The organism is Streptomyces sp. V4I23 (genome assembly GCF_030817975.1).
Classification (GTDB): domain Bacteria; phylum Actinomycetota; class Actinomycetes; order Streptomycetales; family Streptomycetaceae; genus Streptomyces.
The window spans coordinates 1,080,924-1,307,197 of sequence record NZ_JAUSZW010000004.1; the positions used below are offsets into that span (position 1 = coordinate 1,080,924).

Annotated in this window: 202 protein-coding genes, 1 tRNA gene, 7 pseudogenes and 1 riboswitch (2 of these 211 cut by a window edge); of the genes and pseudogenes, 101 read left to right on the plus strand and 109 right to left on the minus strand. The window is 71.4% G+C overall.

What is annotated here, in order from left to right:
• Positions 1-2,722, minus strand: the 5' portion of a protein-coding gene (locus QFZ82_RS07040) for a ThuA domain-containing protein (RefSeq protein ID WP_307712305.1). Its footprint begins 734 nt before the window's first position; 2,722 of the gene's 3,456 nt are visible here — the first part of the coding sequence; the start codon lies at positions 2,720-2,722; its stop codon lies off the left edge, out of view.
• Positions 2,723-2,945: 223 nt separating this feature from the next.
• On the opposite strand from QFZ82_RS07040, the gene QFZ82_RS07045 reads away from it, so the two are divergent.
• Positions 2,946-3,299 carry an MmcQ/YjbR family DNA-binding protein gene (locus QFZ82_RS07045; protein ID WP_307712306.1) on the plus strand — a complete coding sequence of 118 codons (354 nt, stop codon included), beginning with the start codon at positions 2,946-2,948 and terminating at the stop codon, positions 3,297-3,299.
• A 310-nt stretch (positions 3,300-3,609) separates the two neighbouring features.
• Here QFZ82_RS07045 and QFZ82_RS07050 read toward each other — a convergent pair whose 3' ends face one another.
• Positions 3,610-4,401, minus strand: coding sequence for an MBL fold metallo-hydrolase (locus QFZ82_RS07050; RefSeq protein ID WP_307712307.1), 792 nt, complete (start codon positions 4,399-4,401; stop codon positions 3,610-3,612).
• A 105-nt stretch (positions 4,402-4,506) separates the two neighbouring features.
• Between QFZ82_RS07050 and QFZ82_RS07055 the strand changes: the two genes are divergently transcribed.
• On the plus strand, positions 4,507-5,091 hold the full coding sequence (locus QFZ82_RS07055) for an ABATE domain-containing protein (RefSeq protein WP_307712308.1): 585 nt from the start codon (positions 4,507-4,509) through the stop codon (positions 5,089-5,091).
• Positions 5,092-5,123: 32 nt separating this feature from the next.
• Here QFZ82_RS07055 and QFZ82_RS07060 read toward each other — a convergent pair whose 3' ends face one another.
• On the minus strand, positions 5,124-6,023 hold the full coding sequence (locus QFZ82_RS07060) for a transketolase family protein (RefSeq protein ID WP_307712309.1): 900 nt from the start codon (positions 6,021-6,023) through the stop codon (positions 5,124-5,126).
• 64 nt (positions 6,024-6,087) lie between these two features.
• The gene (locus QFZ82_RS07065) at positions 6,088-6,792 is read right to left on the minus strand and encodes a transketolase (RefSeq protein ID WP_307712310.1); all 705 of its coding nucleotides are present in this window, start codon (positions 6,790-6,792) and stop codon (positions 6,088-6,090) included.
• 147 nt (positions 6,793-6,939) lie between these two features.
• Here QFZ82_RS07065 and QFZ82_RS07070 point away from each other — a divergent pair.
• The 3 genes from QFZ82_RS07070 to QFZ82_RS07080 all read left to right on the plus strand — a co-directional run bounded on the left by QFZ82_RS07070 (position 6,940) and on the right by QFZ82_RS07080 (position 9,130).
• Positions 6,940-7,013 (plus strand) — tRNA-Pro (locus tag QFZ82_RS07070).
• A gap of 348 nt (positions 7,014-7,361) precedes the next feature.
• Positions 7,362-7,916 carry a DM13 domain-containing protein gene (locus tag QFZ82_RS07075; protein WP_307712311.1) on the plus strand — a complete coding sequence of 185 codons (555 nt, stop codon included), beginning with the start codon at positions 7,362-7,364 and terminating at the stop codon, positions 7,914-7,916.
• Positions 7,917-8,068: 152 nt separating this feature from the next.
• On the plus strand, positions 8,069-9,130 hold the full coding sequence (locus tag QFZ82_RS07080) for an NAD(P)-dependent oxidoreductase (protein ID WP_307712312.1): 1,062 nt from the start codon (positions 8,069-8,071) through the stop codon (positions 9,128-9,130).
• Positions 9,131-9,159: 29 nt separating this feature from the next.
• On the opposite strand, the gene QFZ82_RS07085 is transcribed toward QFZ82_RS07080, so the two are convergent.
• Together QFZ82_RS07085 and QFZ82_RS07090 are read right to left on the minus strand one after the other, a co-directional pair.
• Entirely contained in the window at positions 9,160-10,278 is a 1,119-nt protein-coding gene (locus tag QFZ82_RS07085) for a sensor histidine kinase KdpD (RefSeq protein ID WP_307712313.1), read from the minus strand.
• Positions 10,275-10,997, minus strand: coding sequence for a response regulator transcription factor (locus QFZ82_RS07090; RefSeq protein WP_307712314.1), 723 nt, complete (start codon positions 10,995-10,997; stop codon positions 10,275-10,277). The genes QFZ82_RS07085 and QFZ82_RS07090 overlap by 4 nt, the downstream gene beginning before the upstream one ends.
• A gap of 116 nt (positions 10,998-11,113) precedes the next feature.
• Between QFZ82_RS07090 and QFZ82_RS07095 the strand changes: the two genes are divergently transcribed.
• From QFZ82_RS07095 to QFZ82_RS07105, 3 genes and pseudogenes are all read left to right on the plus strand, one after another.
• Entirely contained in the window at positions 11,114-11,815 is a 702-nt protein-coding gene (locus QFZ82_RS07095; protein ID WP_307712315.1) for a glycosyltransferase family 2 protein, read from the plus strand.
• Complete coding sequence (locus tag QFZ82_RS07100) at positions 11,812-12,441, plus strand: DUF2064 domain-containing protein (protein WP_307712316.1); 630 nt, start codon at positions 11,812-11,814, stop codon at positions 12,439-12,441. Before QFZ82_RS07095 ends, QFZ82_RS07100 begins: the two co-directional genes overlap by 4 nt.
• Positions 12,438-13,161 (plus strand): annotated as a pseudogene (locus tag QFZ82_RS07105) (class I SAM-dependent methyltransferase). Before QFZ82_RS07100 ends, QFZ82_RS07105 begins: the two are co-directional and overlap by 4 nt.
• Here QFZ82_RS07105 and QFZ82_RS07110 read toward each other — a convergent pair.
• Both QFZ82_RS07110 and QFZ82_RS07115 read right to left on the minus strand, forming a co-directional pair.
• The gene (locus tag QFZ82_RS07110; protein ID WP_307712317.1) at positions 13,118-13,546 is read right to left on the minus strand and encodes a hypothetical protein; all 429 of its coding nucleotides are present in this window, start codon (positions 13,544-13,546) and stop codon (positions 13,118-13,120) included. The pseudogene QFZ82_RS07105 and the gene QFZ82_RS07110 overlap by 44 nt on opposite strands.
• A 5-nt stretch (positions 13,547-13,551) precedes the next feature.
• Positions 13,552-14,763 (minus strand): molybdopterin-dependent oxidoreductase, encoded by a 1,212-nt coding sequence (locus tag QFZ82_RS07115; protein ID WP_373429250.1) that lies wholly within the window; start codon positions 14,761-14,763, stop codon positions 13,552-13,554.
• Between the two features lie 158 nt (positions 14,764-14,921).
• On the opposite strand from QFZ82_RS07115, the gene QFZ82_RS07120 reads away from it, so the two are divergent.
• Positions 14,922-16,259: a glycosyltransferase 87 family protein gene (locus tag QFZ82_RS07120; protein WP_373429405.1), complete on the plus strand. Its 1,338-nt coding sequence runs from the start codon at positions 14,922-14,924 to the stop codon at positions 16,257-16,259.
• A gap of 30 nt (positions 16,260-16,289) precedes the next feature.
• The gene (locus QFZ82_RS07125; RefSeq protein WP_373429251.1) at positions 16,290-16,484 is read left to right on the plus strand and encodes a hypothetical protein; all 195 of its coding nucleotides are present in this window, start codon (positions 16,290-16,292) and stop codon (positions 16,482-16,484) included.
• A gap of 205 nt (positions 16,485-16,689) precedes the next feature.
• Here QFZ82_RS07125 and QFZ82_RS07135 read toward each other — a convergent pair whose 3' ends face one another.
• Together QFZ82_RS07135 and QFZ82_RS07140 are read right to left on the minus strand one after the other, a co-directional pair.
• Positions 16,690-19,113 (minus strand): SpoIIE family protein phosphatase, encoded by a 2,424-nt coding sequence (locus tag QFZ82_RS07135; RefSeq protein ID WP_307712319.1) that lies wholly within the window; start codon positions 19,111-19,113, stop codon positions 16,690-16,692.
• A gap of 197 nt (positions 19,114-19,310) precedes the next feature.
• Positions 19,311-19,754, minus strand: a complete 444-nt coding sequence (locus QFZ82_RS07140; RefSeq protein WP_307712320.1) for an SsgA family sporulation/cell division regulator — start codon at positions 19,752-19,754, stop codon at positions 19,311-19,313.
• Between the two features lie 135 nt (positions 19,755-19,889).
• Here QFZ82_RS07140 and QFZ82_RS07145 point away from each other — a divergent pair, with 135 nt between their 5' ends.
• The 4 genes from QFZ82_RS07145 (at position 19,890) to QFZ82_RS07160 (ending at position 23,060) form a co-directional block, all read left to right on the plus strand.
• Positions 19,890-21,266, plus strand: coding sequence for a hypothetical protein (locus QFZ82_RS07145; protein WP_307712321.1), 1,377 nt, complete (start codon positions 19,890-19,892; stop codon positions 21,264-21,266).
• A complete protein-coding gene (locus tag QFZ82_RS07150; protein ID WP_307712322.1) occupies positions 21,263-21,637 on the plus strand; it encodes a hypothetical protein in 375 nt (124 codons plus the stop codon). The genes QFZ82_RS07145 and QFZ82_RS07150 overlap by 4 nt, the downstream gene beginning before the upstream one ends.
• Positions 21,638-21,681: 44 nt before the next feature.
• Positions 21,682-22,467, plus strand: coding sequence for an MFS transporter (locus QFZ82_RS07155; protein ID WP_307717650.1), 786 nt, complete (start codon positions 21,682-21,684; stop codon positions 22,465-22,467).
• Positions 22,468-22,688: 221 nt separating this feature from the next.
• Positions 22,689-23,060, plus strand: coding sequence for a DUF488 domain-containing protein (locus QFZ82_RS07160; protein WP_307712323.1), 372 nt, complete (start codon positions 22,689-22,691; stop codon positions 23,058-23,060).
• A gap of 94 nt (positions 23,061-23,154) precedes the next feature.
• On the opposite strand, the gene QFZ82_RS07165 is transcribed toward QFZ82_RS07160, so the two are convergent.
• Positions 23,155-23,670 (minus strand): DUF309 domain-containing protein, encoded by a 516-nt coding sequence (locus tag QFZ82_RS07165; RefSeq protein WP_307712324.1) that lies wholly within the window; start codon positions 23,668-23,670, stop codon positions 23,155-23,157.
• Positions 23,671-23,824: 154 nt separating this feature from the next.
• On the opposite strand from QFZ82_RS07165, the gene QFZ82_RS07170 reads away from it, so the two are divergent.
• Positions 23,825-24,352 (plus strand): helix-turn-helix domain-containing protein, encoded by a 528-nt coding sequence (locus QFZ82_RS07170; protein ID WP_307712325.1) that lies wholly within the window; start codon positions 23,825-23,827, stop codon positions 24,350-24,352.
• 472 nt (positions 24,353-24,824) lie between these two features.
• Positions 24,825-26,021 (plus strand): acyl-CoA dehydrogenase family protein, encoded by a 1,197-nt coding sequence (locus QFZ82_RS07175; protein WP_307712326.1) that lies wholly within the window; start codon positions 24,825-24,827, stop codon positions 26,019-26,021.
• A 79-nt stretch (positions 26,022-26,100) separates the two neighbouring features.
• On the opposite strand, the gene QFZ82_RS07180 is transcribed toward QFZ82_RS07175, so the two are convergent.
• The 6 genes from QFZ82_RS07180 to QFZ82_RS07205 form a co-directional block, all read right to left on the minus strand.
• Positions 26,101-26,670 (minus strand): GAF domain-containing protein, encoded by a 570-nt coding sequence (locus tag QFZ82_RS07180; RefSeq protein WP_307712327.1) that lies wholly within the window; start codon positions 26,668-26,670, stop codon positions 26,101-26,103.
• Complete coding sequence (locus QFZ82_RS07185; RefSeq protein WP_307712328.1) at positions 26,667-27,281, minus strand: ATP/GTP-binding protein; 615 nt, start codon at positions 27,279-27,281, stop codon at positions 26,667-26,669. The genes QFZ82_RS07180 and QFZ82_RS07185 overlap by 4 nt, the downstream gene beginning before the upstream one ends.
• Positions 27,259-27,630: a DUF742 domain-containing protein gene (locus QFZ82_RS07190; RefSeq protein ID WP_307712329.1), complete on the minus strand. Its 372-nt coding sequence runs from the start codon at positions 27,628-27,630 to the stop codon at positions 27,259-27,261. Before QFZ82_RS07190 ends, QFZ82_RS07185 begins: the two co-directional genes overlap by 23 nt.
• A 1-nt stretch (position 27,631) precedes the next feature.
• Positions 27,632-28,066, minus strand: a complete 435-nt coding sequence (locus QFZ82_RS07195; protein ID WP_307712330.1) for a roadblock/LC7 domain-containing protein — start codon at positions 28,064-28,066, stop codon at positions 27,632-27,634.
• Between the two features lie 7 nt (positions 28,067-28,073).
• Positions 28,074-29,918, minus strand: a complete 1,845-nt coding sequence (locus tag QFZ82_RS07200; protein WP_307712331.1) for a sensor histidine kinase KdpD — start codon at positions 29,916-29,918, stop codon at positions 28,074-28,076.
• A 375-nt stretch (positions 29,919-30,293) separates the two neighbouring features.
• Positions 30,294-31,541 (minus strand): MBL fold metallo-hydrolase, encoded by a 1,248-nt coding sequence (locus QFZ82_RS07205; RefSeq protein ID WP_307712332.1) that lies wholly within the window; start codon positions 31,539-31,541, stop codon positions 30,294-30,296.
• A 251-nt stretch (positions 31,542-31,792) separates the two neighbouring features.
• On the opposite strand from QFZ82_RS07205, the gene QFZ82_RS07210 reads away from it, so the two are divergent.
• Both QFZ82_RS07210 and QFZ82_RS07215 read left to right on the plus strand, forming a co-directional pair.
• On the plus strand, positions 31,793-32,023 hold the full coding sequence (locus QFZ82_RS07210) for a hypothetical protein (protein ID WP_307712333.1): 231 nt from the start codon (positions 31,793-31,795) through the stop codon (positions 32,021-32,023).
• 75 nt (positions 32,024-32,098) lie between these two features.
• Positions 32,099-32,716, plus strand: a complete 618-nt coding sequence (locus tag QFZ82_RS07215) for a TetR/AcrR family transcriptional regulator (RefSeq protein ID WP_307712334.1) — start codon at positions 32,099-32,101, stop codon at positions 32,714-32,716.
• 51 nt (positions 32,717-32,767) lie between these two features.
• Here the strand turns inward: QFZ82_RS07215 and QFZ82_RS07220 are convergent, their stop codons facing one another.
• Positions 32,768-33,559, minus strand: coding sequence for an SGNH/GDSL hydrolase family protein (locus tag QFZ82_RS07220; protein WP_307712335.1), 792 nt, complete (start codon positions 33,557-33,559; stop codon positions 32,768-32,770).
• A gap of 177 nt (positions 33,560-33,736) precedes the next feature.
• On the minus strand, positions 33,737-34,636 hold the full coding sequence (locus QFZ82_RS07225) for a M23 family metallopeptidase (protein ID WP_307712336.1): 900 nt from the start codon (positions 34,634-34,636) through the stop codon (positions 33,737-33,739).
• Positions 34,637-34,640: 4 nt separating this feature from the next.
• Positions 34,641-34,797: riboswitch (cyclic di-AMP (ydaO/yuaA leader) on the minus strand.
• A gap of 760 nt (positions 34,798-35,557) precedes the next feature.
• Between QFZ82_RS07225 and QFZ82_RS07230 the strand changes: the two genes are divergently transcribed.
• A complete protein-coding gene (locus tag QFZ82_RS07230; RefSeq protein ID WP_307712337.1) occupies positions 35,558-36,370 on the plus strand; it encodes a tyrosine-protein phosphatase in 813 nt (270 codons plus the stop codon).
• Positions 36,371-36,388: 18 nt separating this feature from the next.
• Here QFZ82_RS07230 and QFZ82_RS07235 read toward each other — a convergent pair whose 3' ends face one another.
• The 18 genes from QFZ82_RS07235 to QFZ82_RS07320 all read right to left on the minus strand — a co-directional run bounded on the left by QFZ82_RS07235 (position 36,389) and on the right by QFZ82_RS07320 (position 54,775).
• Positions 36,389-36,562, minus strand: coding sequence for a DUF6126 family protein (locus QFZ82_RS07235; RefSeq protein WP_177147433.1), 174 nt, complete (start codon positions 36,560-36,562; stop codon positions 36,389-36,391).
• 14 nt (positions 36,563-36,576) lie between these two features.
• Positions 36,577-37,164 carry a helix-turn-helix domain-containing protein gene (locus QFZ82_RS07240; RefSeq protein WP_307712338.1) on the minus strand — a complete coding sequence of 196 codons (588 nt, stop codon included), beginning with the start codon at positions 37,162-37,164 and terminating at the stop codon, positions 36,577-36,579.
• Positions 37,165-37,238: 74 nt separating this feature from the next.
• Positions 37,239-38,633: an aspartate aminotransferase family protein gene (locus QFZ82_RS07245; RefSeq protein WP_307712339.1), complete on the minus strand. Its 1,395-nt coding sequence runs from the start codon at positions 38,631-38,633 to the stop codon at positions 37,239-37,241.
• Positions 38,634-38,636: 3 nt separating this feature from the next.
• The gene (locus tag QFZ82_RS07250; protein ID WP_307712340.1) at positions 38,637-38,762 is read right to left on the minus strand and encodes a hypothetical protein; all 126 of its coding nucleotides are present in this window, start codon (positions 38,760-38,762) and stop codon (positions 38,637-38,639) included.
• A gap of 80 nt (positions 38,763-38,842) precedes the next feature.
• Positions 38,843-39,862 (minus strand): adenosyl-hopene transferase HpnH, encoded by a 1,020-nt coding sequence (gene hpnH, locus QFZ82_RS07255; RefSeq protein ID WP_307712341.1) that lies wholly within the window; start codon positions 39,860-39,862, stop codon positions 38,843-38,845.
• Between the two features lie 5 nt (positions 39,863-39,867).
• Positions 39,868-40,533 carry a 1-hydroxy-2-methyl-2-butenyl 4-diphosphate reductase gene (locus tag QFZ82_RS07260; protein WP_307712342.1) on the minus strand — a complete coding sequence of 222 codons (666 nt, stop codon included), beginning with the start codon at positions 40,531-40,533 and terminating at the stop codon, positions 39,868-39,870.
• Positions 40,533-42,572, minus strand: coding sequence for a squalene--hopene cyclase (gene shc, locus QFZ82_RS07265; protein WP_307712343.1), 2,040 nt, complete (start codon positions 42,570-42,572; stop codon positions 40,533-40,535). Before shc ends, QFZ82_RS07260 begins: the two co-directional genes overlap by 1 nt.
• 133 nt (positions 42,573-42,705) lie before the next feature.
• Positions 42,706-43,791: a polyprenyl synthetase family protein gene (locus tag QFZ82_RS07270; RefSeq protein WP_307717651.1), complete on the minus strand. Its 1,086-nt coding sequence runs from the start codon at positions 43,789-43,791 to the stop codon at positions 42,706-42,708.
• Positions 43,792-43,829: 38 nt separating this feature from the next.
• On the minus strand, positions 43,830-45,215 hold the full coding sequence (hpnE, locus tag QFZ82_RS07275; RefSeq protein WP_307712344.1) for a hydroxysqualene dehydroxylase HpnE: 1,386 nt from the start codon (positions 45,213-45,215) through the stop codon (positions 43,830-43,832).
• A gap of 226 nt (positions 45,216-45,441) precedes the next feature.
• Positions 45,442-46,392, minus strand: coding sequence for a presqualene diphosphate synthase HpnD (gene hpnD / locus QFZ82_RS07280; RefSeq protein ID WP_307712345.1), 951 nt, complete (start codon positions 46,390-46,392; stop codon positions 45,442-45,444).
• Positions 46,389-47,306, minus strand: a complete 918-nt coding sequence (hpnC, locus tag QFZ82_RS07285; RefSeq protein ID WP_307712346.1) for a squalene synthase HpnC — start codon at positions 47,304-47,306, stop codon at positions 46,389-46,391. The genes hpnD and hpnC overlap by 4 nt, the downstream gene beginning before the upstream one ends.
• Positions 47,307-47,723: 417 nt before the next feature.
• Positions 47,724-48,521: an ABC transporter ATP-binding protein gene (locus QFZ82_RS07290; protein ID WP_307712347.1), complete on the minus strand. Its 798-nt coding sequence runs from the start codon at positions 48,519-48,521 to the stop codon at positions 47,724-47,726.
• A complete protein-coding gene (locus tag QFZ82_RS07295; RefSeq protein WP_307712348.1) occupies positions 48,514-49,443 on the minus strand; it encodes an ABC transporter permease in 930 nt (309 codons plus the stop codon). Before QFZ82_RS07295 ends, QFZ82_RS07290 begins: the two co-directional genes overlap by 8 nt.
• Before the next feature lie 84 nt (positions 49,444-49,527).
• A complete protein-coding gene (locus QFZ82_RS07300; protein WP_307712349.1) occupies positions 49,528-50,412 on the minus strand; it encodes a glycosyltransferase family 2 protein in 885 nt (294 codons plus the stop codon).
• Positions 50,409-51,188, minus strand: a complete 780-nt coding sequence (locus QFZ82_RS07305; RefSeq protein ID WP_307712350.1) for a CDP-alcohol phosphatidyltransferase family protein — start codon at positions 51,186-51,188, stop codon at positions 50,409-50,411. Before QFZ82_RS07305 ends, QFZ82_RS07300 begins: the two co-directional genes overlap by 4 nt.
• A complete protein-coding gene (locus tag QFZ82_RS07310; protein WP_307712351.1) occupies positions 51,166-52,227 on the minus strand; it encodes an iron-containing alcohol dehydrogenase family protein in 1,062 nt (353 codons plus the stop codon). Before QFZ82_RS07310 ends, QFZ82_RS07305 begins: the two co-directional genes overlap by 23 nt.
• Positions 52,215-52,952 carry a sugar phosphate nucleotidyltransferase gene (locus QFZ82_RS07315; RefSeq protein ID WP_177147445.1) on the minus strand — a complete coding sequence of 246 codons (738 nt, stop codon included), beginning with the start codon at positions 52,950-52,952 and terminating at the stop codon, positions 52,215-52,217. Before QFZ82_RS07315 ends, QFZ82_RS07310 begins: the two co-directional genes overlap by 13 nt.
• The gene (locus QFZ82_RS07320; RefSeq protein ID WP_307717652.1) at positions 52,949-54,775 is read right to left on the minus strand and encodes a DUF5941 domain-containing protein; all 1,827 of its coding nucleotides are present in this window, start codon (positions 54,773-54,775) and stop codon (positions 52,949-52,951) included. The genes QFZ82_RS07315 and QFZ82_RS07320 overlap by 4 nt, the downstream gene beginning before the upstream one ends.
• A gap of 282 nt (positions 54,776-55,057) precedes the next feature.
• Between QFZ82_RS07320 and galE the strand changes: the two genes are divergently transcribed.
• The 4 genes from galE to idi all read left to right on the plus strand — a co-directional run bounded on the left by galE (position 55,058) and on the right by idi (position 59,373).
• Complete coding sequence (galE, locus tag QFZ82_RS07325; RefSeq protein WP_307712352.1) at positions 55,058-56,041, plus strand: UDP-glucose 4-epimerase GalE; 984 nt, start codon at positions 55,058-55,060, stop codon at positions 56,039-56,041.
• A gap of 141 nt (positions 56,042-56,182) precedes the next feature.
• Entirely contained in the window at positions 56,183-57,124 is a 942-nt protein-coding gene (locus tag QFZ82_RS07330; protein ID WP_307712353.1) for a cation diffusion facilitator family transporter, read from the plus strand.
• Between the two features lie 250 nt (positions 57,125-57,374).
• A complete protein-coding gene (locus QFZ82_RS07335) occupies positions 57,375-58,649 on the plus strand; it encodes a bifunctional class I SAM-dependent methyltransferase/N-acetyltransferase (protein WP_307712354.1) in 1,275 nt (424 codons plus the stop codon).
• A 130-nt stretch (positions 58,650-58,779) separates the two neighbouring features.
• Positions 58,780-59,373 carry an isopentenyl-diphosphate Delta-isomerase gene (idi, locus tag QFZ82_RS07340; protein WP_307712355.1) on the plus strand — a complete coding sequence of 198 codons (594 nt, stop codon included), beginning with the start codon at positions 58,780-58,782 and terminating at the stop codon, positions 59,371-59,373.
• A 51-nt stretch (positions 59,374-59,424) separates the two neighbouring features.
• On the opposite strand, the gene QFZ82_RS07345 is transcribed toward idi, so the two are convergent.
• Positions 59,425-59,901 (minus strand): ATP-binding protein, encoded by a 477-nt coding sequence (locus QFZ82_RS07345; RefSeq protein ID WP_307712356.1) that lies wholly within the window; start codon positions 59,899-59,901, stop codon positions 59,425-59,427.
• Positions 59,902-60,143: 242 nt separating this feature from the next.
• Between QFZ82_RS07345 and QFZ82_RS07350 the strand changes: the two genes are divergently transcribed.
• Positions 60,144-60,920, plus strand: a complete 777-nt coding sequence (locus QFZ82_RS07350) for an enoyl-CoA hydratase/isomerase family protein (protein ID WP_307712357.1) — start codon at positions 60,144-60,146, stop codon at positions 60,918-60,920.
• Here QFZ82_RS07350 and QFZ82_RS07355 read toward each other — a convergent pair.
• Positions 60,907-61,542 carry a DJ-1/PfpI family protein gene (locus QFZ82_RS07355; RefSeq protein WP_307712358.1) on the minus strand — a complete coding sequence of 212 codons (636 nt, stop codon included), beginning with the start codon at positions 61,540-61,542 and terminating at the stop codon, positions 60,907-60,909. The two genes, QFZ82_RS07350 and QFZ82_RS07355, sit on opposite strands and share 14 nt — an antisense overlap.
• Before the next feature lie 101 nt (positions 61,543-61,643).
• On the minus strand, positions 61,644-62,615 hold the full coding sequence (locus QFZ82_RS07360) for a GlxA family transcriptional regulator (RefSeq protein WP_307712359.1): 972 nt from the start codon (positions 62,613-62,615) through the stop codon (positions 61,644-61,646).
• A 125-nt stretch (positions 62,616-62,740) separates the two neighbouring features.
• Here QFZ82_RS07360 and QFZ82_RS07365 point away from each other — a divergent pair, with 125 nt between their 5' ends.
• Positions 62,741-63,607: a hypothetical protein gene (locus QFZ82_RS07365; RefSeq protein WP_307712360.1), complete on the plus strand. Its 867-nt coding sequence runs from the start codon at positions 62,741-62,743 to the stop codon at positions 63,605-63,607.
• 188 nt (positions 63,608-63,795) lie between these two features.
• Here QFZ82_RS07365 and QFZ82_RS07370 read toward each other — a convergent pair whose 3' ends face one another.
• The gene (locus tag QFZ82_RS07370; RefSeq protein ID WP_307712361.1) at positions 63,796-64,284 is read right to left on the minus strand and encodes a hypothetical protein; all 489 of its coding nucleotides are present in this window, start codon (positions 64,282-64,284) and stop codon (positions 63,796-63,798) included.
• 225 nt (positions 64,285-64,509) lie between these two features.
• On the opposite strand from QFZ82_RS07370, the gene QFZ82_RS07375 reads away from it, so the two are divergent.
• Positions 64,510-66,897: a Tex family protein gene (locus QFZ82_RS07375; RefSeq protein ID WP_307712362.1), complete on the plus strand. Its 2,388-nt coding sequence runs from the start codon at positions 64,510-64,512 to the stop codon at positions 66,895-66,897.
• 383 nt (positions 66,898-67,280) lie between these two features.
• Here QFZ82_RS07375 and QFZ82_RS07380 read toward each other — a convergent pair whose 3' ends face one another.
• Positions 67,281-68,918: an ABC-F family ATP-binding cassette domain-containing protein gene (locus QFZ82_RS07380; RefSeq protein ID WP_307712363.1), complete on the minus strand. Its 1,638-nt coding sequence runs from the start codon at positions 68,916-68,918 to the stop codon at positions 67,281-67,283.
• Positions 68,919-69,014: 96 nt separating this feature from the next.
• Between QFZ82_RS07380 and QFZ82_RS07385 the strand changes: the two genes are divergently transcribed.
• Positions 69,015-69,974 carry an FAD-dependent oxidoreductase gene (locus QFZ82_RS07385; RefSeq protein ID WP_307712364.1) on the plus strand — a complete coding sequence of 320 codons (960 nt, stop codon included), beginning with the start codon at positions 69,015-69,017 and terminating at the stop codon, positions 69,972-69,974.
• A 157-nt stretch (positions 69,975-70,131) separates the two neighbouring features.
• Here QFZ82_RS07385 and QFZ82_RS07390 read toward each other — a convergent pair whose 3' ends face one another.
• The 4 genes from QFZ82_RS07390 to QFZ82_RS07405 all read right to left on the minus strand — a co-directional run bounded on the left by QFZ82_RS07390 (position 70,132) and on the right by QFZ82_RS07405 (position 76,688).
• Positions 70,132-71,931: a BCCT family transporter gene (locus QFZ82_RS07390; RefSeq protein WP_373429252.1), complete on the minus strand. Its 1,800-nt coding sequence runs from the start codon at positions 71,929-71,931 to the stop codon at positions 70,132-70,134.
• Positions 71,932-72,011: 80 nt separating this feature from the next.
• Positions 72,012-73,289, minus strand: coding sequence for a M14 family metallocarboxypeptidase (locus tag QFZ82_RS07395; RefSeq protein ID WP_307712365.1), 1,278 nt, complete (start codon positions 73,287-73,289; stop codon positions 72,012-72,014).
• A gap of 26 nt (positions 73,290-73,315) precedes the next feature.
• On the minus strand, positions 73,316-75,292 hold the full coding sequence (locus QFZ82_RS07400) for a Xaa-Pro dipeptidyl-peptidase (RefSeq protein ID WP_307712366.1): 1,977 nt from the start codon (positions 75,290-75,292) through the stop codon (positions 73,316-73,318).
• 922 nt (positions 75,293-76,214) lie between these two features.
• On the minus strand, positions 76,215-76,688 hold the full coding sequence (locus QFZ82_RS07405) for a helix-turn-helix domain-containing protein (RefSeq protein ID WP_307712367.1): 474 nt from the start codon (positions 76,686-76,688) through the stop codon (positions 76,215-76,217).
• A gap of 101 nt (positions 76,689-76,789) precedes the next feature.
• On the opposite strand from QFZ82_RS07405, the gene QFZ82_RS07410 reads away from it, so the two are divergent.
• Entirely contained in the window at positions 76,790-77,281 is a 492-nt protein-coding gene (locus QFZ82_RS07410; protein ID WP_307712368.1) for a PaaI family thioesterase, read from the plus strand.
• 249 nt (positions 77,282-77,530) lie between these two features.
• Here QFZ82_RS07410 and QFZ82_RS07415 read toward each other — a convergent pair.
• The 3 genes and pseudogenes from QFZ82_RS07415 to QFZ82_RS07425 all read right to left on the minus strand — a co-directional run.
• Positions 77,531-77,836: pseudogene (locus tag QFZ82_RS07415) on the minus strand (alpha/beta hydrolase fold domain-containing protein); the annotation flags it as partial.
• 71 nt (positions 77,837-77,907) lie between these two features.
• On the minus strand, positions 77,908-78,300 hold the full coding sequence (locus QFZ82_RS07420; protein ID WP_307712369.1) for an alpha/beta hydrolase fold domain-containing protein: 393 nt from the start codon (positions 78,298-78,300) through the stop codon (positions 77,908-77,910).
• 500 nt (positions 78,301-78,800) lie between these two features.
• Positions 78,801-79,361 (minus strand): TetR/AcrR family transcriptional regulator, encoded by a 561-nt coding sequence (locus QFZ82_RS07425; RefSeq protein WP_307712370.1) that lies wholly within the window; start codon positions 79,359-79,361, stop codon positions 78,801-78,803.
• 114 nt (positions 79,362-79,475) lie between these two features.
• Between QFZ82_RS07425 and QFZ82_RS07430 the strand changes: the two genes are divergently transcribed.
• The 4 genes from QFZ82_RS07430 to QFZ82_RS07445 all read left to right on the plus strand — a co-directional run bounded on the left by QFZ82_RS07430 (position 79,476) and on the right by QFZ82_RS07445 (position 82,696).
• Positions 79,476-80,168: an SDR family oxidoreductase gene (locus tag QFZ82_RS07430; RefSeq protein WP_307712371.1), complete on the plus strand. Its 693-nt coding sequence runs from the start codon at positions 79,476-79,478 to the stop codon at positions 80,166-80,168.
• Between the two features lie 58 nt (positions 80,169-80,226).
• Positions 80,227-81,282: an aldo/keto reductase gene (locus QFZ82_RS07435; RefSeq protein WP_307712372.1), complete on the plus strand. Its 1,056-nt coding sequence runs from the start codon at positions 80,227-80,229 to the stop codon at positions 81,280-81,282.
• A 129-nt stretch (positions 81,283-81,411) separates the two neighbouring features.
• The gene (locus tag QFZ82_RS07440; RefSeq protein WP_307712373.1) at positions 81,412-82,416 is read left to right on the plus strand and encodes an NADP-dependent oxidoreductase; all 1,005 of its coding nucleotides are present in this window, start codon (positions 81,412-81,414) and stop codon (positions 82,414-82,416) included.
• An 85-nt stretch (positions 82,417-82,501) separates the two neighbouring features.
• Complete coding sequence (locus QFZ82_RS07445; RefSeq protein WP_307712374.1) at positions 82,502-82,696, plus strand: alpha/beta fold hydrolase; 195 nt, start codon at positions 82,502-82,504, stop codon at positions 82,694-82,696.
• 472 nt (positions 82,697-83,168) lie between these two features.
• Here the strand turns inward: QFZ82_RS07445 and QFZ82_RS07450 are convergent, their stop codons facing one another.
• From QFZ82_RS07450 to QFZ82_RS07460, 3 genes are all read right to left on the minus strand, one after another.
• A complete protein-coding gene (locus tag QFZ82_RS07450) occupies positions 83,169-84,758 on the minus strand; it encodes an ABC transporter substrate-binding protein (RefSeq protein WP_307712375.1) in 1,590 nt (529 codons plus the stop codon).
• A gap of 318 nt (positions 84,759-85,076) precedes the next feature.
• Positions 85,077-85,913, minus strand: coding sequence for a sugar phosphate isomerase/epimerase (locus QFZ82_RS07455; protein WP_307712376.1), 837 nt, complete (start codon positions 85,911-85,913; stop codon positions 85,077-85,079).
• A 27-nt stretch (positions 85,914-85,940) separates the two neighbouring features.
• Complete coding sequence (locus QFZ82_RS07460) at positions 85,941-86,072, minus strand: hypothetical protein (protein WP_307712377.1); 132 nt, start codon at positions 86,070-86,072, stop codon at positions 85,941-85,943.
• Between QFZ82_RS07460 and QFZ82_RS07465 the strand changes: the two genes are divergently transcribed.
• Together QFZ82_RS07465 and QFZ82_RS07470 are read left to right on the plus strand one after the other, a co-directional pair.
• Entirely contained in the window at positions 86,065-86,538 is a 474-nt protein-coding gene (locus tag QFZ82_RS07465; RefSeq protein ID WP_307712378.1) for a LacI family DNA-binding transcriptional regulator, read from the plus strand. The two genes, QFZ82_RS07460 and QFZ82_RS07465, sit on opposite strands and share 8 nt — an antisense overlap.
• A 20-nt stretch (positions 86,539-86,558) precedes the next feature.
• Positions 86,559-86,790: pseudogene (locus tag QFZ82_RS07470) on the plus strand (SDR family oxidoreductase); the annotation flags it as partial.
• A 103-nt stretch (positions 86,791-86,893) separates the two neighbouring features.
• On the opposite strand, the pseudogene QFZ82_RS07475 reads toward QFZ82_RS07470, so the two are convergent.
• The 4 genes and pseudogenes from QFZ82_RS07475 to QFZ82_RS07490 all read right to left on the minus strand — a co-directional run bounded on the left by QFZ82_RS07475 (position 86,894) and on the right by QFZ82_RS07490 (position 90,569).
• Positions 86,894-87,356: pseudogene (locus QFZ82_RS07475) on the minus strand (carboxymuconolactone decarboxylase family protein).
• Between the two features lie 155 nt (positions 87,357-87,511).
• Positions 87,512-88,684 carry an N-acetylglucosamine-6-phosphate deacetylase gene (locus QFZ82_RS07480; RefSeq protein ID WP_307712379.1) on the minus strand — a complete coding sequence of 391 codons (1,173 nt, stop codon included), beginning with the start codon at positions 88,682-88,684 and terminating at the stop codon, positions 87,512-87,514.
• The gene (locus QFZ82_RS07485; RefSeq protein WP_307712380.1) at positions 88,681-89,490 is read right to left on the minus strand and encodes a 6-phosphogluconolactonase; all 810 of its coding nucleotides are present in this window, start codon (positions 89,488-89,490) and stop codon (positions 88,681-88,683) included. Before QFZ82_RS07485 ends, QFZ82_RS07480 begins: the two co-directional genes overlap by 4 nt.
• 104 nt (positions 89,491-89,594) lie before the next feature.
• Complete coding sequence (locus QFZ82_RS07490) at positions 89,595-90,569, minus strand: LacI family DNA-binding transcriptional regulator (RefSeq protein WP_307712381.1); 975 nt, start codon at positions 90,567-90,569, stop codon at positions 89,595-89,597.
• 103 nt (positions 90,570-90,672) lie between these two features.
• Here QFZ82_RS07490 and QFZ82_RS07495 point away from each other — a divergent pair, with 103 nt between their 5' ends.
• Positions 90,673-91,908 carry an AGE family epimerase/isomerase gene (locus tag QFZ82_RS07495; protein WP_307712382.1) on the plus strand — a complete coding sequence of 412 codons (1,236 nt, stop codon included), beginning with the start codon at positions 90,673-90,675 and terminating at the stop codon, positions 91,906-91,908.
• 160 nt (positions 91,909-92,068) lie between these two features.
• Here QFZ82_RS07495 and QFZ82_RS07500 read toward each other — a convergent pair whose 3' ends face one another.
• The 5 genes from QFZ82_RS07500 to QFZ82_RS07520 all read right to left on the minus strand — a co-directional run bounded on the left by QFZ82_RS07500 (position 92,069) and on the right by QFZ82_RS07520 (position 96,858).
• The gene (locus tag QFZ82_RS07500) at positions 92,069-92,428 is read right to left on the minus strand and encodes a hypothetical protein (RefSeq protein ID WP_307712383.1); all 360 of its coding nucleotides are present in this window, start codon (positions 92,426-92,428) and stop codon (positions 92,069-92,071) included.
• A 159-nt stretch (positions 92,429-92,587) separates the two neighbouring features.
• Entirely contained in the window at positions 92,588-93,466 is an 879-nt protein-coding gene (locus tag QFZ82_RS07505; protein WP_307712384.1) for a carbohydrate ABC transporter permease, read from the minus strand.
• On the minus strand, positions 93,463-94,386 hold the full coding sequence (locus QFZ82_RS07510) for a carbohydrate ABC transporter permease (RefSeq protein WP_307712385.1): 924 nt from the start codon (positions 94,384-94,386) through the stop codon (positions 93,463-93,465). Before QFZ82_RS07510 ends, QFZ82_RS07505 begins: the two co-directional genes overlap by 4 nt.
• Positions 94,387-94,461: 75 nt before the next feature.
• Positions 94,462-95,733, minus strand: a complete 1,272-nt coding sequence (locus QFZ82_RS07515; RefSeq protein ID WP_307712386.1) for an ABC transporter substrate-binding protein — start codon at positions 95,731-95,733, stop codon at positions 94,462-94,464.
• 120 nt (positions 95,734-95,853) lie between these two features.
• Complete coding sequence (locus QFZ82_RS07520; RefSeq protein WP_307712387.1) at positions 95,854-96,858, minus strand: hydroxyacid dehydrogenase; 1,005 nt, start codon at positions 96,856-96,858, stop codon at positions 95,854-95,856.
• A 176-nt stretch (positions 96,859-97,034) separates the two neighbouring features.
• Here QFZ82_RS07520 and QFZ82_RS07525 point away from each other — a divergent pair, with 176 nt between their 5' ends.
• From QFZ82_RS07525 to QFZ82_RS07555, 7 genes are all read left to right on the plus strand, one after another.
• Positions 97,035-97,691 (plus strand): SGNH/GDSL hydrolase family protein, encoded by a 657-nt coding sequence (locus tag QFZ82_RS07525; RefSeq protein WP_307712388.1) that lies wholly within the window; start codon positions 97,035-97,037, stop codon positions 97,689-97,691.
• A 31-nt stretch (positions 97,692-97,722) separates the two neighbouring features.
• Entirely contained in the window at positions 97,723-98,739 is a 1,017-nt protein-coding gene (locus QFZ82_RS07530; protein ID WP_307712389.1) for an NAD(P)-dependent oxidoreductase, read from the plus strand.
• On the plus strand, positions 98,739-99,794 hold the full coding sequence (locus QFZ82_RS07535) for a dihydrodipicolinate synthase family protein (protein ID WP_307712390.1): 1,056 nt from the start codon (positions 98,739-98,741) through the stop codon (positions 99,792-99,794). Before QFZ82_RS07530 ends, QFZ82_RS07535 begins: the two co-directional genes overlap by 1 nt.
• Before the next feature lie 71 nt (positions 99,795-99,865).
• Positions 99,866-100,750 (plus strand): Gfo/Idh/MocA family protein, encoded by an 885-nt coding sequence (locus QFZ82_RS07540; protein WP_307712391.1) that lies wholly within the window; start codon positions 99,866-99,868, stop codon positions 100,748-100,750.
• 2 nt (positions 100,751-100,752) lie between these two features.
• Positions 100,753-101,754, plus strand: a complete 1,002-nt coding sequence (locus QFZ82_RS07545; protein WP_307712392.1) for a Gfo/Idh/MocA family protein — start codon at positions 100,753-100,755, stop codon at positions 101,752-101,754.
• A 110-nt stretch (positions 101,755-101,864) separates the two neighbouring features.
• Complete coding sequence (locus QFZ82_RS07550) at positions 101,865-103,928, plus strand: hypothetical protein (protein ID WP_307712393.1); 2,064 nt, start codon at positions 101,865-101,867, stop codon at positions 103,926-103,928.
• Between the two features lie 108 nt (positions 103,929-104,036).
• Complete coding sequence (locus QFZ82_RS07555) at positions 104,037-105,995, plus strand: hypothetical protein (protein WP_307712394.1); 1,959 nt, start codon at positions 104,037-104,039, stop codon at positions 105,993-105,995.
• Positions 105,996-106,177: 182 nt separating this feature from the next.
• On the opposite strand, the gene QFZ82_RS07560 is transcribed toward QFZ82_RS07555, so the two are convergent.
• Together QFZ82_RS07560 and QFZ82_RS07565 are read right to left on the minus strand one after the other, a co-directional pair.
• Positions 106,178-108,184: a spermidine synthase gene (locus tag QFZ82_RS07560; protein ID WP_307712395.1), complete on the minus strand. Its 2,007-nt coding sequence runs from the start codon at positions 108,182-108,184 to the stop codon at positions 106,178-106,180.
• Between the two features lie 296 nt (positions 108,185-108,480).
• Entirely contained in the window at positions 108,481-109,803 is a 1,323-nt protein-coding gene (locus QFZ82_RS07565) for a mannitol dehydrogenase family protein (RefSeq protein WP_307717654.1), read from the minus strand.
• A gap of 189 nt (positions 109,804-109,992) precedes the next feature.
• Here QFZ82_RS07565 and QFZ82_RS07570 point away from each other — a divergent pair, with 189 nt between their 5' ends.
• The 3 genes from QFZ82_RS07570 to larB all read left to right on the plus strand — a co-directional run bounded on the left by QFZ82_RS07570 (position 109,993) and on the right by larB (position 112,943).
• Positions 109,993-111,297 (plus strand): lactate racemase domain-containing protein, encoded by a 1,305-nt coding sequence (locus QFZ82_RS07570; RefSeq protein WP_307712396.1) that lies wholly within the window; start codon positions 109,993-109,995, stop codon positions 111,295-111,297.
• A gap of 79 nt (positions 111,298-111,376) precedes the next feature.
• Positions 111,377-112,246: an ATP-dependent sacrificial sulfur transferase LarE gene (gene larE, locus QFZ82_RS07575; RefSeq protein WP_307712397.1), complete on the plus strand. Its 870-nt coding sequence runs from the start codon at positions 111,377-111,379 to the stop codon at positions 112,244-112,246.
• The gene (gene larB / locus QFZ82_RS07580; RefSeq protein ID WP_307712398.1) at positions 112,239-112,943 is read left to right on the plus strand and encodes a nickel pincer cofactor biosynthesis protein LarB; all 705 of its coding nucleotides are present in this window, start codon (positions 112,239-112,241) and stop codon (positions 112,941-112,943) included. Before larE ends, larB begins: the two co-directional genes overlap by 8 nt.
• Positions 112,944-112,971: 28 nt before the next feature.
• Here larB and larC read toward each other — a convergent pair whose 3' ends face one another.
• On the minus strand, positions 112,972-114,210 hold the full coding sequence (gene larC / locus QFZ82_RS07585; RefSeq protein ID WP_307712399.1) for a nickel pincer cofactor biosynthesis protein LarC: 1,239 nt from the start codon (positions 114,208-114,210) through the stop codon (positions 112,972-112,974).
• A gap of 159 nt (positions 114,211-114,369) precedes the next feature.
• Here larC and QFZ82_RS07590 point away from each other — a divergent pair, with 159 nt between their 5' ends.
• From QFZ82_RS07590 to QFZ82_RS07600, 3 genes are all read left to right on the plus strand, one after another.
• Positions 114,370-114,810, plus strand: a complete 441-nt coding sequence (locus QFZ82_RS07590; RefSeq protein WP_307712400.1) for a hypothetical protein — start codon at positions 114,370-114,372, stop codon at positions 114,808-114,810.
• 113 nt (positions 114,811-114,923) lie between these two features.
• The gene (locus tag QFZ82_RS07595; protein ID WP_307712401.1) at positions 114,924-116,450 is read left to right on the plus strand and encodes a M1 family metallopeptidase; all 1,527 of its coding nucleotides are present in this window, start codon (positions 114,924-114,926) and stop codon (positions 116,448-116,450) included.
• 253 nt (positions 116,451-116,703) lie between these two features.
• Entirely contained in the window at positions 116,704-119,763 is a 3,060-nt protein-coding gene (locus tag QFZ82_RS07600; protein WP_307712402.1) for a Tn3 family transposase, read from the plus strand.
• Between the two features lie 219 nt (positions 119,764-119,982).
• Here the strand turns inward: QFZ82_RS07600 and QFZ82_RS07605 are convergent, their stop codons facing one another.
• Complete coding sequence (locus QFZ82_RS07605) at positions 119,983-120,582, minus strand: cysteine hydrolase family protein (protein ID WP_307712403.1); 600 nt, start codon at positions 120,580-120,582, stop codon at positions 119,983-119,985.
• 98 nt (positions 120,583-120,680) lie between these two features.
• Complete coding sequence (locus QFZ82_RS07610) at positions 120,681-121,925, minus strand: MFS transporter (RefSeq protein WP_307712404.1); 1,245 nt, start codon at positions 121,923-121,925, stop codon at positions 120,681-120,683.
• Between the two features lie 139 nt (positions 121,926-122,064).
• On the opposite strand from QFZ82_RS07610, the gene QFZ82_RS07615 reads away from it, so the two are divergent.
• Positions 122,065-123,000, plus strand: a complete 936-nt coding sequence (locus QFZ82_RS07615) for a LysR family transcriptional regulator (protein WP_307712405.1) — start codon at positions 122,065-122,067, stop codon at positions 122,998-123,000.
• A 42-nt stretch (positions 123,001-123,042) separates the two neighbouring features.
• On the opposite strand, the gene QFZ82_RS07620 is transcribed toward QFZ82_RS07615, so the two are convergent.
• Entirely contained in the window at positions 123,043-124,017 is a 975-nt protein-coding gene (locus QFZ82_RS07620; RefSeq protein WP_307712406.1) for a site-specific integrase, read from the minus strand.
• 430 nt (positions 124,018-124,447) lie between these two features.
• Between QFZ82_RS07620 and QFZ82_RS07625 the strand changes: the two genes are divergently transcribed.
• The 6 genes from QFZ82_RS07625 to QFZ82_RS07650 all read left to right on the plus strand — a co-directional run bounded on the left by QFZ82_RS07625 (position 124,448) and on the right by QFZ82_RS07650 (position 129,710).
• Positions 124,448-125,566, plus strand: coding sequence for a site-specific integrase (locus QFZ82_RS07625; protein ID WP_307712407.1), 1,119 nt, complete (start codon positions 124,448-124,450; stop codon positions 125,564-125,566).
• A complete protein-coding gene (locus tag QFZ82_RS07630; RefSeq protein WP_307712408.1) occupies positions 125,566-125,892 on the plus strand; it encodes a helix-turn-helix transcriptional regulator in 327 nt (108 codons plus the stop codon). Before QFZ82_RS07625 ends, QFZ82_RS07630 begins: the two co-directional genes overlap by 1 nt.
• Positions 125,893-125,895: 3 nt before the next feature.
• The gene (locus tag QFZ82_RS07635; RefSeq protein WP_307712409.1) at positions 125,896-127,155 is read left to right on the plus strand and encodes a hypothetical protein; all 1,260 of its coding nucleotides are present in this window, start codon (positions 125,896-125,898) and stop codon (positions 127,153-127,155) included.
• The gene (locus QFZ82_RS07640) at positions 127,152-127,361 is read left to right on the plus strand and encodes a hypothetical protein (protein ID WP_307712410.1); all 210 of its coding nucleotides are present in this window, start codon (positions 127,152-127,154) and stop codon (positions 127,359-127,361) included. The genes QFZ82_RS07635 and QFZ82_RS07640 overlap by 4 nt, the downstream gene beginning before the upstream one ends.
• A gap of 48 nt (positions 127,362-127,409) precedes the next feature.
• Entirely contained in the window at positions 127,410-128,270 is an 861-nt protein-coding gene (locus QFZ82_RS07645; RefSeq protein WP_307712411.1) for a hypothetical protein, read from the plus strand.
• 414 nt (positions 128,271-128,684) lie between these two features.
• A complete protein-coding gene (locus tag QFZ82_RS07650) occupies positions 128,685-129,710 on the plus strand; it encodes a LacI family DNA-binding transcriptional regulator (protein WP_307712412.1) in 1,026 nt (341 codons plus the stop codon).
• 32 nt (positions 129,711-129,742) lie between these two features.
• On the opposite strand, the gene QFZ82_RS07655 is transcribed toward QFZ82_RS07650, so the two are convergent.
• Positions 129,743-132,511 carry a glycosyl hydrolase gene (locus QFZ82_RS07655; protein ID WP_307712413.1) on the minus strand — a complete coding sequence of 923 codons (2,769 nt, stop codon included), beginning with the start codon at positions 132,509-132,511 and terminating at the stop codon, positions 129,743-129,745.
• Between the two features lie 255 nt (positions 132,512-132,766).
• On the opposite strand from QFZ82_RS07655, the gene QFZ82_RS07660 reads away from it, so the two are divergent.
• The 4 genes from QFZ82_RS07660 to QFZ82_RS07675 all read left to right on the plus strand — a co-directional run bounded on the left by QFZ82_RS07660 (position 132,767) and on the right by QFZ82_RS07675 (position 137,477).
• Positions 132,767-134,068, plus strand: coding sequence for an extracellular solute-binding protein (locus QFZ82_RS07660; protein ID WP_307712414.1), 1,302 nt, complete (start codon positions 132,767-132,769; stop codon positions 134,066-134,068).
• A 104-nt stretch (positions 134,069-134,172) separates the two neighbouring features.
• The gene (locus QFZ82_RS07665; protein ID WP_307712415.1) at positions 134,173-135,120 is read left to right on the plus strand and encodes a carbohydrate ABC transporter permease; all 948 of its coding nucleotides are present in this window, start codon (positions 134,173-134,175) and stop codon (positions 135,118-135,120) included.
• Positions 135,117-136,025, plus strand: coding sequence for a carbohydrate ABC transporter permease (locus QFZ82_RS07670; RefSeq protein ID WP_307712416.1), 909 nt, complete (start codon positions 135,117-135,119; stop codon positions 136,023-136,025). Before QFZ82_RS07665 ends, QFZ82_RS07670 begins: the two co-directional genes overlap by 4 nt.
• A 51-nt stretch (positions 136,026-136,076) precedes the next feature.
• Positions 136,077-137,477, plus strand: a complete 1,401-nt coding sequence (locus tag QFZ82_RS07675; protein ID WP_307712417.1) for a GH1 family beta-glucosidase — start codon at positions 136,077-136,079, stop codon at positions 137,475-137,477.
• On the opposite strand, the gene QFZ82_RS07680 is transcribed toward QFZ82_RS07675, so the two are convergent.
• The 3 genes from QFZ82_RS07680 to tnpA all read right to left on the minus strand — a co-directional run bounded on the left by QFZ82_RS07680 (position 137,449) and on the right by tnpA (position 140,179).
• Positions 137,449-138,336: an oxygenase MpaB family protein gene (locus QFZ82_RS07680; protein WP_307712418.1), complete on the minus strand. Its 888-nt coding sequence runs from the start codon at positions 138,334-138,336 to the stop codon at positions 137,449-137,451. The two genes, QFZ82_RS07675 and QFZ82_RS07680, sit on opposite strands and share 29 nt — an antisense overlap.
• 674 nt (positions 138,337-139,010) lie before the next feature.
• Complete coding sequence (locus QFZ82_RS07685; RefSeq protein WP_307712419.1) at positions 139,011-139,553, minus strand: hypothetical protein; 543 nt, start codon at positions 139,551-139,553, stop codon at positions 139,011-139,013.
• Between the two features lie 197 nt (positions 139,554-139,750).
• A complete protein-coding gene (gene tnpA / locus QFZ82_RS07690) occupies positions 139,751-140,179 on the minus strand; it encodes an IS200/IS605 family transposase (protein ID WP_307712420.1) in 429 nt (142 codons plus the stop codon).
• Between the two features lie 51 nt (positions 140,180-140,230).
• Here tnpA and QFZ82_RS07695 point away from each other — a divergent pair.
• A pseudogene (locus QFZ82_RS07695) lies at positions 140,231-141,429 on the plus strand (RNA-guided endonuclease InsQ/TnpB family protein).
• Positions 141,430-141,506: 77 nt separating this feature from the next.
• On the opposite strand, the pseudogene QFZ82_RS07700 reads toward QFZ82_RS07695, so the two are convergent.
• Positions 141,507-141,884: pseudogene (locus QFZ82_RS07700) on the minus strand (transposase); the annotation flags it as partial.
• An 81-nt stretch (positions 141,885-141,965) separates the two neighbouring features.
• Between QFZ82_RS07700 and QFZ82_RS07705 the strand changes: the two are divergent.
• Positions 141,966-142,211, plus strand: coding sequence for a hypothetical protein (locus QFZ82_RS07705; protein WP_307712421.1), 246 nt, complete (start codon positions 141,966-141,968; stop codon positions 142,209-142,211).
• A gap of 282 nt (positions 142,212-142,493) precedes the next feature.
• On the opposite strand, the gene QFZ82_RS07710 is transcribed toward QFZ82_RS07705, so the two are convergent.
• Entirely contained in the window at positions 142,494-143,201 is a 708-nt protein-coding gene (locus QFZ82_RS07710; RefSeq protein ID WP_307712422.1) for a DUF6461 domain-containing protein, read from the minus strand.
• A 260-nt stretch (positions 143,202-143,461) separates the two neighbouring features.
• On the opposite strand from QFZ82_RS07710, the gene sph reads away from it, so the two are divergent.
• Positions 143,462-144,451, plus strand: coding sequence for a sphingomyelin phosphodiesterase (gene sph, locus QFZ82_RS07715; protein WP_307712423.1), 990 nt, complete (start codon positions 143,462-143,464; stop codon positions 144,449-144,451).
• 133 nt (positions 144,452-144,584) lie between these two features.
• The gene (locus QFZ82_RS07720; RefSeq protein ID WP_307712424.1) at positions 144,585-145,664 is read left to right on the plus strand and encodes a S1 family peptidase; all 1,080 of its coding nucleotides are present in this window, start codon (positions 144,585-144,587) and stop codon (positions 145,662-145,664) included.
• Positions 145,665-145,744: 80 nt separating this feature from the next.
• Here the strand turns inward: QFZ82_RS07720 and QFZ82_RS07725 are convergent, their stop codons facing one another.
• Positions 145,745-146,443: a hypothetical protein gene (locus QFZ82_RS07725; protein WP_307712425.1), complete on the minus strand. Its 699-nt coding sequence runs from the start codon at positions 146,441-146,443 to the stop codon at positions 145,745-145,747.
• Positions 146,444-146,504: 61 nt separating this feature from the next.
• A complete protein-coding gene (locus QFZ82_RS07730) occupies positions 146,505-146,981 on the minus strand; it encodes a macro domain-containing protein (protein WP_307712426.1) in 477 nt (158 codons plus the stop codon).
• Positions 146,982-147,093: 112 nt separating this feature from the next.
• Here QFZ82_RS07730 and QFZ82_RS07735 point away from each other — a divergent pair, with 112 nt between their 5' ends.
• The 3 genes from QFZ82_RS07735 (at position 147,094) to QFZ82_RS07745 (ending at position 148,485) form a co-directional block, all read left to right on the plus strand.
• Positions 147,094-147,840, plus strand: a complete 747-nt coding sequence (locus tag QFZ82_RS07735) for a MerR family transcriptional regulator (RefSeq protein ID WP_177147474.1) — start codon at positions 147,094-147,096, stop codon at positions 147,838-147,840.
• A gap of 41 nt (positions 147,841-147,881) precedes the next feature.
• The gene (locus QFZ82_RS07740; protein ID WP_307712427.1) at positions 147,882-148,157 is read left to right on the plus strand and encodes a DUF2087 domain-containing protein; all 276 of its coding nucleotides are present in this window, start codon (positions 147,882-147,884) and stop codon (positions 148,155-148,157) included.
• Between the two features lie 121 nt (positions 148,158-148,278).
• A complete protein-coding gene (locus tag QFZ82_RS07745) occupies positions 148,279-148,485 on the plus strand; it encodes a hypothetical protein (RefSeq protein ID WP_307712428.1) in 207 nt (68 codons plus the stop codon).
• A 138-nt stretch (positions 148,486-148,623) separates the two neighbouring features.
• On the opposite strand, the gene QFZ82_RS07750 is transcribed toward QFZ82_RS07745, so the two are convergent.
• The 4 genes from QFZ82_RS07750 to QFZ82_RS07765 are packed head-to-tail and all read right to left on the minus strand — an operon-like array spanning position 148,624 to position 154,368.
• Positions 148,624-150,798, minus strand: coding sequence for a 3-hydroxyacyl-CoA dehydrogenase NAD-binding domain-containing protein (locus QFZ82_RS07750; RefSeq protein ID WP_307712429.1), 2,175 nt, complete (start codon positions 150,796-150,798; stop codon positions 148,624-148,626).
• Between the two features lie 37 nt (positions 150,799-150,835).
• Positions 150,836-152,050 carry an acetyl-CoA C-acetyltransferase gene (locus tag QFZ82_RS07755; protein ID WP_307712430.1) on the minus strand — a complete coding sequence of 405 codons (1,215 nt, stop codon included), beginning with the start codon at positions 152,048-152,050 and terminating at the stop codon, positions 150,836-150,838.
• A gap of 45 nt (positions 152,051-152,095) precedes the next feature.
• The gene (locus QFZ82_RS07760; RefSeq protein ID WP_307712431.1) at positions 152,096-153,238 is read right to left on the minus strand and encodes an acyl-CoA dehydrogenase family protein; all 1,143 of its coding nucleotides are present in this window, start codon (positions 153,236-153,238) and stop codon (positions 152,096-152,098) included.
• Positions 153,235-154,368, minus strand: coding sequence for a CaiB/BaiF CoA-transferase family protein (locus tag QFZ82_RS07765; protein WP_307712432.1), 1,134 nt, complete (start codon positions 154,366-154,368; stop codon positions 153,235-153,237). Before QFZ82_RS07765 ends, QFZ82_RS07760 begins: the two co-directional genes overlap by 4 nt.
• A 232-nt stretch (positions 154,369-154,600) precedes the next feature.
• On the opposite strand from QFZ82_RS07765, the gene QFZ82_RS07770 reads away from it, so the two are divergent.
• Entirely contained in the window at positions 154,601-155,800 is a 1,200-nt protein-coding gene (locus tag QFZ82_RS07770) for a trans-acting enoyl reductase family protein (RefSeq protein WP_307712433.1), read from the plus strand.
• Between the two features lie 375 nt (positions 155,801-156,175).
• On the opposite strand, the gene QFZ82_RS07775 is transcribed toward QFZ82_RS07770, so the two are convergent.
• A complete protein-coding gene (locus QFZ82_RS07775) occupies positions 156,176-156,868 on the minus strand; it encodes an endonuclease V (protein WP_307712434.1) in 693 nt (230 codons plus the stop codon).
• A gap of 41 nt (positions 156,869-156,909) precedes the next feature.
• Here QFZ82_RS07775 and QFZ82_RS07780 point away from each other — a divergent pair, with 41 nt between their 5' ends.
• Positions 156,910-157,209, plus strand: coding sequence for a YciI family protein (locus QFZ82_RS07780; protein ID WP_307712435.1), 300 nt, complete (start codon positions 156,910-156,912; stop codon positions 157,207-157,209).
• A 10-nt stretch (positions 157,210-157,219) separates the two neighbouring features.
• Here the strand turns inward: QFZ82_RS07780 and QFZ82_RS07785 are convergent, their stop codons facing one another.
• On the minus strand, positions 157,220-158,323 hold the full coding sequence (locus QFZ82_RS07785; protein WP_307712436.1) for an oxidoreductase: 1,104 nt from the start codon (positions 158,321-158,323) through the stop codon (positions 157,220-157,222).
• Positions 158,324-158,510: 187 nt separating this feature from the next.
• On the opposite strand from QFZ82_RS07785, the gene QFZ82_RS07790 reads away from it, so the two are divergent.
• Positions 158,511-158,927 carry an SsgA family sporulation/cell division regulator gene (locus QFZ82_RS07790; protein WP_307712437.1) on the plus strand — a complete coding sequence of 139 codons (417 nt, stop codon included), beginning with the start codon at positions 158,511-158,513 and terminating at the stop codon, positions 158,925-158,927.
• Positions 158,928-158,975: 48 nt separating this feature from the next.
• Here the strand turns inward: QFZ82_RS07790 and QFZ82_RS07795 are convergent, their stop codons facing one another.
• Positions 158,976-159,551, minus strand: coding sequence for a dihydrofolate reductase family protein (locus tag QFZ82_RS07795; protein ID WP_307712438.1), 576 nt, complete (start codon positions 159,549-159,551; stop codon positions 158,976-158,978).
• A gap of 138 nt (positions 159,552-159,689) precedes the next feature.
• A complete protein-coding gene (locus QFZ82_RS07800) occupies positions 159,690-160,514 on the minus strand; it encodes an isocitrate lyase/phosphoenolpyruvate mutase family protein (protein WP_307712439.1) in 825 nt (274 codons plus the stop codon).
• 339 nt (positions 160,515-160,853) lie between these two features.
• Between QFZ82_RS07800 and QFZ82_RS07805 the strand changes: the two genes are divergently transcribed.
• Positions 160,854-162,500, plus strand: coding sequence for an ABC-F family ATP-binding cassette domain-containing protein (locus QFZ82_RS07805; RefSeq protein WP_307712440.1), 1,647 nt, complete (start codon positions 160,854-160,856; stop codon positions 162,498-162,500).
• Positions 162,501-162,698: 198 nt separating this feature from the next.
• Positions 162,699-163,673 (plus strand): acyl-ACP desaturase, encoded by a 975-nt coding sequence (locus tag QFZ82_RS07810; protein WP_307712441.1) that lies wholly within the window; start codon positions 162,699-162,701, stop codon positions 163,671-163,673.
• 37 nt (positions 163,674-163,710) lie between these two features.
• Here the strand turns inward: QFZ82_RS07810 and QFZ82_RS07815 are convergent, their stop codons facing one another.
• A complete protein-coding gene (locus QFZ82_RS07815; RefSeq protein ID WP_307712442.1) occupies positions 163,711-165,063 on the minus strand; it encodes an SDR family NAD(P)-dependent oxidoreductase in 1,353 nt (450 codons plus the stop codon).
• A 134-nt stretch (positions 165,064-165,197) separates the two neighbouring features.
• Between QFZ82_RS07815 and QFZ82_RS07820 the strand changes: the two genes are divergently transcribed.
• The 4 genes from QFZ82_RS07820 to QFZ82_RS07835 are packed head-to-tail and all read left to right on the plus strand — an operon-like array spanning position 165,198 to position 168,036.
• Positions 165,198-165,503: a hypothetical protein gene (locus QFZ82_RS07820; RefSeq protein WP_307712443.1), complete on the plus strand. Its 306-nt coding sequence runs from the start codon at positions 165,198-165,200 to the stop codon at positions 165,501-165,503.
• Positions 165,496-166,734, plus strand: coding sequence for a hypothetical protein (locus QFZ82_RS07825; protein WP_307712444.1), 1,239 nt, complete (start codon positions 165,496-165,498; stop codon positions 166,732-166,734). Before QFZ82_RS07820 ends, QFZ82_RS07825 begins: the two co-directional genes overlap by 8 nt.
• Positions 166,735-166,759: 25 nt before the next feature.
• A complete protein-coding gene (locus QFZ82_RS07830) occupies positions 166,760-167,431 on the plus strand; it encodes a hypothetical protein (RefSeq protein WP_307712445.1) in 672 nt (223 codons plus the stop codon).
• On the plus strand, positions 167,431-168,036 hold the full coding sequence (locus QFZ82_RS07835; protein WP_307712446.1) for a hypothetical protein: 606 nt from the start codon (positions 167,431-167,433) through the stop codon (positions 168,034-168,036). The genes QFZ82_RS07830 and QFZ82_RS07835 overlap by 1 nt, the downstream gene beginning before the upstream one ends.
• Here QFZ82_RS07835 and QFZ82_RS07840 read toward each other — a convergent pair.
• Positions 168,033-168,293 (minus strand): WhiB family transcriptional regulator, encoded by a 261-nt coding sequence (locus QFZ82_RS07840; protein ID WP_307712447.1) that lies wholly within the window; start codon positions 168,291-168,293, stop codon positions 168,033-168,035. The two genes, QFZ82_RS07835 and QFZ82_RS07840, sit on opposite strands and share 4 nt — an antisense overlap.
• Positions 168,294-168,362: 69 nt before the next feature.
• Complete coding sequence (locus QFZ82_RS07845) at positions 168,363-169,160, minus strand: VOC family protein (RefSeq protein ID WP_307712448.1); 798 nt, start codon at positions 169,158-169,160, stop codon at positions 168,363-168,365.
• A gap of 240 nt (positions 169,161-169,400) precedes the next feature.
• On the opposite strand from QFZ82_RS07845, the gene QFZ82_RS07850 reads away from it, so the two are divergent.
• The 3 genes and pseudogenes from QFZ82_RS07850 to QFZ82_RS07860 all read left to right on the plus strand — a co-directional run.
• The gene (locus tag QFZ82_RS07850; RefSeq protein WP_307712449.1) at positions 169,401-169,625 is read left to right on the plus strand and encodes a hypothetical protein; all 225 of its coding nucleotides are present in this window, start codon (positions 169,401-169,403) and stop codon (positions 169,623-169,625) included.
• Positions 169,626-169,815: 190 nt separating this feature from the next.
• Positions 169,816-170,343: a DUF6584 family protein gene (locus QFZ82_RS07855; protein ID WP_307712450.1), complete on the plus strand. Its 528-nt coding sequence runs from the start codon at positions 169,816-169,818 to the stop codon at positions 170,341-170,343.
• Positions 170,344-170,627: 284 nt separating this feature from the next.
• Positions 170,628-170,913: pseudogene (locus tag QFZ82_RS07860) on the plus strand (transposase); the annotation flags it as partial.
• A 79-nt stretch (positions 170,914-170,992) separates the two neighbouring features.
• On the opposite strand, the gene QFZ82_RS07865 reads toward QFZ82_RS07860, so the two are convergent.
• The 3 genes from QFZ82_RS07865 to QFZ82_RS07875 form a co-directional block, all read right to left on the minus strand.
• Positions 170,993-171,427 (minus strand): VOC family protein, encoded by a 435-nt coding sequence (locus QFZ82_RS07865; protein WP_307712451.1) that lies wholly within the window; start codon positions 171,425-171,427, stop codon positions 170,993-170,995.
• A 271-nt stretch (positions 171,428-171,698) separates the two neighbouring features.
• A protein-coding gene (locus QFZ82_RS07870) for an IS5 family transposase (RefSeq protein ID WP_307717655.1) occupies positions 171,699-172,579 on the minus strand; the annotation gives its coding sequence in 2 pieces (ribosomal slippage) (positions 171,699-172,219 and positions 172,219-172,579; 882 coding nt in all).
• A 58-nt stretch (positions 172,580-172,637) separates the two neighbouring features.
• On the minus strand, positions 172,638-173,624 hold the full coding sequence (locus QFZ82_RS07875) for a multicopper oxidase domain-containing protein (protein WP_307712452.1): 987 nt from the start codon (positions 173,622-173,624) through the stop codon (positions 172,638-172,640).
• Between the two features lie 199 nt (positions 173,625-173,823).
• Here QFZ82_RS07875 and QFZ82_RS07880 point away from each other — a divergent pair, with 199 nt between their 5' ends.
• Both QFZ82_RS07880 and QFZ82_RS07885 read left to right on the plus strand, forming a co-directional pair.
• Positions 173,824-176,304 (plus strand): ThuA domain-containing protein, encoded by a 2,481-nt coding sequence (locus QFZ82_RS07880; RefSeq protein ID WP_307712453.1) that lies wholly within the window; start codon positions 173,824-173,826, stop codon positions 176,302-176,304.
• A gap of 53 nt (positions 176,305-176,357) precedes the next feature.
• Positions 176,358-178,511: an OmpL47-type beta-barrel domain-containing protein gene (locus QFZ82_RS07885; protein ID WP_307717656.1), complete on the plus strand. Its 2,154-nt coding sequence runs from the start codon at positions 176,358-176,360 to the stop codon at positions 178,509-178,511.
• 78 nt (positions 178,512-178,589) lie between these two features.
• Here QFZ82_RS07885 and ligD read toward each other — a convergent pair whose 3' ends face one another.
• On the minus strand, positions 178,590-179,603 hold the full coding sequence (gene ligD / locus QFZ82_RS07890; RefSeq protein ID WP_307712454.1) for a non-homologous end-joining DNA ligase: 1,014 nt from the start codon (positions 179,601-179,603) through the stop codon (positions 178,590-178,592).
• Positions 179,604-179,655: 52 nt separating this feature from the next.
• Here ligD and QFZ82_RS07895 point away from each other — a divergent pair, with 52 nt between their 5' ends.
• A complete protein-coding gene (locus QFZ82_RS07895) occupies positions 179,656-180,726 on the plus strand; it encodes an ATP-dependent DNA ligase (protein ID WP_307712455.1) in 1,071 nt (356 codons plus the stop codon).
• 21 nt (positions 180,727-180,747) lie between these two features.
• Here the strand turns inward: QFZ82_RS07895 and QFZ82_RS07900 are convergent, their stop codons facing one another.
• On the minus strand, positions 180,748-182,664 hold the full coding sequence (locus QFZ82_RS07900) for a long-chain fatty acid--CoA ligase (protein ID WP_307712456.1): 1,917 nt from the start codon (positions 182,662-182,664) through the stop codon (positions 180,748-180,750).
• Between the two features lie 235 nt (positions 182,665-182,899).
• Here QFZ82_RS07900 and QFZ82_RS07905 point away from each other — a divergent pair, with 235 nt between their 5' ends.
• Positions 182,900-183,157 (plus strand): hypothetical protein, encoded by a 258-nt coding sequence (locus QFZ82_RS07905; protein ID WP_307712457.1) that lies wholly within the window; start codon positions 182,900-182,902, stop codon positions 183,155-183,157.
• Positions 183,158-183,318: 161 nt separating this feature from the next.
• Here the strand turns inward: QFZ82_RS07905 and QFZ82_RS07910 are convergent, their stop codons facing one another.
• Complete coding sequence (locus QFZ82_RS07910) at positions 183,319-183,753, minus strand: YchJ family protein (RefSeq protein ID WP_307712458.1); 435 nt, start codon at positions 183,751-183,753, stop codon at positions 183,319-183,321.
• 115 nt (positions 183,754-183,868) lie between these two features.
• On the opposite strand from QFZ82_RS07910, the gene QFZ82_RS07915 reads away from it, so the two are divergent.
• Complete coding sequence (locus tag QFZ82_RS07915) at positions 183,869-185,650, plus strand: FAD-dependent oxidoreductase (protein ID WP_307712459.1); 1,782 nt, start codon at positions 183,869-183,871, stop codon at positions 185,648-185,650.
• Between the two features lie 3 nt (positions 185,651-185,653).
• Here the strand turns inward: QFZ82_RS07915 and QFZ82_RS07920 are convergent, their stop codons facing one another.
• Positions 185,654-186,913 (minus strand): ATP-grasp domain-containing protein, encoded by a 1,260-nt coding sequence (locus QFZ82_RS07920; protein ID WP_307717657.1) that lies wholly within the window; start codon positions 186,911-186,913, stop codon positions 185,654-185,656.
• Positions 186,816-188,180, minus strand: coding sequence for an MFS transporter (locus tag QFZ82_RS07925; protein ID WP_307712460.1), 1,365 nt, complete (start codon positions 188,178-188,180; stop codon positions 186,816-186,818). Before QFZ82_RS07925 ends, QFZ82_RS07920 begins: the two co-directional genes overlap by 98 nt.
• A 213-nt stretch (positions 188,181-188,393) precedes the next feature.
• On the opposite strand from QFZ82_RS07925, the gene QFZ82_RS07930 reads away from it, so the two are divergent.
• The gene (locus tag QFZ82_RS07930) at positions 188,394-189,749 is read left to right on the plus strand and encodes a 6-phospho-beta-glucosidase (RefSeq protein ID WP_307712461.1); all 1,356 of its coding nucleotides are present in this window, start codon (positions 188,394-188,396) and stop codon (positions 189,747-189,749) included.
• Positions 189,750-189,860: 111 nt separating this feature from the next.
• Here the strand turns inward: QFZ82_RS07930 and QFZ82_RS07935 are convergent, their stop codons facing one another.
• The gene (locus QFZ82_RS07935) at positions 189,861-190,721 is read right to left on the minus strand and encodes a helix-turn-helix domain-containing protein (RefSeq protein ID WP_307712462.1); all 861 of its coding nucleotides are present in this window, start codon (positions 190,719-190,721) and stop codon (positions 189,861-189,863) included.
• Between the two features lie 145 nt (positions 190,722-190,866).
• Here QFZ82_RS07935 and QFZ82_RS07940 point away from each other — a divergent pair, with 145 nt between their 5' ends.
• From QFZ82_RS07940 to QFZ82_RS07955, 4 genes are all read left to right on the plus strand, one after another.
• On the plus strand, positions 190,867-191,472 hold the full coding sequence (locus QFZ82_RS07940) for an NADPH-dependent FMN reductase (protein ID WP_307712463.1): 606 nt from the start codon (positions 190,867-190,869) through the stop codon (positions 191,470-191,472).
• Positions 191,473-191,638: 166 nt separating this feature from the next.
• Positions 191,639-192,931, plus strand: a complete 1,293-nt coding sequence (locus tag QFZ82_RS07945) for an MFS transporter (protein WP_307712464.1) — start codon at positions 191,639-191,641, stop codon at positions 192,929-192,931.
• Positions 192,928-194,100 (plus strand): anhydro-N-acetylmuramic acid kinase, encoded by a 1,173-nt coding sequence (locus tag QFZ82_RS07950; protein WP_307712465.1) that lies wholly within the window; start codon positions 192,928-192,930, stop codon positions 194,098-194,100. The genes QFZ82_RS07945 and QFZ82_RS07950 overlap by 4 nt, the downstream gene beginning before the upstream one ends.
• 23 nt (positions 194,101-194,123) lie before the next feature.
• Positions 194,124-196,043: a M64 family metallopeptidase gene (locus QFZ82_RS07955; RefSeq protein ID WP_307712466.1), complete on the plus strand. Its 1,920-nt coding sequence runs from the start codon at positions 194,124-194,126 to the stop codon at positions 196,041-196,043.
• Here QFZ82_RS07955 and QFZ82_RS07960 read toward each other — a convergent pair.
• Positions 196,036-196,272, minus strand: coding sequence for a DUF397 domain-containing protein (locus QFZ82_RS07960; RefSeq protein WP_307712467.1), 237 nt, complete (start codon positions 196,270-196,272; stop codon positions 196,036-196,038). The two genes, QFZ82_RS07955 and QFZ82_RS07960, sit on opposite strands and share 8 nt — an antisense overlap.
• Positions 196,273-197,133, minus strand: coding sequence for a helix-turn-helix transcriptional regulator (locus QFZ82_RS07965; protein ID WP_307712468.1), 861 nt, complete (start codon positions 197,131-197,133; stop codon positions 196,273-196,275).
• Between the two features lie 126 nt (positions 197,134-197,259).
• On the opposite strand from QFZ82_RS07965, the gene QFZ82_RS07970 reads away from it, so the two are divergent.
• Genes QFZ82_RS07970 through QFZ82_RS07980 form a run of 3 tightly spaced genes read left to right on the plus strand, consistent with a single transcriptional unit; the run spans position 197,260 to position 198,540 of the window.
• The gene (locus QFZ82_RS07970; protein WP_307712469.1) at positions 197,260-197,730 is read left to right on the plus strand and encodes an ATP-binding protein; all 471 of its coding nucleotides are present in this window, start codon (positions 197,260-197,262) and stop codon (positions 197,728-197,730) included.
• Positions 197,718-198,203: a hypothetical protein gene (locus tag QFZ82_RS07975; RefSeq protein WP_307717658.1), complete on the plus strand. Its 486-nt coding sequence runs from the start codon at positions 197,718-197,720 to the stop codon at positions 198,201-198,203. The genes QFZ82_RS07970 and QFZ82_RS07975 overlap by 13 nt, the downstream gene beginning before the upstream one ends.
• Before the next feature lie 43 nt (positions 198,204-198,246).
• Positions 198,247-198,540, plus strand: coding sequence for a hypothetical protein (locus QFZ82_RS07980; protein ID WP_256356307.1), 294 nt, complete (start codon positions 198,247-198,249; stop codon positions 198,538-198,540).
• A 53-nt stretch (positions 198,541-198,593) separates the two neighbouring features.
• Here QFZ82_RS07980 and QFZ82_RS07985 read toward each other — a convergent pair whose 3' ends face one another.
• Positions 198,594-199,511, minus strand: a complete 918-nt coding sequence (locus QFZ82_RS07985; protein WP_307712470.1) for a transcriptional regulator — start codon at positions 199,509-199,511, stop codon at positions 198,594-198,596.
• 255 nt (positions 199,512-199,766) lie between these two features.
• Here QFZ82_RS07985 and QFZ82_RS07990 point away from each other — a divergent pair, with 255 nt between their 5' ends.
• From QFZ82_RS07990 to QFZ82_RS08010, 5 genes are all read left to right on the plus strand, one after another.
• Positions 199,767-200,402, plus strand: coding sequence for a helix-turn-helix transcriptional regulator (locus tag QFZ82_RS07990; protein WP_177151860.1), 636 nt, complete (start codon positions 199,767-199,769; stop codon positions 200,400-200,402).
• A gap of 79 nt (positions 200,403-200,481) precedes the next feature.
• Positions 200,482-201,012 carry a toxin-antitoxin system, toxin component gene (locus QFZ82_RS07995; RefSeq protein WP_177151913.1) on the plus strand — a complete coding sequence of 177 codons (531 nt, stop codon included), beginning with the start codon at positions 200,482-200,484 and terminating at the stop codon, positions 201,010-201,012.
• Positions 201,013-201,015: 3 nt separating this feature from the next.
• On the plus strand, positions 201,016-202,203 hold the full coding sequence (locus tag QFZ82_RS08000) for an MAB_1171c family putative transporter (RefSeq protein ID WP_307712471.1): 1,188 nt from the start codon (positions 201,016-201,018) through the stop codon (positions 202,201-202,203).
• Positions 202,200-203,642: an FAD-dependent monooxygenase gene (locus QFZ82_RS08005; RefSeq protein WP_307712472.1), complete on the plus strand. Its 1,443-nt coding sequence runs from the start codon at positions 202,200-202,202 to the stop codon at positions 203,640-203,642. Before QFZ82_RS08000 ends, QFZ82_RS08005 begins: the two co-directional genes overlap by 4 nt.
• Positions 203,643-203,845: 203 nt before the next feature.
• Positions 203,846-205,141, plus strand: a complete 1,296-nt coding sequence (locus QFZ82_RS08010; RefSeq protein WP_307712473.1) for an ROK family protein — start codon at positions 203,846-203,848, stop codon at positions 205,139-205,141.
• 140 nt (positions 205,142-205,281) lie between these two features.
• Here QFZ82_RS08010 and QFZ82_RS08015 read toward each other — a convergent pair whose 3' ends face one another.
• The 5 genes from QFZ82_RS08015 to lysA all read right to left on the minus strand — a co-directional run bounded on the left by QFZ82_RS08015 (position 205,282) and on the right by lysA (position 210,288).
• Positions 205,282-206,523 carry a cytochrome P450 gene (locus QFZ82_RS08015; protein ID WP_307712474.1) on the minus strand — a complete coding sequence of 414 codons (1,242 nt, stop codon included), beginning with the start codon at positions 206,521-206,523 and terminating at the stop codon, positions 205,282-205,284.
• The gene (locus QFZ82_RS08020) at positions 206,520-207,509 is read right to left on the minus strand and encodes an amidohydrolase family protein (RefSeq protein ID WP_307712475.1); all 990 of its coding nucleotides are present in this window, start codon (positions 207,507-207,509) and stop codon (positions 206,520-206,522) included. The genes QFZ82_RS08015 and QFZ82_RS08020 overlap by 4 nt, the downstream gene beginning before the upstream one ends.
• On the minus strand, positions 207,506-208,411 hold the full coding sequence (locus QFZ82_RS08025; protein WP_307712476.1) for an NAD(P)-dependent oxidoreductase: 906 nt from the start codon (positions 208,409-208,411) through the stop codon (positions 207,506-207,508). The genes QFZ82_RS08020 and QFZ82_RS08025 overlap by 4 nt, the downstream gene beginning before the upstream one ends.
• A complete protein-coding gene (locus QFZ82_RS08030) occupies positions 208,408-208,746 on the minus strand; it encodes an antibiotic biosynthesis monooxygenase (RefSeq protein WP_307712477.1) in 339 nt (112 codons plus the stop codon). The genes QFZ82_RS08025 and QFZ82_RS08030 overlap by 4 nt, the downstream gene beginning before the upstream one ends.
• Before the next feature lie 234 nt (positions 208,747-208,980).
• Positions 208,981-210,288, minus strand: coding sequence for a diaminopimelate decarboxylase (gene lysA, locus QFZ82_RS08035; protein WP_307712478.1), 1,308 nt, complete (start codon positions 210,286-210,288; stop codon positions 208,981-208,983).
• Positions 210,289-210,380: 92 nt separating this feature from the next.
• Here lysA and QFZ82_RS08040 point away from each other — a divergent pair, with 92 nt between their 5' ends.
• Positions 210,381-212,051 carry a CdaR family transcriptional regulator gene (locus QFZ82_RS08040; RefSeq protein ID WP_307712479.1) on the plus strand — a complete coding sequence of 557 codons (1,671 nt, stop codon included), beginning with the start codon at positions 210,381-210,383 and terminating at the stop codon, positions 212,049-212,051.
• A gap of 34 nt (positions 212,052-212,085) precedes the next feature.
• Here QFZ82_RS08040 and QFZ82_RS08045 read toward each other — a convergent pair whose 3' ends face one another.
• Together QFZ82_RS08045 and xylA are read right to left on the minus strand one after the other, a co-directional pair.
• Positions 212,086-213,588, minus strand: coding sequence for an APC family permease (locus QFZ82_RS08045; RefSeq protein WP_307712480.1), 1,503 nt, complete (start codon positions 213,586-213,588; stop codon positions 212,086-212,088).
• A gap of 188 nt (positions 213,589-213,776) precedes the next feature.
• Entirely contained in the window at positions 213,777-214,946 is a 1,170-nt protein-coding gene (gene xylA / locus QFZ82_RS08050; RefSeq protein ID WP_307712481.1) for a xylose isomerase, read from the minus strand.
• Between the two features lie 167 nt (positions 214,947-215,113).
• Here xylA and xylB point away from each other — a divergent pair, with 167 nt between their 5' ends.
• Complete coding sequence (xylB, locus tag QFZ82_RS08055) at positions 215,114-216,595, plus strand: xylulokinase (RefSeq protein ID WP_307712482.1); 1,482 nt, start codon at positions 215,114-215,116, stop codon at positions 216,593-216,595.
• 30 nt (positions 216,596-216,625) lie between these two features.
• On the opposite strand, the gene QFZ82_RS08060 is transcribed toward xylB, so the two are convergent.
• Positions 216,626-217,261: an ATP-binding protein gene (locus QFZ82_RS08060; RefSeq protein WP_307712483.1), complete on the minus strand. Its 636-nt coding sequence runs from the start codon at positions 217,259-217,261 to the stop codon at positions 216,626-216,628.
• A 209-nt stretch (positions 217,262-217,470) separates the two neighbouring features.
• On the opposite strand from QFZ82_RS08060, the gene QFZ82_RS08065 reads away from it, so the two are divergent.
• Positions 217,471-220,338, plus strand: a complete 2,868-nt coding sequence (locus QFZ82_RS08065) for a LuxR C-terminal-related transcriptional regulator (protein ID WP_307712484.1) — start codon at positions 217,471-217,473, stop codon at positions 220,336-220,338.
• A gap of 470 nt (positions 220,339-220,808) precedes the next feature.
• On the opposite strand, the gene QFZ82_RS08070 is transcribed toward QFZ82_RS08065, so the two are convergent.
• The 3 genes from QFZ82_RS08070 to QFZ82_RS08080 form a co-directional block, all read right to left on the minus strand.
• Positions 220,809-221,381, minus strand: coding sequence for a cysteine dioxygenase family protein (locus tag QFZ82_RS08070; RefSeq protein WP_307712485.1), 573 nt, complete (start codon positions 221,379-221,381; stop codon positions 220,809-220,811).
• Between the two features lie 89 nt (positions 221,382-221,470).
• Positions 221,471-222,376: a LysR family transcriptional regulator gene (locus QFZ82_RS08075; RefSeq protein ID WP_307712486.1), complete on the minus strand. Its 906-nt coding sequence runs from the start codon at positions 222,374-222,376 to the stop codon at positions 221,471-221,473.
• A 93-nt stretch (positions 222,377-222,469) separates the two neighbouring features.
• A complete protein-coding gene (locus tag QFZ82_RS08080; RefSeq protein WP_307712487.1) occupies positions 222,470-223,291 on the minus strand; it encodes an SAM-dependent methyltransferase in 822 nt (273 codons plus the stop codon).
• A gap of 142 nt (positions 223,292-223,433) precedes the next feature.
• Here QFZ82_RS08080 and QFZ82_RS08085 point away from each other — a divergent pair, with 142 nt between their 5' ends.
• Entirely contained in the window at positions 223,434-223,988 is a 555-nt protein-coding gene (locus QFZ82_RS08085; RefSeq protein ID WP_307712488.1) for an SUKH-4 family immunity protein, read from the plus strand.
• A 1,023-nt stretch (positions 223,989-225,011) separates the two neighbouring features.
• Positions 225,012-226,274, plus strand: partial view of a sodium:solute symporter gene (locus tag QFZ82_RS08090; protein ID WP_307712489.1) — the 5' portion only. It continues 285 nt past the right edge of the window; the window shows 1,263 of its 1,548 coding nt (coding positions 1-1,263); it begins with the start codon at positions 225,012-225,014; its stop codon lies beyond the right edge, outside the window.

A 226,274-nucleotide genomic window follows, 5' to 3' on the forward strand; every position in this document is an offset into this window, starting at 1 on the left:
CCTTGTCCTCGTACTGCGCCGTGATGCCGTAGTAGAGGTTCTGCCCGGGGCCGTGGCTGTCCCCGGCGTCGGTCGCGATCTCGCCCGCGCAGCCGGTGTAGTTGTCCAGCGGGTGCAGGTGGGAGTCGTGCCCGAGCTGGGACTGGACGACGACGCGCGAGCAGTCGATCCTGCCGTCCTCCTTGTCCTTGACCCTCACGACGAAGGGGACGGTGTCGCCGAAGGCGAACATGCCACCGTTCGGCGGCTGTTGGATCGTCACCACCGGCCGGGTGTTGCCGACGGTGATGTCATGGACGGCGAGGCCGGTCAGACCGCCCGGTCCGGTGACCGTGAGCCGCGCGGTGAACCGCCCCTTCTCCCGGTAGACGTGCGTCGGGTTCGCCTCGGTCGAGTCCGTCGTCCCGTTCCCGTCGAAGTCCCAGGCGTACGTGACGGGTTTGCCGTCCGGCAGGCCCGAGCCCTCGCTGGAGAACGTGACCGTCAGCGGCGCGCTGCCGCTGTCGGGGGTTGCCGTGACCTTGGCGGCGGGCAGTCGCTCGTCACCGACGTAGTCGATGCGGTAGATCCCCGAGCCGTCGTTGCTGCCGCCCCGTCCGGTGCCGCTGCCGAGGCCGAAGTCGATCACGTACATCGCACCGTCCGGGCCGAAGTCCGCCTCGAACGGCTGGTTCCAGCTCATGTCCGCGAACACCGGGTTGATGGAGTGCAGATCACCGGCCCTGGCCGGCGCGAACCGCGGGTCGGTGAACGTCTGGTCGTACTGCTGGAACGAGAAGGACTTGAACCACCTGCGGGTGAGCTCGTAGGTGAACCACTTCCCCTCGAAGTACGCCGGGAACTTGCCCTGGTACGTGTTCGCCGGGTCGTAGTCGTAGACGGGCCCGCTCATCGGACCGCCACCACCGGTGCCGACCTCGGGGAACTCGGCCGATGCGGAGTACGCGTACCAGACCGTCGCGGGCTTGGCCGGAGGCAGCTCGGTCAGCCCCGTGTTGTTGGGCGAGTCGTTGACGAGCCGGGCGCAGTCGAACTTCGGGCCGGAGGTCCTGGTGGCGAAGTCGTAGTCGTTGAACGGGGTGTTGTTTCCGATGCAGTACGGCCAGCCGTAGTTGCCCGCCCGGGTGACGCGGGTGTACTCGACGGTGCCCTCGGGTCCCCGGTCGGCCCTGGCCGCCCGTGCGTCGGGACCGTAGTCGGCCACCATCAGCGCACCGCTGACGGGATCCGTGGTGATGCGGAACGGGTTGCGCATGCCCATCGCGTAGATCTCGGAGCGGGTCTTCGCGGTGCCGGGGGTGAAGAGGTTGCCTTCGGGCACGGCGTACGTGCCGTCGTCCTTCGGCGTGATCCGCAGGATCTTGCCGCGCAGGTCGTTGGTGTTGCCGGAGGTGCCCTGCGCGTCCCAGGCCCGGCGGCCCTCACGCTCATCGATGGGGGTGAAGCCGTCGGAGGCGAACGGGTCGGTGTTGTCGCCCGTCGCGACGTACAGGTCACCGTCCTTGTCGAACGCCAGGGAACCGGCCATGTGCGAGTTGGCCCGTCCCTCGCCGCGCAGGGTCGGGATCGTCAGCAGCCGCTTCTCGGACGCCGGGTCGATGGTGTTGCCGGTGACCGTGAAACGGGAGAGGTTGAGCTGCTTCTCCGTCCTGTCGGAGTTCAGCAGGTACAGCCAGTTGTTCCGGGCGAAGTCCGGGTCGAGCGCGAGGCCGAGCAGGCCGTCGGACTGGCTCGTCATCTCGGGTGTGTACGCGAAGTCCAGTGCGGTCGCGACCTTCAGCGTCTGCTGGTCGATCACCTTGACCTTGCCGGTCCGCTGGATGAAGAAGACGCGGCGGTCGGGCGCGACGGCCAGTTCGAACGGGTCCGCGAGGTCGCTCGTGACGAGCGGGGTGCGCTGGAACGAGCCCGTCTTCGTCGCCGTGCAGTCGCCGGGCCTGTTCCCCGCGGCCCACTGGATGCCGCCCAGCAGGTGCCCCAGGAAACCCTCCTCCTGGAAGGCCGACTTCGCGTGCCCGCCCGCGGTGAACCAGGAGCGTCCGCCGTCGTAGTTCTGGCACCAGGACCAGGGGTGGTCGACGCCCTCGTCGAGACCGGAGATGCCGTCGCGCACCTTGATCTGCGCGAGCGTGTGCACCTTGCCGGTCGGGTTGGTGCGCCAGTTGTACCACTCCTCGGTGCGCTCCCAGAGCTCGGGAAGGCCCTCGGTGGAGGGGTGCGTGCGGTCGAGCACCTTGACGCGGCCGGTCTGGACGGCCGGGTGCTTGTCGAAGATCGCGCCGACGAGACCCTCGTACCAGGCCCAGTCGCGTTCGCTGGCCGATGCGGCGTGCAGGCCCACCCAGCCGCCGCCGCCCCGGATGTACTTCTGCAGCGCCGCGCGCTGCGCCGCGTCGAGCAGATCGCCGCTCTGCGGGGTCGAGTTGGTGTTGTTGAAGACGATCGCCTGGAAGCGGGCGAGGTTGGTGTCGGTGAAGGCGGCGGCGTCGTCGGTGGCCTCGACCTCGAAGCCGTTCTCGCTGCCGAGCTTCTTGACGGCCTCGATGCCGGCGGGGATCGAGTCGTGGTGGAAATTCGTGACCTTGGAGAAGACCAGTACGCGATAGGGCGCCGCCTCGGCGGGAGGTGACAGGGTCACCCCGAGTCCGACGAGCAGCGCCAGCAGGGCCGTGATGAGGGAGAAGGGCGCTCTGCGGCGTACCCCTGGTCGATGACTACTCATGGCGCTCCCGGTGCAGGTGGAGTCCGGCGGGGATAGAAAGCGCTTTCTGGCATACGCGGCACAGCGTAGGTTCCGCCCTCACGGGGGTCAATGGGTCGGAAGCGCCCACTGTGCCGGGGCAGTTGGCGCTCAGGCGGAGCGGCCGGACCGCGGCAGGGGCGGGTGCGCGGTGCTCGCGTGGCGGTCCTGCGGGTGTGTCAGTGGTGCGTCGTACGGTCGCCGCATGGCCACTGCCGACGACGTACGCAGAATCGCACTGGCGCTGCCGGGCGCGATGGAGAAGCTGTCCTGGGGCATGCCCACCTTCCGGCTGGAGGCGGGCGGCCGGATCTTCGCCTCACTGGACGACGGCGACCGGGTGATGGGCGTCAAGTGTCCCAAGGAGGACCGTGAGGAGCTGATCGCGGCGGAGCCGCAGAAGTTCTTCCTGCGCGCGGGCCACGACGACAACTACGCGTGGCTGCGGGTGCGACTGGGAGCGCTGGAGGACGAGGAGGAGCTGCGGGCGATCCTCCTGGACTCCTGGCGTCAGGCCGCTCCTCGCAAACTCCTGGACGCGCACCCGGACTTGGCATGACCGCCCGCGGCATGACGGACGGGACCGCGGGGCGCTCGGGAGCGCAGGGCCGGGCCCCGCGGCGGGGGGTGCGGGGCCGGGGTGCGGGGCTGAGGTGCGGGCCGGGCATCGCACGCCCCGGCCCCGCCGCGCCGGGATCCTGGGTCATGCCGACCACGTCCCCTTCGGTGACGGCGGGGACGACTGTCGGCCGGGCTCCTCGTCCGTCGGGGCCGGGCTGCATGCCCGGCCCCGATCGGTGTGCCGCCGGCCAGAAGGTCTTGCCCCCGGAGGGCGAGCTGCCGTCGGGCCGGAGCCGTTCCTGCCCGGCTCAGCCCTGGTGACCCCAGTCCAGGCGGTCGGCCAGGCCGGCAGCGATGAAGGCGGCTGCCAGCTCCTCGCGGCCCTCGGTGAAGTGGGCCCAGCTGTCGTAGTGGACGGGAACGACCCGGCGGGCGCCGAGCATCCGGGCGGCCTCGGCGGCCTGGGCGCTGTCCAGGACGAGCAGCTCACCGTCGAAGACCACCGGGAAACGGGGGGCTCCGGCGAACAGGAGGGCGGTGTCCACCGGCCCGAAGCGTTCGGCGACCTCCTTGACCACGTCGAGGGAGGCGTTGTCGCCGCTGACGTAGACGGTGGGCAGGCCCTCTCCGGTGAGGACGAAGCCGACGACCTGGCCGGTGAAGGGCTCGACCGACTCGCGCGGGCCGGGCCCGTGGACGGCGGGGGCGCCGGTCACGGTGACCGTGCCGCCGCCGGGGCGCTCCAGCTCGATGGACTCCCAGTCGGCCAGTCCCTTGGCCTTCCCCCCGAGGCGCTGTCCGCCGCCGGGGGTGGTGAGGGTGAGAGGCACGTCGGCGAGCAGGGCTCGGCCGGTGCGGTCGAGGTTGTCGGCGTGCTCGTCGTGGGAGAGCAGGACCACGTCGACGGGGCCGAGGTCGGCGGGGGTGCCGAGGGAGGACGCGGTCTTGGTCAGGGTCGGACCGGCGGGCGCGGGGTATTCACCGGGGCCGTCGAAGGTCGGGTCGGTCAGGAAGCGCAGACCGCCGTACTCGAAGAGGGCGGTCGGGCCGCCGAAGACGCGGACCGGGAACTGCTCAGTCGTCGCGGGGAGAGAAGACACAGGGAAGCACCTCACGGATAGGATGCGAGTTGACCGTGAGATGACAGTACGCATCTCTCACGGATACAAGCAAGCTCTACCGTGAGAATCGTGAAGGAGGCCGCCATGACAGACTCCGCCCTGCCGCCTGCGCCCGGGGAAGAGCAGTACCTCTCCCTCGCCCTCGCCAACAGCGCTGTCGCGCTGCCCGGCGGGCACGTGGTGGACCTCCTCGGCGTGCCTGCGCAGGCGAACCAATGGCTGACGGAACGCGGGCTCGCCCCGGTCGACGTCGGCATGCGCGAGATGTGCGCCACGCAGCTGCGCGCACTGCGGGAACAGATCAGGGGGCTGTTCTCCTCCCGTACCGCGGGGCTCCCTGCACTCCCGGCCGCTGTCGCCGCCGTCAATGACGCGATGACCCGTGTCCCCACGGCTGCCCTGCTGCGGTGGGACGACAAGAACGGCCCCTACCGGGCGACCCCCCACCCCACCACAGAGATCGTCGACCACGCCTTGGCTACCCTCGCCGCCGACGCCGCCGACCTCCTCACCAGCCCCGACGCGGAGCGCCTCACCCCGTGCGGTTCGACCCCGTGCAACCGCTACCTGCTCCGCCACGGCCGCCGCCACTGGTGCTCGACCCGGTGCGGCGACCGCGCCCGCGCCGCCCGCGCCTACGCCCGCCGCACCCAGTCCGGGAGCGATTGACGAAGCTGCCCGTGGGCGACGGGCCGTGGGAGTCACCGCGCGAGGAAGGACGTGATCCGTTCCCGCAGCCCCGCCGCGTCCAGGCCGTGGGCCGTCAGGTGTTCGTCGATCGTGCCGTACCGGCGCAGCTCGCGCCGCGCGACGCCGAGGCCGAGCACGCGGTGGGGCACCTCCGACAGGGCCTCGGCGGCTGCGGTCGTGGACGTGCCCGCGAGATATGGCTCGACGATCACGACGTCGGCGGCCCGCCGGGCCCCGGCCGCCGCCCGGAGCGCCGCCGCGTCGAAGGGGCGCACGGTCGTGGCGTAGAGCACGGTCACGTCGAGGCCCTCCGTCGCCGCCAGGACGTTGTCGAGCATCGGGCCCACGGCGATCACGACACCGGCCCGGCCTTCACGCACGGTCAGGAAACCGGCCCCCGTCACCGGACGAGGCACCGCGTTGGACTGGTTCGACAGGCGGACGTACACCCGGTCGTCCCCCCGAACGGCCTCGCGCAGCAGCACCTCCGCCTCGTCGGGGTGACCGGGGACGTGCACCGTCCAGCCGTCGAGTGTGTCCAGGAGGGCGACATCACCCGGAGACATGTGCGTGAAGCCGCCCGCCGGCCAGTCGTACGAGGCGCCGGCGCTGACCAGCACACCGCCCGTCCCCTGGTGTCCGAGGTCCAGCTTCACCTGCTCGAAGGGCCGCTCGACCAGGAAACTCGCGAACGTGTGCATGATCGGCCGCATCCCCGTGAGCGCGATGCCGCCGCCTGCGCCGATGAGGAGCTGCTCGCGGATGCCGACGTTGATCACGCGGTCCGGGTGACGCCGCTGGGCGGCGTCGAAACCGTCCCGGCTGATCTCCGCGAGGACCAGTGCGAGCCGCGGGTCCTCGTCCAGCAGTCGCGTCGTGGTGGAGATGAAGCGGTCGCGCATGGTGTCCATCGTTCGTGGTTCCCCTCGTGGCAGTGGTGGAAGGACCGCGGGTCGCCGCGGGCGCGTCGCGGGGTCAGGCGCTCTTGGGCTCGACCCGGGCGACGACCGCTCTCGGACGTCCGGGGTGCGGCGCGGTGAACGCCGCGTACAGCGCCTCGTGGTCGCGGCCGTCGACCGTCTCGGCCGACCACCCGGCCGCCTCGAAGCGGGAGGCGATGCCGCCCGGCCAGCCGTACGTCGCGGAGGAGTTGTCGATCACCAGCGTGTGCAGCTGCTCCAGGCCGGCCGGTCCCGCGTAGGCGATGGCCTCGTGGTTGCTGCCCTCGTCGAGTTCGGCGTCGCCGATCAGCACCCACACCCGCGGGTCGGTCAGGCCCTGTGCCCGCAGGCCGAGCGCGGTCCCGACGGCGATCGGGAGCCCGTGTCCCAGCGAGCCGCTGCCGATCTCGGCGCCCGGAACGAGCATGCGGTCGGGGTGGTGCCCGAGCGGGGAGTCGTACGAGCCGAAGCCCGGCAGCCACTCCTCGGGGAAGAAGCCCCTGGCCGCGAGAACCGCGTAGTACGCCATGGGGCCGTGCCCCTTCGAGAGCAGGAAGCGGTCACGCCCGGGGGCGTCGGCGGTCTCGGGGGTCACCCGGAGTACACGGTCGTACAGGACCCACAGCGCGTCGAGGGTGGAGGTCGCGGCGGGACCGTGCTTCTCGTCGCCGGTCATCAGGGCCATGAGCCGGTTCAGATCGCCGAACCCGGCTGCCCGCGTGGTCTGCTTCGTCGTCATGCCCCCACCCTGCAACCTGAAGCTTGCTTGAGGTCAAGGGCGTCCTCCGACGTGGGGTGGCGCAATACCGGTTCGTGACCACCGGGTCGAGTGCGGTATTGTTCTCATGCGCGTCGGGCCGGGGGAAACCCCAGGTCACACGGGCACCGGGACGTGGCGCAGCTTGGTAGCGCACTTGACTGGGGGTCAAGGGGTCGCAGGTTCAAATCCTGTCGTCCCGACTGTGCGGAAACGCAGGTCGGAGGCCGTTCTCTCGTGATCGAGAGGCGGCCTTTCGTGCGTCCTGGGGTGTGGTGGCCGCAGTGCGGCCGCACGTGCGGGCCGGGGTCGGCGCCGTCGGCCCGCCCGCCGAGCCGGCGCTTTCGCCGCATGGCCTCCTCGGTCCGTGCCGAACCCCTTCCAGGTCCGACTTCCCTCGTCCGAAGGCCGATGGTCGTAGGTCCTCACCACCACGCCGCGGCGGCCGTGGCGCGGGCAACTGCCGTAATACTTCCGTCATGGGCGCCTCTCTGGGCCGCGTGCTCCCGATGACGTTGAATGCGTACTGAACGACGAGGGAGGAGCACGTGGTGGAACGTGAAGGCGGGCGGCGTCGGCCGCTGGCGATCGTGGCGGTGGCAGTGGCGGTTGTGGTGGCGGCCGCAGGGCTGTACTGGTTCCAGCCGTGGAAGCTGTGGCAGGACCAGACGGTCAGCGAAGCCCTGCCCACCACAGCGCCGAGCACGTCGGCCGCCGCCTCCGGGGCGCCGGCGCCCTCAAAGTCGCCCGTCCCTCGGACCCTTGCCCAGGGAGACCTGGTCAGCCACGAGCACACCACCACCGGCACCGCGAAGATCGTGCGGCTGCCGGACGGCTCGCACACCCTGCGGCTGGAGGGGCTGGACACCAGCAACGGGCCGGACCTGAAGGTATGGCTGACCGATGCCCCGGTGAAGGAGGGCAAGGCGGGCTGGCACGTCTTCGACGACGGCAAGTACGTCGGCCTGGGCAAGCTCAAGGGCAACAAGGGCGACCAGAACTACCCGATCCCGGCGGACCTGAAGCTGTCCGAGTACACCAGCGTCACCATCTGGTGCGACCGCTTCGACGTCTCCTTCGGCGCGGCCCGGCTGACGGCCGCCTGAACCGGCCCGGGGAAACGGCCGCCTGAACCGGCTCGGGGGACGTCCGCGGAGCAGGCACTCCGGTTCGCCCGTCGCGCCGGGTGGTGACGGAAGCCTTACGGCCCGGTGCGGGCTCGGCCGCGGCCGAGCCCGGTCGCCGTAGCGTGCGGGGCATGCGAGTACTTGTCACAGGAGGAGCCGGGTTCATCGGCTCGCACGTGGTGGCCGCGCTGGCAGCCGAGGGGCACGAGCCGGTGGTGCTGGACGCGCTGTTGCCCGCAGCGCATCCCACCGCTCCCGAGCTGCCGATCGCCGAGTTCGTCCGGGGTGACGTCCGTGCCCCGGAGGACGTGCGTTCCGCCCTGCGCGGGGTGCAGGCGGTGTGCCATCAGGCGGCGATGGTGGGCCTCGGGAAGGACTTCGCGGACGCCCCGGCCTATGTGGCCTGCAACGACCTGGGGACCGCGGTGCTGTTGGCGGGCATGGCCGAGGCCGGGGTGCGGCGCCTGGTGCAGGCGGGGTCGATGGTGGTCTACGGGGAGGGCCGGTACGAGTGTCGCGCCCACGGGGTGATCCGGCCGGGACCGCGCGCCGTGGCGGACCTGGAGGCGGGACGGTTCGAACCGTGCTGTCCACGCTGTGGTGAGGAGCTCGTGCCGGGCCTGGTGGCCGAGGACGCGCCCGTCGACCCGCGGAACGTGTACGCGACGACGAAACTGGCCCAGGAGCACCTGGCGGCCTCCTGGGCGCGTGCGACGGGCGGGCGGGCGATCTCGCTGCGCTACCACAACGTCTACGGGCCCGGGATGCCACGGGACACCCCGTACGCGGGCGTGGCGTCGTTCTTCAGGTCCGCCCTGGCCCTCGGCGAGGCTCCGCGAGTGTTCGAGGACGGTGGGCAGCGTCGGGACTTCGTCCACGTACGGGACGTGGCCCGGGCCAACGTGGCCGCACTGACCGGTCTCGAGGGAAGATCCGCGGACGGGCATGCCGCCTACAACGTGGGCAGCGGCGAACCGCGCACGGTCGGGGACATGGCGGCGGTGCTCGCAGCCGCACACGGCGGGCCGCAGCCGGTGGTGACCGGCGAGTTCCGGCTCGGCGACGTCAGGCACATCACCGCGGACTCGTCCCGGTCGCGCCGTGAACTGGGCTGGCGGCCGCAAGTGGGCTTCGCCGAGGGCATGTCCGAGTTCGCGCGGGCCGCCCAACGGGCCTCCGCCGGGCTCGGGTAGCCGGACCTGTTCCCGGGCGCGGGCGCTGGTCAGGCGCCGGCGCGGGCCAGCGGCAGGGTCACCTCGAAACGGCAGCCGCCGGGCACGTTGCGCACCTCGGCCTGTCCCTCGTGGGCCTCGACGATGCCACGTACGATCGCGAGCCCGAGTCCGGCGCCGGCCGGGGGCGTCCGCGCGGTGCTGCCGCGCCAGCCCGTGTCGAACACACGCGTCAGGTCCTCTTCGGCGATGCCGCCGCAGCCGTCGGTGACGGACAGCACGGCCGTGTCCTCGCGCCGGTCGACGGTCACGGCGACGGTGCCGTCGGCCGGCGTGTGGCGGATGGCGTTGACGAGGAGGTTCGCGAGGACCCGGGTCATCTCCTTGCCGTCCACGTCGACCGGCACGTGGGAGATGTCCTCGCCGAGCAGCCGTACGCCGCGTTCCCGGGCGAGCGGGTCGGCGCCGAGGAGGGCGTCGGCCGCCAGGTCCCGCAGGGAGACGCGGCTGGGGGTCAGCTCCAGTGCGCCGGCGTGGATGCGGGAGAGCTCGAAGAGGTCGCCGACCATGACGTCGAGGCGTTCGACCTCGGTGCGGATCTGCCGGTGGTAGCGGGCGGTGTCGGTCGCCACGCCGTCCTCCAGGGCCTCGGCCATGGCGCGCAGTCCGGCGAGCGGGGTGCGCAGGTCGTGGGAGATCCAGGCGACGAGCTCGCGGCGCGAGGAATCCAGTGCGCGTTCACGTTCGCGGGAGGCCGCGAGTTTGGCGCTCGTGGCGGCCAACTCGCGGGTGAGGTCGGCCAGTTCGGCGGTGGCGCGCGCCGGAGGGGCGGCGAAACTGCCACCGTCTCCGAAGTCCCGGGCAGCTCGCGCGAGGTCCCGGCTGCGGGCCACCACCCAGCGGCCCAGCAGCAGTGCGGTGGCCAGGGAGACGGCGGCGGCCATGGCGACGACGAGGGTGACGACGGTCAGGTCGTGCGGGGACAGGAACATCGCCCAGGCCACCGCGAGGGTGCCGGCGAGCATGGCGGTGACGGTGACCGCGGCGACCACGGCCAGGGACACGGTGACCGACTTGTACCGGAGCAGGCGCAGCGCCAGGGCGCCGAGCGCACCCGCGCAGGCCGCACCGCCGAAGGCGAAGAGGGCGATCAGCAGGATGTCGTTCACGGCTTCCTCTCCTCCGTCGGCTCGAAGCGGTAGCCGACGCCCCAGACGGTCTGGATCAGCCGGGGCGCTGCCGGGTCGTCCTCGATCTTGGCGCGCAGGCGGCGGACGTGCACCGTGACGGTGGACAGGTCACCGAAGTCCCAGCCCCACACCTCCCGCATCAGCTCCTCGCGGCTGTGCGCGCGCCCCGGGTGGGTGAGGAAGTGCGCGAGCAGATCGAACTCCCGCAGGGTGAGGGTGAGCGGCTGCCCGTCCTTGGTGGCGCGCCGGGTCTCCGGATCCAGCTGGATCCCGGCCCGGCGGGGCACCGGCTGCCCGCCGCCCCCTGCCGCGGTCGCGGTGCGGCTGCGGCGCAGCACGGACTCGACCCGCAGGACCAGTTCGCGCGGGCTGAACGGCTTGGTGACGTAGTCGTCCGCGCCCAGTTCCAGGCCCGCGATCCGGTCGTCCTCGTCTCCGCGGGCCGTCAGCATGATCACCGGAACGGGACGGTCGGCGCGCAGGCGGCGGCAGACCTCCAGTCCGTCGATGCCGGGCAGCATGAGGTCGAGGACGACCAGGTCGTGCGGGTGGCGGGCCGCCCGGTCGAGGGCGGTGGGGCCGTCGGCGGCGTGGTCGACGCTGTGGCCGGCCCGGTGCAGGTAGCCGGTGACGACCTCGGCGACGGTCGGATCGTCGTCGACGACGAGGATCCGGGCGGGCGGCGTTCGCGTACTCATGGCATCCAGCCTTGCACCGGCTGCCTCCCGGTGTCCTCTCCGGGATCGCGCCGTACGGACGGTGTCCGTTTTTCGTAAGGAGTCGATGTCCGCTATGTCTGCCGGGAGTTCCTACGGTGGCAGTCGTGACCGCTGACACCGTGGACGTCGTCCTTCCCTGTCTGAACGAGGCCGGGGCCCTGCCCTGGGTCCTCGCCCGCATCCCGGCCGGCTGGCGGGCCCTCGTGGTGGACAACGGGTCCACCGACGGATCGGCCGATATCGCCCGCTCCCTCGGAGCCATCGTCGTTCCGGAGCCCCGGCGCGGCTTCGGCGCGGCCTGCCATGCCGGACTGCTCGCCGCCGAGGCCGAGTTCGTCTGCTTCTGCGACTGCGACGCCTCCCTCGACCCCGGCTTGCTGCCCGGCTTCGTCCAGGCCGTCGCCGCGGGCGAGGCGGATCTCGTGCTCGGCCGCCGGCGGCCCCGGAGCAGGGGTGCCTGGCCGCTGCACGCCCGCGCCGGAAACCTCGCCCTGTCCCGGATGCTGCGCCGCCGCACCGCGCTGCGGTTGCACGACCTCGGCCCCATGCGAGCGGCGCGCCGCGAGGCCCTCCTCTGCCTGGACCTGACCGACCGGCGTTCCGGATATCCGCTCCAGATGGTCGTCCGGGCCGCTGACGCGGGCTGGCGGGTCCGGGAGCAGGACGTGCCCTACCTGCCCCGCACCGGGAAGTCCAAGGTGACCGGCACCTGGCGGGGCACGTGGCACGCGGTCCGCGACATGCGCGCGGTCCTCGCCGAGCCCCCGCACACCACCGCCCTCGGAGGCGTCCGGTGACCACCCTGCTCGTGATCGCCAAGCAACCCCTGCCCGGCCGGGTGAAGACCCGGCTCACCCCGCCGTTCACCGCCGAGGAGGCGGCGGCCCTGGCCGAAGCCGCCCTCACCGACACCCTTGCGGCAGTGGCCGTCACCCCCGCCGACCGGCACGTCCTGGTCCTGGACGGCTCCCCGGGCCCCTGGCTGCCGCCCGGCTTCGAGGTCCTGCCCCAGTGCGCCGGGGGTCTCGACGAGCGGCTCGCCGCCGCCTTCGCCGCCTGCACCGGCCCGGCGCTGCTGATCGGCATGGACACCCCGCAGGTCACACCTGGCCTCCTCAACCCGGCTCTGGACTTCGGCAGTCACGACGCCTGGTTCGGCCCGGCCGCCGACGGTGGGTTCTGGGCCCTGGGACTGGCCACGCCCGACCCCGCGCTGCTTCTCGGCGTACCGATGTCCGTACCGGAGACCGGCGCGGTGCAATACGAGCGCCTGCGTGCGGCCGGGCTGAGGACCGGGCTCCTGCCACGCCTGCGGGACGTGGACACCGCCGCCGACGCGGCCGCGGTGGCCGGTCAGGCCCCGTCCGGACGGTTCGCCGCCGTGCATCACCGGCTGACCGGAGCCCCGCGGACAGTGCGATGAGGGCCCCTGCCGCCGCGCGCGACAGGTCCGGCACAACACCCGCGCCTGCCTGGCGGGACGAGCCCTACGCCTGGGCGCTGCGCGCAGGGCACGGCCCGCTCTTCCTGCGCCGCGACGACGGCCGGCTGTTGCCTCTGGACGTCGAACGGTGGTGCGCCGACGCGGACGCCGCCGACGAGAGCGTCCTCGCCCGGTGCACCGGCGCGGTTCTGGACATCGGCTGCGGTCCGGGCCGGCTCGTGACCGCGCTGGCCGAGCGAGGCCACAGGGCGCTCGGCGTGGACGTGAGCCCCGCCGCGGTGACACGGAGCGTACGCCGCGGCGGCATGGCCCTGTGCCGGTCCGTCTTCGAGCCCCTGCCCGGCGAACGCCGCTGGACCACGGCCCCTGCTCGTCGACGGCAACATCGGCATCGGCGGAGACCCCGTGGCCCTGCTGCGGCGGACCGCCGGGATCCTCGCTCCCCATGGGCGGCTCATAGCCGAGGCCGCCGCCGTCGAGGTGGACGAGCGCTGCGAGGTGCGGCTGGACGACGGGCGCGGCGGCCCCGGCACACGTTTTCCCTGGGCCCGAGTCGGCCCCGAGGCCCTGCTCCGCCATGCCGGCAGGGCAGGGTGGGCAGCCGCCCACGTCTGGTCGGCGGCGGGGCGCCACTTCGCCGAACTCGTGCCCGCCCTCAGCCCTCCGTCGGGGTCTGAGGGCCGGCCCGGGACGCCCTGACCCGCCGCCGCAGGCGGGTCAGGCCCACCCAGGCCAGCGCGACGCCCGCGACCACCGCCAGGACGAGCAGCAGGTTGCGCACGTAGGGCAGGGGCAGGGCCGAGGGGTTGGGCGGTGCTTCCGGCCGCAGCAGCAGGGGCAGGGTGACCAGCACCAGCGCCCCGCCGGTCACGAGCGCGCCGCGCACGACGGGGCGCGCCGGTACCGCCGCGACCAGCAGCCCGACGGCGAGCACCACCGGCGCGAGCACGCCGTCGTGCAGCACCAGCGCGCCCGCCATCCACAGCAGGACGTCGTACGGGTCGGGCCGAGCCGCCAGGTGCCAGCCGCCGATCCCGATGAGCAGCAGGCCCAGCGCGCCCAGCGCGTAACGGACCACGGACACGGACCTCACAGCACCTCCAGCCGGGTGACCCACTTCGTCTGCAGCACACCGGGGCGGTTCGGCGCGATGATCCGCGCGGGAAAGCCGTGGTCGGCCGACAGCACTTCGCCGTTCAGCCGCAGCGCCAGCAGCGTCAGCGGGTCCTGCGCGTACTCCCGTCCCATCTCCATCACCCGGTACGCACCCCGTACTTCGAGGGACACCACCCGCACCCCGGCGTCCGGCAGGGCTCCCGCCCGTTCGATCAGGTCCCGGATCCGTACACCGCTCCACCAGGCGTCCACGCTCCAGCCCTCCACGCACGCGATCGGCAGCCGCGCCCGGGACGGGGGCAGTTGGCCCAGTTCGGCAAGGGTCAACCGGTACGGCCGGGGCCCCAGCACCTCCAGGGACCAGTCCCGGACCGCGGCGTCCGTCACCCCGGCGGCGGCCGCCGTCCGGTTGACCGGCAGGCCCTGCGGCCCGTAACCGGGATGACGGGGCGCCAGCAGATCGACGGAGGCCAGCGGAGTGAAGGACTGGCCGATCGTCGTGACGGTCACGGCGCCCACGGCCGCCCCGACGCCGAGCAGCAACGCCCTGCGGTCAGGGCCGTCCCGTTCCTCGTCCGGCAGCGCGAGCGTGCCCGCGGACCGCCTGCTCCAATGGGCCCTGATCTCAGGCGCCTTGACCGCGAGGTGCAGCAGCACGGACCCGGCCACGACCCAGGCAACGGCATAGTGGACCGGCACGAAGGAGAACGGCCACGGGTACCACTCGGCGATGTTCAACAGGCCGGTCAGCACCTGGAACACGCCCGAGGCCACCAGCACCGCCACCGACAGCCGCTCCAGAGCGTGCCGCACCGACCGGACCGGCGGCCACACGAACAGCCGGGGGTAGACCGCCCACAGTTTCGCCGGCAGCAGCACGATCGCCGCCAGCCCCACACCGACGTGCAGCCCCTGCGTCAGCCGGTACCCCCACACCGGCCGCGAGGGCAGGTGATCGGCCAGCCAGTCCGGTGGGCTCTGCAGGAAGTGACTGATCAGCCCGGTCAGGAAGCACACGGCGAGCGCCACGCCGAGCCACCGCCCGATCGCCGTGGCGGTGCGCGGATCATGCAGACGCCCCGAGAAGGCCGGTGGGCGGAAGGCGGGCAGGCGCACGTGAGGCAGCCGGAGTGCGGGCAGTCTGAAGGCCGGAAGGTTCCGGTACCGGGCGATTCGGGATCCCATGCACTCATGCAACCGCGCCCACCCGTCGCGCGGACGGGTCCGACACCTTACGAAACGCGGACGCCCTGCCGTGCCACCATCGGCGACGGCCCGCGCGCTGCCAGGGTGAACGCGTGACCCACCCGCCTGCCACCACCCTCCGGGCCACGGTGGCCACCATGGTGCTCCTGGCCATGCTCGCCGCCGTGCTCGTCCTCGCCGTCCGCGAGGGCGGCTACTTCGCCGGCCTGGCCGGCCTGTCCTCGTGGTACGCCGCCTCCTGGGCCCTGTTCGCGGCGGCCGCCTGGACCTTCCGCAGGGCGCCCGCCCGGCACACCGTCGCCCTCGTCGTCGCCGGTGGCATCGCGGTGGCCGCCACCGGACTCGTGGCCGCACCCCGGACGAGTACCGACTCGTTCCGCTATGCCTGGGACGGCCGGGTGCAGGCCGCGGGCATCTCCCCCTACGACCACGCCCCCGCCGATCCCGCGCTCGCGCCGCTCCGCGACACCTGGCTCTTCCCCACGGGGCCCGCCTGCGGAAAGCCGGACCTCGCCGCTGTCTCCGACGGCGTGTGCACCCGCATCAACCGCCCCCAGGTCCACACCGTCTATCCCCCGGCCGGCGAGCTCTACTTCCTCCTCGTACACGCCGTCTCCCCGGACGGCGTCCGCCACAAGGCATTCCAGACCGGCGGAGCGGTCCTGGCTCTCGCCACCACCCTGGTGCTGCTACGGATCCTGCGCCGCCGGGGGGACCCGCGCAACGCCGCTTACTGGGCCTGGTGCCCGGCTGTTCCCGTCGAAGCCGTCAACAACGCCCACGCCGACGTCCTCGCGGTCCTGCTCTCCGCCGCCGCACTCGGCCTGACAGTCCGCCACCGTGTCGCCGGGAGCGCCCTCCTGGGCCTGGCCACGGCCGCGAAACTCCTGCCGGCCGTCCTGATCCCCGGCGTCCTGTCCGGTGTACGCCGCGGGCGCGACGCCGCCGCGACCCTGCTCCCCGCCGCCGCCGTGCTCGCCGCGCTCTACCTCCCGTACATCCTCCTCTCCCACTCCTCCGTCCTCGGCTATCTCGGCGGCTACGCCGAGGAAGAGGGCTACCAGGATGCCTCCGCCGACAACCGCTACGCCCTCCTGCGCCTGGTCCTGCCCGACTCCTGGTCCGTGCCCGCAGTGATCACCGTGATGATCGCCGTGAGCCTGTACGCGATCCGCCGCGGCGACCCCGAGCGCCCCTGGAGCGGGGCCCTCCTGGTCACCGGAACCGCCTTCCTCCTGACAACCCCCGGCTACTCCTGGTACGCCCTGCTCCTGGTCGCCCTCGTCGCGCTCGACGGCCGGTGGGAGTGGCTGGGCATCGCCGTCGCCGGCGCCGCCGCCTACCTGACCGCCCAGGCAGTCCCCGACCCCGGCACGATCGCGTACGCGCTCGCCGCGTTGGCCGTCGCCTGCGGTGGGGCGGCCCGCCGGGGCTTCCCCATGCTGCGGGCGTTCGGCCAGGAGCCGGCCGAGTGAGGCGGAGAGGAGCAACTCACCGCCGGGTGGATGCGTTGCTCGACGGTCTGGCCGCCGCCGACGGCCAGAGGTTCCGGCTTCCGCCTGGCCGTCATCAGCGAGCCGCAGCCCGACCCTGCCGCCCGTGAGTTGTCCCCCGACGACTTCCATGCCCTTTCGACCAGAATCGGCTTCCTCTTCTTCGTCGTCGAGGCACCGCTGTCGGCTGCGGGCTCGGACGAGTAGTCAGTGGGCGGATCATGAGCGGAGCCGGAGTCGGATCGAGGCGACGGTGACGGTGACGGTGACGGTGGGATGGTGTGCTTGATCTGGCGTCGTCGCAGGTAGCGACGGTTGCGGCGGGACGAGTACGCCCGGTCGCCGCCGAGGTGGTCGGGCCGGGTGCGCGGGCGTCCGCCGCCCGGCCGGCCGACGCGGATGCGCGCCGCCCTCAGGCGTCCGCCGGCGTCACCGGGATCTCCGCCCAGACCTGCTTGCCGCCGCTGAGCGGTACGGAGCCCCAGGCCGCCGACGTCGCCTCGACGATGAGCAGGCCCCGGCCGCCGGTCGCCTCCCAGTCCACGTTGCCCGGCTTGACCGGACTGCGCGGCGACGCGTCGTTCACCGCGATACGGAGCCGGTCCGCCGACAGTGTCAGATTGAGCCGCACCTCGCCCCTGGTGTGCGCGATCGCGTTCGTGACCAGCTCGGACACCACCAGCAGGGCCACGTCCACCTCGTCCCGCACATCCCACGACCTCAGCGTCCGCGCCGTGAAGCGGCGCGCGTGCATCACCGCGTCCGGCAGCCGCCACACCGTCCAGTGGGTCCGCCGGGGCCGGGCGCGGGTGCCGTCGTAGCGCAGCAACAGCACGGCCACGTCGTCGTCGCGGCCGTCGGCGCTGCCGAGCAGCCGGTCCGCGACCCGCCCCGTGTCGGCGGGGTCGGCGTCCGCGAGGACCTCGCGCAACCGCAGCATGCCGTCCTCGAGCGCGAGATGCGCCGACTCGACGAGTCCGTCCGTCAGCATCGTCAGGAGCGTCCCCGGGGCCAACCCCGCCTCCGTCATGGGGAATTCGGAGTCCGCCAGCACCCCCAGCGGCGGTCCTCCCTCGACCGCGAGCTCCTGTGTCGTCCCGTCGGGGTGGCGCAGCACGGGCGGCAGGTGCCCCGCCCGTACGAACCGGGCGATGCCCTCCTCCATGTCCAGGTCCGCGTAGAGGCAGGTGGCGAACAGGTCCGTCTCCATGCCCACGAGCAGCCGGTTGGCACGGGCGACCACCACGTCGGGCGGATGCCCCTCCACCGCGTACGCGCGCACGGCCGTGCGCATCTGGCCCATGATCGTCGCGGCACCGGCGCTGTGGCCCTGGACGTCGCCGATGACCAGGGCCACGTGCTCGTCGCTCAGCGGGATCACGTCGTACCAGTCGCCGCCCACCTCGAGCCCGACCGTGGCGGGCAGGTAGCGGGCGACGGCGACCCCGCCGGCCAGGGCCGGAAGCTTCCGCGGCAGCAGACTGCGCTGCAGCATCGTCGCCAGCTCGTGGCCCGCGTCCAGCGCGTGCGCGCGGGTCAGGGCCTGGCCCACCAGGCCCGCGACGGCCGTCAGCAGCGACCGTTCCTCCGGGCCGAACTCGTGCGGCGCGCCCCACCCCACCAGGCACACCCCGACCATGCGCCCGTCCGCGGGAAGCGGCAGCACCGCCAGACCGCCCGGACCGATTCCGGCCAGACCCGGCTCCAGACCGGTGCCCGAGGTCCACAGGCTCACATGGCCGTCGCGCAGCGCGTTCTGCAGGGTGGGCAGGGCGTGGCACGACGCGTCCGGCCACTCGGAGCGCCATTCGGACTGCCACACCTGCGGCCAGGCATGGTGGTCCGGCGGATCGAGGACGGTGACGAAGAGCCGGTCGCCCTCCAGCTCGGCCACCGCGATCCGGTCCGCGCCCAGCGGGCCGCTCAGCGCCGAGACCACGAGCCGGCTGACCTCCCGTACGGTCGTGGCTCCCGCCAGCTTCGCCGACAGCTCCTGCACGACGGCCACCTCGTCGGCGGTGGGCCGCAGGTAGGCGGCGTCGGCCACCACGCCGAGTATGCGCTCGGGCGTTCCGTCGGGGCCGAACCGCAGCCGGCACCGCAGTCCCAGCCAGCGCAGCTCGCCACCCGGGCGCCGGACACGGAACGCCAATTGGCCCCCCGCCTCGGCCAGTCGGCCCGGCTCCACGATGTCCATCAGCGCCGGCACGTCGTCCGGCACCGCGCAGGCCAGCAACGTCTCCGCCCGGCCGTCGAACCGCTCGGGCGCCATACCGAGCAGCCTCAGCATCTGGGGATCCGCGTCCATCGCGCCCGTGCTCAGCGTCAGCGTGAACGCGCCGCCCTGCGGCGGTACCAGGGAGGGGCCGTGCGAGCGCGGGTGCGGGGCGCGGCCGGAGGAGCGGGCCGCGGCCGATTCGAGCCCGGCCGCGACCTGGTCGGCGTAGAGCTCCAGCAGTGTGCGGCTGTCGGCGTCGAAGCCGCCGCCGACGTCCCCGGCGACCACGAGGCACCCGAGCTCCGTGGCGCCGCGGCCCAGCGGCAGGGCCCCCAGCGACAGCGGGCGGGGAGAGGTGCCTGACGCGGGGTGGAGGATGGGCGCGTCCCCGCCCACCCCGTACGCGGCGACGTCCGAGGGCCCGAGCCACAGCGGCCGGCCCGCGCGGAAGGCGTCGGCCGCCGGGGAGCGGCCGGTCAGCGGGATGTGCGTCGGCAGCCCGTGCGTCCCACCGCGGTCCCCGGCGACCTCGGCCAGGCGCAGGCCGTCGCCCTCCTCGGCCAGCACGTAGACAGCTGCCAGCTCGGCCCCGCGGAACGCAAAGTCTTGCCTTGTCAAAGTTTGTACCGCCTCCGTACGCGGACAGGCGTCGCCCTCACTCCCATGCTGCCGTTCACCGGACGTTCGCAGCTAGTCAGGCGTCAGGACCAAGGAGCAGGGACTGAATGATGCCTGCGCGGACGGCCGACGGCAGCCGTCCTTGGACAAGTGAGCGAAAGATCCACCTGTGGTGGTAATGCCGCGATCTCGGTGGTTCAGGGGGTTGCCGGGACGACCAGCCGCTCGTCGCCGGGCGGCACCAGCCGCATCGTCCGCTCCAGCCAGGCCGTCAGCGCCATGGCTGGAGCCCGTAGCACGGTGTTCCCGTCCGGCGCCGACAACAAGAGGCAGATCGCGCTGCGCTCCTCGTGGACGGTGGCGGGCCAGATCCGCACGTCGCCCTCGCCGCTCGGCCGGTACACCCCGTCGATGAGCAGGTCCCGCCCGAACGTCCAGCTGACGGGGTCGGGCGTGTCGATGTGGAAGGCGATGTGCACGGCGTACGGATCACTGACGCGGTAGACCAGTCGGGTCGGTACGGTCACCGGCGTGCGCGCGGCCGACCGGGCGCCGAGCACGAGCTCGAACTCCAGCTCGCGCTCCACGACCGTGCGCGCATCCGGCGCATCCTCCCGGAAACCGTGCGTGCGTGCAGGCACTTGGCGAGCTCCTCACCCATGCGTGCGGTCTTCTGACGAGGAATCAACGGGACCGCACGCGGCCTGGATAGCGTCCGTCGGCGGCAGGGTCGCTTAGACCGCTTAAACCGGACCCGGAGCAGAACGGAGTGCTGTGTGCGCCCCAAGAACGAGCGGCTGGCACGCGCCGTGCGCGAGTCCGGCTACAGCTACGCCGAGCTCGCCCGCCAGATCCGCGTCCTCGCCGCCGAGAACGGCACCCCCGTACGCACGAACTCCTCCGCCGTCGCCCACTGGATCGCCGGCATCCGGCCGGGACGCGTCACCGCCCAGCTCATCGCCGAGGCCCTCTCGCGGCGGCTGCCGCTGCCGGTGTCACCGGTCCAGCTGGGCCTGCTGACCTCGCCCGACGCCGACGACGACCCCCTTCCGCGGCCCGGTGACGACCGCGACCCGCTGGAGGTCCTCGACGCCCTCACCGCGGCGGACATCGACCGCAGCCCCTGGTCCCGCACCGTCCCCTACAGCGTCGTCGCCGCCGCCCTTCCCCTGGCAGCGGGCGCACCCCCCACGGAGCCGGGAGGCGCGGGGCACGGCACCGGCACCGCCGGAGAGACGGAGGTGGCTGCCGTGCGCGAGATGACCCGGCTGTTCACCGCCGTCGACGAGCGCTTCGGCGGGCAGCACGGACGCGCGGCGCTGGTGCAGTACCTCAGAAGCGACGTCGCCGCGCTGTGCCGCGCCCGCTTCCGGACCGGGGAACTCAAGCGGCAGATGCTGTCGGCCGGGGCGTGCGCGGCCTACCTGGCCGGCTGGAAGGCGTACGACGCCGGTGAACAGGGACTCGCCCAGCGCTACTACCTCCAGGCGTACGCCCTCACCCGCGAGGCGGACGACGAACTGCACGGCGCTTTCGTCCTGCGCGTCCTCGCCCACCACGGCATGGAGGTGGGCCGCCCGGAGCACTCGCTCGACCTCCTCGACGAAGCGCTCCGGCGCGTGCGGGGCCGTACGGACCCGGCGACCGAGTCCCTGTACGTCGCCACCCGCGCCCGCGCGCTCGCCATGGCCGGCCGGGGCAAGGAGGCCGTCGCGGAGGCGGCGCGCGCGGCCCGGCTCGTGGACGGCGCGGACGAGCGGGAGATGCCGTTCTGGGCGGCGCTGTGGGGATCGGCGAGCGCCTGCGTGGGCAACCACACGGCCAAGGCAGCCGAGCACCTCGGCTCCTACGACGTCGCCGAACGCCACTTCAGCCAGTCCGTGTGGAGCCGCCCCGGCGGCGATCACCGGCGCATCATCGCGCTCAGCGTCGCGCACACCGGGAGGATGCAGTGCCGGCAGGGCCTGGTGGAGCAGGCGTGCGCCACCTGGGATCAGGCGCTGCAGCTGATGGACGGGGTGCGCTCCACCCGCATCACGCGCGCGGTCGCCGGAATGCGGCGCGAGCTGGCCCCGTACCGGCAGCGCAGGGTGCAGGCCGCCGTCGAGCTCGAGGAACGCGTGCGGCTGTGGACGGCCGAGGAGGACGTGTGAGCATCCGGCAGCCGACCGAGCGCCCGGTACGGACCCCGGCATCCGTCAACCGGGTCACGAGCGCGGCACTCGTCGGCACGGTCATCGAGTTCTACGACTTCGCGCTCTACGCCACCGCCGCCGCGATCGTGTTCGGCCCCGTCTTCTTCCCCGGCTTCGCCCCGGCGGCGGCGACGCCGGCCGCGTTCGGGACCTTCGCCACCGGCTTCGTGGCGCGCCCGCTCGGCTCGGTCCTCTTCGGCCACATCGGCGACCGACTGGGCCGGCGCGTCGTCCTGCAGTCCCCGGTCCATTCGCCTCCGATCCCCAGCCCCTGGACGAAGCGGAGGACGACGAGGCAGACGGGCGCGGCGACACCCAGCTCCCGGTAGCGGTCCTGCTCGCCGGCGAGCACGCGCCGGCCGGCCGCCGCGGACTGTGGGCCTCGTACCCCCAGACCGGCCCGGCGATCGGCTTCCTTCTCGCCAACGGCTGCGTTCTCGCGCTCTCGGCGGCTCTCACCGAGGATCAGTTACTGGCCTGGGGCTGGCGCGTGCCGTTCTGGTGCGCGGGGCTCCTCACCCTGATCGGCTTCCTCCTGCGGTCCAGGATCGCCGAGACGCCGGTCTTCCAGGGGCTCGCGCGCGACGACGCCCTCGCCCGCTCCCCCCTGCGGACCGTCCTGCGGCGGCACCCTAGTCGCGTCCTGCTCGTGGCGGGTGCGGTCACGTGCACGTACGCGGTGCACTACACGGCCACCGCCTGGGCGATGTCCCACCTCGCGGGCCGCCCGGGCTTCACCGCCACAGGGACGCTGCTGTGCCTGATGGCGGCGATGACCGTGATGGCCGCCGCGACTCCCGTCGCCGCCGCGCTCGGCGACCGCTACGGCAGGCGCACCCTGAGCATCGCGGGCTGCGTGGCCATGGGCGTCACCGCCGTGCCCTATCTGGCGCTGCTGGGAACCGGCGGCCTGGCGACCCTGTGGGCCTGCACGACCGTGACGCTCCTCGCCCTGATCACCATGCTCGGCGTGCAGGGCGCGTACATCCCGGAGCTTTTCGCACCAGGGCTGCGTACGTCGGGGACGGCGGTCTCGTACAACCTGGGGGCCGTGCTCGGCGGAGCGCTCACGCCCCTGATCAACAGCAGGCTGCGCAGCCGACGGGCGACGGCGTGCCCTGGGCGGTGGCGGCCTACCTCGTGGGGGTGTGCGTGGTGAGCCTGCTGTGCCTGCTGCGGCTGCCGGACACCCACGCCGAGGAGCCCGCCTGACGCACGGGGCGCCGGGCGGGTTCGACGGGCGGGGCCGGTGCGGCGGGGCGGAGTGCGGCGGTCGTCGGGCGGTGCTGTTTCCCGCGCTCGGGATTCGGCGCGGATCCGGCGTGGACCGTACGGCCACGTTCCGCTGCGTCCTGGCGGCCGAGCGGTGACCCTGGAGGAATGCAGCGACGTTCCGACAGGGTGAAGGTCCGCCGGGTCTACGAGACGCCCGACCCGGACGACGGCGTGCGCGTACTCGTCGACCGGCTCTGGCCACGCGGACTGGCCAAGACCGAGGCCCGCGTCGACGAATGGCCCAAGGCGCTCACACCGTCGACGGAACTGCGCCGCTGGTACCACGGCCCCGACGGGACGTACGAGGAGTTCTGCAGGCGCTACGAGGAGGAACTCGCCGAGCCCGAGGCGGCCGAGGCCCTGAAACGGCTCAGGGGCCTCGCGGCCGACGGACCGCTGACCCTGCTCACAGCGGCCAAGGACCCGGACGTCAGTCATGCGTCGGTGCTGCTGCGCCTGCTCCGCGGGCGCCGCTAGCCCGCATCCCCCACGCCGGCCCGGGACCGCACCCCTGCCCGTCCGGTTGACCGCACCGCGTCCGGCCGGACCGTCGCGTGCCGGGCCTCGTACGTCACGTGCCGGGGCGCGGCACCCGGTCCGCCGGACCACCTGTCAGTTTCGGGGCCTCGGCCACCGGGTCCACGGGGCCCGTAAGGGCGTCCGCCAGCTCCCGGGCCCACCGAGCCAGGCCCGGAGCGTCGATCCCGTACGGTCCCTGGTACGGCGTGATCCGCTCCGCTCCGCGCAGCAGCAGCCGCGCGCCGCCCGTGGTGTTGCCGCGGGCGGCGTGTGTGAGGCCGACCGCCAGTTGGGCGAGCCCCCGCCACAGCTCCCGTTCAGCGGCAGGGCCCGACTTCCAGGCGTCCTCGAAGACCTCGTGGGCGTGGAACGGCATACCCGCGTCCAGCAGCCGTTGCGCCTCGGCCACTGTCTCGGGGCCGGTGCGCCGCACGCCCTCGGGCTGTCGCTCCACCCCCGGGGCGCCGTACGGGAGGGGGCGCCCGAGGCCGTCGCGGGGCCGGGCACTGCGGGCGCGGCCCTCGGCGTCGCGGTCGCGGCGGGGCCCGGCACTGCGCTGCTCGTCCATACGGCGATTGTCCCTCGCCCGACCGACGCCCTCGGCCGCGGCACTCAGGCGCCGGAGCCCGCCGCCGGACGGGGGTGCCGCCGCAGGAGCCACGCCCGTCGCCGCCGGCGGGTGCGACGCCAGGGGGGTGAGTTGGATGTGGCAACCTAGGAGCATGAAGGCACCGACGCCCGGGGACGGACCGGCCGCCGCGCTCACCATGGACTCGCGCGGCAGGCCCTGCTCGATCGCCGTCTCGCTGCAGGCGGTCGGAGAGAAGTGGGCGCTGCTCGCGGTCCGGGAGATCAGCTTCGGCAACCACCGCTTCGGTGCGATCGCCCGCAACACCGGCGCCCCGCGCGATGTCCTGACCGCACGCCTGCGTCACCTGGAGGCGGTGGGCGTCCTCACCCGCCGCCGGTACAGCGAGCACCCGCCCCGGTTCGAGTACCACCTCACCGACGCGGGCCGCGACCTGCTGATCGTGCTGACGGCGCTGCGCGACTGGGGCGACCGCTGGCTCGTGGACGAGCCGCCCGCCGTCTTCACCCACTCCTGCGGCGAGGAACTGGACACGGTCCACAGCTGCCGCCACTGCGGTGCCGAGGTCTCCCCGGACGACCTGCGCCTGACGGTGCGCAGCCCGGGCTGGGACCGCGGCGGCCCGGTCGCGGCGGATCCGCCCGGCGGCCCCGCGGAGTGATGTATCGGCCGCGGGCAAGGCCGAGCACCACTGCTTGGTGATCGAAACTCACGGCACGACACTGTTGAATTTCCGGAGCCACGCAAAAGCCGTAACGGACAAGGTCGGATTTCGGTCCTGTTGGGCGCTGTATCGATCACGCAGGTGTTCCCCAATAGCACTCCTGTGCACATCCGAGGTATCCCCCGCGGCGATTTCAGCCCACGCCTCCGCGTCTTTGCCGCTGGCATGTGGCAGGAAAAGGTCCAGGGGGAATGGTCCCGAGCAGCGACGGAGAGGGGCTGTACCCACAGCTCATATCTCCAATCAAACGTCAACGCTCTGAATTTCCGCCAAACTTGGCATCGCCCTTGTTACGGTCGGGAAGGGTCAACAGGCTGAAGTGGTCGGCCTGTTCGGAACGGGGCCACTGCCGATGCACCACCTGCTCGCACAACCGCGCGAACAGGCGTTACGCGGAGGGGAGCTCGCGATGGACGGTTATTTCGCCAGTCGACTGCATCACCAGCTGCGCGCCCAGGTGAGGGATTTCGCCGAACGGGAGGTGCGCCCGCGTATTCCGGCCATGGAGGCGACCCGCGCGGTCGACAGGAACCTCTCCCTGCTGATCGCCCGGCAGGGCTGGCTCGGCGTCACGATCGGCGCCGACTACGGCGGCATGGCCCTCGGCCACCTCGCCAAGACCCTCATCATCGAGGAGCTGTCCCGGGTCAGCGGAGCGATGGGCGCCATGGTGCAGGCGTCGCAGCTCGGCGTCGCCAAGATTGTCCATTTCGGCGACACCGAGCAGAAGAAGACCTGGCTTCCCGCGATAGCCGCCGGCGAATGCCTGCCGACCATCGCCGTCACCGAGCCGGAGTCCGGCGGACACGTGCTCGGCATGAGCGCCACCGCCGTGCGCGACGGCGACGACTACGTCCTCAATGGCCGGAAAGTATATGTGGGCAACAGCCATGTCGGTGATCTGCACGGCGTCGTGGTCCGCACCGGTCCGGGCTCGCACGGGCTGACCGCCTTCCTCGTCGAGTCCGGCCGGCCGGGGTTCCGCATCGGCGAGCAGAAGCCGACGATGGGACTGCACGGCTTCAGCTTCGGCGAGCTGTTCTTCGACAACTGCCGCGTCCCCGCCGCGAACCGCCTCGGCGAGGAGGGCGACGGACTGTCCGTCGCGTACTCCTCCAGCGTGCTGTACGGGCGCGCCAACCTCACTGCCGTGTCCCTCGGCATCCACCAGGCGATCCTGGAGGAGACCACGCGCTTCTGCGAGCAGCGCCACCGTTACGGCAGGCCGCTGCACGAACTACCGTCCGTCAAGCTGAAGTTGGGCACGATGCAGTCGCGGCTGATGACCTCACGGCTCGCCGCGTACCACGCGGTCCACCTGCTCGACGCGGGCATGTCCTGCGACGCCGAGCTGATGAACGCCAAGCTGGTGAACGTGGAGTCGGCGATCGACTCCGCCCGCAACGCCATGGAGATCCACGCCGCCGCCGGGCTGTTCACGGACCGACCCATCGAGCGCTACATGCGGGACGCGCTGCACATGTTCGCGCCCGCGGGCACGTCCGACGTCCAGCTGCTCCGCCTGGCCGAGGTCGCGCTCGGCACGGCGAAGGGCCAGTGGTCACAACGGCTGTCGGACGCTGTACGGATGGCGCCCACCGGCTGAGGCGCGCGCGAGCGACAGCGCGGAGGGCGGTTCCTGGGGCGACACGCCCCGGGGCGCCCGCACACCCCGGGGGCCCGCCTCAGATGCTCCCGTCCTCCCGCCGGTGGATCTGCTCGATCAGCTCCGCCGCCAGGGACTTGATCGTCTCGAGCCCCGCCCTGCCCCACGGACGCGGTTCGGTGTCCACCACGCAGATCGTGCCCAGGGCGATCCCCGTGCGGTCGATCAGCGGCGCGCCCAGATAGGAGCGGATGCCGATCTCGTCGACGACTGGATTGCCCGCGAAACGCGGGTAGTCGCAGACGTCCTCCAGGACGAGCGCCTTGCGCCGTACGACCACATGCGGGCAGTAGCCGTGGTCCCGCGCCATGAACCGGCTGACCTCGCCGCCCGTCGCGGCTGCCCCCAGGTCGGTGCCGCTGTGGGTGCCGCCCGGTGTGTGCAGCCCGGCGAAGAATTGCCGTTTCTCGTCGATGAAGTTGACCATCGAGTACGGCGCGCGGGTCACCTCCGCGAGCTTGTGGGCGAAGTCGTCGAAGGCGGGGTCGGGCCGTTCACCGAACCCGAGCTGGCGCAGGCGCTGCACGCGGGCGGGTGCCTCGCGGTCGACCGGGGTCAGCAGCAGATGGCCGGTGGGGTCGTACGTCATGTCGGTGCTCCATAGCTCGGTGCCGGGGCGGGCTGGGCGGTGGTGGTGAGCAGATGCTGGACGAGGGTGACCAGGGTCGCGATCCCGGAGCCGGCGACCCGCGCGTCGCACAGCACGACCGGCACCTCCGGCTTGAGGTCGATCGCCGCCCGCACCTCGTCGGGCTCGTAGCGGTACGCACCGTCGAACTCGTTGACGGCGACGACGAACCCGATGCCGCGCCGCTCGAAGAAATCCACCGCGGAGAAGGACTCCTCCAGGCGGCGGGTGTCGGCGAGGACGACCGCTCCGAGCGCGCCCTCGGAGAGTTCGTCCCACATGAACCAGAAGCGCTCCTGGCCCGGTGTGCCGAAGAGGTAGAGCACGTGGCGGGCGTCCAGGGTGATCCGGCCGAAGTCCATGGCGACCGTGGTCGTCGTCTTGGCCTCGATGCCGTCCAGGTTGTCCGTCGCGGCGCTGACCTGGGTGAGCAGCTCCTCCGTGCTCAGCGGATCGATCTCGCTGACCGCTCCGACGAACGTCGTCTTGCCCACTCCGAAACCGCCCGCGACCAGGATCTTGAGCGCGGTCGGAAACAGGTCGGCGGCTTCAGAGCCGTCGTCGTAGGCCATCGAGCACCGCCTCCAGAAGTGATCGGTCCGTAGGTGTGTCACGGGTGCGCGGCGCCCGCGCGGTGACGGCGCCGCAGTCCACGAGGTCGGACAGGAGCACCTTGGTGACGACGGCCGGCAGTCTCAGGTGCGCGGAGATCTCGGCGACCGACGTCGGCCCGTGACACAGTCCGAGTGCCATGGTGTGTTCGGGGCCGAGGTGTCCCTGCGGCGCCGATCCGGTGGCCATCACCAGACTGAGCAGATCCAGCGCCGTCGTCGGCCGGGTGCGGCCGCCGCTGACCGTGTACGGACGGATCAGCCGACCGGCCGCGTCGTCCAGCAGCGGCCCCTCCTTGGGCGCGGGCATGTCACTGCCCCGCAGTGCTCGGCACCCCCGCGGCCGTTCTGGGCGGCGTGACCAGGTACGGCCGTACGCTCTTGACCAGCATCGCCATCTCGTACCCGAGCACGGCGGCGTCGGCCTCGCGTCCGGCGAGCACGGCCAGACAGGTGCCGGAGCCGGCCGTGGAGACGAACAGCAGGGTGGAGTCGAGTTCCACGACCACCTGGCGCACCTCACCGCCGTCGCCGAAGCGGGCGCCGGCGCTGCGGCCCAGCGAGTAGAGGCCGGAGGCGAGGGCGGCCATGTGGTCCGCGCTGTCGTTGTCCAGGCCGTGCACGGATTTGACCAGGCCGTCGGAGGAGAGCAGTACAGCGTTGCGGGTGTACGGCACTCGCTGTACGAGGCCGCTGAGCAGCCAGTCGAGGTCCGAGACGTGGCCGGACGGCACATCGCTCGCCATGGTGCATCTACTCCTTGGTGGTGGTGTCCTGGGGGTGCAGGTCGGAACGTGCCGGGGCGGTCGGCGGCTGCGAAGCGGCGAGGCCGATGCCGCGCTGGAAGGCGGCCATCAGCCCCGGGTCGTGGAGGGCCTGGTCGTCCTCCTTGCGCGGCGCGGGGGCGTCGCGCAGTTGCGGGACCAGGTGCTCCTGACTGCGGCGCTTGGGGAGTTGGGGGCGGCCCATGGTGTCGCGCACCGCGTGGGGGCGCAGCGGGTCGACGTCGGTCTGCCGGGGGTCCGCGACCGGTTCCTGGTGGGACGGGGTGTGGCCGTAACCGGGCTGGGCGGCGGCCGGGTGGGGTCGCTCGCCGTGCTCGCCGCGTACGGGGAGGGGTTCGAGCCGGTCCGAGACCCGGACCGGCTCGCGCTGGGCGGGCATCGGCTGCGGCTGTGTCCGGGGCTGCGGGTGCGGTTCGGACGGGAACCGTGTCAGCGGATGCGGATCGGCCGGCGGTTGGGCGTCGGTCCCGGCGGGCTGCGGCCGAGGGATCGCCGGGGACTGCGGGAGCTGGGGCGGTGAGGTGGCCGCGATGCGGGGCCCGGTGGAGGTCTGCTCCCCCTCGTTCTGCGCGAGTCCGCCCGGTTCGGCGCCGAGCAGGCCCTGCGGCAGGACGAGGACGGCCTGCACCCCGCCGTAGATGTTGGACTGCAGCCGTACGGCGATGCCGTGCCGGCGGGCCAGCGCGGAGACCACGAACAGGCCAATCCGCCCGTCCTGCAGCAGGTGCGCGACGTTGACCTGGTCGGGGTCGGTGAGCAGGGCGTTCATCTTGTCCTGTTCCCCGAGGGGCATGCCGAGGCCTCGGTCCTCCACCTCGACGGCGAGCCCGGCCGTGACGCGCTGGGCACGCAGCAGGACCTGGGTGTGCGGCGCGGAGAACAGGGTGGCGTTCTCGACGAGTTCGGCGAGGAGGTGGATCACGTCGGCGACCGCGTGCCCGCGCAGCGTGCCGTCGACCGGCGGTACCAGCTTGACCCGCGGGTACTGCTCGACCTCGGCGATCGCGGACCGGAGCACCTCGGTCATGGTGACCGGGTTCGACCACTGGCGGCGGGAGATGGCGCCGCCGAGGACGGCCAGGTTCTCGGCGTGCCGGCGGATGCGGGTCGCGAGGTGGTCGACGTGGAACAGGCCCTTGAGCAGCTCGGGGTCCTCGACCTCGTTCTCCAGCTCGTCGAGCAGCTGGATCTCGCGGTGGACGAGCGACTGGAGCCGCCGGGCGAGGTTGACGAAGACCTCGACCTTCTGCTCGTTGCCGACGCTGCTGGAGAGCCGGGACGCCTGGACGACCGCCGCGACGGCGGCGTCGTGCGAGCGGGCCAACTCGTGTGCCAGCAGGTCGAATTCGTCCGCCCCGGGCGCCGGGGGCGCGGGGTCGCGGCGGGGCGGGGGGCCTTCGCCACGGCGAAGTCCGTCGACGACGGTGCGCAGTTCGGCCTGTCCGCGCGCGGTGGTGCGGCGCAGTGTGGAGGCGCGGTCGAGCAGGGACTTGGCCGTGCGGTCGGCGCCCACGGCGGCCGCTGCCACGGCCGTCACGGCGAGTGCGGCCATGCCCAGGAGTACGGCCCACAGGGCGAGGGTCGGTTCGGGGGACGCGACACGCAGGGTGAACAGCACGGCTGCCGCGCCGCTGAGGGCGGCGGCTACCGTGGGCAGGACTGCGGAGCGCAGGAGTTGGGGTCTTATGCGGGTTTCCGGCGGCGTCGAGGTCCGCGACCGCCCCGGCGAGGACAGGGTGCGGGCGCCTGGCCGGCCGTGACGCCCGCCCTCTCGGCGGTCGGACCGCGCGGCGGGTGCGCGTAGTTGAGACATCAGCGTCCTTGGTACGTGGGGCCCCAGGAATCGGCGTACTGCGGTTGGGCGACGTCGGTGCGCGGCGGGCCGAGGGCACACGAAGGGGAGCCCACCGTGGGTCACCGGCCACACACGGTAGTCGCGGAGCAGTCGCGTACGGCGGGCAGTTGGGAAACTTCCCCGCCGTGCGTCCCGCTCTGGTATGAGGGCTCGTACGCCAGCCCGAAAACACGGGTCGACCCCGCTGCCGCGGGGCGGCAGCGGGGTCGACAGTGATGATCATGGCTGGATCCGGCCGTTCCGATCCGGCCGCCGCAGGGTGCGGCCGACGGATGCGGTGCTGCGCGGGCCCGCTCCGGCTCCGGCTCCCGCTCCGGCTCCATGCGATTCGCGTCAGCGGGAGGACGCGGCCTCCGGGGTGCCGCCCGGGTCCTTGCCGGCCGCGGGAGGCGCCTGCGGGGCCGTGACGGCCGATGCCGTGACCGCGGCGGCGTCCGTCGCCGCGGTCCAGCCTCCGGCCGGAGTGGCCGCCACCGTGCGCCACCACAGCGCGGACGGCACGTTCGCCGCGGTCGGCTCGAAGGGCTCACCCGGGCGGGGCAGCGCGACGGCGGCTCCGGCGCCGGCCGCGGCCGTGACGGTGCCCTCGGCGGGCTCGGCCCACGGGTGCGGCGCCAGGTTGAACGTGCCCCAGTGGATCGGCAGCATCACACCGGACGGCGTACCGCCCTGGAGGTCCAGGTGGGCCCGCATGCCCTCGGCCGGTGTCATGTGGATGTCGGGCCAGTACTCGGAGTAGGCACCGATCTGGATCATGGTCGCGTCGAACGGTCCGTGCTCCGCCCCGATGTCCGCGAAGCCGGGGAAGTATCCCGTGTCGCCGCTGTGGTAGATCCGGTGCTCGGGGCCCGCCACCACCCAGGAGGCCCAGAGGGTGTGCTGCTGGTTGCGCAGTCCGCGCCCGCAGAAGTGGCGAGCCGGTGTGGCGGTCAGCCGGATGCCGTGGACCTCGGCCGACTCGTTCCAGTCGAGCTCGCGCAGCCGGTCCGGGGACACGCCCCAGCGCTCCAGGTGGGCGCCCACGCCGAGCGGGACCGCGAACACGGTGTCCGTGCCGGCGAGTGCCCTGATGGTGGGCAGGTCGAGGTGGTCGTAGTGGTCGTGGGAGATCACCACGACGTCGAGGGTGCCGAGAGCGGCGAGCGGCGCGGGCACGGGATGCAGCCGCTTGGGCCCGGCGAAGGGGAAGGGGGAGCAGCGCTCGCCCCAGACGGGGTCGAAGAGGATCCGGCGGCCGTCTATCTCCGCCAGGACGCTGGAGTGGCCCATCCAGGTCAGCCGCAGCCCGGAGGGAGGCGGCTCGGCGAGATCGGCGACGGTGGCGGGGTGCACGGGCACATGACCGACCGGGGTCCGGCGGGCCCGCGCCTCCTTCTCGAAGTAGATCTTGGCGAATTCGACCATGGAACCGCCGGAGGGCCTGGTGCGCGCGCCCACCGGGTTGCGGAAGGAGCCGTCGGCGAAGTTCGGAGAGTGGCGGATTCTCGCCATCCGCTCCCCGGCCGGGTCGGCTCCGAAGGCGGCCGGCCTGAGTGAACGCAGCCGGGCTCTCAGCGAGTGGGGGGAACCAGCGCCGGTCACGACACCTCCTGATGATCGGGGGCTTCTTCATTATGTGCGGGCACGCACGTCACGCCGGGTGTCCTGCGCTGCGTCCGATCCGTCATGACGGGCAACGCGCACCCCGGCGCCGGTGTTCCTGGCCCCTCCCCAGCTGGTGCATGGACTTCGGCCACTGGGAGAACCGGACGCGCGGGATGGACGCGCGCAAGGTGCAGGACGTCCCCGTGTGGCGGGACAGCGACGTCTAATCCCCGCGGGAGCGGGATGTCATGGAGTACGCCGAGGCGATGACCGCGAATCCCCTGGAGGTGACCGACGAGCTGACCGGGCGCCTGCTCACGGCGCTGGGCGAGGAGGCGTTCGTGGAGCTGACGGCGATGGTGGCGGTGGAGAACCTGCGTTCGCGCATCAATGCGGCACTCGGCCTGACCAGCCAGGGTTTCAAGGACCACTGCGAGATCCCGGCCGCCGCACGGTCCGCCACCGGAACGGCGGCCTGAGCCCGGACCGCCGGATCCCCTTCCGCCTCGGCAGGAAGGGGATCCCGCCCAAGATCGGCTGTGTAGGGTGACGCCGTGGCCAGGATTCGGTTGAACGTGTCGGAGCGGCGTGAGGAACTGCTGAACGCGGCTGTCGAGCAGATCGAGCAGCGGGGCGTGGCGGCCGTGCGGATCGCCGATGTCGCCTCGTCCCTCGGCGTCTCCAGCGCCCTGGTGCTCTACCACTTCTCGTCCAAGGAACAGCTGGTCGCCGCGGCGTTCACGCATGCCGCCGACGCCGACCTGGCCCACCTGCGCAAAATCCTCGGGCGGCGCACCTCCGCGCTGCGCCGGCTGCGGACGGCCGTCCGCTGGTACGCCCCGACCGGCCAGGCCAAGGGCTGGCGGCTGTGGATCGACGCCTGGGCCGCCTCCCTGCGCGATCCGACCCTGCGCGAGGTCGCCCGCGCCCTCGACCAGCAGTGGAAGGCGGCGCTGGCCGAGGTGATCGCGGAGGGCGCGGAGGCCGGGGAGTTCCCGTGCGAGGACCCGGCGGCCGCGGCCTGGCGTCTGACGGCGTTCCTCGACGGGCTCGCCGTGCAGATGACGTCGTACGCGGGGTCGCTGACCCGTGCGGCGATGCTGCAGTGGACGGACGAGGCGCTGGCCCGCGAGCTGGGAGTGGACCGCGAGGCGCTCACGGCGTCCCGCTAGCCGGGGCGTCGGCGCCCGGGGCGCGTGCCCCGGGCACCGTGCCGCCTCGGCTCAGAGCGGCAGGAGGTCCGGGCGCTTGGCCGCCACATGGTCGCCGGAGCTCTCGCCCCGCAGTCGCCGGCCGATCCACGGCACCAGGTACTCGCGCGCCCACTGGATGTCGTCGCGCCGCACCTCGAAGGCACCGCGCGGCGGGAGCGGCGGCCAGGGCTGGTCCGGGTCGGCGGGCACGTCGAGACCGAGCACCTGGGCGGCGCGCAGGGCGACGCGGGTGTGGCCCTCGGGTGACAGGTGCAGCCGGTCCGCGTCCCACGCACGCCGGTCCTGAACGGACTTGAGCGACCACAGGTCGAGGACGGGGCAGTCGTGGCGGTCGGCGATGGCCCGCACGTGCGCGGTGTACGTGGCGATCTTTCCGCGCAGATGACGCAGGACCGGCACGTCCCGGGTGTCGAAGCCGGTGGTCACCATGACCGTGCCGACCGAGCTCTTGAGGTCGGCGACGGCCCGCTCGAGCCGCTCGGCCACGTCGTCCGGGTCGCTGCCCGGCCGGATGATGTCGTTGCCTCCCGCGCAGAACGTCACCAGGTCGGGGGCGAGTTCCTTGGCCCTCGGGACCTGCTCGTCGACGATCTGGTCGAGGAGGCGGCCGCGTACGGCGAGGTTGGCGTACCGGAAGGTGTGCTCCGGCGTCAGGTCGGCGAGCAGCACCGCGAACCGGTCCGCCCAGCCGACGTACGTCCCGTCGGGACCGGGGTCTCCCACGCCCTCGGTGAAGCTGTCACCGATCGCCGCGTACGACCCGAATGCACCCGTGTTCTCTGTTCTCGAATCGTCTGCCACGGGAGCACATCTTTCCTTTACGGATGTGACCTACGCGACCGTAAGGAGGGGTTGACGAGAGGTGATCTATGCCACCTGTCAAGTTTCCGTCAAGCCGGAATACGCGGAATCCCCCGCTCCGCCGCCGGACGGAACGAGGGATGCGCGGCCGGCGGCCCAACGGGCCGCCGGTGTACGTCAGATGGAGACGCCGTGCTGGCGCAGGTAGGCCAGCGGGTCGATGTCCGATCCGTACGACGGGCTGGTACGGATCTCGAAGTGCAGGTGCGGACCGGTGGAGTTGCCGGTGGAACCGGACAGACCGATCTGCTCGCCGCCCGCAACGCTCTGACCGCTGGAGACGGACAGGGACGAGAGGTGGGCGTACTGCGAGTACGTGCCGTCGCCGTGCTGGATGACGACCTCGTTGCCGTACGAGCCGCTCCAGCCGGCCGAGACGACGGTGCCCGGACCGACGGACTTCACGCTCGTGCCGCTGCCGGCGATGAAGTCGACGCCGGTGTGGTAGCCACTGGACCACATGGCACCGGACGCGCGGTACGGCGTGGAGACACCGCCGCCGACGGGGGCGGTCCAGCCGGAGGACGCCGGGGCGGCCTTCTCGGCGGGGGCCTTTGCGGCGGGAGCCGCGGCGGCGGGGGCCGCGGCCCGCGAGGCGTCGCGCGAGGACCGGGACGTGGACTCGGAGCGCGGCTCCGGGTCCTTCTTCGCCTTCGACTTCGCGTTGATGGTCAGTTCAAGACCCGGGTGGATCAGCGCCGGGTCCGCACCGATGGCACGGCGGTTGTCGTTGTAGAGCTTCTTCCAGCCGCCGCGGACGTTCTGCTCGTCGGCGATCTTGGCAAGGTAGTCGCCGGCGACGACGGTGTACGTCTTCGGGGCCTTCGCCGCGGCCGGAGCGGCCGCGGCGACCGAGGCCGGAGCGGCCTCCTGGGGAGCGGCGGCGGGGGTCGCGGCGTTGGCGCCGGTTGCGCCGAGCAGCGGCAGGGCTATGGCGGCGCTGCCCGTACCGGCGGCGACGAGGCCGCGAGTGAGGGGGTTGACCTTGGGACGGCGGTGCTTACCCTTTCCGGGCATGGCGCATTCCTCTCCGGCGCCTGCGAGGTGAGCTGTCGGGTTCGGGCTGGAGATGCCCGTTCGCGCTGGTTGCGCGAATTAACCCCGAGCCGTCCGAATTCTCCGGATACGGCGTACTACCTGGGTCCCCCGCTCCTGCCACGCGTGGGTGGGTTCGAAGTCCGGTCGGCGGCAGGATTAGGCGGTCCGTCCGGATTGAGCGTGACCGTAGGCGAGTCCACCGGGCGGAACAAGCCGCGAATTTCCCCCGGCTTTCCCGGTCGCGATTTCCGGGCCGCCCCACTCGTCACCCTCCGTGGACGAGTGACAGTCAATTCCCTTGCTGACCACGGAATTGAGTGGGGGAAAGCAGGCACGTTCCGTCACGAATATGATCCTGCTCACGAGCCGTGCCCCATCTACCCCACAGACGGGGCACGTTATCCGCAAAGGCTCAATTCGGACAGAAGACACAAATAATCGCCTAAGCGTGCACTTGCACACCAAGCGCCGTCCGCAACGCCCGACTTCGTCCCCTGTCGCCGCGCGGCCGGTGACGGAGCCCCTCACCGCCCGCTTCCGGTCACCCTGAATTCAGCCAAGCCGCATCCCGGAGAAACACCACGCGAATGACAGCAGGCCCCTTTCACGCAAAGGGAATCGGGCCGGGCCGCCACACTCACCGGTTTTCGATCACGGCGCCTGCCATTCACGCGGAGCCCGGGTGCGTCGTGCGCGGATGCGTCGTGCGCGGATGCGTCATGCGCGGGTGCGCCCGCGGGCCCCGGCCCTCATGACGGTGCCGGGGCGGCCGGTTCCGCCACGCCCGCGGACGCGGAACGCATCACGACCGACATGATTGCCCGATGAACCTGTGCCGTATCGTCGGATCCCGCCATCGTCGGCGACCGGCGCCGACGGCCGTCGCCTGAAGGAGTCCACGTGACGCAGCAGCTGCCGCAGGCCCCGTCGACCGAACCCCGGCTGGCCGGAGTGCGAAACTTCCGGGACGTGGGCGGACTGCCGACCGTGGACGGCGGGCGCGTGCGGCACGGCAGGCTCTACCGCAGCGGGCACCTCGCGCACGCCACCGAGGACGACGCCGCCTTCCTCGCGTCCCTCGGGCTGCACACGATCTTCGACTTCCGCAATGCGGCGGACCAGCGGCTGGAAGGCCCGGACGTCGAGCTCCCGGGCGTGCGGAACGTGAATCTCCCGCTGAGCGACCCGGCCGACGGCGCGGAGTTCTGGAAGATGGTCCGGGACGGCAACCTCGACCAGCTGAAGTCGATCCTGGACGACGGCAAGGGCGCCGCCCGGATGATCGCCTCCTACCGGATGATCGTCAAGGAGCGGACCGCCGAGCACAGCCGCGTCCTGCACGCACTGGCCGAGGACAGCGTCCCGGCGCTGATGCACTGCGCGGCCGGCAAGGACCGCGCCGGCCTGTCGATCGCGGTGACCCTGCTCGCCGTCGGCGTGGAGCGCGAGGCGATCGAGGCGGACTACCTGAAGTCGAACGACCCGCACCGCCGCTACAAGATCAAGCGCGGCGACGACTCCCCCGAGGCCATGTCGGCGCAGGTCATGGAGCTGCTGAGCCCGCTGTTCGACGCCCGCGCCACCTATCTGTCCGCCGCGTTCGAGACGATCGACGAGACGTGGGGCGGCACCGAGCAGTACCTCTCGAAGGGGCTCGGGCTCTCCGCGACGACCCGTGAGCGGCTGCGCGAACGGCTCGTCGAGGAGGGCTGAGCCCGGGGTCAGGGCCCCCTACTGGTTCTGACCGCCCACGAGGAACAGCAGGTAGAGGAACGCGGCGACGAGGTGCCCCGCCACGAGGTAGGCGAACAGCCGGATGACCAGGCCGCGCGGGAAGCGGTCCTCACGCCTGTTCTCGGGCGTGTCCGGCAGGGGCTTGTCCAGGGGGTCCCATGTGGGCGTCATCACAACCTCCGGGGTCAGACGTGCGGGTGCGGATCGGGACTCTGCAGCAGGGTGTGCATGAAGAGCAGCTCCGCGCCCTCGGGCGTGGCGGCCGCGATGCGGTGCGGCGTGAGCGAGTCGAAATGCGCGCTGTCCCCGGGCGCCAGCTCGTGGACGGCGTCCCCGAGGCCGAGACGGAGCCGTCCACCGAGGACGTACAGCCACTCCTCGCCGGGATGCACCCTGATCAGATCGCCCTGGGCTCCGTACGGGACGACCACCCGCAGGGCCTGCATGGCCCGGCCGGGAGCGCCGACCTGGTGGTACGTCCAGCCGTCGGCGGACGCCGGTTCCCGGCGGCCGGCCCGGATGACCGGCTCGCGCTCGGGCGGAAGCTCGCCGAGGACCTCGGCGACCGTCGTACCGTAGATCCTGGCAAGGGCGAGAAGCATCGGCAGCGAGGGCTGCCGGTTCCCGGTCTCGAGCCGGGACAGATGGGCCGGGGACAGCCCGGCGCGCTGGGCGGCGGCCTCGAGGGTCAGCCCGCGCCGACGGCGCAGCTCGCGCAGCCGCGGCGCGACGTGATGGATCCCCTCCCCCGTCGGTGCGGCGGAAGTGGTCATGCGACCATTGCGCCAGGCTCTTGCCCATGAGGCAAGTTTCTTGCCTCTCAGGCAAAGGGCCACCGGGGGTGCGCTCAGCGGTTGGCCACGGCCTGCTTGACCAGTGTCCTGCCGAAGTCCCACATCAGGGCGCCGCCGTTGTGGGCGTCGTCCATGACAGCCGTGAACGCCGCCACGAACCGGTCCACCTCGCGCGCGCCGATGATCAGCGGCGGGATCAGCTTGATCACTTCCATGTGGTCGCCGGAGACCTGAGTGAGGATCCGGTGCCGCTGCAGCAGCGGGACCACGACCATCTGCGCGAACAGTCCCTTCCGGGCCGCCTGCAGCATGGCCCACCGGCTGCGCAGCCGCATCGACTCCGGGCGCCCGAACTCGATCCCGATCATCAGGCCGCGGCCGCGGACCTCCCGCATCAGCTCGTAGCGGTCCACGAGCGCCGCCAGCCGCGCCCGCAGCAGCTCGCCCGTCACCCGGGCGTTCGCCACGACCTGCTCGTCCTCCAGCACCGACAGGACGGCGAGGCCCGCGGCCATCGCCTGGGCGTTGCATCCGAAGCTGGCGGAGTGCGCCAGCACTCGGTCCATGGACGAGTAGACCTTCTTGAAGATCCAGTCCTTGGCGAGCGTCGCCCCCACGGGGATGTAGCCGCCGGACAGGGCCTTGGCGAGGCAGATCATGTCGGGCTCGACGCCCGCCTCGTACTGGAAGGCGTAGAAGTCGCCGGTGCGCCCGATGCCCGTCTGCACCTCGTCGGCGATCAGCAGCGCCTTGTGCCGGTGCAGCAGCTCCTGTGCGGCCCGCAGGAATCCCGGCGGGCTCGGCAGCACCCCCTTGCCCTGGATGGGCTCGACGATCAGACCAGCGACGTCGCCGCTCCGCAACTCGCGCTCCAGGGCGTCCAGATCACCGAGCTCGATCGCCGAGTCGGGCAGCAGCGGCTCGAAGCCCTGCCGGAATCCGGGCTCGCCGTTGACCGAGAGGGCCCCCGTGGTCAGCCCGTGGAAGGCGTGCGTGCAGTAGAGCATCCGCGGCCGGCCGGTGGCGTACCGGGCGAACTTCAGCGCCGTCTCCACCGCCTCCGTTCCGCTGTTGCCGAAGAACACGCGGTCCAGGTGCGGGGTGTGGGCGAGCAGCTTCTCCGCCAGCAGGCCCGGCAGCGGAGCGCAGTCGAAGCGGGTGAGGTCCGGCAGTGAGGCGTCGAGCACATCGTGCAGGGCCTTGCGTACGACCGGATGGTGACGCCCGAGGCCCATGACGCCGAACCCGGCGAGCATGTCCAGGTACTCGTGTCCGTCGGCGTCCCAGAAATACGCGCCCTCGGCCCGCTCGTAGATCTTGTCGAAGCCGATGGTGTGCAGCATGCGCGGAAGCTGGTGGTTGAGGTGACGGGCGTGCAGCTCGTAGCGTTCGGCCCCGCGCCTGGCCAGCAGTGTCGCCAGGTCGAAGCCCTCGGACGCCTCGGTCATCACTCAGTTCTCCTTGCCTGGGCCCTCGGCAGGCCGGCCCTGGGCTGCCATGGCGGGCGCCGGACCGAGGTCGGGCCCGGTGAGCGCCGTGAGGTCCCGAGGCCCCCGGATGTGTTCGCGGATCGACATGTCTGCCCCCTTCACATGCTGGACGGCTCCGGGCCGCGGCGGGCCGGTCCGGCGGACCGCCGCTCGCCGCCGCCGTGGGATCACCGGCTGCCGCTGACCGTCTCGCGGGCGGCGCGCAGGGATTCCTTGAGCGAACCCATGGTGGCGAGCACGGCGGTCGGTTCGTAGCCGCAGTGCGCCATGCAGTTGGCGCAGCGCGGATCCTTGCCCCGTCCGTACTTGCTCCAGTCGGTGTCCTCGATGAGCTCGCGGTAGGTGGGGACGTAACCGTCGCTCATCAGGTAGCAGGGGCGCTGCCAGCCGAACAGCGAGTAGTTGGGGATGGCCCAGGCCGTGCAGGGGAAGTCGGCCTTGCCTTCGAGGAAGTCGAGGAAGAGCGGGGAGTGGTTGAGCCGCCAGCGCCGCCGGTTGCCGCCGGCGAACGCCTTCCTGAACAGCTCACGCGTCTGCTCGACACCGAGGAAGTGCTCCTGGTCGGGCGCCTTCTCGTAGGCGTACGCGGGCGAGATCATCATCTCGTCGACCTCGAGGTCGTCGTTGAGGTAGTTCAGGACCTCGATGACGGTCTGAGGGGTGTCGGTGTTGAAGAAGGTCGAGTTGGTGGTGACACGGAAGCCGCGGCGCTTGGCTTCCTTGATCGCCTCCACCGCCTCGTCGAACACCCCCTCCTTGGCGACCGACTCGTCGTGCCGCTCGCGCAGTCCGTCGATGTGCACGGCGAAGGCGAAGAAGGGTGACGGTTCGAAGTTCTCGATCTTCTTGCGCAGCAGCAGCGCGTTCGTGCAGAGAAAGACGTACTTCTTCCGGGACACCAACTGGCGGACGATCTCGCCGATCTGAGGATGCATCAGCGGTTCGCCGCCGGCGATGGAGACCATCGGGGCCCCGGACTCCAGCACCGCCCCGACCGCCTGCGCCACCGGCATCCGCTGCTTGAGCACGCCGGCGGGATGCTGGATCTTGCCGCACCCTTCGCACGCGAGATTGCAGGCGAACAGTGGTTCGAGTTCAACAATGAGGGGGAACTTCTCACGCCGGCGGAGCTTCTGTTCGAAGAGATACGTCCCGACCCTGATGGTCTGGCGGAGCGGCATGGCCATCTGGCTCACCTCCTGGGGAGCAGCAAAGAACGGTGCCATTCGTAGAAAGCAGGAAGGACGGCACGAAGAACGCGGAAAGCCGATATTCCACCGCGTACCGTGCCGATTCGGACCAGTTCGTGCTCCGGAGCATCCACGACCACCCGGACGGCCGCAACCGGGCGGGGGCCGGCGCGCAGCGCGCTGCTCAGCGTGGCCGCGGACTCCATGTCGACGGCGATCGCCCCGGTGGCCTCCAGCCGGGCGCGCTCGCTGCCCCGCACCACATGGTCGACGCCCGTCAGCAGGCCGCCGTGCACGGTGCGTCCCGGTACGGCCCTGGCCACCGCCTGGCGCAGCAGTCCGGCAGCCGTGCACGCGGTGGTGACCTCGTCGACGCGGGTCTCGTCCGCGACGACGAGGTCACCGGGGTGCATGCCCGGGGCCAGCCCCGCGCAGAAGCCGGAGGCGACGACGGCGGCCTCGCGCAGTGGGCTGCTCGCGCAGGCGGCGAGCACGGCCCGTTCGGCGTTGACCGGACCCATTCCGGTACGCAGCACCGTGACGTCCCCGGGCCCTCCGTCCGCGTCCAGGGCGCGGACGCCGCTGCGCAGGGCGGCCTTCTCGATACCGAGCGCGCAGGCGATCAGCAGCCGTGCGGCGGAGCCGGCCGGCTCCGGGGGACGGGCCATCATCCCCCCTTGCGGGTGTGCGCGCGGGCGGCGGGGGGTTCGCCGTGCACGAAGCGGCCCAGCGCGGTGAGCGGGAAGACCTGCCGGTACAGGTGGTAGTTGATGGAGAAGTCCCAGGGGAAGCCGGTCCCGGTGAACTGCGGCTCGTCCCAGGAGCCGTCCGCGCGCTGGGTGCGGGCGAGCCAGGCGACGCCCCGCCGGGCGGCCTTGCCGTCCTGCTCCCCCGCCGCGATCAGGGCCAGCAGCGCCCAGGCCGTCTGGGAGGCGGTGGAGGGCCCGTGCCCGATCCACTTCTCCTCGCGGTAGGAGCGCAGGTCCTCGCCCCAGCCGCCGTCGTCGTTCTGCACCGACTCCAGCCAGGCGACCGCCCGGCGCACGGCCGGGTGGGACCCGGGCAGTCCGGCCGCGGTGAGCGCGGGAACCACGGACCCCGTCCCGTAGAGGTAGTTGACGCCCCAGCGGCCGAACCAGGCGCCGTTCGGCTCCTGTTCGGCGAGCAGCCACTCGATCGCCCGGCGGGTCCGCGGGTGGCCCGCCTTGCCCTCGTACGCCAGCATCTCCACGACGTGCGCGGTGACGTCCGCCGACGGCGGGTCGACCACCTCGCCGAAGTCGCAGAACGGCAGCCGGTTGGGGAACGCGCTGGTGTTGTCCGCGTCGAACGCGCCCCAGGCGCCGTTCCCCGACTGCATGCCGAGGCTCCAGCGGACGCCGCGCTCGACGGCCGCGTCCAGACGCTCCGGGTCGGAGTGCCTGACCCTGCGCAGGGCCAGGATGACCTCGGCGGTGTCGTCGATGTCGGGGTAGTTGTCGTTGTGGAACTCGAACGCCCAGCCGCCCGGCGTCAGTCCGGGCCTGCGCACGGACCAGTCCCCGGGACGTACGACCTGCTCGCTGAGCATCCAGTCGGCGGCCCTGACCAGCGCCGGGTGGTCGGCGGGCAGGCCCGCGTCGGCCAGCGCGATGGTGGCGAGGCAGGTGTCCCAGACCGGCGACTGGCACGCCTCGATCATGCGGACGGGCAGTCCGTCCTGCTCGTACCAGACGGCGAACCGGTCCAGCGACTCCAGGCCGGCCCGCATCACGGGGTGTTCCAGGTCGTAGCCGAGCAGGTGCAGCGCGATCACGGAGTACACGGCGGGGGGCTGGATGCCGCCCCAGCAGCCGTCGTTCTCCTGGCGCTCGATGATCCAGCGGGCCGCGCTGTTCATGGCGGTACGGCGCAGACGGCGTGGGGCGACCTTGTGGTACAGGTGCAGGGCCTTGTCGGCGCGCTGGAAGAACCCGTCCCAACTCCTCGCGGGGGCAAGCGCTTGGGGCGGGCAGGGGTTGTCCGGATCGGTGTGCAGCTCCGCCAGCGGGAAAGGCGCCGGACGCACGGGCCGCTTGGCGGACACGACCGTGAGCGGGACGATCGTCTGCCGCGCCCACTGGCCGAAGTCGTAGATGTTCAGCGGGAACCATGGGGGCAGGAACATCAGTTCCGGCGGGAGCTCGGGCAGGTCCTCCCACTTCCACCAGCCGAACAGGGCGAGCCAGATCCGGGTGAAGACGCGGCTCGCGGCGATGCCGCCCCGCGAGCGGATCCACGCCGCCGCGCGCAGCATGTGCGGGTCGTCGGGCCGGTCCCCGGCGAGCCGCAGGGCGACGTACGCCTCGATGGTGGTGGACAGTTCACCGGGGCCGCCGTAGAACGTCGCCCAGGTGCCGTCCTCGCGCTGCTGCCCGCGCACGAATCGGGCGGAGGCCTCGGTGGTCCGCTCGTCCTGGATGCCGAGGAACTGCCGCAGCAGCAGATCCTCCGCGTCCATCGTCACATTGGTCTCGAGGTCGCCCTTCCACCAGCCCTGGGCGTCCTGGCGTCGGAGCAGATGGTCGACCGCCCGTTCCACCGCTTTCCCGGCGGCCTCGCGGACGTCCGCGGGGGCCTTCGGCCCCGTGGCCGTCGTGGCTGTGCCGGGTGCGGGGGCGGTCGTGTTGCCGGCAGCGGCACCCGAGGCCCGCAGGGGCCCGTTGCCTCCGTCGGTCGTCGCTGTCATGGCTTCCCCTTCGTTGCAGTGGTCCTCTGCTGTGCTGGGGTCTCCGTCGGCCGGTGACGCTCGGGGTCACCGGCCGGCGACGCGATTCATATGGCGCGGCTGACGCTCCGCCTCGTGCTGCGTGTGATGGTGATCATCTCTTCCGTACGACGACGAAGTCCGCGAGCGCCACGAGCTGCGCGCGGATCCGTTCCGGCATGTCGACGCCGTCGAGGGCCTCGATCGCGACGGCGTGCTGGCGGCGGGCCTCCTGGGAGGTCCACTCGCGGCCGCCCGCCTCCTCGATCAGGGCGGCCCTGGCGGCGAACTCCTCCTCGGAGAAGCTGTCGAAGTCGTTGCTCTTGGCGTCGGCCGCGAGCAGCGCGCCGAGGCGCTCGGAGGCCGGGCCGCCGGCGGCGAGCGCGGCGACGACCGGCAGGGACTTCTTGCGCTGGCGCAGGTCGCTCCACGTCTGCTTGCCGGTGGCGACGGGGTCGCCCCAGATGCCGAGCAGGTCGTCGACGGCCTGGAAGGCCAGCCCGAGGTGGTAGCCGTACGCCTCCAGGGTGTCGGCGGTACGGTCGTCGGCGCCGCCGAGGACCGCGCCGATGGAGACGGCGCAGGCCAGCAGCGCGCCGGTCTTGTTGCCCTCCATCTCCAGGCACTCCTCGACGGTGACCCGCTCCCGGTGCTCGTAGGAGATGTCCTGGGCCTGGCCGTCGATGAGCTTGCGCGTCGCGGTGGTCAGGCGGCGGGTGGCGCGGCCCGCCTCCACGGTGCCGATCTCCAGCAGGAGTTCGTTGGCGAGCGCGAAGAGGGCGTCGCCGACGAGGATGGCCTGCGCGGGGCCGTGCACCTTCCACACCGTGTCACGGTGCCTGCGCTGCTCGTCGCCGTCCATCAGGTCGTCGTGCAGGAGCGAGAAGTTGTGCACGAGCTCGACCGCGACCGCGCCGGGAATGCCGACCTCGGGCGCGGCCCCGGCCGCCTCGGCCGACAGCAGCGCGAGCGCGGGGCGCACCGCCTTGCCGCCGTCGCCGTCCGAGGGGCGGCCCTCGGCGTCGATCCAGCCGAAGTGGTAGGCGGCCACGGTGTCCATGGGCGGGGCGAGCCGGTTCACGGCGGCGCGCAGCACCGGCGTGGACAGGGTGCGGCCGCGCTCCAGCAGCGCGGCGATGTCCGTGGCTTCCACGGCCTGGGCGGTCTGTGCGGTGTCTTCAGCCGGGTTCGCCGAGGGCACTGTCGGCACGCTTACTCCTCTTGTTCCAGTACTGGTGCTCACGCCGCCTCCTTGAGCGGATGTTCATGGCGACGGCCGAGCGCGGAGAGCGCGGCACCGGCGGCACTGAACCCGCTGCGCACGGCGCCCTCCATGGTCGCGGGCCAGCCGGTGGCAGTCCACGCGCCAGCAAGGTACAGGCCGGGGGCGCGCGTGCGCGCCCCCGGCCGCAGACGGCCGACGCCGGGGGCGGGCGCGAACGTCGCCGTGCGCTCCCGGGTGACGAAGAAGTCGCGGACGCGTGCGCCGCGCGCAGCGGGCAACAGCCGTTCCAGTTCGGGCAGGTAGCGCTCGCGCAGCACGGCGACGGGATCGTCGATCTCGTCCTCCGCCGCCGACTGCGACAGCGCCAGGTACTGGCCCTCGGTGCACCCGGAGGCGTGGGTGCGGTCGAAGACCCACTGCACGGGGGTGCCGAGCGCGGCGAAGAACGGGCGGCGCAGCACCTTGCGGTCGTACACGACATGGACGTTGAGGATCGGGGCGGTGCCGATGTCCAGCAGTCGGCCGGGCTCGTGCACGGCCCCTTCCGGCAGCAGGGCGTGGGCCTCGCGCTGCGCCACGGCGAGGACGACGGCGTCGGCGTACAGCGTCTCGCCGCCGGCCGCCACCTGCCAACGGCCGCCTTCGGCACGGGTGATGCCCCGCACGCGGGTGGAGAGTCCGATGCGCACACCGGCCGCGTCGAGCGCCTTGCGGGCGAGGGTGTCGTGCAGCTCGCCGAGGGGTACGCGTGCCCAGCCGATGTCGGCGGCGCCGGGCTCGGAGAGCAGCCCGGTCTTGAAGACCATGGCGGCGAGGCCCATGGAGGCGTGCGGTGCACGGGCGTTGAGGGTCGCGACGCCGACGAGGTCCCACAGGGCGGCGACGGCGCGCGGCGACTGGCCGTGCCGGCCGAGCCAGGTGGCGAAGTCGATGCCGTCGAGCGCGGGGTCGGCGGGGTCGAGCCTGCCCAGCGCCATCGCGGCGCGTGCGACGCCGGCGCGCTCGGCGAGCGAGAGGTGCGGGTAGGCGGCGAGCCCGCCCGCGAGGTGCAGCGGTACGGGCAGGGCGGTACGCCGCAGCCGGCCGAGCCGCGGTCCGCCGGGAGCCGCCACGTCGAGTACGGGGACGTCCAGCCGGTCCTGCACGGGCGCCAGCCGTGCGGCGTCGATGCGGTCGAGGAACCAGCGGTAGGCGGTGCAGCAGCGCAGGTAGACGTGCTGGCCGTTGTCGACGGTGAGGTCGCCGCGGCGGAAGGAGAAGGCGAGTCCGCCGAGGCGCGGCCGTCCCTCGAGGAGCGTGACCTCGAGTCCGGCCTCGGCGAGTTGCAGCGCGGCGGTGGCTCCGGCGATACCGCCTCCGACGACCACGGCGTGCGGCCCCACGGTGTCGTCGCCCGTCATCGGGTCTCCCTCCTCCGAGGCGTCACGGACATGCTCCCCGCCGCGGGCGCCTCCGGGTGGGGATGCGGCGCATGCGGGCATGGCACGGCCCCGCGGGTGCGTACCGCCAGCAGCTGCGCGGCTCCCGGAAGGCCTGCCGGCCACCGCGCGGCGCGAGCGTGCGGCGGTGGGATGCGCCGGGCGGGAGGGGCGAGCGGCCCTCGCGGGGCCGCGACCGCGAGAGGCTTCACGCGCGGCCCCCCTGCGTGCGGCGGCCGATGTGGCGGGCGTCGAGACCCGAGAGGCCGCGGACCGCCACGTACGCCTTCTCGTGGGCGGGCAGGGATACCCGGCCGCGCAGCACCGCCTCGGGGTCGCGCTCGATGCGGTCGAGCAGGCGGCGGTAGATGCCCGCCATGGCGGCGACGCAGGCGCCGCTGCGGCGGTCGAGCATGGGCAGCAGCCGGTAGCCCTCGGCGAACAGCGCCCGGGCGCGGCGCGCTTGGAAGTGGACCAGGCCCACGAAGTCGGCCCCCGGCGGCGGGGTCGTGCTGTGGAAGCCCGCGGAGCAGCCGAACCTCGCGAGGTCGTCGGCGGGCAGGTAGCCGCGCCCGTTGGCGGCGTCCTCGCGAACGTCGCGGAGGATGTTGGTCAGTTGCAGGGCGAGGCCGAGCGTATCGGCGTACTCGGCGGCACGTTCGGCGCCGCGTGCGCCGGGCTGAGTGCCGAACACGCCGAGCGAGAGCCGGCCGATCGCGCCCGCGACACAGCGGCAGTAGACCTTGAGGTCGTCCCAGGTCTCGTACGTCTTGCCGCGCACGTCCATCAGGACGCCGTCGATGAGCTCGTCGAGCCCGTCCAGCGGCAGGGGGAAGCGCTGTGCCGCGTCGGCGAGCGCGACGGCGACGGGGTCGGTGTCGTCGTCGTCGACGGCGCCCTTGCGGACGCGGTCGAGCAGCTGCCGGGTGTCCTCCAGCCGGGCGTACTTGGACTCGGGGGTCAGCGCACCGTCACCGATGTCGTCGACCCGCCGGGAGAACGCGTACAGCGCCGACATGGCCTGGCGCTTGTCGGCCGGCAGCAGCCGGATTCCGTAGGCGAAGTTGCGGGCCTGCTGCCCGGTCACGGCCTCGCAGTAGCGGTACGCGGCCTGTACCGGCGCGGGCGTCTGGCGCGATCCCTCCATCGTCCGGCTCATCCCTTCCTGCGTGCTCTTCGCAAGACCGCTCCCGTTTCGCGCAGCACGTGGGCCTTCGCGGCTTTGGGCGGTCCGGGCAGCACATCATGTCCGGCCGTGGCGATCGCGGCGAGGGCGGCGCGCCCACCGCCGACGAATCCGGCGAGGAGCAGCCGCAGCCTGCCGTGCACGCTGCCCACGAGCGCCGTGCCCTCGTCGAGGAGGTCGCGGGCCCGCCGGGACTCGTAGGCGATCAGTGCCCGCACCGAGGCGTTCGCCGTGGGGGCGGCGAGGTCCTCCTCGGTGACGCGGAAGCGCTCGAGGTCCTCGGCGGGCAGGTAGACGCGGTCGCGGGCGAGGTCCTCGGCGACGTCCTGGAGGTGCTCGACGATCTGCAGCGCGGTGCACACGGCATCGGAACGGCGGATGCGCTCGGGGCTCGACGTGCCGGTGATCGCGAGGACCATCCGGCCGACGGTGGTGGCCGACAACTCGCAGTAGGCGCGCAGGTCGTCCCAGGTCTCGTAGCGGCGGACGAGCTGGTCCTGCCGGTTGGCGGCGATGAGGCCGAGGAAGGGCTCGGGGGTGAGCGAGCGGCGGCGGACGGTGGGCCGCAGGGCACGCAGCAGCGGATGACGCGGGGCGTCGCCGGCCGGGTCGAAGACGCGGCGCAGGTCGGCCTCGAAGGCATCCAGGAGGACGAGCGGATCGTCGGCCTCGGCGGGGCCGACACCGAGGCTGCGGGCGTCGGCGCCGCCGGGGGCGAGGTCGCCGTCACCGATGTCGTCGACGAGGCGGGCGAATCCGTAGACGGCCATGAGGTCGTCGCGCCAGTCACGCGGGAGGAAGAAGGGGGCGACGGGGAAGTTCTCGTGGGCGGCCTTGTCGAGGGTCGAGCGGGCGGAGACCTCGCGCGCCTCACGGGCGGCCGTCACCGCGCACTGCCCGGTACGACGGGGACGGCACAGGCGTGGCGGAGCTGGAGAGATTCCGTCATGGCCGTCACATCTCCCGTTCTACACTGCCGACCCAATACATCCTATTTCGGACACGCCGCCGCCCATCCTCGTCTCCGGTGACTGCCCGACCCTTGAGGCGGAAGGGATAAATCCCCCCACATGCCGCGATTCCGCACCGCTACAGCTTACGTTGTACAACGCACAACGCGGCTGTGGGGTGCCGCGCACCCGGGGGCCGGCAGCCCGATTCGCCCCAACCTTCCCCGGACGTATGGGGCTTGACCCTTGCCTGGTGGTCCGTGCGCATCCGGAGGGGCACGGCGAGAGGACGCGACCGGTGCACGGGGCCCCCGCCGCTCGGCCTGCGACAGGGGGCCCGGGACGTCGTGACGGCTACTTGCCGGTCTCCTTCTCGTACGCCTTGATGACCTCGTCGGTCGGGCCGTCCATCAGCAGCTCGCCCTTCTCCAGCCACAGGACCCGGTCGCAGGTGTCCCTGATCGACTTGTTGCTGTGGCTGACCAGGAAGACCGTGCCGGCCTCCTTGCGGAGCTCGCGGATGCGCTCCTCGGAGCGGATCTGGAAGCGGCGGTCGCCGGTGGCCAGTGCCTCGTCGATCATCAGGACGTCGTGGTCCTTGGCGGCGGCGATGGAGAAACGGAGCCTGGCCGCCATGCCGGAGGAGTACGTGCGCATGGGCAGGGTGATGAAGTCGCCCTTCTCGTTGATGCCGGAGAAGTCGACGATGTCCTGGTAGCGCTCGCGGATCTCCTCACGCGACATGCCCATGGCCAAGCCGCCGAGTATGACGTTCCGCTCACCTGTGAGGTCGTTCATCAGCGCGGCGTTGACGCCGAGCAGCGAGGGCTGTCCGTCGGTGTAGACCCTGCCGCTCTCGGCGGGCAGCAGGCCGGCGATCGCCCGCAGGAGGGTCGACTTGCCGGAGCCGTTGGTGCCGATGAGGCCGATGGCCTCGCCGCGGTAGGCGGTGAAGGACACACCGCGTACGGCGTGCACCTTGCGCACCCCGCGGGACTCGCCCTTGTCGCGGCGCAGGATCCGGCTCAGGGCCGCGGTGGCGCTCCCCCTGCCACCGCCGCCCGCGTTGACGCGGTAGACGATGTGGACGTCGTCCGCGATGACGGTCGGCACGCGTGCGGTGGACCTGTTGTCGTTCTTGTCGTCAGCCACGGCCGTACCGCTCCTCAGCCTTCCAGAAGTACACGAAGCCCGCGAAGCCGGTCACGACGGCCCAGCCGACGGCCGACGCCCACACGTGCGAGGGCAGGTTCTCGGAACCGTAGCCGTCGATCAGGGCGAAACGGACCAGGTCCATGTAGAGCGCCGCCGGGTTGTACATCAGGACGTCGGCGATCCAGGCCGGCCGGTCGGCGAGCATGATCGGGATGGAGAACATCACACCCGACGCGTACATCCAGGTCCGCATGACGAACGGCATGAGCTGGGCCAGGTCCGGGGTCTTCGAACCGAGCCGCGCCATGATCATGGCCAGGCCGGTGTTGAACAGGAACTGCAGGGCCAGCGCCGGGAGCACCAGGAACCACGACCAGGTCGGGTAGCTGCCGAACGCCACGACGATGGCGACCAGCACGATCATCGAGAACAGCAGCTGCTGGAGCTGCTGGAGCGCGAAGGAGATCGGCAGCGAGGCGCGCGGGAAGTGCAGGGCGCGGACCAGGCCCAGGTTGGACGAGATCGCGCGGACGCCGGCCATCACCGAGCTCTGCGTGAACGTGAACACGAACACACCGGTCACCAGGAACGGCACATAGACCTCGACCGGCATGCCCCGGCTGGCCTTCAGGATCAGACCGAAGATCAGGAAGTAGACCAGCGCGTTGAGCAGCGGGGTCGCCACCTGCCACAGCTGGCCGAGCTTCGCCTGGCTGTACTGGGCCGTGAGCTTGGCCTGCGAGAAGGCCAGGATGAAGTGGCGCCGCCCCCACAGCTGCCTGACGTACTCGGCCAGGCCGGGACGGGCGCCGGAGACCGACAGTCCGTACTTGGCGGCGAGCTGAGCCGGCGAGAGGCCGTCGTCGGGCGACGGCGTGGGGCTCATCGCGACGGCACCGTCATGGGTTGTGTCACTCACAAGTTGAAACTTCCGTGTTCACGATGCGGGGCTGATCGGGGCTCTGTGTGTCCTTCGGCCCAGATGCTCTCAGAACCGAGCTTGTCAGACGACAGGAGGTCGGCCCAGCTTGGTGAGCCGCCACACAGTACGCCACTTCATGGGACGGCGCGGTCCGCAGGGGGTCCGCCACCCCTCCGCGAAGCCCCTGAACCACGCCTTCAGCGCGGGCACCGTGGGCCGGCGCAGCAGCGTGAGCAGCACCCAGACGCCCAGGTAGACGGGGATGAGCGGCGCTGGCAGATTGCGGCGGGCCACCCACACGCGGTTGCGGGCCACCATGCGGTGGTAGACCGCGTGCCGCGAGGGCGGCATCGTGGGGTGGAGCAGGACGATGTCCGCGCGGTAGTCGATGGCCCAGCCCGCGTCGAGCGCGCGCCAGGCGAGGTCGGTCTCCTCGTGGGCGTAGAAGAACTCGTCGGGCAGCCCGCCGACCTCCTCGATGACCTCGGTCCGCACGGCGTTGGCGCCGCCGAGGAAGGTCGTCACGCGCGAGGAGCGCATCGGGTCGGAGGCGCGCAGCCGCGGGACGTGGCGGCGCTGGGTGAGCCCGGTCTCCGGGTCGGCGATGCGGAAGCTGATGATGCCGAGCCGCGGGTCGGCGTCGAAGGCCTGGCGCACCAGTTCGCCGGTGTCGGCGCCCGGCAGCAGGCCGTCGTCGTCGAGGAAGAGCAGGACGTCGACGTCCCTGCCGGACGGGCCGAACGCCTCGATGCCCACGTTGCGTCCGCCCGGGATGCCGAGGTTCTCGGGCAGGTCCACGGTCCGCACGCCTTCGGGGACGTCGAGCACGGGGGCGCCGTTGCCGACGACGACGACCTCGATCCGGTCGCCGTGCTGCCCCGCGACCGAGTCGAGGAGCGCGCGCAGTTCGTCGGGGCGGTTCCCCATGGTGATGACGACCGCGCCCAGCTTGAGCGGAGCCGTCATTTGAGCCTGCTCGACGCCAGGATCGAGACCAGATGCAGAACCGTCTGCAGCAGCGCGATGCCGGCCAGCAAGGCGACGCCGAGGCGCGAGAAGAACAGGTCTCCCCGCAGCTGGTCCAGGACGGCCAGCACCAGGATGAGCAGGGACGCCTCGATGCCGAGGACCAGCCGGTGGAACTTCAGCGCGGCGGCGGCCCGGCGGGCGAGCGCCATGCCGGAGGAGCGCGGCTCGGCCGCCGCCTCCTTGACCGGGGGCAGCCCGCCCTGGTGGCGGGCGACGCCGACCAGGTCGGTCTCCGCCTTGATCAGGATCGCGCCGAGCGCGGCGAGCGTGCCGAGGAAGGCCCACAGCCAGTCGATCCGCCCGCTGCCCCACAGGTCCGCGGCGCGCAGGCCGAAGCCCACCAGGACCGCCGCGTCGCACAGGTAGGCGCCGACCCGGTCCAGATACACGCCGGACAGCGAGAACTGCTTCTTCCAGCGGGCCACCTCACCGTCGACGCAGTCGAGCAGCAGGTACAGCTGGACCGCCACCACGCCGAGGACGGCACCCCAGATCCCCGGCACCAGCAGCGCCGGAGCGGCGAGGACGCCCGCGAGAGTCATCAGGTAGGTCAGCTGGTTCGGCGTGACCCGGGTGTTCACCAGGGAGCGGGTGACGCGCAGCGAGATCTCCCGCATGTACAGGCGCCCGCCCCAGTGCTCTCCGCTGCGCCGGTCCTTCACACCCGCCGGGTGAACGACCGGACGCAGTTCAGCTACGGATGGTCTTGGCATAGTCGGCGTACGCGTCCCTGATCTGGTCGGTGGTGAGGTCGAGGTGCTCGAGGACGGTGAACCGTCCCGGGCGGGTCTGCGGTGCGTACTCCACGGCGCGGACGAACTCCTCCGTGGAGAACCCGATCTCCTCCGGCAGCACCGGCAGCCCGTGCCGGCGCAGTGCCTCGGCGAACAGGGCCGCGTCGTCGCGCGCACCGCGCAGGTGCATCGCGAACGCGGCGCCGAGGCCGACCTGCTCGCCGTGGCTGGCGGCCCGCTTGGGGTAGAGGAGGTCGAAGGCGTGGCTGATCTCGTGGCAGGCGCCGGACGAAGGCCGGGAGTCGCCGCTGATCGACATGGCGATGCCGGAGAGCACCAGGGCCTCGGCGAGGACGGTGAGGAATTCGTCGTCGCCGACGCCGCCGGGGTGGCGCAGCACGGCCTCACCGGCGGTGCGGGCCATGGCCGCGGCGAGGCCGTCCACCGGCTCGCCGTTGACGCGGTGGGAGAGCTCCCAGTCGGCGATCGCCGAGATGTTGGAGATCGCGTCGCCGATGCCGGAGCGGACGAAGCGCACGGGAGCGTCGCGGACCACGCCGAGGTCGATGACCATGGCGATCGGCGAGGGCACGCCGTAGGAGCCGCGGCCGTTGTCGTTGTCCAGGATGGAGATCGGCGAGCACAGGCCGTCGTGCGCGAGGTTGGTCGCTACGGCCACGAGCGGAAGCCCGACCCGGGCCGCGGCGTACTTCGCCACGTCGATGATCTTGCCGCCGCCGAGGCCGACGACCGCGTCGTACCGGCTGCCCTTTATGTCGTCGGCGAGCTTGACCGCGGCGTCGATGGTGCCGTCGCAGACCTCGTACCAGTCGGCGCCCGGCAGCGCGGGCGCCAGACGCTCGCGCAGCGGCTGCCCGGAGCCGCCGCTGACGGCGAAGGCGAGCTTGCCGGACGCGGAGATGCGCTGGTCCGCCAGGAGCGCGGCCAGATCGTCCAGGGCTCCCGCGCGGATGTCGACGACGACCGGGGAAGGGATGAGCCGGGTCAGTACAGGCACGCGATCTCACGGCCCTTCGCGAGGTCGTCGTGGTTGTCGATCTCGACCCACCTGACGTCCCCGATCGGGGCCACGTCGATCGTGAAACCGCGATGGACGAGCTCCTGGTAGCCATCCTCGTAGTAGAGGTCCGGGTCACGCTCGAAGGTGGCCTTCAGCGCGTCGGCGAGATCGGCGGCGGCGTCGGGCTCGATGAGGGTGACACCGATGTACTCGCCGGTGGCGTCGGCCGGGTCCATGAGCTTGGTGATCCGCCGGACGCCCTTGCCGTCGGCCGTGACGACCTTCATCTCCTCGTCGGCGAGGTTCTTCACCGTGTCGAGGGCGAGAATGATCCGCCGGCCGTTTCCGCGGGCGGCGAGGAGCGTCTTCTCGACCGACACGGGGTGCACGGTGTCGCCGTTGGCGAGGATGACGCCCTCGGCGAGGACGTCACGGGCGCACCACAGGGAGTAGGCGTTGTTCCACTCCTCGGCCTTGTCGTTGTCGACGAGGGTGAGCTTCAGACCGTACTTCGCCTCGAGCGCCGCCTTGCGCTCGTAGACGGCCTCCTTGCGGTAGCCGACGACGATCGCGGCCTCGGTGAGCCCGATCTCGGCGAAGTTGCCGAGGGTGAGGTCCAGGACGGTGGTGTCGCCGTCCACAGGCACGAGGGCCTTCGGGAGCGTGTCGGTGTAGGGGCGAAGACGCCTTCCGGCACCGGCTGCCAGTACGAGGCCGATCATGCGGGTTCTCCTTCGTCATGTACTGCGGGTGCTCCCCGCTTATGAGCGGTCACCCAGAAGCGGATGCTCTCGGCCAGCACCACGAGCGCGACAGCCACGGCGACGACCGTCAGCGCGATGGTGAAGTCCGTGCCGTTCAGCAGGAAGGCCGCCAGCGCGACCGCCAGGACCCGCCCCTCGTGCCCGCCGATCACCCGCACCAGCCAGTGCGGGGGCGCGCCCGTACCGCCGCGTATGCGGTACACCGTGTCGTAGTGATGGTAGGCGACTGCCGCCACCAGCCCGAAAGCTGCCGGTAGCGCCCCGTTCACCTCCGCGTGAGCGGCGAGGACGAGGACGGTGCCGTACTCGGCGGCCCGGAACACCGGGGGCACCAGCCAGTCGAGGGCGCCCTTGAGGGGCCGCGCGACCGCGATGCCGGAGGTGACCGCGTAACCGGCGGCCGCCGCGACGGTCCACCCGGAGCCGAAACCGGTGAAGGCGGCTGTGGCCACGACCGCGGCGGCACCGGTGAAGGCCGCCGCGAGCGGTATGAGCCCGGGGAGGTCGCGCACCCTCTTCGCGGCGGCACGCGCCACCGCCTGGGCCAGCGGACCGGAGTCGGCGAGGTCCGCGAGCGCCCGGGCGGCGCGGTCGGTTCGGTGCGCCCTACGGGTCAGGGAGCGCAGCACGCGGCCGGCGGTGGTGTAGCAGGCGGCGAGGGAGCAGCCGACCAGGAGGGCCCAGAAAACGATACGGGGGGTGGTGACGGCGGTGAGCACCGCGATCATGGCCCAGCGCTCGCCGATCGGCAGCACTATCATCCGGCGCACCCACACCGTCCAGCCGACGCTGTCGAGCCTGTCCGACAGGGCGGCCGTGGGACTCGTGTTCGCTGTGGCGTCGTGGTTGGCCTCGTTGAACGAGAAGTCGACGACGTGCCGGCAGGTCTGCAGGACCATCGCGCCGAGCGCGAGCGCCCATACGTCGTCGCCGCCGGCGCGTGCGGCGCCGAGGGCGAGACCGGCGTAGTAGGCGTACTCCTTGGCGCGGTCGAAGGTGGCGTCCAGCCAGGCGCCCAGCGTCGAGTACTGCAGCGAGTAGCGGGCGAGCTGGCCGTCGGTGCAGTCCAGGACGAAGGAGACGAGCAGCAGCACTCCGGCCGCGACGAAGCCCGGGCGGGTGCCGGTCGCCGCGCATCCGGCGGCGATCAGCGCGGTGAGCAGCGAGGCGGTGGTGACCTGGTTCGGGGTCAGTCCGCGGCGGGCGCACCAGCGGGCGATGTAGCGGGAGTACGGGCTGATGCAGAAGGTCGTGAAGAAGCCGTCGCGCGCCTTGACGGCGGAGCGCAGGCGGACGGCCTCGTCGTCGACGGCCTCGACCGCCGCGCGGACCAGGTGCCTCTGCTCCGCCTCGGTGGGCACCTCGGCGACCAGGGAGCCCAGCTCGGGGCGGTGCACGGTGGCACCCCCGGCTTCGAGGGCGGTGGCGACGTCGCCCACCAGCCCGGCCCCGGTGACGGCGGCCGCCCCTGCGGGCACGGTCGCCGTGACCGTGCGCACTGCCGCGGTCAGCGCGGCGCGGGCGGCCGGCTGGGCGGTCAGCGCCCCGGTGACGGCGGCGGCAGGGAAGCGGGGGTCGGTCAGGGCCAGCCGCAGGGCGTGCACGTGTCCGACGAAGCGGGGGTCGACCAGGGCGACACGCTCGGCTCCCGGCACGTCCGCGACGAGCGCGGCGGTGTGCTCGGGACCTTTGGCGACGTGCACGTCGAAGCCCAGCGACCGCAGATCGCCTTCGAGCGGCGATCCGGGTACCGGCGGACCGGTGAGGATGGCGGTCGACAGACGAACTCACTCCTTGGAGCTGACGATGCACTGACACGGCGGCTCGGCCCGGTCCCCGGGCGGCGGCACGTCGGCTGAGGCTATCGGATGAAGGGGAGCGGGAATTCATCGGCCGTTCACGCCTCGGAGGCCCGCCGGGATCATCATGGTCGATCACCGCCTCGCCGGACAAACCGCGGCCGGACGCCGGGGCAGGGCCGGGCGGCCTGAAGGGAACGGGACACGGCGGCGGACACCGCGTGCGGGGACGGGGCACCGGGGACACGGCCTAGGGTGGCCGTCATGACTTGGCTGATCACAGGTGGAGCGGGTTATATCGGCGCGCATGTGGCGCATGCCATGACGGCGGCCGGTGAGCGGGTCGTGGTGCTCGACGACCTGTCCTCGGGCATCCCCGAGCGGCTGCCGGAGAGCGTCCCGCTGGTACGCGGTTCCGTGCTCGACCAGGAGCTCGTGGCCCGCACACTCGCCGGCCACGGAGTCACCGGCGTCGTCCATCTCGCGGCGAAGAAGCAGGTCGGGGAGTCCGTCGAGCAGCCGCTGCGCTACTACCGGGAGAACGTGCACGGCCTGACGGTCCTGCTGGAGGCGGTCGTCGCGGCGGGGGTGCGGCGGTTCCTGTTCTCGTCGTCGGCGGCCGTGTACGGGATGCCGGGAACGGACCTCGTCCCGGAGAGCGCCCCCTGTGCGCCGATCAACCCGTACGGGGAGACGAAGCTCACCGGTGAGTGGCTGGTGCGGGCGGCGGGCCGCGCTCACGGCCTGGCCACGGCCTGCCTTCGGTACTTCAACGTGGCGGGCTCCGCCGCGCCCGAGCTGTCGGACACGGGCGTGTTCAACATCATCCCGATGTTCTTCGACAGGATCACGCGGGGCGAGGCCCCGCGCATCTTCGGTGCGGACTATCCGACACCGGACGGCACGTGCATCCGCGACTACATCCACGTCGCGGACCTGGCCGACGCGCATCTGGCCGTGGCCCGGCGGCTGGCCGAACCGGACGCCGCCGGCGATCTGACGGTGAACATCGGACGCGGCGTGGGGGTCTCGGTGCGCGAGCTCGCCGATCTGGTGGCCGAGGTCACCGGCCGGCCCTTCGTCCCCGTCGTGGAGGAGCGCCGGCCCGGGGACGCCGCGAAGGCGGTCGCCTCGGTCGATCTGATCACCAAGGAACTGGGCTGGACGGCCTCGTACGGGGTACGGGAGATGGTCGAGTCCGCCTGGGAGGGCTGGCTCCGTCGGCACCCCGAAGCCGCGGCCCGCTGATCGCACAAGCGTCTGACCTGCACGCATTTCCGCAGGTCAGGGCACATTACAACGGTGTTCAGTGCCGTGTTGACCATACCCCCCACCCGTAGTTCACTGAGGCCTGGACGACACCGCCGACACCGGCTTGGAGGCATCCTCATGGGGGCTGGGCACGACCACGGACATACGCACGGCGGGCCGCCGCCGACGGGGACCGCGGCCGCCGCCTACAAGGGACGGCTTCGCATCGCCCTCTCCATCACGCTGGGCGTGATGGTTCTGGAGATCGTCGGTGGTGTGCTGTCCGGCTCGCTCGCCCTGATCGCGGACGCCGCCCACATGGCGACGGACGCCGTCGGACTGGCCATGGCCCTGCTCGCCATCCACTTCGCCAACCGCCCGGCCGGGCTGAACCGCACCTTCGGCTTCGCGAGGGCGGAGATCCTCGCCGCGCTCGCCAACTGCCTGCTGCTGCTCGGCGTCGGCGGCTACCTGCTGTTCGAGGCGGTCGAGCGCTTCATCACACCGGCCGAGACCCGCGGCGGCCTGACCGTCGCGTTCGCCCTCGTCGGCCTGGTCGCCAACATGGTCTCGCTCTCCCTCCTGGTACGCGGTCAGAAGGAGAGCCTGAACGTCCGCGGCGCCTACCTGGAGGTGCTCGCCGACGCGCTCGGCTCGGTCACCGTGCTGGTGTCGGCCGGCATCATCCTGGGCACGGGCTGGCAGTACGCCGACCCGATCGCGTCCCTCGTCATCGGCCTCATGATCGTCCCGCGCACGCTGCGGCTGCTGCGCGAGACACTCAACGTGCTGCTGGAGGCGGCGCCCAAGGGCGTCGACATGGGCGAGGTCCGGGCGCACATGCTGGCGCTGCCGGGCGTGGAGGACGTGCACGACCTGCACGCCTGGACGATCACCTCGGGCATGCCGGTGCTCTCCGCCCATGTGGTGGTGACCCAGGACGTGCTGGACGCGGTGGGGTACGAGAAGCTCCTCCACGAACTCCAGGGCTGCATCGGCGACCACTTCGACGTCGAGCACTGCACGTTCCAGCTGGAGCCCGTCGGGCACGCGGAGCACGAGGCGAAACTCTGTCACTGAGCGGGCGCCTTGTTGCTAGCGTTCGGCCGGGGCGATCACGCCCCGGCCGAACCTTTGAGAGGAGCTGAGGTTGATGACTGCGGCAACGGAGTCCCCCTACGCCTGGCGGCGTGGTGGTACCCCCATCCCTGCGCACGCCCGGTCCGTCATCCGCTTCCGGGCTCCCGGCCACCACTGATCCGACCCGGTCCGTCCACCGGACCCGGTCGTGCCGTCGGCCGGAGCCCTTTCCCACACAAGGGTTTCTTCGTTGTCCGACAACGCATCGCACGACGCTTTCTTCGCCCTGCACCACGGTCTTCCGCGGCAGGGCCCCGGTTCCGACGCCACCTCACTGCGACTGCTCGCCGCCGCGGGACCGCTGCCCGCGCGTCCGCGGGTGCTCGACCTGGGCTGCGGCCCGGGCCGTTCCGCACTGCTGCTGGCCGCCGAGGCCGGCGCGCAGGTGACCGCGGTCGACCTGCACCAGCCGTTCCTCGACGAACTGCGGCAGTCCGCCGACGCCCGCGGGCTCGGTGACGCCATCCGTACCGCCGGCGCCGACATGGGCGACGTCCCCTTCCCCGACGGGTCGTTCGATCTCGTCTGGGCGGAGAGCTCCGCCTACTCCATCGGCTTCGACACCGCCCTCGCCGCGTGGCGGCGGCTGCTCGCCCCGGGCGGTTCCCTCGTCCTGACGGAGTGCGAGTGGACGGCCGAGCCCTCGGCCGCCGCCCGCGCCTTCTGGGACCGGCACTACCGACTGCGTACGACCGCCGGGAACTGCGCTGCGGCGTCCGCCGCCCGATACGCGATCCTCTCGGTGCACCGCCAGCCGGAGACCGACTGGGACGAGTACTACGGCCCGCTGGCCTCTCGGGTCGACGCCGCGGATCCCGCGGCGCCCGGCATGGCCGAGGCCCTCGCCGCCACGCGCGAGGAGATCGCCATGCGCCGCGAGCACGGCGCGGAGTACGGCTACACCGGCTATGTGCTGCGCCCTGCCGACCCCCGCTGGCGGACCCGCCCCGAGACGGCGGCCGACGCCGATGCGGTCCGCGAGCTGAACACGGCCGCCTTCCCCACGCCGGACGAGGCGGCCCTGGTGGACGCGCTCCGCAAGGACGGCGAGGCGTGGCTGCCGGGACTGTCGTACATCGCGGAGGCGGCTCGGGATACCTCCCACGCCGAAGGCTGTGGGGGAGGCTCCCCCGCGGCGTACGCGCTGCTCACGCGGTGCCGCGTGGGAGACGCGCCCGCGCTCGCGCTGGCCCTGGTGGCGACCGCGCCCCGGTACCGGCGTCAGGGCGCGGGGCAGACGGTGGTGCGGGCCGTGCTGGACGCGGCGCGGGCGCGCGGTGAGGGCCTGGTGGTGGTGCTCGGGCATCCGGAGTACTACCCGCGGTTCGGTTTCGAGCGGGCGTCACGGTACGGAATCAGGCCAGGTTTCGAGGCGCCGGACGAGGCCGTGATGGCGCTGATGCTGGACGGATCGGCCTCGGTTCCGCACGGTGAGATCCGCTACCCGGCGGCCTTCGGGGTCTGACGGGTCCATCCGCCCCGCCGTGCGCACCGCGCGGCGGGGCGGACATGCCAGGCCGCCGAAGTGCGGACAAGCACCGTTTTTGCGGCAGACTGGGCAGACTCCCGGGGCCGGAACGATGCGAAGGATGGTCATGCCGATCACACCAGCCACTGCGGCGAACAGTTCGTCGAACGGCACATCACCAGCGATCCTGCTCGAACTGGTCGACGAACAGGGCAATACCATCGGCACCGCGGAGAAGCTCTCCGCCCACCAGGCGCCCGGCCGGCTGCACCGCGCGTTCTCCGTTTTCCTCTTCGACGAGCACGGCCGGCTGCTGCTCCAGCGCCGCGCGCTCACCAAGTACCACTCCCCCGGGGTCTGGTCGAACACCTGCTGCGGCCACCCCTACCCCGGCGAGGCGCCGTTCGCGGCCGCCGCCCGGCGTACGTACGAGGAGCTCGGGGTCTCGCCGTCCCTGCTCGCGGAGGCCGGCACGGTGCGCTACAACCATCCCGACCCGGCGTCGGGGCTGGTGGAGCAGGAGTACAACCACCTCTTCGTCGGCATGGTGCAGTCAGCGCTCCGGCCGGACCCCGAGGAGGTCGGCGAGACGGCGTTCGTGACGCCCGCCGAGCTGACGGAGCTGCACGGCCGGGCCACGTTCTCGGCGTGGTTCATGACGGTGCTGGACGCCGCGCGCCCGGCGGTCAGGGAACTGACGGGGCCGTCCGGCGGCTGGTGAGACGTGCGGGTGGTGCGGCCCGGGCGCGGGCCGCACCCGCGCGGTCGCGGACTAGATCGGGGTGGCCTCACCGTTCAGCACCGGGACCAGTGGCAGCTCGGCCCAGATGATCTTGCCTCCGCTCGCGGTGTGCTCGACGTCGCACAGGCCGCCCGCCTCACGGGTGATCTCCCGTACGAGCAGCAGGCCCCGGCCGCCCGTCTGCGCGGAGTCGGCCTCCAGTGCCTTGGGCCGGTAGGGATGGTTGTCCTCGACGGACACGCGGACCCACTGAGTGCCGACGGCGACCTCGACGGCGACCTCGGGCGAGAGCAGGGCCGCGTGCCGTACGGCGTTGGTGACCAGCTCGGAGACGATCAGCAGGAGTCCGTGCACCACCTCGTCCGCGACCGGCACCCCCTGACGTGCCAGCAGGTCCCGCACCGCGCGCCGGGCCTGCGGGACCGAGACGTCGACCGCCGGAGCGGTGAAGCGCCAGACCCCCTCGTACGACAGCGGCCGGGCGGGCACGCTCCCGCGGCTCTCCATAGTTTCACCCTCGGCTCGTTTGCCACTGACCATCGAGTTAATAAGTGTTGGAGGTCAGTCGGTGAGGGCCGAGCAGCTGAACAGAACTGATCACCTTTCAGTGTCTTCTGACCGATTGCGTATGACAGCGTCAGTTGTGCGACTGGTCGGGAGCTCCTTCTGCGCGGTTCGCCCGGCCGATCGTTTCAGCAGTCTTTTCCCCGCCGGGAGCCCCGCGGACCCGGGCGGATAGCATCCGGCGCATGGAGCCGTACCAGTCCCCGCAGCCGCAGCTGACGCACACCGTCGAGGACGGTGTCGCCACCGTCGTGATCAGCAATCCCGCCAAGCGCAACGCGATGACCGCCGGGATGTGGCGCGCCCTGCCCGAGCTGCTCGACGATCTGGCCGGCGACCCCGTTGTGCGGACGCTGGTGCTGACCGGAGAGGGCAAGACCTTCTGCGCGGGCGCGGACATCTCCTCGCTGCGCGAGCCCGGCGAGGACCCGCAGGCGCTCGCGGTCCGCGCGGAGGAGGCGCTCGCCGCTTTCCCCAAGCCGACGCTCGCCGTGGTGCGCGGGTACTGCGTGGGCGGCGGCTGCCAGCTCGCCGCCGCGTGCGACCTGCGGTTCGCCGCGGACGACGCGCAGTTCGGTGTGACGCCCGCGAAGCTCGGCATCGTCTACCCGGCGGCCTCCACCCGTCGGCTGGCCTCGCTGGTGGGCCCTGCGGCAGCCAAGTACCTGTTGTTCTCGGGTGAGTTGATCGACGCGGACCGGGCGCTGCGCACCGGGCTGGTGGACGAGGTGCTGCCCGAGGGCGAACTGGGCCGGCGTGCGGCCGGGTTCACCCGCGTCCTCGCCTCGCGTTCGCAGCTGACGCAGTGCGCCGCCAAGGAGTTCGCCGCCGGCCGCACCGACCGGGACGCGTACTGGGCGGAGCAGGCGCGCGGGAGCGGCGACACCGCCGAGGGCGTCGCCGCCTTCCTGGAGCGCAGGGCACCGCGCTTCGGCTGGGCGCCGGGTGCTACCGGAGGATGAACCGGCTCTTGGTGCGGAACTCCTCCACGAGGTGGGCGGGCGCCTTCTCCGGCGATCCGGCGTCGTAGGGCGGCTGGGGGTCGTACTCGGTCAGCAGCTGCACGGCCTGCGCGTGCTCGTCACCGGCCAGCCTGCCGACCAGGGTCAGGCCCATGTCGATGCCCGAGGACACCCCGGCGGCCGTGACGTACTTGCCGTCGGTCACGACGCGGCGGCCGGTGGGCTCGGCGCCGAACGACCTGAGCATCTCGAGCGCGAGCCAGTGCGAGGTCGCCTCGCGCCCCTTCAGCAGCCCGGCCGCGGCCAGCAGCAGCGAGCCCGTGCACACGGAGGTGGTCCACGTGGAGGTCGCGTCGGCGGTGCGCAGCCAGCCGAGCAGGGCCTCGTTCTCCATCTGGTCGCTCTGGCCCGGCCCGCCGGGTACGACGACGACGTCCGGGGCGGGCACCTCGTCGAAGCTCTTCGTGGCGACGAGGGACAGCTGCCCCCGGTCGTTCGCCACGGGGCCGGGGCGCTCGGCGACGAAGGCGACCTCCGCGCCGGGGAGGCGGCAGAGCACCTCGTAGGGGCCGACGGCGTCGAGGGCCGTGAAGCGGTCGAAGAGCAGGACGGCGATCTGCATGGAAGGGTCCCTTCGGTGGGTGGGGTGGGTCGACGGCGCGCGGGCGCGCTCGTACACGGGCCCGGTGATGCGCGGGCCCGTGGTTCGGGTGGCGCGACGGTTCAGGCGGCGGGCGCGCCCGTGGCGCGGAAACGGCGGCGGTATTCGGCGGGCGCGACGCCGAGCGCCTTGACGAAGGCCCGGCGCATGGCCTCGGGGGTGCCGTAGCCGCAGGCGCGCGAGACGAGCGCGACCCCGTCCCCGGTGTCCTCCAGGAGCCGCCGGGCGTGTTCGAGGCGTACGCGTTCGACGTAGCGGCCGGGGGTCATGCCGGTCTCGGCCTGGAAGGCGCGCGCGAAGTGGCGCGGCGACAGGCGCGCCCGGCCCGCGAGCGCCTCCACCGACAGGTCGGCCGCGGGGTGCTCGGTGACCCAGTGCTGGACCTCGCGCAGCGGTTCGCGGCGGGCGGTCTGGGCGGCGAGCTGTGCGCTGAACTGCGCCTGACCGCCCGGCCGGCGCAGGAACACGACGAGGTGGCGCGCCACGGTGAGCGCCACGTCCCGTCCGAGGTCCTCCTCCACGAGCGCGAGGGCCAGGTCGATTCCCGCCGTGACACCGGCGGAGGTGGACACCCGGCCGTCGCGAACGAAGATCGGGTCGGGATCGACCTCGACCGCCGGGTGGGCGCGGGCGAAATGGTCGCAGGCGGCCCAGTGGGTGGTGGCGCGCCGCCCGTCGAGCAGTCCCGCCTCGGCGAGGAGCAGGGCGCCCGTGCACACCGAGACCAGCCGTTCGGCGCGCGCCCCGTGCTCACGGAGCCAGTCGATCACCCGTCCGTCGGGACGGCGGGTGCCCTGGCCGCCGGGGACGAGGAGGGTGTGCGGGCGCGGGGCGTCGGCGAGTGCGAGGTCCGGGACGAGGGTGAGGCCGCTGGAGGTCCGGACGGGCCCTCCGTCCAGGGTCGCCGTACGGATCGGGTACGCCGCCGGGTCACCGATCGCCTTGCCCGCACCGGCGAAGACCTCCACCGGTCCGCTCACGTCGAGACTCTGCACGTCGTCGAAGAGGACGACCAGGACGGATCGCTCTGCCATGCCCCCCATCCTTCGCTCGGGGCCGGGATGGCCGCAATGACGAATGTCCCACCTTTCCTGCCATGGAAGACGGGGCCGCACGGCTTCCCTGTACCGCCGTACCAACCAGTCGGTAACCTGCGGTCATGAGCTCTCTTCCCCCGCATGCGGGACGCCGATGCCACAACGCGCTGAACCCGCTGCACTCCACGGTGTACTTCTCGCCCGACCTGGGCACGGAACTCGCCGGCGTCGGCATCGAGGATGCCTCCGCGGCCTACTTCGCGGCGCGTTCCGCGGCGTTGGGCGCGGTCGGGCCGGGCGCGGTCGCGGCGACCTTCTACAACTTCAACCCGGAGCTGATCGCCCGGCACCTGCCCGCGGTGTGGGACACCGCGTCCCCCGAGACGGTGCTTGCGGCCCGCCTGCGCGCCGCCGACGCGACGCTGCGGCGGCTGCTCGGCGAGGACGTCATCGCGTCGAAGGAACTGGCCGAGGCCGCGGAACTCGCCCTGCGCGCCACGGAGGCGTGCACGCGCTACGCCCGGCCGCTGTACGCCGCGCACGCCGACCTGCCGGTGCCCTCCGAACCGCACCTCGCGTACTGGCACGCGGCGACCCTGCTGCGCGAGCACCGCGGCGACGCCCATCTGGCCGCGCTGCTGCTCGCGGGCCTGGATCCGCTGGAGGCGCTGGTGAGCCACACGGCGACCGGCAAGGGCATGGCGCCGCGCTGGATCCTCGCGACGCGCGGCTGGGGCCGCGCGGACTGGGAGTCGGCGCAGGACCGTCTGCGGGAGCGCGGACTGCTGGACGCCGAGGGGGCGTTGACGGAAGCGGGCACGGCGCTGCGCGACGAGGTCGAGGAGCAGACGGACCGTATGGACCTCGCACCGTACGAACACCTGGGCGCGCCGTCCGTCGAGCGCCTGACCGAGCTGGGCCGTGGCTTCCTGATGACGGCGTTCGCTGCGGGCGCGTTCCCCGCGGACGCGACGGGCCGGCCCGCCTGACGCCGCACCCGCCGTGCCGGGCCCACCCCCTGGGGCTGCGCCCGCGTGACCGCCGGGCAAGGAGCCTCGGGCCGACGGCGGTTGCCGGCGGGGCCTGTTCGGAGGGAGGGCTGTCGCCCCGCAAGGCGGGACGACAGCCCTCCGTCCGTGCCGGGCCGAAGCCGGCTCCCGCCGGGCGCGGCGGCGGATCAGTCCGTGGCGGCCGGGGTGGGCGCCGGGAGAGCGCCGGTGCAGGTCGCGCGGCCGAATTCACCGAAAGCGGTGGCGCGCTGGACGTGTTCGCCGCGAATGGCGAGCGTGCAGCTCGCCTCGCCGCCCTTCTCGTCCAGCACGATGCCGACGGACGGGTCCTTGCCGAGCGGCACCCGTACCGTCTTCTTCCACGGCAGTTCCACGTCTCTCTCGACCGTCGCCGCCCCGTCCTCGCTGCGGGCCTGGTACGAGATCTCGACCGTCCCCTTGCCCTGCACCTCGTACGTGACCTCGGCGGTGGGAACGGGCTTGGCCGCGGGCTTGTCGTCCGAGCCGAGCAGGCCGTAGCCGACGAGTCCGCCGCAGACGAGGATCAGGACCGCGGCGACGACGACCGCCGTCCGGTCCGGCTTCCCGGCCGTCTCCGTCCCGGGCCCGGAATCCTCCGCGGACGAGGGCTCCTCGTTGACTGGCGTCGATGTCATGACAATCCGGCTTTCGGTCGGCGCGCATCGCTGGGGCGGATGCACTCGGTACAGGGCGGCTCGGGTATACACCGGCCGGTCCGTCCCGGTCGAGCGAGCGGACAAAGGGAAGGAAAGCCCCGAAGGCCGTGCTTCTTCACCGCGGCGGCGCGCGACACGGCAGGGCGGCACCCGGCACAATGCAGGCTCAAGCACAGCCAGCACGAGAAGGCGAGTCGGGAAACCGTGACCACGTCCATCGAAGGCAGGATCGCCGAGGAGCTCGGCGTACGCGAACGGCAGGTGAAGGCGGCCGTCGAGCTGCTCGACGGCGGGTCGACCGTGCCGTTCATCGCGCGCTACCGCAAGGAAGCGACCGAGATGCTCGACGACGCGCAGCTGCGCACGCTCGAGGAGCGGCTGCGGTATCTGCGGGAGCTGGAGGAGCGGCGGACCGCGATCCTGGAGTCCGTCCGGGAGCAGGGAAAGCTCACCGACGAGGTCGAGGCGCAGATCCGGGCCGCCGACACGAAGGCGCGGCTGGAGGACATCTACCTGCCCTTCAAGCCCAAGCGGCGCACCAAGGCGCAGATCGCCCGTGAGGCCGGCCTCGAACCGCTGGCGGAAGGCCTGCTCGGCGACCCGTCCGTGGAGCCGCTCGCGGCGGCCGCGGCGTTCGTCGACGCGGAGAAGGGCGTCGCCGATGCGGCCGCGGCGCTGGAGGGCGCGCGGGCCATCCTGACCGAGCGTTTCTCCGAGGACGCCGACCTGATCGGTGAGCTGCGCGAGCGGATGTGGACGCGGGGCCGGCTCGCGGCGAAGGTCCGCGAGGGCAAGGAGGAGGCGGGCGCCAAGTTCGCCGACTACTTCGACTTCGCCGAGGCGTTCACCGAGCTCCCCTCGCACCGCATCCTCGCCATGTTCCGCGGCGAGAAGGAGGAGATCCTCGACCTCGTCCTGGAACCCGAGGAGCCGGTGGACGGCCCCTCGTCGTACGAGGGGATCGTCGCTTCCCGCTTCGGCATCACGCAGCAGGGGCGGCCCGGTGACAAGTGGCTCGGCGACACCGTGCGCTGGGCCTGGCGGACCCGGATCCTCGTCCACCTCGGCATCGACCTGCGGCTGCGGCTGCGTACGGCGGCCGAGGACGAGGCAGTGCGGGTCTTCGCGGCGAACCTGCGGGACCTGCTGCTGGCCGCGCCCGCCGGCACGCGCGCCACGCTCGGGCTCGACCCCGGCTTCCGTACCGGCGTGAAGGTCGCCGTCGTCGACGCGACCGGCAAGGTCGTGGCGACGGACACGATCTACCCGCACGTCCCGGCCAACAAGTGGGACGAGGCTCTGGCGAAGCTGGCCCGCCTGGCGAAGGAGCACGCGGTCGAACTGGTCGCGATCGGCAACGGCACGGCGTCCCGCGAGACCGACAAGCTCGCCGGTGAACTCATCGCCAAGCACCCCGAGCTGGGCCTGACCAAGGTCATGGTCTCGGAGGCCGGGGCCTCGGTGTACTCGGCGTCCGCGTTCGCCTCCCAGGAACTGCCCGGCCTCGACGTGTCGCTGCGCGGAGCCGTGTCGATCGCGCGGCGGCTGCAGGACCCGCTCGCCGAGCTGGTGAAGATCGACCCCAAGTCGATCGGGGTCGGCCAGTACCAGCACGACCTCTCCGAGGTGAAGCTGTCGCGTTCGCTGGACGCGGTGGTCGAGGACTGTGTGAACGGTGTCGGCGTCGACGTCAACACGGCGTCCGCGCCGCTGCTTTCGCGTGTCTCGGGCATCGGCGCGGGCCTCGCCGAGAACATCGTGGCCCACCGCGACTCCAACGGTCCCTTCCGTTCCCGCAAGGCGCTCAAGGACGTGGCGCGGCTCGGCCCGAAGGCGTACGAGCAGTGCGCGGGCTTCCTGCGGATCCGGGGCGGTGACGACCCGCTGGACGCGTCCAGCGTGCACCCGGAGGCGTACCCGGTGGTGCGGCGGATGGTGAAGACGGCGGGAGGCGAGGTCGCCTCCCTGATCGGCAACACCGGTGTGCTGCGGTCGCTGCGGGCGGACGACTTCGTGGACGAGACCTTCGGTCTGCCGACGGTGACGGACATCCTGCGCGAGCTGGAGAAGCCGGGGCGCGACCCGCGGCCCGCCTTCAGGACGGCGACGTTCAAGGAAGGCGTGGAGAAGATCGGCGACCTGGCCTCCGGAATGGTGCTGGAGGGCGTCGTCACGAATGTCGCCGCGTTCGGGGCGTTCGTGGACGTCGGCGTCCACCAGGACGGTCTGGTCCATGTGTCGGCGATGTCGAAGACGTTCGTCAAGGACCCGCGCGACGTGGTGAAGCCCGGTGACGTGGTCAAGGTGAAGGTGCTCGACGTCGACATCCCGCGCAAGCGGATCTCGCTGACCCTGCGGCTGGACGACGACGCGTCGGCTCCGTCGGGCGGGGCCGGCGCGCCGAGGCGGGAGCGCGGTGGGCGTCCGCCGCAGCAGCGCCAGGGCGGTGGCGGACGCGACCGCCGCAGTGCGGGCGGCAACGGCGGTGGCGGCGCCCGTCAGGCTCCCGCCCCGGCGAACAGCGCGATGGCCGACGCCCTGCGCAAGGCGGGGCTGCTGGACCCGAAGGGCGGGGGCGGCCGGCGCAGCTGAGGCGCGGGCTCGGCGGGGCGGGGGAAGTTTTCCCCCGCCCCGCCCCTTCCCGTAACTGGGGCTGCGCCCCAGACCCCCTGGCGGGGGGGTGGGGCGGTACGTGGGGCCGACGCCCCACCCCACGGGCGGCAGCGGCAGCCCCGCGCCACGGACACCCTGGCGGGGGATGGGGCGGTGCGTGGGGCCGACGCCCCACTCCGCGGGCGGCAGCTTCGCGCCGCGGACACCCGGAGAGATGGGGCGGCTCTACGCCCGCACGCGGGTCGGCGAGCAACTGGTGGCGGGCAACGGGCAGGGCACGGCGTCCGCGGGCCGACGCGGCCGGACGGTGCCGGTGTCCCGGTGGGCGGCGGCCGTGCTGTGCGCCTGCGCGGCCGCCGGGGTCACTGCTCGGTCACCTTTCCCCCGGCCACCTCGACGCGGCGCGTGGTGCGGACGGCGTCCAGCATCCGTCGGTCGTGGGTGACCAGCAGCAGCGTGCCCGTGTAGGAATCGAGCGCCGACTCCAACTGCTCGATGGCGGGCAGGTCGAGGTGGTTGGTCGGCTCGTCCAGGACCAGCAGATTGACCCCGCGGCCCTGGAGCAGCGCCAGGGCCGCGCGGGTGCGTTCGCCCGGGGAGAGGGAGGTCGCCGGGCGCAGCACGTGTCCGGCCTTGAGCCCGAACTTGGCCAGCAGCGTGCGGACGTCGGCCGGTTCGGTGTCGGGGACGGCCGCGCAGAACGCGTCCAGCAGCGACTGCGTCCCGTGGAACAGCTTCCGCGTCTGGTCGACCTCGCCGACGACGACACCCGAGCCGAGCGAGGCGTGCCCGGCGTCGAGGTCGAGGCGGCCGAGGAGCGCGGCGAGCAGTGTCGACTTGCCCGCGCCGTTCGCGCCGGTGATCGCGACCCGGTCGGCCCAGTCGATCTGGAGGGATGCCGGACCGAAGCGGAAGTCGCCGCGCCGGACCTCGGCCTCGCGCAGGGTCGCGACCACGGAACCGGAGCGCGGCGCGGCGGCGATCTCCATCCGCAGCTCCCACTCCTTGCGGGGCTCGTCGACCGCGTCGAGCCGTTCGATCATGCGCTGGGTCTGGCGGGCCTTCGCCGCCTGCTTCTCGCTCGCCTCGCTGCGCATCTTGCGGCCGATCTTGTCGTTGTCGGTCGCCTTGCGGCGGGCGTTCTTCACGCCCTTGTCCATCCAGGAGCGCTGCATATGGGCGCGGCCCTCCAGGGCGGCCTTCTTGTCGGCGTACTCCTCGTACTCCTCGCGCGCGTGACGGCGGGCCGTCTCGCGCTCCTCCAGATAGGCCGCGTAACCGCCGCCGTAGAGGGTGATCTGCTGCTGGGCCAGGTCGAGTTCGAGGACCTTGGTGACCGTGCGGGTCAGGAACTCGCGGTCGTGGCTTACGACCACGGTGCCCGCGCGCAGGCCCTGGACGAAGCGCTCCAGTCGCTCCAGCCCGTCCAGGTCGAGGTCGTTAGTGGGCTCGTCGAGCAGGAAGACGTCGTAGCGGGACAACAGAAGGGACGCCAGTCCGGCGCGGGCGGCCTGACCGCCGGAGAGCGAAGTCATCGGCTGGTCGAGGCCGACGGCGAGCCCGAGCGAGTCGGCGACCTCCTCGGCGCGCTCGTCGAGATCTGCCCCGCCGAGGCCGAGCCAGCGCTCCAGGCTCACCGCATAGGCGTCGTCCGCGCCGGGCGCCCCGTCGACGAGGCCCTGGGTGGCCTCGTCCATGGCGGCCTGCGCGGCGGCGACGCCGGTGCGGCGGGCGAGGAAGTCCCGTACGGACTCGCCCTCGCGGCGATCGGGCTCCTGCGGGAGGTGGCCGACGGTCGCGGTGGGCGGCGAGAGCCGCAGCTCGCCCTGCTCGGGGCGGTCGAGTCCGGCGAGCAGGCGCAGGAGCGAGGACTTCCCCGCGCCGTTGACACCGACGAGGCCGATGACGTCGCCCGGTGCGACGACGAGATCGAGGCCGGAGAAGAGCGAACGCTCGCCGTGGCCGGCGGCGAGGTCCTTCGCGACGAGAGTGGCAGTCATCAGGAGGCCGATCCTAGGCCAGCACCGGAGGACGGCCGTACGGGTCCCCGACGGGCACCCGGCGCGCACCCACGGACCATGGGCTACCGTCCCCGCATGAACGCTGACGTGCTGGTGCTGGGCGGTGGGGTCATCGGGCTGACGACGGCCGTGGTGCTCGCCGAGAGCGGCAGGCGGGTGCGGGTCTGGTCCCGGGAGCCGGCCGAGGCCACCACCTCCGCGGTGGCGGGGGCCCTGTGGTGGCCGTACCGCATCCAGCCCGAGGCCCTCGCGGGCACCTGGGCGCTCGAATCGCTGCGGGTGTACGGGGGGCTGGCGGGCCGGGCCGAGGAGACCGGCGTGCGGATCGTGCCCGGAGTCCACGCGGACCTGCGGATGGAGGGGCTCGGGGCGTGGGCGGCCGAGGTCGGCGGGCTGCGCACGGCGGAACCGGGCGAGCTGCCCGCGGGGTACCCGGCGGGGCTGCGGGCCCGGATTCCCCTGATCGACATGCCCGTTCACCTGCGATGGCTTCAGAAGCGGCTGGCCGAGGCGGGCGGCACGCTCGAACGGCGCGTGGTGACCTCCTTCGGGCAGGCGCAGGCCCGGAGCGGGGCCGCGGTGGTCGTGAACTGCACGGGTCTCGGTGCGCGGGAGCTGGCGCCCGACCCGACCCTGCGGCCGGTGCGGGGCCAGCTGGTGCTGGTGGAGAACCCGGGTGTGACGGAGTGGTTCACCGCCGCCGACCCTGCTTCGGCGGAGACGACGTACTTCTTCCCGCAGCCGGGGCGGCTCGTCCTCGGCGGCACGGCGGACGAGGACGTCTGGTCGCAGGAGCCGGACCCGGCGACGGCCGCGGCGATCGTCGCGCGCTGCGCCCGTGTCCTCCCGGCCATCGGGGACGCCCGCGTCCTCGGCCACCGGGTGGGCCTGCGCCCGGTCCGCACGGGCGGTGTCCGCCTCACCTCCGAACGCCTGCCGGACGGCGGTCTCCTGATCCACAATTACGGCCACGGCGGCGCGGGCGTGACGGTGGCCTGGGGCTGCGCACGAGCGGCGGCGGCACTGGCGGGCTGAGCGCCTCGGCGGGGGCGTCCGACCGGACCGCGCCACGCCCGAGCCGGGCGGGGCGGGCGTCGCCTCCTGCGAGCGCGGCCGGGAAGGACGTGCTCGGCCCGGTCCGGTCCGCCCCGCCTGGTCCGGACGCACGCCATCCGCCCGCCCGGCCGGCCCGTCAGCTCCCCTCGGGGCGGTCCTTGTCCGCGTCCGGGGGCGTGTCCGTGTCCGGCGTTCCGGGGCCCTCTTCCGCCTCCTCCGGCGGGATCCGGCCCGCCTCCGGGCCCGTGCCCGGGCCGATGCGGATCTCGAACGCGCCCGCGTACTTCTCGTGGCCCGCGATCACCGCCGATTCCACCGCCTCCTCGGCGATCTCGCCGCGGACGATCAGAGGGTCCTGGCGCAGGTCGCGCATGAGGGCCACGCACATGCCGATCATCACCAGCACGAACGGGGCCGCCACGAGGATCGTCAGGTGCTGCAGGCCCGCGAGCGCGTCCCCCTTGCCCTCGCCGACGAGCAGCATCACCGCCGCCACCGCTCCGGTCACCACGCCCCAGAAGACGACGACGAGCCGGGCCGGTTCGAAGGTGCCCTTCTGGGACAGCGTGCCCATCACGATGGAGGCGGCGTCCGCGCCCGAGACGAAGAAGATGCCGACGAGGATCATCACGAGCAGGCTCATCGTGCCCGCGATCGGGAACTGCTGCAGCACGCCGAAGAGCTGGCCCTCCGGCGTCGTCTCGTCCGCCATCCGCCCCTCCTCCTGGAGCTTCATCGCCGTGCCGCCGAAGACGGCGAACCAGACCAGGCTGACCGTGCTCGGCACGAGGATGACGCCGCCCACGAACTGGCGGATCGTACGGCCGCGGCTGATGCGCGCGATGAACATGCCCACGAACGGCGTCCAGGAGATCCACCAGGCCCAGTAGAAGACCGTCCAGCTGCTCAGCCAGTCCGCGACGTCACCGCCGCCGGTCGCCGCCTCCGTACGGCCGGCCAGCTGCGGCAGGTCGCCGACGTAGGAGGCCAGCGAGGTGGGCACGAGGTCGAGGACGAGGATGGTGGGCCCGGCGATGAAGACGAACACGGCGAGCACCACCGCGAGCACCATGTTGGTGTTGGACAGCCACTGGATGCCCCGCTCGACCCCGGAGACCGCCGAGAACACGAAACACACCGTCAGCACCGCGATGATGGAGATGAGCAGCCCGGTCCCGGCCCTCTCCATCCAGCCCAGTTCCTGGAAGCCGCTGCCGATCTGCAGTGCGCCGAGGCCCAGGGACGTCGCGGAGCCGAAGAGCGTGGCGAAGATCGCGAGGACGTCGATCACGCGGCCCGGCGCGCCGTTGGCCTTCTCCTTGCCCATCAGCGGCTCGAAGACGGCGCTGATGTTCTGGCGCCTGCGGCGCCGGAAGGTGCTGTACGCGATGGCGAGGCCGACCACCGCGTAGATCGCCCACGGGTGCAGGGTCCAGTGGAAGAGGGTGGTGGCCAGGGCCGTCTGCATGGCGTCCGCGGAGTCGACCGGATCGGTGCCCGGCGGCGGGCTGGTGTAGTGCGCGAGCGGTTCGCTGACGCCGTAGAACATCAGGCCGATGCCCATGCCGGCGCTGAACATCATCGCCACCCACGACACCGTCCGGAACTCGGGCCCCTCGTGTTCCTGGCCGAGCGGAATCCTGCCGTAGCGGCTGATCGCCAGCCACAGAGCGAAGACGACGAAGCCCGAGGCGGCCAGGACGAATGCCCAGCCGCCGTTGTGCATCAGACCGTTCAGCAAGGTGTCGGAGGCGCTCTCCAGCGTTTCGGTGAAGGCCGACCCCCAGACCACGAAGGCGAGCGTGAGGACGGCCGTCACGCCGAACACCACCCGGTCGGTGACGGCCGGTCTGTCCTCGTGCGGGTGGCGGCCCGGCAGGGCCGCCTTGACCGGATACCACAGCCGTTTGCCCGGCTTCTGTTGCTCGTGCGACACGGGGGCACCTTTCACGTGTTCACGGAGTCCGATTGCACTCCCCGCTACCCCCTACCACACCGGGCAATCAGCTCCCGGGATCAACAGGCGTCAACAGGTTTCCCCTCCGTGAGGTGATAGGCCGCGCGGGTGTCGAGCAGCAGCGGAATCAGCTTGCGCTGGGACTGCCGCAGCGGTACGACGGCGCCGCCTTCGACGGGCCTGACCGCGACGCCGTGCAGCGCCAGTTCGTCCTTCACCTCCGTGTACTGGGCGGTGTCGAGGCGGTACGCGCAGGGCGGGTCCTGGAGAGTCTCCTCGGGCGCGGCCGGGTCGTTGTCGGCGCCGCCCAGGTAGACCGGTCCACGGTCCGCGAGACCGGCCTGCCGCGCCGCGCCGGTCGCCGCCTCGATCCGTCCCCGCCGCTCGTCACTGAAGGCGAACAGGCCGCTGAGTGCGGCCAGTTGGCTGTGCACGCGTCGGCGGTTGTTCAGCGCCGCGTCCGCCTGCTCCTCGGGCGTCAGCGGGTCGACGCGGCTCTCGATCAGCAGTCCGACCGCGTTCTTGACGCCGGTCGCGTTGCGCAGGATGCGCTCCTGGCCGTCGCCCGCGGTCTGCCTGATCGGCTCCCCGGTGACCGGGTCGGTCCAGATGCCGTACGTGCCGGTCGAGTAGCCCTCGTGCCCGGCAGCCGGGCGGACGTAGCGCGCGGACAGCGTCTGCGCCTCGCGGTGGACGGCGTCGTCGGTGTTGAGGTTGCGGGGCCAGAGGTCGAACAGGTCCTTGTCGTAGTAGGGAGGCGTGGCTCCGTACTCGTGCAGGTCGTAGACCACGTCCGGGCGCCGGTCGCGGATCACGGCGGCGATGGCGCGTCCCTCGGCGGTCTTCAGGGCGATGTGGTCGCGGTTGATGTCGACGCCGTCGGAGTTGCCGCGCGTGTCGGCGGCCCGGCCGTCGGGGTTGGCCGTGGGCACGACGAGGAGGTGGGTGCGGGACAGCAGCCGGCGGGCCGCCTCGTCCCTGCCGTACGCGAGGTCGCGGACGGTGGTCAGACACGCCTCGCGGCCGGACGGTTCGTCGCCGTGCTGACTGCAGATCAGCAGCACGGTGTGGTCGGCTTCGTGGTTGCCGAGGTGGACGAGCTGGAGGGGACGGCCCTGCTTGGTGCTGCCGATCCGTTCGACGGACACGGCACGGTTGTCCCGGTCCGCGGCCGCGAGCAGTGTCTGCTCCTCGGGCTGGGTGGTCCAGCGGGCGCCGTTGCTCGTCTCGAAGCCGGTGCGCGGAACGCCGGGCGCGGCCTGCGCGGGCGCGGTGACCAGTGGTGCGGCCAGCACCGCCGCCACGCCCGTCAGCAGCAGGGTGTGCAGGCGGGGCATCCGGAGCACGGTTCGGGTGCGGGGTGTCATCGGCTGCTGCCTCCGGGGATCGGACGGATGGGACGCGGGCCCGCGACGCCTTCGGAGCTCCGATCGCGCGCGCCGGGACGGTCGGCGGTCGGGACGGTGGCGCGGGCGAAGGCGGCGGCTCCGCCGACGAAGGGCAGGTCCGCCGTGGTGCGGGCGAGATCGAGGGTGAGCCGCGGGGTGCTCGCCGGCGGGTCGATCAGGTTCCGGTCCGTGCCGGCGACGACGAGGGCGAGCCGGTGCCCGGCCGGGACCACGTGGTCGCTCGCGTGCAGGTCGAGGGTGATGGTGTACGGCTTGCCGGGGGTCAGCGGCCGTCCTTCGGCCTCGGAGGCGTGGTTGCCGAGGTCGGCCCAGCCGCGGCTGAAGATCGTGTGGCCGACGTCGGCGGTGTCCGCCTTCGTCTCCTTGAAGCAGGAGCTGTCGCCGGCGGTGCTCGCGCCCCAGCAGGTGCGTGCGGCAAGGGTGGTGATGCCTTCGCCGGACGCCGCGTAGTCGCGGATGGTGGCCGGCCCGAGGTCGACGAGCACGGCCGTCAGATGGGCGCTCGTCGTCGAGGGGGTGGCGGTGACGGTGACCCGGCCGGTGCCCGACAGGCGCAGAGCGCGGGCGAGCGGGCGGGTGACGAACCCGGCCTTGGCGGCCGTGCTGGTGTCGACGGCGGCGGCCCAGTCGCCTTCGTCCAGCGCCGGGTCGTCGGTGAACGTCTCGGTCGCGCCGGGGGGCGCGGGTCGCAGCGACAGCGTGCCGACGCCGGGAGCGCTGCCGTTGCCCGGGCGCAGCGAGGCCGTGGCGGTGCCGCGCGGCGGCCAGACCCGGTCGGTGGACCACTGGTCGGGGGCGTGCTCGATGTCGGCCATCGGTTCGCGGTCGATGCCGTTGTCGAATCCGAGCAGGTAGTGGTCGAACCAGCGGTGCAAAGTGGAGACCCACTCACCGCGCCGGAAGTCGAACGGGTCGACGTGGCCGGTCTGGGAGAGCCAGATCTTGCGCGCGACGCCGTTCTCGGCGAGGGCGTCCCACCACTGTCCGACGTGCCTGGCACGGACGTTGAGGTCCTGCATGCCGTGCACGGCGAAGACGCTGGCCCGCACCTTGTCCGCGTCCGGCACGTAGTCGCGTTCGGCCCACAACGGGGTCAGGTCGCCGCTGCGCGGGGCGCCGTCGACGAGGCGTTGCTGGACGGCCTGGCAGCGCGCCCGGGCGTCGGGGCTCTCGACGTAACCGGAGAGCCAGTCAGGGCCGGAGTCGTACAGCGGGGCGCCCTTGGCGAAGTAGTAGTCGTACCAGGAGGAGATGGCGCCGATCGGGACGATCGTCTTCAGTCCTCGTACGCCGGTGGCGGCGACGCCGTTGGCGATGGTGCCGTCGTAGCTCTTGCCGATCATTCCGGTGGCGCCCGTGGTCCAGTCGGCCCGGGCGCGCTCGCCGCCGGTGCGGGCGGTCCAGCCCTGGGCGCGGCCGTTCAGCCAGTCGACGACCGCCTTGGCCGACTGGATGTCCGAGCGGCCGCCGACGTCGACACAGCCGTCCGACCGATTGGTTCCGGCCAGGTCGACGGCGACGAAGGCGTAACCGCGCGGGACGAAGTAGTTGTCGTAGTAGAGCGGGAACTGGACGGGGTCGCCGTTCTCGTCGTACGTCTTGCGCTGGCTCTCGTTGCCGCGCCCGCAGCAGGAGTAGTACGGACTGGCATCCATGATCACGGGGATCTTCCGCCCCTGACGGGCTGTCTCGCGGGGGCGGACGATGTCGACGGCGACCCGGTCGGTGCGTCCGTCGCCGTCTCCGTCGAGCCGGGTGTCGACCCAGACCGACTCGCGGATCGCGTTGTCGTAGGAGTAGACGGGTCTGCTCTCGCGCGCCGGCGGCGCGCCCTGTGCCCCCGCGGGGATGCCCACGGCCAGCAGGGCGGCGGAGGCCGCGAGGACGAGCGATCTGTACGTCAGGCGGGTGGCCCGCACACGCATCGGCATGGGCCGGAAGGTACTCCTGTCAACTGCCGTGCGACAGGGGGCACTCGGGGGAACGCCGCGATCGCGGGCGGCTCGCCTCCGGACACGGCGCGAACCGGTCGGCGGACGCTTGACCGCGCCGCCGCAGAGCAAGGAGCAGGGGCGAAAGGTGTTGTGACCGGTCGTCGTTCGTTGTTCCCGACACCGACGTGCCGGTCACGGGTCCGACAGGGAAGAGCAGGTGGAGACTGTCGTGAACCTCGTACTGTGTCCGGGACGGCCGGAGGATGTCACCGAGTGAGGCAGGATCCGCTTCGGGGCCTTTGCCGGAATCGCCCGCGCACGGCTATCCCGCCGACGCCCCGGGCGGCGGCAAACGGCGTTGCCAATCCCGCCGTCGTACAGCCCTGCCGCGACACCTACCGGAGCTGACTATTCATCCGGGTGTCGAGCGCGGCCCCGAGCGCCGACTGTCCGTACAGCGGAAGGGCCGCAGCAGGTTTGTTTTCGCAGAGACCGTGTCCCTCGCAGGTCGTGTCGCTTTGGGCTCGAGCCGAGCCTGTGGCGCGTGTCGCGCTATGACGGAGCACGGTGTCCGATTCCCCGCTGTGGGTGTGGCGAACATCATGTCTCACCGAACTCGGCGGCCGAGGAGAACTCTACGGGCGGGAGGTGCCCGAGCGGTGGGTTTCGGTGCTGCCCGCTGATGCGTTGTCTGGTGTCAGGAGGTGCGGCAGGTTTCGCAGCTGCTCTGCATCTCGGCTCGCGGCCCGGCGCCGTGGAGGCGGAAGCGGCCGGGCTTGACGCAGGTTTCGCAGGCGAGTTCGGAAGCGCGGTCGCCCGTTCGGCGAACTTACCGTCGCGATCACCCTCTTGAAAGCGGCCGGCGTCTCCAGTACCAGGGCATTCCGCCATCATCCGGCTGCCCGCCCGGGCTAACGGCTCACGAGAGACGTCGCGCACCTGACCCCAGCCGGACGGTGACGTCCTCGGAAGTCAGGGGGGTGTGCTCCGCGGAGCACTGGACGGTGACGTGAACTGGGGCGCCGCAGTCAGTGTGGGTCACGTCCAGGACGGGGCCCGGGCTCTCGGGGTCGACGGCGTACGTCTCGCCCCACTGGCTGAGCGCCACCAGGACGGGCCACAGGTCCCAGCCTTTACGGGTCAGGTGGTACTCGTTGCGGGAGCGCCGGCCCGGCTCCTGGTAGGCGACAGCCTTCAACACGCCGGCTGCGGTCAGCTTCCTCAGGCGGTCGCTGAGGACGGCCTCCGAGAGGCCGATGTGACGGTGGAAGCCGTCGAAGCGGCGCACCCCGTTGACGGCGTCACGCAGGATCAGCAGCGTCCATTTCTCCCCGACTACATCCAGCGCACGCTGAACTGGGCAGTTCTCCGTGCTCACCTCAAGCCACTCCATCCCGTCATCGTAGAGCCCCTGGCTTCGTCATTGACAGTCAGATGAGGGCGCAGCTAGCTTCACTTGGGAAAGCCAGATGATCAGAAGGAAGGCGCTGCGCTGTGGGGCGAACACGTACGTACAGCTGGGACGATCCGGCGATCCCGGCACAGGCCGCTGCGGGCATGGCCGGTCTCGACTTTCTGCGCGAGGTGCAGGCGGGGCGGCTTGCCCCAGCGCCCGTCGGCCAGACCCTCGACTTCACCCTGGACGAGGTGGAACACGGCAAGGCGGTCTTCTCCCTGGTGCCGGGCGAGGAACACTACAACCCGATCGGCAGCATGCACGGCGGCGTCTTCGCCACGCTGCTCGACTCCGCGGCGGGCTGCGCAGTCCAGTCCACGCTCCCGCAGGGGATGGCGTACACCTCGCTCGATCTGACGGTGAAGTTCCTGCGGCCGGTCACCGTGGCCACGGGCCGGGTGCGCGCCGTCGGCACGGTGGTCAGCGGTGGTCGCCGAACCGCGCTCGCCCAGGCCCAGTTGCTCGACACGGCGGACCGCCTGCTCGCGCACGCCACCAGTAGCTGCCTGCTCTTCCCGGTGCCCGTGTGACTTTCTGAGACAGCGGGACACCGAAATGCCGGTGACCGGTTCATCGGTCACCGGCATCGCGGTGTCCCGCTGTCGCGACGGCCTTTCGAGCCCCGCTCTCCTGCTGGGGTCAGGCACCGAGGTGCTGGCGCAGCCACTGGCCCATCTGCTGGATAGCCTGGTCGTCTCGGGTACGCGTCCGGCGCTGAGGATGAAGGAGTGCTGGCCTTCGGGCAGCGGGTGGACCTCGGAGGTGATCTTGAAGTCGGCGAGGCGGCGGCCGAGCGCAGCGCCGTCGTCGGCGAGGGTCTCGTACTCGCCGACGTGAACGGTGGTGGGCGGCAGGCCGGTCAGGTCGGCGTTCACGAGGCTGATCTGCAGGTCGGCGAAGTCCACGGCGGGGTCCTGGAGCCAGGCCGCCCGGAAGCGCTCGAACGTGGCCCTGCTGAGCATCCGGTCGTTGCTCTCGTTCGTGTCCACCGCCGGGAGCTGCATGGTGAGGTCGGTCCACGGCGAGACGCTGACGATTGCGCCCGGGGTCGCCTCACCCTTCGCGAGCAGGCGCAGCGGCAGCATCACCGCGAGGGTGCCGCCGATCGAGTGGCCGGTGTGCCGATGTTCTTCGGCTCGTAGCCTTGGGAGAGCAGTCAGCGGTAGGCGGTCTCGGCGTCGTCGAGCTGGGCCGGGTAGGGGTGCTCGGGGGCCAGGCGGAAGTCCACGACCAGCGAGCGCACGCCGGCGGCCTTGGCGATGTGACCGGCCGCCTTGCGGTCGGAGTACATGGAGGCGGTGACGGATCCGCCGAAGTGGAAGTGGAGCAGCGCCTTGCTGGGGTCGGCGCCCTCGGGGATGGCCCACAGGGCGGGGACACCGCCCGCGTCGACCTCGGCGTAGCCGACGCCTTCGGGTTCGGTCGACGCACGCTGATAGGAGTCGATGATGTCGCGGACCACGGCCAGGTCGAGGCCGGGTACGCCCGACTTCGCGCTCGTACAAGCCTGGAACTCCGCGAACTCGCGCTGCTGCTGGCTGATTCCCATGGTGGTGCTCCTAGCTTGGATCGGGTGGAGGCCGACTGATCGGCCGGCCGCCCCGGAGCCAGAGATTGATCATGTGGCCGGTGAGGCCGTGGAACGCTTCCTGGAGCGCTTCGCAGAGAGTGGGGTGCGTATGAACGTTGCGGGCCAGTTCGGTGGCCGTCAGGTCCCACTTCTACCGGGACGCACGGTTCGGCGAGGGTGACGCGGCGACGACGGCGCGTCGTGTCCGCCGTCATGTTCCTGGCGATGGCGGCGAGCGTGAACGTCGCCGCGAGCGTCGACGAGATCGTGCGCGGCATCCGGGAGCAGATCGCAGTCCTGCTGACACGTTGACGTCGGCTGCGCAACTGACACTTCACGGACATGCGGCCCGGAACTGACTCGCGCACGGTGGGGTCGGTGCGCCAGGCGCCGGCGGCCTTCTCCCACCGCCTCCGCCTGGCCGCGGATGCCTCGTCGCCCACAAGCGCGGTCGACGTGCACCCGCACCGCGCCCCTGATCAGCCTGCTTCCGTCAAGGCTGCGTGCGCGGCGGCGAGGATCTCCCCGGAGAGCGGGAAGCCCTTGGTGGCCCGGGACAGGACCAGCGCACCGAACAGGGTGCAGAGGCGGACGATGCCGTCCTGGTCGTCACTGGCAAGGAAATCGGCGAAGTCAGCCACCCCCTCGGCGTAGACGCGACGGGCCTCGCGCCCCCCGCCCTCACGCGCGATGTCGGTGGCGAGCGCGGCGACCGGGCAGCCGTCCGACGGATCGTCGCGGTGCTCGATGGAGAGGTAGGTGTCGATCAGCACCTGCTGGGCGGCTTCGCGCTGCCCGTCGTGCCGCTCGAGCCCGGCGCTGTAGCGCTGGGTGAGCTCGGCGAAGGCGTGGGCGGTGGCCTCATCGACCAGCGCCTCCTTGGAGGCGAACTGCTTGTAGAACGCGCCGTGGGTCAGACCGGCCGCCTTCATCAGGTCGGCGACGCTGACCTGCGTGCCCTGCTCCCGAAACAGCCGAGATGCGGTGTCCACCACCCGCCTGCGATTTTCCTCCGCCTGTGCCTGCGATACGCGGCCCATGACCACCTCCCACTTGGATGTCGACTGGCATCTATCGTAGACCCATGTTTAGATTGAATGCATAATCTAATTCGTTGCGGGTGGCCGACGGCGCCCGCCAGGACAGGAGCGAGCATGGAACTGAAGAACACGGTCGCGGTCGTCACCGGCGCCAACCGAGGGCTCGGGCGACACCTGGCCGCCCAGCTCGTCGAGCGCGGCGCGAAGGTGTACGGCGCGGCCCGACGCCCCGAGACGGTCGACGTGCCGGGTGTCATCCCATTGCGGCTGGACGTCACGGACGAGGCGTCGATACGGGAGGCCGCCCGCGTGGCGTCCGACGCGACACTGCTGATCAACAACGCGGGCATCTCGACCGGCGCGACGCTGATCGGAGGCGATGTGACTGAGGTGCGCAGGGAGATGGAGACCAACTTCTTCGGCCCGCTCGCCGCGACCCGGTCCTTCGCCCCGGTCATCGAGGGTAATGGTGGCGGCGCCGTACTCAACGTCCTGTCCGCCCTGTCCTGGTTCCACCCTGCCGGCCTCGGCTCCTACGCGGCATCCAAGGCCGCCGCCTGGGCGCTGACCGGTGCCACCCGTGACGAGCTGGCACCCCGTGGCATCGCCGTCTCGGCGCTGCACGTCGGCTACATGGACACCGACATGGCCGCCGACGTGCCCGCCGACCAGAAGGTCGCCGCCGCCGACGTCGCGGCCCAGGCCCTGCAGGGCATCGAGGCGGGCCAGCCCGAGATCCTCGCCGACGAGACCAGCCGGTACGTCAAGCAGAGCCTGTCCGCGGCACCCCAGCCGAACGCGGGCTGACGCTGCCTTCTCCACCCCGGCGCAACCGCCTTCACGCCTCTTCCCGCAAGGACATCTCATGCGTTACACGACCTTCGGCCACCGGACCGGACTGCGCGTCTCTGAGTACGCGCTCGGCACCGCGAACTTCGGCACCGGCTGGGGCGCAGGCGCCGAGCCGGACGAGGCACGCCGTATCTTCGACCGGTTCGCTGAAGCGGGCGGCACCTTCCTCGACAGCGCGGACGGCTACCAGTTCGGCGAGTCGGAGGAACTGACCGGAAAGCTGATCTCCGCCGACCGCGACCACTTCGTACTGGCCACGAAGTTCACCCTCGGCGCCGCCCCGCAGCCGGACATCTCCAGGACGGGCAACAGCCGCAAGAACATGGTCGCCTCGGTGGAGGCCGGCCTGAAGCGCCTGGGCACCGACTACATCGACCTGCTGTGGGTGCACTTCCCCGACGGGCTCACTCCGATGGAGGAGCTCCTGCGCGGACTCGACGACCTGGTGAGCGCCGGCAAGATCCACCATGCCGCGCTGTCCAACTTCCCCGCCTGGCGCGTCTCGCGCGCCGTGACCCTCGCGGACCTCAGGAACTGGGCACCCGTCGTGGGCATCCAGAACGAGTACAGCCTCGTCGAGCGCACCGCCGACCGCGAACTCCTGCCCATGGCCGAGAGCCTCGGACTCGGCGCCGCCCTGTGGTCCCCGCTCGGCGGCGGACTGCTCACCGGCAAATACCGCAGCTCCGCCGAGGGGCGCCTGAGCGACCTGGGCATGGTCATCCACACCGAGAACACCGGCCAGAAGACCGCCGTCGTCGACACCGTCCTGGCCATCGCCGAGGAGACCGGCGTGACACCCGCCCAGGTTGCGGTGGCCTGGGTGCGCGAGCGCGCCGCCCGTTCCGTGGCCACGCTCGTCCCGATCATCGGCCCGCGCAACCTCTCCCAGCTCGACAGCTACCTCGGCGCCCTCGACGTCCAGCTGGCCGACGCGCAGTACACCCGCCTGACCGAGGTCAGCTCGGTGCCGCTCGGCGCACCCCACGAGGGGATCGCCGCCTCCCTGGACCGCCTCCAGGGAGGCGCCGCCGACCGCGTCATCACCCCGGTCGTGCCAGTGGCCTGATGGGTGAACGCGGCTGAATACGCGGTGCGCCCGCGCCGCAGCCAGAAGAACAACACAAACTATCTCGTACTGGGATGGGCGAGCGGAGACGCCGCCCTTTCACGGACGGGACACGGAAGGGAGACGACGATGAGGGCTTTCATGGTCGAGAAGTACGGCGACCAAGCCGGGATGCGCGCCGCCGAGCTACCCGACCCCCAGGTGGGCGCCGACGACGTCCTGGTCAAGATCCACGCGGCGGGCGTCAACCCGCTGGACCTCAGGATCCGCAACGGAGACTTCAAAGCGTTCCTGCCCTACCGTCTCCCGCTCGTTCTGGGCAACGACCTCGCCGGGACGGTCGTCCGGGTCGGCCCGTCCGTCACCCGCTTCGCGGTGGGCGACGAGGTCTACGCCCGGCCCGACAAGGACCGCATCGGCACCTTCGCCGAACTCATCGCCGTTCACCAGGACGACCTGGCACCCAAACCCGCCACACTCACCATGGCCGAGGCCGCCTCCCTCCCCCTGGTCGCCCTGACCACATGGCAGGCCCTGGTCGAGCGGGCACACGTGCAACCGGGTCAGAAGGTCCTCATCCACGCGGGCGCCGGCGGCCTCGGCTCCATCGCCGTCCAGCTGGCCAAGGCGCTGGGCGCGCACGTGGCCACCACCGTGAGCACAACCAAGGTCGACCTCGCCAAGGACCTCGGTGCGGACGTCGTCGTCGACTACCGCACCCAGGACTTCGAAGAGGTCCTCGACGGCTACGACGTCGTCCTCGATAGCCTCGGCGGCGAGAACCTCGCCAAGTCCCTGCGCGTGCTCAAGCCCGGCGGCACGGCCATCAGCGTCGCGGGCCCGCCCGACCCGGCCTTCGCCCGCGAACTCGGCCTGAACCCGGTCCTCCGCCTTGCCATGACCGCGCTCAGCTTCAAGACCCGGCGCAACGCGAAGCGCCGCGGCGTGACGTACTCGTTCCTGTTCATGAAGGCCAGCGGCGACCAGCTGCGCGAACTCACCCCCCTCATCGACGCCGGAAAGGTCCGTCCCGTCGTCGACTGCGTCTTCCCGTTCGACGAAACCCTCCAGGCCATGGAGTACGTCGAGAAGGGCCGCGCGAAGGCTGGGAAAGTCGTCGTCTCCATGACGTGAGCGCGGGCACAGCCCAGCCGGACGCCGAGGCAGCCCGTCACAAGGAGAAGCCCAACCCCCACACCCCCGTCCCCCGCAGGACCTGTTGCGCATCCAGCAGCCGGTCCTGGTGACCAACGGCGAGAGCGACCGGATGGTCCCGAGCGTCAACACCATCGACCTGGCGGCCCGACTGCCCCGGGGTGAACTCGAGCCCCTCTACCCCGACGCCGGACACGGCGGGATCTTCCAGCACCACGACAGATTCGTTCCGCGGGCGCTCGCATTCCTGGAACCGTAGCCAGCAGTCAGACAGGCCCAAGGCTCCTGCCTTGCACCCAGCGAGACCAGCACCAGGAAATCCGTCCTCGCAAATTGCCGCCATGAACAGCGACCTCAGCTTCGGTCAGCTGATCATTCGGTGCTTCGCCCGCACCCTCGGCCCGGCCGAGCCAGCCTGCAGTGGGCCGGGGTGGGCCTGTATGACGGCAGCACCATCGTTCACGTGACCACCCGTCTGGGCGGGTGAGTAAGCCGACGAGTCCGGCCTCACCGCGCACGGACCGGACAGCAGCAAACTCAAGCCCATCGATCTGCGCGTTACGCGCGGCGAGGCGTTCCTTCAGGCCGGATACCTGTTCCTTGAGGCGCTCGATCTGTGCAGCCCGCGGGTCCGGAATTGCGCCCGTTTCCCGATGGCGGACTGCGGACCGGGTGCGGACTGCAAGACCAGGCGATCAAGGAAACCGCAGGTCAGAGGGCTTGAGTAAAGATCAGGTCTTCTTGATCTCCCAGAAGCGAAAGACGGTCGAAGCGTCCAGGGTCCACTCCAGGCCCGTGATGTTGCGGTAGGCCACCGCGTACTGCTTGCCCTGCCAGAGTGGCAGGATGGGCAGTTCCGCCGCGACCAGGTCCTGGAGTTCCCCGTACTGCTGCTCGGTGGCGGCCCGGTCGGCGACGGCGGCGGTCCGGGGGAGGATCGAGCCGGTGATCGTCTTGTTCTGGTAGTGGTTGCCGAGGACATTGTCCTCGCCGAAGAAGGGCTGTGTGAAGTTGTCGGGGTCGGGGTAATCGGGGACCCAGCCCTTCGCGTAGACGCCGTACTGCCCTGCCGCGATGTCCTTCTCGTACTGCTCGAATCCGACCGACTTGACCGTCACATCGAACAGGCCGCTGTCGTTGAGCTGCTGGGCGATCGCGTTGAACTCCTGGTCGGTGGCGGGGCCGTAGCGGCTCGGCGTGGACCAGAGGGTGAGCTTCACCTTGTCGCCGATGCCGGCGGAGCGCAGCGCCTGCTTCGCCCGCTGCGGCTGCGGAGTGCCACCGTACATGTCGAAGTAGGCGGTGTTGTGGCCGGTGATGCCGGCCGGGATGATCGAGTACAGCGGGGCTGCCGTGGACTGGTAGACGTCCCGGACCAGGGCGTCGCGGTCGATGAGATACGCGATGGCCTTGCGTACGCCGAGCTTGCCGACGACCGGGTCGTTGAGATTGAAGACCAGGTGATGCACCTCTGCGCTGGTGCCCTCGATGACCTCGATGCCCTGGGCGCCGGCCGACGCCGAGCCCTGGAACTCGGATATGTCGTCCGCGGTCAGTCCTCGGTAGGCGATGTCGACCCGCCCCTCGCCGAGCGCCGATGCCAGCGCCTTCTGGTCGCTGCGGAAGAGCTTGAGGGTGATGCCCGAGTTCTGCGCCTTGGCGGTGCCCTGGTAGCCGGAGTTGAGCGAGAAGACCGCCTCGTGCTTGCCGTACGAGTCGAGCTTGTACGGCCCCGAGCCGACTGCCTTGCCGTCGGTGCGCAGCGCGTCGGCCTCGTACTCACGGTGGTCGACGATGGAGCCGGCGCCCGAGGCGATCTTGCTCGGGAAGGTGGCGTCGGGGACGTTGAGCCGGAAGACGACCGTCTTCTCGTCCGGCGTCTCGATCTTGTCGATGGTGGAGAGCAGAGGCATGGGTCCCGCGTCGCTGGCGATCTTCCGCACCCGCTCGAAGGAGAACTTCACATCCTCCGACGTCAGAGTGTTGCCGTTGCTGAATGTCAGACCGTCGCGCAGTGTGCAGCGGTAGACCGTGCTGCCACCCTCGTCGAAGGTGCAGCGCTCGGCCGCCTCCGGCTGTGGGGTGGAGCTGCCCTTGGGGAAGCTGAGCAGCGACTGGAAGACGTTGTTGAACAGCAGCCAGGAACCGGGGTCGTAGCCTGCCGCCGGATCGGTGGCGAGGACCTCGTCCGACATTCCTATGACCAGCGAGTCGCTGCCGTCGGAACCGGCACCGCCCTCCTGGTTGCCGCAGCCGCTCAACAGGCCGGCCGCCAGCCCCGCCGCGAGCGGGGTCGTCAGCCACTTGTTACGTGCCTTCACAGAACCGTGCCTCTGATCTCTTGTGCCATAGGGCGGCGATATGCCCCGCCGAATGCTACAAGTCGGACGACTCCCCGGCGCAGCCGGCCGGAACCCGCCTAAAACGGTGCGCAGCGTCCTGCACCACCTGCTCCGTGAGGACATCCCCGCGCGTCGCGGAGGCCTGCAGCTCTTCCCGTGCGGAGGCCTGCCAGAGCAGGCCCTGATTCCTGTACCCGCCGGACGCTGGAGCGTTCGTGCGTTTCACAAGACAGACGACTCTCCGTTGGGTGGGTGCTCCTGTCTCTTCCGTCAAGCTCGGAGAGGATGGGCGCCCTGTCAGCCATCGGCGCACTCCCGCACAGCGGCGTGACACCGCTCGACCGCCGATCGGGGATCGAGCGCATAGGTGCCGTCGCCGAAGAGCTCGAACGTCATGTACCCCTCGTAATCGTGGCGTTCGAAGGCCCTGAGGTATTCGGTCAGCGGGAGTTGCCCGTCGCCCCAGGCCAGGTGTCCCGTGGGCCGGCCGTCGACCAGGTGCACATGGCGGATGCGGTGGCCGAGCGCGGTGAAGGCGTCGTCGACGCTTTCCTCCGCCACGGCCATCGCCACCGTGTCGAGCACTGCTCCGAGACGGGCGTCGCCGATCTCGTCGAGCATCGCCGCCAGCGTGCGGAAGTCGTTGACCAGGTTCGACTCCACGCGCTGGAGCGGTTCCAGCACGCATGTCACTCCCAGCGTGTCCGCGTAGGCGGCGATGGCGCCGATCGCGTCGACGGAGCGGTGCCAGGCGGCCTCCACGGGCTCGTTCTCACGGCCCCGGCCAGGCGTCAGGAGCAGCAGCTCCGCGCCGAGTTCGGCACACAGTTCGGCCGCCCGGTGGAACATGGCGATGCTCTGCGTGCGCAGCCAGTCGACCGGTGAGGCCACGTTGACCGGGTACATCACCTGCTCAGGGGTCAGGCAGTAGGCCGCGAGGCCACGCGCCTCGATACGGCGGCGGACGCTACGTGCGTCGGCGTTGTTGAGCTGAGGGATGTGGAGGTGCGGTGCGATGCCCCACAGTTCGAGCTTCTCGCGGCCGAGGGCCGCCGCGTCGTCCAGGAAGGTATCGAACGGCAGGTGCTGGTAGGCGAAGTTGGATCCGGTCACCTGCCGCAGTCGGGCCGGCATGAGGTCTCCATTCGAGGTGAGGCGCGTTCACTTGCCGATGCCGTCGGCCAGGCCCTTGACGATGTAGCGCTGTCCGAAGAGGAACAGCAGCACGACCGGTACGGCCGCGATCGCCATGCCGGCGAACACGACGGGGAAGTCGGTACCGTGCTTGCTCACCGCCGCCTCGCAGAATCTGTGGACCGACGGGGAGCGCCTGTGCGGATACCTGGACGCACTCGACGATGCGGGCATCCCCTTCGACCCGGAACTGGTGATGGTCGGGCCGAAGGTGGAGGAGCGGACGACCCAGGAGGTCGCCCGGATGCTGGCCCTCCCCCACCGCGTCACCGCGCTGTTCTGCACCGAGACCGACGCCGTGACAGGTGCTCTGCGCGCTGTCCGGGCCCGGGAGCTCGCCTGCCCACGTGATGTGTCCCTCATCGGGTTCGACGACAGCGCCTGGGCCGCGGTCATGGATCCTCCGCTGACGATGATCGAACAGCCGGTGCACCAGCTGGGCTCCAAGGCGGCCGAAGTCCTGCTCGACATCCTCGAAGGAGCCGAACCGCGCCGCCAGATGGACACGCTCCGTGCGCGTCTCATCGCGCGCTCATCGGTCGCACCACCGCCCGCGTCTCCCTGACTGCGGCACACGCGCGCTCCGGGCAGCGCGCCGTCGTCCACTGCTCCTCCCTCGGCGGCCTCGGCGGCATCCCCGGTCGCGGCCCACGCCTCCAAGCACGGCGTGATCGGCCCGACCGGCAATGCCGCCCTCGAATACGCCCCGCGCGGCATCCGTATCACCGCCGTCTGCCCCGGCACCATCGGCACCCCCATGGTCGGCGACATGATCGCCAAGGGGGAACTCGACCGCGCCGAGGCCAAAGCCAACAAGTCGCCCAACACTGCGAGGTCCCCGCCCGACACCCCGGCTCGAGCGCACTCTGTCGTCCAGGTGGCACCGGCGAGCGGTGCCCGGGGCGTGTGCTGCCGGCGTCTTATCCGAACTGGCCGGGCTGGTAGTCGCCAGGGGGCTGCTGGACGATCACGTTCCCGCGGTTGAACGCGTTGATCAGGGCGATGAGGCACACCAGAGCGGCGAGCTGGTCCTCGTCGTAGTGCAGCCCAGGCCTCGTCCGTGACCCCGCCGGCCGCGTCGGCGATGCGGGTGCCCTGCTCCGCCAGCTTCAGGGCGGCCCGCTCGGCGTCGGTGAACACCTTGGCCTCGCGCCAGGCCGCGACCAGGTTGAGGCGGGTGGAGGTCTCCCCGGCGTGAGCGGCCTCCTTGGTGTGCATGTCGGTGCAGAAACCGCAGCCGTTGATCTGACTGGCGCGGATCTTCACCAGCTCCTGCGTCGCGGCCGGCAGCGTCGAGTCCGAGATCGCCTTGCCCGCCGCAACGATGTGCTTCCCGAACTTGGCTGCGACGGGGTTGTCCCAGAGGTTCAAACGGGCATCCATGGTGGCCTCCTTGGCGTTGTGGTGACACCTCTTGGACGGACCGGCCCGGCGCGTTGTGGCATGTACGAATGTGACGTGCGTCTCCCCGGACCTGCGCAGGACCGTGCCGCATCCCGGACGTCAAGGAGCCCGACCGGACCGCGTGCCCGGGCGGCTCAGGAGCCGGTGGGCCCTCTCACCTCCACGCCGCCGACGAGCGTGGCGAGCAGCCGCAGCCGTCCGCCGCGTTCCTCGTCACCGGCGCCGTTCCACTCGGCGACGCACAGGTCGGCGCGCGTGCCCACCTCGATCACACCGCGATCGGTCAGGCCGAGCACCCGCGCCGGATTGGCCGACGCCATCGCCCATACCTGGGCGAGGGTGAAGGGGGTCTCCCGCACGGCCCAGCGCACGCAATCGAGCAGTGACCGGCCCGATCCCGCGAGCAGTTGAGTCCCGGTCAGCCGCAGCCTGCCGGACGGTTCCACGGTGACCGCTCCTCCCACCGGCGTGCGGTACTCCCCCGCCGGGCACCCTGCCAGTGCGACCGAATCACTGACGAGCACCGTGCGTCCGATCCCCTTGGCCCGGACCATGGCGACGAAGGCGTCGGCCGGCAGGTGATGGCCGTCCGCGATGAACGTGGCGGTCAGCGCGTCCTCGGCAAGCTGGGCCCACACGTGGTTCGGGTGCCGCGGCAGCACGGCGTGCGTTCCGTTCCCCAGGTGCGTCGAGAGCCTGGCGCCGGCGCGGGCAGCGGCCCGCACCTGCGCCGGCGAGGCGTCCGTGTGCCCCAGGGCCACGACGATCCCGGCCCGCTTCGCGGCGCGGATGTAGCTCGGGGCGCCAGGCAGTTCCGGGGCGAGCGTGACGATGCGGACCAGGCCCGGTGCGGCGGCGAGCCACAGCGCCAGCTCCCCCGGGTCGGGGTCGCGCAGATGCCGGGGGTCGTGAGCGCCGCGCGGACCGTCCGCGGGCGCCAGATACGGGCCTTCGACATGCACGCCGGCGACGGTGTGGGCCACGAGCGGGGCGCGCTCACATGCCTCTGCCACGGTCCGCAGCGTCGAGAGGATCCGCTCGCGCGATGCGGTCACCACGGTGGGACAGAACGACGTCACCCCGTGCGCCCAGAGCGCCCAGGTCAGTTCCCCCACCGTGTCGGCCGAGACGTCCTCGGCATTGACGTCGCACCCGGCGTAGCCGTTCACCTGGAGGTCCACCAGACCCGGCAGGAGCAGCGGGCGGCCGGGGCGCGCGCCAAGTGGCTCGATCGATGCGATACGGCCGTCCTCGATGCACAGCCGCACGTCGCGGCCGTCGAGCAGCCGGCCGTCGAGGCGGGTCACGACGCCCCTTCGAGGTGGCCCGCCGCCGGGTTGCCGGGTGTGAGACGGCCGGCCGCCGCGGCGTCGAGATACACCGAGACCGCCGGGTGGGTCCTGATCGCGCTCGCCGGGCACTGCGCCCCCAACGGTCCTTCGAGGGACGCGGCAACCGCCGGCGCCTTGTGCGAGCCGTGCACCGTCACGACCACCGCAGCGGCACTCAGCAGCGCGGGCACGGTCAGGGTCAGGGCATGGGTCGGCACATCGTCCAGCGCGGGGAAGAGCCCCTCCTCCACCTGCTGCCGGCGGGACGTCTCGTCCAGACGGATCAGACGGACGGTCTCAGGGTCGTCGAACCGGGCGGCGCCGGGCTCGTTGAACGCGATGTGGCCGTTCATGCCGATCCCCATACAGACCAGGTCCATCTGCGCCGCCCGCACGAGCGCCGCGTACCGGGACGCCTCCCGAGCCGGTTCGAGGCCGGGCGTCATGCGCTCGAACCGCCCCGGCCCGGCCGCTGACAGACGCTCTTCGAGCCATGCGCCGAAAGCATGCGTGCTCCCCTCCGGCAGACCCACGTACTCGTCCATGTGGAAAGCGTGCACCGTGCTCCAGTCGACCAGGGGGTCGCTCAGCAGCGTGCGGAGCATTTCCTCCTGCGAGGGGGCCGAGGCGAACAGGACGCGGGCCCGCCCCTTCGTGGCGACGGCGGCACGAAGGATCCGTGCCGCCTCGCCGCCGGCGGAGGCCCCCGTCGCGGCGGCGTCGTGGCAGACGTGTACCCGTACGCCGTCGACGGCCCTCTCCGATTCCTCCGGCAGACTCATCGTTCCACCCTTCGATGCAATCGGTTGCAGCGACATTAAGGGCTGCCACAGGAAGGGTCAACAGGGTGCGGGGCCGCCCCCGTTCGGCGCGTGCCGACAGGACGTCAGGCGGGGCGGCCCGTCGAGCCGCGCAGGGTGAGCGTGCCCTCCAACCGGACGTCCCGGACCTGCTCCCCCGCCATGCGCCTGTGCAGCGCGTCGACCGCGGCCTGCCCGAGCCGGTCCACCGGGGCGGTGATCGTGGTCAGCGCGGGCGTCACGGCACGGGCGAGCAGTACGTCGTCACAGCCGATGACACTGCATCCGGCCGGCGTGGGGACTCCGGCCTCGGCCAGTCCGCTCAGGACTCCGCAGGCCATCAGGTCGTCGAACGCGAAGGCCGCCGTCGCCCCGGACCCCACCAGCGCGCGGGCCGCCTCGCGCCCGCCCTCGAAGGACGCCGCGAAGGACCCGAGCTCCACCAGCGTGACGCGGGTGCCCTGGGCCCAGGCCCGGACCGTGGCCGCACGCTGCCGGGCCGCCCACGACGCCGAGGGGCCGCACATCAACGCCACCTTGCGGTGGCCCAGTTCCTCCAGGTGCCTGCCCGCGGCGGTGAGCGCCTCGGTGTTGTCGCAGACGACCGCCGGGAAGCCGCGCATCCTCCGGTTCACGACGACCGCCGGGAGCCCTTCCGCGGCTCCCTTCAGTTCGGCGGACGAGCGGGGGGAGGCGATCACCAGCCCGTCGACCTGCCCCTTGAGCTGCTTGATCAGCCCGATCTCCGCCGCGGCGCTCTCCTCCGCGTCGACGAGCATCACGGAGGCCTCCATCTCGGCCGCCGCCCGCTGGACCGCCCTCACCAGCGGCGGGCAGAACGGGTTGGTTATGTCGTGGACGAGCAGCCCGATCGTCCCCGACCGGCCGGTCGCGAGCCCGCGGGCGGCCTTGTTGGGCCGGTAGCCGAGTTCCCGGGCGGTCGCGTGGATACGCTCCCGCACCTCGGGGTTGACGACCTCGGGCCGGCTGAAGGCACGCGAGACCGTGGCAGCGGAGACACCGCACATCTGGGCGATCGAGTAGATCGTCGCCTGCTTCATTCCGCCTCCACATTCTGTTTCCACCGATCGGCACCGCTCAGGCGCACCGAGACACTATTGTACTTGTCAGTACTGCAATCGGTTGCACTCAGGAGGTCTGCCCATGACGTCCGCAGCGCGGGAGCAACTGGAGCGTGTCGTCCTGCCGTACTGGCTGGAGCGGGGCCCGGACGCGGAGCGTGGCGGGTTCCACACGTGCTACGACAACCGTGGCCGCAGCCTCGTCTCGACGGACAAGTTCACCTGGTCGCAGGGGCGCCTGGTCTGGCTCCTGGCCCGGGCCGCGCGGATGGCCCGGAGCGGGCTCCTCGACGTGGACGCCTGCCTGCTGGAAGGCCTCGCGGTCCGCGGCGCGCAGTTCCTGGTGGACCACGCGATCCGCCCGGACGGCACCTGCCACTTCGTCGTGGACGCGGACGGTGTCCCCAAACGCGGGCCGACCGGGGAGACGCAGAGCGTCTACGCCGACTGCTTCGTGGTGATGGGGCTGGCCGAGCTGGCCGGGGCGACCGCGTCCCCGTCCTGGCTCGACATCGCCGAGCCCGTACTGCGCCGCGCCACGGCAGACATCACGGCCGGCCGGGCCGCGACGCCGCCGTACGCGGTTCCGGCGGGGCACACCGCGTTCGGCCCGCGGATGATCCTGCTCAACACGCGCCTGGAGCACGCCCACGCCCTCGCGCGCCTGGGGCTGCTGACGGACCGGGACGTGGCCGCGCTGTCCGCCGCCCGCACGGCCATGCTCTCGCACCGCAACCCGGACGGGACCTTCACCGAGATCGTCTCCCCGAAGGCCCGTGACACCTCGCTGGTGGCCAGGCACCGGGTGCCCGGCCATGCGATCGAGGGCATCTGGGTGGCGCTGGAGGCGACTGAATTGACGGGGGATCAGGATGACGTGCCGGAGCTGCTCGAGAGCGTCGACGTGCTCTGCCGCTCCGCCTGGGACCCGCAACACGGCGGCCTCTTCCGGTACGTCGACGCCGAGGGCCCGGTGGCTCCCCGCGGGACGACCACGGGCACGGCGTACGAGGATCTGGTCACCGCGACCTGGGACACCAAGCTGTGGTGGGTGCACACCGAGGCCGCCTACACGACCGCCCTGGGGGCACGCCGGTACGGGGACGGGGCGTGCGCCGACTGGGCGGAGAGGATCTGGGACTACACGGTCGCGACCTTTCCCGGGAGGAACGAGGGGGAAGAGTGGATCCAGATCAGGGACCGCGCGGGGCGGCCGCTCGACCGGGTCGTGGCACTGCCGGTCAAGGACCCGTTCCACATAGCCAGAAACCTGATGCAACTGGTGGAGTTGTACGGGACGGCCGGGGAGCGCCGCTGAGGCCGGGCGGGCACCGGTCGGTGCGGAGCCCGACGGGCTCCCCACCGTCCCGGCATCGTCCGGTTCCGGCCGATCCCGGTCGCAGCCGGGAGCCACTCCCCCCGGCCCGGCCGTGTGCTGCGCGGTGCGGTGGGGTCGCACTCCGGCCCAGCCGCCTACTTCACCGGCGTCCAGCGGTACAGCGTGCTGCCGCGGTTGTAGTAGTAGGAGCCGTGGCGGTCGATCGCCAGGTTCGCCACCCGGTCCGGATCACCGTCATCTCCAGGGTCCTCGGGTCGATCCGGAACAGCCGGCCGGTCGAGGTGCCGACCAGTTGGCCGCGGTGCCAGAAGAGTTCCCGGCCGGTGGCGTAGATCTTGCTGTCGTCGACCCCGAAGTACTTCTTGATCAGCACGACCTTGCGCTGCTCGGGATCGAACTTGAAGAGCTCGTTCGCCGTGAAGCCCCATAGGTGGCCCTCGTCGTCGAAGGTCAGTGCCGAGACGTTCTGCGCCCCGGGGACGGGGACGGTCTCGAACACCACCTTCCCCGTGGCGGGGTCGAAGACGAAGAGCTTGCCCTCGCTGGTGGTGGGCTCGACGCCGATGCCACGGGGTTGACCATGCTTCTTCTCCCTGGGTCGGCCGACCGCTTCGCGTCTCCTCCGTCCCGTTGTGCACGAACACCGTTGCCGACGCCCTTACTTGAGCCCGCTCATCATCACGCCGCGTACGAAGAACCGCTGGAGGCAGATGAAGACGATGACCGTCGGGATGAAGGTGACCACCGCGGCGGCCATAGTGGTGGCCAGCGGGGTGTCCTGGGTCTGGAGGCTGTTGAGGCCCACGGTGAGCACGTAGTTGTCGGGGCTGCGCTGCGAGACGAGTGGCCACAGGAAGTCGTTCCAGTGCCACAGGAAGACGAAGGTGCCGAGCGTCGCCATGATCGGTTTGGTCTGCGGCAGGATGATCGACCAGTAGACCCGGAACTCCCCGGCTCCGTCGATGCGGGCGGCTTCGATCAGTTCGTCGGGGATGTCCTGGATGAACTGGCGCATCAGGAACATGGCCTGTGCGTTGGCGATGGTGGGGACGATCAGCCCCCACATCGAGTCCAGTCCGCCCATCTCGGAGACCAGGACGAACTGCGGGATCAGGGTCAGATGGCCGGGCACCATCAGCATGGCGACGAAGACCCAGAAGACCAGCTCGCGGCCCATGAACCGCTTCTTGGCGAAGGCGTAGCCGGCCATCGAGGCGAAGAGCAGCACCAGGACGACCGACACCAGGGAGTAGACGGCCGAGTTGAGCGCCCAGCCCAGCACCCGTTCGCTGCTCAGCGCGTCGTGCAGGGCCGCGAACGAGACGTCCCTCGGGAGCAGGGAGCCCGGCATCCGGATACTCTGCCCCGGCTGCAGCGCGAGCGCGACCATCGCCCAGAACGGGAAGAACGTGACCAGCGCGCACAGGAACAGCGGGACGTGCATCCACTCGGGCCGGCGCCTGCGCGGCACGGGCCGCCGGACGGGTCGCTCCTTCAGTGCCTCGACCTCGGGGGGTCGCTGGACGAGTGACGTCATGACTGTCCCTTGTTCATCAGACGGCGCTGAACGAGTGACGTGATGAGGGTGAGCACCAGCAGCACCACACCTGCCGCGCTGGCGTAGCCGAAGTCGAAGTACCCGAAGCCCTGGTCGTAGATCATGTAGGTCAGCGAGTAGCTCGCCCTGACCGGTCCGCCACCGGTCATCACGTAAATGGTGTCGAACACCTGGAACGAGCCGATGATCTCCAGGACCAGCACGAAGAACAGGGCCGGCTTGAGCAGGGGGAGCGTGATGTGCCGGTACCGGTGGCGCCATTTGGCGCCGTCCACGTGGGCCGCCTCGTAGTACTCCTTGGGGATCGCGAGCATGCCCGCCAGGAGGATGAGCATGTTGTACCCGAAGCCCTTCCACGCGCTCACGACGGCGAGCGCGGGGATGACCATGCTCTCGCTCTGGAGCCAGTTCACCGTGGGCAGCCCCACGAGCCCGAAGAGCCAGTTGAGCGGGCCGTCGTTCTTGAAGATCCAGACCCAGATGATGCCGGACATCACCGTGCTGGTCACCACGGGCAGGAAGAAGACCGCACGGTAGACGCTCATTCCGCGCAGCGTCCGGTCGCACAGGGTCGCCATCGCGAGGGACACCACGAGACTGAGCGGGATCGCGAGGATCGTGTAGTAGGCGGTCACCTTCAGCGAGTTCCAGAACAGGGTGTCCTGGAACAGCCGGACGAAGTTGTCCGCGCCGATGAACTCGACGTCGCCGCTGATGCGGTACTTGGCCAGACTCAGACCGGTGCCCATCACCGTCGGGATGATCCTGAAGATCAGGAAGAACACCACGTACGGGAGGATGAAGACGTAGCCGGCGAGCGCGGCGTTGGAGCGCCACCACGGCCGGCCCGGACGTCCGCGCTCCGGGATCGTCCCGGCCTTGGCGGTCTGCGCGCTCACTGGCGCCTCCTTCGGATTCGAGGCCGGGTGCGTGGCCGGCGACTCCGGCCGCGCACCCGCCTCCTGTGAACCGGGTCAGCCGCGCGCGAGCAGGGCGTTGACTTCCTTCTCGGCCGCCGTGAGTGCGGCCTTCGGCTCGACCTTGCCCAGGAGCGCCGCCTGGAGATGCGGCTTGATCAGGTCCATGAGCTCGCGGGCCTTCGGGTGCATCACCCCGGTCCGGACGACGTCCAGGTACTTCTCGCCCTCGGCCACTTCCGGGTCGTCCGCGAAGATCCCCGCGCCCGAGTCCCGCGGCGCGTAGTAGCCGTTCTCCTTGTTGAACTTCTTCATCTGTTCCGGGCCGGTGAGGAAGTCCACCCACGCCTTGGCGGCAGGCTTGGCCTCGCTGGCAGCAAGGACGGACAGGCCGCCGACCGACCCCGCGGCGACCCGGACCTTGCCGGTCAGCGGGGGGCTCGTCCGGAGGTGCTCACTCGTCGCAGCGGGCAGCACCTGACGCAGGGCGGAAACGCTCGAGGCCGGCACGAAGGCCGTCTTCCCCCGTCCCATATCGCTCTGCTCGACGGGCTCGTGGGTCGTGAGGCTCTGCCGGGAAGTCCAGCCCTCGTCCACCATCTTCTTGACGAACTGCAGCGCCTCCAGCCCTTCGGGGCTGTTGAACGCGGCCTTGGTGCCGTCCTTGTTGAGGACCTCTCCGCCGGCCTGCCACAGGTACGGGTAGTACGAGTGGTTCAGTGTGAGGGGGAGGGCGGCCACGTAGTCGGTGGGGACGTACCCCGCCTTCTTGGCCTTCGGCGCCATGGCCTCCAGTTCGTCCCACGTCTCCGGGCACTTGTCGACGCCCGACGCGGCGAGGACCTTGGTGTTGCAGACACCGGTGAGAGTCTGCATCAGCAGGGGGACGCCGTAGAGCTGACCGTCCCATGTCATGGACTGAAGGGCGGATTCCTTGAAGTCGGCCCGGTCGTCCTCGATCACGTCGCCGACCGGCACGAGCGTTCCCTCGACGGCGAACTTCGGGATGAAGTCGGGGTTGAAGTACACGACGTCCGGGCCCTGTCCGCCCGCGATCGCGGTCACCAGCGTCTCCTCCCGTTTCTCGAAAGGCTGGACGACGACCTCGACATCGGCGTTGGGATACTTCTTCCTGAACTCCTTGACGATCGGGTCCCAGTAGTCGTCCTCACCGCTGACACCGATGGGATACGTCCAGAACGTGATCGTCCCCTCGACCGCCTTGGGGTCGGCGGGTATCGCCGCGTCGTCCGTGTTTCCGCACGCGACACTCAGCATCGCGGTGGCCAGGACCATCGCCGCGATCCGTGGCTTCAGTCTGCCGCTCATGAGGTGGGTCCTCTCCCGTCGGCGCTGCACAGCCTCTTGAAATGCAATCGGTTGCAGGGAACGTAGTTGCGCCTTCCTTGCCCGTCAAGGGTGCAACTTGCATTGAATTTCGGATGGTTGTCACGCAAGGAGGTCGTACGTCTCCGGCAGCACCTCATGGGCGAGAGGCTCCCCGGCGAAGAACCGCGTCAGCTCGTCGACGACGGTTCGTCCTTGCGCCCTGCGCGCCTCCACCGTCCCGCCGGCGACGTGCGGCGTGACGATGACGTTGGGCAGGCCCAGGAACGGGCTGGACGACGGGAGGGGTTCGCTGTCGAACACGTCCAGGCCGGCCCTCAGGCGCCCGGCCACGACCTCGGACAGCAGCGCCTCCTGGTCCACCACCCACGAGCGTGCCGTGTTCACCAGGACGCCACCGTCCGGCAGCATGGCGAGTTGACGGCCTCCCACCAGGTGACGCGTCTCACGAGTCGCCGGGGCGTGGACGGCGATCACGTCGCAGCTGCCGAAGAGTTCGTCCAGTCCCACCGTCTCCACCCCCAGGGCCGCAGCCGCCTCCGGGTCCGCGTAGGGGTCGTACGCCCGTACGACCGACGTGCCCAGCGCCTTGACCATGCGGGCGTAGCAAGTGCCCGTACGGCTCAGCCCCACCAGGCCGACCCTTCGCTCGGACAGGGCCTGACCGAGTGCGGGTCGTCGCGCGTCCGCCCAGCCCCCTCCCGCCCACAGGCCGCGGTCGTGGTGGTGCAGATTGCGCAGCAGCGCGAGCGTCAGCGTGAGCGCCATCTCGGCCACGGCGGGCGCCATCGCCGCCGCCCCTCCCTGCGTCAGACGCAGTCCTCGACTGAGGAGTTCACGGGGATAGAGACGGCGGACGGAGCCGGCGGAGTGCACCGCCAGACCCAGCCGTCCGCCGCGCACCTCCTCCGGCCGGAACGGCACGGTGCTCCATGAGGTCACGACGGCGTCGCAGGAGTCTGCCATCCCCGGCGGCAGGGTGCTGCCGTGCGGGCCCGCGCCGAACCGGATCTCGGCGAGATCGTGCAGACCCTGCTGGGACGCCGGGGAGAAGAGCAGATCGAACTCCTCGCGGGCAACTGCGACACAGATGTGCGGCCGGTCCATGCGGCGTGTCCTCTCGACCGTGGGAACCCCGAGGGGCCTCGGCGGATCGACTGGCCTGCCCACCCGCGCCTTCGCCCCGACGCCGTTCACAGTACGGCCCGCGACCCTTGACCTGCAATCGGTTGCACGAGAAACTCGACGTCATCGCATCCCCCATTCGGAGTGATGATGTGACGATGGATCAACGGACGCCGCTGGAAAACGTCAAGGACTGCGATCGCCCGCTGACCTGGGCCTTCATCGGTGACAGCGTCACCGCGGGCACGTGGCACACCTACGGCGCCCGCTCGTACCCGGAGCTGTTCACCGAGCGCATGCGCGAACTCGCCCGTACCGCCGACGTCTTCGTCAACACCGCGGTCAGCGGATGGACCGCGCAGGACCTGGACCGGCACCTGGACCGGATCGCCCTGAGGTTCTCCCCCGACGTGGTCGTGGTGGGGATCGGACTCAACGACACCCGGCACGGAACGGCCGGCCTGGCCGACTTCGCCTCCACCTACCGTCGCCTCGTCCGCGCAGTGCGCGAGGAAACCGGAGCCACCGTCGTCGTCCAGACCCCCAACGACACCCTCCCGACCGCCCCGCAGCACGTGGTGGACCATCTGCCGCGCTACGCCGAACAGATCCGGGCGGTCGCCGAGGACACCGGGGCGCCGCTCGTCGACCACTACGCCGTCTGGACCGACCCGGCGTCGCCCGCGCCGGAGCACTGGTACGCCATGGGCTGCCACCCGGGGCCGCACGGCCACCGCGCGATGGCCCGCACCCTGCTGGACGCGTTCGGCGCCTGGGATCCGGCGAGCCGCACCGGCCGGCTCACCATCCCCTGAACACGACTCGAGAACACGAACAGGAGCACCCGTGCGAGATCCAGCAGCCCTGGAAGAACGCCTCTCCCGCCCCGGCGAGGCACTCGTCGAGGACCTGCGCCGCCTCGAGGGCGACATCGTCGTCCTCGGCGCGGCAGGGAAGCTCGGCCCCAGCCTCGTGCGCCTGGCCGTCAGAGGCGTGGCAGCGGCGGGCACAGGTGCCAGGGTCGTCGCCGTGTCCCGGTTCGGCAGGCCGGGGTCCGCCGAGGAACTGAGCGACGCCGGCGCCGAGGTGGTGGCCGCCGACATCACGGACGAGAACGCCCTGGCCGCCCTGCCGGACGCGGCCAACGTGGTGTATCTCGTCGGCGCCAAGTTCGGCACGGAAGGCAACGAGCACGCCACCTGGGCCACCAACGCCTATCTGCCGGGGCGCGTCGCCGAACGCTACGCCGGCGCGAGGATCTCCGCGCTCTCCACGGGGAACGTCTACCCGCTGGTGCCCGTGGGCTCCGGCGGATGCACCGAACAGGATCCGGTGGGGCCGGTGGGCGAGTACGCCATGTCGTGCCTCGGCCGGGAGCGCGTGCTGACGCACTTCGCACGGCGCAGCGGCACCCCGATGGCCCTGATCCGTCTCAACTACGCGGTGGAGATGCGCTACGGGGTCCTGGTCGACCTGGCCCGGCAGATCGCAGCGAAGGAGCCCGTCGATCTGACCACCGGCTTCGCCAACATCGTATGGCAGGGCTATGCCAACGAGGTGACGCTGCGCGCCTTGCTCCACGCGGACGTGCCCCCCTTCGTGTTGAACCTGACGGGCCCGGAGACCCTGTCCATCCGCAAGGCGGCGATGCGGATGGCCGAACTCCTGGGTGCCAACGTCACGTTCAGTTCGGCGGAGACCGGAACGGCCCTGCTCTCGGACGCATCCCGCTGTCACGGCCTGTTCGGCTACCCGCAGCTCGCCGTCGACGCGTTGCTCACCGCCACCGCCGAGTGGGTCCGGTCCGGCCTGCCGCTCCTGGACAAGCCGACGCACTTCCAGAGCAGGGACGGGAAGTTCTGATGGCCGCCCCCCGGCGGGGTCCGGACCCGCTGAAGAGGTTCCGTGCCGGCACGGCGATCCCCGCCCACCCGTTGGCGCTGGACTCCCGTCTCACGCTGGACGAACGCCGCCAGCGGGCACTTACGCGTTACTACCTCGAAGCGGGCGCGGGCGGGATCGCCGTCGCCGTCCACACCACCCAGTTCGCGATCCATGAGCCCCACCGGGGCCTGCTGCGCCCGGTCCTGGAGCTGGCCGCCACGACCGCCGCCGAGTACGAGGACGCCAGAACGCTGCTCGTGGCGGGAGTGTGCGGCGGGACCGCACAGGCGGTGAAGGAGGCGGAACTCGCCGCCGATCTCGGCTACCACGCCGTGCTGCTGGCCCCGTTCGGGGCGGGCCCGCTCAGCGAGGACGAGCTGGTCGACCGCGCGGCCGCCGTGGGCACCGTGCTGCCGGTCATCGGGTTCTATCTGCAGCCGGCGGTGGGCGGCCGCTCCCTCTCACGCGGGTTCTGGACGCGACTGGCCGACCTGCCGTCGCTGATCGGCATCAAGGTCGCGCCGTTCGACAGGTACGCGTCGCTCGACGTCGTACTGGGGGTCGCCGCCTCCGGCCGCCGCGCGGAGGTCGCCCTCTACACGGGCAACGACGACCACATCGTCGGCGACCTGCTGTCGACCCACCCGGTCGACGGCGCGGACGCCCTGGAGTTCGTCGGCGGGCTGCTCGGCCAGTGGTCGGTGTGGACGCACTCGGCGGTCCGGCTGCTCGAGGACGCGCGCCGGGCCAAGGCCGGGGACCACGCGGCGATGCGTGAGCTGATGGCCGTCGACTCCGCGCTCACGGACGCCAACGGGGCGATCTTCGATGTCGTCGGCGGCTTCCGCGGGTGCGTCCCCGGCATCCACGAAGTGCTGCGGCGTCAGGGGCTGCTCCAGGGGCTGTGGTGCCTCGACGAGGACGAGGTCCTCTCCCCCGGGCAGCTCGAGGAGATCGACAGGATCTGGCAGGCGTACCCGCATCTGCGGGACGACGACTTCGTGGCCGAGCACACCGACCGCTGGCTGTCCTGAGGACGACCACTCGCCGCCGCTCCCGCGAAAGACCCACGACGACTTGTCCCCGACCTCCGGAGGGCCGCTTCATGTCCATGAGGCGCATCGGCATCATCGGCACGGAGAACTCGCACGTCGACCAGTTCGTCCGATTCCTCAACATCGAGGAACGTCACCCGGGAAACCGCGCCGTCGCCCTCGTCGGCGGGCGGACGGAACGCAACGAGGCACTGTGCCGGACGGGAAGCATCGGCCTGGTGGTCGAGAACCCTGCCGACCTGCTCGGGCACGTCGACGCGGTGATCGTCAGCAGCCGCGACGGCAGGACCCACCGCGAGCAGGCAGAGCCGCTGCTGGCGGCCGGCCTTCCGGTGTTCGTGGACAAGCCGTTCGCGGGATCGGTCGCCGATGCGCAGGCGCTCGTCGCCGCCGCCGAGCGCTCCCGCGCCACGGTTGTGTCCGGCTCCGCGCTGCGGTTCGTGTCCGGGATCTCGTACCTCACCGACCAGGCGGGACAGTGCGGCGCGCTGCGCCAGGTCGCCATGACCGGCCCGGCGGACCCGGACAGCGAGTACGCGGGCCTGTTCTTCTACGGCATCCACCAGGTCGAGGCGGCACTGCAGTTGCTCGGGGACCCGGTCGTCGAGCCGGGTTCGTTGACCACCACCGTGAGCCGGCACGGGGACACGGTCGTCGCGCTGACCCGCATCGGGGACGTGTCCCTCACCTTCACGTTCGTCACACCCACCGACGGGGAACAGACGTCCTTCCACGCCACGCTGATCGGCACCAGCGGTGTCCGGGCCGCCGCGCTCACGCTCCCTCCCGACTACACCGCACCGCCGCTCGCCCGTTTCATCGACGCCTGCGACCGCGACGAGCCGCAGAAGGACCGTTCCGCCGTGCTCTCCCCGATCGCGGTACTGGAGTCCGTCACCGACGCCCTGGCCGCCGCCCCCTACGGAAAGGACTGACCATGTCCCTGTCCGCAAGTCCGCTCCGTATCGCGATCATCGGCGTCGGCATCATCGGCAAGGCCCATGCCCAGCGGCTGTCGAGCGGTGCGACCGACGCCGTCCTGGTGGCCGTGGCGGACGCGGACCCCGAGGCCGCCCGCGCCGCGGCCGCCCGGTGGGGCGTCGCCGCGAACTCGGTGGACGCCGTCCTCGCCCGGGACGACGTGGACGCGGTGATCGTCGCCGTCCCGAGCGGTCTGCACGCGCACGTGGCCGTGGCCTCGCTGGACGCCGGGAAGCACGTACTGCTCGAGAAGCCCATCGAGGTGACGGCCGAGGCCGCGGACGAGATCATCGACGCAGAAAAGCGTGCGGGCAAGGTGCTCAGCGTGGCGAGCCAGCGACGGTTCGCCGCCGAGAACCAGTTCGTGTTCCGTGCGATACGCGACGGATACCTGGGGAGGATCACCTCGGCCACGATCGAGGTGCCCCTGTGGCGCTCGCAGGAGTACTACGACTCCGGTTCCTGGCGCGGCACTTGGGCGCTGGACGGTGGCGGCGCCCTGATGAACCAGGGTGTCCATCTGGTGGATCTGGCCCTGTGGCTGCTCGGCGAGGCGGACGAGGTGTACGCCCACACAGGGCTGCTCGCCCACAAGCGAATCGAGGTCGAGGACACCATCACGATCACCGCCCGACTGCGGAACGGGACGCTGCTGACGTTCCTGGCCACGACAGCTGCCTACGACGGCCTCCCGATCCGGTACGCGGTGCTCGGAGACGGCGGCTCGTTGGTGATCGAGGACGAGAAGCTCACCCGTTTCCACTCCCTGAGCGGGGCGTCACCGGCCTTCGACGGGTCGCCGGTCGACCAGCCGCTGGCCCAACTCGAGGACTTCGTCACGGCGGTGAAGTCCGGCGGTACGCCGTTGGTCACCTCGGCCCAGGCCCGTGCGGCGGTCGCCTTCATCGAAGCTGCCTATCTGTCGGCGCGCACCGGTGCGCCGGTACGGCCGCGGTGAGCGGCCTGCCGGGCGGGCGCGCGGACGGACGGACGCGGATCCGCGAGGGCCCGACGGAGACACAGTCCGGCGGAAGTACATCGTCCCGCACCCGATGGAGGCAGACACCGATGAACGAGCACAGCAGCACGACACCGCTGTCCCGCCGCAGCCTGGTGGGCGGCATCGGCGCCTGCTCCGTGGCCGCCGCCTTCGGGATCCTGGGCGCCGGGACACGGCCCGCGGACGCCGCCACCGGCGCCGGCAGGATCGTCGACCTGGGCGTCGCCATGCGGACCGTCAACGTCAGGAGCGCCAGAACGGGCCGGATGCCGGACGGCACGCCCGTGCTCTTCGCGTTCAGCGACGGCAACCCGGTCAGTTTCAATGTGCTCCGGCTGGACACGGGCGAACGGATCGACGGCTTCCCGTGCGGGCCGGACACCGTGGGGTCCTCCATGGTCCAACACCCCGACGGGTCGGTCTACTTCAGTGTCAGGGCGCCCTCCGCCGGGCGGCTGCTGCGGTACGTGCCGGCCTCGCACAGCATGGAGACGGTCGCCACGGGCGTCGTGCGCGAGACCATGCTGAGGACGCTCGTGGTGGACCCGGACTCCGGCGTCCTGTACGGATGCACCTATCCCCACGCGAAGGTGTTCTCCTACGACCCCTCGACCAAGGCCGTCCGGGACTACGGCTCCGTGGTGACCGACGGCGCCTACGCGTGGGGCTTCGACCTCGTCGGCGGCAAGCTCTGGGTGGGCACCGGCATCGGAACGGCGCACCTGATCGAACTCGACCCGGTGACGGGCGCGAGGAGCGAGATACCGCTGCCCGGCGAGTTCGCCTCCGCAGCCACCTACATCTACGGTGTGCGCACCCGAGGTGACATCGCCCTGGTGTCGGTCAACCCGCCCCTCGGCGGTACCAACACCCTCGTGTGGGACATCGCCGGACGCCGGTGGCTGCAACCGGACACGCTCCACCAGACGGTGGGGGCCAGTGGGATCGTCAGCACCGTGGACTCCGCCGGACGTTTCTACTACGTCAGCGACGGCGAGCTGTACGCCTACGACACAGCCACCCGCAGCTCGTCCCCGACCGGAATGGCCGGCAGCACCATCGGCGACCGGGTGCCCGGCACGCGCTCGGTGGACGTGGTCGAGACGGCGACCGGTGGCACACCGCGCCGCGAAGTGGTGGGCGTGGCCAACACCGGGGTGATCTGGCGCTACGACCTGGACGCCCGTACCGGCATCACCGTGCGCGGCGTGCCGCTGGGGTCCCCGGCGACCCTCCACAGCATCGGCGTCGGGCCGGACGGCAAGGTGTACACGGGCGCCTACCTCAGCTCGGGCGTGATGGCACGGGTCTCGACGTCCACGTACGAGATCGAGGAGCTTTCCGGGCCGGAGCAGGCCGACCACATCGTGACGCACCAGGGCAGGATCGTGGTCACGAGCTACCCCAACGCCGTGGCCTACGTGGGCGAGACCGACCCGTGGGACTGGGGCACCCGTCCCGCGCAGCTGTTCAGCATCGGCCGGTTCAGCGAGCATGAGCAGGACCGGATGTTCGACGTGGTGAGCGTCGGGGACAAGCTCGCCTTCGGCAGCGTGCCCAACTACGGGACCCTCGGCGGCGCCCTGATCCTGGCCGACCTCGACGGGAACGTCGAGGTGCACCGCAACGTCGTCCAGGACCAGAGCGTCACCGCCCTGGCGGCGCGGGGGCCGCTGGTGTTCGCAGGGACGTCCGTGCACGGCGGGCTCAGCACGACGCCGAAGGCCACGGAGGCAGTGCTGTTCGTCTGGGACATCCGCACCGGGAAGAAGGTCTTCGAGACCGTCCCGGTGCCCGGGGACGAGATCATCCACTCGCTGCTGGTCGACCGGGACCGGCTGTGGGGCATGAGCAGCACGGGTGTGGTGTTCGAGTTCGACCTCAGGACCCGCACCGTCGTCCGCGTGGTCGACATCGGTCTGCCGGACACCAACAGCTGGGGGCGGCTGGGCAAGCTGCACCGGCACGACGACGGACGGATCTACGGGAACGCCGGCGGCAAGCTGTTCCGCCTGGATCCGGTGACACTTGCGGTCACGGTCCTCGCCACGAACGCCAAGGTCTCGGTGCTCGCCCCCACGGGCGAGATCTTCTTCGGCGACAGCACCAACGTCTACGTGTACAAGCCCTGACCGGTGTCCCGGCCGGCCGGAGGTCCGATGGGACTGCCGGGCGGATGTCCGCGGCCGGTCCACGACCGACTTCCTTCTTTGTCCCACATGAACGAGATGGAGTTCACCATGTCCTTGAGTCGCCGTTCACTTCTGGCAGGCAGCGCATCGGCGGGGGCGGCCCTGGCGGTCGGCGGCGACATATGGCGCGCCGCAGCGTCCGCCGCCGAGCAGAACCTGGCTCCGGTCGGTTTCGGCCCCGCATCGCTGACGTCCGCGGTCCGCGGTGCTGCCGTGATCGGCAACAGCGTGTTCCTCGCGTCGCGCTTCAACACTCCCGAACAGAAGCTGCGGCTCGGCGAGTTCGACACCATCACCGGTGAGGCGCGGTCCATCGACGATCTCGACATCCCCAGCTCGGGCGGGAACAAGATGACCGCCGACGACCGCTATGTCTACATCGGCCCCGCCGGTAGTGCGTACGTGTGGCGCTTCGACCCGCGGACCAAGGAGTTGCTGCCCTGGGCCCGGCCGGGCACGAGCACCACCTGGTTCTACGAGATGGTGGTCGAGGGCGGCCACCTCTACATCGGCACGTACCCGGACTGCGCGGTCAGGCGTATCAGGCTGTCGGACGCCACGATCGAGACCTACGGCCGCATCTCCACCTCGAAGTACGCGACCGCCCTCGCCATCGACGACGAGTACGTCTACGCGGGCTCGGCCGCTCCGGGAGCCCTGCTGCTCTGGCCGAAGGAAGGCGGCACGCCGATCGATCTCACCGCGCAGCTGAGCGACTCGCCGGTCGGCATCCTCGACCTGGCGGTCCGGGACAAGGTGATGTACGTCGCCAGTGGCCGCCAGCTGATCTCGTTCCGCACCGACGGGTCGGAGCGTATCTCGCGGGAGATCCCCGCGGAGGACCGCTACATCGATCAGGTGGCGGTCGGCAGCAACGGGAAGATCCACGCTCTGGCAAGGCTCACCTGCAACGTGTACGAGGTGACCGCCACCGGTCTGGAGAAGGTCGGCCGGCCGATCGAGGACGTCGAGAACCAACTGCTCGCGCCACAGCCCGACGGCAGCCTGATCGGGGTCAGCGGGCTCGGTCACATCTGGCGGATGGCGCCGGGCGGCACGGCACAGGTATGGCAGAGCGCGACCCGCGGGTTCGGCTATCCCGAGATCGTCCAGTCCATGTTGCTGAACAGCCGGGGCACGGTGTGGGTAGCGGGCCACTACGCGATGACCGTCCACCGGCCGGAGCGCGGCACCAGCGTCCGCTTCGACATCAACGGCGAGCCCAAGTCCCTGGCCGAGGGAGCCAGGGGCACCGTGTACGCGGGCCTGTACCCGAGCACGCAGATCGTGGCGATCGGCCCCGACAGTCACGACATCACCGTCCTCGGAACCCTGGGCAACGAGCAGCTTCGCGCGCGGCGGATCCACGCCGACCTCGCCCGCAACCAGTTGCTGGTGGCCTCCAGTCCGGCGACCACCAAGCACACCGGCGCGCTGACCTTCGTCGACCTGGCCACGAACCACTTCGACGTGCACCGGGAGTTCCTGCCGGAGCAGAGCGTCATGGACGTCGCCGTGTCGGGCACCACGGCGTACATCGCCGGCGACACCTACGGCGAGGTCACCAGCGGTCCGCTGCGTCCGACGGCGCAGGTGGCCGCGGTCGACATCGTCACCCGTGAGTTGCTGTGGCGCGAGGAGATCAAGCCCGACTGGGCGTCCTACGAGAGCGTGCACGTCGTCGGCAATCTGCTGTATGCGATGGCCCGCCGACCGCGTGGCGCGTGGTTCGCCTACGACCTGACGACCCGCACGGTCGTGATGGAGGGCGACCTCGGGGGCTACGGCCAGTTCAACGGCGTCGATGGCCGGGTCTTCTCGTGGGTGCACTGGACCAATGACATCTGCGAGTTGCCCACCGTCACCGGTGGGGCGGCAACCACCGTCTACGACAACGTTCCGCGCGGGTGGTACAACAACCCGGTGTTCAACTTCACCCGCAGCGGCAGGGCCACCTGGGGCATGCGGGGAACGGATCTGGCGCTGTTCCCGCTGCCCAAGGCCTAATGGCTCGGCTCGCATCGTCGGCCGAGTGATCGACGGGCCGCCCGGCGGTCGGCGGACTGTCTCCAGGACCTGATCGTGGAGGTGGTCGTGGGTCGTCGACCGAGTGAGCCGCCGGGAGGCGTGGGGGGAGGCTGCAGCGGATCAGCCAGACCGCTGAGGACCCGTCAGGCTGCGCCGGGCGATCAGGGTGATGATGGCGCCTCGGACTCCAGCGGCCGTGGCTCGGGCAGCGCGGGCGCGTCCGGGCCGTTGCCGGTGAGGCGCATCGCCGCGTAGGCGCCCAGGTAGAGCGCGGCGACGATCAGCAGCAGCGTCTGATAGCCGGTCAGCAGGGCGAGATACTCCAGGGTGCCGCCGGTGAGGGCGCCGAGCAGGTTGGCGCCGAAGGCGGCCGTAGGGTCGGGGGCGGAGGCCAGCCGGTCGGAGAAGATCAGGTTGGCGCAGAAGATCGGCGCGAAGGCGAGGGCGATCGCCGCGGCGAGCCGTCCGGCGAAGGGCAGCGCGAGGACGGACTCCGGGGGGACCAGCCAGGCGACGGCCAGGGTGGCGAGCAGGACGAGCGTCATGACGGGCTGGTTGAGCCGCCGCATCCGGCGGCGCACTTCGACGCCGGCCAGCACGGCGAGCAGTACGCCGATGAAGACGAGGGCGTTGACCAGCCAGGTGGTGCCGAAATAGAGGGCGAAGCCGATGACGCTCTTGGTCTCCAGCAGCATGAACGCGGCGCCGAGCAGGAACATGTCGGCGTAGCGGACGGTGCGCCGGACGCGGACCCCGGTGAGGCGCACGGACAGCACGGTGACCAGCAGGATGCCCCCGAGTGCGCCCAGGTAGAGGCTGGGGATGGTGCGCTGGAGCAGATAGGGGAAGGGGTGGTCGTCGGTCGCGGGCTCCGGGACGGGGCCACTGGCCTGCCAGGTCTTCGCGCAGGACTGGTCGGCCGTGGTCCGGCCGGCCACGAACACGGCTTGTCGGCCGCCGTAATCGGTCATGCAGGGGGCGTGTCCGAACACCGTGGTGAGATCACCGGCGAACCGGTCGATCAGCCAGTCCTTTCGATAGTAGTTGTACATCGTGAACGCGCCGTGCGGGGCCAGGTGTTCGTGCGCTGCCTCGAACGCCTCCCGGGTGAACAGATAGCTCTCCAGCCGGAGATTACTCGCACCGGAGACGAGTGTCAGTGAGTCCGGCAGCGCGAGGACGATCAAGTCGTAGCGGGCGTCTGTCCGTTCGAGAAAAGCGCGGCCGTCGTCGATATATGTGTGCACCCTGGGGTCGTCGTACGGCTTTTCGGAATGCAGTCGCGCGCCGATCTCTCGCAGTTCCGGGTCGATTTCGACGGCGTCCACGCGCCGCGCCCCGTGGGCCAGCGCGAGGGCGACGTCGTTGCCGTTGCCGGCGCCGATGACGAGGACCCTGCGGTAGGGGTTGCCCGGCGTCTCGCGATACGGCCGTCCGTACGGCGAGTCCGGCCTCATCAGGACACTGAGCGGCGCGATGCTCTGGTGCGGGACGCCGTTGGCGGAGATCTTGTAGTCGCGGGTGCTGCTGCCGGCCGGGGGCCGCTCGACGTCGATCTTGTAGTACGGCGACCAGGAGACGCCCTGCGCCGCCGATTCGAAGGCCAGGACCGCCACCATCGCGGTGAGCGGTACGGCGTAGCGCACGCTGTTGCGCCGTCCGCCGAGCACGAGCATCGCCAGTCCGGCGACGACTCCCCAGGCGACCGAGGGGGCGCTCAGCCAGGACAGCAGGGCGAACGCCACGGACCCGGTGAGGGCGCCGAGGAGGTCGTACTGGTACGCCTCCAGGGACGGCAGCTGCCGGAACAGGTCCGCGGTGATCTTGCCGATGGCTGCCATGACGAGCGCGGCCAGCAGGAACAGGACCGGGAGGGTGACCCATTCCGGAAGTCCTGTGGTTTTCACGGCGGTGAAGTAGATGACCTCACCGCTGGTCTGCTGCACCTGGACCGGGAACTCCCGTACCAGGACGACGAGGACGGCCAGTGGAACGGGCGCCCAGCGTTTCAGCCACTGCCCTCGTCGGGCCGGAATGAGGAATCCAAGACCGATACCGAGGAACGAGCCGAGGAGAATGAAGTTCGAGAAGTAACTCAGATGGACGATGTTGGCGCCCGTCCAGCGGATCAGGGCCAATTCGACGAACAGCATGGTCGCGCTGGCCAACAGCAGTTTTCCGCGGATTTCCCACGCACCAGTGCGACATTCCATGCCCCGAAAGGTCCCACTTTCGCCGCGACGAGTCGAGTACCCGCGTGTCCGGCCCGGCGGCCTTCCTCCATGCTGACCGGCCGGACGCTCACACTCGGTCGACGACCCACGACCACCTCCACGATCAGGTCCTGGAGACAGTCTGCTGACCGCCGGGCGGCCCGTCGATCACCCGGCCGACGATGCGAGCCGAGCCACTGGCGGGGTCAAGGACCGTCAGGTCCGTGGCCGGCGGAGGCGCCGGTGCGTGGTCATGGTGCGCACAATGCTTCCGCCTGGCCCCGGACGGCGTCCACGAGCGTCAGGTCGGCGGCCAGTTCGGGGCCGAGGAACGTCAGGATCCCGCGCACGGCCGCCGGGAGGGGGCCCTGGGCGAGGGGCACGATCCGCGCGGCCTCGGTGTCGGTCACCGGGACGCCCAGCCCTCGCAGATGGCAGACCCAGGCGGCCAGCACGCGCACGGCGCCCTGCGGCACCCGGCCGGCGGCGCGCTCCCGGCGCAGCACCGGCAGGATGCGTACCGGGAGCTTCTGAGAACCGTCGGCGGCGATCTGGGCGAGCGCGTGCCGTATCCGTGGATTGGCGAAGCGTTCCAGCAATGCCGTGCGGTACGCGGCCGACTCCTTCTGCGGCAGCGTCAGATGCCGGGAGGCCTCGGCCCACCACTCCGCCAGCCAGTCGCGGCAGACGGGATCCGCGACCGCGTCGGCCACCGTCGTACGGCCGCGGATGCCGCCGGCGTAGGCGAGGAGCGAGTGCGCGCCGTTCAGCAGCCACAGTTTGCGCTGCTCGTACGGCGTCACATCGGCCACGAACCGGGCCCCGGCCTCCTCCCAGCGGGGCCTTCCGGCGGGAAACTCCCCACTGATGACCCACTCCGAGAAGGGTTCGGTGACCACCGGGGCCGCGTCGGCGAGGCCGGTCGCCGCGGCGACGGCGGCCAGGTCCTCGTCGGTCGTCCGCGGGGTGATCCGGTCGACCACGGTGGTGGCGAACGTGGCGCACCGGTCGATCGCCGCGGTCAGCTCCGGGCGGCCGGTGTGGCGGGCCAGTTCGCGGACGGTGTTCTCCAACGCCCTGCCGTTGTCGGGCAGATTGTCGCAGGAGACGACGGCGACCCGGCCGAATCCGCCACGGTCGCGGGCGGCCAGCCCGGCCAGCAGTTTGCCTGCGGCGGTGACGGCCGGGGCCGTGGGGTCGGCGCGCAGCGCGGCGATGTCCGTGGCGACGGAATCGGCCCCGGTGTCCAGGCCGCCGCCGGGGCGGCGGGAGTAGCCGGCCTCGGTGACGGTCAGCGTGACGACCGCGAGCCCCGGAAGTCGCCAGTGGCCGGTCCACGCCCGGTGGTCGTTGCCCGCGTGGGTGGCGGAGAGTCCGGCAAGGATGTCGAACCGGTCTCCCTCGCTGCCGCGGGTGAGCAGCGTGTAGAGGCCGCCCTGCGCGGACAGTACGTCGGCGAGGCCGGGCCGGCGACCGGTGAAGGCGGCGATGCCCCACTGCCCGGCGTCTGAGGCCCGGTCCGTGTACCAGGCCTGGTGCGCGCGGAAGAAGTTGCCCAGGCCGAGGTGCAACATACGCACCGGCGCGGCGCGATCGGCTCTCCCGCCCGCGCGGGACAGGACCGGAATGCGGGAGGCGGGCACAGCGAGTGAATACGGCACATGGAGAATTGTCCGCACCAGCGTCGATGCTTGGCAACCGGTTGCAACGAGATTGCCACCGCACCCTTGCGGCCGGGGCGGCGGGCTGGGCATCGTGCACACATGACGGAGAGCGCACGCGGCAATTCCGCCCGGAGCACCGGTGGTTCGGCGACACGGGCGGCCGTTCTCGGCGGGCCTCGGACGGTACTCGGCGAGGACCAGGTCACGGAGTTCGTCCGGCGGCAGCTCGCGAACGTCGACCTCGACGGCCGAAGCGTGTGCCTGGTGGTGCCCGACGGCACGCGCAGTTGCCCGCTTCCGCTGCTGCTGACCGCCGTGCACGGCGCCCTGGCGGGGCGGGTGAGCCGGCTGACCACACTGATCGCGCTGGGCACCCACGCGGCGATGGGCGAGGCCGAACTGGCCACCCACCTGGGTCACCCGGCGGGTGGCCTCGAAACGCGCTATCCGGGCATGACCGTACGGAACCACGAGTGGTGGGAACCGTCTGCGTTCGTCTCCCTCGGCACGATCTCCGCGGACCGGGTGGCCGCGATCTCCGGGGGTCTGCTGCGCCGGGAGGTCGAGGTCAGGCTCAACCGTGCGGTCGTGGATCACGATGTGGCGCTGGTCGTCGGGCCGGTGTTCCCGCACGAGGTCGTCGGCTTCTCCGGCGGCAACAAGTACTTCTTCCCCGGTGTCGCCGGTGCGGACATCATCGACCTCTCGCACTGGCTGGGCGCCCTGATCACCAGCTCCGAGATCATCGGCACCCGGGGCATCACCCCCGTGCGGGCGCTGATCGACGAGGCGTCCGCTCTCATCCCGAGCCGGCGCCTCGCCCTGTGCGTGGTGGCCCGATCCGGCACGGGCTCGCTGCACGCCGTGTCGTTCGGCAGCCCTGAGGACGCATGGGCGGCCGCGGCCGACGTCTCGGCCCGGACCCATGTCCGCCATCTCGACGCGCCGGTCAAGCGGGTGCTGTCGCTGATCCCGGAGAAGTACGAGGACATGTGGACCGCGGCCAAGGGTTTCTACAAGCTCGAACCGGTCGTCGCCGACGGTGGCGAAGTCGTCCTCTACGCGCCCCATGTGCGGGAACTCTCCGCGATGCACCCCGAGATCGCCCGGATCGGCTACCACTGCCGTGACTACTTCACCCAGCAGTGGGAGCGGTTCGAGGACCTGCACTGGGGCGTCCTCGCCCACTCGACCCATCTGCGCGGCGCCGGTACCTACGACCCTGTGCACGGCGAGCGGTTCCGGGTGACGGTCACCCTCGCCACCGGCATCCCCGAGGACGTCGTCCGCGGGGCGAACCTCAACCATCTCGACCCGGCCGAGGTGGACATCGAGGCGTTCGCCGCCGAGCCGGACACCCTGGTCGTCCCGCAGGCCGGTGAGGTCCTGTACCGGCTGCGCTGATCCGTTTCCCGCAGCCGGCCCGAGCCCTGTGCCCTGCCAGGGCCGTCGCCACACCCTGACGTACCACCAGGAGGACAGCATGACCATCACTCTCCCGCCCACCCTCACGGACGCCGACGCGGAGGCGGCGGGGTGCGTCGCCGCACAGCTGCGCGGGGCCTCCCCGCTGGGGGTCGCCTTCTCCGGCGGTGTCGACTCGTCACTCCTCCTCGCGCTGGCGGTCCGCTTCCTCGGGGCGGACCAGGTGGTGGCGGTCCTCGGGGTCTCCTCCAGCCTGGCCGCGGACGAGCGGGCCGCGGCCCACGACGTCGCGGCGTTCATCGGCGCGCGGGTGGTGGAGGTCCGCACCCGCGAGAGCGAGCTCCCGGCCTACCGCGCCAACGGCCCCGACCGCTGCTTCCACTGCAAGGACGAGCTGTTCACCCGGATCTCCGACGAGGTGGTCACCGCGCACGGGCTCGCCGCGGTCGCCTACGGCGAGAACGCCGACGACGTGCGGCGCCCCGACCGCCCCGGCAGCCGTGCGGCGGCCGAACACCGGGTGCTGCGTCCCCTCGCCGCCGCAGGCCTGGACAAGGCGGCGGTACGGCGCATCGCCCGGGCCCTGGGGCTGCCCTGCGCCGACAAGCCCGCCGCACCCTGCCTGGCCTCCCGCATCCCGCACTTCGAAGAGGTCTCGCCGGAAAAGCTCGCCCAGGTCGAGCAGGCGGAGAAGACACTGCGGCAACTGGGCTTCTCCGATTCCAGGGTCCGCCACCACGGCGACATCGCCCGGATCGAGGTACCGGTGGCGGAGATCGTGCGCATGGTCTCCGGCACCACGCGCGAAGAGGTGCTGGCGTCCGTGAAGGCCGCCGGCTTCCGGATGGTCGCGGTGGACCTCGCCGGCATCACCTCCGGCGCGTTCACCCTGTCCCTGGTCGACGGCACGGGAGGCAGCCGTGGCTGACGCTCCGACACCGCCCGCGTCGCTCGTCCCCCTCTCGGACTTCGCCGATCTCGACCACGACCGAGCCGAGCGGCGCGGCTACCCAGAGGCCGTGTACTGCGAGGGCAAGACGCCTGCGCAGGTGGGCTCCATCGCGGCTGCGGTCCGTGACCGGGGCACGGTCACGCTGTTCACCCGCGCCTCGCCCGAGCATGCCGAGGCGGTCCTCACGAAGGTGCCGGACGCACGGTACGACGGGGAGGCACGACTGCTGGCCTGGCCGCCGGAGCCGCCCGAGCCGACGGGCGGACCGGTGGTGGTCGTCGCCGCCGGCACCTCCGACCTCCCGGTGGCCCGGGAAGCGCTCCTGACCGCCACTCACCTGGGGCGGGCCTGCGACCTGGTGGTCGACGTCGGTGTGGCCGGGCTGCACCGCGTCCTCGCCCGGCTGGACCTGCTCCGCGCGGCCCGGGCGATCGTGGTGGTGGCGGGCATGGACGGAGCCCTGCCCAGCGTGGTGGCGGGCCTCGTGGCGGCTCCGGTCGTCGCCGTACCCACGTCGGTCGGCTACGGAGCCGCGCTCGGCGGTATCGCCCCGCTGCTGGCCATGCTCAACGCCTGTTCGCCCGGCGTGGCCGTCGTCAATATCGACAACGGCTACGGCGGAGGCCACCTGGCCGCCCAGATCGCGGCGCCCGCACCCCGGTCGGGCGGCTGAACGCGGCCACCCGCCGGACGCCGCCCTGTCACCGCCGTGACTGTCCCGGCGGCACCGGCGCCCCTCCCACGAGTCCGGCGGCGACCGCCCGGGCCACAGCCGCTTCCAGCACCGTGCGCACCGGCAGGGCCAGTTCGGCGGCGAGCGCCGCGACGTCGTCGAACTCCGGCGTCGCCTGCATGATCAGTCCCCCGCGGTGGGCGATCTTGACCGGGACGGTCCCGCCGAGCACCGGTACCGGTACCCAGAGGCGCTGCAACGCGGTCCTGCGTACGGCCGACTCCCGCACCCCGATGGTGCTCGTCTCCCGGAGGACCAGCTCGCGCAGCTCCCCGGCGCGCTCGGTCGGAGCGAGGACCCGGAGGGTGTGGGCCGGCCTTCCCTTCTTCATCAGGATCGGCACCAACCAGGCGTCCGACGCTCCGGCGGCCAGCAACGAGGCCAGCACACCCGGCCAGACACGGGGATCCAGATCGTCGACGTTGGCCTCCAGCACCACCGCCTGCGTGGTGTCGGCGGTGCCGTGGCCGGGCTCGAGTCCGGCGGTGCCGACCACGACGCGTACGACATTGGGCCGGCCCGGAGTGTCCTTGGTACCGGCACCCACGCCTGAGGCGCCGACGCACATGCGTGGCAGACCGGCGGACTCCTCCGCCAACGCAGTGACCAGGGCCATCCCCGTGGGAGTGGCCAGTTCTCCGCTCCCGCCGTCGAAGATCTCCCGCCCGGCGGCCAGTTCGAGCACCGCGGGCACGGGCACGGGGATCTCGCCGTGAGCCGTTCGCGCCCGGCCGGACCCGACCGCCACCGCACTGACCGTGAGCCGGGTGACACCGAGATCGTGCAGAGCCGCGCAGACACCGACCACATCGGCGATCGAGTCCAACGCGCCGACCTCGTGGAAGTGCACCTCGTCGGCCGGTACGCCGTGCACCCGGGCCTCCGCCCCGGCCAGCCGCTCGAACACCGCCAGCGCACCCGCCCGTACGGGCTCGGCGACCCCGGTGGAGCGCAGCAGTTCACGGACGGTCTGCCAGGTGCGGTGCGGCTGGTCCTCGGCCAGTACCTCGACCCCGGCCTTCACCGCCCGCATGCCGCACCGGGTCACCTCTGTCCGCGTGAGCCATACGGAGGCCGGGACGACGGCGTCGACAGCGGCCTGGACCGCCTCCAACGACGCCCCCGCGTCGAGCAGCGCACCCAGCAGCATGTCACCGGCGACCCCCGCGGATGCGTCGATCCAGGCAACTCGGCCGGACGCAGTCATGCCGCTGGGTCTCCCGCATGTGAGAGGGACAGGGGACGTTCGTTACCGCTGTTGCCGCAGTCTACGGCGAGGCGGGCACGGCTCGATGGGGATTCGAGGGCCCGGTGTCCGCAACGTGAGACCGCCGGCTGCCTCCAGGCGCCGCCGATCGGCGCGACCGTGCCCGGGTACGAGGTACGGTCGGCGACCGACGGGCACCTGGCGGCCTGCAACGAGGTGCGGCGGAAGGTCCACGGGTTCGACCGCGGCGGTGAGCTCAAGGCGGGAACGGGCCGTGTGACGGAGCACGACGAGCGCGTCACCGGATACACCACGGACCTGTCCTTCTTCGCCCACGCGGACGGAGAGACGACCGAGGACATCAGGGCGCTCATCGCCTCGGCTCGGTCCTTCGGCGGCCCGGGCATCCTCGTCCCCGCCTCCAACAGCGCGCTGTTCCAGTGGTGTCTGGGCAACGGCCTGAGGAGTGAACCAGCTGATGAGCCTGATGACCGTCGGCCTCTGCAGCGCGCCCGCCGGGGCGGACCTGCCTTCCATTTCCTGGTGAGTCCGCGGGCCGAGGTCCCGTGGGCGCCCGGCTGTCGTGTGCCGGCCGGATGACAATCGCATGACCGGATGGCAGTCGCATGAAAGGCCGAGCTTCGCTCCTGACCGGTGGCTCCGGCCGTGCGTAGAGTCCAGGAGATCGTTCGTCCCTACGACTTGGAGCTCCTGTGCACCGCAGACTCATCGTCCCGAGCGCGCTCGCGGCCACGCTTCTGCTGGCGATCCCGGCATCGGCCGCAAACACGTCGGTCGGGGCCCCGGGCATCGGCGACCCCTACTACCCGGCAGCCGGGAACGGCGGCTACGACGTCTCCCACTACGACCTGAGGCTCACGTACCAACCGCAGACGGACCTGCTGAAGGGGACGGCGACGATCCTCGCCACCGCCACGCAGCGCCTGAGCCGCTTCAACCTCGACTTCGGGCTGTCCGTCGACGAGGTGCGCGTGAACGGCAGGAAGGCGGCGTTCACGGCGAGCGGCGACCACGAGCTGGAGATCACTCCGGTGACGCCGCTCGAGAAGGGCCGGCCGGTCTCCGTCACCGTCCGGTACGCGGGCAAGCCGTCCGAGCTCAGCATCGGCGGCTACACCGCCTGGCACCGCACCCCGGACGGCGGAGTCGCCGCGCAGGAGCCCGAGTCGGCGGTGTGGTGGTTCCCGAGCAACGACCATCCGCTGGACAAGGCGACGTACGACGTCTCGGTCGCGGTCCCGGACGGCACCCAGGCCATCAGCAACGGCGTTCTCGTCTCGCAGAGTTCGCGGCTGGGCTGGACACGTTTCAACTGGCGCTCCAACAAGCCGCAGGCGTCGTACCTGGCGACGCTCGCCGTCGGCAAGTTCGACATCACGACCGACAAGACCGCGGACGGGCTGCCGGTCCTCAACGCGTACAGCAAGGACCTCGGCGACAACGCGGGTGCGGCACGGGCCAGCATCGAGCGGACCGCCGAGGTCACCGAGTGGCTGACCGAGATCTTCGGCCCCTACCCGTTCAACGCGATCGGCGGTTACGTGCCGAACGTGAAGAGCGGCTACGCGCTGGAGACGCAGACCCGTCCGTTCTACAGCCCGCGGCAGTTCGCGAACGGCGCCAACGTCTCCGTGGTCGTGCACGAGATGGCGCACCAGTGGTACGGCGACAGCGTCTCGGTGGACGGCTGGAAGGACATCTGGGTCAACGAGGGCTTCGCCCGCTACAGCCAGTGGCTGTGGTCCGAGAAGGAGGGTGAGGGCACCGCGCAGGAGCTGGCGGACCACGTCTACGCGACGCGGGCGGCCGACGACCCGTTCTGGACGGTGAAGCCGGGCGACCCGGGCCCGGACAACCAGTTCCACATCGCCGTCTACGACCGGGGCGCGCTGGCGCTGCAGGCGCTGCGGAACGAGATCGGCGACGAGGACTTCTTCGCTATCCTCAAGGGCTGGCCGGCGGAGCGTGCGTACGGCAACGCCAAGGTGGGCGACTTCGTCGCGTACGCGGAGCGGATCTCGGGCAGGCCGCTGGGCGCCCTGTTCGACACGTGGCTGTACGAGCCCGCGAAGCCGGCCGCCTCGACGGCGGCCGGGGCGCGGATCGCTCAGGGTGACGCGGCCCGGCCGGCGCAGCCGAAGTCCTGGAAGAAGATCGCGGAGACGAACACGATCCACGAGCACGACGAGCACGAGAAGGGTCACGCTCACGACCACTGACGGTGGCGGCTCGGTGCCCCGCGGCCCACGGTCCGCGGGGCACCGGCGCGTTCGGGCCGGGCCGATGACGCCGGCAGGCGCCGGCCGTGCCGGCCGTGCCGGGCGCCTGCCGGCGCGGAGTTGGGGGTTGAGGAACATCGGAACGAAAACTGGCGCTAAGCCCGTCGCGCGCGGGAGAGCGCTTTGACCTGGACTTCTGTGGGGGCGGAACCTTCGACAGTCGTGTTGATCATTGACTGTGTGGAGGTCCAGGGTGCCGGTCGAGTTTCTGACGGATGTGCAAGCCGCCGCGTACGCGGCGTTTGACGGGGCGCCGTCCCGTACGGAGTTGGAGCGGTTCTTCTTCCTGGACGACGCGGACCGGGAGCTCGTCGAGGCGAAGCGGCGGTCTCACAACCGGCTGGGTTTCGCGGTCCAGCTGACGACCGCGCGGTATCTCGGGGTGTTTCTGGACGACCCGACCGACGTTCCGCAGGAGGTCGTCGGCTATCTCGCCGAGCAGCTCGGCATCGAGGACTCCTCGGTCCTCAAGGCGTACGGCGAACAGCGGTGGAAGACCCGGTTCGAGCACGTGTGGGAGCTGCGTGAACTCCTGGAGTACACGGAGTTCGCCGAGGCGGAAGCCGAGTTGCGGGCGTGGGTGGACGCGCGGGCCTGGACGACCGGGGAAGGCCCGAAGGCACTGTTCGACGCGGCGGTGGGGTGGCTGCGCGAGCGGCGGGTGCTGTTGCCCGGTGTGACTACGCTCGCCCGACTGGTCGCCTCGGTGCGCGAGACGGCGAACCAGCGGCTGTGGGACACCCTCTACGGACTGCTGGGCACCGGTCAACGGGCGGTGCCCGACTCGTTGTTGACCGTGCCGCCCGGCGCGCGGGTGTCGGAGCTGGACCGGCTGAGGCGCGGTCCGGTACGGATCTCCGGCCCTCAGATGAAGTGGGCGCTTCAGCGGGCGGAGGAGATAGACGGATTCGGGATGGGTGAGCTGGACGTGTCGGGGATACCGCCGCGGCGGCTGGCGGAGCTGTCGCGGTACGGCGTGGACGGCAAGGCGTCGCTGCTGCGCCGCCACGGCGACTCCCGCCGCCTGGCCACCCTGCTGGCCACGGCGGTCTACCTGATGAGCAGGGCGGTGGACGACGCGCTGGACCTGCTGGAAGTACTCATTGCCACGAAGCTGCTGGCCAGGGCGGAGCGGGAGACGGCGAAGCAGAAGATGAAGACCCTGCCCCGGGTCGAGCGGGCCTCCGCGAAGCTCGCGACCGCGTTCCAGGTCGTCTTCAACACCACGTCTGAGCACGTCGACACCGACACGGGCGAGATCGCCCCGCCGGAGGTGGAGACGTTCGAGGCGATGTGGGAGCGGATCGAGCAGGTGGTTCCGCGCCACGAGCTGGCGGCCGCGATCGCCGCGCTGTTCGAGCTGACCCCGCCGCTGGACTCCGACGCGGACGAGGCATGGCGGGCGATGCTGGTCACCCGATTCCCCACCGTACGGCCGTTCCTCAAACTCCTGGTGACGGTGGTCGACTTCGGCGCCACCCCCGAGGGCCTGCCAGTCTTGAAGGCGATGCGGTCGCTGCCTGACCTGATGGGGCGAAAGAAGGTCGGCCCGGCCGAGATCGACACGTCCCTGCTGGTGGGCTCGTGGCGGCGGCTAGTGCTGAGCGCGCCGCACCTGGAGCCGGGCACGGTGGACTGGAAGGCGTACGTGTTCTGCGTGCTGGAGTCCTTCCACCGGATGCTGCGCCGGCGTGAGGTGTTCGCGAAGAACTCCTCCAAGTGGGGCGACCCGCGGGCGAAGCTTCTGGACGGGGAGGCATGGGAGCAGACCAAGCCGACCGTGCTCGCGTCGCTCAACCTGCCCGCCGAGGCGGGCGAGCATCTGGCGGCGCGGGCCGCGCTGCTGGACGGCACCTACCGGGAGGTGGCCGGGCGGGTGCCGACGAACTCCCAGATCGTGTTCGACGACGACGGACGGCTGCACTTCGCCGCCCTGGAGCCGGAGCCCGAACCGGCCTCCCTGCATGCCCTGCGGGAGGCGGTGGAGGCGATGCTGCCCCGCGTCGACCTGCCGGAGGCCCTGCTGGAGGTGTTCTCCTGGACCGGCGCTGACCAGGCGTTCACCTCTATCACCGGCGGCGAGGCGAGGCTGAGCGACCTGCACGTGACAATCGCCGCGCTCCTGGTCGCGCACAGCTGCAACGTCGGCTACACCCCCGTCATCGGCTCTGTGGACGCGTTGAAGTACAGCCGTCTCTCCCACGTCGATCAGACCTATCTGCGGCTGGCGACGTACCGGGCGGCGAATGCCACGCTGATCGACTACCAGGCGTCCGTCCCGCTCGCGCAGGCATGGGGCGGCGGACTGGTCGCCTCTGTGGACGGCATGCGGTTCGTCGTCCCCGTTCCGTCGGTGTACGCCCGACCGAACCCGAAGTACTTCGGGCGCCGGGGCGGCGCCACCTGGCTCAACATGATCAACGACCAGGCGGCGGGGCTGGGCGGGAAGGTGGTGGCCGGCACCCCGCGCGACTCCCTGTACGTGCTGGACGTCCTCTACGACCGCGACGGCGGCAAGCGCCCCGAGATGATCGTCACTGACACCGCCTCGTACAGCGACATCGTGTTCGGCCTGCTGACCCTGGCCGGGTTCGCGTACGCGCCTCAGCTTGCCGACCTGCCGGACCAGAAGATGTGGCGCATCGACCGCGGCGCTGACTACGGCGCCTTCCAGGACGCCGCCCGAGGCCGGGTCGACCTCGCCCGGATCGAACGCCAGTGGGAGGACATCCTTCGCATCATAGGCTCCATCCACACCGGAGCGGTCCGCGCCTACGACGTGATCCGGATGCTGTCGCGGGACGGGCGCCCCACGCCGCTCGGCGACGCGATCGCGCACTATGGGCGGATCGCCAAGAGTCTGCACATCCTGCGTCTGGCCGACGAGCCCGGCTACCGGCGGCAGATCAAGAGCCAGGCCAACCTTCAGGAGGGCCGCCACTCCCTCGCCCGGAAGATCTTCCACGGCAGGAACGGGCAGCTCTACCAGCGCTACCAGGACGGCATGGAAGACCAGATCGGCGCCCTCGGCCTGGTCCTCAACGCCCTTGTCCTCTTCACCACCCGGTACATGGACGCCGCCGTCACCCAGTTGCGGGCGGACGGCTTCGATGTCCGCGACGAGGACGTCGCCCGCCTCTCACCGTTCGTGCGGCACCACATCAACATGCACGGCCGGTACTCCTTCCAGCTCCCCGACCTGCCCGGCGGCCTGCGTCCGCTGCGCGACTCGGACGCGGCCGACGAGGTGTGAACCCGGTGCGCGTGGCCTTCGCCGCCGGGGCTATCCCGGCGGCGACGTTTGTACTGGTCACCGCTTCGTAAGGTGCCGGGATCCGTAACGTCGGCGGAGGTCGCGGCGGGTGCGGGTAGGCGGCGGCGAGGCTCAGTGCTGCTGGGCCAGCACTGGGGTGTGGGCGGCCGCCACACCGGGTGGGTGCGGCGGCCGTGGGTGATCGGCTCGTGGTTCGAGTCAGCCATCCCGGAGCAGGGCGTGCAGCTCGGTGGTGTCGATGATGTGGGCCCGTGAGGGGAAGACTCGGTGGAGTAGGACGTTGTGGACTTCAGTGTCTGGGTCGGCGACGCCGTCGGACAGGATGTAGAGCCGGTAGTCGCGGTCGGCCGCGTCGATGACGGTGGACAGGACGACTCCGCTGGTACTGATGCCGGAGACGACCAGAGTGGTGATGCCGCGCTCGCGTAGCTGCTGGTCGAGGTCGGTGGTGGACATGCCGCCGTAGCGGACCTTGCGCACGATGATGTCGCCGTCCTGGGGAGCCAGGCGCTCGTGGATGGCAGTGGCAGGGTCCTCGTGGTGCATGACGTGGTGTTGGGCCAGCGGGGCGAAGGACTTGTTGGAGGCCGGGATCGCGTCCCAGTCGGCATCGGTGAAGCCGACGCGTACGTAGGCGATGGTGCCGCCGTTTGCGCGAACGTCGGCGATGGCCCCTTCCACGCGACCGAGCAGGGCGTTGCGGTCCTCGCCTTCGGGCACAAAGGCCAGGATCGCGGGCTGGTAGTCCATGACGAGAAGCGCGGTGTGCGTGGGGTCAAGTACGGGCGCAGTGCTCACGCGAGTGTTCTCCTTGCTGGTGGTGTGCCTGGTCGACGCGGACGCGCACCGGCGGACCGGCTGCGGCCTGCGGGCTTCAGTTGGCGAGTTGCGGTGCCTCACGAGTGGCTGCGGGACACTTCCGACTCGTGCTGCGGCGTCTGGTCCTGTCGGGGAAGCAGGAGCGGGGTGGTCAGGATGAGCAGTCCTGCGACCGTGAGAGCGGTGCGTGGGCTGGTGACGTCGGCGAGCAGTCCGGCGAGCGCGGTGAGGATGGCGATGGACGCCTGCTGCCCAATCGACCAGGCCGACAGGGTGCGGGCGACGAGATGCTTGGGGGTGTGTTCGAGCCGGTAGGTGGCGAGCACCGGGCTGTACAGGCTCATATTGATGATGATTGCCAGCTCGACGGCCATCACGGTGACGAGGCCGACGACGCCGGGACTGACAAAGGCGAGGCCGATCAGCCAGATGGCGCGCAGGGTGCCAATGGTCCGGAAAACCCAGTGCCGGCCGAAGCGGGCCACGACACGGCGGGCCAGCCGCGAGCCGATGAGTCCGCCGAGGCAGGGGGCGGCGAAGGCGAGGGCGTACTGCCAGGGCGGGAACCCGAGCTGGCGAAGCAGAAGCACGGCCAGCAGCGGCTCGGTGGCCATGATCAGACCGGCGACGAGCATTTGGTTGAGGTAGAGCGACCGCAGACCGGGGTGGCCCATGATGTGTCGCCAGCCGTCGAGTAATGCACCCGCCCGGACCGGGCTCTTGTCGGCCGTTCGCGGCGCTTCTTCCTGGCCGCGGATCGCGGTGATGCACAGCGCTGAGAGCAGGTAGCTGAGCGCGTCGGCCACCACGGTGGTGACCGGCCCGAACAGGCCGATCGCCGCCCCGCCGAGCGGTGGTCCCACCGCGATAGAGCTCCAGTTCGTGGACTCGAACCGCGCGTTGGCGACGAGCAGGTCATCCGATCGGACGAGGGCCTTGAGGTAGGCGCCGCTGGCCGCGTTGAACGCGATCTTGGCTGCGGCGACCACGGCCGAGATCACAAGCAGCTGGACGAAACTGAGCCGACCGAAGGCGTAGGCGACCGGGATCGTCGCCATGGCCGCAAACCGGGCCAGGTCCATCATGATCATGACCGGGCGCTTGCGCCGGAATTCAACCCACGGCGCAAGTGGCACCGCGATCAGCGCGCCCACCGCAGGGCCGACCGCGGACAGCGCGGACACCTCGGCCGGTCCGGCATGCAACACCAGCACGGCGATCAGCGGCAACGCCCCGAATCCCAGCCCGGACCCATACACGCTCACCGCATATGCCGACCACAGCCAGCCGAACTGCCGGCCCAACGGTCTCCTGCCCACCATGCTCAGCGCGCTCCCCTTGAAGTCCCACCCAAACAAACTGACGTTGACCGAGGAGAGCTAAGTGGGCAGGACAGCAGCAGGTCAAACAACTGATCTGCCTGTGATTCACAACCGTTGGTTGTTCACTAATGTGGTCGGCGTGGATCTCGAAGCAGTACGTACCTTCGTCGCCGTCGCGGAAGCGGGCCAGTTCCAGAAAGCCGCTGTCGACCTGTCGATCACCCAGCAGGCGGTGTCCAAACGCATCGCCACGCTGGAGCGCGCCCTCGGCGTGCGGTTGTTCACCCGTGCCCCACGCGGCGCTGAGCTCACCATCGATGGGCAGGCATTCCTGCCCCACGCGCGCGAGCTGCTGCGCGTCGCCGAGCGTGCGGGCGCGTCCGTGCGCACAGGCCACCGTCCGCTGCGCGTCGACGTGATCGCCTCGCGCAGCGCGCAGTCGGGCCTGATGCGCGACTTCCACCGCGCACACCCCGACATCGAACTCGACGTGATGATGCTGTTCGACGTCGAGACGGCCGTCACCGCCATCCGGTCCGGTGCGATCGACGCGTCCTTCCGCGCCGTCGCAGTGCCCGGAAGCCCCCTTCCCGAGGACATCGAGTCCGTCCGGGTGCTCGACGAGCCGCTCCAGCTCCTCACCGGCCCCGCCCACGCGCTGGCGGGCGCCCGCTCGGTGACCGTCGCCCAGCTCACCGGACACCGGATCTGGATGCCCGGCATCGCCCCCGGTACCGAGTGGGCCGCCTACTACGACGACCTCGTCGCCGAGTTCGGCCTCACCATCGAGGCGACCGGCCCCAACTTCGGCTCCGACGCACTCCTCGACACCATCGCCGACACCTCGGCCCTGGCCACCTTCATGGGCGAACACACCCGCCTCATCTGGCCCACGGGCCACGGTCTGCGCCGCATCCCGGTGACCGACCCGACGCCCGTCTACCCGCACTCGCTCCTCTGGCACCGCGACAACCCTCACCCAGCGCTGGCCACCCTCCGAACCCACCTTGCCGCCACGGCGGCCGGCCACGACGCCGCCGGGACCTGGGCACCAGGCTGGGTGATTCCGCGCTGAACGGCCCCCGCCCGCGCAGCCGGCCCTACCCGGCGCAGGCGGTCAACGGCGGGCGTCGCCGGGGGCGAGCAGGCTGGTCAGCTCGGCGATCGCCTCGGGGGACGGCTTGAAGTAGCGGCGGACGTTCTCCGGCTTCTTGTGCCGGGACTTCGCCATCAGCATCAACAGCGAGGCACCCTGTTCGCCGAGATGGGTCAGGGCGGAGTGGCGGTACTCGTGCAGGTCCCAGCCCGTACCCGGCCCGCGCACGGCAGTGTGCTCGTCGAGCAGGGCGCGGGCCTGCCCGTACGACAGCCTGGCCAGCCCAGTGGTCGGGCACACGTCTCGCGGGCTGACGACCTTGCCCGGCCCCGGGCGGCGATGGGTGACGAACACCGGCCCGCGGGATCGGCCCTTGAGCAGCCGGGGCAGCAGCCGGGCGGTGCCGGCATCCCAGTACACGGGCTCCAGCACGTAGTCCTCACGCGACTGGCCCCGGCGGCGGGCCTTGGTCCGGGCGCCCTTCGCCTTGACCAGACAACGACGCCCGGCGAAGTCCAGCTCCTCAATATTGACGCCCAAAATCTCCTCGGACCGACCCGCGGTCTCGTAGAGCATCCGCCACAGTGTCTTCTCCCGCAGGTGCACCTCGCGCCGCGCGATCAGCCGGTCGACCGCCATCTTCGAGCGGGCCGGGGTCTCGGAGTCCGGCACCGTCAGCCGCTTCGCCCAAGTCGGGACCATCGGTCCCTCGTAGCCGCGCTCACGGCACCAGCCGAGCCAGGACAGCACCCCCGCCCGGCGAGAGTTCCAGGTGTTGACCGCCGCGGTGCCCCAGAGCAGTTCCAGGGCCTCACCGATCTCGTCGTCCGCGAGCGACGCCAGTGGCCGGCCCTCGCCGAGCCGTTCAGCGGTCTTGCCAACCCCGATCCCGTAGTTCCGGACCGTGTTCGGGTTGCCGAGCGAGTCGAGAAACACGTCCGCCGCCGCGCGGACGGTCAACGCCTTCCCGGCCGACAGCTGTACGACGGTGGGCACGCTATCCTCCTTGCCGCGGATAACAGGTCCGCTTCATGTAGCGGCCGGAGAACGTCACCGCAGGTGACGGATCAAGCTACCGCAGATATTGGGGTGTTATCTGTGGGACAACTTGAGGCGGCTCCCTGAGCCGGCGCCCCGTCAGCAGCCCACCAGGACCGACGGCGGCTTAGCGCCAGTTTTCGTTCCGATGTTCCTCCCGACGCCAATTGCATCGGATGCGAATAGGCGACACCCATCCCGGATGTTGGTCTGGGACCGTCTGGAAGCGGTCCCACCAGGGACGCTGACCTCGGAACCACGGTAGCGGCCTCCTCGGCGGACATCTGTAGGTCTCACTCCATCGAGCGATTGAACTGCGAAGACGCCCCCGAGTCGCATCTGATGCGAAATTCTCGCGTCAGATGCGATAGACGGAGAGTGATGACGGATGGGTAGGGACGGTCTCATTCCAGGGTCTGCTCGGCTGCACCTGATCGACGGTCTGCCGTTGCTGCGGCCGGACGAGCAAGTCTTCGAGGCGATGATCAAGGGCTGGCGCAACCAGCAGCTCGCCCGGAATCTCTCACTGGGGTACGTCAATGACCAGGAACGTACGGTCCGGGCGTTCACCCGGCATGCCGATGCGATGCCCTGGCAGTGGACCCCGCAGCACGTCGACGAATGGTCAGTCGATCTGCGAGCCGTGCACGGCTGCGTCCGTTCCACCCTGCGCAACTACCAGGGCTCAGTACGGCAGTTCTGCGAATTCCTGACCAACCCAGCCTACGGCTGGAGCGACGAGTGCCTGCGGCACTTCGGTACTCACCCAGTCCAGGTGGTCTACGACTGGAACGCCGCGACGCACGCCGACGAAGCCGAGGGCGAGCCAGAACGACGGGCCTTCACCAAGCCTGAGCTGGAGACATTCTTCGATCATGCCGACGAGGAAGTCTTGCGCGTTCGCGGCAAGGGCCGCAAGGGCTGGCTGCCGGCCTTCCGGGATGCCGCCTTGTTCAAGGTCGCGTACGCCTACGGCCTGCGACGCAACGAGACCCGAATGCTGGATCTCACCGACTTCGGACGCAACCCGGAGGGCCGGGAGTTCGGTGAGTACGGCACGCTGCTGGTCCGCTACGGCAAGGCCAAGAAGGGGTCGCCGCCCAAGCGCCGCAGCGTGCTGACCGTCTGGCACTGGACGCCCGGCACGATCGAGGAATGGATCAGCGAGGTGCGGCCTGGGATGCGGCATTCGACCGGCCGGGCCCTGTGGCCATCCGAGCGAGGCCCGCGGGTCGGTCTTCAACGCCTGGACTCCCGCTTCGCCAGCTACCGGGACGCCGTCGGCCTGGACCCTGCGCTGGAGTTCCACTCGCTGCGCAGGTCCTACATCACCCACCTGATCGAGGACGGCCACGACCCGCTGTTCGTCCAGCAGCAGGTCGGTCACGACCACGCTTCCACCACCGCGATCTACACCTGCGTCTCCTCCGACTTCCGCACCCGCTCCCTGCGGCGTGTCCTGGACTCCACCATCGAGGCCGCTCTGCGGCCGGGAAGGACCTCCTGATGCCACGCCAGATCACCTACCGATGGCGCCTGCGCGAGCTGATGGCCGCCCGCGGCATGTTCACCGTCGCCGAGCTCATGCCACACCTGACTGAACGCGGCATCACACTGTCCTCCTCCCAGGTCCACCGCCTGGTCTCTGGCACCCCGGAACGACTCTCCCTGCCCGTGCTGGCCACCCTCTGCGACATCCTCGACTGCACGCCCACCGACCTGATCACCACCTCAGCCCAGAACCTCCCGTCGCGCCGCGCGGCTGGCGAAGAGGCGCCGATCAATCTCGCTGCCCGACGGCCCACCCGGGTCCGGCTGACGCCCGAGGGGTGAGCGGTGACGCCGGAAGAGTACGAGCGGTGGATGATCCGAGACTGCGCACGCTGCGGCCGCCGGGCCTCGAAGTCCGCCGAGTGGTCGGACGGTCCGATCTGCCGGACCTGTTACGAACGCGCGATGCGCGTCCGCGGCAGCTGCCCCCGTTGCGGCACCGACCGGCTGCTGCCCGGCCGGGACACCGACGGCACACCGATCTGCCGCGACTGCGCCAGCATCGCCCGGGACTTCTTCTGCGACCGCTGCGGCTTCGAGGGGCTCCTGCTCGGCGGACGTCTCTGCGAACGCTGCACCCTCTCCGACACGCTCAGCCGTCTCCTCGACGACGGCACTGGCCACGTCGCCCCTCCGCTGCAACCGCTGGTCACCATCCTGCTGGAGATGGACCAGCCCAAGAGCCGCCTGATCTGGCTCCGCAACCCCAACGTCGTCCGTCTCCTCGACGGCTTGGCCGCCGGCGCCATCCCGCTCACCCACGATGGGCTGCACCAGGAAACACCCTGGCGAACCGTCGCTCACCTGCGTGACCTGCTGATGGACAGCGGCGTCCTGCCACGCGTCGACCGACAGCTCACGCTCTACCAGCGCTGGCTGACCGAACGGCTCGGCGTCATCGAGGATCCTGAACACTGTCGGCTTCTTCAGCATTTCGCCACCTGGCACCAGATGCGGCGCCTGCGGAGCAAGGCCGAGAAGGGGCCTCTGGGACGTTCCCAGACCGGCCAGGCGAAACAGGAGATCACTCAGGCCGGCACCTTCCTCTCCTGGCTCGCCGACCGAGGCCGCACCCTCGAACACTGCCAGCAGGCGGACGTCGACGCCTGGCACACGGAGAAGCTAGCCACCCGGCGCCCGGCCCAGACGTTCCTGCGCTGGTGCATGAAGACGAGCCGGATGCCTCGCCTTACCCTGCCACCCCAAGTCATCAACCAGGACCAAGCGCCGCTGCACCAGCACCGCCGACTCGCCATTCTCCGGCGGACCCTCAACGACGACTCCCTGCCCCTGCGGGCCCGGATCGCGGCCGCGCTCGTTCTCCTCTACGCGCAACCCGTCACCCGCATCGTCCGCCTCACCGTCGACGACGTCATCGACGACGGGGCCACCCTCACCGTCCGGCTGGGGGACCCGCCGTCCCCGCTTCCGGGACCCGTCGCTGACCTCATGCGGGCATACGTCAGTCCCGCCAGCACCTGCCCTACGCCAGCAGTAGGAGCTCACAGTGGCTCTTCCCCGGCCGGCAGCCCGGACAGCCCATGAATCCGGTCAGCCTCCAAGCCCACCTGCGAAAGATCGGCGTCCCGCCACAGCGCGGCAGGACCTCCGCGATCCGCCAACTCGTCCTCCAAGCCCCAGCCCCCGTCATCGCGAAGGCGCTCGGCTACCACGACAAGACAGCCACCCGCCTGGTCACCGAGGCCGGCGGAACCTGGAACCGGTATGCCCCGGGTGACCACAGGCGCTGACCCGGCCGAACCTTGGTCCTGAGAGCAGAAGGAGGGTTCAATCGCCGGATGGCTGAGACTGACATTGACCTGGGAGTCGTGACGGCGCCGTCGGGAGTCCTCGTATTGGGGATGGCGTCGTGGATCGACTACTGGCCGCAGCTGGGCCGACCGCTATCCGAGCGCGCAAGGGCCGCGGCATCGATCGGCGGCGGACACGTCCACGACTGGATGTGTGAGATGGTCGCGGTTCGCGCCGCCGATGACAGGCCGTTGATGGTGCGGGCCGGCACGGCGGCGTCGCCCTTCGACGGAGGACCAGCCATCGCAGTCCTTGAGATCGATCTCGGTCTGCCATGGGCCGGCACCGCCGGGGACGAGCCGATCATCCTCGGCGACCTACCGGTCGACCGTTGCGGCATGGTGCTCGGTGACGCGCTTGCCCTGGACTCCTGGACCGGAGACGGCCATCCATCAACCGACGGCCTTGCCGACGTCGCCTACTGGGGAGGCTACGCGGAGGCCGCCCATCTTCAGTTCGGCGGAGACCTGATCTTGCGACACGGCGGTCAAGTGCGAGGGTGGCTCGACCTCCCGCTAGATGACGCCAAGAAGCTCGGCGACGCCCTCAACGACTGGAAAGGCGACGAACAGGGCCGGGGCGTCATGGTGGCAGTCGATGAGCACACCGACTTCCACCGCTTCAACCGCGCGAGTTGGACCCACCCGCTTCAGATCGGCGCCATCGAGGTCGCTGACTGCTCCGTTCTGGGGATCAACTGGGACAGCGGCGACCACTCGATGCGACATCGCGGCGAACGCCGCTTCGGACAGGTCTATCCCGTGACTCTTCAGCCTGGCCCCACGGGCCAGACAACGATGCGCTGGACGATCCCGCCCTACGAGCCCGGTCACCACGGCGCAGAGTGATCAGTAGGCACCACCGACTACTCAGGGTGGTCAAGCTGGAAACCGTCAGAGAATATGCGACACCTCAACATGCGGGCTTACCAGTCTCAACCCCCGAGTTCCGGCGGCATCGTCGGTGGGGACCGGCCGGCCCCCGGGCCGCGTGCACCGTCGGCGGGGCGGGTGGCCAGGGCGGCGCACCCGGTGCCGGCTCACCGCGCGGCGGCGTCGAGCGTTGGCGGGGCGGGCGGCACGGCGCGCGGTGGTGACCGCGCGTCCTCGGCGTTGGCGCAGGAGTTGGTGCCGCCGATGACGCCCGCGCCGGGCCCGTACGGACGGCCCTCGGTGGGAGCGCTCTCAGGCGGCCGGGCCAGGAGTTATCCTGAGCGGCGTCAGGGCTCGCAGCCGACGGAGCAGACACAAGGAGCGCCCGCCTTGCCCGAGCAGACCGCAGGGTCCCGTCCCACGCTGGAAGCCGTCGCCGCGCGCGCCGGGGTCTCACGGGCCACGGCCTCCCGGGTCGTCAACGGCGGTGCCGGAGTGCGGGCTCCCCTGGTCGACAAGGTGCGCCAGGCGGTCGAGGAGCTGGGCTACGTGCCCAACCACGCGGCCCGCACCCTGGTCACCCGGCGCAACGGCGCGGTGGCCGTGATCATCGCGGAGCCGGAGTTCCGGATCTTCTCCGACCCGTTCTTCGAGCAGCAGGTGCGCGGGATCAGCCGCGAGCTGACCGCGCACGACTCGCAGCTCGTGCTGCTGTGGGTGGAGGGCCCCGGCGATCACGACCGCATCGCCCGCTACCTCGGCGGCGGCCACGTCGACGGCGCGCTCGCGTTCTCGCTGCACAACGACGACGAGCTGCCCGCCGTGATCGGCCGCGCCCAGATCCCCACCGTCTTCGGCGGCCGGCCCGTCACCGGCTCCTCTCCCGACGTGCCGTACGTCGACTGCGACAACCGGGGCGGGGCGCGCGAGGCCGTGCGCCATCTCGTCTCGCTCGGGCGCACGTCCATCGCCCACATCGCGGGCCCCCGCGACCAGACCTCCGCGCTCGACCGCGTCGACGGGTACCGCGACGTGCTGGTCGACGCCGATCCCGGCCTGATCCGCCAGGGCGACTTCACCGAGGAGAGCGGGGCCCGCGCGATGGCCGAGCTGCTGGACAGCCGTCCGGACGTGGACGGCGTGTTCGTCGCCAACGACCTGATGGCGTCGGGCGCCCTGCGGACGCTGCGCGAGCGGGGGGTGCGGGTGCCCGAGGACGTGGCGGTCGTCGGCTTCGACGACATGGAGTCCGTCGTCGCGACGACCCGGCCGGCGCTGACCACCGTGCGCCAGGACATCGAGGGCATGGGCCGGCTGATGGTCCGGCTCCTGATGCGGCTGCTGAACGAGAGCGGGAGCGACACCCCCGCGTCCGTCATCACGCCGACCACACTGGTGCGGCGGGCGTCGGCCTGATCGCCGGCGCCCGCCGCCTCTCGTGCGGTCCGTCAGCCGTAGGGGATCACCAGCACGGAGGTGTCCGTCCCGGTCCGGAGCCTGGACGTGCCGTTGCCGATCGCGCTCCACACCTCCAGCCGTACGGTGCCGCCGGCGAGGTTGCCGAGCGTGCCCGTCGCCGACTTGAGCCCGCGCGACTGCGCGTACTCCTCCCAGCCCGTGAGGGGGTCGGTGGCGAAGTAGTGGTACGTCTCGGTCCGCTCGAAGGTGCCGTCGCCGGTGAGGTCGTAACTGACACGGGCCTGCTGCCCGAGGCCCACCGTGGTGCCCGCGTCCACCGGGAGCCGGAAGGCGGTCGAGGCGCCGGGCCTGAGCGTGCCGGTCACGCCGCGGACCTCGTAGACCAGCGGCCGGTACGGGGTGCCGTCGTGGTTGGCGCCGTCCGCGGACGCGATCGTGTCGCTGCCCGGCGTGCCGCCGGTCGCCGTCGTCAGGGTGCCTCCGCTGCGCAGCTGGAACGTGTTGCCCGTGGGCGGCTGGGGATCCGGGTCGCCGCCGCTCCCGGTGCCGGTCGCGGTCGACCGGGCCGGTACGGACAGGGTTTTGCCGTCGGAGAACGTCACGGTGCGGGCCGTCGCGCCGTGGTTGTGCGCCGCGTACGTCCGTACCGTGCCCTTGGTGAAGACGGCCGATGTCGGGATGTCGCCGGTCACGGTGGCGTCCGGGGCGCCGAGTGTGTCCAGCGTGCTGATCCAGTGGTACGTGTGGGCCTTGGACTCGCCCTGCTCGGGGGTGTAGCCGGCGTGACCCGCGTCCCACTTCGACCGGGCGGCCGCCGGGTCGGCGAGCGACTGGAACTCCCAGAGGATGTCGCGCCATTCGACGGCCGGGCCGCCGTTCTCCCGTTCCATCTCGGCGATGTTGCGCCGGATGGCCGCCTTCTCGCCGCCCAGGTGCAGTGAACCGCCGGTCACGGGCAGCACGTTGATGCCGTGGATCTCCTCGGGGTTCGCGGTCCACCAGGTGGCGTACGCGGCGCCGCTGCCCCACACCATGCCGGCCGTGTCATGGCCGAACGAGGCGGGGAAGACCTGCTCGTCGGCGTCGAACCAGTACTGCGCGATCGACTCCGCCTCCGTCGTCAGCAGGTACGTGCCGAGGTCGCGCAGCGCGGTGTCGCCGGTCGCCGAGCCCCACAGGACCAGTGCGGCGCTGAGGTTGGTGGACTCCGACGACGACTCCTGGTTGTTGCCCGCGGCGAAGCCCTGGTGGCCGGACGCCCAGCTGTGCCCGGCGTACACGTCGAAGCCGCGCAGGAAGGGGAAGGCGGTGTCGGTGCGGCTGGGGTTGGCGGTGTCGCGGACCAGGGTCTTCACCATGCCGCCCCACGCGGAGTCGGCGGCCCAACCCTGGTCGTACTGGGCGACGACGGCCGCCGCGTAGACGTAGTAGCCGTAGTGGAAGTGGTGGTCGTTGAGCTCGGTGTCGCTGCCGTAGGAGGCCGGGTAGCCGGTCAGCGTCCGCCAGTTCCTGTCGTACGAGAACTCCGACGCGCCGCCCGTGGTGAACCACTCCTGGAGCCTGCCCTTGATCAGGCCGATGAGCCGGTCTCGGACGGCGCTCTCGCCGATCTGGTCGGCGACCGGCACGAGCTGGGCGAGACGGCCGAGCGCCTTGCCGGTCCAGTACGTGTCGGTGGCCCCGGAGAACGGGTCGGAGGCGTTCACGACCTCGTTCAGGTATCCGCGCAGGCGTGCCGCGTCCACACCGTTGGACTTCGGCAGGGCGGGCAGCACCCCGGACGCCTTCTGGGAGGTGGTGAACGACGCGCCCTCGCGGACCTTCATGGCGCCGCGCGGCGAGACGTACGTGTACGGGGTGAGCGGGTCGGTGGTGTGGAGCCACTGGTGGCGGTACAGGGCCTGGAGCGTGCCGCGTTCGCTGCCCTCCCTGGCCTCGGTGGTGAGCGTGTACGTGGCTCGCACCGTGCCGCCTGTGTAGCTCCAGGCGACCTTCGATCCGGTGACGAAGCTGTAGGCGTACTTCTTGTACGTCGCGAGGGCGTCGGTGGAGGGCAGGACCGCGAGGGAGAAGTAGTCCTTGCCGCCGAGGCCCGCGCTGATCGTGGACCCGGAGACGTTCCAGTCGCTGCCGGTGGGCGCGAACAGGGCGTAGTGGTGGCCGGCGACGGTGATGCCGAGGACGTTGCCCTGGTCTGCGAAGACGGTGGGGGCGGCGGCCGTGGTGATCTGCGCGTTCGCGCCGGTGCCCTTGGCGTACACGAAGGGCAGGCCGTGCCCGATGGTGGTGCGCAGCGTGCGGGCGCCGTCGGACCAGTAGGGGGCCACGGTCCAGTCGGACCAGTCGTCGGCCTTGGTGTCGGGCGAGTTGAGCCCGGCGAGGCCGATGGTCAGGTCCCGCTTGTGGGCGAACTCGTACTGGCGGCCGTCGCCGACGATCGCGGGGGTGGTGGGGTAGCCGACGTCGAGGCCGCCGGCGGTGGCCTGGTAGGTGAGCGGGTGGCCGTACATGGGAGTGGAGTACGGGTTGTCGCCGTAGCGCTGGAAGGCGAGGGAGGACCACCAGTCGTTGGTGGGCACCGGCCGGGCCGAGGCCGCGGCGGTGACCTTGGGGGTGACCGGTGTGCCGGTGTTGGTGGTGGGGCCGGACGTGCCGGCGGGGCGGGTGTCGGAGTAACTGCCGGAGCCTACGGGGACGGTGGCGGCGGCCGCGGGTGCGGCGGCGGGGCCGAGTCCGACGGCGGCCAGGGTGGTGGCCAGGACCAGCGCGGCAGCTGGTCCGGTGCGGGGGGCTGGCATGGACGGCACCTCACGTCATCATGGATTGGGGGGCCGAGAGCGCTCTCAGATGGCCGAAACGTAAAACTCCTGAAACGCACGTGTCAATAGATGAGACACAGACGGGACTTGGGTCCGAGTCCAAGCCGTTACGCCTTCGACTATTGACGGGGCGAGTGCGGAGCGGGCACGCTCCAGTCGCAGATCTGAGAGCGCTCTCACGCAGTACCGGCCACCCACGCTCTCGCTCCACCCCGAAGCCAAGGGAGGCTTCCCATGCCCATAGCCCGAGCCGCCAAGAGGGCCGCCGTCCGACTGGGTGCGGTCGCGCTCGCCGGGGCACTGCTCGCCGCCTGCGGAGGTTCGTCCGACGGCGCCGCCGACAGCGCGGGCGGAAAGGTCACGCTCACCGTCGACCTGTTCGGATCCTTCGGCTACAAGGAGGCCGGGCTCTACGCCGAGTACGAGAAGCTCCACCCGGACGTCACGATCAAGCAGACGGACACAGAGGACGAGGCCGACTACTGGAAGTCGCTCCAGACCCGGCTGGCCGGCGGCGGCGGTCTCGCCGACGTCCAGGGCATCGAGGTGGGGCGGATCGCGTCGGTCACCCAGCAGCAGGCCGATAAGTTCGAGGACCTGAGGAGGCATGGCGCGGACAAGCTCGAGGACCGGTTCGCCGAGGCCAAGTGGGCGGCCGCGACCGGCAAGGACGGCCAGGTGCTGGGGCTCGGCACGGACGTCGGGCCCGAGGCCATGTGCTACCGCACCGACCTGTTCGCCGAGGCCGGACTGCCCACGGACCGCGAGGAGCTCGCGAAGAAGTGGTCGACCTGGGAGGGCTACCTGGAGCTGGGCCGGCAGTACAAGGAGAAGGCGCCGGCCAAGAGCGCCTGGCTGGACAGTGTCGGCAGCCTGTTCTCCATCATGATCGGCCAGGAGAAGGAGCGTTACTACGACGCCTCCGGGAAGCTGATCTGGGAGACCAACCCCGCCCTCAAGGCCGCCTGGGACACCTCCGTCGAGGCAGCGCAGGACGGACTGAGCGCCGAGCTCGACCAGTGGTCCCCGCAGTGGAACCAGGCCTTCGCCGCCGGTTCCTTCGCGACCATCCCGTGCCCCGCCTGGATGCTCGGCTACATCAAGGGCCAGGCCGGTGACGGTGGCAAGGGCAAGTGGGACATCGCGAAGCTGCCCGGCGGCGCCGGCAACTGGGGCGGCTCCTACCTGTCGATCCCGCGCGCCGCGAAGCACAAGAAGGAGGCGTACGAGCTGATCGAGTGGCTCACCGCCCCCGAGCAGCAGGCCAAGCTCTTCCGCAAGCAGGGCAACTTCCCCTCGGCGACGGGCGCCATCGACCGGGTCGCCGACGCGAAGGACCCCTACTTCTCGGACGCCCCCATCGGGCGGATCTTCGGTGACGCGGCGAAGGCCGCACCGGTCCAGGTGCTCGGAGTCCACGACCAGAACGTGAACCAGCAGATCACCAACGCGTTGAGCGAGGTCGAGCGCAAGGGCACCTCACCCGACAAGGCGTGGTCGAACGCGAAGAAGGGCGTCGACAACACCATCGGCTGACACTCGCGACCTCCGGGCCCGGTCCCTGACCTCCCCCGCCCCCGACCGGGCCCGGACACCCCTTGGGCCCCGCCCCGTACCGACTCCCTCCGAAGGGCCGCACCGTGACCCTCACCGCTCCCGCGAAACCGTATGCGCCGCCCAGGCCGCCGGCCGTGCGGCGCGCCTGGCGCAAGGTCTCGCCGTACGCCTGCATCGCCCCGTTCTTCACGCTCTTCGCCGCCTTCGGCCTCTTCCCGCTCCTCTACACGGCGTTCGTGTCGCTCTACCGGGTGGAGCTCCAGACGCCCGGCGAGATGGAGTGGCGCGGGCTCGGCAACTACACCGCGCTGCTGGGCGACGAGTTCTTCTGGACCTCGCTGCGCAACACGTTCACCATCGGGGTGCTGTCCACGGTGCCGCAGCTGGTGATGGCCCTGGGCCTGGCGCACCTGCTCAACTACCGCCTGCGCGGAAGGACGTTCCTGCGCACGGCGATGCTCCTGCCGTACGCCACCTCGGTGGCCGCGGCCACGCTCGTCTTCGCCCAGCTCTTCGGCCGCGACTTCGGCCTCGTCAACTACGTCCTGGGGCTCCTCGGCATCTCCCCCGTCGACTGGCAGACCGGGACGCTCGCCTCGCAGATCGCCGTCTCCACCATCGTCGTCTGGCGCTGGACGGGCTACAACGCGCTGATCTACCTCGCGGGCATGCAGTCCATCCCGGGCGAGCTGTACGAGGCGGCCGAGATGGACGGGGCGTCGCGCTGGCGGCAGTTCTTCCACGTGACGCTGCCGGGCCTGCGGCCCACGATCGTCTTCACCGTCATCGTCTCCACCATCGGCGCCACCCAGCTCTTCGGCGAGCCGCTGCTGTTCGAGGGCTCCATCTCCGGCGGCATCTCGCACCAGTACCAGACGCTCGGCCTGTACATGTACGAGCAGGGCTGGGGCTTCTTCCACCTGGGCCGGGCCGCCGCCATCGCCTGGGTGATGTTCCTGCTGATCCTGGTGCTGGTCGGGGTCAACGCCCTCATCGCGCGCCGCCGTTCCCGCAAGGAGGCAGGCCGATGACCGCGCTCGCCGAGCCGCCGGTGAAACAGCCGGTCACCACGACGCCCAGGGAGCGGAAGCGCCGGCGGGGCCGGTCCGGCGCCGGCCGCACGATGCACGGCGGGAAGCTCGCCCACGCGATCCTGATCCTCGCGGTCCTCGTCTCCGCCTTCCCGTTCTACTGGACCATCGTCGCGGCCAGCCGGTCCAACGCCGACCTGGCCAAGGTGCCCCCGACGCTGCTGCCCGGCTCCCGCCTGATCCACAACTTCGAGGCGGTGATGGAGGAGGCCGACATCGGCAAGGCGCTGATCAACTCCTTCGTCGTGTCCTCCTCGATCACCGTCGGCACGGTCCTGTGCTGCACGCTCGCCGGGTTCGCCTTCGCCAAACTGCGCTTCCGGGGCCGGGGGGCGCTGCTCGCCGTCACGGTCGGCACGATGATGATCCCGCCGCAGCTCGGCGTCATCCCGCTGTTCATGCTGATCGCCGAACTCCAGTGGGTGAACCAGCTCCAGGCCGTGATCCTGCCCGGACTCGTCTCCGCCTTCGGGGTGTTCTTCATGCGGCAGTTCCTGGTCCAGTCCCTGCCGGACGAGCTGATCGAGGCCGCTCGGGTGGACGGGGCCTCCACGGCCAGGATCTTCTGGTCGATCGTGGTGCCCGTCGCCCGGCCGGGAATGGCCGTGCTGGGCATGCTGACCTTCATGGCCGCCTGGAACGACTTCTTCTGGCCGATCGTCGCCCTCTCCTCGCAGGAGCCGACCGTCCAGGTCGCGCTGCGCCAGCTCGGCGGCGGCTATGTCCACGACCAGTCCGTGATCATGGCGGGCACCCTGCTCGGCACGCTGCCGGTGCTGCTGGTCTTCGGGCTCCTGGGCCGGCAGATCGTCGGCGGCATCATGCAGGGCGCGGTCAAGGGCTGACCTCGCGACATCCCTCTCGTACGACGTCTCACTCCTGGGAGTTCCATCCTCATGACCGCGCTCGACGCACGCCCCGAAACAACGGCGACGCTCCGGTTCCCGGCGGGCTTCCGCTGGGGCACCGCCACAGCGGCGTACCAGATCGAGGGTGCGGCAGCCGAGGACGGGCGCACCCCGTCCATCTGGGACACGTTCAGCCGCATCCCGGGCAAGGTCCGCAACGGCGACACCGGCGACATCGCCGCCGACCACTACCACCGCGTGAGCGAGGACATCGCGCTCATGAAACGGCTCGGCGTCACGGACTACCGCTTCTCGATCGCCTGGCCGCGGGTGCAGCCCACCGGCCGCGGGCCGGCCGTGCAGAAGGGGCTGGACTTCTACCGCGGGCTCGTCGACGAACTGCTCGCCTCGGGCATCCGGCCGGTGGCCACGCTCTACCACTGGGATCTGCCGCAGGAGCTCGAGGACGCCGGCGGCTGGCCGCAGCGCGAGACGGCGCAGCGTTTCGGCGAGTACGCGGGGATCGTGTCCGGGGCGCTCGGTGACCGGGTGGCGACCTGGACGACGCTCAACGAGCCGTGGTGCGCCGCCTTCCTCGGCTACGGCAACGGGGTGCACGCTCCGGGCCGCACCAGCCCGCTCGCCTCGCTGCGCGCCGCCCACCACTTCAACCTGGCGCACGGGTGGGCGGTGCGGGAGCTCCGCTCCCGGCTGCCCGCGCAGTGCGAGGTGTCGCTCACCCTCAACCTCCACGCGGTGCGGCCCCTTTCGGACTCCGCCGCGGACGCCGACGCGACGCGCCGGATCGACGCGGTCGGCAACCGGATCTTCCTCGATCCGGTTTTCCACGGCCGGCTTCCTGAGGACCTGGTCCGCGACACCGCGCCCGTCACGGACTGGTCGTTCGTGCGGGACGGGGACCTGGAGGCGGCGTCGGCGCCGATCGACTCGCTGGGCATCAACTACTACTCCCCCACCGTCGTCGCCGCCGGTTCGTCGCCGGCGCCGTCGCCGTGGGCGGGCGCCGAGGAGCACGTGCGCTTCGTGCCGGCGCCCGGCCCGCGCACCGCGATGGACTGGCCCGTGGACGCGGAGGGTCTGTACGAGCTGCTGACCCGGCTGCGCGACGACCTGCCGGGCGTGCCGCTGGTGATCACCGAGAACGGGGCCGCGTACGACGACTACGCCGACCCGTCCGGAGCCGTCAAGGACCCGGAGCGGGTGGCCTATCTGCGCGCGCACCTCGCGGCGGTGCACCGGGCGATCGAGGCCGGCGCCGACGTGCGGGGCTACTTCCTGTGGTCGCTGCTGGACAACTTCGAGTGGGCCTACGGCTACAGCAAGCGGTTCGGCATCGTGCACGTGGACTTCGCGACCCAGCGGCGCACGTTCAAGGACAGTGCGCACTGGTACGCGGACGTCATCGCGCGCGGCGGACTGAGTTCCTGAGCCGGCCGGCCCGGCGGACCTCGCGCCGGGCCCGCCGGGCGAGCGGCAAGTAGCGCAGCCGCTCGGGGAGCAGGGGCACCAGGACCCGGACGACGCGGCCGAACCGGCGCAGGGCGCGCTCCTGTTCGTCCGTCCAGTCCAGGCCGATGGCCTCGCGGGCGTCGGGCGGCATCAGCCCGACGGTCATGAAGCGGCGGAAGCGGGCGAGCGGGGGCAGCAGCACGGGCCACAGGATCCGCAGGACGAGCCGCAGGAGCAGCGGGCCCCGGTCGGGAGGCGGCACCCGCTGGTGCACGTCGACGAGTTCGCGTACGACGACGGTCGCCTCCAGCTCGTCGGCGAGCACCTTGCGGTAGTAGGGCCAGAACTCCTCGATGCTCTGCGGCATGTCCCGGTCGTGGATGCCGAGGACGCGGCCGACCTGGAGCCACTCGGCGTACAGCTGCCGCTCCTCGGCCTCGGTGAGCGGGCGCACCAGGTAGCGGGCGGCGTGCCGGTAGACGGGGAAGCCGGTGGCGTGGACCCAGGAGTAGTGGGCGGGGTCGAGGGCGTGGTAGCGGCGGCCGTGGGCGTCGGTGCCCTGGATGGTGCGGTGCAGCGCGCGCAGCCGCCGGCCCTCGGCGGCCGCTTCCTCGCCGCCGTAGATCCACAGCTGCAGCGAGCGCAGGGAGCGTTCGCCGCGGCCCCAGGGGTCGGTGCGGAAGACGGAGTGCTCGTCGACGCCCGCGCCGACGGCCGGGTGAGCGACCTGGAGCGTGAGCGCGGCGGGGAGCATCAGCAGGGCCCGGATGTCCCCGGCGAGGCTCCACAGCACTCCGCCGGGCGGGGGCGGGTCGACGGGTGCTGCGGCCCTGCTCATGAGGTTCTCCAGGTGGTGCCGGGGTCCGGTTTTCCGGTGTGACGGTCACCTTCCAGTGTGACTCACCACCCCGTGAAAGGGGTGGCTGCTCGGTACGCCGGTTCCCCTTCACGACGGGCCCGCATTCGGGGCAAGTGCGGTAGGTGTCGCGGGGGCCCCGCGCCATCACGTCCCGCCCGGCGCTCTCAGCATGTCAGTAGTGGACGTCAGAGACCTGTTGATCCGTAGCTCTGGCCGGATCGGTCAGCGACGGCCACACCGGCCTACGAGGCCTCGGAGGGACGGTCTCGGACGGGGGCGGTTGCCGGGACTGCGGTACGGCGCTGCTGTACAGCACCAGCGCTCGGAGCGGTCCGACCTTCCGCCTAAGCTGCGCCCATGTGGAAAGAAGCCGCTGCTGGAGCCTCGCCTGACGTCGAGTTCCGGACACCCGTGGACGCGACCGCTCTGGCTGAGGCGGAGCGGCGCCTTGGGCGAGTCTTGCCGGCGCGACTGAGTGCGGCGTGGCGCCCGTGATTCGCCGAGTCCCCGTGGTTTCCCGCCCTGTTAGGCACTCGGGGGCACGCGATGGCTTCTTTGCTGGGGCGTAGGCATGCGAACGGGCGAGTAGTTGTCAATAACTGTGGATGCGTTGTCGGCCGTACGAGTCCGTGCCGGCTTGCGAGGTGTGGTGATCACCGCGCGTAGGCAGTGCCGCCCTCGGTGGCCAGCGCGGTGGCGATCTCGCGGTGTGCCTGCCGGCGCTCTGCTTCGGGGATGGGCGGCAGGATTTCCTCCCACACGAGGAGGAAGGTACCTCGTAGCTGCAGCATTCCGGCCGGGCGGGCGAGGAACCAGATGTGCAGATGGGCGCCGCCGTCGCCCCAGCGGTTCACGTGCACGCGGGCGACGCCGTCCAGGGAGAGGATGGCCCGCTCGACGCGCTGCAGCAGCGGCCCCAGTTCGGCTGCCCGCTCGGTGGGCAGGTCGGACAGGTCGTGATGGCCGCGCGGTTGCAGCATCACCACTGCGGGCAGCCGGGACTCGGCGCCGACCGCGTCCAGCCGCCAGTCCTCGTCCGCCCAGAGCGCCTCGGACAGCGGCCTTCGGCAGACGGTGCAGCCCTCAGGACCAGCTTCACCATTGCAGTCAGGATCGGGCAGCACTGGCGGCTGCAAGCATTTGACCTGCAAGTCTCCTTCGAAGGGAAAGGTTTCCCAGGCGGCGACCGAGCTCACGGGCAGCGGCAGCCGCTCGCCGGTCGGCAGCCGTCGGACGAAGCCACTGGCTCATCGGCTTTTGAGGTAATGGTCACCGGCGCAGTGTTCCATCCGTTGATCTTGCGTGGGTATCCCCGGCTTCAGCCGGGGAGGGAAACGCATCCTTGGCCCGGAGGCGCGTAGCGCCGGGGTGCGCTCCGCCTCCGTGGTGACGGTCAGACGGGCCGCTTCTGGCCCTCGATGTACTGCCGGATGACGGTCAGCGGTGCACCACCGCAGGAGCCCGCGAAGTAGGAGCGGGACCAGAACACCGACCCCATCCCGATGCGGTTGATCCTGCCGGTGTATTCGGCCCGGAGGTACCGGGAGCTGACGCCCTTGAGGCTGTTGATCAGCTTCGACAGGGCGACTTTCGGCGGATAGTGCACGAGCAGGTGTACGTGATCGGCTTCGCCGTTGAACTCCCGTAGCTCCACCTCGAACTTGCCGCACACCTCCCGCATGATCTCTTCGCACCGCTTCAGCATGGCGTCATCGAAGACGCCTCGCCGGTACTTGGTGACGAACACCAAGTGAGCGTGCAGGTTGTAGGCGACGTGCCGTCCCGTGCGCATGTCGGGGTTTGGGATCCAGCGTGGTGACATACACCAAGTGTAGTATGATCTCCGAGGCTGACCGAAAAGGGGGTGGGCCGGATGATCCGTGCGTACAAGTTCCTTATGCGGCCCACCGAGGCCAGCAAGGCGCACTCGCCGAGATGCTGCGTGATCACTGCTCCCTCTACAATGCCGCCCTCCAGGAGCGCCGTGACGCCTACCGGCACGTCTCGAAGACGACGATCCGGTACGGGCAGCAGTCCGCGCAGCTCAAGGACATCCGGGCGTTCGATCCGGAGCGTCAGGGCCGTTGGTCGTTCTCGTCGCAGCAGGCGACGCTTCGCCGGTTGGACAAGGCGTTCGCCGCGTTCTTCCGCCGCATCAAGGCCAAAGACAAGCCGGGCTATCCACGTTTCCGGCCGGGAAAGCGGTTCGACACGGTGGAGTTCCCGAAGGACGGGGACGGCTGCCGGTGGGACTCCACGCCGCACGACCCCGTGACCCGTGTCCGTTTTCAGGGCGTCGGGCACGTCAAGGTGCACCAGCACCGGCCCGTGGTGGGCAAGGTCAAGACGGTCTCGGTGAAGCGCGAAGGCAAGCGCTGGTACGTCATCCTGACCGCCGAGCAGACTGTCCCTGAGCCGCTTCCGGCGACGGCAAGCGTAGTCGGCATCGACATGGGCATAGCCAACTTCCTTGCCGACTCAAACGGTGGCTTCGTACCCAACCCCCGACACGGCCGGAGAGCCGCCGCAAAGCTCGAAGCCGCACAGCAAGCGCTCAGCCGCTGCAAGCGCGGCTCGAAGCGCCGTCACAAGGCCGTGGAGAAGGCGGCCCGGCTTCACCGCAAGGTTCGCCGACAGCGCCTGGACCACGCGCACAAGACCGCGCTTGACCTCGTACGCAAACACGACTTCATCGCGCACGAAGACCTCAAGATCCGCAACATGAGCAAGGCCCCGGCCCCGAAGCCGGACCCCGACCAGCCGGGCAGCTTCCTGCCCAACGGGGCCGCCGCGAAGGCTGGGCTGAACCGATCGATCAACGATGCCGGATGGGGGGTGTTCCTCCAGATCCTCACCGCCAAGGCAGAGTGCGCCGGACGGGAAGTGATGGCCGTGGACCCCCGCAACACCTCCCGACGGTGCCCCGAATGCGGGCACACCGCCAAGGAGAACCGGCCCGCACAGGAGAAGTTCCGCTGCGTCGCCTGCGGCCACCACGCGCACGCGGACACGGTGGGCGCTGTCAATGTCCTACGGGCCGGGCTGGTCCGTCGCGAAGCCGCACCGGCATAGCGAGAAGCCCCCTCATTCATGAGGGGGAGGAGTCACGACGTCAGTTGTTTGCCCATAGCCCGGCACACGTGTTCCCTTCACGCCGCTGCTTCGGGGTGTTCGACGAGGTGTCCGCGTTCGAAGCGGGCTCCGGCGCGGACGAGGGCGACGAGGTGGGGTGCGTTCACGGCCCGCCAGCGGACCTGGGCGGACTCGATGAGCTCGAAGACCATCGCCAGGGCGGCTGCGCGGGAGCCGGCCCCTGTGGTGACCTTCGTCCGCAGCCGGACGGTGGCGAAGGTCGACTCGATGGGGTTCGTCGTCCGCAGGTGGATCCCGTGCTCGGCGGGGAAGTCGTAGAACGCCAGCAGTGCCTCGTCATCGACGATCGTCTTGGCGGCCTTGGGGAGCTTCGTCCCGTACTGCTTGGCGAACGCCTTGACCGCGGCGGCCGCGTGCTCGCGGTCCTCGGCGTCCAACCCGAGGCCGATCCAGATGAGCATTGCTCGCAACGGGGAAGGGCACGGCAGACTGCCGCTATGGGGATACCAGTGGCAGTGACGACGCTGCTCTTCGTGCTCGCGTCGGTCTCTGCGATTTTCCAGGCTCGCAAGGGCCAGTGGTGGACCGCTGTCGCGGTCTTTCTGCCTTCCCTCGGTGTGGCCGCGCTGCTTGGTGGCTTGGAGTGGCAGAGCACGCCGCTCTTCTGGCTGGCGTTCGTGCTCGTGTTGGCCGGCTTCGGCGCGGAGGGCATGGCCTACTGGAGAACTCGAACGGCTGGTAGGCGGCAGGTGGACCAGTGAGCGCGGCCACGTGTCGAGTTCGGTGGACTCTCCATGGCCCAGGCAAGCCAGAGGCCCTCCTGTCAGGTTGAGCCCCCTGGCCGCCCGCAGGATTGATCCTGTGGCCTCCCTTGTCAGGTCGGTCCGAGAGCCCCGCTTCGCCACGGGAAGCCGTCGATACCTGCGGCCCGCCACCTGGAAGTGATCGCAGGAGAACGCTCCGATTCGCTGGCGTTGGTATCAGCCGTTGATGTCATCCGCAGTCCGCCGGGAGCATCATGCGCTCCCCCGTTGCGTCGGCAGTCACGGGGACCACGCCGCTTTCGGATCACTGAAGAGCGTATCAGGTGAGGCAAGGAGGGTGGTGCGGAGCAAGGCGTCCATCCAAGCGGGATCGACTGGAACACCCATCATGCGTTCCATCAGCGCAAAGGATTCGGCGCACAGCGTCTCCATGCGAAACGCGACATCTTCCGCCCAGGCGGGGAGCTCCAACTGGCGGTCCATCCAGGTCGCGTCCTCCAGGCCAAAGGGATCGAACATACCGTCCACTCGGCCATCGACCGCATGCATGACCTGATAGCGGGCGTTGATGTTCCGGTGCACGCTGAAGAACTCGCCGCCGTCCACCGAGGCTCGCCTGGCGATCTCCGGAATGCTGCCGTGGTAACCCCACTCGATGGCGATGACGTGCTTCCCGACGGTAACTACGCGCAGTAGTTCGTAGTCGGGGCAGGGGTGACTGACCTGTTCGTCGACCGCTTCAGCGAATGTCATCATCCGAGACGCTGCCGGATCACCGCCGAAAGCGCGGATCACGCCGTCCTCGGTCGTCCCCGAGATCACGGAGAAGGTGTAGGCCTCCGGCTCGTCTGCATCAGCCCACGCGTACTGGGCAACGAGGTCATCCCACAATGCCGTGCCTCTTCCCGCTCCGCTGTCCGCTTCAGTCACCGTGGCGCTGCACTCTACAGAGAGGCCGGTGTAGCGGCTTTGGGCGGGAGCTGCCATGGGGCGAGAGATCGGGGCCCGTATCGCTGGTCCGCGAATCGGGCAGTCTGTGGACCTGCCCGATTCAAGCCCGATGTGGGCCGGTCTTCGAGCCGCGCGGCCGACGGAGCCGGGGCCCGGAGCGGAGAACGGAGCCAATCCTTGCGCCTGGGGAAAGGAAGTGGGCACGTGGCCATTACCAGGAGGTAACTTCTACTGGTTTGATGTCCGGCGCCGGTTGTACGGCCGGCTCCGAACCCCCACCGGAAACAGGAGATCCTGTGCTGAACTCCGCGCTCCGCCGCATCCCCGGCGCAGCCCTGACCGCCGTGCTCGCCGCCACCACCCTGGCCGCGACCGCACCGTCGGCCGTCGCCGCACCCACCGCGGACACCCCGCGGCTGAAGGTGCTCACGTACAACACGTTCCTGTTCAGCAAGTCGCTCTACCCCAACTGGGGCCAGGACCACCGGGCGGCCGCCGTCCCCGCGGCTCCCTTCTTCCAGGGCCACGACGTTGTCGTGCTCCAGGAGGCGTTCGACAACTCCTCGTCGGACGCGCTCAAGAGCAGGGCGGCGGACCGGTATCCGCACCAGACGCCGGTGATGGGCCGCAGCAGGAACGGCTGGGACGCGACGAGCGGCGCGTACTCGGCGACGACGCCCGAGGACGGCGGTGTCACGGTCCTGAGCAAGTGGCCGATCGTGCGCAAGGAGCAGTACGTCTACCAGGACGCCTGCGGTGCGGACTGGTACTCCAACAAGGGGTTTGTCTACACGGTCCTCGACGTGAACGGCACGAGGGTCCACGTCGTGGGTACGCACGCACAGTCGACGGACCCGGGGTGCGACGCGGGTGAGGCGGCCGAAATGCGCAGCCGTCAGTTCCGTGCGCTGGACGCGTTCCTGGACGCCAAGAGCATCCCGCCGTCCGAACAGGTGATCGTGGCGGGTGACTTCAACGTCGACTCCCGTACGCCGGAGTACACGCGAATGCTCGCCGACGGCGGTTTCGCCGGGGCGGACGCGCGGACCGGGCACCCGTACTCCTTCGACACGCAGGAGAACTCGATCGCCGCCGAACGCTACCCCGACGACCCGCGCGAGGATCTGGACTACGTGCTGCACCGGGCGGGGCACGCACGGCCCGCGGGCTGGACCAATGAGGTGATCAAGGAGCAGAGTGCGCCCTGGTCGGTCTCCAGCTGGGGCACCACGTACACGTACACCAACCTGTCCGACCACTATCCGGTGATTGCCTCCAGTCAGTAAGCGCAAGCGCGCGGCGACACCCTTGTCTTGATGTCAGGGCCATGCCACATTGAGTCCGCAGTTCGGACTGGTCCAGTCCACATTGCCGTCCCCACGGCAAGCCCCCCACGGACTCGTAGAAGGAGAAGCCCTGATGAGACGCACGCTCCGCGCGCGCATCTGCCTTCCCGCCCTTCTGGCCCTCACCGCCGTCGGACTCGGCTCCGCCACGGCGGGGGCCGCCGACCACCCGGTACCGGCCGCCGGTCCGGCCCCGGGCGTCGCGGCGACCGCCGTCCAGTACGCCCAGCACAGCTCGCTCGAACGCGCCCTCGGCGACCGCACCGCCGGCTCCTACCTCGACGCCGCGAGCGGCGAACTGGTGGTCACGGTGACGGACGCCGAGGCCGCCGAACAGGTACGGGCGACCGGCGCCCGCGCCGAGCTCGTCTCGCGCAGTGCGGCGCAGCTGCGGTCCGCGATCGACACCCTGCAGGCCAAGGCCCGGATCACCGGCACCTCGTGGGGCATCGACCCCCGGACGAACCAGGTCGCGGTCGAGGCCGACTCGTCGGTCTCGGCGCGCGACATGGTCCGGCTGAAGACGGTCGCCACGGCGCTCGGCGACCGTGTGCGGATCACGCGCGTGCCCGGCGTCTTCACCGAGGAGGTGGCGGGCGGGGACGCGATCTACGGCGGCGGCTACCGCTGCTCGGCGGCCTTCAACGTCTCGAAGGGGACGACCCGTTACTTCCTGACGGCCGGACACTGCACCAACTCGGCGAGCAGCTGGTCGGCCACCTCCGGCGGGCCGTCCATCGGCACCCGTGAGGGCACCAGCTTCCCGACCAACGACTACGGCATCGTCCGCTACACGGACGGCTCGGCGCCCGCCGGGAACGTCAACCTGTACAACGGCAGCTACCAGGACATCAGCTCCGCGGCCGACGCGATCGTGGGCCAGTCCCTTCGCAAGTCCGGCTCCACCACGAAGGTGACCAGCGGCACGGTGACCGCCGTCAACGTCACCGTGAACTACAGCGACGGCCCGGTCTACAACCTGGTCCGCACCACGGCCTGTTCCGCGGGCGGTGACAGCGGTGGCGCCCACTTCGCCGGCTCGACGGCGCTGGGCATCCACTCGGGCAGCTCCGGCTGCACCGGTACCAGCGGCTCGGCCCTGCACCAGCCGGTGCGCGAGGCGCTGAGCGCGTACGGGGTCGCGGTCTACTGACCTCGGTTCGTCACAGCGGGGCGTCCCCACCGGCCGTGGGCGCGCCCCGCATCGCGTCCGGAGCGGGTCGCGCCGGGACCTCAGCCCTTGGCGTACCAGTCGGTGTCGTCGCTCGCGGCGACCGAGGTGTACGTCTGGTGGATGCCCACCAGGGCCGCCACCAGCCGGGGGTCCCAGACGCCGGCCGCCGCCCGGTACTCGTCGAGCATCCCCCGGTACACCAGCGGAGCCCGGCCCGACCCGTCCCGCAGGGTCAGCCGTCGCGGGCAGGTCACCGGGTCCTCGGCGAGGCCGGTGAAGGAACCGATGATCACGACGATGTTCCACGGCATGAACACCGTCCACCACATCGCCCACCAGAACAGGCGCCCGGCCGCCCCCTGCGCGGGGCGGCCGTTCGCGGGCTCGACGGTCCAGCGGGTGCGGCGGAACGCGAGGAGTGATCCGCGGCGCATCCGTATGCGGCCGATGGCGGTGCCGGCCGGGTCGTCGACGCGGTAGACCGCCCGGGGGCCGGTGACGGATTCGGTGGTCACCCTGGCGAGCAGCTCGCCTCGCTCGTCGCCGGACCAGAGGACGAACTCGCGCGCCATGCCGTGACCGTGGAAAGCGCCCGCGCCGTGGTCACGCTGCAGCACGGCGACCGGCCGCGGCGGTGCGCCACCGCCCTCCTTCGCCACGATCATGATGGGCAGCCCGCCGTTCCGCGGCAGGTCCTTGTACGCGCCCCGCAGGCCGCCCCGTCCCGTGTTGACCAGCGAGTACGTCGTCGTCGCCATGTGCTCCCCCGTGAAGGCCGCCGACCATCCTAGATCGCCGCCCGGGGGACGCCGCCGCCGGTCAGTCGTGGTCGTAGACGGTGACGTCGATGCCCCGTGCCGTGAGCCGGGCGGCTATCAGCGGCTCGATCCGCGACCACGTGCCGCCCGCCAGCCCGCAGCCGATGCGCGGCATGTGGACCGAGGCACTCAGCTCCAGCGCCTTGCCGGCGACGGCGGCGAGCGCCGTGTCGATGGCCTCGTAGCGCACGGGGACGCCTTTGCTGCCGGTGCGCACGCCCCGCTGGCCCACCATGTTGGCCACCCAGAGGTACGGGCCGACCTGGACGAACTGGGCCGCGCCCAGTGCGAAGTCGTTTCCCGCGCGCTGCCGGTGCCAGCGGCGGTAGGCCGCCTCTGGCTCGGACCAGCGGCGGGAGAGGGCGAGCACGAAGCCCTTGCCCCAGCCCCCGATGTCATTGCAGACGTGCGCGATCACTTTGACGCCTTTGCCCTGCGGCGCGGTGGCGTCCCCCCGGACGTATCTGATCTCGGACATGGCACAACCGTACGATGCACCTCTGACAACGCCCTGCTTCAAGCGCCGGCTTTCACAACGATGGTGAGACAGCAATACTGTTGCACCGGTGCGGTTCAGCAGAAGGAGGGTCATGGCGACCGAGACCGAGGAGCCGACGCTCACCGTCGACGAACTGGCCGCGCGCGCCGGGGTCACCGTGCGCACCATCCGTTTCTACAGCACGCGCGGTCTGCTGCCGCCGCCCGTGATCGGCCCCCGGCGCGTGGGGCACTACGGCTCCGACCACCTGTCCCGGCTGGCCCTCATCGAGGAACTGCAGCACCAGGGCATGACGCTGGCGGCCATCGAGCGCTACCTGGAGCAGTTGCCCGCGGACCTGAGCGCCCAGGACCTCGCCATCCACCGCGCCCTGGTCGCCTCGTGGGCACCCGAGTCGGCCGAGGAGGTGACCCGGCAGGAGCTGGAGCGGCGGGCCGGCCGGCCTCTGTCGGAGCAGGACGTGGACCGGCTCGCCGCGATGGGTGTGCTGGACCGTACCGACGGGGACGCGTTCCGGCTCGACGGCTCACTGCTGCGCCTCGGCGTCGAACTGCTGGACGTGCCCATCGCGCACGAGACCATCCTCGCGTCCCGCACCGTCCTGCTGGGCCACGCGCGGGCCGCGGCGCAGGACCTGACGCGCCTGTTCCGCGACGAGGTCTGGGGTCCCTATCGCGAGCGCGAGTCGGACCCGGACCATGTGGCGGCGATGAAGTCGCTGTCCGCGCACATGCAGCCGATGGTGATCCAGGCGCTGGTGACGGCGTTCCAGCGCTCGCTGCGGGAGGAACTGCGCGAGGCGTTCGGCGCCGGCGGGCCCGCGGAGCGCAGCGCGTAAACGCCTTGCCGCGAGCCGGGCGGTGCGTGAGGCTGCCCCGCATGTCCGATCAAGGAACCAGCACCTCGCACAGCGTGCACGCCCTGTTCCGCGAGGGTCGGCTGACGACCGTCCCCCGCAAGGCCGCGCGGCGCGAGCAGGTGCTCACGCACCTGGCGCGGACGCTCTTCGAGCGGGACCGCGACTACACCGAGCGCGAGGTCAACGACGTGCTGCTGACGGTGCACGACGACTGCGCCGCGCTGCGCCGCTACCTGATCGTGGCGGGCCTGCTGACCCGCACGAAGGACGGCGGCAGTTACCGGCGGGGACGTTAGACAGGGTTCCGGACACAACTGCCCCGCAGGATGTCCTGCGGCGGGCCGTCGCCGTCACCGTTCGTCGGCATCGTGAACGCCGGCTTCGCGGGCGTGTGCACTGCCGGGCAGCAGTGGCGACGTGACGGTCGAGGTGCACACGGGTGTGTTCACCGGGCCGGGGATCCTGCCCCTGATCACCGGGCCGGCCGAAGGAGCCTGCTCCACCGGCGCCGTCACGCGCGAGGAGACGGACAACTGGATCGCTGAGCAGTGTGCGCGGGCCGAGGCCGACCGCCTGTCCCTGGCACTGCCGATGTTCATGGCAGCGGCGACCGCACGACGATGAGACGCCGGCCGTGAAGTCGCCGGTGTCCTCAGTCCTCGCGGTCGAAGACGAATCCTCGGCGCGGCGCCCGGCGTGTCACGGCCGTGGCCGCGACACGCCGGGCATGGACTACCACCACCCTCATCGGGGCAGGACGCGTCAGGCGTCGGTGAAGACCTCGCCCCGCTCCGCCTTCTCCAGCAGCAGCGCGGGCGGCTGGAAGCGCTCGCCGTACCGGTCGGCCAGCTCACGGGCGCGCGCCACGAAGCCGGCGGGGCCGCCCTCGTAGCCGTTGATGTACTGCAGCACACCGCCCGTCCAGGCCGGGAAGCCGATGCCCATGATGGAGCCGATGTTGGCGTCGGCGACCGAGGTGAGGACGTTCTCCTCGAGGCAGCGGACGGTGTCCAGCGCCTCGGAGAAGAGCATGCGCTCCTGCATGTCCTCGAACGGGATCCCGGCGTCCTCGCGGGTGAAGTGCTCGCGCAGGCCCGGCCACAGCGCGGTGCGCTTGCCGTCCTCGTCGTAGTCGTAGAAACCGGCGCCGCCGCTGCGGCCGGTGCGGCCGAACTCGTCGACCATGCGGTCGATCACCGCTTCCGCCGGGTGCTCCGCCCAGGTGCCGCCCGCCTCCTCGATCGCGCGCCTGGTCTCGTTGCGGATCTTGCGCGGCAGGGTGAGGGTCAGCTCGTCCATCAGCGAGAGCACCTTGGCCGGGTAGCCGGCCTGGGCCGCGGCCTGCTCGACGGAGACGGGGTCGACGCCCTCTCCGACCATCGCCACACCCTCGTTGATGAACTGGCCGATGACCCGCGAGGTGAAGAAACCGCGGGAGTCGTTGACGACGATCGGCGTCTTGTTGATCCGGCGGACCAGGTCGAACGCGCGGGCCAGTGCCTCGTCGCCGGTGCGCTCGCCCTTGATGATCTCCACGAGCGGCATCTTGTCGACCGGCGAGAAGAAGTGCAGGCCGACGAAGTCGTCCGAACGCGAGACGCCTTCGGCGAGCACGGTGATGGGCAGCGTGGAGGTGTTGGAGCACAGGAGGGCGTCGGGCTCGATGACGTCCTGGATCTCCTGGAACACCTTGTGCTTGAGCGCCGTGTCCTCGAACACCGCCTCGATCACGGCGTCGCAGCCCGCGAGGCCGGCCGCCTCCGCGGTCGGCGTGATGCGGGCGAGCAGCGCGTCCGCCTTCTCCTGGGTGGTACGGCCCCTCGCCACCGCCTTGGCGCACAGCTTCTCCGAGTAGCCCTTGCCCTTCGCGGCGGCCTCGGCCGACACGTCCTTGAGGACCACCTCGATGCCGGCGAGGGCGCAGGAGTAGGCGATGCCCGCGCCCATCATGCCCGCGCCGAGGACGGCGACCTTGCGGACGGGGCGCGGCTCGATGCCGTCGGGGCGGCTGCGGCCCGCGTTGACGGCCTGCAGGTCGAAGAAGAACGCCTGCGTCATGTTCTTCGACGTCTGGCCGGTGACCAGCTCGGTGAAGTACCGGGACTCGATGACCTGCGCGGTCTCGAAGTCGACCTGGGAGCCCTCGACGGCGGCCGCGAGGATGTTGCGCGGCGCCGGGTAGGGGGCGCCCGCGGTCTGCTTCTTCAGGTTCGCGGGGAAGGCAGGCAGGTTGGCGGCGAACTTCGGGTTCGACGGGGTACCGCCGGGGATCTTGTAGCCCTTGACGTCCCACGGCTGCTGGGAGACCGGGTTGGCGTCGATGAAGGCGCGGGCCTTGGCCAGCATCTCCTCGGGGGTGGCGGCCAGTTCGTGGACCAGGCCGTTCTCCAGCGCGCGCTTCGGCGAGTACTGGGTGCCCTGGATGAGCACCTTCAGCAGGGCGTCGGCGATGCCCATGAGCCGTACGGTGCGGGTGACACCGCCACCGCCGGGCAGCAGGCCCAGGGTGACCTCGGGCAGGCCGATCTTGGAACCGGAGACGTCGAGCGCGATGCGGTGGTGGCAGGCGAGGGCGATCTCGTAACCGCCGCCGAGCGCCGCGCCGTTGACGGCCGCGACGACGGGCTTGCCGATGGTCTCGATACGGCGCAGGGCGCGCTTGATGGCCATGCCGCCCTCGAAGACGGACTGCGCGTCCTCGGGACCGGCCTGGATCATCAGCTTCAGGTCGCCGCCGGCGAAGAAGGTCTTCTTGGCGGAGGTGAAGACGATGCCGCGGATGGAGTCCTGCTCGGCCTCCACGCGGTCGGCGATCGCGGTGATGGAGGCCCGGAAGGCCTCGTTCATGGTGTTGGCGGACTGGTCGGGGTCGTCGAGGACGAGGGTGACGACGCCGGTCTCGTCCTGTTCCCAGCGGATGGTGGTGGACTCGCTCATGGTGGTGGCTGCTCCGTAAGGCGGGAAGGACGGGTGGTCAGAGACGCTCGACGACGGTGGCGATGCCCATGCCGCCGCCCACGCACAGGGTGGCGAGGCCGTACCGCTTGTCCTGGCGCTCCAGTTCGTCGACGAGGGTGCCGAGGATCATCGCGCCGGTCGCGCCGAGCGGGTGGCCCATGGCGATCGCGCCGCCGTTGACGTTGACCTTGTCGAGCGAGAGGCCCATGTCCTGGGCGAAGCGCAGGACGACGCCGGCGAACGCCTCGTTGATCTCGACGAGGTCGATGTCTTCGATGGTCAGGCCGGCCCGGCCGAGCGCCTTGCGGGTGGCGGGGGCGGGGCCGGTGAGCATGATGGTCGGCTCGGAGCCGGAGACGGCGGCGGAGACGATCCGGGCACGCGGCGTGAGGCCGTAGCGCTCGCCGACCTCCTTGTTGCCGATGGCGACGAGGGCGGCGCCGTCGACGATGCCCGAGGAGTTGCCCGCGTGGTGGACGTGGTCGATCTTCTCCACCCAGTGGTACTTCTGCAGCGCGACGGCGTCGAAGCCGCCGAGGTCGCCGATGTCCGCGAAGGACGGCTTCAGCGCGGCGAGGGAGTCGGCGGTCGTCCCGGGGCGCATGTGCTCGTCGTGGTCGAGGACGACGAGGCCGTTGCGGTCGCGGACCGGGACGACCGAGCGCTCGAAGCGGCCGTCCTTCCACGCGGCGGCGGCGCGCTCCTGCGACAGCGCCGCGTACTCGTCGACGTCGCGGCGCGACCAGCCGCCGAGGGTGGCGATCAGGTCGGCGCCGATGCCCTGGGGGACGAAGCCTGTGTCGTAGTTGGTCATCGGGTCGGCGAACCAGGCCCCGCCGTCGGAGGCCATGGGGACGCGCGACATCGACTCGACGCCGCCGGCGAGGACGAGGTCCTCCCAGCCGGACCGGACCTTCATCGCGGCCATGTTGACGGCCTCGAGGCCGGAGGCGCAGAAGCGGTTCTCCTGGACGCCCGCGACCGTGTCGGGCAGTCCGGCGGCGATCGCCGCGATGCGGGCGATGTCGGAGCCCTGGTCACCGACCGGGCCGACGACGCCGAGCACGATGTCGTCGATCGCGGCCGGGTCGAGACCGGGGAACCGGCGCTCGATCTCGTGGATCAGGCCGACGACGAGATCGATCGGCTTGGTGCCGTGCAGGGCGCCGTTGGCCTTTCCGCGCCCCCGGGGGGTACGGATGGCGTCGTACACATACGCTTCGGTGCTCACTGTCTGGAGCCTTTCGACGAGGGTGGGCCGTGTGCGGAGGTGGAGTCAGCTGAGCAGGGAGCGGCCGATGATCTCCTTCATGATCTCGGTCGTCCCGCCGTAGATGGTCTGGATGCGGCCGTCCGTGAACGCCCTGGCGACGCGGTACTCGTTCATGTAGCCGTACCCGCCGTGGAGCTGGAGGCACCGGTCGGCGGCGCGCTTCTGCAGCTCGGTCGCCCACCACTTGGCCATGGACGCGTGCACGGCGTCCAGCTCGCCGGCCGCGTGGTCGGCGATGCAGCGGTCGAGGAAGGCGCGGGTGACGGCGCATTCGGTGGCGAGCTCGGCGATCTCGAAGCGGATGTGCTGGAGCCTGGCGAGCGGCCGTCCGAACGCCTCCCGCTCCTTCACGTACGCGGTCGTGATCTCCAGCAGGTGCTCGGCGGCGGCGATCCCGGCGACGGCTATCGCCATCCGCTCCTGCGCCAGGTTGGTCATCAGGTGGACGAAGGCGCCGTTCAGTTCGCCGAGGAGGTTCTCCTTGGGGACGCGTACGTCGTGGAAGAACAGCTCGGCGGTGTCCTGGGACTTCTGGCCGATCTTGTCGAGGTTCCGGCCGCGCTCGAAGCCCTCCATGCCGCGCTCGACGACGAGCAGCGACAGGCCGTGCGCGCCACCCTCCGGCGTGGTCCTCGCGACGACGACGACCAGGTCGGCGAGGATCCCGTTGGAGATGAAGGTCTTGGAGCCGTTGAGCACCCAGTGGTCACCGCGGTCCTCGGCGGTGGTGCGGATGCCCTGCAGGTCGGAGCCCGCGCCCGGTTCGGTCATGGCGATGGCCGTGATGGTCTCGCCGGTGCAGAAGCCGGGCAGCCAGCGGCGCTTCTGCTCGTCCGTGGCGAGGGAGGTCAGGTACGGGCCGATGATGTCGTTGTGCAGCCCGATCGCCAGTCCGGGCGCGCCGGCGCGGGTGAACTCCTCGTGCAGCACGGCGGCGTAGCGGAAGTCGTCGTTGCCGCCGCCTCCGTACTCCTCCGGCACGGCGAGGCCCAGGAGGCCCTGCCGGCCCGCCGCGCGCCAGGCGTCCCGGCTGACGATGCCGTCCTTCTCCCACTGTTCGTAGTGCGGCAGCACCTCCTTGGCGAGGAAGGTGCGGACGGTCTCGCGGAAGGCCTCGTGCTCGGCGGTGAAGATCTGGCGCTTCAACGGTCCTCCTGCGGATCGGTCAGGGTCACGTCCCAGTCGCGGGCGACCTCCGCCGTGTGCGCGCCGGGCATCGCCGGCGGCCGCCTCACGGCCCCGGGCGTGGCGGAGAACCGCGGCGCGGGCGCGGGCTGGGTGATGCCCCCGTGGTCGGTGAAGGTGCCGCGGGCCGCGATGTGGGGGTGCGCCGGTGCTTCGCGCAGCGACAGGACGGGCGCGACGCAGGCGTCCGAGCCCTCGAAGACCGCGGTCCACTCGGCGCGGGTACGGGTCCTGAAGCGGGCGGCGATCGCCTCGCGCAGCTCGCCCCAGCGGTCGAAGTCCTTGCGGGCCGGGATCTCGTCCCTGATGCCGAGCAAGTCGATGAACTCGTCGTAGAACCGCTGCTCCAGCGCGCCGACCGCCATGTAGCCGCCGTCGGCCGTCTCGTAGGCGCCGTAGAAGGGGCATCCGCCGTCGAGCAGGTTGGTGCCGCGGCGGTCCTGCCAGCCGCCGGCCGCCATCATGCCGTGGATCATCGTGGCGAGGTGGGCGGCGCCGTCGACGATGGCCGCGTCCACGACCTGGCCCGTGCCGCCCTCGGTGCGCGCGTGCTGGAGGGCGGCGAGCACGCCGATGACGAGGTAGAGCGAGCCGCCCGCGTAGTCGCCGACCAGGTTGGCCGGGACAACGGGCGGCTCGCCGTCCTTGCCGATCATGGAGAGCGTGCCGGTGAGGGCGATGTAGCCGATGTCGTGGCCGGCCCGGTGGGCGAGCGGGCCGTCCTGCCCCCAGCCGGTCATCCGCCCGTAGACCAGCCGCGGATTGCGGGCCAGGCACACGTCCGGGCCGACGCCGAGCCGTTCGGCGACGCCGGGGCGGTAGCCCTCGATCAGCACGTCGGCCCGCTCGACCAGGGCGAGGACCTGGCCGGGCCCGTCCTCGGCCTTGAGGTCGATCAGCACCGAACGCTTGTTGCGGTTGGTGAGGTCGTAGGCCGGATCGATACCGAGTCCCGCGCCGCCGGGGCGGTCGATCCGCACGACGTCGGCCCCGAGGTCGGCCAGGAGCATGGCGGCGAACGGGCCGGGCCCGATGCCCGCCAGCTCCACCACACGAACCCCGGCCAGCGGGCCGTTCATTGACGCTGTCATCCAGCCCCCAGCAGTGTGACACAACTGATGTAACACCAGTGATGGTAAGAACGCGTTCCACTCCGCACAAGGGCTTCGGGAGAGCAAGCGCTTAGAAGCGCGGACAACGCCAGGTTACCGATGGGAAACGCTTCTTCTGCGGGGCCGCGCGGCGCGCTAGCCTCAGCCACCGACATCGGCGTTCTGGCCCCGTGCCCTGATCCGCCGGACAGCCCCGACGGCGGAGGAGCCATTGGACAGCCAGAACGGGACCGGTCGCGCGCAGCGTCCGTACGACATCGTGCTCTTCGGGGCGACCGGGTTCGTCGGACAGCTCACCGCCGAATACCTGGCGCGGTACGCGCCGGCCGACTGCCGATGGGCGATCGCGGGCCGCAGCCGGGCAAAGCTGGAGCGGCTGCGCGAGCGCCTCGCCGTCATCGCTCCCTCGTGCGCGGACCTTCCCCTGGTCGAGGCCGACGCGGACGATCCCCGCGCGCTGCGGGAACTGGCCGAGTCGGCACGGGTCGTCGCGACGACGGTCGGCCCCTACGTCCTGTACGGCGAGGCGCTGGTGGCCGCGTGCGCCGACGCCGGGACGGACTACGCGGACCTGACGGGCGAGCCGGAGTTCGTGGACGCGATGTTCGTACGCCACGACGCGCGCGCCCGCGAGACCGGCGCGCGCCTCGTGCACGCCTGCGGCTTCGACTCGGTCCCGCACGACCTGGGCGCCTTCTTCACGGTGCGGCAGCTGCCCGAGGGGGTGCCGCTGAAGGTCGACGGGTTCGTCAGCTCCAACGCGATGTTCTCCGGCGGGACCATGGCCTCGGCGCTCACGGCGATGGCGCGCGGCCGCGAGACGCTGCGCGCCGGGCACGAGCGCCGGCTGCACGAGCCGCGGCTGGTCGGGCGGCGCGCCCGCGCACCGCTGGGGGCGCCGCACTTCAACCGGGAGACGGGCGCGTGGGCGCTGCCGCTGCCGACGATCGACCGGCAGATCGTGGCGCGTTCGGCGCGCGCGCTGGAGCGTTACGGCCCCGACTTCCGCTACCGCCACTACGCGGCGGTAGCGTCGCTGCCGGTGGCGCTCGGCGGCCCGGCGGCGGTGGGCGCGGGCTTCGCCCTCGCCCAGATCCCGGCGGCGCGGAGGTGGCTGATGAGCCGCTACGCACCGGGCGAGGGCCCGAGCCCGCAGCGCCGCGCGAAGAGCTGGTTCTCGGTCCGCTTCGTGGGCGAGGGCGGTGGCCGCCGCGTGTTCACGGAGGTGTCGGGCGGGGACCCCGGGTACGACGAGACGGCGAAGATCCTGGCGGAGTCGGCGCTGTGTCTCGCCTTCGACGAACTGACGGTGGGCGGTGGCCAGTTGACGACGGCGGTGGCGATGGGTGACGCGCTGGTGGACCGGCTGCGGGTGCGGGGGGTGCGGTTCCGGGTGGCGGCGGTGCGGTAGGGGGCGCGGCGGGGTGGGGACCGCTGCGGGGTGGGGGCCGCTGCGGGGGGCCGTTTCCCCACCCGCCCCCTTCCCGAACCGGGCTCCGCCCGGACCCGTACCGCGCTCGGCGCGGTGTCCTCGAACTCCCCTACGGCCTGGCGGCCGTGGGAGGGGCCCCCGGACGGGCTGATTTCGCGCAGCGAAATCAGCCCCCGCCGGCGCTTGAGGCGCAGGGGCCCACCCAGCTTCGCCGGCGATTGAGGCGCGAGGTTCGGGGCAGCGCCCCGACAAGAGCGCCGCGTGCAAGCAGCCCCACCGGCGATGGAACCGCCGGGCAACCTCCAGCCCCGCCGGCGATTGAGGCGCGGGGGCACGGGGGCAGCGCCCCGAGGGTTAGGGCATCGCCTCGCGCAAGGCCCGGCGGCACAGGGCGTCCGCGTGGCGCGTCGTCTCCGGGACACGGAAGCGCGGCGCCAGGCGCAGCACATGCGCGCAGGCCGCTTCCAGCGTCACCCGGTGGCCGACCGAGACGTACACCGGCTTCACACCCGACTGCGTCCGCAGGGCCCGCCCCACCTCCTCGCCGTCCTCGGCGCGCAGCGTCGCGAAGTCACCGCGCCGGCCGCCCAGTTCGCCGTGGGAGAAGACGAACGGGTTCTTCGCGACACCGATCACCGGCAGCCCCGTCAGCACGCCGAGGTGGCTGGCGAGGCCGAAGCGCCGTGGATGGGCACGTCCGTAGCCGTCGCAGACGACCAGCCCGGGCCCCACCGGCAGGGACTCCAGCGCGGCCAGCACCGTCGGGATCTCCCGGAACGCGAGCAGCCCGGGGACGTACGGAAAAGAGACCCGGCCGATCGCCGTCGACCGCGCCACGACCTCCAGGGTCGCGGCGTCGAGCACGACGGCCGCCGCGGCGACGATGTCGCGCTCGTCGTCGTACGCCACGTCGACACCCGTCACCAGCCCCGTGCCGGGCGGCGGCCCGGCCTCGTCGAGGACGACACGCGTGCGCAGTTCGTCCTGGACGGCCAGGGCCGCCTCCTCGGTCTCGGGCCAGCCCGCGGGAATGTCGACGATCTTCATGGTCCGATCAGCCTAAGCCGCGCCCGGGTAACCTGGCGATCATGTTCGTAATGGAATTGACCTACACCGCTCCCGTCGTGCGCGTCGAGGAGCTCCTCGACGCGCACGTCGAGTGGCTGGACGCGCTGTACGAGGAGGGCGTGTTCATCGCCTCCGGGCGGAAGAACCCGCGCGACGGCGGCGTGATCCTCGCCGTCGGGGACGACCGCGAGCGGATCGAGCAGATCGCGGCGGCCGACCCCTTCGTCATGGGCGAGGTGTGCACCTACCGGATCACGGAGTTCATCGCGACCAAGACCGCTCCCGAACTCGCCCCCTACCGGCAGCAGTTGCCGTCGTAGCGGCGTCCGGTCAGAACTCCAGGCGCGCGACCCGGCCCTTCTCGCCCGACGCCCAGCACCCGAAGTCGGGCGTGCAGTCGACGGTGTCGAACGACCCGCTGTCCACGGTGCGCCAGGTGCGGCCGCCGTCGACGGTGAGATCCGTACCGGTCGGGCCGACGGCGAGGGCCGCCGACTTCAGGTGCGGCAGCCACGCGACGCCCGAGCGGTACGCGGGCGGCGGTGTCGCCGCCTGGCGCCAACTGCGCCCGCCGTCCGCCGTGACGGCCGCGGCCCGGGGTGATCCCTCGCCGCTGCGGTAGTCGCCGCCGACGGCGATGCCCTGCTCGCGGTCGCGGAAGGCGAGGGCGAAGACTCCGCGCGCGGGATCCCCGGCCGGCACGGTCGACTCGGCGACGCTCCAGTTCAGTCCGCGGTCGGCGGAGTGCAGGACCCGGGCCGTGGCGCCTCCCCCGGTGGCCAGCCAGACGTCCTTCGGGCCCGAGGAGACCAGGCACTGGCCGCTCGCGGCGAAGCCCGCCTCGCCCGGCAGGGCGGCCGGCATGCCGTCGCTCGGCAGCACCTTCCAGGACCGGCCTCCGTCACCGGTGGACAGGATCCGGTACTTGCCGTCGACCGGGTCGCTCATGGCGAGCCCGTGGCGATGGTCGAAGAAGGTGACGCAGTCGTAGAAGGCTCGCGGATCGGTGTTGCGGAACGACTCGGTCCAGGTCTCCCCGCCGTCGTCGGTGCGCAGCACGCGGGACGCCTCCCCCTCCCCGATGGCGAGAACGACGGCCCGGCGGGCGTCGAACGCCTCGACGTCCCGGAACTCCAGCTCCCCCGCCCCCGGCGGCGAGACGTTCAGCCATGTACGGCCGCCGTCACCCGTGCGCAGCACCGTCCCCTTGGATCCCGCCACCCACGCCACCTTGCGGCTGACCGGCGCGAGGCCCCGGAAGCGCACGTCGGTCCCGGTCTCCTTCAGCTTCCAGGCGGGCGTCGCCGCGGCCGCGCGCGGGTCCGTCTCCGCGGCCGGCCGGGCCGCCTGTGCCGGTACGGCGAGCACCGCGGAAACCGCAGCCGCGCACAGCCCCACCGACACCATTCGTCTCGTCTTCCCCTTGGACGTCATGGCGCTGGAAGCTAGCCCACGGGCCCTATGCCGTCCAGAGTGCGAGACGGCGTACCGCACGGGGCGGGACGGTGACACAGCTCACTCGCCCCCCGGATGCACGGATTCCGTTGCTCCAGCGTCTTCGGTGGTGCCCGGGAGCCCCGGGCAGGACGATCCCATCGAGCCGCACACGAAGGAGCGGGCCTTGTCCACCGTCATCGAGCAGGCCGTTCAGGCCCGCCTCGTCGCCTCCGCACCCCGCATGGAGTCGGTTCCGGCGACGCTGCACTACGACCGCCGGGACCCCTTCGCCGTGCGTATCGACTTCCCGGCCCCGGCGACGCTGGAGGGCGCCGACATCTCGTGGGCCTTCTCGCGCGAGCTGCTGGCCGAGGGCGTCCGCGCGGCGACCGGCGTCGGCGACGTCCGCGTGCGGCCGTACGGCTACGACCGTACGGTGCTGGAGTTCCACGCAGCTGAGGGCACCGCGGTGGTGCACATCCGCACCGGTGAGCTGCTCCGCTTCCTCGACCGGGCGCAGGCCCTGGTGCCGGCGGGCAGCGAGCATCTGCACCTGGACCTCGACCACGACCTCGCCGAGCTGCTGCGCGACGCCTGCTGACCCTCCCGCTACGCCTTGCGGGCGCGGGGGGCGGGTCATCAGCAACTTCTAAAGCAAGGCCTGGCGCGCCACGCGGTGGCGGAGGTAGACGACTCCCGAGCTGAAGGTGCGGGTCTCGACGAGTTCGAGGTCCACCCGGCGCTCGCGTTGGGGAAAGAACGGAATGCCACCGCCAACCAGCACCGGGTAGACGATGGCCCGGTACTCGTCGATCAGACCCAACGCGGCCGCCTCGGCGGCGAGAGTCGCGCCGCCGATCGCGATGTCGCCCTCCCCCGGCTCGGCTCGCAACCGCTCGATCTCCTCCGCCAGGCCGCCGGAGGCCAGGCGGGCATGGCCCTGCACCGTCGACAGCGTGGTGGAGAACACCACCTTTGGCAGCGGCTTCCAGAGCGCGGCCCACTCGAGCGTGGAGTCGTCGAGCGATGGATCCTGGTCGGCGGTCTCCCAGTACAGCATCGTCTCGTACAGCCGTCGTCCCAACAGGTGGACGCCGACCTGTCGGATCTCGTCGATCCAGAAGCGAAAGACCTCCTCGTCGGGCCCCGTCCAGTCGAAGTCGCCGTCCGGCCCGACGATGTAGCCGTCAAGTGAGACGTTCATCGAATAGGTCACGCTGCGCATCAGAAGTCCTCCTCGGGAACGGGTTCGACACTATGACCGCCGACCGCCGCAGGACTCATCACGGCTCGCGGGATCCCCTCAGATGCCCCGCCCCACGCGAAGATCATCACGAAGGACGGCGATCTTTCGAGAGACGGCCTAGCGGTCGCTCCGGCGCTCCCTCATCAGGGCGTTGAGCCGTCCGTAGTCCTCACCGCCGGTCAGCGCCGTGTACGTGCCCGTCTCCAGCAGCTCGGCGGCGGCCCGGCGCACCACGGCGTGGGCGGCCTGCGCGATACCCGACCCGACGCTGACGCGCGCCGCCCCGAGCCGGCCCAGTTCGGCGGCGTCGGGCGCGCCCGGGCCCGCCATCACGTTCAGCGGCGCGTCGATTCCCTTGGCCAGCGCCTCCACGGTCCCCGGGTCGACCACGCCCGGCACGAAGATCCCGTCCGCTCCGGCGGCGACGCAGTCCGCGGCCCGCCGGAGCGTCTCGTCCAGCCGGTCCGCCTCCGCGCCGATTCCCGCGAGGTAGACGTCGATGCGGGCGTTGACGAAGAGCGGGACCTCCGCCGCGTCCGCCGCGGCCCGCGCCGCCGCGATCCGGCGGACGTGCTCGTCGGCCGGGCGCAGGCCGTCCTCGATGTTGACGCCCACGGCGCCCGCGTCCAGCACGGCGCGCACGGTGGCGGCGATGCCGTCGGCGTCGGCCGCGTAGCCGCCCTCGATGTCCGCCGTGACCGGCACGCCGACGGCCGAGGCCATACGCGCCACCTGGGCGAGAGCCGCGGCTCCCTCCAGCCGGTCGCCGTCGGCGGTGCCGAGGTCCCAGGCGACGCCGGCGCTGGTGGTGGCGATCGCCGCGGCGCCCGCGTCCTCGATGATCCGGGCGCTCGCCGTGTCCCAGGCGTTGGGGAGCAGCAGCGGACGGCCGGTGGTGTGCAGGGCGTGGAAGCGGCGGGCGAGGTCACGAAGGTTCGTCATGCCCGCACTCAATCAGTGCTTCCCCCGCTGTGGCTGGCAGCTTTCCGACATCAACGCGGGCGGGCCCGGCAGCCCGTAAATGCTTTGACAGCCCGACGGGCCGGTCCCTAGCGTGTACGACGGTTCTGTTGTCGTCGATCGGAGTAGGACGTTGCTCGTCTGAGGTCACGAGACACCGTGCGGCCCGGCCTTTGCCCGCGCGCACGTGTGCGACCTCGACGCTCTGCCGTCCGCTTTCCGCCCGACCGGGACCTCTTCTCGTTCCCGTACGGCTCCGTCGCCACGTGTCCCGGTGTCTCCACCGTTGCCCCGCCCCTTCCACGCGACCCGGAGACCCGTATGCCACTCACCCCCGCTTTCCTCACCTGCTCCTCCCTCGGCTTCGCCTGGCCGGACGGCACGCAGGTGTTCGACGATTTCCACCTCGCCGTCGGCCCCGGCCGTACGGGCCTGATCGGCCTCAACGGCTCGGGGAAGTCCACCCTCTTGAAGCTGATCGCCGGCGATCTCGTCCCTGTCTCGGGCACGGTCCGGGTCGCGGGCGAGGTCGGGTACCTGCCGCAGAACCTGGTCCTCGACACGGGCCTGCGCGTCGACGAGGTGCTGGGCATCGCCGCGACCCGCGCGGCGCTGCACGCCATCGAGGGCGGCGATCCGAGCGAGAAGCACTTCACCGCGGTCGGCGACGACTGGGACGTGGAGGAGCGCGCACGCGCCGCACTCGACCAGCTCGGTCTCGGGCACATCGGCCTGGACCGCACCATCGGCGAGGTGTCCGGCGGCGAGGGCGTCCTGCTGCGGCTGGCGGCCCTGCTGCTGGCCAGGCCGGACGTGCTGCTGCTCGACGAGCCGACCAACAACCTCGACCTGTACGCGCGCCGCAGGCTCTACGACGCGGTCACGGCCTGGTCCGGGGTCATGGTGGTCGTCAGTCACGACCGCGAACTACTCGAACGCGTCGACCAGATCGCCGACCTGCGCGACGGCGAGGTGAGCTGGTACGGCGGCAACTTCACGGCGTACGAGCAGGCGCTCGCCGTCGAACAGGAGGCGGCGGAGCGGATGGTGCGTGTGGCGGAGGCCGACGTGCAGCGGCAGAAGCGCGAACTGGCCGACGCACAGGTGAAGTTGGCGCGCCGCAAGCGTTACGGGCAGAAGATGTGGGACAGCAAGCGCGAGCCCAAGATCGTGATGGGCGCCCGCAAGCGCGCCGCTCAGGAGTCGGCGGGCAAGCACCGCATCATGCACACGGAACGGCTCGCGGAGGCACGGGAACGCCTCGACGAGGCCGCGGACGCCGTACGCGACGACGACGAGATCCGCATCGAGCTGCCGCACACCACCGTCCACCCGGGGCGCGGAGTGCTGCGGCTGAGCGGACTGCGCCTGCGGTACGGCGCCGAGATCCCCGGCGAGCTGGAGGTGCGCGGGCCCGAGCGCATCGCCCTGGTCGGGCGCAACGGCGCGGGCAAGACGACGCTGCTGCGCACCATCACCGGGGAGCTCGCGCCGGTCGCCGGCGAGGCGGTGGCACAGGTTCCGCTGCGCTTCCTGCCGCAGCGTCTCGATCTGCTCGACGACGGCCTGAGCGTGGTCGAGAACGTGGCCCGCTTCGCGCCGGGCGCGACGAACAACGCGATTCGGGCCAAACTCGCGCGCTTCCTGTTCCGCGGGGCGCTGGCCGACCAGCCGGCGGGGACGCTGTCGGGCGGTGAGCGCTTCAGGGCCGCCCTCGCCGCCCTGCTGCTGGCCGAGCCCGCGCCGCAGCTGCTCATGCTGGACGAGCCGACGAACAACCTCGACATGGCGAGCGTGCGGCGGCTGACGGCGGCGCTGGAGTCCTACGAGGGCGCGCTGATCGTGGCGAGCCACGACGTGACGTTCCTGGAGTCGATCGGCGTCACGCGCCGGCTGCTGCTGGACGGCGAGGGGCTGCGGGACATCTCGGCCGACGAGCTGGGGGCGGAGGCGTTCCCGGAGGGCTGAGGAGGGCGCGGTGCGAGGGCGGGGCCGGCCGGAACCGGAACGTGACCTGCCTCTCCCTGGCACCGCGCCACCTGGCCACATAACCGTATGTAAGGGGCCATTGCGGAGCCGGGCTTGGCCGAGGCCTTATCGCGTGCTTAACCTACGGTTTCGTAACCTACGAATCCGTAAGTACCTCTCCCGTCCCCAGGAGCACTCGTGACGATCACCTCTCCCCACCTCGGCAGTTCGGACGCCTGGAGCGACGCCCGGCTGCTGTACGCACTGGAAGAGGTCGTGGAGAATGAGCTCAACCGCCACCTCAAGGTCGCCAAGGACTGGATGCCGCACGAGTACGTGCCCTTCGGCGACGGCCGGAACTTCCCGGGCTTCTTCGAGGACGGGGAGGCCTGGGAGCCGGACCAGTCCAAGGTCACCGACATCGGCCGCATCGCCCTCGTGGTGAACCTGCTGACCGAGGACAACCTCCCGAGCTACCACCACGAGATCGCCTCCCTCTTCGGCCGCGACGGCGCGTGGGGCACCTGGGTGCACCGCTGGACCGCGGAGGAGGGCCGGCACGGCATCGTCATGCGCGACTACCTGCTCACCTCGCGCGCGGTCGACCCGGACAAGCTGGAGCAGTTCCGCATGGCGCACATGGCGGAGGGCTTCGAGTCGGACAACCGCCACTCGATGCTGCACTCCGTCGCGTACGTCGCCTTCCAGGAGCTCGCGACCCGCGTCTCGCACCGCAACACCGGCCACCAGTCGGGCGACCCCGTCTGCGACCGGATGCTGGCGCGCATCGCGACCGACGAGAACCTGCACATGGTCTTCTACCGCAACCTGCTGAGCGCGGCCTTCGAGCTCGCCCCCGACCTGACCATGCAGGCCGTCCGCGACGTCGTGGTCAACTTCCGGATGCCCGGACACGGCATGCCCGGCTTCGAGCGCGCGGCCGCGCAGATGGCGATCGGCGAGATCTACAACCTGCGCATCCACCACGACGACGTCCTCCAGCCGGTGCTCCGCTTCCTGAAGATCATGGAGATCGACGGCCTGGGCCCCGAGGGCCTCAAGGCTCAGGAGGAGCTCGGCCTGTACATGGGTGGGCTGGACTCCGAGGCGAGGAAGTTCGACGAGAAGCTCGCCGCCCGCAAGGCCCGCATGGCGGCCCGCGCGGGGAAGTGACGCCGAGGCCGGCCGACCCCGGCGTGCGGGCCCGGTCTCACCACGCGGCCTCCTGGTAGTCCTTGAGGAACACGCCTGCGACCGGGTCGCCCGCCTCACCGCGCACGATCGGGTCGTAGATCCGCGCCGCGCCGTCGACGACGTCGAGCGGCGTGCGGGTGCCGAAGGCGGCGATCCGCGCCTTGCGCGGCGCTGGGTTCTCGTCGGTGATCCATCCGGTGTCGACGCTGCACATGTGCACGCCCTCGGCGGCGAGCTGCGCCGCGCTCGTGCGCGTGAGCATGTTCAGTGCCGCCTTGGCCATGTTGGTGTGCGGGTGGCGGGCGGTCTTGTTGCGCACCGCGAACCGGCCCTCCACGGCCGTCACATTGACGATGTACCGCCGCGGCCTGGGCGAGGCCAGCAGCAGCGGCAGCAGGCGGTCGGCGAGCAGGGCCGGCGCCAGGGCGTTGACCAGCTGGGTCTCGAGCAGCTCGGCGGGGTCGAGGCCGCCGAGCCGGGCCGACCAGGAGTTCTCCGGCGCGAGGTCGGGCAGCAGGCCCGTCTGCTCGGACGCCTCCGCCTCGGCCTCCGGCAGGACGAGTGAGAGGGCGCCGTCCGGTGCCCCCACGGCCGCCATCGGCGCATAGCCGGGCGCCATGAGCACGCCGGGCCGCGCGGCGCCGCTCTCCCCCGCGGCCAGCAGCGCGTACGCCTCGGGCGGGCGGCGGATCGTCTGCGCGGCGTTGTTGACCAGGACGTCCAACGGCTCGCCGCTGTCGCGCAGCCGCTCGCACAGGCCCAGCACCTGCCGTGGGTCACGCAGGTCGACGGCGACGACCGTCAGCCGGCCGAGCCAGTCGCGGCTGCCCGGCACGGCCCGGAACCTGCGCAGCGTGTCGTCCGGGAACCGGCTCGTGACCAGCAGCTCGGCACCGTCCCGCAGCATCATCAGCGCCAGCTGGAAGCCGATCTTCACCCGGCCGCCGGTGAGCAGGACCCGCCGTCCGCGCAGGTCCGTGCTCAGCGAGCGCCGGGCGGTGTTGTCGGCGGCGCAGGGCGGGCAGAGCCGGTGGTAGAAACTGTCGACCTGTCGGTAGAGCGCCTTGCAGACATAGCAGTGCCGGGGCCGCTCGTAGTGCTCGACGTCCCGGCCCGGCTCCACGGCCGCGAGCGGCGCGTCCTCTAGCCGGTCAAGGGCGCCCGTGGCGGTCCCGGCCGCGAGGGCGGCATCGGCCTCGGACCGGGCGCGCCGTACGGCCTTGCGCCGCAGATTGCGGCTCTCGCGCGCGAACGACGCGGCGATCGACTCGCCCCTCATCCGCCGGGGATCGCCCAGCGGCAGCGCACGCAGCTTGCGCGCCATGAGCGCGAAGGCGTCCAACTCGTCGTCCGTGACCTGGTCGTTCATGTCGTCGTCCCAACCCCTGCCGAGTCCGGTGATCTTAACGACGGCCCGTCAATCGGAGCATCCGGATATCCCCCCACTCGTGCGGGGTACGGCAGTTGTCCCCGGCGGCCGACGGTCTGCCAGGGTGAGCGGCCATGGATCCCGATCTCGAGGTGAACGGCCGTCAGCTGGACCGGTTCTGCCGGGCCCTGGACGAGTCCCTGACGTCACTGGGCGAGGCGCGCCGAGCGCTGGAACACGTACGGGCGGACCAGTTGGGCACCGCCGCGCTCGACGAGGCGTGCGACGGCTTCCAGAAGCGCTGGAAGTACGGCGCCGAACAACTCGGCGACCGCATCACGTCCGTCCGCGACGGCGTGCAGGCCACGCGGGCCGGGTTCGCGGAGGTCGAGCGGGCGATCGAGGCGGCGTTCAGGGCCGTGGCGGCGCGGCATGGCTGAGTATCCGCACCTGGGCTGGGACCCGGCGCCGGGCAGCCCGGCGGAGATCGCGGCGCTCCAGAGCAAACTGCACGCCTCGGCAACGGCCCTGGGCACGGCGCACGCGCTGGTGAACCGCCTCCTCGGGGAGAGCGCGCACTGGAGGGGCGAGGCGGCGCAGGCCTTCCGCGGCGCGCTGGACGGCGACCTGCCCCGGTACCTGAGGAACGCGCACCGCTCGGTGTCCAAGGCGTCGGCGCGACTGCTGTCGTGGCACGAGGACCTGGTGGGCTACCAGGCGACGGCACGGACGTACGAGGCGAGGGCGCGGCTGTCCGCGGCGGAACTACGGCGCGCGCAGTCCCACCACGACGCCCTCGCCGCGACCCCGGACGCGCCGCCACCGGACCTCCGCACGGCGGCGTCCGCGGTGACACGCGCGCGTACGGCACTGGCGTCGGTCCGCGCGCTGGCCCACGAACTGGAGGCGACACACGCGGCGGAGGCGGCGCGCATCGCGAAGTCCCTGAACGAGGCGACGGACAGACTGGCACCGCGGGAGCCGGGGGCGTTGGACAAGGTGCTGAAGTGGATCGACGAGGACCTCGGCGACCTGTTATCGGATGTCTCCGCCGTCGCCGGCTTCTTCGCGCTGGCCGTCGGGCCGTTCTTTCCGCCCGCGGGCATGGTGCTCATGCTCGTCGCTGCCGGGGCGAGCATCGGAGCGCTGACGTTGCACCTGGCCGACCCCAAGGTCCGTCAATCGATCAAGGACGGTTTCACCAAAGGCGAATTCGATGCCGACTTCTGGGCCAGCGCCGTGACCGTGACCGGCGACGCGCTCGGTGCCGTACCGGGCGTGGCCGCAATCGCTCACGGAGCCAAGTCGGCGTCAGCAGCCGCGCACGCGGTGTCCGCGCTGGCTGATCCTGGAGCCTTGGCCATGGCCCGCGCCGGGTCCCAAGGATTCGGGCGAGGCGCCTGGGAGGTTATGGACGGCATGCGGCAGGTGGAGAACCCGCTGACCTCCTGGGCGTTGCGCAGCACACCCCAGCTCGTCCAGGAAGGGACGAAGTACACCTTCGCGGGCGCGGGGGCCGTCACAGCCGTCTCGCATTACACCCCCTACAACAAGAACGAAACCGTCTCGAGCACGGCGACGGCCGTGGACGGCACTCGCGCAGTGCTCGACGACGGACCCAGCGCCGCCGCCAAAGCGGCCCATGCCTGGGCCGCTCTGGCAGGCCGGTAACCAACGACCCATAGAGGTGAACGCCATGTCCACCACGGTCCCCCCACTGTGGTTCCGCTTACCGCCCGGCTACCACGAATACGACGATTTCGGCCCGGAAGACCAACAGGCGATCGCGTCAGCACTCCTGCCGGCAATCCTTGACGACCCGGCAGATGTCGACAGCGCCGAGCGCCAGTTGGCGGCCATGAACAACCTGCTCCGTGCCATGCGTCAGGAAGCGACGGTCCACCTGTCCCTCGGGGTCCACCCCGACGAAGAGCACGGGGCCGCGTTCTCCGTCTTCTGCATCTCCGTGTCCGGGATCCAGTGGCGGCCCGCGGCCATGGCAGTCGCCCAGAGCGCACTCGCCCTTGCCGACTCCCCCAGATGGCGCAGCAATTCCGGAAGAATTCTCGACCTGCCCTCCGGCCAGCCCGCAGCACTGGTGTCCGGCACGTTGTCGGCGCCGCCTCGGCAACTCCTTCAGAGCGCTGGGATCCTCGCCGAGCCCTGCGAGACGTTCCAGGCACGCCTCACCGTGCCGTTCCCCATGGGTACGTACGTTGCCGTCGCCGACATCACCAGCGCGGCGACCCGTCACGCGGCTGCGTACACGGACATCCTGGAAGCGATCGCCGGAACCATCTCGTTCACCGCGCCTTCCCTCCCATCCAGCCCGTCCCAGCGCCCCTCTCGCCTTCTGGAGCTGTTCTGATGACGCCTCAGCAGATCGCGGTCCCCCAGCACAAGGCAGCGTTCGACCATCCGCCGACGGCTCGAGGGCACCGCAGTCTGGTCGTCAAACGACGAGCCTGGCTTGCCGTGGTCGTCGGTTGCGGCGTCGCGTGGACCTGGATGGGTGTGGCGCATCCCCCCCGGAATGTCATCGGCATGGTGGTGATCAGCATCCTCTTCTATCCGCTGATGCTCACTGCCACCTACCTCGCCCTGCGCCGCACCCGCCGTAACGCCGTCATCCTGCGGACCTACCCCTGGCGGGCCTTCCCCTGCGAGTACCCCCGTCGCTCGCTGGAGAGTCCCAAGGTGGTCGTCATCAAGTTCACCGACGACCATGCGCCCGTCCTGCGCTTCACTCCCTTCTCCGTGAACCTCAGGGAGAAGCAGAACCCTCAGCCGGACATGATCTGGTTCGCCGGGGACATCCGGTACGGCGGCGTCGTCTCGCCCGTCGGCGGGCACTTTCCCGTGCGGGTGGTGCCCGACGCCCCCGCCGCGCCCGTGCCGGAAGGCACCGCTGCCGAGGACGAGCTCGCGCGGGCGGCCGAGCTCGTCAAGGACGGCAAGGTGCGCACCACCTAGGCGCGGCCCGCACGCTCACGCCCCCGCTTCAACCGCTGGCGTTCCTTCTCCGAGAGCCCGCCCCACACACCGAATCTCTCGTCGTGCGTCAGCGCGTACTCCAGGCACGCCACCCTCCCCTCGCACGCTCCGCACAGCTGCTTGGCCTCGCGGGTGGAGGAGCCGGGGGCCGGGAAGAAGAACTCCGGGCCCGCCTGGGCGCACAGGGCCGTCTCCTGCCAGGCCAGTTCCGGGTCGGTGATGGTGTTGATCGCCATGTACGTCACCTTGCCCCGTGGCGATAAACAGTCGATCAATGACGCGTCAACGACCCCCACCGCTCCCATTCAGCCGCGCTGTTCGACGCCCCGCAGGACCGCGAACCGCGCTCCCGCCGGGTCCGCGAGGCGGGCGAAGCGGCCCACGCCCTCCATCGTGGTCGGGGGCATCCTGATCTCGCCGCCGAGTTCCTGGGCCGTGGTCACGGCCGCGTCGCAGTCGGTGACCCCGAAGTACGGCAGCCAGAACGGGCCCAGGTTCTTCTCCGACGGGTCCGCCGTCAGCGGGACGGCGCCGGCGAACGCCGCCTCCGGGTCCGAGCCGCCCGGGCGGATCAGGGTGTAGTCGCCGCTGCCGTCCGGGAGCGGCATGGTGGTCGTCTCCCACCCGAGGACGGTGGAGTAGAAGGCGAGCGCGGAGTCCGGCTCGGAGGTGTACAGCTCGAGCCAGCACAGCGTGCCGGGGTCGCCCACGACGTCGAGTCCCTTGTTCCTCCCCGGCTGCCAGGCGGAGAAGCCCGCGCCCGACGGATCCATGAAGACCGCCATGCGGCCCTGGTCGAAGACGTCCATCGGCTGGTACACCACCGTGCCGCCGTTGCCCTCGACCGCCTCGGCCGTCGCGTCGAGGTCCGGTGTCTGGAAGTAGACGCTCCAGCCGGCGGGCGCCCGGTCGGCGGGGACGGTCATACCGGCGGCGACGGTCCTGCCGTCGAGGCGGAACATGCCGTAGCCGCCCGCGTCCGGACCGGCGGACGCGAACTCCCAGCCGAACAGCCTGCCGTAGAAGAAGGTGGCGGCATCGAGGTCGGGGGTGCCGAGGTCGATCCAGTTCGGCGAGCCGGTGACGTAGGCGGTGCTGATCATGGTCCCTCCTTCGCGGCCCCCGGGCGACGGTCCTGCGACCGCGGTCCGTGCCGAGTCTGCCGTCGAACCGCGCCGGACGCACGCAGTACCGGGTCCACGGCGATTCGCGCCGGGCACAACTGCGTTTCGGGTGCGCCCGGCACTGGGGCAGGATCGCCTTCGTGATCTGGCGTGCTCAGCTGGCGGGGGTGCGCCTGCTCTGGAACGGGGACCGCCCCCGGCCGGAGGTTCCGGACGCTGTTGGTTAATTCCGCCCCGCTGGATCTGATCCAGCGGGGCGGAGTGCACTACGGGGATGTCGGGGAGATCTCGCTCGGCGATCCCGAGTACCTGTGGCTGTGGCCATGTATGAGTCTGATGCTCAACGACCTGTGCAACGCGGTGGAGGGTTTGACGCGGCTGCCCACCGTGCGCCGTTCTCCCTCTATCCATGAAGGGCGCACGCTGGGGTGGGTCACAGGTTGACTGGGAAAACGAAGTGACCCGCCAGATCATGAGATGTGGCGGGCCATTTGGTGTGGCTAGCTTCTAAGAGCTGTCCCGTAACTGGCGGTGTCCCGCCTCAGTGAGGTTCAGCCGATGCCGTTGAGAGCGAGCGAGTGCTGAGCGAGAAACCAGGTCGACGTAGGTCAGTGCGGTGCCCGATCATGCGTTCATGCCCCTGCGAGAGACCCTTGCCCGAGTCGATGCAGACCTGTCCGCCGGCCGGGTTCCCGTCGCGCGCCAGCGCCTGCGCGGTCTCATCTCGTCCTTCCCGCACGACCTGACGCTCCGCCGTCGTCTGGCCGAGGTGTACCGGCTCTACGGCGACGCCGCCGAGGCTGGACGCTGGATGTACCTCGAAGAGGACCGGAACGCCGAGGAGACCGCCGCCTTCGAGGCGCGGTACGGGTCTCCCGGGTGGCGGATGAAGGCTCTCGCCTGGCACGGCCTCGAGGCGAAGGCCGCCACCGCCTTCGCGGAGGGGCAGCTGGTCGCGGTGCGGACCGCCTGCGCCGAGGAGTTGGGGCACCCCGTCGACTGGGACGACCCCGCCTCCTACCGGGACGACCTGGAAGGGGAGTACGAGGCGCCCTCCGAGCCGTGGACGGTCGGCGGTGTGCTGGCGAGCGTCGGCTGCCTGGGGGCGACCCTTGTGTTCCTCGCGATCTGGGTGAATGGGCTCGTTGCCCTCTTCGACTGACTCAAGTCACCGGGGCCTGTGAGGAGCGTCGCTCAAGGTTCGGTGAGACCGTCCAGAACTGGCGTGACGGGACACCCGGTGACGAGTGAAATGATCTCGCGGTGTCTGGTGTGATCACGGCTTCGGAGCCGTCCTAATCCGGCGGTAGCGACAGCGCCGAGAGACGTACGCCCAGGCTGTTCGAGCAGCAGAGGTTGGTCGCGATGGCGGTCACGTGAGTGTCGGGCTGACGCCTTGAGTCGTCCGGGGACTTGATCCCTATATCCAGAGCGGTGATGCGGCGCGCGGGTGCGAAGGCCGCCATCGGCCGGACCACGGTCATCGCGGACGGCGGCTACCGGGGCACCGGCCTGGTCATCCCGCACCGCCGCGAACGGGGGCCAGACCGAACTGCCTGCATGGAAGGAGGAGCACAACACGTCCCACCGCAAGGTCCGGGCCCGGGTCGAACACGTCTTCGCGCGGATGAAGACCTGGAAGATCCTTCATGACTGCCGCCTGAAGGGCGACGGCATTCACACCGCGATGCTCGGCATCGTCCGACTGCACAACCTCGCCCTCACAGGATGACTTCCGCGCCACACGAGACCACCTTGAAGAGAAGCCCGAGGGAGACGGTCCCCCCCGATCTCGCCGTCGCGGAGGATGCTCAGTCGAGACAGAACTCGTTGCCCTCGATGTCCTGCATCACGATGCACGACTCGTTGTCGTCATCGGCAAGCAGCGTTCGTACATGTACCGCACCGAGCGCGACCAGGCGTGCGCATTCGGCCTCCAGTGTGGCGAGGCGCTCTTCACCCACGAGTCCGGTGCCGGCCCGCACGTCGAGATGTACCCGATTCTTGACGATCTTTCCTTCGGGAACGCGCTGGAAGAGCAGGCGCGGGCCCGCACCCGAGGGATCACTGCATGCGAAGTAGGTGACCTGGTCATCGGGCGGCAGCGAGCGATGGTAGTCCTCCCAAGTGGCAAACCCCTTCGGGATCGGCGGTACGACGTACCCCAACACCTCGCACCAAAAACCGGCGAGGCGCGCAGGTTCTGCGCAGTCGAAGGTGACTTGGAACTGCTTGATCGATGACATCGGCGCACGATAGCAGGGGGACTCTGTCGCTCATCTCCCGGCGTGGATACGCAAGTTGTCGGGAGGACAGCCCTGCTGCCCGCTGCCGTGTCGTGAGGTCGCAGGGAGGAACCGATGTCGATGCCCCCGCTGTTCCGGACCAGACCGAGACCACAGCCCTCGCCGCGTTTCCCGACGGCAGTCTGCCACCCCGGGGCCGCACCTACGGAGACAACCTCTGTGGGGGACCCGACCGCGTCCGGGTGGATCCGCCTAGGTTCTGTCCGGCGGATCATGTCCGGAGCCATAACCGGATGGCTGCCAGGGTGACGGTGCCGTGGAAGACGTAGGCGCGCTTGTCGTATCTCGTGGCTACGGCCCGGAAGTTCTTGAGCCGGTTGATCGTCCGCTCGACTTCGTTGCGGCGCTTATAGAGCGTGGTGTCGAAGCCAGTGGGCCGGCCCCCTTTGCTGCCGCGGCGTTGGCGGTTGGCCCGCTGGTCTTTCGGCTCGGGGATGGTGTGCTTGATGTGCCGTCGTCGCAGGTAGCGGCGGTTGCGGCGGGAGGAGTACGCCTTGTCGCCACCGAGGTGGTCCGGCCGGGTGCGTGGGTGCCCACCGTTGGGACGGGCGACGCGGATGCGTTCGAGAACCGGGATGAGTTGCGGGGCGTCGCCCCACTGGCCCGGTGTGATCAGCAAGGCCAGTGGGCGGCGTCCGCCTTCACCCGCCAGGTGGATCTTGCAGGTCAGCCCGCCCCGTGATCGTCCGAGTCCCTCGTCGGGGCGGTGCTGCCGGGGCGTTGATCTTTTTTCGGGATGCGCGGCGCTTTCCTGCGGGCCCCGGCGGCGTGCTGGTGAGCGCGGCAGGAGGTCGAGTCCACGCTCACCATGCTCCAGTCGATCCGGCCGTCCGCGTCGGCGTCGGTCTGCACGGCCTGGAGGATCCTGTCCCAGGTGCCGTCCGCCGACCAGCGTCTGTGTCGCTCGTAGACAGTCTTCCAACTGCCGAACCGCGGCGGCAGATCCCGCCACGGAACACCCGTCCGCAGGCGGAACAGAACCCCGTTGATCACCTTGCGGTGGCTCGTCCAACGCCCGCCCCGCTGCCCCGTCGCGGGCAGATGCGGCTTCAGACGAGTCCACTCCGTATTCGTCAGATCGCCTCGTCCCATGTCCATGGAAACGTCCACGAGGACGACACCACTCAATCAGTGATCCGCCGGACAGAACCTAGTGGGCGTGACCGCCGCCGGACGCGGGATGGTGCGGCTCGTGTCCGGGGATCGTGCCGTCCTCCTTCGCGACGAGGAGCAGCCCGGCCATGCCCATGTCCGAATGGCTCTGGACGTGGCAGTGGTACATCCAGGCGCCCGCGCCGACGCCTTCGCCCGCGATCACCTGGAAGCCGAACGAGTCCGCCGGGCCCGTGATCTTGTTGTCGATCACCTGGCTGACGTCCTCGGGGCCGGACAGCAGGCCCGTCCTGTTGTCCGCCCAGCGGTGACCGTGCAGATGGAAGGTGTGGTAGAACTCGCCGTGCGTGATCATGACGATCTCGACGCGGTCGCCCAGCGTGGCAAGGAAGTTGGGCGGGTCGGAGGCCGGCCGGTTGTTGATCGTCATGTCGTTGAAGACGATCGTGAACTGCTTGTCCGGCAGGATGTCGCCCTTCCTGCGCACCACCAGCGGCCCGTAGAGGCCCTTGCGGATGCCGCCCGTGCCGTGGTCGGTGCCCACGACGTGGTCGTGGTAGTGCCAGTAACCCGCGCTGCCCGGCCGCCAGGTTCCGTCGGCGCGCCGGCCGGGGGCGTGGGTGCGCCAGGTGTAGGTGCGGGTGGCGCCCGGTTCGACGTGACTCCTGCTCATCTTCGTGCCGTCGTTGTTGATGTCGTAGTCGACACCGTGCGGGTGCAGGCTGACGGGCACGTCCATCAGGTTCTCGAACTCGATGTGGAGCGTGTCGCCCTCGTTGAGCTCGATCAGCGGACCGGGGACGGTCGCCTTGCCCTTCTCCAGGCCGTACCCCATCCGACCGTCCGCCAGTTTCTCGGCGTACAGCTTGAGATGGCGTACCAGGCCGCCTGCCGGGGCAGTCTTCGGTGACGTCGACGCGGCGGGGGCCGCATGGGAGGCGGAGGCGAGGGACAACGATGTCACACCCGTGGCCACGACCGCCCCGCCCGCGATCAGGCGCCGGTTGAAGCTGCGTCTGTCCATGCCGAACTCTCCAGTCGTTGGCGGAGATTGACGGGGCGCGGCCGACGCCCCCGGGGACGGCCATACGGTAGCCCGAGCGCCCGCGTTTATCCACGGTCAGGACAAAGTTCGTTCTTTGGCGGTCATACCTATTGGCGAACCGCGAAAAGAGGTCTAGCTTCAACGGCTGTTGTTGTGACCAAAGAGGGGTGGGTGACCCATGCAGCGCGCACCACATCACCGGTCGAGATCACGAAGAGGGCTTCTGACGGCGGCACTTGGCGTCGGAGCCCTGGCCGTTTCGCTCCTGGGCGGCAATGCCGCTTCGGCCAGGCCGTACCCGGAACCGCCGCCGACAACGTTGTCCCTCCCCTCGCCGCCGGGGGGCGCGAACGTGAGGGTGCTCGTCTTCCACGCCTCGGCGACCCAGGAGTCGCCGACCGTGACCGCGGGCATCTCCGCGATCGAGACGATCGGGCTGACCGGCCCCACGGAGGGCCGGTTCAGGACGGAGGCGACGGACGACGCCTCCGTGTTCACCGACGCCAGGCGGCTCGGCCGGTTCAACGCGGTCGTGTTCCTGACCGGGGGCGGCGATGTGCTCGACCCGGAGCAGGAGGCCGGGCTCGAGTCGTACCTGGAGGCGGGCGGCGGGTTCGTCGGCATCCACGACGCCGCGCGCACCGAGCCGTACTCGGACTGGTTCACCGGGCTGATCGGCGCCCGGCCGGCGGGGGCGGCGAGCAGCACCCAGCGGGCGGTCGTCGAGGTCGGCGACCGCCGGCATCCGGCCACCCGGTCCCTTCCGCTGAACTGGAAGCGGCCGGACCGCTGGTTCAACTGGGCGCAGAACCCCTCGGGAACGGTCCACACCGTGGCCCGGCTCAAGGAGAGTTCGTACACCCCCGCGGCGAATCCCAACGGCTGGGACCACCCGATCTCCTGGTGCCGTGACTACGACGGCGGCCGGTCCTTCTACACCGGCATGGGCGGTACGGTCGACAGCTTCTCCGAGACCGACTTCCGTGACCACCTGCGCGGCGCGCTGGCGTGGACGACGCGGCTCTCGCAGGCCGACTGCAAGGCCACGATCAACGCCAACTACACGGCCGAGCGCGTCACCAAGCCCAACCAGCCCGGTCAGAACGACCAGATCGGCGAGCCGCACGGTCTGGTCGTCGCCCCCGACGGCCGGGTGCTGTACATCGGCCGCGGGGGCGCCGATTCGAGCGTGCCCGTCGTCCGGGACTGGAACAACCCCGACATCGGCAAGGGGAATGGCGAGATCCACGTCTACGACCCCGCGACCGGCAAGGTCACCAAGGCGGGCGCGCTGACCGTCTTCGGCAACAAGGGCGGCGGCGACGAGCTGGTCAAGAACGAGGAAGGGCTGCTCGGCATCGAGCTCGACCCCGACTTCATGACCAACGGCTGGGTGTACCTGCACTACACGCCGCACTCGCGGATCAACCGCGACACGCACATGGGCGAGCGGCGCGTCTCCCGCTTCACGCTCGACCTCGCGACCAACCAACTGGACCTGGCGAGCGAGAAGGTGCTGCTCGACTGGCCGGTGCAGATCCACAGCTGCTGCCATGCGGGCGGCGGGATGTCCTGGGACTCCAAGGGCAACCTCTACATCGCCACCGGTGACACCAACTCCTCGGGGTTCAGCGGTGGTTACTCGGGCAACAATCCCGAGCCGAACTTCAAGGGCGTCTCGTTCGCCGACGCGCGCCGCACCGCCGGCAACACCAACAACCTCAACGGCAAGATCCTGCGGATCCACCCCGAGGACGACGGCACCTACACCCTCCCCGAGGGCAACCTGTTCACGGGCAGGGAGACGGCCGAGGGCGGCGGCAAGACGCGCGGCGAGATCTATGTCATGGGCGTGCGCAACCCGGCGCGGATCTTCGTCGACAAGAAGACGGACATCCTCTACGCGGGCTGGGTCGGCCCGGACGCGGGCGCGCCGTCGACGACGTGGGGCCCGGCCAAGTACGACACGTTCGCCGCCATCACCAAGGCGGGCAACCACGGCTGGCCCTACTGCATGGGCAACAAGCAGCCCTACCGCGACCGGAACCTGCCGGATCCGAGCGTGCCGCTCGGCTGGTACGACTGCGACGCCCCGAAGAACGAGTCGCCCAACAACGACGGTCTGGTGAACCTGCCTCCCGTCACGTCCAACACGATCTGGTACTCGCCGCAGGGCGGCGGCGTGGACTACCCGCGCGACGCGAACGGTGTCCCGAGCTACAAGCAGGAGGAGCAGAAGCTGCTGCTTCCCTGGCTCAGGGGCGGCGGCCAGGCCACGATGAACGGCCCGGTCTACCGCTTCGACGCGGCGAGCGACTCGACGGTCAAGTGGCCCTCGTACTGGGACGGCAAGTGGTTCGTCGGCGACTTCTACGACGGCGACCAGCCGCGGCACGCGGTGCTGACCGACCCGAGAACCGTGGGCCAGGGCGGCCTTCCGGTGCACGCCGAGTCGCTGAAGAAGATCGTGCCGGTCGGTCCGGGCGGCATCCGCAACCTCATGGACTGGAAGTTCGCCCCGGACGGATCCCTGTACGTGCTCGACTACGGGCGCGGCTTCTTCACCTCCGACTCCAACTCCGCGCTGTGGCGCGTGACCTACAAGGGCGGCGGGGAAACCCCAGCCGCGGACCAGCTGGCGAGGAGGACGGCCCAGTGAGAACACGGCGCTCATCGGTGAGCCTCTGGACGGCCCTGCTGGCCGCGGTGGCCATGGTGCTGGGCCTGACGTCGGCGGTGGCCTACGGCCAGAGCGACGACGACCGGGTGACCGAGGCTGCCCAGGTGCTGACCTGGACGGCCGGCGACCCCATCGACCGCTATCTCTCCTTCCCCACCACGGCGGTGGCGGGACCGGCGACGATCGTCTTCGAGAACAGCACGGCCACCGGCAACACGAGCGGCATGCCGCACACGCTGACGTTCGACGTCTCCGACCCCGAGTACAACCACGACGTGCCGCTGAACATCCTGGCGAACCCGAACGACGACATGGGCGGCAGGCACACGGCCGAGGTGACGCTGACGCCGGGCCGCTACCTCTTCAAGTGCACGATCCCCGGCCACGGCCTGATGCAGGGCATCCTGACCGTGACCGAGGGCGGCGGGGAGGACACCACCGCTCCCGAGACCACGGCGAAGGTCGACGGCGACAGGAACGCCGACGGCGCGTACATCGGCCAGGCCACCGTGACGGTGGGCGCGACCGACGCGGGGTCGGGCGTGGAGCGGATCGAGTACGCGCTCGGCGCCGACGGCCCGTGGCAGCCGTACACCGTCCCGGTCGTCGTCGACGAGGTGGGCGCCCACAAGGTCCGCTACCGGGCGACCGACAAGGCCGGGAACACGGCCGCCGAGAAGGCGGTCGACTTCACCGTCGTCGCCCCGCCGACCGACGACACCACCGCGCCGGAGACCTCGGCCACCGTCAGCGGCGAGAAGGACGACCAGGGCCGGTACGTGGACATGGCCACGGTCACCGTGACCGCGTCCGACGCCGGTTCCGGCGTCAACACGATCGAGTACGCGCTCAGTGCCGACGGCGCCTGGCAGCCGTACACGGCGCCGGTGATGGTCCATGAGGCGGGCACCCACAAGGTCCGCTACCGGGCGACCGACAAGGCGGGCAACGCGGCCGCCGAGAAGGCGGTCGACTTCACCGTCGTCGCCCCGCCGACCGACGACACCGCCCCGCCGGAGACCTCGGCCACCGTCAGCGGCGACAAGAACTCGGACGGCGCGTACATCGCGCGGGCCGAGGTGAGGCTGTCGGCGACGGACGCCGGCTCGGGTGTGGAGCGGATCGAGTACTCGCTCGACAGCGGCCCCTACCTCGCGTACACCACCCCCCTCGTCGTCGACCGGGTCGGCTACCACACGGTGCTGTACCGGGCGACGGACAAGGCGGGCAACACCTCCGAGGCGAAGAGCGTCGCGTTCTCGGTGGCCGAGGGCGGCGGTGTGCCGGCGCCCACCTGCCCCGAGCACGACGAGCGGCCGACGGTGATCGTCGGCACGGTGGACACCGGCATCCCCAACCGGATGACGGGCAGCCGCTGCACGATCAACGAGCTGATCGAGGACGAGAAGGACTGGTCCTCGCACGCCCTGTTCCTCAAGCACGTGGACGCAGTGATCGACCGGCTGCTCGCCGACGGCGTCATCGACGAGCGCGAACACCGGACGATCTACCGCGCGGCCAAGGAGTCGGGCATCGGCAGGCCGGGCCAGACGGCCGGCTACCGCGACCTCTTCGACGGCACCGAGGAGACGTTCTCGAAGTGGGAGCACGTCGGCGGCGGCAGGTTCGGGCTGAGCGACGACGGCGCCATGACCAGCAGCACCACCGTGCCGGGCATGGGCATGCTGTGGTTCCCGCAGCGGCAGTACGGCGACTTCTCGCTGAGGCTCCAGTGGCGGGACGACGCCCCGGGCTCGGGCAACGCCAACGGCGGTGTCTTCGTCCGCTTCCCGTACGTCCACGACAACCCGGAGGAGTCGCGTCCGGAGTGGGTCGCCATCAAGTACGGCCATGAGGTGCAGATCCTCGACCGGCCGGACGGCGACATGTACAAGTCGGGTTCGATCTACGGATTCGACCGCGTGGGCCTCGGCGGCGCCGGGGTCACCCCGAAGGGCACCTGGAACGACTACGAGATCAGGGTGGAGGGCCAGCACTACTCGGTGTTCCGCAACGGCAAGCTGATCAACGAGTTCGACAACACCGGGGGCCAGGTCTTCGAGCCGCCTCGCTCCGACGACCCGGGCACCGACGGCCGGCGCTACGCCTCCGGGTACGTCGGGCTCCAGGTGCACGGCACGACGGACGTCATCTCCTACCGCGACATCAGGATCAAGGAGCTGTAGCCCTCCTCGAGCGGTGAGCCGCGGCCCTCCTTCCGGACACCGGGAGGAGGGCCGCGGTCGCCGGTGCGGCGGGGCGGGTCAGTCGGCCGGCTTCTTCGCCCGGCTCGGCTGGACGCGCTTCGGCTCCCCCGGCATCTTCGGGTACTCCGGCGGGTAGGGCAGATCGCCGAGCCCGTGGTCGGCCTCGTCCTTGCGGGCGAGTTCCAGCAGCGTCTCCAGGCTGAACCGATGGTCGTCCATGTCCGCGTGGACGTCACCGACCTGGGCGTAGCGGCCGGGCATCGTCTTGATGTCGAAGTCCTCGGGGCGCGCGACGTCGAGCTCCTCCCAGCACAGCGGGGCGGAGACGGGGGCGTGGGGGCGGGGACGCACCGAGTAGGCGGAGGCGATGGTGCGGTCCCGGGCCGTCTGGTTGTAGTCGAGGAAGATGCGCCGGCCGCGTTCCTCCTTCCACCATTTGATCGTCACCCGGTCCGGCATGCGGCGCTCCAGCTGCCGGCCGCAGGCGATCGCGGCGCGCCGCACCTGGGTGAAGGTCCAGCGGGGCTCGATCGGGACGAAGACGTGCACGCCGCGGCCGCCCGACGTCTTGGGCCAGCCGCGCAGACCGGCCTCGTCGAGGACGGCGCGCAGCTCGTGGGCGGCGCGCACGGCGTCGTCGTAGTCGGTGCCGGGCTGCGGGTCGAGGTCGATGCGCAGCTCGTCGGGGTGGTCGGTGTCGTCGCGGCGCACGGGCCACGGGTGGAAGGTGACGGCGCCCAGGTTGGCGGCCCAGATGACGGCGGCCGGTTCGTCCGGGCACATCTCGTCCGCGGAGCGTCCGGACGGGAACGTGATGTGGGCGGTGGGGATCCAGTCGGGCAGGTACTTCGGGACACGCTTCTGGAAGAACGATTCGCCCGTCACCCCGTCGGGATAGCGCTCCAGCGTCGTGGGACGGCTGCGCAGGGCCCGGGTGATGCCCTCGCCGACGGCCAGGTAATAGGTGACCATGTCCAGCTTGGTCCAGCCGCGCTCGGGGAAGTACACCTTGTCGGGATTGGACACCCGGACGGTGCGCTCCCCCACTTCGAGTTCCACCGCTCCAGCCATGCCCGCCAGCGTAGGCCGTGCCGAGTGGGGCTGCATGCCGGAGAATCGGGCCATGGACCTGCCCGTGATGCCGCCCGTGAAGCCGATGCTGGCCAAGTCCGTGAAGAAGATCCCGCCCGGAATGCACTACGAGGCGAAGTGGGACGGCTTCCGGGCGATCGTCCACCGTGACGGCGACGAGATCGTCATCGGCTCGCGCACCGGCAAACCGCTGACGCGGTACTTCCCCGAGCTGGCCGCCCGGTTCCTCGACCTGCTGCCGGAGCGCTGCGTCGTGGACGGCGAGATCGTCATCGCCCACGAGGGCCGCCTGGACTTCGACCGTCTCACCGAGCGCATCCATCCGGCCGACTCCCGGGTCCGCATGCTCGCCGAGCGCACCCCCGCCAGCTTCGTCGCCTTCGACGTGCTCGCCCTCGGCGACGAGTCGCTGCTGGACGCACCGCTCAAGGCGCGCCGCGAGAAGCTGGAGGAGGCCCTCGCGGGGGTTCGGCCGCCCGTGCACCTGGCGCCGTCCACGACGGACGTGGCGGTGGCGCAGGAGTGGTTCGAGCAGTACGAGGGCGCCGGGCTCGACGGGATCGTCGCCAAGCCGCTGGATCTGCCGTACCGGCCGGACACCCGGCTGATGTACAAGATCAAGCACGAGCGGACCGCGGACGTGGTGGTGGCCGGCTACCGCTTCCACAAGAGCGGCCCGGTCGTCGGCTCGCTCCTGCTGGGGCTGTACGACGACTCGGGGGCGCTCCAGCACGTCGGCGTATGCGCCGCGTTCTCCATGAAGAAGCGCGAGGAACTGGTCGAGGAGCTGGAGCCGCTGCGGATGGAGGACGTCTCGGAGCATCCGTGGGCACGCTGGGCGGAGGAGGCGGCGCACGAGAGCGCGCGGCTGCCCGGCGCGCCGAGCCGCTGGTCGGGCAAGAAGGACCTGTCCTGGCTCGCGCTGCGGCCCGAGCGGGTGGTGGAGGTGGCGTACGACCACATGGAGGGCGACCGTTTCCGCCACACGGCGCAGTTCCGGCGGTGGCGCCCCGACCGGGAGCCCTCCGGTTGCACCTACGAGCAGCTGGAGGAACCGGTGCGGTACGACCTGGACGAGGTGCTGTCGGCCCCCGGGCGGTGAGCGGCGCGGACCCCCGTGCCGTCAGGCGTAGAGCGACTCGATCTCGGCCGCGTACGCCGCCGCGACCGCGTGGCGCTTGATCTTCAGGGAGGGGGTCAGCAGGCCGTTCTCCTCCGTGAAGTCGCCCGGCACGAGGCGGAAGCGGCGGATCGACTCGGCGCGGGAGACCGCCGCGTTGGCGTGGTCGACGGCCCGCTGGACGTCCGCGATCAGCTCGGGGTCCTCGCACAGCCGCGCGAGCGGCGTGTCCTTCGGGCGTCCGCGTACGGCGAGCCAGTGCTCCACCGCCTCCGGCTCCAGGGTGATCAGGGCCGCGACGTAGGGCCGGTTGTCGCCGACCACGATGCACTGGCCGACGGGCGGGCGGCTGCGCAACCGGTCCTCGAGGACGGCGGGCGAGACGTTCTTGCCGCCGGAGGTGACGAGGATGTCCTTCTTGCGGCCGGTGATCGTCAGGTAGCCGTCCTCGTCGAGCGATCCGAGGTCTCCGGTGGCGAACCAGCCGTCGTCGAGGGCCTCGTCGGTCGCCGCCGCGTTGTTCCAGTACGCACCGAAGACGATGCCGCCCTTGATCAGCACCTCGCCGTCCTCGGCGATGCGGATCGCCGTGCCGGGCACGGGCCGGCCCACGGTCCCCGGGCGCGGTGCCAGCGGCGGGGTGATCGTCGCGGCGGCCGTGGTCTCGGTGAGGCCGTACCCCTCGTAGATCACGATGCCGGCCGCGCAGAAGAAGAGGTTCAGCTCGCGGTCGAGCGGGGAGCCGCCGCTGATCGCGTACCGCAGCCTGCCGCCGAGCTCCTTGCGGACGCGCCGGAAGACCAGCAGGTCGTACAGCGCCCAGGCCAGGGTGAGGCCGGCTCCCGGCCCCTTGCCGGTGCCGAGGAACGCGGCGAGATACTCCTCGGCGAACCGCACGCCGATGCGGTGCGCGCGGTCGAAGGAGGCGCCGCGGCCGATCTTCTCGGCCGTGGCCCGGCCGGTGTCGTGGATCTTCTCGAAGAGGTAGGGGACGCCGACGAGGAAGGTGGGCCGGAAACTACGCAGCTCCGGCCGGAGCTCGTCGGGCTTGATGCTCGGGCAGTGGCCGAGCTCGATACGGGCCATCAGACAGGCGATCTGGAGGGTCCGGCCCAGGATGTGGGCGAGCGGCAGGAACAGGAGCGTGGAGGCCGTCTGCCCTGTCACCGCCCGGAAGACCGGATGCAGCAGTTCCACGGTGTTGGCGGCCTCGGCGTGCAGGTTCGCGTGGGTCAGGACGCAGCCCTTGGGCTTACCGGTGGTGCCGGAGGTGTAGCAGAGGGTGGCGATGCTGTCCGGCGTCAGGGTGGCCCGCCTCTTGGTGATCTCCTCGTCGGGGACGTCCCGCCCGAGTGTGACGAGTGTCTCCATCGCGCCGTCGTCGATCGTCCACACCCGGGGTTCGACGCCGAGCCCGCGCGCCGCGTCGGCCACCGTCCCGGCGTGCTCGGCGGTCTCGGTGACCACGTGCCGCGCGCCGCTGTCGCGGAGGATCCAGGCGATCTGTGCGGCCGAGGAGGTGGCGTAGACAGGGACGCTCTGGCCACCGGCGGCCCAGATCGCGAAGTCGATCACGGTCCACTCGTAGCGGGTGCGGGACATCACGGCCACCCGTCCGCCCGGCTCGAGCCCGGCGGCGATCAATCCCCTGGCCGCTTCGGTGACTTGGCGGGCGAAGTCGGCGGCGGTCACGGGACGCCACCGGCCGTCGTCGTCCTTGCGTCGCAGGACCACGGATGCGGGTGCTTCCGCCGCGTTCGCGTAAGGTATGTCGGCGGTGCTGCCGGAGACGGACGGCCGGGCGAGCGGTGCGGTGCGCGCCTCTCGTACGACGCCGTCCTCCCTGACCAGTTCGACCGGGACGCGACCGGCGAGATCGCTTCGCTTTTTCGCCCTCTTCAGATCCTTGTGTACGCCCATGGTCGGCTCCTGTTCGCGGTTCGCGCGTGACGCGGGCGGGGAGTTGACGGGACCTCGGCACTGACTCGGGGGTCAACTTACTCCCGCGTATCCAGAAAGCAACGGGGCGATCGACAACCGTTGCCGCACAAAGACACCCCCGCCACGGAACCCGGAAACCGCTCCGGTAGTCATGGAGGGGTGGGAGGCCGACCGACCGACGGCCTCCCGACGGAAAAGCAGACAAGGACTTGACGTGACCGCCTCCAACATCGTCCCGGTACCGATCCCCGACCGCGTGGCAGTGATGATCGGCTCCTGCATGCCGGCCCATGTCCTGCACGCCGAGATCGAGGCCGAGTGCGCCGCGCGCGAGGTGTACCGCTTCCGCGGCCCGCTGTGCGCCGACGACCGGGCCGACCGCGAGCACGCGCTGTCCGCGCTGGCACGGGCGAACAAGGTGCTGGCCGCGTACGACCCGCGGCTCACCGTCAGGCCCGCCCGCGCCCACTGACGCTCCCCGCTCCGAGCAGAGGCCGTCCCCCTTCCCGGAGGACGGCCTCTGCCTCTCACCCGGGAGCACGCCACTCGGAAGGAGAACCGGCGGCCGCACGGGCGGTCTCGGACCTGTTCGTCCTCGGCCTCGGTCACGTCCCCGGACGGACGAGGGGCGGCTCACTCGATGAAGGCGCCGTCCACGTACACCCACGCGCCGTTCTGCCGGGCGAAGTTGCTGCGCTCGTGCAGTTCGCCGCGCTTGCCGTGGTGGCGGTAGCGGGCACGGAAGGTGACCGTGCCCTCGGTGTGGAAGGCGCTGCCGTCGGTGACGTCGGTGATCTCCAGACTGGACCACTGCATGCCGGGATCGATCTCCAGGTGCCGCGGCCTGGTCGAGGAGTGCCAGGTGCGCAGCAGGTACTTCGCGTCGTGTGCGGCGAAGGCGCTGTAGCGGGAGCGCATCAGCAGCTCGGCCGTGGGCGCCGTCTCCTCACCGCTGTGGAAGCGGCCGCAGCACTCCGCGTACGTGGCCGGCAGGCCGCAGGGGCAGGGTGATGCGGCGGTGAGGGCGGGCTGTGCGGTGCGCCCGGGGCGTTTGATGCGTCGTGCCATGGCTCCATTTTCCAGCCATTGCGGGAATGGGCCCACGGGTGGCTTCCCGGTCACGTGCGTTCTCCGTATGCTCCTGCGCCGGACGCGGTAGTTACCGTCGGTAAAGGGGGATCGGATGGACCGGTCGGGCACCTCACGAGGCACCTCACGGCGCACGTTCATGGCGGGGGCCGCCGCGGTCGGCGGCACCGCGGCACTCGCCTCGGTCGCCGGCGTCACCGCCGCCGCCGCGGCCCCCGCGCCCGGATCGGTCGCCGTGCTCGGCGGCGGGGTCGCGGGGCTGACGGCCGCGCACGAACTCGCCGAGCGCGGCTTCGCGGTCACCGTCTACGAGCGCCGGGCGCTCGGCGGCAAGGCCCGCAGCATGGACGTGCCCGGCAGTGGCCGGGGCGGGCGCAGACCGTTACCGGCGGAGCACGGCTTCCGCTTCATCCCCGGCATCTACCACAACCTTCCCGACACCATGCGGCGCATCCCCTTCCCCGGAAACGCGAACGGGGTGTGGGACAACCTGGTCGCACCGCCCGAGATGTCCTTCGCCCGCACCGGCCGCGAGGACCTGCGCATCCCGCTCCCCTGGCCGGGCCACCGGCCCGCCGAGCTCACGCTCGACGAGATCCGCCGCGCGCTCACGGCCGTGCTGGACACCGCGCTCGGCATCCCCGCCCATGAGACGGCCTACTTCGAGAACCGCGTGCTCGTCTTCCTCACCAGCTGCGACGAGCGGCGCGACGAGGTCTGGGAGCGCACGCCCTGGTGGGACTTCATTCGGGCGGAGCGGATGAGCTACGACTACCAGCGCATCCTCGCGATCGGGCTCACCCGCAACATCGTGGCCACCAAGGCCGAGGAGGCGAGCACCCGCACGGTCGCCACACTGCTGGAGGCGTTCGTCTTCAACGCGCTGGGCCGCGGCGCCGACGGCCCCCTCGACCGCATCCTCGACGCGCCCACCAACGAGGCGTGGATCGACCCCTGGGTGGCGCACCTGACGTCGCTCGGCGTCCGGTTCCGCGTCGGCTGGAGCGTACGGGAGATGGAGTACGGCGGCGGAAGGATCACGGCCGCCGTCGTCGAGGACCCGCAGGGGACGCGCCGGCCGGTGACCGCCGACCACTACGTCTCCGCGATGCCCGTCGAGCACGCGCGGCGCACCTGGGGACCGGCCCTGCGGGCCGCCGACCCGCAGCTCGCCCGCTGCGACAGGCTGCACACCGACTGGATGACCGGCATCCAGTTCTATCTGACCGAGCGGGCGCCCCTGCTGCACGGTCATCTCAACTGCATCGACTCCCCATGGTCACTGACGGCCATTCAGCAAGCCGGGCACTGGCCGGACCGCGACTTCCCCGCCGACTACGGCGACGGGACGGTGGTCGACTGCCTGTCCGTCGACATCTCCGAGTGGGACCGGCCCGGAATCCTGTACGGCAGGACCGCCAAGCAGTGCACCCGGGCCGAGGTGGCCAAGGAGGTGTGGGCGCAGCTGAAGGCCGCGCTCAACGACACGGGACGGACGGTCCTCAAGGACAGCGCCCTGCACTCCTGGTTCCTCGACCCGGGCGTCGACGGCCTCGGCACCCCGAACCCCACCAACGAGGACGAGCTCCTCATCCACCCCGTCGGCACCTTCCACCTCCGGCCCACGGCCGCCACCGCGATCCCCAACTTCTACCTCGCCGGCGACTACGTCAGCGTCGACATCGACCTGGCGACGATGGAGGGCGCCAACGCCTCGGCTCGCCAGGCCGTCAACGCCCTGCTGGAGCGGACCGGTTCGGCCGCGCCCCGGTGCACGGTGACACCGCTGTTCCGGGCCCCCGAGTTCGAGGCGCTCAAACGGCACGACCGCGCCCGTTACCGGTGGGGCCTGCCGAACGCCTTCGACGTCGGGTAGAGCTCAGACCGCCAGGCCCGCCAAGGTGCGCAGGTGCTGGGGCGCGATGAGCCGGTTGTTCGGGTTGTCGCCGAGCGGCTTGCCGTTGACGACGGTCCGCCGGCGGGCGTCCAGCAGCACCTCGTGCAGCTCCTCCGGGGACGCGGCCGTCACGACGAACATGACGACGGTGTCCAGCTGGTCCGAGCGTCCGGTGAGCCGCTGCCCCGGTTCCTTGGTCGGGCGCACGAACCGTGCCGTCTCGGGGACGGACAGGTCGCGCAGTTCGGTGGTGCCCGGTCGCGGCAGCGTCAGGCACTCCGCGGCCCATCCCCGGGTGGCGCTCAGGGCGTCGAGGTCGGGGGCCCCTCCGCAGCCGAGGTCCGTCAGCAGCTCCTCGTACGGCGTTCCGAGGACCAGCCCGAAGAGCAGTACGGCGCCCGCGCCCGCCACACGCAGGTTGAAGTCGATCAGCTCCACCGGACCGTCGTCCGGGACCATCACCTCCAGGTGCGTGGGCCCGTGCGTGATGCCGAGGCACCGGTGGAAGGCCACCGCCGCTTCGGCGATCTCGGCGTAGCGCGGGTGCTGGTACGGGAAGACGGCGGCCTGCTCGACCACCGGGTCGTCGGCCAGCAGGTACCGGCCCAGCAGCCCGACGACCTTCACCTCGCCGTCGTGCACGAGCGATTCGACGGACAGCAGCTCGCCCTGGGCCTTCTGCTCCAGCACGAACTCGCCGCTCAGGACGTAGTCGCGGGTCATCCCCGCGGCCAGCGGTGTGCGCTCGATCTCGTCGGCCGCCGCGCGGAGTTCGTCCAGGGAGCCGACGGTGAAGCACATGGCGCTGCCCGTGCCGTGCGCCGGCTTGAGGATCGCCGGGCCGTCGAAGCCCCAGGTGTCCCAGCGCAGCGCGCCGGCCAGGGTCGTCGAACGCAGACGGGACAGGCCCTCGGCGCGCAGCCGGTCGCGCACCTCGCCCTTGTCGAGCGCCGCGCGCAGGGTGTCCGCGCCGCTGGTGGGCAGGCCCGCGCGAGCGCGCAGCTCCGCGTCGTACGGCAGGGCCGCCTCGAACGCCGCGTAGGTGCCGGCTATCTCGTACCGCTCGTACAGGTCGTCGAGCACGGCCCGTACGGCGTCCGCGTCCGACCAGGAGGCGAGGGGGATCAGCTCGTCGACCACGCCGTCATGAACGGCGAACGGGCCCTGCCGCGGCAGCGGGTTCTGCCCCACGACCACGACCGTCAGGCCGCGGGCCTTCGCCGCCTTGGCCACCAGTGCCACGTGGTTGACGAGTTCGAGCAGGACGAATGCTTTTCGCATGACGACTCCCAAGTCGGTGTGCGCGCGCTTCCCAGCCGGTGACCAGCAGGGCGATGAGGACGAGATCGAGGGTGACGGCCCACTGGGCGCCGAGGGTGTCCATCACCCAGGAGAAGGCGAACCCGAAGACGGCCATCAGGCTGTAGCCCAGGGCCGACAGCAGGCCCACCACGGCCGAGACCTTCGCCTCGGGGGTGTGGGCGATCAGCCGCTTGTACTGGTGGGCCCAGACCATCTCCACCGCGAGGACCATCGCGACGAACGCGGCCAGCGCCAGGACCAGGCTGGAGCGCGCCGCGGGCAGCGCCGCGTACATGCAGACGGCGAAGCCGGCCACGGCGGCGTTCAGGCGCCGCTGGCGCGTCTCGGGCACCAGCTCCCGGCGGCTGAGGTACTGGTACAGGAACAGACCGGCGATCACGGCCAGGGATTCGGCGGTGAAGAACATCGCGGTGCCCGGCTCGCCGAGCGAGAACCAGAGGTCGGGAACGGCCGTGATCAGCACCAGGTACGTCGCCTGGAAGGCCGTCACCGTCAGCACGATGTAGAACACGGCGGTGGAGACCACCGGGGTGCGGACGATGATCCGGGCCGCCGAACGGACGTGCGCCGCGACGCCCTCCCGCACGTCTCCCGCCGCGCGGCGCGCCTCCTCGATCCGGGCCCTGTTGGGCCGCACGAGCGCGAACAGCGCGGCGGACACCAGGAAGGTCGCGACGTCGATGAGCACGACCGTACTCATCCCGACGAACCGGAGGATGACCGTGCCGGCCGCACCGGCGACGGCTATCGCGATGAAGAGGCTGGAGTTGAGCACGGCGGAGTACAGGTCGGTCTGCCGCTTGTCGAAGAACTGCACCAGCGCCTTGACCCGGGCCGCGTTCACAGCGCTGTTGAGCAGGGCGCGGACGAAGATCACCGCCACGGCGACGGGGAACTGGTCCGGTGACAGGCAGGCCAGGAACAGGAGCGTGACGGCGGCGGCCGCGAGGTTGAGCCGCAGCAACAGCCTCCTGGCGTCCGCGCGGTCGATGTAGTGCGTGGTGAACAGTCCCACGAAGAGATTGGCGACCCAGTCCGCGGCGAACACGGCGGAGGCGAGGGTGGCACTGCCGGTCTCGCCGTAGACGAAGGCCACGTAGGAGATCATCAGCAGCTTCGAGCCGAACAGCGAGACGAACGACGCCGCGTACGTCAGCAGGAAGTTGCGGTCGAGGTAGACGCGCATAGGGGCGCTCCTTGATGGGGGGCCTCGTGACGGGCCGGGGACGCGCACGACCGTAAGCAGCCCCCGGCGGGCCGGAGAACGGGCGCCGCGGGACTTCATCAGTTCCCCCGCGCGGATCCGTCAGGTCGCGCCACGGGCCGGCTGCGGGGCGTCGGACCCGCGCCCCTGCGGGGGCTTCGGTGCGGCGGGCGGCGCGCGACGTACCGTACGGGCATGAAGCTCACGATTCTCGGCGGCGGCGGATTCCGGGTGCCTCTCGTGTACGGGGCGCTCCTCGGCGATCACGCCGAGGGCCGGGTCACCGCCGTCACGTTGTACGACGTGGACGGCGACCGGCTGGACGCCGTCGCGCGGGTGCTCGCGGAGCAGGCCGCCGGGCAGCCGGACGCCCCCCGTGTCTCGGTGACCCGCGACCTCGACGAGGCCGTGCGCGGCGCGGACTTCGTCTTCTCCGCGATCCGTGTCGGCGGCCTCGAAGGGCGCGCGGCCGACGAGCGGATCGCGCTGGCCGAAGGGGTGCTCGGGCAGGAGACGGTGGGCGCGGGCGGGATCGCGTACGGGCTGCGCACGGTACCGGTGGCGACCGCCATCGCCCGGCGGATCGCGAAGCTGGCCCCCGACGCCTGGGTCATCAACTTCACCAACCCGGCCGGTCTGGTCACGGAGGCGATGAGCCGGATCCTCGGTGACCGGGTCATCGGCATCTGCGACTCGCCCGTCGGACTCGGCCTCCGGGTCGCGAAGGTCCTCGGCGCCGACCCCGCGACCGCGTGGACCGACTACGTCGGGCTCAACCACCTCGGCTGGCTGCGCGCGCTGCGCGTCGACGGGCGCGACCGGCTGCCGGAACTGCTCGCTGACAGCGAGGCCTTGGGCTCCTTCGAGGAGGGCAGGCTCTTCGGCCCCGACTGGCTCCGCTCGCTCGGCGCGATCCCGAACGAGTACCTGCACTACTACTACTTCAACCGGGAGACCGTGCGCGCCTACCGGGAGGCGAAGCAGACGCGGGGCGCGTTCCTGCGGGCCCAGCAGTCCGGTTTCTACGAGGAGATGAAGCGGCCCGGCACTCCGGCGCTCGCCACCTGGCGGCGCACCCTCGCCGAGCGAGAGGCCACCTACATGGCGGCCAACCGGGAGGCGGCCGGGGCGGGCGAGCGGGACGCAAAGGACGCTGAGGACGCGGAGCCCGGCGGCTACGAGCAGGTGGCCCTCGCGCTGATGCGGGCCGTCGCGCGCGACGAGCGGACCACGCTGATCCTCAACGTCCGCAACCAGGGCACCCTCTCCGTCCTCGACGCGGACGCCGTCGTCGAGGTCCCCTGCTTCGTGGACGCGAACGGGGCGCATCCGGTCGCCGTCGACCCGCTGCCCCACCACGCGACCGGTCTGGTGACCGCTGTGAAAGCGGTCGAGCGCGAGGTGCTGGCCGCGGCCGGCAGCGGATCGCGGTCGCATGCGGTCACGGCGTTCGCCCTGCATCCGCTCGTCGACTCGGTGAGCGTCGCGCGCCGCCTCGTCGACGGCTACCGCGCCGAACACGCCGGGCTCGCGTACCTGCGCCTGCCGTGACGGCCCGCCCGAGCAGTCCGCCCCACGACGAGCCGCCCGGCGGTCGGCGGCACCTGCCCCGGCCCCTGCCCGGGGCAGGTGCCCCCCAGGTGCCCCCGCGCCGCAGCGGCCTTACGCACCGGTGCGGAGTGCCCGCAGGGCGCCCGGGTGGCGGCCCGTCAAGGTGTCGAGGGCGCGCGCCGTCGCCTCGTCCGCCGGCAGGTGGACCAGCAGACGCTGGTCGTCGTCCGCGGGCAGTTCCAGCGTCTCGTAGGACAGCCGCAGCGGTCCTGCCCCGGGATGCGTCAGGCGTGTGATGCCGTTGGCGCGCGGCAGACCCGGCACCGTGCCGAGCCGGTCCGCGAACCCGGGCCCCGCCGTCACCGTCAACTGGTCCACCAGCGCCGCCACATGGCGGTCGGCCCGGAACGGCCCCTGCTTCAGCGCCGCCACCTGCTCGTCGGCCACCCGGTCCCAGTCCGGGTACGCCTCCTTCGCCCGCGGATCGGTGAACACCCACTGCGCCAGGTTCGGCGGGGTGCCGTCCAGCAGGCCGAGCGGGCGGACGAGCCGCTCGTAGCCCTCGGTCCAGGCGAGCAGTTCGCTCAGGCGGTTGAGCACGACGGCCGGCGCCGGTTCGAGGCGGTCGAGCAGCGCGCGGACCGGCGGGCGCACCTCCCGGTCGGGCAGGGCGTCGCCCATGCAGGTGAAGTTCCCGTCCGCGCCCTTGGAGAGCCGGTGCAGATGGATCCGCTCGACAGGGGCGAGGCGCAGCGCGTCGGCCAGTGCGGACAGCACCGCCGCGGACGGCCTGCGGTCACGGCCCTGCTCCAGGCGGGTCACGTACTCGACGCTGACCCCGGCGAGGGTCGCCAGCTCCGAGCGGCGCAGGCCCGGGGTGCGGCGGCGGGGGCCCGCCGGGAGCCCTGCGTCGGCCGGTGCGAGGGCCTCGCGGCGGTTGCGCAGGAACAGTCCCAGCTCGTTGTCGCTCACCCCTCGAACGTAACAGCCGGGCGGCCTCGGATCGTGGCCCTGCCACTACCAGTCTCGGCCCGGCCTTCCTCCTCCCCCGCCGGCCCGGCAGCGTGGTGTCCGCGCCGCTTCCGGCGCCGATTCCGATCCCGTGAGGAGCATCACCATGTCCGAGAACAACACCCTGCGTCTCGCCGTGCTCGTCGGCAGCGTCCGGGAGGGCCGCTTCGGCCCGGTGGTCGCCAAGTGGTTCGCCGAACAGGCCGAACAGCACGGCCGGTTCACCGTCGACGTCGTGGACCTGGCGGACACCCCGCTGCCGTTGGAGCTGCCGCCCGTGCCGCCCGCCATGGACCCCGGGATGGACCGGCCGGCCGGGATGGCGGAGCTGACGCGGCGGCTGGAGGCGGCCGACGCGGTCGTCGTCGTGACGCCCGACTACAACCGCAGTTTCCCCGCGTCGCTGAAGGCGGCCATCGACTGGCACTACACGGAGTGGCAGGCCAAGGCGATCGGCTTCGTCGGCTACAGCGGCGCGAGCGGCGGGCTGCTGGCCATCGAGCAGCTGCGGCAGGTGTTCAACGAGCTGCACGCGCACACGGTCCGCGACTACGTGAGCTTCCCGCGCTACTACGAGCTCTTCGCCCCCGACGGCACGCTGCGCGAGCCCGAGGGCCCGGGCGGTGCGGCGAAGGTGCTGCTGGACCAGCTGGAGTGGTGGGCGACGGCTCTCAACGAGGCGCGGCGGGCGCGGCCGCTGGTCACCTCCTGAGACGGGCGGTCGTGCGTCGGCGGTCCGGCGCGGCGGCAAAGGTCCGGCGCGTGCGTCGGCGGTCCAGCGCGTGCGTCGGCGGTCCAGCGCGCGCGTGCTCCCGGCTCGACGGATCGGGCCGGGGCGGCGACGCGTTCGGGCGGGTCGCGGCGGGCAGAGAAGGGGAATGACAACCTCCGCCGAACAGACCGTCCCGCCCGTCCGTTCCCGCCGCGCGCTGCTGGCCGGTTCGGTCGGCAACTTCGTCGAGTGGTACGAGTTCGGGGTCTACGGCTACTTCGCGACGATCATCGCCGCGAACTTCTTCACCCCCGAGGGCGGCAGCGACATCGAGGCCCTTGTGAAGACCTACGCGTCGTTCGCCCTGGCCTTCTTCTTCCGGCCGGTCGGCGCCGCGCTGTTCGGCCGGATCGGCGACCGGATCGGCCGTCGCCCGACGCTGATCCTCGTCATCACGCTCATGACGCTGGCGACGACGGCGATCGGACTGCTGCCGACGTACGCGACGGCCGGGGCGGCCGCGCCGTTGCTGCTGACCGCGCTGCGGATCCTGCAAGGGCTGTCCGCGGGCGGCGAGTTCGGCGGCGCGGTGTCGCTGATGACCGAGTTCGCGCCCGCGGGCAGGCGCGGCCTGTACGGCTCGTGGCAGTCGTTCACGGTGGCGCTGGGGCTGCTGGGCGGCGCCGGCGCCGCGGCACTGCTGGCGACGGTGCTGTCCGAGGGGGCGCTGAACGACTGGGGCTGGCGGCTTCCGTTCCTGCTGACGCTGCCGCTCGGGGCGGTCGCGCTGTGGCTGCGGCTTCGGCTGGAGGAGACGCCGAGTTTCCGGCGCGTGGACGCGGAACCGGTGGCCGCACCTCCCGCCGCGGAGGTGGTGCGCGCGATCCTGCTGGGCGCGGGGCGGATCATGGGGTGGGCCGCCGCCGGTTACACGTTCCTGGTGGTGCTGCCCGCGTACCTGCAGTCCGCGCTGAACGCCTCGTTCCAGGAGGCGCTGGTCGCGACCGTGCTCGCCAACCTCGGGTTCGCCGCCTCCATCGTCCCGGCGGGCGCGCTCAGCGACCGTGTCGGGCGCAGGGCGGTGATGCTGACCGGCGCCGTGCTCGTCGTGGTGCTGGCACTGCCGCTGATCAACCTGCTGCAGGACCCGGAAACGGCGACGCCGCTGAAGGGCCTCGCGGTGTTCGCGGCGGGCGCGGTGGTCGGGCTGCTGGCGGGTCCGGGGCCCGCGATGCTCGCCGAGATGTTCCCGACCCGGGTCCGCTGCACGGGCCTCGGTCTCGCGTACGCGCTGTCCAACGCCGTGTTCTCGGGTTGCGCGGGGCTTGTCATCACCGAATTGATCAAGAGAACGGGCAACGTGGACATCCCCGCCTACTACGCGGCCGCCACGTGTGCGGTCAGTGTGTTCGCGCTGCTGAGCCTGCGCGGCGACGACCACCGCGGACCGCTGCGGTGAGGGTCGTCGGCCTGATGTCGGGCACGTCCCACGACGCCGTCGACGCCGCCGCGGCCGACATCGGCTTCGACGGGGACGCCCTGAACGTGACACCTCTCGGCATGGTGAGCGGCGGCTACGACGACGACCTGCGGGCGTCGCTCGCGGGTGCGCTGCCGCCGGCGACGACGACGCTCGGGGACGTCTGCCGCCTCGACACCCGCATCGGGCAGGTCTTCGCGGCGGTCGCCGAGCGGGCGGACCGCGAACTGTGCGGCGGGGGCGCCGAGCTGTTCGCCTCGCACGGCCAGACCGTGCACCACTGGGTGGACGACGGCAGGGCCCTGGGCACGCTGCAGCTGGGACAGCCCGCCTGGATCGCGGAGGCGACGGGCCGTCCGGTCGTCTCCGACTTCCGGCCCCGGGACATCGCGGCCGGGGGGCAGGGCGCCCCACTTGTGAGCCTGGTGGACGTGCTGTGGCTGCGGGGACGGCCGGGGGTCCCGGTCGCGCTCAACCTGGGCGGGATCGCCAACGCGACCGTGGTTCCGCGCTCGGGCGATCCGGTCGCCTTCGACACCGGTCCGGCGAACGCCCTCCTGGACGCGGCCGTGGCCGAACTGACCGGCGGCCGGGCGGCGTACGACGCGGACGGTGCGCTCGCGGCGGCGGGCCGGGTCCACCGCCCGCTGCTGGAACGGCTGCTGGCGGAGCCGTACTACCGGCTGCCGGCGCCGAAGACCACCGGCAAGGAGCTGTTCCATTCCGGTCATCTGCGGGCAGCGCTGGCCGGGCTGGGCGCGCTCGCGCCCGAGGACGTCCTCGCGACGCTCACCCTCCTCACCGCGCGCACGGTCGCGGACGCCGTCCGCCCGCTGGGCGCGACCGAGGTGATCGCCTCGGGCGGCGGCACCCGCAATCCGGCGCTGATGGGGATGCTCCGCGCCGAACTGGCGGGGATCCGCCTGTGCACCTCCGACGACCTCGGGCTGCCGTCGGCGGCGAAGGAGGCGTACGCCTTCGCCGTACTGGGGTTCCTGACCGCGCACGGGCTGCCCGGAAGCCTGCCCTCGTGCACCGGAGCGCGGGCGGCCCGGGTGCTCGGCTCGATCACACCGGGGAGCGGGCCGCTGCGCCTCCCGCCGCCCGCGAAGGATGTCGTCAACTCCCTCGTCTTTACTGTCCGTTGATCCCACGCGTACGCTGCATCACCATGACCACATCCGTCACACGGGTGCGCGGGGCGGCGCTGTTCGCGACCGCGGGCGCCGTCCTCGCCGCGTTGTTGTTCGGTACGGGTACTCCCTCGGCCGCGGCGGACACCGCGGTGACGGATGAGGTGACGGACGCGGCGAAGGTCGTGCCGGTGCAGACGACGGGCCCCGCCGACAAGCGCTTCAATCTCGTGGTGCTCGGCGACGGCTACACGGCGGCGCAGCTGCCGGAGTTCCGCGCGCACGTCGAGACCCACCTCAACGTGCTGTGGTCGACGGAGCCGTTCGCCTCCTACCGTTCGTACATCAACGTGTGGGCCGTGGAGACCCCGTCCGCCGAGTCCGGCGTCGACTGCGACCCCGGCCTCGACGCCCCTCGCCGGGACACCGCGCTCGGCATGGGCTTCTGGGGCGGCTGCAAGCCGAACAGCGTGCAGCGGCTGCTCAGCGTGGACACCGGCGCGGCGACGGCGCTGGCCGATCTCGTACCGGGCACGTCGGGCGCCAACCGGCAGATCGTGGCGCTGGCCAACAGCGACACCTACGGCGGCGCGGGCGGCGCCTACGCCACCGCGTCCGGCGGCAACGCCCTGTCCTCGCTGATCACCCCGCATGAGATCGGCCACTCGCTCGGCAAGCTCCAGGACGAGTACGACTACTACGCGCGCGGGGTGCCGGGCGGCGCCTACAGCGGCGGCGAGCCGGCGTCGGCGCACCACACCTTGCTGACCGAGGACCAGATGCGCGAGCAGCGCGCGAAGTGGTGGCGCTGGCTCGGCGAGGAGAGCGAGTCCGGCGGGGTCATCGGACGCCACGAAGGCGGGATGTACAGCACGAAGGGCGTGTGGCGGCCCAGCAAGCACTCGATCATGAAGACCCTCGGGTACCCCTTCGACCAGGTCGAGCGCGAGGTGATGGTGCAGAAGATCTCGGCCAAGGTGAACCTCGTGCAGGGCCACACGCCCGACACGGCCCCGATCGGCGACGACCGGACGGTGTGGGTGGACACCCTGCACCCGGTCGGCGGTGAACTCGACGTCGTATGGCGACTGGACGGCGACCGGCTGCGGGCGGTGGGTGACGCACGCACGGTCGATCTGCGCCGTCTGCGCCTCACGCCCGGCACGCATACGCTCACGGCGACCGTCACGGATCCCACACCGTTCGTACGGGACCCGGCCGTGCGCGCGTCGACGGCGCTGACGCGCACGGTGACCTGGACGGTGGACACGTCGGTGGACACCGCGCCGGACGAGGTGGCGGCGGCGTTCACCGACCACACCGCGACCGGGGCGCCCGTCGGTGCCGCATCGGTGGTGTACGCCGAGACCACGCACCCGGCCGGCCGGCCGCTCGCGGTCCGCTGGACGCTCGACGGCCGTCCCGTGGCCAACCCCGGCAACGACCGCGACCTGGACCTGGGCGCCCTGCGGCTGCGGCCGGGCACCCACGAGCTGACGGCCCGCATCGCGGGCACCGACGAGGAACTGACCTGGACCGTGGACGCGTCGCCGGCCACGGCCGCCTACGAACTGTCCGAGCCGCTGCGGACGGTCCACCGGCCCGGCAGGCCGGTGGAGTACGTCTACGACGGCCCCTTCACGATGGGGCTGACCGCCCGGGACGACCAGGACGGTTATGTGGTGCGGCAGTTCAGGGTCGACGGCGACGGCTGGCAGACGTACTACGGCTGGCCCACCGACGCCGGCGCCCCTTACCGGTTCACCCCGCAGGGCACCGTGATCGACGATCTCGTGTACGGAAAGCTGGGCACGCCCCGTGTGGTGCCCTGGGACGACGCCACACCCGACTACGGCACCCACACCATCGAGTACCGCACGGTCGACGCGGCCGGGAACATCTCGTCCGCGCAGCGGTTCCTGGTGACGCTGCTGCCCCCGCGGCAGCAGGTCAGCTGACCAGGAAGTCGGCCTTGCCGGACTTCGCGCCCTGGATGAAGGCGGCGATCTCGTTGGTGGTGTAGATGAGTGCGGGACCGTCGGGATCGGCGGACTGGCGGACCGCGACCCGGCCGTCGGACAGCTTCATGGTCTCGACGCAGTTGCCGCCGTTCCCCCCGCTCCAGGGTTTGTGCCAGCCGTCCTCGCCCAGCTCGGCGGCGGGCATGCCATTGTATATGCGCTTCATTCACAGCTCCTTGCGCAGAGCATTCAGAATCTCCTTCGTGCGTTGTGCCGTCGCGGCCTGCGCCGCCATGCGGTCCATGACCTCCAGATGCGTGGCGACCTCGGGGCGCGCGTCGAGATAGACGGCACCGGTCAGGTATTCGCTGTAGACCATGTCCGGGAGCTCGGGCATGGCGAACCGGAAGAGGACGAAGGGCCCGTAGGTGCCCGGGTGGTGGCCGCTCGCGAACTCGGCGATCTGCAGCGTCACATGGGGCAGCCGGGTGCTGTCGAGCAGCTTGCCGATCTGCGCCTTCATCACGCCGGGGCCCCCGACGGGCCTGCGCAGCACCGTCTCGTCCATGATCACCCACAGTCGGGGCGCGTCGGGCCGGGTGAGCAGCGCCTGACGCTCCATCCGCAGCGCCACGTGCCTCTCGATGTCCTCCGGATCGGTGTGACCGATGGCTCCGCCGCGCATGATCGCCCGTGCGTAGTCCTCCGTTTGCAGCAGTCCGGGCACGAACTGCGGTTCATACGCGCGGATGAGGCTCGCGGCGCCCTCCAGGCTGACGTACATGCTGAACCAGCCCGGCAGGACGTCGTGGAAACGCTGCCACCAGCCCGGTTTGTTGGCCTCCTCGGCCAACTCCACGAATCCCCGGGCCTCCTCGTCGCCGATTCCGTACGCGCCGAGGAGCAGCTGCACATAAGGAATCTTCAGCGCCACCTCGGCGGTCTCCATCCTGCGGATGGTGCCCGCGGCGACACGGAGGATCTTCGCCGCTTCCTCGCGTTTGAGACCGGCGCGCTCCCGCAGGTCCTGCAGGCGCTTGCCGAGGACGACCTGGCCCACGGTGGGGGCGGACCGCGGTTCACTCACTTCGAGACCTCCCCACGTGCTGTGTTGCGAGCAGTGTGCCATGGCGGTTCAGCGATGAATACGCCCACTCTGCATTTTTCAGAGTGACCCTTGCCAACGTGACGGTTGCAGCGGGAGACTGGTCGTGTGAACCGTGACGCGCTCACCACCCCCTTTCCGGACGCGAGTCCGGACACCGCCACCTCCCGCTACGGCTTCGAGGTGCCGGCGCGCGTCGAATCCGTCTCCCGTACAAGACGGCTGGTGAGCGAGCGGCTCGACCTCTGGAGCATTCGCGGCGACACCCGCGACACAGTCCTGCTGATCGTCTCCGAGCTGGTCACCAACGCGGTGGTGCACACCGGCGGCCACCTCGTCTCCTGTCAACTGCAGCGCGCCGAGGGGTGTTTGCGCGTCACTGTCCAGGACCAGGGCTCCACGGCGACCGGCCCCCGGGTCTGCCACGGCCTCGAGGACGAACGCGGCCGCGGCCTGCTTCTCGTCGAAGCGGTGAGCACCGCGTGGGGGACGCACGACTGCGAGCGCGGCACGGGTCGTGTCGTATGGGCCGAACTGCCTTGCGCGGCAGAGCCGTTCGCGTCCGGCTGGCAGTGCTGAGGAGCCTGGCTGCGCTCCTCGCCCGGGGCGTACGCCACGAACCGGTCCCGCCGACGCCGCAGCGGGTCCTGCAACCGCGGCTCGTGGACCGCTGCCGTCACCAGGAGGCCGGGCTCACCCGCCTCGTCCTGCCCGATTCCCTGCCGGCCGAGCTCGGCTGCGACGCCGTGGGCGTACCCGCCCGCTTCGGGTTCCGCCTCCTCGGCCGCATGCCGCGCAGCGGGTGCGTCTTCGCCGACAGCCGGTGGTGGTGGTGGATCGTTCCGGCGGGATCAGATCTCGACCTGCTGTGGCCGCTGCCCGCGCACTACGCCAGGGGTGCCCGGGTGCCGGGCGACAGACCCCGGCTGATCCGCGGTCCGAACGGCCCAAGCCCCTACACACCCCCCATCCCCCTCTACCTGACGGCCTGCCAGCTGACGGGCGCCGCACCGAAGTGGCCGGCCGCGGTGGGCAGCGCACGAGGTGCGTGATCCGGCGGACGGAGCCCGTGTCACTGCGGATAGGCTTTCCGGCATGTCAGAAGCCAATACGAGCCCGGAACGGCAGGGGCTCACACCGCGCCAGGCCCGCCATGTCCGCATAGCCCTCTCCGCGGGCATCATGATCGCTGTCGGCGCCGTCCTGGTCCTGCGGCTCGGCAGTACACACTCGGTGCTGACCCTCGGCTTCTACGGCATGGCGCTGATCCTCTCCGGCAGCGCGCTCGTCCTCAGCCGCGCGGGCCGCACCCGCTGGGCCACGCTGGTGCTGGGCATCGGTGTGGCGGTGGCGGTCGTCGCGGAGTGGGCCGTGGCCGCGATGCGCTGAGGCCCCGGCCGAGAGCGGCGACAGGGCCTCGGACACAAGAGGCCGTTCGCCGCTCAGCCCCCGGAGACCGCGCGCAGGTGCGCCCTGCCGCGGGGCACCCCCGGTGCCGCCGAGCGGCTCTCGCGGAGCACAAGCGTGAGGCGGGTGTACCCCTTGTCCTGCAGGGAGACGGGGGTCTCGTCCACGACCCGGCAGTCGGTGCGCCCCCACCGGGGGTCGGGGTGGTTCACCGGCCGCACGGCTCCGTCGTGGTGGACCGCTGCCGCGCCCACCGCCCTCATCCAGTGCGGCAGTCCGCACCGATAGGCCGCGTCCATGATCGGGTCAAGCGCGATGTCGTCACGAATGGCCGAAAGGCAGTCGTCCTCGCCGTCGCCCTCCAGGGCATCCGCGAGCTGGGCCATCAGCGGCAGGCACCAGCTGGTCTCGTGCTCGGCGAGCACCGTGGGCGCGTCGGGGTGGAAGAGCGCGAAGCGGAGGAAGTTCTGGTGGGGCATGGCCGTGGGGTGCGGGCCCATGTTGCGGAACAGGGCGTCGAAGGCGGGGTTCGTGTGGACCACGTCCCAGCGCCGGTCGAACAGCAGGGAGGGCAGCGGCACCGCGTCCATCAGGGACGCGTAGTCGCGCAGGTACGCCTGGGTGGACGGGTCGGCCTGCTCCGCGGGCCGTATGGGCGACGAGGGCACCGGAGCGTGTACGGGAACGGGCGGGTGGAGCGGTCCGGAGGGGCGCGCGGAGGTGGGCCTGCGGACCGGTCCGGAGGGCGGAACGGGACCGGACGGCCGCAGCGGGGCCCCCGACTCGCGGAAGCTGTCGCGGTCGCCGCCGATTCGGCGCAGCCGGCCGCGCTGCGTGGTGTCCATGTCCAGGGCGTCATCGATGCGCTTCGTACGGGCGCTGCCGCGGGCGGCCTTGACGCGGCCTGGTCGCCCCTGAGCTCCGGGGCGCCCGACGCCCGCCTCGTACGTCATCGAGAACGCCGCCCTTCCGAAGCTTCTCGAAGTCCTGCCAAGGCCCGCTGTGGCAGCCCCCTTTGGATCTTCATCCTGCCTGGCGATCCTCTTACCGCCGAGGCGACTATGTCAACTATCGTGGCATTCAGCGCCGTTGAACGCACGATATCCGCCACAGCTGTGGCAAGACCTGGTTGCATTCACTCGAAGCGGTTAATCTCCCGGCAGCCCCTTGAGTGCGGGGCTGCCTCGCGTGATCTAGGAGACCTACTGGTGACGGACGGCTTCTCGGTTCCGGGTCCGGCCGCGGACGACCCTCTGGCGGCATCTGTCGCCCGGGTGGCCGACCTCGCGGACAAACTCGGAATCAGCCACGACGAGGTCTTCGACGTCGACACGCTCTCCGAAGCCTCGGGCGTGCCGGCGGACGTGGTCGGCGCTCTGCTCGACGGGCGCCCGGCCGGCGAGACGGACCTCCAGGCGCGCTTCCTGCAGCGCTTCGACCTGCTGCGCAGGACCCGGCTCAAGCCCAACGGCCGCCGGTACACGCAGCAGGAGATCGCCGACGGCGCGGGGATGTCGCGCCAGCAGGCCGGGGCGCTGATCAACGGCGACCGCCGGCCCACCATGGAACACTGTGACGCGATCCAGCGGTTCTTCAAGGTCCACGCGGGCTTCCTGACCGCTGACGACCCCGACGCTCTCGTCGGCGCCCTGCACCGCACCGAGCAGAGTCTGCTTCAGGACTTCGTGGGCGAAAGCGACCCGCTGGAGCGGCTGTTGCAGGACCATGGTGTGCGGGGCATCGCCTGGCGGGCTGCCCAGCTGCCCACCGACAAGCACCGGGACAAGGTCACTGAGTGGCTCGACATGCTCCTCGAGAGCGTCAAGCCGACGGACCACCCCTGATTTCCGGACAGGCTGGAAGTCAGGACGTGTCCCGACGGGTGCGCGCGGGGAGAGGAGAGCGGTGAGCATAGGCAAGGACATGCGTCGGCTGTGCGGCGAGCTGATCGCCGGAATCGACCTGCCGGCGCCCGCCGCCCCCGCCGATCTCTACCGTGCGCTGTGCGACGGAATGAGCAGACACCGCGGCAGGCCGGTCCGTTACCGCATGGCCTCGTTCCCGCCCGGCACCGCGAGCGGTCTGTGGCTCGACATGGCGGAGCAGGACCTGATCGTCATCGAGGAACGCACCGCACCCGACCACCAACTGGTCATCCTCGGCCATGAGCTGTGGCACATGAAGGCCGGGCACTGCAGCCACCACGTCGAGGGCGCCGCCGTGGCGGCGCGCCTGCTCACCGACGAAGCCGATCTGCAGGCCACCGTGCTGAAGGTCGCCGCACGGTCCCGGTCCGACCAGGCCGAGGAGCGCGAGGCGGAGAGCTTCGGCCTGCTGCTCGGCAGCAAGTGCCGCGCGTGGCTCACCGGTTCGGCCGGGCGCGGCCCGGTGCAGCGGGAATGTGTCGCCGGACGTATCGAGGCCTCGCTGGGATACCGCGGGCCCCAGGGCTGATGCGTGGACGGACCCGACTACTACATACCCGCCGCCGCCCTGGGCGTCGCACTGGCGTTCAAGCTGCCCGGAACGCTGCGCGACTGGCGTGATCCGCTGCTCCGCTCGGTGTGCGCGCTGCTGGTCCTCGCGGCCTGCACCTTCTTCTTCGCCGCGCCGCCCACCATCGCCGCGGTCAACCGCCTCACCGGCGTCGCCAACTTCTCGGCCCCGCTGGTCTACTGCATCCTGACCGCGTTCAGCGCCTCCTGCCTGGTCCTGCTGGTCAACTGGCGCGGCGGCCCGCCGCAGGAGACACGGCGCGTCTCCGTCCGCTGGGTCGTCGGCTACGGCGTCGTCGTCGTGCTCCTGGTCGTCCTGTTCCTGCTCGGGGAGGCGCCCGAGGAGCGGCTGCGGGACCTCGACACGCACTACGCCACGACTCCGTACATCCGCGAGATGATCGTCCTGTACCTGATCGCGCACAGTGTGGCGGCCGTCGGTATGACGGCGCTGTGCTGGCGGTGGTCGCTCCAGGTGCGCGGCTGGCTGCGCGGCGGCCTGGTGATCATCGTGTTCGGGTCGTTGTTCAACCTGGCGTACGGCGTGAGCAAGTTCGCCGCCGTCTTCGCGCGCTGGGCCGGTCACGACTGGGACGCGCTGAGCACCCTGGCCGCGCCGCCCCTCGCCTCCGTCGGGGCCCTGCTCAGCGCGATCGGCTTCATCCTGCCGCTCGTCGGGCAGCGACTGTCCGACACCTGGCACGACTGGGCGGCCTACCGGCGGCTCGGGACGCTGTGGCGGGAGCTGCGCGCCGCGTCGGCGCCCGGCACGCCCACGGTACGCATCTCCTTCTTCTCGCCCGTCGAACTGCGGGTCACCCAGCGCGAGTCCGACATCCACGACGGCCTGCTGCAGCTCGACCCGTACTTCGACCGCGGGCTGCGGGCGAGCGCGTACGAGGAGGCGGTCGCGGACGGCGCCGAGCCGCGCGAGGCGCAGGCCGTCGCCGACGCCGCGATGGTCGCCGCCGCGCTGCGCTCCCGCGCCGCCGACCCAGAGGGCGAGATCATCAGCTCGGCCCAGGCCTACACGTCCGAGGCCGCGCAGGGACCGCGCGATCTGGTGCGCATGTCCCTGGCGCTGCGTCATTCACCCGTCGTCGCGGCAGTGCGCGTGCGCGCGGCCCGGTCAGAGAGCGGCACCCGATGAGCGATCCCTTGAGAACCGTCCGGAGCACGCCGCGTACAGCGGTCGTGATCGGCGGCGGCCTGGCCGGCATGCTGGCGGCCGGCGTCCTGCGTCCCCACGTCGACGAGGTCACCGTCGTCGACCGGGACGCCCTGCCCGACGGGCCGCACGCCCGCAGGAGCCTGCCGCAGGCGCACCACGCCCATCTGCTGTGGTCGGGCGGCGCCCGGGCCGTCGAGACCCTGATGCCGGGGACCACCGAGCGCTGGCTCGCGGCGGGGGCCCGGCGCATCCCGCTGCCGACGGGACTGGTGTCCATGTCGGCGCTGGGCTGGTTCCGCCGCTGGCCGGAGATGCAGTTCCTCATCGCCTGCAGCCGTGACCTGCTCGACTGGGTGGTCCGCGAACAGGTCACCGCCGGTCCGGGGGTCACCGTGCTGCAACGCACCGAGATGCTGGGCCTGGAGGGCGGTGCGACGCGCGTCACGGGCGTACGGGTGCGCGGAGCCGACGGGAACGAGCGGGTGCTCCGGGCCGACCTGGTCGTGGACGCGAGCGGCCGCGGCTCGCGGGCGCCCGACTGGCTGAGGGCGCTCGGCGCCGGCGAGGTGCGGGAGGAGAAGGTCGACTCGGGCCTCGCCTACGCCAGCCGCCTCTTCCGCGCGCCCGCGGGCTCCGGCGACTTCCCCGTCGTCAACGTGCAGGCGGACGCGCGGGAGCCGCGGCCGGGGCAGACCGCGACCGTCGTGCCCATCGAGGGCGGGCGCTGGATGGTGACCCTGTCCGGTACCCGCGGGGGGCAACCCACCAGCGCCGCCGACGAGTTCGAGAACTTCGCCCGCTCGGTTCGCCACCCCGTCGTCGCCGAGCTGATCGCCGACGCCGAGCCGCTCACCGACGTCTTCGTCAACCGCAGCACCGTCAACCGGCGCCGGTACTACGAGAAGGTCGCCGACCTGCCGGACGGCTTCGTCGCGATCGGCGACGCGGTCGCCACCTACAACCCGGTCTACGGGCACGGCATGTCGGTGGCCGCGCAGGGCGTGCTGGCCCTGCGCGAGGCGGTCGCGGCCCGGGGCGTGGCCGCTCCGGGGCTCTCCCGCTCCGTGCAGCGTGCGGTGGCCGGCCCGGTCTCCATGGCCTGGGACCTGGCCACCGGGCAGGACATCCTCTATCCGGGCGCGATCGGAAGGGAGCCGGGGGCGAGCTCGAGGGTGCTGCGGCACTACGTCGACCGCCTGATGCTGACCGCGACCGGGCGGCCCCTCGTCGCCAAGGCCCTGTTCGACGTCATGACCCTGTCCTCGCCGATCACCTCGCTGCTGCGACCGGAGATCGCGCTGGCCGTGCTCCGCGGCCCCAAGCTGCCCCGGCTGCCGGGCCCGCCGCTGACGGCCGAGGAACTGCGGATCGCGAAGGAGCCCCGGGGCCAACGGGAGCCGGACGCGGCGGACGCGTGACGCCCGCGGGCGGGCGTTCAGCAGGCCCAACGGGCACGCGGGACACGGGCGCCGGTCGGCGGAAGGTCCACCCGACGGCCACGGTGCCACGCGCGCCTGCGGCCCGGGCACCGGCTCCGGGTACGCGCTCGGGGTAGGGGCGGGCCGCGGCCGGGTCCTCGCCGCACTGCGGCAGCGCGGCATCGCCTAGGCTCGGCCGCACGATGAACGCCAATCACACAGACGCGGCACCGGCCCCGGGCGGAGGCACGCGTGGCCGGTCGGGGCGTCACGCCCCGACGCCGCTGGAGCCGAAGGCCGACAGGGAGACGGTCAGGCGGCACAACCTGAGCCTCGTCCTGCGTGCCGTGCGCGACGAGGGCGAGAGCACCCGCGCCGGTGTCGCGGCACGGGTCGGGCTCACGCGCGCCGCGGTGTCGTCCCTGGTCGAACAGCTGCTGGAGAGCGGCTTCCTGTCCGAGTCCGGCAAGACGTTCAGCGGACAGGCGGGCCGGCCGGGCACCGTGCTGAAGCTCGCCCGCACAGGGGTCGCGGGACTCGGCGTCGAGATCAACGTCGACTATGTGTCCGTCTGCGTGGTCGACCTCGCGGGCACCGACCGCGTACGGCTCGTGGAGCACCTCGACAACCGGGGCACCCCGCCCGACCGCGTCTTCGGCCGCGCGGCGGGGATCGCGGCGCGGGCGCTGGCCTCCGCCGCCGAGCAGGACCTCAGGCCCGTGGGCGCGGCGCTGGCGCTGCCGGGCCTCGTCGCGGCCGGGTCCGTCCGCCAGGCCCCCAACCTGGGCTGGACGTCGGTCGCGGCCGAGACGCCGTTCGCCGAGGCGCTCGCCGCACTGCGGCCCGGTCCGGCCGCGCTGCCGGTGCGTTCGGAGAACGAGGCGAACCTCGCGGCGCTGGCCGAGCTGTGGTTCGGCGGTCTCGGTGACGTGCGCAGCTTCCTCTACCTCACGGGTGAGATCGGGGTGGGCGGCGCACTGGTCCTGAACGGCGAACTGCTGCGGGGCGCGCACGGTTTCGCGGGCGAGATCGGGCATGTGTCGGTCGCGGACGACGGACCCGTGTGCCGCTGCGGCTCACGGGGCTGCCTGGAGCAGTACGCGGGCCAGTCCGCGCTGCTGAGGGCGGCGGGCATCGACGAACGCGCCGGCGCGGCGGGCGTGGCCGAACTGGAACGGCGCGCCCGCGCGGAGGAGCCGCGTGCGGTGGCGGCGCTGTCGCAGGCGGGCGTGATGCTGGGGCGGGTGCTGTCCGCAGCGGTGAACCTCTTCGACCCGGACGCGGTGGTCCTGGGCGGGATCTACCGCCCGCTGCTGCGGTGGCTCGGGCCGTCGGCGGGCACGGAGCTGTCGACACGGGTGGTGTCGGGCCTCTGGCCCCCGGGCAGCACACGCCTGCGCGCCTCATCCCCGGCGGCGGACGCGGCGCGGGGTGCGGCGGCGCTGACGGTCGACGAAGCGCTGACGGATCCGATGGGATACGGGGGGCGGGGGCGCTGATGCCGCCAGCCCTGCCTCCCCGGAACGTGGCAGGACCAGCCCCCGCACCGTGCTCCGCGCGGTGTCATCGATCAAACACCCCCTACGGCTGGGCCGTAGGAGGTGCTTGAGACGCGCCGGGGCGCCGGCCGGGCTGCCGGTCACGGCTCCGGGTCGAGCACGACCGGCAGTTCCGCGAGGCCGCGGAAGGCGGGGAAGGGAACCTCCATCCACTTCGCCTCGGCAGCGGGATCGGCCAGAGCGACCTGCGGGAACCGGCTGAACAGGCTGGTGAGGGCCAGCTGCGTCTCCAGCCGCGCCAGCGGTGCGCCCAGGCAGTAGTGGCTGCCGTGGCCGAACCCCAGATGGCCGCTCTGCTCGTTTCTCGGCCGCCTCACGTCGAGCTCGTCCGGGGAGTCGAACTTCAGCGGATCGCGATTCGCCGCCAGGAGCGAGATCTGCACCAGGGCACCCTTGGGGACGCGCGTTCCGCCGATCTCCACGTTCTCGGTCGCGAACCGGAACGTTGCGCTCTCCACCGAGCCGTCGTAGCGCAGCAGCTCTTCCACGGCGGCACCGACCAGTTCCGGGTCCTTCTGCACGGCACGCAGCTGTGCGGGGTTGGCCAGGAGGTGGTACACGGCATTTCCGATGAGGTACGCGGTCGTCTTGTGGCCCGCGAACATCAGCAGGAAGGCCGTCGAGACCAGCTCGTTCTGCGTGAGGCCGCCGTCGTTGTCCTGGGCCTCGGTGAGCGCGCTGAGCAGGTCCTCACCGGGGTGCCGGCGCTTGCGCGCGATGAGCTCGGTGAAGTAGGCGTGGAGGTCCTCCTCCGCCTTCTGCTGGGCCTGCTTGGACTCCTTGCTGAAGCCCGTCTGCGCCACCGTGGCGGACAGTCGGTGCATGTCGGCCCGCTCCTCGAGCGGCACGCCGAGCAGTTCGCAGATCACGGTGATCGGCAGCGGGAACGCGAACGCGGGCAGCAGATCCACCGGCTCGCGGGTGGGACACGCGTCGAGCAGCTGGTCGACGATGCCCTGGATCTTCGGCCGCATCGCCTCGACGCGGCGCGGGGTGAACTCGGAGTTGACGAGTCTGCGCAGCCGGGTGTGCTTGGGCGCGTCGGCGTTGAGCATGTTGTCGTCCAGTGAGACCGACGAGTCTCCGAAGATCCGCCGGTACGCGTCCATGGCCCCGTACATGTCCTTGCTCAGCCGAGGGTCGGACAGGGCGGCCCGGGCGTCCTCGTACCGTGTGATCAGGTACGTTTCGATGCCGTGCGGGGGAGTCATCGGGCAGACGGGCGCCGTGTCCCGGAGGGAGGCGTACACCGGGTGCGGGTTGCGCCGGAAGTCGGCGGTGCACTGTTCGGCACTGGTGACGGGGTCGCGCGTAGTGGTCACGGACGGCTCCTGAGGTCGAAGAGGGCCTCGGCGTTGCCGCCGAGGATGAGCTGCTGGGACGCCTTGTCCACGGGCAGCTTCTCGATCATGCGGATGAGGTCCTCCAGCGGAGCGGACAACGGCGGCGAGTCGCTGCCGAACAGCATCCGTTCGGGCCCGAGCACCTCCGCGTTGAGGCTCAGGTGTGCTGGGCTGAACGGGCTGGTGTCGACGTACATGCGCCGCAGGGCCGCGGCCGGGTCGGCCGACACCGCCTCGGGTGCCGGCCGGTCCGGTGCCTGCTGGTCGGACGCCGGGGCGGGGGACGGCGCGCCCCCGCCCCAGTGCCGGGGGCGCGCCGCCGTCTGCAGGCGCTCCGGCAGCAGCGCCATCGCGCCGCCGCCGGTCGCGCCGATCAGCCGCAGACCGGGGTACTTGTCCAGCCATCCCGCGAACGCGATCATGGCCATGCCCGCCGTGACATCGCCGAACCGGCCGATCTGCTCGACGAAGCCCATGTTGTCCACGTGCTCCGTGCCGATGGGTTCGGCCGGGGCGTGCACCAGGACCGGGACTCCCGCCTCCGCGGCCAGCGCGAAGAAGGAGTCCGCCCGCGGCGAGCCGAGCAGCTCGCCGCGGACGCTGGACGTGGTGATCAGGCCGACGAAGGCGGGATCCGCCAGCGTCTCCCTCACCCCTTCCAGATGATCGTCGTCACCGAACGGGTTGGCGTAGACGTACCCGCGCAGCTGGTCCGGGAAGGAGGAGACCAGACCCGACATCCAGGCGTGGAAGCCACGCAGCCGGTCGCGCGGCTGCTTGTAGTTGTCCACGCCCGGGACCCGAGCCATCGCGCCGGCGCCCACCGGGCTGCCGATGATGGTGAGGTCGATCCCGGCCTCGGCGCGCGCCGCGAGCATTCCGTCGACGTCGGTCAGGCTGGGGGGCATCGGGAAGCGTCTGGCCGCCTCCGGCGGGGACAGATGTCCGTGGATGTCGATGATCATGTGTGGCTTCCCGGTTCCGGTGTGACTGCGCGGGTGACCGCGGCACAGTCCTCGTCGCCGAGCCCTTGCTCGGTGGCGCGGACGTGGGTCTCCGCGGCTGCGGCGGTGAGCGGAAGGCTCAGGCCCTCCGCGGCCGCCTGCTCCACAGCGAGCATGAGGTCCTTCGCCATGAGGCGCAGCCGGAAGTCCGGTTCGTCGAAGCGCCCGGTTGCAAGGCGTCGCGACTTGAACGCCATGACCGGCGAGGCGAAGCCGCTGCCCGCGATCGTCTTGAGAACCAGCTGCTTGTCGAGGCCGGTCGCGGCCGCCAGTTCGGCGGCCTCGGCCATCGCCTGCACCTCTATTCCCATGAGGAGATTGAGGAGCAGCTTCATCCGCATGCCGGAACCGAGTGCGCCCAGATGGACGACCTCCTTGCCCAGCATGTCCAGCAGGGGCCGGCCGGCGGTGAAGACCCGCTCCTCGCCGCCGACGAACAGGCGCAGTTCGCCGTCGCGGGCGTGGTCGCGATTGCCGAGCATGCCGACGTCCATGACGGACGGCACGTCACCGGCGAGCCGGACGACCTCCTCGGGTGCGACGGTGCTGGCGCATATCAGGGAGCCGGGGTAGGCACCCCTGGCCAGGACGCCGTCCGTGCCGTGCAGCACGGCGCCGAGGGCGTCGCCGTCGGCGACCGTGCAGATGGCGGCGGTCGTCCCCTCGACCGCTTCGCTGGGGCGGCCGGCGGCGAAGGCGCCGGCCCGGGCGAGCGGCTCGGTCCGTTCCGGGGTGCGGTTCCACACCCGCACCTCTACTCCTCGCGCGAGCAGGCGCGTGGCCAGGCCCGTGCCCATCGTGCCGAGACCGAGGACGGCGACGGGACCGGTGCCGGCGTCGGGGGTGCTGACGTTGCGCGTCATGACTTCTCCTCCACGGTCTCCTTGACGACCCGGAACCGCAGCGACTGCGTCGAGTCGACCCACTGGCGCAGCGGAGCCACGAGAGCGCGGTGCTCCTCGCTCTGCTGCCAGGCGAAGAAGTGTTCGGGAGTCTCCCACTCGCTGGTGATCACCCACTGACGGGAGTCGTCCACCGGTCGTCCGAGTCTTTCGACGATGTGGCCGGGGGTACGAGCGACGGAGCGACGCATCTGCTCGTACATCTCCAGGAATCCCTGTTCGCCGCCCTCGATCACACGGACCGCGAAGACCACGGAAAGCCGTTCGGCCGTTTGGCCGTTCTGCACAGTGCCCATGTCTCCTCCTGATGGTGAGATCCGCCAGGACACGCTTCCCAAGGACTCATGGGCCCCGTGGCGACGCAACTCCAAATGGGGGACTCCCCAGGCGGGACAAGGGCTTTCCCGTCTCGGCTAGCCCGTCCGGGTGATCCCCGAAGACCTCGCCGAGGCGGGTCCGATCGCCCCGCCGGACGGCCGCGAACAGGTGACACCTGAAGGGTCCCGACAAGGCGCGGCGAGCGCCCCGCCTCAGACGTCGCGGCGCAGCAGGTCCTCGTACGTCTCGCGGCGGACCACCTCCCGCGACATGCCGTCCGCGCAGAAGACCACCGGCGGGCGACGCGCGCCGTTGTAGTTGTTCGCGAGCGAGAGGCAGTACGCGCCCGTGACCGGCACCGCGATGACGTCGCCCACGCGCGGGTCCCGCAGCGGCACGTCGCGGATCAGGGTGTCCCCCGACTCGCAGTGCCTCCCCACCAGGTCGCAGCCGACGCCCCCGCCGACCCGCGTGCCGACCGTCGCCTCGAACCGCTGTCCGTACAACATCGGTTCCAGGTTGTCGCCCATGCCCCCGTCGACGGCCACGAGCGTGCGCGGCCCGTGTTTGACGGTCACGGCGCGGTAGAGCGTGGTGGCCGCCCCGGCGACCAGGGAGCGGCCGGGCTCGATGAGCAGGCGGGCCGTCGCCGGGAGGTGCTTGCGGGCGGCGTCGGTGAGAGTGCGGACGTACTCCTCGATCGTCGGCGGGCGGTCGGCGTACGTGTAGCGGACCCCGAGGCCGCCCCCGAGGTCGTACACCGCGTGCTCGCCGAGTTCACCGATCGCCGCGATCGCCTCCACGGCGCGGGCGAACGGCGCCGTGTCCAGCAGCTGGGAGCCCACGTGCACGTGGAGTCCCTCCAGCAGCAGCCGCTTGGCGCCCCGCAGCCGGCCGGCCGCGCGGACGGCGTCGGGCACCGCGAGGCCGAACTTGGAGTGGCGGTGCCCGGTCGCCATCGCCTCGTGGGTGTCGGCGTCGACGTCGGGGATGACCCGTATCAGCACGCGCTGCGGGGCCCGCGCGCGGGCCTCGCGGTCGTGCTCCAGGAGGTGTTCGAGGCGGTCGATGTCGTCGAAGTTGTCCACGACGACGGTCCCCGCGCCCGCGCGCAGGGCCATCGCGAGCTCCTCGTCGGTCTTGGCGTTGCCGTGCACGACGATGCGCCGAGGATCGGTGCCGGCGGCCAGCGCCACCGCCAGCTCGCCGCCTCCCGTGACGTCGACGCCGAGGCCCTCCTCGGCCCTCGTGCGGACGACGGCCGTGCAGGGGAAGGACTTCGAGGCGAAGACCACTTGTCCGTTCGGCCAATGCTCGGCGAGGGCCCGTACATAGCGGCGGGCCGTCGCCCGCAGGGCGTTCTCGTCGACGACGACGGCCGGGGTGCCGTGCCGCTCGGCCAGTTCACCGACGCGGCAGCCGCCGATGACGAGTTCGCCGTCTTCTGCCAGGTGGGAGCCGGGCGGGAACAGTCCGACCAGGTCGGCGGCGGTGGAGATGTCGGCGGGGGCCACGGTCATGGGGGCGACTCCTGTCTCGATGGGGCGGGCCTATCCTGGCGGGCGGCCCTGGTCGCCGGCCCTGCCGATCCCCTCAGGAAATGAGCCCTTCGTTGTCCGATCCGACAAGGTCGTCGGCCCCCTTCCCCGACGAGCGGGTCGCCGGCACGCTGCGGGTGCTGCTGGACGCGCCGGGCCACGTGCCGGTGCGCGTTCTCACGGCGCCGGCCGGGCTCGACGTCCCGGTGCGCGGAACCGTGGTCCACGACCCGAACGAGCCGCTGCCCGCCACGCCCGCCGCGCTGCTGCTCGCCGTGGCCGGCGAGGTGGCCGACCCCCGGGCGCGGGAGGCGGTGCGCCGGGCGGCCGGGCGGCGGTTCGCCGCGGTGGTCGTCAAGTGCCGGGGCCAGGACCCGGCCCGGCTCGTCGAGGAGGCCGACCGCTGCGGGATCGCCGTGCTCCGGGCGGACGACGGCGTGCCCTGGCAGCAGGTCGACGCGGCGCTCAGCTGCGCGCTCGCCGCGTACGGCGTGGGCGGGACGGCGGTGTCCGCCCCGGTCGGCGGCGAGCAGTTGTTCGCGCTGGCGGACAACCTGGCCGCCGTGCTGGGCGGTTCGGTCGCGGTCGAGGACTTGGACCAGCATGTCGTCGCGTACTCGAACGTCCCCGGGCAGCGCATCGACACCCTGCGCGAACGGGGCATTCTGCAGCGGCGGGTGCCCGACCAGCCCGAGCAGCGGCAGCAGTACCGCGAGGTGCTGGCAGCCTCGGGTGTCGTGCGGTTCCCCGCCCAGGGCGAGGAGTTGGCCCGCGCCGCCGTGGCGGTGCGGGCGGGGACCCTGCCGCTCGGCACCTTGTGGGCGATCGAGCCGGAGGACGGGCTGTCGCCGCGGGCCGTCGCCTCACTGGCCGACGGTGCCCGGCTCGCCGCCCCTCACCTGCTGCGCGCACTGAACGTCCAGGAGGCGGAACACCGCCTGCGCCAGGACACCTTGCGGTCGCTGCTGGAGGGGTACGGTCCCCCCGCCGACGAGGCCGGTTCCGTGCTGGGGCTGGAGCCCGGGGCGGCGGTGTGCCTCGCCGGGTTCACGCCCGGGCCGGACACGGGGGCGGCCGCGCACGCGCTCGTCGCGCACCTCGAGTCGGCCCTGGTGCGCCATTGCGCGGCACACCGGCCGGAGGCGACGGTCGCCGCGACCTCCGGGGCCGTATACGCCCTCGTCCCAGGCGACACCGCCGCCGTCCGGCGGTTCGCGGACGGGGCCCTGACCGCGCTGCGGTCGTCGGTCGGCGGTCCCCTGCGGGCGGCTGTCACCCGCCCGTACGCGGATCTGCTGCGGCCGGCGGCGCTGCGCGCGGAGGCGGACGACGTCCTGCGGGCCGTGTCCCGCAGCGGGGGCGCCGATGGCGCCGCGACGGCCGAGGACGTACGCCATCTGGTCCTGCTCGACCGGCTGAGCGGTGAGCTGCGGCGTGAGCCCTGGCTGCGGCTGCCCGCGGTGGCCCTGCTGCTGGCGCACGACGCCGAGCACGGGACGGACTACGCGGCCTCCCTCAGGGCCTGGCTGGCGGCGGTCGGCGACATCGCGAAGGCGGCGGCCGCCCTGACGGTGCATCCCAACACCCCGCGCTACCGGCTGCGCCGGGCCCGCGAGCTGTTCGGTCTCGACCTCGACGACCCGGACGTGGTGCTGGCCGCCTGGCTGGAACTGGCGCTGGCAGCCGGCGAACCGGGCCCGCCCGGTCGGATCGGACAGACGCCGCGGGCGCCCCGCCGGGAGTGACCGGCAGGGCGCCCGCGGCGCCGGGTGGGACGGTTCAGACGCGTGGCCGGTCGGCGGCCGCCGTCTCCAGGCCGGTCTCGGCGCGCGCCGTCGAAGGGGCGCCCTCCTGTCCTTCGTCGGCCCGCAGGGCCGAGTGCCGCCGTCCGAAGCCGAGGTAGAGCGCGGCGGCGAGGAGCAGCCAGGCGCCGAACAGGGTCCAGGTGATGCCCGGCAGGAGGTACGCCAGGTACAGGCAGGACCCCGCCGCGAGCACGGGGACGACGGGGTACAGCGGCACCCGGTAGGAGCGCGGGGCGTCGGGGGCGATGCGCCGCAGGACGACGACCGCGGCCGCGACGGCGACGAACGCGACGAGGGTGCCCATGGACGTGAGGTCCGCCAGGTACTGCAGCGGCACGAGCGCGGCGAGCCCGCCGACGAGCACGCCGACGATCCAGGTGTTGTGCACGGGCGTGTGGCGCTTGCGGTCGACGCGGCGGAAGATCTGCGGCACCAGACCGTCTCGGGCCATCGAGAACAGGATGCGGGTCTGTCCGAAGAGGGTGACCAGCACGACGCTGAAGATGGACACGACCGCGCCGGCGGACAGCAGCACGGCGGGCCAGCCGGCCCCGGTGACGTCCCGCAGGATCTGCGCGAGGACGGCCTCGCCGGCGTCGGCCTGCTCGCCGAACCGGCCGGTGGGCTGGGCGCCGACGGCCGCGACGGAGACCAGGATGTACAGCAGCGTGACCGCGCCCAGGGTGAGCAGCAGGGCCAGCGGGATCGTGCGGCGCGGGTTGCGGACCTCCTCGCCCGCGGTGGCGACGGTGTCGAATCCGACGTACGAGAAGAACACGCCGGAGGCGGCGACGCCGATGCCCGCGATGCCGTGCGGTGCGAAGTCGCTGAAATTCTCGGCGCGGAAGGCGGTGAGGGCGATGGCGACGAAGACGACGAGGACGCCGATCTTGACGGCGACCATGACCGCGTTGACGGCGGCGGACTCGCGGGTGCCGCGGGTGAGGAGCAGCGAGCAGAGCAGGACGACGACGAGGGCGGGGACGTTCACGTAGCCGCCGGCCCCGGGCGGCTGGCTGATCGCGTCGGGAAGAGTGAACCCGAAGAGCGCGTCGGTGAGTTCGTTGAGGTACTGGGCCCAGCTGACGGCGACGGTCGAGACCGCCACCCCGTACTCGAGGATCAGGCACCAGGCGACGAGATAGGCGGCGCCCTCGCCGAGGGAGGCGTACGCGTACGAGTAGGTGCTGCCCGCCACCGGCAGCACGCCGGCCAGCTCCACGTAGCACAGCGCGGCGAGGCCGGCGACGACGGCGGCGACGACGAAGGACAGGACGACACCGGGGCCGGCCTTGGGCACGGTGGTGCCGAGGACGAAGAAGATGCCGGTGCCGACGACCGAGCTGATACCGATCAGAGTCAACTGCCCGAGGCCGATGGTGCGGCGCAGGGCGGAGCCGTCCGCCGCGGTGTCGCACTCGGCCATCAAGCGGTCCAGCGATTTACGGCGGCACAGCTGACTCATCACGCGGCTCATGGCTCCTCCTGGAGATCCGTGACCCCGTCTGCGGCGTTGCCGCGGGGGCTGCCGGTGATCGTGCGCCGCCGCAAAAAATCTTCGCAAGACGTGCGTCTGTACAAAAACTTACCGTCGGTTGTCCAGTTCGCACGTGGACTCTCCGTGCCTCAACCCCTAGGGGTGCTCGGCGTGTTCGTCCTCGGATGTCAGCGGGCCCCCAGCAGATGGTCCATCGCCAACTGGTCCAGGTGCTCGAACGCCATCCCGCGCTCGGCGGCCGCGTCGACGTCGAACTCCTCGTAGGCGGCCCGGTCCGCCAGCAGTCCCGCGAGGCCGTCGTCCGCCGTGGGACGGGCCAGCTCGTCCAGGCGCGCCGCGCGCAGCGCCTCCACGACCTGCGGATCGGCGCGGAAGGCAGCGGCACGCTCCTTGAGGATCAGGTAGTTGCGCATGCAGCCGGCCGCCGACGCCCACACCCCGTCGCCGTCCTCGGTCCTCGGCGGCTTGAAGTCGAAGTGGCGCGGGCCCTCGTACCCGGCCGTCTCCAGCAGGTCGACCAGCCAGAACGCCGACCGCAGGTCACCGGCGCCGAAGCGCAGGTCCTGGTCGTACTTGATGCCGTTCTGGCCGTTCAGGTCGATATGGAAGAGCTTGCCCGCCCACAGGGCCTGCGCGATGGAGTGCGGGAAGTTCAGCCCCGCCATCTGCTCGTGGCCGACCTCCGGGTTCACGCCGTACAGCTCGGGCCGCTCCAGGCGTTCGATGAACGCGAGCGCGTGACCGACCGTCGGCAGCAGGATGTCGCCGCGGGGCTCGTTGGGCTTGGGCTCGATGGCGAAGCGCAGGTCGTAGCCCTGCTCGGTGACGTACTGGCCGAGCAGGTCGAAGGCTTCCTTCATCCGGTCCAGAGCGACGCGCACGTCCTTGGCCGCACCCGACTCCGCGCCCTCGCGACCGCCCCACGCCACGTACGTCCGCGCGCCGAGCTCGGCCGCGAGGTCGATGTTGCGGAGGGTCTTGCGCAGCGCGTACCGGCGCACGTCGCGGTCGTTCGCCGTGAAGCCGCCGTCCTTGAAGACGGGGTGTGTGAACAGGTTCGTCGTGGCCATCGGCACGACCATGCCGGTCTCGTCCAGGGCCTGCCGGAAGCGCTTGACGTGCTCGGCGCGCTCGCTGTCACTCGCGCCGAAGGGGATCAGGTCGTCGTCGTGGAAGGTCACACCGTAGGCGCCGAGCCCGGCGAGCCTGCGGACCGACTCGGCGGGGTCGAGCGGGGGCCGTGTCGCGTCGCCGAAGGGGTCCCGGCCCTGCCAGCCGACGGTCCACAGACCGAAGCTGAACCTGTCGCCGGGTGTGGGTGTGAAGCGTTCCGTCATGGCCGTGCCCGCCTTCGCGTCCGAGTTTGTTTTCTTACCTTACTAATAATGCACACTCGGGCCCGATCAATGAAGACGCGCGACGTCTGGTGCACCCGACCGGCCGTGGCGTAATTTGTTCGGAGCTCGGCCAAATACACGGCCGCGACGGAACGAGAGGTGGAGCCATGCCGGCGAACGCGGTCGTCATCGGGGTGGACAGCTCGACCCAGTCCACCAAGGCGGTGTTCACCGACGCCGCCACGGGCCGGCCACTCGCCATCGGGCGGGCGCCCCATCGCGTCGACGGAGAGGGCGGCGCACGCGAGACCGACCCGGAGGTCTGGTGGCAGGCGCTGCGCGAGGCGGTCGCGACCGGCCTCAAGGAGCTGAGGACCGCGGGCGTCGACGCCTCCGCCGTCACCGGCATCGCGGTCGCCGGCCAGCAGCACGGCCTCGTCGTCCTCGACCGGGCTGGCGCCCCGCTGCGCCCCGCGCTGCTGTGGAACGACACCCGTTCGGCACCCCAGGCGGCTGCCCTGACCGAGGCCCTCGGCGGCCCGGACGCCTGGACGGCGCGCACCGGATCGGTGCCGGTCGCGTCCATGACCGCGGCGAAGTGGCAGTGGCTGCGGGAGAACGAGCCCGCCGGCGCAAAGGCCGCGGCGGCCGTACGGCTCCCCCACGACTTCCTGACCGAGCGCCTGGCGGGCGTCGCGGCCACCGACCCGGGCGACGCGTCGGGCACCTGCTGGTACTCCACGGCCACGGGCGCCTACGACCCCGAACTGCTCGGCCTCGTCGGCCTCGACGCCGCCCTGCTGCCGCAGGTGGCGGCGACGGGCGGCACCCGCCTCGGCGCGCTCACCACCGCGTCCGCGTCCGCGCTCGGCCTCCCGGCCGGTACCGCCGTGGCCGCCGGCACCGGCGACAACATGGCCGCGGCGGTCGGTCTCGGACTCGGCGGGGAGGGGCTGTTGAACCACCCGGTGCTGAGTCTGGGAACGTCGGGCACGGTGTTCGCCGCGAGCCGCACCCGCCCCGCGTCGCCCCTGCTGGCGGGGTTCGCCGCTGCCGACGGCACGTACCTCCCGCTCGCCTGCACGCTCAACTGCACACTGGCTGTGGACAAGGTCGCGGCCCTGCTCGGCCTGGACCGCGACGCGGCCGAGGCGGGCGGCGAACTGGTGGTCCTGCCCTATCTGGACGGGGAACGCACCCCGGACCTGCCCACCGCCGCCGGCCTGCTCACCGGCCTGCGGCACACCACCACCCGTCAGCAGATCCTCGGCGCGGCCTACGAGGGGGCGGTGGTCACGGTGCTGCGCGCACTCGACGAAGTGCTGCGCGCCTGCGGCGAGGACCCGGCCGCGCCGGAGACGGCGTCCCGCCCCCTGCGTCTGGTCGGCGGCGGCGCGCAGGGCCGCCACTGGGTCGAGACGGTCCGCCGCCTGTCGGGCCGCCCCCTGCTGATCCCGGACAGCACCGAACTGGTGGCTCTGGGGGCCGCGGCGCTGGCGGCGTCGGCGGCGACCGGCGAGGACGCGGTGTCGATCGCGACGGGCTGGGAAACGGGCGGCAGGGAACTGCCGCCGCTGGAACGCGACATGGAGGCATGGGAGCGGGTCTCCTCGGTCCTGGACCGTGCGACTCCCTCGCTGCTGACCTGACCGCGCGGACCGCCCGGCCCGACGCCACGGTCACGGCCGCAGATCGAGGTCCATGTCCAGGTCCTCCAGCTCCAGCTCCGCGTCCACGTCCAGGTCGAGGTCCTCGTCCCCCAGCCCGAGGTCCTGGTCCAGACCCAGGCCCTCGTCCAGGTCGAGCTCGTCGACCGCGTCGAGATCCAGGGCGGGCTCGGCGCCGGCCGGGGGGCGGGGCCCGCCGCTCAGGGCGATCTCGGCCCGGACCATGCTGCCCGTCTCGGTGCGGTGCGCGACTGTGCGGGTCGCGTACGCGTCGACGAGGCGCAGGCCGCGCCCGCAGGGCACATCGGCGTCCAGCGGCTCCTGGCGCGGGTTGGGGCGGTGTTTCCAGCAGCCGGCGTCCATCACCTCGATCAACAGCAGCTCACCGCGGAGACTGATCGCCGTGGACACCCACGGACTGCCGCTGTGCATCACCACATTCGTGACGAGTTCGGTGACGATCACCGACAGCGCCTCGTCGAAGTGCTCGGCCAGCCGCCACCGGCGTGCGACCGCCCGGACGAAGCGCCGCAGTGCCCGCGCTGCCTGTGGTGAGGACGGCATCGCGCAGTGGGCGAGGCTTCGCAGAGCAGAGGTGGGTCCGGCCCGTTGCGGGGCCGGGTCCGATGCACGTTCTATGGCGATCACTTGGGCTCCTGTTCGGTCGGGCAGCACTGCCCTGACCAAGGTCCAGCGGCCGGGAGGTCGGATCGCGCCTCACCGGCCGTCGACAGCCATGCAGATCTTCTGCGGCAGCTCAACACTCCTGGCCGTGCGCGGACGGCACAATCAGGGACACTGAAACCCGTATACGTAAAGAATCGAATTGCCCCGAAACCTCCCAGGAGAGTGATGCGGTGGACACGCCCAGTGACGCCGCGGCGGACCGCTGGCTGACGCGTGTGCTCGCGCACAGCGCCGGCGAGACCGACGACCCCGGTGAGCCGGCCCTGCTGCTGATCGAGGGCGCGGCCGGCACCGGCAAGTCACGGCTGGCGCGGCGGCTCACCGAAGCCGCGCAGGCGCAGACGGTCACCGTGGCGTTCTCCCCCTTCGGCGCCCTGGTGACGGAGATGTCCGTGACCGAGCGCCCCGCCGGCCCCGCTTGCTCGGCACCCCGCACACCCGCCGCGGCCCCGCCCGGCCGTCCCCCCGCACCGGAGCGCACCGCACACGTGTCGGCCGCCCTGGCTCCGCTGCTCGACGCGGCCGACCGCACACCGGACGGCCGCCCCGGCACCGCGGCCGCACGGGGCCGGGGACCCGCCCCCGCCCTCGTCGTCGCCGAGGACGTCCACCTCGCCGACCGCTCCTCCCTCGACCTGCTGCGCCGTCTCGTCGCACGCCCTCCCCGCGGTCTGGCGCTCGCCGTGACCTACCGGCCCGAGGAACTGCGCGACGCCGGTCTCCCCCTGGGGCTCGGCGCCTCCTACGCCGCCGAACTCGCCGTGCGGCACATACGTCTCACGCCGCTCGACGGGGAGCAGGTGCGCCGCCTCGTGGAGGAGGGGCTCGGGGCGGACTGCGGGCCGGCGGAGCTGTTCGCACGGATCCGGCAGCGTTCCGGCGGCGTCCCCCAGGTCGTCGCGGATCTGGTGCGTCTGCTGCGCGAGACCGGCGAGCCGCGCGAACGGTACTCGCCCCGGGACCTGGACGCCGCCGGTGTCCCTCCCCGCCTCGCGGCGCTCGCCCTCAGCCGGACCGCGGCGCTGAAACCGCGGCTGCGCCCCGTCGCCTGGGCCGCCGCCGTGCTCGGCGAGCCCGCCGGGGCAGATGAACTCACGGCGGTGGCCGGGCTCGTGGGTGACCAGGGCACCGAGGCGCTGGTGGGCGCACTGCGTGCGGCCGTACTGACCGAGGACGAGCTCGGCCGGTACGGCTTCTTCGTTCCGCTGGCCGGGACGGCCGTGTACGCCGAGGTGCCGGGCCCGGTCCGGCGCCGGATGCACCGCCGCGCGGCCGCGGTTCTCGCCCGCCGACAGCCGGTTCCCTGGGTCCCGCTGGCCCGGCACCGGCGCCACGCGGGCGAGGCAGGCGGCTGGCTGCGCGCGGTGGAACGGGCGTCACAGGAGCGGGCGGCAGCAGGCGACCACCAGGCGGCGGTCGACCTGCTGGAGGAAGCCCTGTCGCTGCCGACGGTTCCGCCGCAGGCCCGTGCGCGGCTCGCGCCACTGCTCGCGCACAGTGCCGTGCTCGGGCTGCGTTCCGAGCAGACGGTGACCGTGCTGCGGCAGATCCTCGACGAGCAGACGCTGCCGCCCGCGGTCCGCGGCCAGATCCGCCTCGACCTCGGGCTGCTGCTGTGCAACCAGGCGGTGGCCGGGACACACGGCTGGCTGGAACTCCAGAAGGCGGTGGAGGAGTTGCAGGAGCGGCCGGTGCTTGCGGCCAGGGCGATGGCCGCGCTGGCCATGCCCCTGCTGTCGACGGTCCCGCTGGAGCAGAACATGTACTGGCTGGAGCGGGCGGAGAAGGCGGGCGCGGAGAGCGGCGACGAGGAGGCGCGTACGGCGGTGGCCGCCAACCGCGTGGGCACGTTGATGTACGTGGGCGACCCGTCGGCATGGCAGGCGCTGGAGCTCCTGCCGAGGGACACCGACGACGCGGCGTATCAGCAGCATGTGGCCCGCGGCCTGTGCAACGCGGCCGACGGCGCGCTGTGGCTCGGCCAGCTCTCCCCCGCCCGCGCACTGCTCGCCGAGGGCGTCGAGCTCGCCGCACGCAGCGGTGCGGCGTACGTCGAACAGGGCGCGCGCGGCACGTCGCTGCTGATCGACTGGGCGGCGGGCGACTGGTCCGATCTCACCGCCCGGGCCCGCGCGTGCGTGGCCGAGGCCGACACCATGCCGGGCATGGCCGTGGACGGACGCACGGTGCTGGGGCTGCTGGCGCTGTCGAAGGGCGAGTGGCAGCAGGCGACGGCGTGGCTGGCCGACGAGGGGCCGCGGGCGGGCGACGCGACGGCGGTGCCGCACGTGGCAACCGCCTCCGGTGCCCTGATCCGTATGGCGCTGGTACGCGACGACGTCGACACCGCGGTGGAGCAGGCGTCGATGGCGTGGGACCGGCTGCGGGACAAGGGTGTGTGGGTGTGGGGCGCGGAGCTGGCTCCGTGGGCCGTGGAGGCGACCCTGCGCGCGGGCCGGCAAGCGACGGCCCGGAGCATGGTCGCCGAGTACGCCGAAGGTCTCGAAGGACGCCAGGCGCCCGCGTCCGACGCGGCGTTGCGGTGGTGCCGTGCGCTGCTCGCCGAGGCGGAGGGCGAACAGGGCGCTGCGGCGGAGCTGTTCCATCAGGCGGCGCTCGTGTACGCGGGGCTTCCCCGTCCCTACTCCGCGGTCCTCGCCACCGAGGGCGCCGCCCGCTGCCTGCTGGCCTCGGGCCGGGACATGGAGACGGCGGTCGCCGAACTGGCGTCCTGCGTCGAGCGGTTGACCGAACTCGGGGCGGTGTGGGACGCCGCCCGCGTCCGGGCGACGCTGCGCGCGCACCAGCCCGCCGACGGGCAGCGTCCGCGGGGGCGCCCCAGCTACGGCGACCAGTTGTCCCCACGCGAGCAGGAGGTCGCCGACCTGGCGGCGACCGGGCTGACGAACCGGGAGATCGCGGCGACACTGCACCTGTCGCCGCGCACGGTCGAGCAGCATGTGGCCCGCGCCCGCCGCAAGCGGGAGTCGCAGTCCCGGCAGACGCTGTCGCGGGCGCGGTCCCAGCGCCCGGAATGACGCGGGGCCGGTGCGCCGGTGTTTCTTTGCGTATCCGTAAATCGGCGGTACGGATAGGAAAGGCCCGGGCCGCCCCATAGCGTCCTGCCGGTGCCCGGGACGGCCGGGTGTCGAACGGCCGTGCCGACCCCCCACACACACACCGACGGCGGCGCGGACGTACGGCCATGGGAGCCCGGCCCCCGGGCACGCCAGCCGCGCATCCGCGCTGCGCGCGGTGACCAGGGGGACCCGGCCCCGACGCGGCGGGCCGTTCCGGGCGGCCGCGCGCCCGGGCGTCGGCGGTGGAGGTTCGCCGGGCACCCGGCAGCAGTGCGGCGGACCGTCTGACGTGAGGCATGGCCGACTCCCGTACGGTCGGTGGACCGCCCGACGCGACGGGCGCCGCGCGCGAACGACGGTCGGCCGCCGGGGCGTTCTGTGGGGTGCTGCGCCGCGCGGTTCGGGCGGCGTCGCCGTGCGCCGGGTGGTCAGCGGTCGGCCGGCAGGTCGTAGACCCGGCGGACGCTGGTGCCGAGGCGGGAGATGTCCGCGCCGTAGACGTGGAGGGACATCGCGGTCGCCGAACCCGCGTTCCGTACGCGGTGGATGTCCCCGGGCGGCGCGAATCCGCAGACTTCGCCCTGCCGGGCCACCGCGTCGGCGGTGGCGACGAGCCGCGCCGTGGAGCCGTGGCCGTCGGCGGGGACCAGCCGGTAACGCCGCTCGTGTTCCTCGCCCCGATGCACACCGGTGGTGCACCAGGCCACGTGGTCGTGCACCACCGTGCCCTGCCCCGGCAGCCAGACGAGGGCGACGAGCGAAAAGCTGCCGTCGTGTTCGGCGTGCAGCAGGTGCTGCCGGTAGCGCTCTGGATCGCTCTCACACTGCTCGGGGGTCAGCAGGTCGTCCGCTCCCAGGTGCGGCGCGAGGCGCTCGCCGACGAGATGCGCCGTCAGATCCGGCGGCAGCCCGCGACCGACCGCGTCGCGCACGCCGTCGATCAGCGCGTCGAGACGGGCGGTGGTCCGGGCCGCGGTGAAGGCGGTGGGTGATGTCGTCATGCGCGCAGCGTCCGGCCGCGCGCAGCCTCACGTCCAACGACGATTTCCTGGGTTCTCCCAAGCGGCGGTTATGAGTGGCACGCCGGCGCTCAGCAGCCGACCTTGTTGGCCGCCACCGTCCGCAGTTCCTCCAGGACGAGCGAGGTGGCCGGAACTCTCAGGTGCTCCCGCAGCACGTACGCGAAGATCTTGCGGCGCGAGAAGGGCTGCAGGGGCCGGCCGGCGACCTTCTCGTGGCGCATGAAGTTCAGGACGAGCGCGGGGATCATCGCCACGCCGAGCCCTTCCGCGACCAGGCTCTGCACCGCGAGGTTGTCGTCGGTCATGAAGGCGATGTCGGGCACGAAGCCCACTTCGGCGCACTCGTGCAGCAGGTTGGCACGGCAGCGCGGGCACCCGGCGATCCACCGCTCCCCCGCGAGGTCGGCGAGGCGCACCATGCGCCGCCGTGCCAGGGCGTGGGCGCGCGGCAGCAGAACGGTCAACTGGTCCTCCAGCAGCGGGATCTCGACCAGTTCGCCGGGCACGTGCTGACGCAGTCCGGGGTAGGTGAAGGCGAGGGAGACGTCGCACTCGCCGCGCGCCAGCCGCCGCAGCGACTCGGGCGGCTCGTCCTCCAGCAGGTCGACGCGGATGCCCGGGTGGGAGGCGGTCAGCCGGGCCAGGGTCTCGGGTACGAGGGTGGAGTTGGCGCTGGGGAAGGCGCAGAGGCGGACCCTGCCGGAACGCAGCCGGGTCAGGGCGTTCACCTGCTCCTGCGCGGCCGACATGGAGTCCAGAATGCTGCTCGCGTGCCGGGACAGCGCCTGTCCGGCCTCGGTGAGCCGCATGCCGCGCCCGACCCGCACGAACAGCGCGGAGCCGACGTCCCGTTCGAGCGCCTTCATCTGCTGGGTCACGGCCGGCTGGGTGTAGCCGAGGACACGGGCCGCGGCCGAGTACGAGCCGGTTTTGACGACTTCGTGGAACGTCCTGATGTGCCGGGAATCGAACACCGGCGCATCATAGGCGAGAGCGCGTCATAAGAGATTTTTGGGGTGCGCGGAAACCAGCGGCGGCGCCGGACCGCCCCCTGTGGCCGCGTCTTCTCAGGGTTTGCGGGCCACCGCACCGTAGAGGGAGATCACCGCGTCCTCGTCGACGGTCTCGTCCATGGCCAGTTCGGGGTGCCACCGCGTCAGCTGGACGACACCGGGCTCGACGAGCTCCAGCCCGTCGAAGAAGCGGGACACCTCGGCGTGCGTCCGCGGGACGAGGGTGACGCCGCCCGCGGAGTACATCTGCACGCCGCGCAGCACGGCGGCCGGGTCGAGGTCGGCCGTCAGCTGGGACAGGACGAGGTGGCTTCCCGGGGGCAGCGCCGCCATGAGCTGCTCCACCAGGTCGTACGGGTGGTCGTCGTCGTCCAGGAAGTGGGTCAGGGCGACCAGCGACAGGGACACGGGCCGCGTGAAGTCGAGGGTCTTGCGCGCCTGTTCCAGGATGCGCTCCGGTTCTCGCACATCGGCCTGGATGTAGTCGGTGACGCCTTCGGGAGTGCTGCGCAGCAGGGCCTCGGCATGGGTGAGGACGATGGGGTCGTTGTCGGCGTAGACGACGCGGGACTCGGGGGCCGCGGCCTGGGCGATCTGGTGCAGGTTGGGCTCGGTCGGGATGCCGGTGCCGATGTCGAGGTACTGGCGGACGCCGGCCTCGCGCGCCATCCAGCGCGTGACGCGCTGCATGAACCAGCGGTTGGTCCGGGCGACGTGCCGGGCGGTGCCGTCGACGCCCATGATCTGCCGGCCGAGTTCCTCGTCGACCGGGTAGTTGTCCTTGCCGCCGAGGAACCAGTCGTACACCCGGGCCGGGTGCGGCCTGCTGGTGTCGATCCTGTCGGTCCGTGCGTCGGTGTTGTCGGTTCCGGCCATACGAGGCTCCCCCGGTCGGTCGAGGCCCGGTTCCCGCGGGCAGATCGACCAGCGATCCTTCCAGCCGGTACTGGGCGATGGCAACTGGGGCCGGCAGGAAGGCAGTTCGAGACATCGGACGGCCGCAGGCGGTACGGATCGGATGCGTCCGGCGCGGGTCGATGCAATCAGACGGTGGGCAACGGCCCGGCCGTGCTGTACACGAAGCCGACACCGATCCCGACGAGCCGTCGGGGCCGGCTCGTCGGCCTGGAGCCTTGCGGGGCACCCGGGCTGCTCAGGCCGGGACGGACCCCAGGCCGGCATCGTCATTTCGACATCGCCGGATGATGCCGTCCACGTCGGCCCGTGGGCTGACAGCGAGGACTTCGACTTCGACGTCCCGGATGTGTGCCGCTCCTGGCTCAGAGTCGGCTACTTTCCTTGTTCGATCGCGGCGCTCGATCCCGCCGACGGCAGAATTCATGGGTTCCCGCACGAGGGTGACGGGCAGCCTGTTCTGATCCATCGTGACCTCGACTCGCTTGTGCGCTCCCTCCTCGTGCTGAAGAAGTTCTTCGAAGGGCGTGAGGAGAACTGGGACATCGCACCGGACGAGCTACGCAGGGGAATCGAGGCATTCGACCGTCTCCCGTTCGCCGACGCGAAATCCGAGTGGAACGCGATGCTCCAGGAGATCGAGGACGGCATCTTCTGAGGTCACGTCGTAGCGGATCGCCGGACCGCACCACCGGCCAGGTCCAAGGTGGCGAGGTACAAGGGAATTCCACCTGAACGACACCCCGGCACCCTTCCCGCTCCTGCCCCGCGCCACCGACTCCCCCGTCGCGCCCGCGCCCGGCCCTACCCGCCGACGTCCGGTGCCGGATCGTGCTGGCGGCGGCGCGCTCGAGCGTGGGCCACGCATCGACTCCCCCCGAGGAGGTCGCGGAGGCCCACGCCCGAGTCACCAGCCGTCAGCAGCAGTGGCTCTGAGGGTTCTCCTCCCCGGTGCCGGGTGGGGACCGGGTCACCGGGGTGGTGCTCCCGGTGGCGCCGGCAGAAGCGGTCGCAGTCCGCGGCGCCCGAGATCTCCCGCTAGTACCACCAGACGCCCCGCAGCAGGCGCGTGAGAGGTTCGGTCAGCGGGCCGGTTCTCATCCCCGCTCCCGCGCCCCGACCAGCGCTCCGGACCGCGGCGCGGGGTCTCCTGCACGGAGGCACGGAGAACACGCGAAGCGGATCGGATACGCGTGACAGGGATCACGACGCGCGGCGGATCCGCGGAACGGGTTCACGGAGGAGCTGCGGTCGGCCGTGCCTCGGTTGACAGCGGGTTTCCGGAAGTTTTCGGCCACCGTTGTCAACCGCCAACGCCCGGCGCGGCGTTTGACGTCTCCCCCTCCGCATGGCCGCCGGTGACGGGATTCCGGGCAGGTGGAGGCGTCACTCCGCACGCGGTCCTTCCCCACCTCGTGGGTCTAGCACTTGGCTGAATTCAGTGGTTCACTCCTCAACTGTCGGGGCCGGCTCTGGGGGCCGGCTTCCTCCGTGCTGGTGACTCGTTCGGCTTCGCCAGGGCCTGCCGGCATGGCTTCTTCGTCCGTTCAGTTGCGCTCGGCCCCGCCGGGGTTTACCGCGACGTGGCCGGATTTCCACCGCCGACGGCCGGCGCGTCGCCCTCTGGTGGTGATCGGACGGCTTCGAACGGACATCAGGCCACAACGAGCGTGGAGGAGCCATGAGTAACCTCGCCCCTGTGATCACCTGTACGGCTGTCGTACTGGTGGCCTCGGCGACCGCGCTGAGGGGTGCCCGCCTCGCCTCGGGCGGCACCAGGGTCAGGGCGGACCTCGAGGACTGGGCACTGGCCGACCGCCGCCAGGGCGGTGGTCTCATCTGGTGCCTGCTGGGAGGCACCGTCTACACCGCGTACACGTTCACCGCCGTGCCGGGCGCCGTCTTCACCTCCGGCGGCATCGGGTTCTACGCCCTCCCCTACACGGTGATCATCTGCACGATCGCCTTCGTCCTGCTGCCGCGGCTGGCATCGGCGGCTCGTGCCCACGGGCACGTCACCGTCGCCGACTTCGTGCGGGAGCGGTACGGCTCGCCGCTGCTCGCGCTCGCGGTCTCGCTCACCGGGATCTTCGCCACGATGCCGTACATCGCTCTCCAACTGCTCGGGCTACGGGCGGTCCTCAGCGTGCTCGGGCTGCGGCCCGACGGATTGCCGGGCGACGCCGCGCTCACGGCCGTCTTCGCCGTACTGGCCGTCTCCACCTACCGGTACGGGCTGCGGGCGCCCACCCTGGTGTCGCTGGTGAAAGCCGTGCTCGTCGTGGGCGCCACGATCACCATCGGCGCGCTCGTCCTGGCCGAACTGGGCTCACCCTCGTCCTTGTTCGCCCGCGCCGACGCGGTGCTCGTGGCACGCGACGGCGTCTCCCCCCTCGTCCCCGACCCTTCCCTGGCGCCGGCCTACGCGTCGTTGGCCCTCGGCTCGGCGCTCGCGCTGTTCGCCTTCCCGCACGTGCTCCTGGTGGCCTTCTCCGCCCGCTCGACGGACGTCCTGCGGCGCTCGTCCGTCGGCCTGCTGGGCTGGACGACGATGCTCGGCCTGTTCGCCCTCTTCGGGATCGCGGCACTCGCGTCGGGCGTCCGGCCGCCGCCGGGCCGCTCGGAACTGGCGATCCCCCTGCTCGTCCTCGACCTCGCACCCGGCTGGGCGGCCGGACTCCTCCTGGGCGCCGTCGTCGTGGCGGCGCTCGTGCCGGCCGCCGTGATGTCCATCGGCGCGGCGACCCTCTTCGCGCGCAACGTCTACCTGGAGTTCGTCAACCCCACCGCCACGGCGGCCCAGGTGACCCGGACGGCCCGGCTGATGTCGCTGGTCGTCAAGGTCGGCGCGCTGGCCTTCGCGCTCGGGCTGCGCGATCAGGCCGCGATCAACCTCCATCTGCTGGGCGCGGTCTGGGTGCTGCAGATCCTGCCGACGATCGCG

Coding starts and splice junctions, on each gene's coding strand:
- QFZ82_RS07160 (WP_307712323.1), top strand. CDS start 22,689: ATGCAGCGACGTTCCGACAGGGTGAAGGTCCGCCGGGTCTACGAGACG.
- QFZ82_RS07785 (WP_307712436.1), bottom strand. CDS start 158,323: ATGACGTCCAAGGGGAAGACGAGACGAATGGTGTCGGTGGGGCTGTGC.
- QFZ82_RS07305 (WP_307712350.1), bottom strand. CDS start 51,188: ATGCCAAGACCATCCGTAGCTGAACTGCGTCCGGTCGTTCACCCGGCG.
- QFZ82_RS07625 (WP_307712407.1), top strand. CDS start 124,448: ATGGGTAGGGACGGTCTCATTCCAGGGTCTGCTCGGCTGCACCTGATC.
- QFZ82_RS07730 (WP_307712426.1), bottom strand. CDS start 146,981: ATGTCCGAGATCAGATACGTCCGGGGGGACGCCACCGCGCCGCAGGGC.
- QFZ82_RS07945 (WP_307712464.1), top strand. CDS start 191,639: ATGACAACCTCCGCCGAACAGACCGTCCCGCCCGTCCGTTCCCGCCGC.
- QFZ82_RS07680 (WP_307712418.1), bottom strand. CDS start 138,336: ATGAGCAGGGCCGCAGCACCCGTCGACCCGCCCCCGCCCGGCGGAGTG.
- QFZ82_RS08005 (WP_307712472.1), top strand. CDS start 202,200: ATGAGCGATCCCTTGAGAACCGTCCGGAGCACGCCGCGTACAGCGGTC.
- QFZ82_RS07380 (WP_307712363.1), bottom strand. CDS start 68,918: ATGACTGCCACTCTCGTCGCGAAGGACCTCGCCGCCGGCCACGGCGAG.
- QFZ82_RS07805 (WP_307712440.1), top strand. CDS start 160,854: ATGCCACTCACCCCCGCTTTCCTCACCTGCTCCTCCCTCGGCTTCGCC.
- QFZ82_RS07060 (WP_307712309.1), bottom strand. CDS start 6,023: ATGGACACCATGCGCGACCGCTTCATCTCCACCACGACGCGACTGCTG.
- galE (WP_307712352.1), top strand. CDS start 55,058: ATGACTTGGCTGATCACAGGTGGAGCGGGTTATATCGGCGCGCATGTG.
- QFZ82_RS07235 (WP_177147433.1), bottom strand. CDS start 36,562: ATGACGCCCACATGGGACCCCCTGGACAAGCCCCTGCCGGACACGCCC.
- QFZ82_RS07170 (WP_307712325.1), top strand. CDS start 23,825: ATGAAGGCACCGACGCCCGGGGACGGACCGGCCGCCGCGCTCACCATG.
- QFZ82_RS07435 (WP_307712372.1), top strand. CDS start 80,227: ATGCGTTACACGACCTTCGGCCACCGGACCGGACTGCGCGTCTCTGAG.
- QFZ82_RS07775 (WP_307712434.1), bottom strand. CDS start 156,868: ATGAAGATCGTCGACATTCCCGCGGGCTGGCCCGAGACCGAGGAGGCG.
- QFZ82_RS07120 (WP_373429405.1), top strand. CDS start 14,922: ATGGTGCTCCTGGCCATGCTCGCCGCCGTGCTCGTCCTCGCCGTCCGC.
- QFZ82_RS07240 (WP_307712338.1), bottom strand. CDS start 37,164: ATGACCACTTCCGCCGCACCGACGGGGGAGGGGATCCATCACGTCGCG.
- QFZ82_RS07675 (WP_307712417.1), top strand. CDS start 136,077: ATGACCGCGCTCGACGCACGCCCCGAAACAACGGCGACGCTCCGGTTC.
- QFZ82_RS07855 (WP_307712450.1), top strand. CDS start 169,816: ATGCCCCTGCGAGAGACCCTTGCCCGAGTCGATGCAGACCTGTCCGCC.
- tnpA (WP_307712420.1), bottom strand. CDS start 140,179: ATGTCACCACGCTGGATCCCAAACCCCGACATGCGCACGGGACGGCAC.
- QFZ82_RS07645 (WP_307712411.1), top strand. CDS start 127,410: ATGGCTGAGACTGACATTGACCTGGGAGTCGTGACGGCGCCGTCGGGA.
- QFZ82_RS07670 (WP_307712416.1), top strand. CDS start 135,117: ATGACCGCGCTCGCCGAGCCGCCGGTGAAACAGCCGGTCACCACGACG.
- QFZ82_RS07930 (WP_307712461.1), top strand. CDS start 188,394: ATGAAGCTCACGATTCTCGGCGGCGGCGGATTCCGGGTGCCTCTCGTG.
- hpnE (WP_307712344.1), bottom strand. CDS start 45,215: ATGACGGGCGACGACACCGTGGGGCCGCACGCCGTGGTCGTCGGAGGC.
- QFZ82_RS07115 (WP_373429250.1), bottom strand. CDS start 14,763: ATGGGATCCCGAATCGCCCGGTACCGGAACCTTCCGGCCTTCAGACTG.
- QFZ82_RS07185 (WP_307712328.1), bottom strand. CDS start 27,281: ATGGCCTACGACGACGGCTCTGAAGCCGCCGACCTGTTTCCGACCGCG.
- QFZ82_RS07090 (WP_307712314.1), bottom strand. CDS start 10,997: ATGAGTACGCGAACGCCGCCCGCCCGGATCCTCGTCGTCGACGACGAT.
- QFZ82_RS07800 (WP_307712439.1), bottom strand. CDS start 160,514: ATGACGAACCTTCGTGACCTCGCCCGCCGCTTCCACGCCCTGCACACC.
- QFZ82_RS07385 (WP_307712364.1), top strand. CDS start 69,015: ATGAACGCTGACGTGCTGGTGCTGGGCGGTGGGGTCATCGGGCTGACG.
- QFZ82_RS07250 (WP_307712340.1), bottom strand. CDS start 38,762: ATGTCGATCCGCGAACACATCCGGGGGCCTCGGGACCTCACGGCGCTC.
- QFZ82_RS07165 (WP_307712324.1), bottom strand. CDS start 23,670: ATGGACGAGCAGCGCAGTGCCGGGCCCCGCCGCGACCGCGACGCCGAG.
- QFZ82_RS07875 (WP_307712452.1), bottom strand. CDS start 173,624: ATGGACAGACGCAGCTTCAACCGGCGCCTGATCGCGGGCGGGGCGGTC.
- QFZ82_RS07515 (WP_307712386.1), bottom strand. CDS start 95,733: ATGAGCGGCAGACTGAAGCCACGGATCGCGGCGATGGTCCTGGCCACC.
- QFZ82_RS07630 (WP_307712408.1), top strand. CDS start 125,566: ATGCCACGCCAGATCACCTACCGATGGCGCCTGCGCGAGCTGATGGCC.
- QFZ82_RS07520 (WP_307712387.1), bottom strand. CDS start 96,858: ATGGACCGGCCGCACATCTGTGTCGCAGTTGCCCGCGAGGAGTTCGAT.
- QFZ82_RS07210 (WP_307712333.1), top strand. CDS start 31,793: ATGGAGTACGCCGAGGCGATGACCGCGAATCCCCTGGAGGTGACCGAC.
- QFZ82_RS08070 (WP_307712485.1), bottom strand. CDS start 221,381: ATGACGACATCACCCACCGCCTTCACCGCGGCCCGGACCACCGCCCGT.
- lysA (WP_307712478.1), bottom strand. CDS start 210,288: ATGACCGTGGCCCCCGCCGACATCTCCACCGCCGCCGACCTGGTCGGA.
- QFZ82_RS07995 (WP_177151913.1), top strand. CDS start 200,482: ATGCGTCGGCTGTGCGGCGAGCTGATCGCCGGAATCGACCTGCCGGCG.
- QFZ82_RS07815 (WP_307712442.1), bottom strand. CDS start 165,063: ATGAACGACCAGGTCACGGACGACGAGTTGGACGCCTTCGCGCTCATG.
- QFZ82_RS07940 (WP_307712463.1), top strand. CDS start 190,867: ATGTCCGAGAACAACACCCTGCGTCTCGCCGTGCTCGTCGGCAGCGTC.
- QFZ82_RS07660 (WP_307712414.1), top strand. CDS start 132,767: ATGCCCATAGCCCGAGCCGCCAAGAGGGCCGCCGTCCGACTGGGTGCG.
- QFZ82_RS07655 (WP_307712413.1), bottom strand. CDS start 132,511: ATGCCAGCCCCCCGCACCGGACCAGCTGCCGCGCTGGTCCTGGCCACC.
- shc (WP_307712343.1), bottom strand. CDS start 42,572: ATGACAGCGACGACCGACGGAGGCAACGGGCCCCTGCGGGCCTCGGGT.
- QFZ82_RS07180 (WP_307712327.1), bottom strand. CDS start 26,670: ATGACGTACGACCCCACCGGCCATCTGCTGCTGACCCCGGTCGACCGC.
- QFZ82_RS07430 (WP_307712371.1), top strand. CDS start 79,476: ATGGAACTGAAGAACACGGTCGCGGTCGTCACCGGCGCCAACCGAGGG.
- QFZ82_RS07960 (WP_307712467.1), bottom strand. CDS start 196,272: ATGAAGCGCATATACAATGGCATGCCCGCCGCCGAGCTGGGCGAGGAC.
- QFZ82_RS07400 (WP_307712366.1), bottom strand. CDS start 75,292: ATGCCGATGCGTGTGCGGGCCACCCGCCTGACGTACAGATCGCTCGTC.
- QFZ82_RS07345 (WP_307712356.1), bottom strand. CDS start 59,901: ATGGAGAGCCGCGGGAGCGTGCCCGCCCGGCCGCTGTCGTACGAGGGG.
- ligD (WP_307712454.1), bottom strand. CDS start 179,603: ATGGCTGGAGCGGTGGAACTCGAAGTGGGGGAGCGCACCGTCCGGGTG.
- QFZ82_RS07405 (WP_307712367.1), bottom strand. CDS start 76,688: ATGGAGTGGCTTGAGGTGAGCACGGAGAACTGCCCAGTTCAGCGTGCG.
- hpnH (WP_307712341.1), bottom strand. CDS start 39,862: ATGGCCATGCCGCTCCGCCAGACCATCAGGGTCGGGACGTATCTCTTC.
- QFZ82_RS07425 (WP_307712370.1), bottom strand. CDS start 79,361: ATGGGCCGCGTATCGCAGGCACAGGCGGAGGAAAATCGCAGGCGGGTG.
- QFZ82_RS08045 (WP_307712480.1), bottom strand. CDS start 213,588: ATGAGCCGCGTGATGAGTCAGCTGTGCCGCCGTAAATCGCTGGACCGC.
- QFZ82_RS07740 (WP_307712427.1), top strand. CDS start 147,882: ATGTCCGATCAAGGAACCAGCACCTCGCACAGCGTGCACGCCCTGTTC.
- QFZ82_RS07360 (WP_307712359.1), bottom strand. CDS start 62,615: ATGGCAGAGCGATCCGTCCTGGTCGTCCTCTTCGACGACGTGCAGAGT.
- QFZ82_RS07355 (WP_307712358.1), bottom strand. CDS start 61,542: ATGCAGATCGCCGTCCTGCTCTTCGACCGCTTCACGGCCCTCGACGCC.
- QFZ82_RS07570 (WP_307712396.1), top strand. CDS start 109,993: ATGACGGAGAGCGCACGCGGCAATTCCGCCCGGAGCACCGGTGGTTCG.
- QFZ82_RS07555 (WP_307712394.1), top strand. CDS start 104,037: ATGTCCTTGAGTCGCCGTTCACTTCTGGCAGGCAGCGCATCGGCGGGG.
- QFZ82_RS07915 (WP_307712459.1), top strand. CDS start 183,869: ATGGACCGGTCGGGCACCTCACGAGGCACCTCACGGCGCACGTTCATG.
- QFZ82_RS07840 (WP_307712447.1), bottom strand. CDS start 168,293: ATGGCGATCAACACCATCACCGACCCGGAACTGGCCTGGCAGGAGACG.
- QFZ82_RS07080 (WP_307712312.1), top strand. CDS start 8,069: ATGCGAGTACTTGTCACAGGAGGAGCCGGGTTCATCGGCTCGCACGTG.
- QFZ82_RS08025 (WP_307712476.1), bottom strand. CDS start 208,411: ATGACGCGCAACGTCAGCACCCCCGACGCCGGCACCGGTCCCGTCGCC.
- larE (WP_307712397.1), top strand. CDS start 111,377: ATGACCATCACTCTCCCGCCCACCCTCACGGACGCCGACGCGGAGGCG.
- QFZ82_RS07175 (WP_307712326.1), top strand. CDS start 24,825: ATGGACGGTTATTTCGCCAGTCGACTGCATCACCAGCTGCGCGCCCAG.
- QFZ82_RS07885 (WP_307717656.1), top strand. CDS start 176,358: ATGGTGCTGGGCCTGACGTCGGCGGTGGCCTACGGCCAGAGCGACGAC.
- QFZ82_RS07865 (WP_307712451.1), bottom strand. CDS start 171,427: ATGTCATCGATCAAGCAGTTCCAAGTCACCTTCGACTGCGCAGAACCT.
- QFZ82_RS07925 (WP_307712460.1), bottom strand. CDS start 188,180: ATGCGCGTCTACCTCGACCGCAACTTCCTGCTGACGTACGCGGCGTCG.
- QFZ82_RS07565 (WP_307717654.1), bottom strand. CDS start 109,803: ATGTTGCACCTCGGCCTGGGCAACTTCTTCCGCGCGCACCAGGCCTGG.
- QFZ82_RS07985 (WP_307712470.1), bottom strand. CDS start 199,511: ATGACGTACGAGGCGGGCGTCGGGCGCCCCGGAGCTCAGGGGCGACCA.
- QFZ82_RS07395 (WP_307712365.1), bottom strand. CDS start 73,289: ATGCCCCGCCTGCACACCCTGCTGCTGACGGGCGTGGCGGCGGTGCTG.
- QFZ82_RS07525 (WP_307712388.1), top strand. CDS start 97,035: ATGGATCAACGGACGCCGCTGGAAAACGTCAAGGACTGCGATCGCCCG.
- QFZ82_RS07750 (WP_307712429.1), bottom strand. CDS start 150,798: ATGAGCGAGTCCACCACCATCCGCTGGGAACAGGACGAGACCGGCGTC.
- QFZ82_RS07980 (WP_256356307.1), top strand. CDS start 198,247: ATGTCAGAAGCCAATACGAGCCCGGAACGGCAGGGGCTCACACCGCGC.
- QFZ82_RS07300 (WP_307712349.1), bottom strand. CDS start 50,412: ATGACGGCTCCGCTCAAGCTGGGCGCGGTCGTCATCACCATGGGGAAC.
- QFZ82_RS08080 (WP_307712487.1), bottom strand. CDS start 223,291: ATGGCCGGAACCGACAACACCGACGCACGGACCGACAGGATCGACACC.
- QFZ82_RS07910 (WP_307712458.1), bottom strand. CDS start 183,753: ATGGCACGACGCATCAAACGCCCCGGGCGCACCGCACAGCCCGCCCTC.
- QFZ82_RS07900 (WP_307712456.1), bottom strand. CDS start 182,664: ATGGGCGTACACAAGGATCTGAAGAGGGCGAAAAAGCGAAGCGATCTC.
- QFZ82_RS07505 (WP_307712384.1), bottom strand. CDS start 93,466: ATGACGTCACTCGTCCAGCGACCCCCCGAGGTCGAGGCACTGAAGGAG.
- QFZ82_RS08010 (WP_307712473.1), top strand. CDS start 203,846: ATGAACGCCAATCACACAGACGCGGCACCGGCCCCGGGCGGAGGCACG.
- QFZ82_RS07330 (WP_307712353.1), top strand. CDS start 56,183: ATGGGGGCTGGGCACGACCACGGACATACGCACGGCGGGCCGCCGCCG.
- QFZ82_RS07550 (WP_307712393.1), top strand. CDS start 101,865: ATGAACGAGCACAGCAGCACGACACCGCTGTCCCGCCGCAGCCTGGTG.
- QFZ82_RS07485 (WP_307712380.1), bottom strand. CDS start 89,490: ATGAGTCTGCCGGAGGAATCGGAGAGGGCCGTCGACGGCGTACGGGTA.
- QFZ82_RS07720 (WP_307712424.1), top strand. CDS start 144,585: ATGAGACGCACGCTCCGCGCGCGCATCTGCCTTCCCGCCCTTCTGGCC.
- QFZ82_RS07955 (WP_307712466.1), top strand. CDS start 194,124: ATGACCACATCCGTCACACGGGTGCGCGGGGCGGCGCTGTTCGCGACC.
- QFZ82_RS07125 (WP_373429251.1), top strand. CDS start 16,290: ATGCGTTGCTCGACGGTCTGGCCGCCGCCGACGGCCAGAGGTTCCGGC.
- QFZ82_RS07780 (WP_307712435.1), top strand. CDS start 156,910: ATGTTCGTAATGGAATTGACCTACACCGCTCCCGTCGTGCGCGTCGAG.
- QFZ82_RS08020 (WP_307712475.1), bottom strand. CDS start 207,509: ATGATCATCGACATCCACGGACATCTGTCCCCGCCGGAGGCGGCCAGA.
- QFZ82_RS07765 (WP_307712432.1), bottom strand. CDS start 154,368: ATGACAGCGTCAATGAACGGCCCGCTGGCCGGGGTTCGTGTGGTGGAG.
- QFZ82_RS07315 (WP_177147445.1), bottom strand. CDS start 52,952: ATGATCGGCCTCGTACTGGCAGCCGGTGCCGGAAGGCGTCTTCGCCCC.
- QFZ82_RS07350 (WP_307712357.1), top strand. CDS start 60,144: ATGGAGCCGTACCAGTCCCCGCAGCCGCAGCTGACGCACACCGTCGAG.
- QFZ82_RS07795 (WP_307712438.1), bottom strand. CDS start 159,551: ATGCGCAGCGTGACCTATTCGATGAACGTCTCACTTGACGGCTACATC.
- QFZ82_RS07055 (WP_307712308.1), top strand. CDS start 4,507: ATGACAGACTCCGCCCTGCCGCCTGCGCCCGGGGAAGAGCAGTACCTC.
- idi (WP_307712355.1), top strand. CDS start 58,780: ATGCCGATCACACCAGCCACTGCGGCGAACAGTTCGTCGAACGGCACA.
- QFZ82_RS07830 (WP_307712445.1), top strand. CDS start 166,760: ATGTCCACCACGGTCCCCCCACTGTGGTTCCGCTTACCGCCCGGCTAC.
- QFZ82_RS07610 (WP_307712404.1), bottom strand. CDS start 121,925: ATGGTGGGCAGGAGACCGTTGGGCCGGCAGTTCGGCTGGCTGTGGTCG.
- QFZ82_RS08085 (WP_307712488.1), top strand. CDS start 223,434: ATGCGTCCGGCGCGGGTCGATGCAATCAGACGGTGGGCAACGGCCCGG.
- larC (WP_307712399.1), bottom strand. CDS start 114,210: ATGACTGCGTCCGGCCGAGTTGCCTGGATCGACGCATCCGCGGGGGTC.
- QFZ82_RS07365 (WP_307712360.1), top strand. CDS start 62,741: ATGAGCTCTCTTCCCCCGCATGCGGGACGCCGATGCCACAACGCGCTG.
- QFZ82_RS07370 (WP_307712361.1), bottom strand. CDS start 64,284: ATGACATCGACGCCAGTCAACGAGGAGCCCTCGTCCGCGGAGGATTCC.
- QFZ82_RS07535 (WP_307712390.1), top strand. CDS start 98,739: ATGGCCGCCCCCCGGCGGGGTCCGGACCCGCTGAAGAGGTTCCGTGCC.
- QFZ82_RS07195 (WP_307712330.1), bottom strand. CDS start 28,066: ATGGCGAGCGATGTGCCGTCCGGCCACGTCTCGGACCTCGACTGGCTG.
- xylB (WP_307712482.1), top strand. CDS start 215,114: ATGCCGGCGAACGCGGTCGTCATCGGGGTGGACAGCTCGACCCAGTCC.
- xylA (WP_307712481.1), bottom strand. CDS start 214,946: ATGACGGAACGCTTCACACCCACACCCGGCGACAGGTTCAGCTTCGGT.
- QFZ82_RS07845 (WP_307712448.1), bottom strand. CDS start 169,160: ATGATCAGCACCGCCTACGTCACCGGCTCGCCGAACTGGATCGACCTC.
- QFZ82_RS07725 (WP_307712425.1), bottom strand. CDS start 146,443: ATGGCGACGACGACGTACTCGCTGGTCAACACGGGACGGGGCGGCCTG.
- QFZ82_RS07895 (WP_307712455.1), top strand. CDS start 179,656: ATGGACCTGCCCGTGATGCCGCCCGTGAAGCCGATGCTGGCCAAGTCC.
- QFZ82_RS07495 (WP_307712382.1), top strand. CDS start 90,673: ATGACGTCCGCAGCGCGGGAGCAACTGGAGCGTGTCGTCCTGCCGTAC.
- QFZ82_RS07045 (WP_307712306.1), top strand. CDS start 2,946: ATGGCCACTGCCGACGACGTACGCAGAATCGCACTGGCGCTGCCGGGC.
- QFZ82_RS08030 (WP_307712477.1), bottom strand. CDS start 208,746: ATGGGCACTGTGCAGAACGGCCAAACGGCCGAACGGCTTTCCGTGGTC.
- QFZ82_RS07735 (WP_177147474.1), top strand. CDS start 147,094: ATGGCGACCGAGACCGAGGAGCCGACGCTCACCGTCGACGAACTGGCC.
- QFZ82_RS07225 (WP_307712336.1), bottom strand. CDS start 34,636: ATGCCCGGAAAGGGTAAGCACCGCCGTCCCAAGGTCAACCCCCTCACT.
- QFZ82_RS07710 (WP_307712422.1), bottom strand. CDS start 143,201: ATGGCAGCTCCCGCCCAAAGCCGCTACACCGGCCTCTCTGTAGAGTGC.
- QFZ82_RS07245 (WP_307712339.1), bottom strand. CDS start 38,633: ATGACCGAGGCGTCCGAGGGCTTCGACCTGGCGACACTGCTGGCCAGG.
- QFZ82_RS07440 (WP_307712373.1), top strand. CDS start 81,412: ATGAGGGCTTTCATGGTCGAGAAGTACGGCGACCAAGCCGGGATGCGC.
- QFZ82_RS07880 (WP_307712453.1), top strand. CDS start 173,824: ATGCAGCGCGCACCACATCACCGGTCGAGATCACGAAGAGGGCTTCTG.
- QFZ82_RS07065 (WP_307712310.1), bottom strand. CDS start 6,792: ATGACGACGAAGCAGACCACGCGGGCAGCCGGGTTCGGCGATCTGAAC.
- QFZ82_RS07820 (WP_307712443.1), top strand. CDS start 165,198: ATGGATCCCGATCTCGAGGTGAACGGCCGTCAGCTGGACCGGTTCTGC.
- hpnD (WP_307712345.1), bottom strand. CDS start 46,392: ATGAGCCGGACGATGGAGGGATCGCGCCAGACGCCCGCGCCGGTACAG.
- QFZ82_RS07200 (WP_307712331.1), bottom strand. CDS start 29,918: ATGTCTCAACTACGCGCACCCGCCGCGCGGTCCGACCGCCGAGAGGGC.
- QFZ82_RS07490 (WP_307712381.1), bottom strand. CDS start 90,569: ATGAAGCAGGCGACGATCTACTCGATCGCCCAGATGTGCGGTGTCTCC.
- QFZ82_RS07190 (WP_307712329.1), bottom strand. CDS start 27,630: ATGCCCGCGCCCAAGGAGGGGCCGCTGCTGGACGACGCGGCCGGTCGG.
- QFZ82_RS07540 (WP_307712391.1), top strand. CDS start 99,866: ATGTCCATGAGGCGCATCGGCATCATCGGCACGGAGAACTCGCACGTC.
- QFZ82_RS07640 (WP_307712410.1), top strand. CDS start 127,152: ATGAATCCGGTCAGCCTCCAAGCCCACCTGCGAAAGATCGGCGTCCCG.
- QFZ82_RS07545 (WP_307712392.1), top strand. CDS start 100,753: ATGTCCCTGTCCGCAAGTCCGCTCCGTATCGCGATCATCGGCGTCGGC.
- QFZ82_RS07260 (WP_307712342.1), bottom strand. CDS start 40,533: ATGGCCCGTCCCCCGGAGCCGGCCGGCTCCGCCGCACGGCTGCTGATC.
- QFZ82_RS07835 (WP_307712446.1), top strand. CDS start 167,431: ATGACGCCTCAGCAGATCGCGGTCCCCCAGCACAAGGCAGCGTTCGAC.
- QFZ82_RS07825 (WP_307712444.1), top strand. CDS start 165,496: ATGGCTGAGTATCCGCACCTGGGCTGGGACCCGGCGCCGGGCAGCCCG.
- QFZ82_RS07455 (WP_307712376.1), bottom strand. CDS start 85,913: ATGCCGGCCCGACTGCGGCAGGTGACCGGATCCAACTTCGCCTACCAG.
- QFZ82_RS07420 (WP_307712369.1), bottom strand. CDS start 78,300: ATGGGAATCAGCCAGCAGCAGCGCGAGTTCGCGGAGTTCCAGGCTTGT.